General features: G+C 42.2%; 234 protein-coding genes, 1 tRNA gene, 1 other RNA gene, 1 pseudogene and 1 riboswitch (2 of these 238 only partly in view). Of the genes and pseudogenes, 167 read left to right on the top strand and 70 right to left on the bottom strand.

What is annotated here, in order from left to right; translation table 11 throughout:
• The 16 genes from fabD to ECA01S_RS03085 all read left to right on the top strand — a co-directional run.
• A protein-coding gene (gene fabD, locus ECA01S_RS03160; RefSeq protein WP_067390913.1) for an ACP S-malonyltransferase crosses the window boundary here: on the top strand, positions 1-747 show its 3' portion. It extends 183 nt beyond the left edge of the window; only the last 747 of its 930 coding nucleotides appear in the window; its start codon lies off the left edge, out of view; its stop codon occupies positions 745-747.
• 2 nt (positions 748-749) lie between these two features.
• Complete coding sequence (gene fabG, locus ECA01S_RS03155; protein WP_067390910.1) at positions 750-1,487, top strand: 3-oxoacyl-[acyl-carrier-protein] reductase; 738 nt, start codon at positions 750-752, stop codon at positions 1,485-1,487.
• 9 nt (positions 1,488-1,496) lie between these two features.
• Positions 1,497-2,732 (top strand): beta-ketoacyl-ACP synthase II, encoded by a 1,236-nt coding sequence (fabF, locus tag ECA01S_RS03150; RefSeq protein WP_067390908.1) that lies wholly within the window; start codon positions 1,497-1,499, stop codon positions 2,730-2,732.
• 2 nt (positions 2,733-2,734) lie between these two features.
• Positions 2,735-3,184, top strand: coding sequence for an acetyl-CoA carboxylase biotin carboxyl carrier protein (gene accB / locus ECA01S_RS03145; protein WP_067390905.1), 450 nt, complete (start codon positions 2,735-2,737; stop codon positions 3,182-3,184).
• Entirely contained in the window at positions 3,184-3,603 is a 420-nt protein-coding gene (fabZ, locus tag ECA01S_RS03140) for a 3-hydroxyacyl-ACP dehydratase FabZ (RefSeq protein ID WP_067390902.1), read from the top strand. Before accB ends, fabZ begins: the two co-directional genes overlap by 1 nt.
• 7 nt (positions 3,604-3,610) lie before the next feature.
• A complete protein-coding gene (locus ECA01S_RS03135) occupies positions 3,611-4,975 on the top strand; it encodes an acetyl-CoA carboxylase biotin carboxylase subunit (protein WP_067390899.1) in 1,365 nt (454 codons plus the stop codon).
• Between the two features lie 12 nt (positions 4,976-4,987).
• Positions 4,988-5,866 carry an acetyl-CoA carboxylase, carboxyltransferase subunit beta gene (gene accD, locus ECA01S_RS03130; RefSeq protein ID WP_067390896.1) on the top strand — a complete coding sequence of 293 codons (879 nt, stop codon included), beginning with the start codon at positions 4,988-4,990 and terminating at the stop codon, positions 5,864-5,866.
• On the top strand, positions 5,847-6,632 hold the full coding sequence (locus tag ECA01S_RS03125; RefSeq protein WP_067390892.1) for an acetyl-CoA carboxylase carboxyl transferase subunit alpha: 786 nt from the start codon (positions 5,847-5,849) through the stop codon (positions 6,630-6,632). Before accD ends, ECA01S_RS03125 begins: the two co-directional genes overlap by 20 nt.
• Before the next feature lie 288 nt (positions 6,633-6,920).
• Positions 6,921-7,649, top strand: coding sequence for a GntR family transcriptional regulator (locus ECA01S_RS03120; RefSeq protein ID WP_067390889.1), 729 nt, complete (start codon positions 6,921-6,923; stop codon positions 7,647-7,649).
• A 13-nt stretch (positions 7,650-7,662) separates the two neighbouring features.
• Positions 7,663-8,835: an SIS domain-containing protein gene (locus ECA01S_RS03115; RefSeq protein WP_067390886.1), complete on the top strand. Its 1,173-nt coding sequence runs from the start codon at positions 7,663-7,665 to the stop codon at positions 8,833-8,835.
• A gap of 14 nt (positions 8,836-8,849) precedes the next feature.
• Positions 8,850-9,836: a tagatose-bisphosphate aldolase gene (lacD, locus tag ECA01S_RS03110; protein ID WP_067390884.1), complete on the top strand. Its 987-nt coding sequence runs from the start codon at positions 8,850-8,852 to the stop codon at positions 9,834-9,836.
• Positions 9,837-10,104: 268 nt separating this feature from the next.
• On the top strand, positions 10,105-11,004 hold the full coding sequence (gene murQ / locus ECA01S_RS03105) for an N-acetylmuramic acid 6-phosphate etherase (protein ID WP_067390881.1): 900 nt from the start codon (positions 10,105-10,107) through the stop codon (positions 11,002-11,004).
• 162 nt (positions 11,005-11,166) lie between these two features.
• A complete protein-coding gene (locus tag ECA01S_RS03100; RefSeq protein ID WP_071858987.1) occupies positions 11,167-12,546 on the top strand; it encodes a PTS sugar transporter subunit IIC in 1,380 nt (459 codons plus the stop codon).
• Between the two features lie 20 nt (positions 12,547-12,566).
• On the top strand, positions 12,567-13,610 hold the full coding sequence (locus ECA01S_RS03095) for a MupG family TIM beta-alpha barrel fold protein (RefSeq protein WP_067390878.1): 1,044 nt from the start codon (positions 12,567-12,569) through the stop codon (positions 13,608-13,610).
• A gap of 11 nt (positions 13,611-13,621) precedes the next feature.
• Positions 13,622-15,172: a glycoside hydrolase family 3 N-terminal domain-containing protein gene (locus tag ECA01S_RS03090; RefSeq protein WP_082703227.1), complete on the top strand. Its 1,551-nt coding sequence runs from the start codon at positions 13,622-13,624 to the stop codon at positions 15,170-15,172.
• Position 15,173: 1 nt separating this feature from the next.
• Positions 15,174-16,172 carry a serine hydrolase domain-containing protein gene (locus tag ECA01S_RS03085; protein ID WP_067390872.1) on the top strand — a complete coding sequence of 333 codons (999 nt, stop codon included), beginning with the start codon at positions 15,174-15,176 and terminating at the stop codon, positions 16,170-16,172.
• A gap of 56 nt (positions 16,173-16,228) precedes the next feature.
• Here the strand turns inward: ECA01S_RS03085 and ECA01S_RS03080 are convergent, their stop codons facing one another.
• Positions 16,229-17,080 carry a MurR/RpiR family transcriptional regulator gene (locus tag ECA01S_RS03080; protein ID WP_067390870.1) on the bottom strand — a complete coding sequence of 284 codons (852 nt, stop codon included), beginning with the start codon at positions 17,078-17,080 and terminating at the stop codon, positions 16,229-16,231.
• Between the two features lie 100 nt (positions 17,081-17,180).
• On the opposite strand from ECA01S_RS03080, the gene ECA01S_RS03075 reads away from it, so the two are divergent.
• The 19 genes from ECA01S_RS03075 to ECA01S_RS02985 all read left to right on the top strand — a co-directional run bounded on the left by ECA01S_RS03075 (position 17,181) and on the right by ECA01S_RS02985 (position 38,709).
• The gene (locus ECA01S_RS03075; protein ID WP_067390866.1) at positions 17,181-18,044 is read left to right on the top strand and encodes an N-acetylglucosamine kinase; all 864 of its coding nucleotides are present in this window, start codon (positions 17,181-17,183) and stop codon (positions 18,042-18,044) included.
• Positions 18,041-19,168 (top strand): anhydro-N-acetylmuramic acid kinase AnmK, encoded by a 1,128-nt coding sequence (gene anmK / locus ECA01S_RS03070; RefSeq protein WP_067390864.1) that lies wholly within the window; start codon positions 18,041-18,043, stop codon positions 19,166-19,168. Before ECA01S_RS03075 ends, anmK begins: the two co-directional genes overlap by 4 nt.
• 173 nt (positions 19,169-19,341) lie before the next feature.
• Positions 19,342-20,805, top strand: a complete 1,464-nt coding sequence (locus ECA01S_RS03065) for an alpha-amylase (RefSeq protein ID WP_067390861.1) — start codon at positions 19,342-19,344, stop codon at positions 20,803-20,805.
• 145 nt (positions 20,806-20,950) lie between these two features.
• On the top strand, positions 20,951-22,474 hold the full coding sequence (locus ECA01S_RS03060; protein ID WP_067390858.1) for an ABC transporter substrate-binding protein/permease: 1,524 nt from the start codon (positions 20,951-20,953) through the stop codon (positions 22,472-22,474).
• 10 nt (positions 22,475-22,484) lie between these two features.
• The gene (locus ECA01S_RS03055) at positions 22,485-23,219 is read left to right on the top strand and encodes an amino acid ABC transporter ATP-binding protein (RefSeq protein ID WP_067390855.1); all 735 of its coding nucleotides are present in this window, start codon (positions 22,485-22,487) and stop codon (positions 23,217-23,219) included.
• Between the two features lie 91 nt (positions 23,220-23,310).
• Complete coding sequence (locus tag ECA01S_RS03050; protein WP_067390852.1) at positions 23,311-24,141, top strand: dimethylarginine dimethylaminohydrolase family protein; 831 nt, start codon at positions 23,311-23,313, stop codon at positions 24,139-24,141.
• A 124-nt stretch (positions 24,142-24,265) separates the two neighbouring features.
• Entirely contained in the window at positions 24,266-24,793 is a 528-nt protein-coding gene (locus tag ECA01S_RS03045) for a YqeG family HAD IIIA-type phosphatase (protein WP_067390849.1), read from the top strand.
• Positions 24,790-25,899, top strand: a complete 1,110-nt coding sequence (yqeH, locus tag ECA01S_RS03040) for a ribosome biogenesis GTPase YqeH (protein WP_067390846.1) — start codon at positions 24,790-24,792, stop codon at positions 25,897-25,899. The genes ECA01S_RS03045 and yqeH overlap by 4 nt, the downstream gene beginning before the upstream one ends.
• Before the next feature lie 14 nt (positions 25,900-25,913).
• Entirely contained in the window at positions 25,914-26,225 is a 312-nt protein-coding gene (yhbY, locus tag ECA01S_RS03035; RefSeq protein WP_067390842.1) for a ribosome assembly RNA-binding protein YhbY, read from the top strand.
• Positions 26,226-26,237: 12 nt separating this feature from the next.
• The gene (locus ECA01S_RS03030; protein WP_067390839.1) at positions 26,238-26,882 is read left to right on the top strand and encodes a nicotinate-nucleotide adenylyltransferase; all 645 of its coding nucleotides are present in this window, start codon (positions 26,238-26,240) and stop codon (positions 26,880-26,882) included.
• On the top strand, positions 26,875-27,453 hold the full coding sequence (gene yqeK, locus ECA01S_RS03025; protein WP_067390836.1) for a bis(5'-nucleosyl)-tetraphosphatase (symmetrical) YqeK: 579 nt from the start codon (positions 26,875-26,877) through the stop codon (positions 27,451-27,453). Before ECA01S_RS03030 ends, yqeK begins: the two co-directional genes overlap by 8 nt.
• A 27-nt stretch (positions 27,454-27,480) precedes the next feature.
• Positions 27,481-27,819, top strand: coding sequence for a ribosome silencing factor (rsfS, locus tag ECA01S_RS03020; protein ID WP_174519959.1), 339 nt, complete (start codon positions 27,481-27,483; stop codon positions 27,817-27,819).
• A gap of 1 nt (position 27,820) precedes the next feature.
• Positions 27,821-28,549 carry a class I SAM-dependent DNA methyltransferase gene (locus ECA01S_RS03015; RefSeq protein ID WP_067390830.1) on the top strand — a complete coding sequence of 243 codons (729 nt, stop codon included), beginning with the start codon at positions 27,821-27,823 and terminating at the stop codon, positions 28,547-28,549.
• 65 nt (positions 28,550-28,614) lie between these two features.
• Positions 28,615-29,769 (top strand): nucleotidyltransferase, encoded by a 1,155-nt coding sequence (locus ECA01S_RS03010; protein ID WP_067390827.1) that lies wholly within the window; start codon positions 28,615-28,617, stop codon positions 29,767-29,769.
• An 89-nt stretch (positions 29,770-29,858) separates the two neighbouring features.
• A complete protein-coding gene (locus tag ECA01S_RS03005; protein ID WP_067390825.1) occupies positions 29,859-30,578 on the top strand; it encodes a YebC/PmpR family DNA-binding transcriptional regulator in 720 nt (239 codons plus the stop codon).
• A gap of 460 nt (positions 30,579-31,038) precedes the next feature.
• On the top strand, positions 31,039-34,041 hold the full coding sequence (locus ECA01S_RS03000; RefSeq protein WP_067390822.1) for a VWA domain-containing protein: 3,003 nt from the start codon (positions 31,039-31,041) through the stop codon (positions 34,039-34,041).
• On the top strand, positions 34,042-35,574 hold the full coding sequence (locus ECA01S_RS02995) for a SpaH/EbpB family LPXTG-anchored major pilin (protein ID WP_067390819.1): 1,533 nt from the start codon (positions 34,042-34,044) through the stop codon (positions 35,572-35,574).
• Positions 35,575-35,590: 16 nt separating this feature from the next.
• Positions 35,591-37,477, top strand: a complete 1,887-nt coding sequence (locus ECA01S_RS02990; RefSeq protein WP_067391133.1) for a SpaH/EbpB family LPXTG-anchored major pilin — start codon at positions 35,591-35,593, stop codon at positions 37,475-37,477.
• Between the two features lie 65 nt (positions 37,478-37,542).
• The gene (locus ECA01S_RS02985; protein ID WP_067390816.1) at positions 37,543-38,709 is read left to right on the top strand and encodes a class C sortase; all 1,167 of its coding nucleotides are present in this window, start codon (positions 37,543-37,545) and stop codon (positions 38,707-38,709) included.
• Positions 38,710-38,775: 66 nt separating this feature from the next.
• On the opposite strand, the gene ECA01S_RS02980 is transcribed toward ECA01S_RS02985, so the two are convergent.
• Positions 38,776-39,210 (bottom strand): universal stress protein, encoded by a 435-nt coding sequence (locus ECA01S_RS02980; protein ID WP_067390813.1) that lies wholly within the window; start codon positions 39,208-39,210, stop codon positions 38,776-38,778.
• Between the two features lie 122 nt (positions 39,211-39,332).
• On the opposite strand from ECA01S_RS02980, the gene ECA01S_RS02975 reads away from it, so the two are divergent.
• From ECA01S_RS02975 to rpmG, 9 genes are all read left to right on the top strand, one after another.
• On the top strand, positions 39,333-39,704 hold the full coding sequence (locus ECA01S_RS02975; protein WP_067390812.1) for a hypothetical protein: 372 nt from the start codon (positions 39,333-39,335) through the stop codon (positions 39,702-39,704).
• Entirely contained in the window at positions 39,688-40,539 is an 852-nt protein-coding gene (locus ECA01S_RS02970) for an aminoglycoside 6-adenylyltransferase (protein WP_067390809.1), read from the top strand. The genes ECA01S_RS02975 and ECA01S_RS02970 overlap by 17 nt, the downstream gene beginning before the upstream one ends.
• Complete coding sequence (locus tag ECA01S_RS02965) at positions 40,532-41,083, top strand: hypothetical protein (protein ID WP_067390806.1); 552 nt, start codon at positions 40,532-40,534, stop codon at positions 41,081-41,083. Before ECA01S_RS02970 ends, ECA01S_RS02965 begins: the two co-directional genes overlap by 8 nt.
• Positions 41,084-41,167: 84 nt before the next feature.
• Positions 41,168-42,964, top strand: a complete 1,797-nt coding sequence (locus ECA01S_RS02960; protein ID WP_067390804.1) for a heavy metal translocating P-type ATPase — start codon at positions 41,168-41,170, stop codon at positions 42,962-42,964.
• Entirely contained in the window at positions 42,961-43,407 is a 447-nt protein-coding gene (locus tag ECA01S_RS02955) for an ASCH domain-containing protein (RefSeq protein WP_067390800.1), read from the top strand. Before ECA01S_RS02960 ends, ECA01S_RS02955 begins: the two co-directional genes overlap by 4 nt.
• 28 nt (positions 43,408-43,435) lie before the next feature.
• A complete protein-coding gene (gene thmT, locus ECA01S_RS02950; protein ID WP_067390798.1) occupies positions 43,436-43,612 on the top strand; it encodes a 2-hydroxymuconate tautomerase in 177 nt (58 codons plus the stop codon).
• A 647-nt stretch (positions 43,613-44,259) separates the two neighbouring features.
• Positions 44,260-46,197: a threonine--tRNA ligase gene (gene thrS / locus ECA01S_RS02940; RefSeq protein ID WP_067390793.1), complete on the top strand. Its 1,938-nt coding sequence runs from the start codon at positions 44,260-44,262 to the stop codon at positions 46,195-46,197.
• A gap of 185 nt (positions 46,198-46,382) precedes the next feature.
• The gene (locus ECA01S_RS02935; protein WP_067390790.1) at positions 46,383-48,527 is read left to right on the top strand and encodes a penicillin-binding transpeptidase domain-containing protein; all 2,145 of its coding nucleotides are present in this window, start codon (positions 46,383-46,385) and stop codon (positions 48,525-48,527) included.
• A gap of 129 nt (positions 48,528-48,656) precedes the next feature.
• Positions 48,657-48,806, top strand: coding sequence for a 50S ribosomal protein L33 (gene rpmG, locus ECA01S_RS02930; protein WP_067390787.1), 150 nt, complete (start codon positions 48,657-48,659; stop codon positions 48,804-48,806).
• Between the two features lie 157 nt (positions 48,807-48,963).
• Here rpmG and ECA01S_RS02925 read toward each other — a convergent pair whose 3' ends face one another.
• From ECA01S_RS02925 to ECA01S_RS02910, 4 genes are all read right to left on the bottom strand, one after another.
• Positions 48,964-50,157 (bottom strand): hypothetical protein, encoded by a 1,194-nt coding sequence (locus tag ECA01S_RS02925; RefSeq protein ID WP_067390784.1) that lies wholly within the window; start codon positions 50,155-50,157, stop codon positions 48,964-48,966.
• A complete protein-coding gene (locus ECA01S_RS02920) occupies positions 50,154-51,029 on the bottom strand; it encodes an ATP-binding cassette domain-containing protein (protein WP_067390781.1) in 876 nt (291 codons plus the stop codon). The genes ECA01S_RS02925 and ECA01S_RS02920 overlap by 4 nt, the downstream gene beginning before the upstream one ends.
• Positions 51,029-51,406, bottom strand: a complete 378-nt coding sequence (locus ECA01S_RS02915; protein ID WP_067390779.1) for a GntR family transcriptional regulator — start codon at positions 51,404-51,406, stop codon at positions 51,029-51,031. Before ECA01S_RS02915 ends, ECA01S_RS02920 begins: the two co-directional genes overlap by 1 nt.
• Before the next feature lie 158 nt (positions 51,407-51,564).
• Positions 51,565-53,556 carry a KUP/HAK/KT family potassium transporter gene (locus ECA01S_RS02910; protein WP_505661206.1) on the bottom strand — a complete coding sequence of 664 codons (1,992 nt, stop codon included), beginning with the start codon at positions 53,554-53,556 and terminating at the stop codon, positions 51,565-51,567.
• A gap of 295 nt (positions 53,557-53,851) precedes the next feature.
• Here ECA01S_RS02910 and ECA01S_RS02905 point away from each other — a divergent pair, with 295 nt between their 5' ends.
• The 4 genes from ECA01S_RS02905 to ECA01S_RS02890 all read left to right on the top strand — a co-directional run bounded on the left by ECA01S_RS02905 (position 53,852) and on the right by ECA01S_RS02890 (position 57,925).
• Positions 53,852-54,601, top strand: coding sequence for a MurR/RpiR family transcriptional regulator (locus ECA01S_RS02905; protein ID WP_067390776.1), 750 nt, complete (start codon positions 53,852-53,854; stop codon positions 54,599-54,601).
• A 185-nt stretch (positions 54,602-54,786) separates the two neighbouring features.
• A complete protein-coding gene (locus tag ECA01S_RS02900) occupies positions 54,787-56,115 on the top strand; it encodes a PTS sugar transporter subunit IIC (RefSeq protein WP_067390773.1) in 1,329 nt (442 codons plus the stop codon).
• 17 nt (positions 56,116-56,132) lie between these two features.
• The gene (locus ECA01S_RS02895; RefSeq protein WP_067390770.1) at positions 56,133-57,563 is read left to right on the top strand and encodes a 6-phospho-beta-glucosidase; all 1,431 of its coding nucleotides are present in this window, start codon (positions 56,133-56,135) and stop codon (positions 57,561-57,563) included.
• Between the two features lie 161 nt (positions 57,564-57,724).
• Complete coding sequence (locus tag ECA01S_RS02890) at positions 57,725-57,925, top strand: hypothetical protein (protein WP_174519957.1); 201 nt, start codon at positions 57,725-57,727, stop codon at positions 57,923-57,925.
• Between the two features lie 124 nt (positions 57,926-58,049).
• Here ECA01S_RS02890 and ECA01S_RS02885 read toward each other — a convergent pair whose 3' ends face one another.
• The gene (locus ECA01S_RS02885) at positions 58,050-58,874 is read right to left on the bottom strand and encodes an aldo/keto reductase (RefSeq protein ID WP_067390766.1); all 825 of its coding nucleotides are present in this window, start codon (positions 58,872-58,874) and stop codon (positions 58,050-58,052) included.
• A 137-nt stretch (positions 58,875-59,011) separates the two neighbouring features.
• Here ECA01S_RS02885 and ECA01S_RS02880 point away from each other — a divergent pair, with 137 nt between their 5' ends.
• The 5 genes from ECA01S_RS02880 to ECA01S_RS02860 are packed head-to-tail and all read left to right on the top strand — an operon-like array spanning position 59,012 to position 61,884.
• Complete coding sequence (locus ECA01S_RS02880) at positions 59,012-59,545, top strand: 5-formyltetrahydrofolate cyclo-ligase (RefSeq protein WP_245631190.1); 534 nt, start codon at positions 59,012-59,014, stop codon at positions 59,543-59,545.
• Positions 59,546-59,554: 9 nt separating this feature from the next.
• Positions 59,555-60,274, top strand: a complete 720-nt coding sequence (locus ECA01S_RS02875) for a rhomboid family intramembrane serine protease (RefSeq protein WP_067390763.1) — start codon at positions 59,555-59,557, stop codon at positions 60,272-60,274.
• A gap of 20 nt (positions 60,275-60,294) precedes the next feature.
• Entirely contained in the window at positions 60,295-60,522 is a 228-nt protein-coding gene (locus ECA01S_RS02870; RefSeq protein ID WP_067390760.1) for a YqgQ family protein, read from the top strand.
• Positions 60,507-61,469 carry an ROK family glucokinase gene (locus tag ECA01S_RS02865; protein WP_067390757.1) on the top strand — a complete coding sequence of 321 codons (963 nt, stop codon included), beginning with the start codon at positions 60,507-60,509 and terminating at the stop codon, positions 61,467-61,469. The genes ECA01S_RS02870 and ECA01S_RS02865 overlap by 16 nt, the downstream gene beginning before the upstream one ends.
• 25 nt (positions 61,470-61,494) lie before the next feature.
• Positions 61,495-61,884 carry a rhodanese-like domain-containing protein gene (locus tag ECA01S_RS02860; RefSeq protein ID WP_067390754.1) on the top strand — a complete coding sequence of 130 codons (390 nt, stop codon included), beginning with the start codon at positions 61,495-61,497 and terminating at the stop codon, positions 61,882-61,884.
• Between the two features lie 195 nt (positions 61,885-62,079).
• Here ECA01S_RS02860 and ECA01S_RS02855 read toward each other — a convergent pair whose 3' ends face one another.
• Positions 62,080-62,805 carry an AAA family ATPase gene (locus tag ECA01S_RS02855; RefSeq protein WP_082703225.1) on the bottom strand — a complete coding sequence of 242 codons (726 nt, stop codon included), beginning with the start codon at positions 62,803-62,805 and terminating at the stop codon, positions 62,080-62,082.
• A gap of 449 nt (positions 62,806-63,254) precedes the next feature.
• Between ECA01S_RS02855 and ECA01S_RS02850 the strand changes: the two genes are divergently transcribed.
• Positions 63,255-63,608, top strand: a complete 354-nt coding sequence (locus ECA01S_RS02850) for a DUF488 domain-containing protein (protein ID WP_067390751.1) — start codon at positions 63,255-63,257, stop codon at positions 63,606-63,608.
• Between the two features lie 63 nt (positions 63,609-63,671).
• Here ECA01S_RS02850 and ECA01S_RS13845 read toward each other — a convergent pair whose 3' ends face one another.
• On the bottom strand, positions 63,672-63,839 hold the full coding sequence (locus tag ECA01S_RS13845) for a DUF3042 family protein (RefSeq protein WP_071858933.1): 168 nt from the start codon (positions 63,837-63,839) through the stop codon (positions 63,672-63,674).
• 135 nt (positions 63,840-63,974) lie between these two features.
• Here ECA01S_RS13845 and ECA01S_RS02845 point away from each other — a divergent pair, with 135 nt between their 5' ends.
• From ECA01S_RS02845 to glnA, 6 genes are all read left to right on the top strand, one after another.
• Complete coding sequence (locus tag ECA01S_RS02845) at positions 63,975-64,700, top strand: glycerophosphodiester phosphodiesterase (protein ID WP_067390748.1); 726 nt, start codon at positions 63,975-63,977, stop codon at positions 64,698-64,700.
• A gap of 1 nt (position 64,701) precedes the next feature.
• Positions 64,702-65,622 (top strand): tRNA (adenosine(37)-N6)-dimethylallyltransferase MiaA, encoded by a 921-nt coding sequence (gene miaA, locus ECA01S_RS02840; RefSeq protein ID WP_067390745.1) that lies wholly within the window; start codon positions 64,702-64,704, stop codon positions 65,620-65,622.
• A complete protein-coding gene (gene hflX / locus ECA01S_RS02835) occupies positions 65,615-66,853 on the top strand; it encodes a GTPase HflX (RefSeq protein WP_067390742.1) in 1,239 nt (412 codons plus the stop codon). The genes miaA and hflX overlap by 8 nt, the downstream gene beginning before the upstream one ends.
• Positions 66,837-68,090 carry a methionine gamma-lyase family protein gene (locus tag ECA01S_RS02830; protein WP_067390739.1) on the top strand — a complete coding sequence of 418 codons (1,254 nt, stop codon included), beginning with the start codon at positions 66,837-66,839 and terminating at the stop codon, positions 68,088-68,090. The genes hflX and ECA01S_RS02830 overlap by 17 nt, the downstream gene beginning before the upstream one ends.
• A gap of 225 nt (positions 68,091-68,315) precedes the next feature.
• The gene (locus tag ECA01S_RS02825; RefSeq protein ID WP_067390736.1) at positions 68,316-68,687 is read left to right on the top strand and encodes a MerR family transcriptional regulator; all 372 of its coding nucleotides are present in this window, start codon (positions 68,316-68,318) and stop codon (positions 68,685-68,687) included.
• Between the two features lie 34 nt (positions 68,688-68,721).
• Positions 68,722-70,062, top strand: coding sequence for a type I glutamate--ammonia ligase (gene glnA / locus ECA01S_RS02820; protein WP_067390733.1), 1,341 nt, complete (start codon positions 68,722-68,724; stop codon positions 70,060-70,062).
• Between the two features lie 79 nt (positions 70,063-70,141).
• On the opposite strand, the gene ECA01S_RS02815 is transcribed toward glnA, so the two are convergent.
• Entirely contained in the window at positions 70,142-70,843 is a 702-nt protein-coding gene (locus ECA01S_RS02815) for a hypothetical protein (RefSeq protein ID WP_067390730.1), read from the bottom strand.
• Positions 70,844-71,212: 369 nt separating this feature from the next.
• Here ECA01S_RS02815 and nifJ point away from each other — a divergent pair, with 369 nt between their 5' ends.
• The 7 genes from nifJ to glmS all read left to right on the top strand — a co-directional run bounded on the left by nifJ (position 71,213) and on the right by glmS (position 81,822).
• Positions 71,213-74,872 carry a pyruvate:ferredoxin (flavodoxin) oxidoreductase gene (gene nifJ, locus ECA01S_RS02810; RefSeq protein WP_067390727.1) on the top strand — a complete coding sequence of 1,220 codons (3,660 nt, stop codon included), beginning with the start codon at positions 71,213-71,215 and terminating at the stop codon, positions 74,870-74,872.
• A gap of 168 nt (positions 74,873-75,040) precedes the next feature.
• Complete coding sequence (locus ECA01S_RS02805) at positions 75,041-75,790, top strand: potassium channel family protein (RefSeq protein ID WP_067390724.1); 750 nt, start codon at positions 75,041-75,043, stop codon at positions 75,788-75,790.
• A gap of 151 nt (positions 75,791-75,941) precedes the next feature.
• Positions 75,942-76,820, top strand: a complete 879-nt coding sequence (cdaA, locus tag ECA01S_RS02800; protein WP_067390721.1) for a diadenylate cyclase CdaA — start codon at positions 75,942-75,944, stop codon at positions 76,818-76,820.
• Positions 76,820-77,902: a CdaR family protein gene (locus tag ECA01S_RS02795; RefSeq protein WP_067390718.1), complete on the top strand. Its 1,083-nt coding sequence runs from the start codon at positions 76,820-76,822 to the stop codon at positions 77,900-77,902. The genes cdaA and ECA01S_RS02795 overlap by 1 nt, the downstream gene beginning before the upstream one ends.
• A 24-nt stretch (positions 77,903-77,926) precedes the next feature.
• A complete protein-coding gene (gene glmM / locus ECA01S_RS02790) occupies positions 77,927-79,279 on the top strand; it encodes a phosphoglucosamine mutase (protein ID WP_067390715.1) in 1,353 nt (450 codons plus the stop codon).
• A 130-nt stretch (positions 79,280-79,409) separates the two neighbouring features.
• Positions 79,410-79,610, top strand: coding sequence for a hypothetical protein (locus tag ECA01S_RS02785; RefSeq protein ID WP_067390712.1), 201 nt, complete (start codon positions 79,410-79,412; stop codon positions 79,608-79,610).
• A gap of 403 nt (positions 79,611-80,013) precedes the next feature.
• Positions 80,014-81,822: a glutamine--fructose-6-phosphate transaminase (isomerizing) gene (gene glmS, locus ECA01S_RS02780; protein ID WP_067390709.1), complete on the top strand. Its 1,809-nt coding sequence runs from the start codon at positions 80,014-80,016 to the stop codon at positions 81,820-81,822.
• 64 nt (positions 81,823-81,886) lie between these two features.
• Here the strand turns inward: glmS and ECA01S_RS02775 are convergent, their stop codons facing one another.
• Entirely contained in the window at positions 81,887-82,702 is an 816-nt protein-coding gene (locus ECA01S_RS02775; protein ID WP_067390706.1) for a ZIP family metal transporter, read from the bottom strand.
• 168 nt (positions 82,703-82,870) lie between these two features.
• On the opposite strand from ECA01S_RS02775, the gene spxB reads away from it, so the two are divergent.
• Positions 82,871-84,595: a pyruvate oxidase gene (gene spxB / locus ECA01S_RS02770; protein ID WP_067390703.1), complete on the top strand. Its 1,725-nt coding sequence runs from the start codon at positions 82,871-82,873 to the stop codon at positions 84,593-84,595.
• A gap of 344 nt (positions 84,596-84,939) precedes the next feature.
• On the opposite strand, the gene ECA01S_RS02765 is transcribed toward spxB, so the two are convergent.
• Positions 84,940-86,514: an ATP-binding cassette domain-containing protein gene (locus ECA01S_RS02765; RefSeq protein WP_067390700.1), complete on the bottom strand. Its 1,575-nt coding sequence runs from the start codon at positions 86,512-86,514 to the stop codon at positions 84,940-84,942.
• A 119-nt stretch (positions 86,515-86,633) separates the two neighbouring features.
• On the opposite strand from ECA01S_RS02765, the gene ECA01S_RS02760 reads away from it, so the two are divergent.
• Positions 86,634-87,497: a helix-turn-helix domain-containing protein gene (locus ECA01S_RS02760; RefSeq protein ID WP_067390697.1), complete on the top strand. Its 864-nt coding sequence runs from the start codon at positions 86,634-86,636 to the stop codon at positions 87,495-87,497.
• 230 nt (positions 87,498-87,727) lie between these two features.
• On the opposite strand, the gene ECA01S_RS02755 is transcribed toward ECA01S_RS02760, so the two are convergent.
• Positions 87,728-88,243 (bottom strand): HdeD family acid-resistance protein, encoded by a 516-nt coding sequence (locus tag ECA01S_RS02755; protein ID WP_067390694.1) that lies wholly within the window; start codon positions 88,241-88,243, stop codon positions 87,728-87,730.
• Between the two features lie 135 nt (positions 88,244-88,378).
• Between ECA01S_RS02755 and ECA01S_RS02750 the strand changes: the two genes are divergently transcribed.
• Positions 88,379-88,900 (top strand): HdeD family acid-resistance protein, encoded by a 522-nt coding sequence (locus tag ECA01S_RS02750; protein WP_067390690.1) that lies wholly within the window; start codon positions 88,379-88,381, stop codon positions 88,898-88,900.
• Between the two features lie 41 nt (positions 88,901-88,941).
• Here ECA01S_RS02750 and ECA01S_RS02745 read toward each other — a convergent pair whose 3' ends face one another.
• Complete coding sequence (locus tag ECA01S_RS02745) at positions 88,942-89,127, bottom strand: hypothetical protein (protein WP_067390687.1); 186 nt, start codon at positions 89,125-89,127, stop codon at positions 88,942-88,944.
• 155 nt (positions 89,128-89,282) lie between these two features.
• Here ECA01S_RS02745 and ECA01S_RS02740 point away from each other — a divergent pair, with 155 nt between their 5' ends.
• Entirely contained in the window at positions 89,283-89,855 is a 573-nt protein-coding gene (locus ECA01S_RS02740; protein WP_067390685.1) for a TMEM175 family protein, read from the top strand.
• A gap of 57 nt (positions 89,856-89,912) precedes the next feature.
• On the opposite strand, the gene ECA01S_RS02735 is transcribed toward ECA01S_RS02740, so the two are convergent.
• Positions 89,913-90,467, bottom strand: a complete 555-nt coding sequence (locus tag ECA01S_RS02735) for a chromate transporter (RefSeq protein WP_067390683.1) — start codon at positions 90,465-90,467, stop codon at positions 89,913-89,915.
• The gene (locus ECA01S_RS02730; RefSeq protein ID WP_067390680.1) at positions 90,455-91,000 is read right to left on the bottom strand and encodes a chromate transporter; all 546 of its coding nucleotides are present in this window, start codon (positions 90,998-91,000) and stop codon (positions 90,455-90,457) included. Before ECA01S_RS02730 ends, ECA01S_RS02735 begins: the two co-directional genes overlap by 13 nt.
• Positions 91,001-91,098: 98 nt before the next feature.
• Between ECA01S_RS02730 and ECA01S_RS02725 the strand changes: the two genes are divergently transcribed.
• On the top strand, positions 91,099-91,974 hold the full coding sequence (locus ECA01S_RS02725) for a LysR family transcriptional regulator (protein WP_067390677.1): 876 nt from the start codon (positions 91,099-91,101) through the stop codon (positions 91,972-91,974).
• On the opposite strand, the gene ECA01S_RS02720 is transcribed toward ECA01S_RS02725, so the two are convergent.
• Positions 91,925-92,989 (bottom strand): NAD(P)/FAD-dependent oxidoreductase, encoded by a 1,065-nt coding sequence (locus tag ECA01S_RS02720; RefSeq protein ID WP_067390674.1) that lies wholly within the window; start codon positions 92,987-92,989, stop codon positions 91,925-91,927. The two genes, ECA01S_RS02725 and ECA01S_RS02720, sit on opposite strands and share 50 nt — an antisense overlap.
• Before the next feature lie 112 nt (positions 92,990-93,101).
• Between ECA01S_RS02720 and ECA01S_RS02715 the strand changes: the two genes are divergently transcribed.
• From ECA01S_RS02715 to yihA, 8 genes are all read left to right on the top strand, one after another.
• On the top strand, positions 93,102-93,395 hold the full coding sequence (locus ECA01S_RS02715) for a hypothetical protein (protein WP_067390671.1): 294 nt from the start codon (positions 93,102-93,104) through the stop codon (positions 93,393-93,395).
• A gap of 10 nt (positions 93,396-93,405) precedes the next feature.
• Positions 93,406-94,413, top strand: coding sequence for a signal peptide peptidase SppA (gene sppA / locus ECA01S_RS02710; protein ID WP_067390669.1), 1,008 nt, complete (start codon positions 93,406-93,408; stop codon positions 94,411-94,413).
• A 1-nt stretch (position 94,414) separates the two neighbouring features.
• Positions 94,415-94,969 carry an RDD family protein gene (locus ECA01S_RS02705; RefSeq protein WP_067390666.1) on the top strand — a complete coding sequence of 185 codons (555 nt, stop codon included), beginning with the start codon at positions 94,415-94,417 and terminating at the stop codon, positions 94,967-94,969.
• A 173-nt stretch (positions 94,970-95,142) separates the two neighbouring features.
• On the top strand, positions 95,143-95,865 hold the full coding sequence (locus ECA01S_RS02700) for a tetratricopeptide repeat protein (RefSeq protein ID WP_067390663.1): 723 nt from the start codon (positions 95,143-95,145) through the stop codon (positions 95,863-95,865).
• Positions 95,866-95,878: 13 nt separating this feature from the next.
• Positions 95,879-96,097 (top strand): hypothetical protein, encoded by a 219-nt coding sequence (locus ECA01S_RS02695; RefSeq protein ID WP_143139570.1) that lies wholly within the window; start codon positions 95,879-95,881, stop codon positions 96,095-96,097.
• A gap of 141 nt (positions 96,098-96,238) precedes the next feature.
• Complete coding sequence (tig, locus tag ECA01S_RS02690) at positions 96,239-97,522, top strand: trigger factor (protein WP_067390657.1); 1,284 nt, start codon at positions 96,239-96,241, stop codon at positions 97,520-97,522.
• Positions 97,523-97,727: 205 nt separating this feature from the next.
• Positions 97,728-98,972, top strand: a complete 1,245-nt coding sequence (clpX, locus tag ECA01S_RS02685) for an ATP-dependent Clp protease ATP-binding subunit ClpX (protein WP_067390654.1) — start codon at positions 97,728-97,730, stop codon at positions 98,970-98,972.
• A gap of 61 nt (positions 98,973-99,033) precedes the next feature.
• Positions 99,034-99,618, top strand: coding sequence for a ribosome biogenesis GTP-binding protein YihA/YsxC (yihA, locus tag ECA01S_RS02680; protein WP_067390651.1), 585 nt, complete (start codon positions 99,034-99,036; stop codon positions 99,616-99,618).
• Positions 99,619-99,686: 68 nt separating this feature from the next.
• Here yihA and ECA01S_RS14310 read toward each other — a convergent pair whose 3' ends face one another.
• Positions 99,687-99,842 carry an SPJ_0845 family protein gene (locus tag ECA01S_RS14310; RefSeq protein ID WP_169792748.1) on the bottom strand — a complete coding sequence of 52 codons (156 nt, stop codon included), beginning with the start codon at positions 99,840-99,842 and terminating at the stop codon, positions 99,687-99,689.
• Positions 99,843-99,980: 138 nt separating this feature from the next.
• On the opposite strand from ECA01S_RS14310, the gene ECA01S_RS02675 reads away from it, so the two are divergent.
• On the top strand, positions 99,981-101,315 hold the full coding sequence (locus ECA01S_RS02675; protein WP_067390648.1) for a hypothetical protein: 1,335 nt from the start codon (positions 99,981-99,983) through the stop codon (positions 101,313-101,315).
• Between the two features lie 33 nt (positions 101,316-101,348).
• Here the strand turns inward: ECA01S_RS02675 and ECA01S_RS02670 are convergent, their stop codons facing one another.
• The 4 genes from ECA01S_RS02670 to ECA01S_RS02655 all read right to left on the bottom strand — a co-directional run bounded on the left by ECA01S_RS02670 (position 101,349) and on the right by ECA01S_RS02655 (position 106,629).
• Entirely contained in the window at positions 101,349-103,262 is a 1,914-nt protein-coding gene (locus ECA01S_RS02670; protein ID WP_067390646.1) for a PTS fructose transporter subunit IIABC, read from the bottom strand.
• Between the two features lies 1 nt (position 103,263).
• Positions 103,264-104,184 (bottom strand): 1-phosphofructokinase, encoded by a 921-nt coding sequence (gene pfkB / locus ECA01S_RS02665; RefSeq protein ID WP_067390643.1) that lies wholly within the window; start codon positions 104,182-104,184, stop codon positions 103,264-103,266.
• Positions 104,184-104,933 (bottom strand): DeoR/GlpR family DNA-binding transcription regulator, encoded by a 750-nt coding sequence (locus ECA01S_RS02660; protein WP_067390640.1) that lies wholly within the window; start codon positions 104,931-104,933, stop codon positions 104,184-104,186. The genes pfkB and ECA01S_RS02660 overlap by 1 nt, the downstream gene beginning before the upstream one ends.
• A 139-nt stretch (positions 104,934-105,072) precedes the next feature.
• Positions 105,073-106,629: a ClC family H(+)/Cl(-) exchange transporter gene (locus ECA01S_RS02655; RefSeq protein ID WP_067390637.1), complete on the bottom strand. Its 1,557-nt coding sequence runs from the start codon at positions 106,627-106,629 to the stop codon at positions 105,073-105,075.
• A gap of 155 nt (positions 106,630-106,784) precedes the next feature.
• On the opposite strand from ECA01S_RS02655, the gene pcrA reads away from it, so the two are divergent.
• The 11 genes from pcrA to ECA01S_RS02600 all read left to right on the top strand — a co-directional run bounded on the left by pcrA (position 106,785) and on the right by ECA01S_RS02600 (position 119,810).
• Complete coding sequence (pcrA, locus tag ECA01S_RS02650) at positions 106,785-109,046, top strand: DNA helicase PcrA (RefSeq protein ID WP_067390634.1); 2,262 nt, start codon at positions 106,785-106,787, stop codon at positions 109,044-109,046.
• 12 nt (positions 109,047-109,058) lie between these two features.
• Positions 109,059-111,077 (top strand): NAD-dependent DNA ligase LigA, encoded by a 2,019-nt coding sequence (ligA, locus tag ECA01S_RS02645; protein ID WP_067390631.1) that lies wholly within the window; start codon positions 109,059-109,061, stop codon positions 111,075-111,077.
• A complete protein-coding gene (locus ECA01S_RS02640) occupies positions 111,070-112,170 on the top strand; it encodes a CamS family sex pheromone protein (protein WP_067390628.1) in 1,101 nt (366 codons plus the stop codon). The genes ligA and ECA01S_RS02640 overlap by 8 nt, the downstream gene beginning before the upstream one ends.
• Before the next feature lie 92 nt (positions 112,171-112,262).
• Positions 112,263-112,568 (top strand): Asp-tRNA(Asn)/Glu-tRNA(Gln) amidotransferase subunit GatC, encoded by a 306-nt coding sequence (gatC, locus tag ECA01S_RS02635; RefSeq protein WP_067390625.1) that lies wholly within the window; start codon positions 112,263-112,265, stop codon positions 112,566-112,568.
• Positions 112,568-114,031, top strand: coding sequence for an Asp-tRNA(Asn)/Glu-tRNA(Gln) amidotransferase subunit GatA (gatA, locus tag ECA01S_RS02630; protein ID WP_067390622.1), 1,464 nt, complete (start codon positions 112,568-112,570; stop codon positions 114,029-114,031). Before gatC ends, gatA begins: the two co-directional genes overlap by 1 nt.
• A 2-nt stretch (positions 114,032-114,033) precedes the next feature.
• Positions 114,034-115,464, top strand: coding sequence for an Asp-tRNA(Asn)/Glu-tRNA(Gln) amidotransferase subunit GatB (gene gatB, locus ECA01S_RS02625; RefSeq protein ID WP_067390620.1), 1,431 nt, complete (start codon positions 114,034-114,036; stop codon positions 115,462-115,464).
• Positions 115,465-115,477: 13 nt separating this feature from the next.
• A complete protein-coding gene (locus ECA01S_RS02620; protein ID WP_067390617.1) occupies positions 115,478-116,515 on the top strand; it encodes a diacylglycerol kinase in 1,038 nt (345 codons plus the stop codon).
• Between the two features lie 2 nt (positions 116,516-116,517).
• Complete coding sequence (locus ECA01S_RS14530) at positions 116,518-117,162, top strand: YdeI/OmpD-associated family protein (RefSeq protein ID WP_067390614.1); 645 nt, start codon at positions 116,518-116,520, stop codon at positions 117,160-117,162.
• A gap of 92 nt (positions 117,163-117,254) precedes the next feature.
• The gene (gene rlmD, locus ECA01S_RS02610; protein ID WP_067390611.1) at positions 117,255-118,625 is read left to right on the top strand and encodes a 23S rRNA (uracil(1939)-C(5))-methyltransferase RlmD; all 1,371 of its coding nucleotides are present in this window, start codon (positions 117,255-117,257) and stop codon (positions 118,623-118,625) included.
• A 152-nt stretch (positions 118,626-118,777) separates the two neighbouring features.
• The gene (locus ECA01S_RS02605) at positions 118,778-119,038 is read left to right on the top strand and encodes a hypothetical protein (RefSeq protein ID WP_067390608.1); all 261 of its coding nucleotides are present in this window, start codon (positions 118,778-118,780) and stop codon (positions 119,036-119,038) included.
• A gap of 136 nt (positions 119,039-119,174) precedes the next feature.
• Complete coding sequence (locus ECA01S_RS02600) at positions 119,175-119,810, top strand: nitroreductase family protein (protein WP_067390605.1); 636 nt, start codon at positions 119,175-119,177, stop codon at positions 119,808-119,810.
• A 62-nt stretch (positions 119,811-119,872) separates the two neighbouring features.
• Here ECA01S_RS02600 and ECA01S_RS02595 read toward each other — a convergent pair whose 3' ends face one another.
• The 3 genes from ECA01S_RS02595 to ECA01S_RS02585 form a co-directional block, all read right to left on the bottom strand.
• Positions 119,873-121,078 (bottom strand): TMEM175 family protein, encoded by a 1,206-nt coding sequence (locus ECA01S_RS02595; protein ID WP_067390602.1) that lies wholly within the window; start codon positions 121,076-121,078, stop codon positions 119,873-119,875.
• Between the two features lie 154 nt (positions 121,079-121,232).
• Positions 121,233-121,997, bottom strand: coding sequence for a hypothetical protein (locus ECA01S_RS02590; RefSeq protein WP_067390599.1), 765 nt, complete (start codon positions 121,995-121,997; stop codon positions 121,233-121,235).
• Positions 121,990-122,520 carry a sigma-70 family RNA polymerase sigma factor gene (locus ECA01S_RS02585; RefSeq protein ID WP_067390596.1) on the bottom strand — a complete coding sequence of 177 codons (531 nt, stop codon included), beginning with the start codon at positions 122,518-122,520 and terminating at the stop codon, positions 121,990-121,992. The genes ECA01S_RS02590 and ECA01S_RS02585 overlap by 8 nt, the downstream gene beginning before the upstream one ends.
• Positions 122,521-122,632: 112 nt before the next feature.
• On the opposite strand from ECA01S_RS02585, the gene ECA01S_RS02580 reads away from it, so the two are divergent.
• The 18 genes and pseudogenes from ECA01S_RS02580 (at position 122,633) to holA (ending at position 136,713) form a co-directional block, all read left to right on the top strand.
• Positions 122,633-123,253, top strand: a complete 621-nt coding sequence (locus ECA01S_RS02580; RefSeq protein ID WP_067390593.1) for a helix-hairpin-helix domain-containing protein — start codon at positions 122,633-122,635, stop codon at positions 123,251-123,253.
• Positions 123,254-123,599: 346 nt separating this feature from the next.
• Complete coding sequence (rpsN, locus tag ECA01S_RS02575; protein WP_067390590.1) at positions 123,600-123,869, top strand: 30S ribosomal protein S14; 270 nt, start codon at positions 123,600-123,602, stop codon at positions 123,867-123,869.
• 15 nt (positions 123,870-123,884) lie between these two features.
• On the top strand, positions 123,885-124,058 hold the full coding sequence (gene rpmF / locus ECA01S_RS02570; protein ID WP_067390587.1) for a 50S ribosomal protein L32: 174 nt from the start codon (positions 123,885-123,887) through the stop codon (positions 124,056-124,058).
• A gap of 12 nt (positions 124,059-124,070) precedes the next feature.
• The gene (locus ECA01S_RS02565) at positions 124,071-124,442 is read left to right on the top strand and encodes a hypothetical protein (RefSeq protein ID WP_067390584.1); all 372 of its coding nucleotides are present in this window, start codon (positions 124,071-124,073) and stop codon (positions 124,440-124,442) included.
• A 21-nt stretch (positions 124,443-124,463) separates the two neighbouring features.
• On the top strand, positions 124,464-125,432 hold the full coding sequence (locus ECA01S_RS02560) for a CobW family GTP-binding protein (RefSeq protein ID WP_067390581.1): 969 nt from the start codon (positions 124,464-124,466) through the stop codon (positions 125,430-125,432).
• Positions 125,433-125,549: a putative metal homeostasis protein gene (locus ECA01S_RS14305; protein ID WP_169792747.1), complete on the top strand. Its 117-nt coding sequence runs from the start codon at positions 125,433-125,435 to the stop codon at positions 125,547-125,549. It abuts the gene before it with no gap.
• An 18-nt stretch (positions 125,550-125,567) separates the two neighbouring features.
• On the top strand, positions 125,568-127,097 hold the full coding sequence (locus tag ECA01S_RS02555) for a zinc ABC transporter substrate-binding protein AdcA (protein WP_067390578.1): 1,530 nt from the start codon (positions 125,568-125,570) through the stop codon (positions 127,095-127,097).
• A 75-nt stretch (positions 127,098-127,172) separates the two neighbouring features.
• A complete protein-coding gene (locus ECA01S_RS02550) occupies positions 127,173-127,574 on the top strand; it encodes a NusG domain II-containing protein (protein ID WP_067390575.1) in 402 nt (133 codons plus the stop codon).
• Positions 127,575-127,696: 122 nt separating this feature from the next.
• The gene (locus tag ECA01S_RS02545; RefSeq protein WP_143139568.1) at positions 127,697-128,293 is read left to right on the top strand and encodes a histidine phosphatase family protein; all 597 of its coding nucleotides are present in this window, start codon (positions 127,697-127,699) and stop codon (positions 128,291-128,293) included.
• On the top strand, positions 128,290-128,688 hold the full coding sequence (locus tag ECA01S_RS02540) for a MerR family transcriptional regulator (protein ID WP_067390572.1): 399 nt from the start codon (positions 128,290-128,292) through the stop codon (positions 128,686-128,688). Before ECA01S_RS02545 ends, ECA01S_RS02540 begins: the two co-directional genes overlap by 4 nt.
• 2 nt (positions 128,689-128,690) lie before the next feature.
• Complete coding sequence (locus tag ECA01S_RS02535) at positions 128,691-129,671, top strand: aldo/keto reductase (RefSeq protein ID WP_067390569.1); 981 nt, start codon at positions 128,691-128,693, stop codon at positions 129,669-129,671.
• Positions 129,672-129,687: 16 nt separating this feature from the next.
• On the top strand, positions 129,688-130,554 hold the full coding sequence (locus ECA01S_RS02530; protein ID WP_067390566.1) for an aldo/keto reductase: 867 nt from the start codon (positions 129,688-129,690) through the stop codon (positions 130,552-130,554).
• 75 nt (positions 130,555-130,629) lie between these two features.
• Positions 130,630-131,508 (top strand): annotated as a pseudogene (locus ECA01S_RS02525) (LysR family transcriptional regulator).
• 193 nt (positions 131,509-131,701) lie between these two features.
• The gene (locus tag ECA01S_RS02520) at positions 131,702-132,115 is read left to right on the top strand and encodes a cupin domain-containing protein (protein WP_067390563.1); all 414 of its coding nucleotides are present in this window, start codon (positions 131,702-131,704) and stop codon (positions 132,113-132,115) included.
• Positions 132,116-132,124: 9 nt separating this feature from the next.
• Positions 132,125-132,442 carry a carboxymuconolactone decarboxylase family protein gene (locus ECA01S_RS02515; RefSeq protein WP_067390561.1) on the top strand — a complete coding sequence of 106 codons (318 nt, stop codon included), beginning with the start codon at positions 132,125-132,127 and terminating at the stop codon, positions 132,440-132,442.
• A 480-nt stretch (positions 132,443-132,922) separates the two neighbouring features.
• Positions 132,923-133,459: a ComE operon protein 2 gene (locus ECA01S_RS02510; RefSeq protein WP_071858931.1), complete on the top strand. Its 537-nt coding sequence runs from the start codon at positions 132,923-132,925 to the stop codon at positions 133,457-133,459.
• A complete protein-coding gene (locus ECA01S_RS02505) occupies positions 133,452-135,644 on the top strand; it encodes a DNA internalization-related competence protein ComEC/Rec2 (protein ID WP_067390558.1) in 2,193 nt (730 codons plus the stop codon). The genes ECA01S_RS02510 and ECA01S_RS02505 overlap by 8 nt, the downstream gene beginning before the upstream one ends.
• Before the next feature lie 46 nt (positions 135,645-135,690).
• Positions 135,691-136,713, top strand: a complete 1,023-nt coding sequence (holA, locus tag ECA01S_RS02500; protein WP_067390555.1) for a DNA polymerase III subunit delta — start codon at positions 135,691-135,693, stop codon at positions 136,711-136,713.
• 88 nt (positions 136,714-136,801) lie between these two features.
• Here the strand turns inward: holA and rpsT are convergent, their stop codons facing one another.
• The 6 genes from rpsT to ECA01S_RS02470 all read right to left on the bottom strand — a co-directional run bounded on the left by rpsT (position 136,802) and on the right by ECA01S_RS02470 (position 143,857).
• Positions 136,802-137,053: a 30S ribosomal protein S20 gene (rpsT, locus tag ECA01S_RS02495; protein ID WP_067390552.1), complete on the bottom strand. Its 252-nt coding sequence runs from the start codon at positions 137,051-137,053 to the stop codon at positions 136,802-136,804.
• Positions 137,054-137,196: 143 nt separating this feature from the next.
• Entirely contained in the window at positions 137,197-138,555 is a 1,359-nt protein-coding gene (locus ECA01S_RS02490; protein ID WP_067390549.1) for a metallophosphoesterase, read from the bottom strand.
• Positions 138,552-139,262 carry a response regulator gene (locus ECA01S_RS02485; protein WP_067390545.1) on the bottom strand — a complete coding sequence of 237 codons (711 nt, stop codon included), beginning with the start codon at positions 139,260-139,262 and terminating at the stop codon, positions 138,552-138,554. Before ECA01S_RS02485 ends, ECA01S_RS02490 begins: the two co-directional genes overlap by 4 nt.
• Positions 139,243-140,745: a Spo0B domain-containing protein gene (locus ECA01S_RS02480; RefSeq protein ID WP_067390542.1), complete on the bottom strand. Its 1,503-nt coding sequence runs from the start codon at positions 140,743-140,745 to the stop codon at positions 139,243-139,245. Before ECA01S_RS02480 ends, ECA01S_RS02485 begins: the two co-directional genes overlap by 20 nt.
• A gap of 208 nt (positions 140,746-140,953) precedes the next feature.
• Positions 140,954-142,816: a heavy metal translocating P-type ATPase gene (locus tag ECA01S_RS02475; RefSeq protein ID WP_067390538.1), complete on the bottom strand. Its 1,863-nt coding sequence runs from the start codon at positions 142,814-142,816 to the stop codon at positions 140,954-140,956.
• A gap of 210 nt (positions 142,817-143,026) precedes the next feature.
• Positions 143,027-143,857 carry an undecaprenyl-diphosphate phosphatase gene (locus ECA01S_RS02470; protein ID WP_067390534.1) on the bottom strand — a complete coding sequence of 277 codons (831 nt, stop codon included), beginning with the start codon at positions 143,855-143,857 and terminating at the stop codon, positions 143,027-143,029.
• 211 nt (positions 143,858-144,068) lie between these two features.
• Here ECA01S_RS02470 and ECA01S_RS02465 point away from each other — a divergent pair, with 211 nt between their 5' ends.
• Together ECA01S_RS02465 and ECA01S_RS02460 are read left to right on the top strand one after the other, a co-directional pair.
• Positions 144,069-144,557, top strand: a complete 489-nt coding sequence (locus ECA01S_RS02465; RefSeq protein WP_373277530.1) for a PTS sugar transporter subunit IIA — start codon at positions 144,069-144,071, stop codon at positions 144,555-144,557.
• Between the two features lie 14 nt (positions 144,558-144,571).
• Positions 144,572-145,111 (top strand): P-loop NTPase family protein, encoded by a 540-nt coding sequence (locus tag ECA01S_RS02460; RefSeq protein ID WP_067390528.1) that lies wholly within the window; start codon positions 144,572-144,574, stop codon positions 145,109-145,111.
• A gap of 110 nt (positions 145,112-145,221) precedes the next feature.
• Here the strand turns inward: ECA01S_RS02460 and ECA01S_RS02455 are convergent, their stop codons facing one another.
• From ECA01S_RS02455 to ECA01S_RS02440, 4 genes are all read right to left on the bottom strand, one after another.
• A complete protein-coding gene (locus ECA01S_RS02455) occupies positions 145,222-145,926 on the bottom strand; it encodes a histidine phosphatase family protein (protein WP_067391113.1) in 705 nt (234 codons plus the stop codon).
• Between the two features lie 185 nt (positions 145,927-146,111).
• Positions 146,112-146,744 (bottom strand): MBL fold metallo-hydrolase, encoded by a 633-nt coding sequence (locus tag ECA01S_RS02450; RefSeq protein WP_067390525.1) that lies wholly within the window; start codon positions 146,742-146,744, stop codon positions 146,112-146,114.
• A gap of 81 nt (positions 146,745-146,825) precedes the next feature.
• Positions 146,826-147,572 (bottom strand): MerR family transcriptional regulator, encoded by a 747-nt coding sequence (locus ECA01S_RS02445; protein WP_067390522.1) that lies wholly within the window; start codon positions 147,570-147,572, stop codon positions 146,826-146,828.
• 283 nt (positions 147,573-147,855) lie between these two features.
• The gene (locus ECA01S_RS02440) at positions 147,856-148,407 is read right to left on the bottom strand and encodes a guanylate kinase (RefSeq protein ID WP_067390519.1); all 552 of its coding nucleotides are present in this window, start codon (positions 148,405-148,407) and stop codon (positions 147,856-147,858) included.
• Between the two features lie 97 nt (positions 148,408-148,504).
• Here ECA01S_RS02440 and ECA01S_RS02435 point away from each other — a divergent pair, with 97 nt between their 5' ends.
• Both ECA01S_RS02435 and ECA01S_RS02430 read left to right on the top strand, forming a co-directional pair.
• Positions 148,505-148,864 (top strand): phage holin family protein, encoded by a 360-nt coding sequence (locus ECA01S_RS02435; RefSeq protein WP_067390516.1) that lies wholly within the window; start codon positions 148,505-148,507, stop codon positions 148,862-148,864.
• A 123-nt stretch (positions 148,865-148,987) separates the two neighbouring features.
• Positions 148,988-151,315 (top strand): ATP-dependent DNA helicase, encoded by a 2,328-nt coding sequence (locus ECA01S_RS02430; RefSeq protein WP_067390513.1) that lies wholly within the window; start codon positions 148,988-148,990, stop codon positions 151,313-151,315.
• A 64-nt stretch (positions 151,316-151,379) separates the two neighbouring features.
• On the opposite strand, the gene ECA01S_RS02425 is transcribed toward ECA01S_RS02430, so the two are convergent.
• Positions 151,380-152,204: a class I SAM-dependent methyltransferase gene (locus ECA01S_RS02425; RefSeq protein ID WP_067390510.1), complete on the bottom strand. Its 825-nt coding sequence runs from the start codon at positions 152,202-152,204 to the stop codon at positions 151,380-151,382.
• Positions 152,205-152,303: 99 nt separating this feature from the next.
• Between ECA01S_RS02425 and ECA01S_RS02420 the strand changes: the two genes are divergently transcribed.
• The 5 genes from ECA01S_RS02420 (at position 152,304) to ECA01S_RS02400 (ending at position 156,402) form a co-directional block, all read left to right on the top strand.
• Positions 152,304-153,605 carry a Y-family DNA polymerase gene (locus ECA01S_RS02420; RefSeq protein ID WP_067390507.1) on the top strand — a complete coding sequence of 434 codons (1,302 nt, stop codon included), beginning with the start codon at positions 152,304-152,306 and terminating at the stop codon, positions 153,603-153,605.
• Positions 153,602-153,973 (top strand): hypothetical protein, encoded by a 372-nt coding sequence (locus tag ECA01S_RS02415; protein WP_245631188.1) that lies wholly within the window; start codon positions 153,602-153,604, stop codon positions 153,971-153,973. The genes ECA01S_RS02420 and ECA01S_RS02415 overlap by 4 nt, the downstream gene beginning before the upstream one ends.
• Before the next feature lie 46 nt (positions 153,974-154,019).
• Positions 154,020-154,081, top strand: a riboswitch (Fluoride riboswitch).
• 75 nt (positions 154,082-154,156) lie between these two features.
• Positions 154,157-155,428: a phosphopyruvate hydratase gene (gene eno / locus ECA01S_RS02410; RefSeq protein WP_067390504.1), complete on the top strand. Its 1,272-nt coding sequence runs from the start codon at positions 154,157-154,159 to the stop codon at positions 155,426-155,428.
• Positions 155,429-155,662: 234 nt separating this feature from the next.
• Positions 155,663-156,076 (top strand): GNAT family N-acetyltransferase, encoded by a 414-nt coding sequence (locus tag ECA01S_RS02405; protein ID WP_067390501.1) that lies wholly within the window; start codon positions 155,663-155,665, stop codon positions 156,074-156,076.
• 89 nt (positions 156,077-156,165) lie between these two features.
• On the top strand, positions 156,166-156,402 hold the full coding sequence (locus ECA01S_RS02400; protein ID WP_067390498.1) for a hypothetical protein: 237 nt from the start codon (positions 156,166-156,168) through the stop codon (positions 156,400-156,402).
• 151 nt (positions 156,403-156,553) lie between these two features.
• Here the strand turns inward: ECA01S_RS02400 and ECA01S_RS02395 are convergent, their stop codons facing one another.
• The 6 genes from ECA01S_RS02395 to ECA01S_RS14300 all read right to left on the bottom strand — a co-directional run bounded on the left by ECA01S_RS02395 (position 156,554) and on the right by ECA01S_RS14300 (position 158,840).
• Entirely contained in the window at positions 156,554-156,919 is a 366-nt protein-coding gene (locus tag ECA01S_RS02395) for a fluoride efflux transporter FluC (RefSeq protein WP_067390495.1), read from the bottom strand.
• Between the two features lie 15 nt (positions 156,920-156,934).
• Entirely contained in the window at positions 156,935-157,312 is a 378-nt protein-coding gene (locus ECA01S_RS02390; RefSeq protein WP_067390491.1) for a fluoride efflux transporter FluC, read from the bottom strand.
• A gap of 11 nt (positions 157,313-157,323) precedes the next feature.
• Complete coding sequence (locus ECA01S_RS02385; protein ID WP_067390487.1) at positions 157,324-157,932, bottom strand: DUF190 domain-containing protein; 609 nt, start codon at positions 157,930-157,932, stop codon at positions 157,324-157,326.
• A 132-nt stretch (positions 157,933-158,064) separates the two neighbouring features.
• Positions 158,065-158,146 (bottom strand) — tRNA-Leu (locus ECA01S_RS02380).
• A 57-nt stretch (positions 158,147-158,203) separates the two neighbouring features.
• On the bottom strand, positions 158,204-158,431 hold the full coding sequence (locus ECA01S_RS02375; protein WP_067391107.1) for a hypothetical protein: 228 nt from the start codon (positions 158,429-158,431) through the stop codon (positions 158,204-158,206).
• 259 nt (positions 158,432-158,690) lie between these two features.
• Positions 158,691-158,840, bottom strand: coding sequence for a hypothetical protein (locus ECA01S_RS14300; RefSeq protein WP_169792746.1), 150 nt, complete (start codon positions 158,838-158,840; stop codon positions 158,691-158,693).
• Positions 158,841-159,078: 238 nt separating this feature from the next.
• On the opposite strand from ECA01S_RS14300, the gene ECA01S_RS02370 reads away from it, so the two are divergent.
• Positions 159,079-159,477: a pyridoxamine 5'-phosphate oxidase family protein gene (locus ECA01S_RS02370; protein ID WP_067390485.1), complete on the top strand. Its 399-nt coding sequence runs from the start codon at positions 159,079-159,081 to the stop codon at positions 159,475-159,477.
• 12 nt (positions 159,478-159,489) lie between these two features.
• Positions 159,490-159,777 (top strand): hypothetical protein, encoded by a 288-nt coding sequence (locus ECA01S_RS02365; RefSeq protein WP_067390482.1) that lies wholly within the window; start codon positions 159,490-159,492, stop codon positions 159,775-159,777.
• Positions 159,778-159,906: 129 nt separating this feature from the next.
• Here the strand turns inward: ECA01S_RS02365 and ECA01S_RS02360 are convergent, their stop codons facing one another.
• Both ECA01S_RS02360 and ECA01S_RS02355 read right to left on the bottom strand, forming a co-directional pair.
• On the bottom strand, positions 159,907-160,599 hold the full coding sequence (locus tag ECA01S_RS02360) for a YoaK family protein (protein WP_067390479.1): 693 nt from the start codon (positions 160,597-160,599) through the stop codon (positions 159,907-159,909).
• Positions 160,600-160,692: 93 nt separating this feature from the next.
• Positions 160,693-160,878: a hypothetical protein gene (locus ECA01S_RS02355; RefSeq protein WP_067390477.1), complete on the bottom strand. Its 186-nt coding sequence runs from the start codon at positions 160,876-160,878 to the stop codon at positions 160,693-160,695.
• Between the two features lie 232 nt (positions 160,879-161,110).
• Between ECA01S_RS02355 and ssrA the strand changes: the two genes are divergently transcribed.
• Positions 161,111-161,478: a transfer-messenger RNA gene (ssrA, locus tag ECA01S_RS02350) on the top strand.
• Positions 161,479-161,839: 361 nt separating this feature from the next.
• On the opposite strand, the gene ECA01S_RS02345 is transcribed toward ssrA, so the two are convergent.
• Positions 161,840-162,448: a TetR/AcrR family transcriptional regulator gene (locus ECA01S_RS02345; protein ID WP_067391104.1), complete on the bottom strand. Its 609-nt coding sequence runs from the start codon at positions 162,446-162,448 to the stop codon at positions 161,840-161,842.
• Positions 162,449-162,595: 147 nt separating this feature from the next.
• Between ECA01S_RS02345 and ECA01S_RS02340 the strand changes: the two genes are divergently transcribed.
• From ECA01S_RS02340 to ECA01S_RS02320, 5 genes are all read left to right on the top strand, one after another.
• On the top strand, positions 162,596-165,592 hold the full coding sequence (locus ECA01S_RS02340; RefSeq protein ID WP_067390474.1) for a YhgE/Pip domain-containing protein: 2,997 nt from the start codon (positions 162,596-162,598) through the stop codon (positions 165,590-165,592).
• A gap of 424 nt (positions 165,593-166,016) precedes the next feature.
• The gene (locus ECA01S_RS02335; protein WP_067390471.1) at positions 166,017-166,865 is read left to right on the top strand and encodes a helix-turn-helix domain-containing protein; all 849 of its coding nucleotides are present in this window, start codon (positions 166,017-166,019) and stop codon (positions 166,863-166,865) included.
• Positions 166,866-166,868: 3 nt separating this feature from the next.
• Positions 166,869-167,804: an FAD:protein FMN transferase gene (locus ECA01S_RS02330; protein ID WP_067390468.1), complete on the top strand. Its 936-nt coding sequence runs from the start codon at positions 166,869-166,871 to the stop codon at positions 167,802-167,804.
• 15 nt (positions 167,805-167,819) lie between these two features.
• Entirely contained in the window at positions 167,820-168,428 is a 609-nt protein-coding gene (locus ECA01S_RS02325) for an NADPH-dependent FMN reductase (protein ID WP_067390465.1), read from the top strand.
• Between the two features lie 18 nt (positions 168,429-168,446).
• Complete coding sequence (locus tag ECA01S_RS02320; RefSeq protein ID WP_067390462.1) at positions 168,447-169,721, top strand: NAD(P)H-dependent oxidoreductase; 1,275 nt, start codon at positions 168,447-168,449, stop codon at positions 169,719-169,721.
• A gap of 306 nt (positions 169,722-170,027) precedes the next feature.
• Here ECA01S_RS02320 and ECA01S_RS02315 read toward each other — a convergent pair whose 3' ends face one another.
• On the bottom strand, positions 170,028-170,267 hold the full coding sequence (locus tag ECA01S_RS02315; protein ID WP_067390459.1) for a hypothetical protein: 240 nt from the start codon (positions 170,265-170,267) through the stop codon (positions 170,028-170,030).
• A 451-nt stretch (positions 170,268-170,718) separates the two neighbouring features.
• Complete coding sequence (locus ECA01S_RS02310) at positions 170,719-171,300, bottom strand: TetR/AcrR family transcriptional regulator (RefSeq protein WP_067390456.1); 582 nt, start codon at positions 171,298-171,300, stop codon at positions 170,719-170,721.
• A gap of 136 nt (positions 171,301-171,436) precedes the next feature.
• Here ECA01S_RS02310 and ECA01S_RS02305 point away from each other — a divergent pair, with 136 nt between their 5' ends.
• A complete protein-coding gene (locus ECA01S_RS02305) occupies positions 171,437-172,447 on the top strand; it encodes a linear amide C-N hydrolase (protein ID WP_067390454.1) in 1,011 nt (336 codons plus the stop codon).
• 5 nt (positions 172,448-172,452) lie between these two features.
• Here ECA01S_RS02305 and ECA01S_RS02300 read toward each other — a convergent pair whose 3' ends face one another.
• The 5 genes from ECA01S_RS02300 to ECA01S_RS02280 all read right to left on the bottom strand — a co-directional run bounded on the left by ECA01S_RS02300 (position 172,453) and on the right by ECA01S_RS02280 (position 176,964).
• Positions 172,453-172,632 (bottom strand): hypothetical protein, encoded by a 180-nt coding sequence (locus ECA01S_RS02300; protein WP_067390451.1) that lies wholly within the window; start codon positions 172,630-172,632, stop codon positions 172,453-172,455.
• A gap of 184 nt (positions 172,633-172,816) precedes the next feature.
• Positions 172,817-173,122: a bacteriocin immunity protein gene (locus ECA01S_RS02295; RefSeq protein ID WP_067390448.1), complete on the bottom strand. Its 306-nt coding sequence runs from the start codon at positions 173,120-173,122 to the stop codon at positions 172,817-172,819.
• A gap of 137 nt (positions 173,123-173,259) precedes the next feature.
• Entirely contained in the window at positions 173,260-173,517 is a 258-nt protein-coding gene (locus ECA01S_RS02290; protein ID WP_067390445.1) for a heavy metal-binding domain-containing protein, read from the bottom strand.
• Between the two features lie 62 nt (positions 173,518-173,579).
• A complete protein-coding gene (locus ECA01S_RS02285) occupies positions 173,580-175,889 on the bottom strand; it encodes an amidase family protein (RefSeq protein ID WP_067390442.1) in 2,310 nt (769 codons plus the stop codon).
• Positions 175,890-176,355: 466 nt separating this feature from the next.
• Positions 176,356-176,964 carry a DUF1361 domain-containing protein gene (locus ECA01S_RS02280; protein ID WP_067390439.1) on the bottom strand — a complete coding sequence of 203 codons (609 nt, stop codon included), beginning with the start codon at positions 176,962-176,964 and terminating at the stop codon, positions 176,356-176,358.
• A gap of 278 nt (positions 176,965-177,242) precedes the next feature.
• On the opposite strand from ECA01S_RS02280, the gene ECA01S_RS02275 reads away from it, so the two are divergent.
• Genes ECA01S_RS02275 through ECA01S_RS02255 form a run of 6 tightly spaced genes read left to right on the top strand, consistent with a single transcriptional unit; the run spans position 177,243 to position 184,943 of the window.
• Positions 177,243-178,646: a cytochrome ubiquinol oxidase subunit I gene (locus tag ECA01S_RS02275; protein ID WP_067390436.1), complete on the top strand. Its 1,404-nt coding sequence runs from the start codon at positions 177,243-177,245 to the stop codon at positions 178,644-178,646.
• Positions 178,643-179,662: a cytochrome d ubiquinol oxidase subunit II gene (gene cydB, locus ECA01S_RS02270; protein WP_067390433.1), complete on the top strand. Its 1,020-nt coding sequence runs from the start codon at positions 178,643-178,645 to the stop codon at positions 179,660-179,662. Before ECA01S_RS02275 ends, cydB begins: the two co-directional genes overlap by 4 nt.
• Complete coding sequence (cydD, locus tag ECA01S_RS02265) at positions 179,659-181,380, top strand: thiol reductant ABC exporter subunit CydD (RefSeq protein ID WP_067390430.1); 1,722 nt, start codon at positions 179,659-179,661, stop codon at positions 181,378-181,380. The genes cydB and cydD overlap by 4 nt, the downstream gene beginning before the upstream one ends.
• Positions 181,373-183,115, top strand: coding sequence for a thiol reductant ABC exporter subunit CydC (gene cydC / locus ECA01S_RS02260; RefSeq protein WP_067390427.1), 1,743 nt, complete (start codon positions 181,373-181,375; stop codon positions 183,113-183,115). The genes cydD and cydC overlap by 8 nt, the downstream gene beginning before the upstream one ends.
• Before the next feature lie 34 nt (positions 183,116-183,149).
• Positions 183,150-183,281, top strand: a complete 132-nt coding sequence (locus ECA01S_RS14685; protein WP_281176626.1) for a hypothetical protein — start codon at positions 183,150-183,152, stop codon at positions 183,279-183,281.
• A 54-nt stretch (positions 183,282-183,335) separates the two neighbouring features.
• Positions 183,336-184,943 carry an ATP-binding cassette domain-containing protein gene (locus ECA01S_RS02255; protein WP_067390424.1) on the top strand — a complete coding sequence of 536 codons (1,608 nt, stop codon included), beginning with the start codon at positions 183,336-183,338 and terminating at the stop codon, positions 184,941-184,943.
• A gap of 79 nt (positions 184,944-185,022) precedes the next feature.
• On the opposite strand, the gene ECA01S_RS02250 is transcribed toward ECA01S_RS02255, so the two are convergent.
• Entirely contained in the window at positions 185,023-187,782 is a 2,760-nt protein-coding gene (locus ECA01S_RS02250; protein ID WP_067390421.1) for a cation-translocating P-type ATPase, read from the bottom strand.
• Between the two features lie 12 nt (positions 187,783-187,794).
• The gene (locus ECA01S_RS02245) at positions 187,795-188,568 is read right to left on the bottom strand and encodes a Cof-type HAD-IIB family hydrolase (protein WP_067390417.1); all 774 of its coding nucleotides are present in this window, start codon (positions 188,566-188,568) and stop codon (positions 187,795-187,797) included.
• Between the two features lie 157 nt (positions 188,569-188,725).
• Here ECA01S_RS02245 and ECA01S_RS02240 point away from each other — a divergent pair, with 157 nt between their 5' ends.
• The 13 genes from ECA01S_RS02240 to ECA01S_RS14295 all read left to right on the top strand — a co-directional run bounded on the left by ECA01S_RS02240 (position 188,726) and on the right by ECA01S_RS14295 (position 198,118).
• Positions 188,726-189,073 (top strand): SdpI family protein, encoded by a 348-nt coding sequence (locus ECA01S_RS02240; RefSeq protein WP_067390413.1) that lies wholly within the window; start codon positions 188,726-188,728, stop codon positions 189,071-189,073.
• Positions 189,054-189,770, top strand: coding sequence for a winged helix-turn-helix domain-containing protein (locus tag ECA01S_RS02235; RefSeq protein WP_067390410.1), 717 nt, complete (start codon positions 189,054-189,056; stop codon positions 189,768-189,770). The genes ECA01S_RS02240 and ECA01S_RS02235 overlap by 20 nt, the downstream gene beginning before the upstream one ends.
• A complete protein-coding gene (locus ECA01S_RS02230; RefSeq protein WP_067390407.1) occupies positions 189,770-191,230 on the top strand; it encodes an ATP-binding protein in 1,461 nt (486 codons plus the stop codon). Before ECA01S_RS02235 ends, ECA01S_RS02230 begins: the two co-directional genes overlap by 1 nt.
• 237 nt (positions 191,231-191,467) lie before the next feature.
• Positions 191,468-191,881: a YjdF family protein gene (locus tag ECA01S_RS02225; protein ID WP_067390405.1), complete on the top strand. Its 414-nt coding sequence runs from the start codon at positions 191,468-191,470 to the stop codon at positions 191,879-191,881.
• Positions 191,882-192,047: 166 nt separating this feature from the next.
• On the top strand, positions 192,048-192,716 hold the full coding sequence (locus ECA01S_RS02220) for a DNA alkylation repair protein (protein ID WP_067390402.1): 669 nt from the start codon (positions 192,048-192,050) through the stop codon (positions 192,714-192,716).
• A 21-nt stretch (positions 192,717-192,737) separates the two neighbouring features.
• Positions 192,738-193,484, top strand: a complete 747-nt coding sequence (locus ECA01S_RS02215) for a MerR family transcriptional regulator (protein ID WP_211271999.1) — start codon at positions 192,738-192,740, stop codon at positions 193,482-193,484.
• A gap of 84 nt (positions 193,485-193,568) precedes the next feature.
• Positions 193,569-194,807 carry an MFS transporter gene (locus ECA01S_RS02210; RefSeq protein WP_067390398.1) on the top strand — a complete coding sequence of 413 codons (1,239 nt, stop codon included), beginning with the start codon at positions 193,569-193,571 and terminating at the stop codon, positions 194,805-194,807.
• 282 nt (positions 194,808-195,089) lie between these two features.
• Positions 195,090-195,650 (top strand): YdeI/OmpD-associated family protein, encoded by a 561-nt coding sequence (locus ECA01S_RS02205; RefSeq protein ID WP_067390395.1) that lies wholly within the window; start codon positions 195,090-195,092, stop codon positions 195,648-195,650.
• A 120-nt stretch (positions 195,651-195,770) separates the two neighbouring features.
• Positions 195,771-196,181, top strand: coding sequence for a hypothetical protein (locus ECA01S_RS02200; RefSeq protein ID WP_067390392.1), 411 nt, complete (start codon positions 195,771-195,773; stop codon positions 196,179-196,181).
• A 274-nt stretch (positions 196,182-196,455) separates the two neighbouring features.
• Positions 196,456-196,998 (top strand): helix-turn-helix domain-containing protein, encoded by a 543-nt coding sequence (locus ECA01S_RS02195; protein ID WP_067390390.1) that lies wholly within the window; start codon positions 196,456-196,458, stop codon positions 196,996-196,998.
• A gap of 29 nt (positions 196,999-197,027) precedes the next feature.
• The gene (locus ECA01S_RS14525; RefSeq protein ID WP_245631187.1) at positions 197,028-197,165 is read left to right on the top strand and encodes a hypothetical protein; all 138 of its coding nucleotides are present in this window, start codon (positions 197,028-197,030) and stop codon (positions 197,163-197,165) included.
• Positions 197,162-197,827 (top strand): class I SAM-dependent methyltransferase, encoded by a 666-nt coding sequence (locus ECA01S_RS02190; protein WP_245631186.1) that lies wholly within the window; start codon positions 197,162-197,164, stop codon positions 197,825-197,827. The genes ECA01S_RS14525 and ECA01S_RS02190 overlap by 4 nt, the downstream gene beginning before the upstream one ends.
• 150 nt (positions 197,828-197,977) lie before the next feature.
• A complete protein-coding gene (locus tag ECA01S_RS14295) occupies positions 197,978-198,118 on the top strand; it encodes a hypothetical protein (protein WP_169792745.1) in 141 nt (46 codons plus the stop codon).
• 113 nt (positions 198,119-198,231) lie between these two features.
• On the opposite strand, the gene ECA01S_RS02185 is transcribed toward ECA01S_RS14295, so the two are convergent.
• The 3 genes from ECA01S_RS02185 to ECA01S_RS02175 form a co-directional block, all read right to left on the bottom strand.
• Positions 198,232-198,753: a hypothetical protein gene (locus ECA01S_RS02185; RefSeq protein WP_067390387.1), complete on the bottom strand. Its 522-nt coding sequence runs from the start codon at positions 198,751-198,753 to the stop codon at positions 198,232-198,234.
• A gap of 2 nt (positions 198,754-198,755) precedes the next feature.
• Entirely contained in the window at positions 198,756-199,490 is a 735-nt protein-coding gene (locus tag ECA01S_RS02180) for an FtsX-like permease family protein (protein WP_067390384.1), read from the bottom strand.
• A 97-nt stretch (positions 199,491-199,587) separates the two neighbouring features.
• Positions 199,588-201,687 (bottom strand): LTA synthase family protein, encoded by a 2,100-nt coding sequence (locus ECA01S_RS02175; protein ID WP_067390381.1) that lies wholly within the window; start codon positions 201,685-201,687, stop codon positions 199,588-199,590.
• A 246-nt stretch (positions 201,688-201,933) separates the two neighbouring features.
• Here ECA01S_RS02175 and ECA01S_RS02170 point away from each other — a divergent pair, with 246 nt between their 5' ends.
• A complete protein-coding gene (locus ECA01S_RS02170) occupies positions 201,934-203,097 on the top strand; it encodes a class I SAM-dependent rRNA methyltransferase (RefSeq protein ID WP_067390378.1) in 1,164 nt (387 codons plus the stop codon).
• A 15-nt stretch (positions 203,098-203,112) separates the two neighbouring features.
• Positions 203,113-203,835, top strand: coding sequence for a type I 3-dehydroquinate dehydratase (aroD, locus tag ECA01S_RS02165; protein ID WP_169792744.1), 723 nt, complete (start codon positions 203,113-203,115; stop codon positions 203,833-203,835).
• A gap of 128 nt (positions 203,836-203,963) precedes the next feature.
• Here the strand turns inward: aroD and ECA01S_RS02160 are convergent, their stop codons facing one another.
• Complete coding sequence (locus ECA01S_RS02160; RefSeq protein WP_067390372.1) at positions 203,964-205,001, bottom strand: tagatose 1,6-diphosphate aldolase; 1,038 nt, start codon at positions 204,999-205,001, stop codon at positions 203,964-203,966.
• 71 nt (positions 205,002-205,072) lie between these two features.
• Positions 205,073-206,338, bottom strand: a complete 1,266-nt coding sequence (locus ECA01S_RS02155) for a BaiN/RdsA family NAD(P)/FAD-dependent oxidoreductase (RefSeq protein ID WP_067390369.1) — start codon at positions 206,336-206,338, stop codon at positions 205,073-205,075.
• Positions 206,339-206,490: 152 nt separating this feature from the next.
• Here ECA01S_RS02155 and gdhA point away from each other — a divergent pair, with 152 nt between their 5' ends.
• The gene (gene gdhA / locus ECA01S_RS02150) at positions 206,491-207,840 is read left to right on the top strand and encodes an NADP-specific glutamate dehydrogenase (RefSeq protein ID WP_067390366.1); all 1,350 of its coding nucleotides are present in this window, start codon (positions 206,491-206,493) and stop codon (positions 207,838-207,840) included.
• 91 nt (positions 207,841-207,931) lie between these two features.
• Positions 207,932-209,281, top strand: a complete 1,350-nt coding sequence (locus tag ECA01S_RS02145) for a glucose-6-phosphate isomerase (protein WP_067390363.1) — start codon at positions 207,932-207,934, stop codon at positions 209,279-209,281.
• 321 nt (positions 209,282-209,602) lie between these two features.
• Here the strand turns inward: ECA01S_RS02145 and ECA01S_RS02140 are convergent, their stop codons facing one another.
• From ECA01S_RS02140 to hisC, 5 genes are all read right to left on the bottom strand, one after another.
• Entirely contained in the window at positions 209,603-209,803 is a 201-nt protein-coding gene (locus ECA01S_RS02140) for a hypothetical protein (RefSeq protein ID WP_067390361.1), read from the bottom strand.
• Between the two features lie 664 nt (positions 209,804-210,467).
• A complete protein-coding gene (locus tag ECA01S_RS02135; RefSeq protein WP_067390358.1) occupies positions 210,468-210,740 on the bottom strand; it encodes a hypothetical protein in 273 nt (90 codons plus the stop codon).
• Positions 210,741-210,814: 74 nt separating this feature from the next.
• Positions 210,815-211,666 (bottom strand): TraB/GumN family protein, encoded by an 852-nt coding sequence (locus ECA01S_RS02130; RefSeq protein WP_067390355.1) that lies wholly within the window; start codon positions 211,664-211,666, stop codon positions 210,815-210,817.
• Positions 211,667-211,781: 115 nt separating this feature from the next.
• Complete coding sequence (locus tag ECA01S_RS02125) at positions 211,782-212,153, bottom strand: hypothetical protein (RefSeq protein WP_067390352.1); 372 nt, start codon at positions 212,151-212,153, stop codon at positions 211,782-211,784.
• Between the two features lie 98 nt (positions 212,154-212,251).
• Positions 212,252-213,307, bottom strand: coding sequence for a histidinol-phosphate transaminase (gene hisC, locus ECA01S_RS02120; protein WP_067390348.1), 1,056 nt, complete (start codon positions 213,305-213,307; stop codon positions 212,252-212,254).
• Positions 213,308-213,461: 154 nt separating this feature from the next.
• On the opposite strand from hisC, the gene ECA01S_RS02115 reads away from it, so the two are divergent.
• Both ECA01S_RS02115 and ECA01S_RS02110 read left to right on the top strand, forming a co-directional pair.
• The gene (locus tag ECA01S_RS02115; RefSeq protein ID WP_067391097.1) at positions 213,462-214,637 is read left to right on the top strand and encodes a pyridoxal phosphate-dependent aminotransferase; all 1,176 of its coding nucleotides are present in this window, start codon (positions 213,462-213,464) and stop codon (positions 214,635-214,637) included.
• Positions 214,638-214,853: 216 nt separating this feature from the next.
• Positions 214,854-215,741 (top strand): phosphate ABC transporter substrate-binding protein PstS family protein, encoded by an 888-nt coding sequence (locus ECA01S_RS02110; RefSeq protein ID WP_067390345.1) that lies wholly within the window; start codon positions 214,854-214,856, stop codon positions 215,739-215,741.
• A 76-nt stretch (positions 215,742-215,817) separates the two neighbouring features.
• On the opposite strand, the gene ECA01S_RS02105 is transcribed toward ECA01S_RS02110, so the two are convergent.
• The gene (locus ECA01S_RS02105; RefSeq protein ID WP_067390342.1) at positions 215,818-217,584 is read right to left on the bottom strand and encodes a sensor histidine kinase; all 1,767 of its coding nucleotides are present in this window, start codon (positions 217,582-217,584) and stop codon (positions 215,818-215,820) included.
• Positions 217,581-218,285 carry a response regulator transcription factor gene (locus ECA01S_RS02100; RefSeq protein ID WP_067390339.1) on the bottom strand — a complete coding sequence of 235 codons (705 nt, stop codon included), beginning with the start codon at positions 218,283-218,285 and terminating at the stop codon, positions 217,581-217,583. The genes ECA01S_RS02105 and ECA01S_RS02100 overlap by 4 nt, the downstream gene beginning before the upstream one ends.
• Before the next feature lie 119 nt (positions 218,286-218,404).
• On the opposite strand from ECA01S_RS02100, the gene ECA01S_RS02095 reads away from it, so the two are divergent.
• The 7 genes from ECA01S_RS02095 (at position 218,405) to ECA01S_RS02065 (ending at position 222,992) form a co-directional block, all read left to right on the top strand.
• Positions 218,405-218,881 (top strand): 2-thiouracil desulfurase family protein, encoded by a 477-nt coding sequence (locus tag ECA01S_RS02095; protein ID WP_067390335.1) that lies wholly within the window; start codon positions 218,405-218,407, stop codon positions 218,879-218,881.
• Entirely contained in the window at positions 218,874-219,506 is a 633-nt protein-coding gene (locus tag ECA01S_RS02090) for an NUDIX hydrolase (RefSeq protein WP_067390331.1), read from the top strand. Before ECA01S_RS02095 ends, ECA01S_RS02090 begins: the two co-directional genes overlap by 8 nt.
• A complete protein-coding gene (locus ECA01S_RS02085; RefSeq protein WP_067390328.1) occupies positions 219,496-219,834 on the top strand; it encodes a putative DNA-binding protein in 339 nt (112 codons plus the stop codon). Before ECA01S_RS02090 ends, ECA01S_RS02085 begins: the two co-directional genes overlap by 11 nt.
• 19 nt (positions 219,835-219,853) lie before the next feature.
• Positions 219,854-221,275 carry a signal recognition particle protein gene (gene ffh, locus ECA01S_RS02080; protein WP_067390325.1) on the top strand — a complete coding sequence of 474 codons (1,422 nt, stop codon included), beginning with the start codon at positions 219,854-219,856 and terminating at the stop codon, positions 221,273-221,275.
• A gap of 107 nt (positions 221,276-221,382) precedes the next feature.
• Positions 221,383-221,931, top strand: coding sequence for a GNAT family N-acetyltransferase (locus ECA01S_RS02075; RefSeq protein ID WP_067390322.1), 549 nt, complete (start codon positions 221,383-221,385; stop codon positions 221,929-221,931).
• A complete protein-coding gene (locus ECA01S_RS02070) occupies positions 221,903-222,475 on the top strand; it encodes a DNA-3-methyladenine glycosylase I (RefSeq protein WP_067390319.1) in 573 nt (190 codons plus the stop codon). The genes ECA01S_RS02075 and ECA01S_RS02070 overlap by 29 nt, the downstream gene beginning before the upstream one ends.
• Complete coding sequence (locus tag ECA01S_RS02065) at positions 222,468-222,992, top strand: dihydrofolate reductase family protein (RefSeq protein WP_067390316.1); 525 nt, start codon at positions 222,468-222,470, stop codon at positions 222,990-222,992. Before ECA01S_RS02070 ends, ECA01S_RS02065 begins: the two co-directional genes overlap by 8 nt.
• Before the next feature lie 264 nt (positions 222,993-223,256).
• Here the strand turns inward: ECA01S_RS02065 and ECA01S_RS02060 are convergent, their stop codons facing one another.
• The 3 genes from ECA01S_RS02060 to ECA01S_RS02050 form a co-directional block, all read right to left on the bottom strand.
• Positions 223,257-223,805 carry an NADPH-dependent FMN reductase gene (locus ECA01S_RS02060; RefSeq protein ID WP_067390313.1) on the bottom strand — a complete coding sequence of 183 codons (549 nt, stop codon included), beginning with the start codon at positions 223,803-223,805 and terminating at the stop codon, positions 223,257-223,259.
• 69 nt (positions 223,806-223,874) lie between these two features.
• On the bottom strand, positions 223,875-224,087 hold the full coding sequence (locus ECA01S_RS02055) for a helix-turn-helix domain-containing protein (RefSeq protein WP_067390310.1): 213 nt from the start codon (positions 224,085-224,087) through the stop codon (positions 223,875-223,877).
• 12 nt (positions 224,088-224,099) lie between these two features.
• Positions 224,100-224,654 (bottom strand): DUF2975 domain-containing protein, encoded by a 555-nt coding sequence (locus ECA01S_RS02050; RefSeq protein WP_067390307.1) that lies wholly within the window; start codon positions 224,652-224,654, stop codon positions 224,100-224,102.
• A 197-nt stretch (positions 224,655-224,851) separates the two neighbouring features.
• On the opposite strand from ECA01S_RS02050, the gene rpsP reads away from it, so the two are divergent.
• From rpsP to ECA01S_RS02035, 3 genes are all read left to right on the top strand, one after another.
• Positions 224,852-225,124 carry a 30S ribosomal protein S16 gene (gene rpsP, locus ECA01S_RS02045; protein ID WP_067390304.1) on the top strand — a complete coding sequence of 91 codons (273 nt, stop codon included), beginning with the start codon at positions 224,852-224,854 and terminating at the stop codon, positions 225,122-225,124.
• A gap of 11 nt (positions 225,125-225,135) precedes the next feature.
• Positions 225,136-225,384, top strand: coding sequence for a KH domain-containing protein (locus ECA01S_RS02040; protein WP_067390300.1), 249 nt, complete (start codon positions 225,136-225,138; stop codon positions 225,382-225,384).
• A 161-nt stretch (positions 225,385-225,545) separates the two neighbouring features.
• Positions 225,546-226,301, top strand: a complete 756-nt coding sequence (locus tag ECA01S_RS02035) for a MurR/RpiR family transcriptional regulator (RefSeq protein WP_067390298.1) — start codon at positions 225,546-225,548, stop codon at positions 226,299-226,301.
• A gap of 88 nt (positions 226,302-226,389) precedes the next feature.
• Here the strand turns inward: ECA01S_RS02035 and ECA01S_RS02030 are convergent, their stop codons facing one another.
• The gene (locus tag ECA01S_RS02030; RefSeq protein ID WP_067390297.1) at positions 226,390-227,157 is read right to left on the bottom strand and encodes a MurR/RpiR family transcriptional regulator; all 768 of its coding nucleotides are present in this window, start codon (positions 227,155-227,157) and stop codon (positions 226,390-226,392) included.
• Positions 227,158-227,309: 152 nt separating this feature from the next.
• Between ECA01S_RS02030 and ECA01S_RS02025 the strand changes: the two genes are divergently transcribed.
• The 4 genes from ECA01S_RS02025 to ECA01S_RS02010 form a co-directional block, all read left to right on the top strand.
• Positions 227,310-228,725: a glycoside hydrolase family 1 protein gene (locus tag ECA01S_RS02025; protein WP_067390296.1), complete on the top strand. Its 1,416-nt coding sequence runs from the start codon at positions 227,310-227,312 to the stop codon at positions 228,723-228,725.
• A complete protein-coding gene (locus tag ECA01S_RS02020; RefSeq protein WP_067390295.1) occupies positions 228,722-230,065 on the top strand; it encodes a PTS sugar transporter subunit IIC in 1,344 nt (447 codons plus the stop codon). Before ECA01S_RS02025 ends, ECA01S_RS02020 begins: the two co-directional genes overlap by 4 nt.
• 9 nt (positions 230,066-230,074) lie before the next feature.
• Positions 230,075-230,311: a hypothetical protein gene (locus ECA01S_RS02015; RefSeq protein WP_067390292.1), complete on the top strand. Its 237-nt coding sequence runs from the start codon at positions 230,075-230,077 to the stop codon at positions 230,309-230,311.
• A 146-nt stretch (positions 230,312-230,457) separates the two neighbouring features.
• A protein-coding gene (locus ECA01S_RS02010; protein ID WP_067390290.1) for a PTS sugar transporter subunit IIC crosses the window boundary here: on the top strand, positions 230,458-230,686 show its beginning. Its footprint extends 1,106 nt past the window's final position; 229 of the gene's 1,335 nt are visible here — the first part of the coding sequence; the start codon lies at positions 230,458-230,460; the stop codon falls past the right edge of the window.

The raw sequence follows: 230,686 nt of genomic DNA, 5'->3' as shown, positions 1-230,686 counted from the left end.
GCTATTTTGACTACTAGTGTTGCCTTTTATCGCTTACTAAAGTCAGCGGGCATAACGCCGGATGCGGTTGCTGGGTTAAGTTTAGGGGAATATAGTGCTTTAGTGGCAGCGGAAGCGTTGGATTTTAAAGAGGCAGTTGCATTAGTCGCAAAACGTGGTCGTTTTATGACGGAAGCCGCCCCTAGTGGTACTGGCAAAATGGTGGCCGTAATGAATGCGGATCGGACCTTATTGGAAGAAATCTGTACCCAAGCTAGTACATATGGGATTGTGGCCCCAGCCAATTATAATACACCACAACAAATCGTGATTGGTGGCGAAGTTGCGGCGGTGGACCACGCGCTGGAAATGTTGAAAGCAGCTGGCATTAAGCGGATGATTCCTCTGAATGTTAGCGGCCCGTTCCATACACAGCTATTAGCCCCCGCCGCCCAACAGCTGGAAAAAGAGTTGGCGCAGGTGAAGTTTAGTCCGATGGCTCGCCCTCTTATCAGCAATACGACGGCGCAAATCATGCCAGATGAGGATGTACGTGATTTATTAACCCGCCAAGTTATGTCGGCTGTCCGTTTTGATGATAGTATTCAAACCCTAAAAGCGCTGGGCATTGATACCCTTGTTGAAGTAGGCCCGGGTAAAACGCTAACTGGCTTTTTAAAGAAAATCGATAAACAACTAACTTCGGCGCATGTCGAAGATCAAGCAAGCTATGATGAAGCAATCGCCCTTTTGATGGCGGGGAGGTAAACATGGAAGTACAAGGTAAAAACGTATTAGTGACAGGCTCTACTCGCGGTATCGGCCGCACCATCGCCGAAACCTTTGCACAAGCTGGTGCGAATGTCGTGATCAATGGTCGCTCGCAAATCCCAGAAGATGTTTTAGCAGCGTGCCGCGCCCATGGCGTTCAAGCTGTGGGGGTAACTGGGGACATTAGTAGCTTTGAGGCGGCAAAGGCATTGATTGCCGAAGCCGAAGCGGCACTAGGACCAATTGATATCCTAATCAACAATGCCGGCATCACCAACGACAAATTGGTATTGCGTATGAAAGAAGAAGAATTCAATAGCTGTCTTCAAGTAAATCTGACGGGAACCTTCAATATGACCCAACAAGTCTTGAAGGGCATGATGAAACGCCGTAATGGCCGTATCATCAACTTGGCCTCTGTTTCCGGATTGATTGGCAACGTTGGACAAGCCAACTATGCCGCCAGTAAAGCAGGGGTTGTCGGCTTTACGAAGTCGGTGGCCCGGGAAGTAGCCGCTCGCGGAATTACAGTCAATGCCATTGCACCCGGCTTTATTCAAACTGAAATGACGGAAGTATTATCCGATAAAGTAAAAGAACATATGGAAAAACAAATTCCTGTACAAGCCTTTGGTTGTACAGAGGACGTAGCCAAAGCGGCGCTCTTTTTAGCTCAAAGCCCTTATATCACAGGTCAAGTGCTAAATGTAGACGGCGGCTTGGTGATGCACGGGTAGGAGGTTCGAATGACAAGACGAGTAGTAATTACAGGTTATGGGGTAACATCACCAGTTGGCAACGATGCTGAAAGCTTTTGGCAGTCGCTTAAAAACGGTGAGATTGGGATTGGCCCCATCACAAAGTTTGATGCCACTGAAACAGGCGTCACTTTAGCCGCAGAAGTAAAGGATTTTCCTTTTGATAAATATTTCGTTAAAAAAGATGCTAAACGAATGGATCTAGTGTCGCTATATGGGATTTATGCGGCTATGGAGGCCGTTACCATGAGTGGCATCCAGACTGAAAGCATCGATGTCGACCGCTTTGGCGTGATGGTGGGCTCCGGTATCGGGGGGCTTCAGACGATTCAAGACCAAGTGATTCGTATGCATGACAAAGGACCAAAACGCGTAGCGCCACTCTTTATTCCAATGGCAATCGTGAATATGCCAGCCGGCAATATTGCCTTGCGGGTGGGGGCTAAAGGAATTTGTACGGCCACCGTCACCGCTTGTGCTAGTGCTACCCACTCAATTGGGGAGGCCTTCCGCAATATTAAGCATGGTTATTCAGATGTCATCCTAGCAGGGGGAACAGAAGCCTCTATTACGGAAATTGGGATTTCAGGCTTTGCTTCTTTGACAGCATTGACGGATGCAACGGATCCAGCTAAAGCATCGATTCCCTTTGATAAAAACCGCAATGGCTTTGTGATGGGGGAAGGTGCCGGTATCTTTGTACTGGAAGCATTAGAACATGCTCAAGCCCGCGGCGCTAAAATTTTAGGAGAAGTAGTTGGCTATGGGGCTAACTGCGATGCTTATCATATGACGTCACCAACACCAGATGGCAGTGGCGCGGCTAAAGCTATGCAATTAGCCATGGCAGAAGCGGAAATCACGCCGCAGCAAGTTGGGTATATCAATGCTCACGGCACGAGTACCCAAGCCAATGATAAAGCCGAAAGTCAAGCTATTGCCACAGCTTTGGAGCAGCAGTTTGAGCACGTCTATGTTGGCAGTACTAAGAGTATGACGGGGCACTTACTAGGCGCTGCCGGTGGGATTGAAGCCATCGCCACCTTAAATGCTTTAGAACATCAATACATCCCACCAAGTGTCGGGATTACCGAATTAGATGAAGATATTACGGTTCCAATCGCGCAAGCGGGAACAGCTTATGACTTTGATTATGCCTTAAGCAACTCACTAGGATTTGGCGGGCATAATGCAGTCATCTGTCTAAAACGTTGGGAGGATTAAACGTGCAATTTCAAGAAATCCAAGCCTTAATCGAACAATTTGATCGCTCAGGTTTAAGCGAATTCGCCTTAGAAGACGGTTCTTTCAGTCTGGCGTTGAAAAAGGCTAGTATGACGACTCATTCAGCACCTGTTGAAGCGACAACGGTGCCAATAGTACCGACTGTTTCTACAGTAGAACCTGTAGCAGCACCAGCACCTGTTGCTGGTGCTCTAGAAATCGCTGCTCCTTTAGTTGGCGTAGCTTATTTAAAACCAGCACCAGACAAGCCAGACTTTGTGACAGTTGGTAGCCATGTTTCAGAAGGGGACGTAGTTTGTATCGTAGAAGCGATGAAAATCATGAATGAAATCACTAGCCCCTATACTGGTACCGTCACAGAAATTTTAATTGAAGATGAAGATGTGGTGTCCTATAATCAACCGCTCTTTAAAATTGCGGAGGATAACTAATGGATATCAATGAAATTATGGCGACAATCCCTCACCGTTATCCATTTTTACTCATTGACCGAGTAGAAGAATTGGAAGCTGGTAAGCGGGCAGTTGCTAAGAAAAATGTCACCATCAATGAACCGTTTTTTCAAGGTCATTTTCCGGGAGAACCGGTTATGCCAGGCGTATTGATTTTAGAGGCTTTAGCTCAAGCTGGGGCGGTTGCGCTATTATCAATGTCGGAATTTAAAGGGAAAACAGCCTACTTTGGCGGAATCGACAAAGCAAAATTCCGTCGCAAAGTCGTTCCTGGGGACACATTGACGTTAGAAGTGGAATTGATTAAGGTCAAAGCCGTTGCAGGTGTTGGCAAAGCCGTCGCATATGTCGATGGTAAAAAAGCCTGTGAGGCAGAACTGACCTTTATGATTGGATAGGTGAGATATGTTTTCAAAAGTTTTGATCGCCAATCGTGGCGAAATCGCCGTACGAATCATCCGTGCTTGCCGAGAAATGGGTATCCAAACGGTAGCCGTCTATTCAGAAGCGGATAAAGAAGCTTTACACACACAATTAGCGGATGAAGCCATTTGTATCGGACCAGCCCGCGCAACAGAATCCTACTTAGATGTGCAGCAAGTACTAAGTGCGGCCATCGCCACCAAAGCCGAAGCTATCCATCCTGGATTTGGTTTTCTTTCAGAGAATAGCCAATTTGCGGCTATGTGTGAAGAATGTCAAATTGCTTTTATTGGGCCTAAGTCAGAAACCATTGATGCGATGGGCAATAAAATCAATGCCCGCCGGCTGATGCAAACAGCCAAGGTACCAGTGATTCCCGGCAGTGACGGGGCGTTATCTTCAGCTGAAGAGGCGCTGACGTTAGCCACAGAAATCGGTTATCCTGTCATGCTAAAAGCCGCTGCTGGCGGCGGCGGAAAAGGCATTCGTAAAGTGATGCGGGCTGAAGAGTTAGTGCCGGCGTTTCAGTCAGCACAGCAAGAGGCCAAGGCTTCCTTTGGTGATGATGCGATGTATTTGGAAAAAATCATTTCCCCTGCACGCCATATTGAAGTGCAAATTTTAGGGGATCAATTGGGTCACGTAATCCATCTAGGCGAACGGGATTGTTCTTTACAACGAAATAATCAAAAGGTGATGGAAGAAGCACCCTCCATTGCAATTTCGGCTGAAAAGCGGGAACGCATTGGTGCAGCTGCGGTTCGGGCTGCACAAGCGGTGAATTATGAAAGTGCCGGAACGATTGAATTTTTGATGGATACCGCTGGTGAATTTTATTTCATGGAAATGAACACCCGTATCCAGGTGGAACATCCGATTACCGAAATGATCACAGGAGTGGATTTGGTCAAAGCGCAATTGAAAATCGCCGCTGGCCAGCCGTTAGAATATCAACAAGCCGATATCTGTCTGAAAGGTCATGCCATTGAGTGCCGGATTAATGCGGAGAACCCAGCTTTCAATTTTGCTCCTTCACCAGGAAAAATTGAAAATCTATTATTGCCAAGTGGTGGCTTAGGACTACGGGTGGATAGTGCCGTCTTTTCAGGCTATACAATCCCACCTTACTATGATTCCATGATTGCCAAAGTCATTGTTCACGGTGAAAATCGTTTTGATGCGCTGATGAAAATGCAACGGGCGTTAAACGAACTAGTCACAGACGGTGTCACTACAAATGCAGAATTTCAACTAGATTTGATTGCCAGCGATCAAGTGATTGCTGGAGATTATGATACAACATTTTTACAGGAGCGGTTCTTACCGAATTGGCAGCCTGAAAACTAGAGGAGGATCATGATGGCCCTTTTTAAAAAGAAAAAATACATCCGGATCAACCCTAATCGCGATGCCAAGCCTAGTACTACCCCTTCTGTACCGGATAATATGTGGGCAAAATGTCCTAATTGCAAGCGTACCTTATACGCGAAAGAAATGGGACCTGAAAAGGTTTGTCCCCACTGTGGCTACAATTTCCGCATCAGTGCATGGGAACGCTTGGCACTTTTAATTGATGAAAAAAGCTTTGAGGAGTCGGGTACAGAGCTTGAAACCAAAGACCCGCTGGATTTTCCCGGCTATCTGGATAAACTTAAGGGTTTACGGGAGCAGACTGGCTTACACGAAGCAGTCCTAACTGGGAAAGCCACCATTAATGGTTTACCGCTCTACTTAGGAATCATGGATGCTAATTTTATTATGGGGAGTATGGGGACGGTAGTGGGTGAAAAAATCACCCGTCTTTTTGAACAAGCCTTGGCTGAAAAGCTACCGGTTGTATTGTTCACTGCCTCAGGTGGCGCCCGCATGCAAGAAGGGATTTTCTCTTTGATGCAGATGGCTAAGATCTCAGCTGCAGTGCAACGTTTCCACAAAGCTGGTCTGTTCTATTTAACCGTTTTGACGGATCCTACCACAGGTGGGGTAACGGCTAGTTTTGCGATGGAAGGGGATATTATTTTAGCAGAACCGCAAACGATGATTGGTTTTGCAGGTCGGCGGGTCATTGAACAAACCATCAAGCAAAAATTGCCGGAGGATTTCCAAAAAGCCGAATTTCTACAGGAACATGGTTTTGTTGACGCCATTGTACCGCGGCAACAATTGAAAGATAAGGTTTATCAGCTAGTGGAAATGCATACCATGAAAGGGTGGGACGATGACGAATCAAGCGAATGAAATCGTGAAATTAGCGCGTGAACAGCATCGATTCACCGCTTTAGAATACATTGATGCCTTATTCAGCGATTTTATTGAATTTCATGGGGACCGCTATTATGGCGATGATCATGCCATCGTAGGCGGTATCGCGAAGCTTGCCGGTAAGCCTGTCACGGTAGTTGGCATCCAAAAAGGCCGCGATTTGATGGAAAACATTGACCGTAACTTTGGTGCCCCTCATCCAGAAGGGTACCGCAAAGCTTTGCGTCTTATGAAACAGGCCGAAAAATTTGGTCGTCCGGTCATTACCTTTATCAATACTGCCGGTGCCTATTGTGGTGTAGGCGCGGAAGAGCGTGGCGAAGGCGAGGCCATTGCGCGTAATTTGATGGAAATGAGTGATCTCAAAGTCCCCATTATCGCTATTATTATTGGGGAAGGTGGCAGTGGTGGCGCCTTAGCTTTGGGCGTTGCTGATGAAGTGTGGATGTTGGAGCATACTATCTACGCCATCCTTTCGCCAGAAGGCTTTGCCTCGATTCTTTGGAAAGATGGCAGTCGCGCCGCCGAAGCCGCGGAACTCATGAAAATTACGGCTCCAGAGCTGAAGGAACTTGACGTGATTGACCGGGTTATTCCCGAGACTTTTAATCAAGAAGCCCTCTCTCAAGAAAAAATCAATCGTATGCTAGAAAAGGCCTTGATTGCCAGACTAACAGAACTTAGTCAATTACCACTAGACACGCTGTTGGAAAATCGCTATCAACGCTTCCGCAAGTTTTAGCAACTTTATCATTCATGAATGTCCTGGTGAACCAAATTATCAAGATAAAATCGAGAGAGGTTACATGGAAAAAACTGCTCATGAATCGTGCCTTCTAAGTTAGCCTTGTGCTAGCTTGGAAGGTATTTTTTTGACTAAAAAGGCATAAAAATGCCAACTGGTATCTAATCATCAAAACCACTTTTTTACAATTTCCTTGTAAGAGTAAGATTCCATTGACTTCTATTGGTAGCGGTTTTATAGTGGTCTTGTGGTAGTAACCAGTTAGTGCGGAAAGGGAGGTTTGCGATGGAACGTTCACAAAAGCAGCCACTATATACCCAATTAGTGGACCTTATGAAGGAAAAAATCGAAACGGAGATGGCGCCAAATGAAATTTTGCCTTCCGAGCGTGAATTATCTGAACGTTATGGCTTGAGTCGGACGACGGTGCGGTTGGCGATGCAGGAATTGGAAAAAATGGGTTATATTTATCGCCATCATGGTAAAGGAACCTTTGTTTCAGACCTAAGCAAACAAACCACCAATCTTTCTGGTACCTACAGCTTTACCGAGCAGATGATTTCCATGGGGAAAGTACCGGAGACAAAAATCATTGAACTGGAATCCTTTGAAGCAAATAAATACTTGGCGAGTCAGTTAAATCTCTCTTTAGGGGAACCCATTTTCAAGCTGAAACGGCTCCGTTTAGCCGATGGTCAGCCTATGATGGTGGAACGATCTTATTTACCGGTGAAAAAATTTATGTCCTTGACCAAAGAACAGCTCACTGGCAAACCACTGTATGATATTTTTGCACAGGATTTTCAAGAGCGAATTCGAGTAGCAGATGAGGAATTTTTTGCTAGTATCGCTCGTAGTCAGGATGCCGAACTTTTAGACATTAGCGAAGGTGCGCCCGTCCTGAATTTGATTCGGACTACCTACAACATTAAAAATGAAATCATTGAATATACCCTGAGCGTTGCGCGTGCAGACCAGTTTCGTTATCGCATTCGCCATGTTCGAGAAGATTAGAGGAGGAAATGGAATGTTTGAAAAAACAACGGCAGAGCTAGAAAAGATGGGGGCAGAAATCACCACCCGAGAAATCAAGCAACAGCCGGAATTATGGCAAGAGGCTTTTACTTATTATCAAGCTAATGAAGAGCGGATTCAGGATTTCTTAGAAAAAGTTAAGGCCGATGCGACAGGTCGTATCCGTGTTGTTTTCACTGGAGCGGGTACCTCCCAATATGTCGGCGATACCATCGTGCCTTATTTGAATGAAGAGGGCGATCAAGCTAGCTATCTTTTCCAAAGTATCGGCACCACCGATATTGTGGCATCCCCTCGTGATTACCTTTTTCCGGAAGATACAACGATTTTGGTATCCTTCGCCCGTAGTGGCAATAGCCCAGAGAGCGTTGCAGCAGTAGAAGTAGCGAATCAAGTGGTGAAGAACCTTTACCATTTGACAATTACTTGTGCCCCAGAAGGCGCCTTAGCCAAAGCCGCTGCCGGTAACGAACGCAATTTATTATTGTTGATGCCAAGCCGTTCAAATGATGCCGGCTTTGCCATGACAGGTAGCTTTTCTTGCATGACCTTATCCGCACTATTAGTCTTCGATACGACTGCGACAGCTAAGAAAGCTGATTACGTAGCGGGTATCCAAGCATTAGGGCAAGAAGTGATCCAACGGGAAGCAGAGATTCGAGCAGTGATCGATCGCGATTTTGACCGGATCGTCTATCTAGGTTCTGGTAGCTTAGCCGGCTTGACCCGTGAGGCGCAATTGAAGGTCTTGGAACTGACCGCTGGTAAAGTGGCCACGGTTTTTGACTCATCAATGGGCTTCCGTCACGGTCCTAAATCATTCGTGAACGACAAAACCTTAGTTTTTGATTTTGTTAATAATCGTCCTTACACCCGTCAATACGACTTAGACATTTTAGAAGAAGTCAAAGCCGATGAAATTGCCGCTGGTGTAATCGCCATCGGTCAAAAAGGCGACCATAACTTTAGCGGGGATCAATTTACCTTTACTGCAGAAGTTGCGGCATTACCAGAAGGCTACCTAGCCTTAGCGGACATTTTATTCGCGCAAACAGTCTCATTATTGACTTCTATCAAAGTCGGTAATACGCCAGATACACCATCACCAAGTGGTACCGTTAATCGTGTTGTTAAAGGTGTTACGATCCATCCCTATCAAGCTTAAAGGAGAGAAAGAGTATGTTGACATTAACTAAAGGAAAAAAAGCGGCTATGGACCGCCTATCTACGAAAGACGGGTTGATTGAAGCTCTAGCCATCGACCAACGCGGTGCCTTGAAAAAAATGATCAAGGCCTTAGGAGAAGAACCAACCGGTGAACATATCGAAGCTTTCAAGAAATTGGTATCAGAAGAATTGACCCCTTATGCCTCCTCGATTCTTTTGGATCCAGAATACGGCTTACCAGCAGCCAACGCGCGTCACCAAGAAGCGGGTCTACTATTAGCCTATGAAAAAACCGGTTATGATGCCACAACTCCTGGCCGCTTACCCGATTTGTTAGAAGATTGGTCTGTCCTGCGTTTGAAAGAAAAAGGTGCTGACGCGATCAAGTTCCTTCTATATTATGATGTAGATGAAGATGCGCATATCAACCACTTAAAACATGTCTTTGTGGAACGTTTAGGTAGTGAATGTGCCGCAGAAGATTTACCATTTTACTTGGAATTGGTTTCTTATGATGCCACAATCGAAGATGCCGCTTCAGCTGACTATGCCAAAGTAAAACCCCATAAAGTCATTGAAATGATGAAAGAATTTTCTAAACCACAATATAAAGTGGACGTTTTGAAGGTTGAAGTACCTGTTAACATGAATTTCGTGGAAGGCTTTGGTGAAGAAGTAGTTTATAGCAAAGCAGAAGCGGCCGCTTTCTTTAAAGAACAAAGTGATGCCACTGACTTACCATTTATCTTCCTAAGTGCTGGTGTTTCTACTCAACTTTTCCAAGACACGCTAGTCTTTGCTAAAGAGTCCGGCTCTACGTTCAACGGAGTCTTATGTGGCCGCGCTACTTGGAAAAACGGCGTGGCACCATTTATCCAACAAGATGAAACCGCAACTCGTGAATGGCTACGGACAGAAGGCAAAGCCAATATTGAAAGCTTGAACGAAGTAGTCGCAAAAACAGCCAGCTCATGGCATGATAAAGTGACAGTGATTTAAAAAAATTCAATTTTTAAAAGAGAGAAACTAGCGCTTAAGTGAGTTGTCCTTAAGTGCTAGTTTTTTTGTTTTAACTATTTTATCGCAATAATTAGAGAGTGAAATTTTAACTTAAAACCTAACTATTGATAATGGTTTTTAATCAAGCAATTTAGATAAAAGTAGCACGAAAAAGAAATAAAATATCTTTTATTTATAAAAAATATTGAAATATCATTTCATCGATGGTATTATTATTTTCGTAAACTAATGGGAAAGAGGGGAAAATATGTTAGAGAATTTAACAACAGAGAAACGTAATGAATTCTCAATGTCTTTAGATGAATTATCGATTGAAGATGCAATAACATTATTGAATAATGAAGACTATCATGTGTTAGAGGCGATTGCTGCACAAAAAGAAGAGATTGCTGAAATGATTCGAACAGTTGTTTCCAGAATGGAGGAAGGGGGACGTTTATTTTATTTAGGTGCTGGTACAAGTGGTAGACTAGGAATTTTGGATGCTGCAGAATGTGTACCTACATTTAGCACTGATCCTGAATTAGTTCAGGGCATTATTGCAGGTGGAGAAGTTGCAGTAACGCAAGCAGTTGAAGGTGCGGAAGATTCTCTTACATTAGCCGAAGAAGATTTAATGGCTAGACAATTATCACCTAAAGATATTCTGATTGGAATTAGTGCAAGTGGCCGCACTCCTTATGTTATTGGTGGACTTACATACGCTAGGAAAATAGGCGTTACCACTGGTGCTATTTCATGCAATTCAAATGCTGAAATGAGTCACTATGCAGATCATGCTATCGAATTAGCAGTGGGACCCGAAGTATTGACTGGATCGACCAGGATGAAAGCAGGTACAGCCCAAAAACTAGTTCTAAATGCAATTTCAACTATCACAATGGTACAACTAGGCAAGGTCTATCAAAATCTTATGATTGACGTGAAACCTACGAATGAAAAACTAATTGAGAGAAGTAAACGCATTATTATGGATGCAACAGACGTATCGTATGAGGTTGCAGAAAGTTATTTTGAGAGAGCAAATCAAAAAGTTAAACTAGCCATTACCATGATTTTAACTGGTTATGAAGCAAATGAAGCGGAAAGTTTACTTGCAGAACATAAAGGACATATTCGTAAAGCAATAGGGCATCAACATGTATAAACAATCAAGCGAGGATTTACCGGGTATTAAGACTGATAATTTGGTAAGAAGGATTTGAAATGGTAGAAATAAAAATTCTTAATAACTATAAATATGTTGAATTTTTATTTCTTGTATGTATAATAAAATTGTAAACGATTACGAACGAGGAGATGTTAAAAAATGAAAAAAATGACAGAATTTATCGAGAATCGTATCGCACCACCACTTATTCGCTTTGCAAATTTACGCTATATTCAAGTAATTCAGCGTAATGGATTAGGAATTATGAGTTTGTTAGTTATTGGATCTATGTTCTTATTGGTAGCGTCATTTCCTTATCAGCCTTATTTAGATTTTCTTGGCGATTTCCGGTGGAAAATCGCAGCTGCATCTGGTGTTGGGACATCATTTATTGCTCTTTATACAGTTATTACGACAGCTTATGCGACTATAGAATGGTATAACAAAAATAAAGGAGAAGGAACGGACATTCTACAACCGATGATTTTGGCAGTAGCTTCGTGGTTCCTATTAAATCCTGCCCAAACTGTCCAAACAATTACTGGAACGACCCCAGAAGAACTGGCTGCAAGTGCTCAATCAGTTGCAGAAGGTTCTACTACGGCAGTAGCATTTTCTGGTGTTTCAACAGCTTATCAAGGTGCTTTAGGCGTTTTTGCAGCTATTATTGTTGCTATAGTAACAGTTGAGTTATATCGTTTCTTCGTTCGTCGGAAGCTAACAATAAAACTTCCTGAAAACGTACCTCCAATGGTATCAAATGCATTTAGTGCCCTAATTCCAAGTTTATTTGTTGTTATTTTCTGGTGGATTATTGGATCTGTTTTAGCGCTAAACTTACCTGAAATGATTATGAACATCTTCCAGCCTTTAGTAGTTGTTGGAGATACACCTGTGGCGATGCTAATTGCTACTATTTTGAACCGCGTTCTATGGTCAGTGGGAATTCATGGTGGAAATATCGTAAGTGGGGTTGCTGGTACTTTCTGGACACAAATGGTAGCAGAAAATCAAACCGCTTTCCAATTAGGCGAAACATTGCCACACATCTACACAAGTATTTTCCAAGATAACTATGTCATGATTGGACTGGCACCATTATGCTTGGCTTTATTGTTAGCAAAATCAAAGAGATACCGCTCAATGGGGGGCTTATCTACAGCTCCGGCATTATTCAATATTGGTGAGCCACTTATTTTTGGTCTACCTATCATGCTGAATCCACTAATGATGATTCCGTTTGTATTAGGCCCAGTTATTATGAACGTTTTAGCGATTATTCTAGTTTCTCTGAAATGGATTCCAATTCCTGTCCTATCAGTTCCATGGATTACACCAGCACCAATCAAAGCCTTCTTATCTACCGGGGGAGACTGGCGTGCGCTAGCCTTTGTATTAGCGGGCTGGGTCATTAATTTCTTGATTTTCTATCCATTTGTTGTAGCGCTCGATCGCCAAGAACGTGAAGTTGAGAAAGAGGATTCAGCAAAAAAACTAGCAAATCGTAATTTGGCAGAAGGAATTGCAGATAATAGCTAACGAAATCTGGAGGGCAAAAAATGTTAGGAATTTCAACATATCTCAAAGATTTGGATATTCAATATTTAGAAGAGGCTGCGAAAATTGGAGCGAAGTATGTGTTTACTTCGCTCCATATTCCAGAAGAAGATTTTTCTGATCTAAATGAAAAATTGCCACTTCTGTTAAAAACATGTAAAGAAAATGGGTTACTTTTAGTACCGGACGTTTCTCCAGTAACTTTTGAAAAGTTAGGTATTGTGTCTGGCGACATGGCAGCCCTAAAAAAACTTGGTATCCAGGCTGTCCGTCTTGATTATGGATTTGATGATGTTAGACAGCTAGTAGAATGGCAGCAAGATTTTCATCTGTTTTTAAATGCTAGTATTGTTTCCAGTGCGTTTTTAGATAGTGCCGAAGAGGCCGGACTTGATTTGACTAAAATTCAACTGGCACACAATTTTTATCCAAAACAAGATACAGGGCTTTCAGAAGCAAGCTTTATCAAAGATAATCGAAAATTCCAAGAGCGCCATTTGAATATTTTAGGCTTCGTTCCTGGTGATCGATTGAAGCGTTTCCCGCTGTATCAAGGACTGCCTACACTTGAAAAACACCGCGATGTGCATCCATTTGTAGCGGCAGTAGAGCTTAGCTATAGTATGGGTGTTCATAATATCTTAATTGGAGATAGCCTGGCAGAATTATCAACACTGAAGATGATTCATAAATATTTGGCAGAAAAGGTTATGACAATTCCTGTATTGTTATCAAAAGAATATCATGAATTATATAATACGACTTTTGATGTTAGAAAAGATATACCAGAACGTGTTATCCGCTTGGCTACCCCGAGAATTCCAGATATCCCTATTCGAAAGACGCTCGCACGAAGAAAAGGTATGATTACTATGGAGAATGGGTTAGGCGGACGTTACAGTGGAGAAATAAACTTATGTAAAAGGGACTTGCAATTTTCTGCTTCTACCAACTGTATTGGATTCGTCCATCCTGAGTTTGTCGATGTATTACAGTGGATTGATCGAACAACAAAAATTGTGTTTGTCCCATTAGATGCTTTATAGAAGGTGAATTGATGGATACAACAGCTATTAGAAAATTAGTCGGTCGTCACTTTGTTGTTGGCTTTGACGGCTTAGAGGTAAATGATTCAATTAGGGAAATGATTCAAACGTATTATGTAGGTTCAATTATTCTATTTAGCCGGAATATTGAATCTCCTAAACAAGTATTTCAGCTTATTCAGGAATTGCAGCAATTGGCAGAGGAAGCGGGATACGTTCATCCTATTTTGATTTCTGTTGACCAAGAAAATGGCGTGATTCGTCGACTAGTCAACGGTATGAGTCTCTTGCCGGGCGCCATGTCGCTGGGAAGTACGCAAAATCCTCTATATGCGGAGGAAAGTTACCGTGCGTCTGCGGAAGAGCTTTCTAAACTTGGTATAACTTGGAATTTAGCCCCAGTTGCTGATGTGAACAATAATCCCGATAATCCCGTTATCGGCGTTCGTTCTTTTGGCGATAATCCTAAGATTGCTGCAAATTTTGTAGCCAATGCCGTTGAAGGGATTCAACGAGAGATAGCTGCAACATTGAAACATTTTCCAGGTCATGGTGATACTACGGTGGATTCACATCTTTCGCTACCGATAATTGAACATGACCTAACACATCTTCGTCAGAATGAATTTATTCCTTTTAAATCTGGTATAAAGGTTGGTGCTGCATCAATAATGTTGGCACATGTCTATTTTCCAAAAATCGAAGCAGAGCGGCTACCTGCCAGCCTGTCTAATAAAGTTGTAAATATTCTGCGAAAGGAGCTTGATTATCAGGGTGTTATTGTAACTGATTGCCTTGAAATGAATGCGATAGCAGAAACAATTGGTACTGAAAACGCAGGTGTGAAGGCTTTAGAAAATGGAATCGATATAGCAATGATCTCACATACCTTTGAGAAGCAGGCTAGTACAATTAAACGGGCTATCAAAAAAGCTACTGAAGATTCTGCATTTCTTACAATCCTTAAGGAGTCGGATAAAAGGGTATTAGCTTTTTATCAGAAATATGGACGTTGGACAAATCAGGAAACTTTTGATTCTGATAATTTTTTAGCGATGGTAAACAACCATGAAAAGTTAGCAAGAGAGATTTACCAAAAGAGTGAGATGTTTTCACAAATGCCTTCGATAACGTGGAAAAAGGATGAATCCTTGCTCGTTATTACTTTTGAAAATACCATTTTTTCAAAAGTAGAAGATCCTAATCATTTAGCAGTTCCTTTGGAAAAAGTAATAAGCGAGTATAGTGATAACTTTCGAATTTATACTGTTTCTAATGAAGATACCGTTGAAACTACTATAAAAAAGATTGGCGATATCTCTTCTTCATACGATCACCTATTGATGACAACATATAATATCCGTTCTGATAAAGATAAGCAAGCTCTGATTTATCAAGCTTTACATGAAAAAATAAGTGAAATTGCGCTTATCGCTTTAAGAAATCCATATGATGCTAAATGGGTTTCTGATTTATTTGCGTATATTACACCTTTTGAGTTTACAGAAGAAGCAGTCAGAGTAGCAGTTGCTGGTCTTTATAAAGGAGTCGAGAGCAAATAAAATGGACGATATTGCTCGTTATTTAGAAGAGGGGGTACAACAGTCCATTTTTTCTTGTGGAGTACTTGTTGTCTTTAACAAACAAGGGCCCCTTCTTGTCGAATCTATTGGAAAAGATGCTGATAACAGGACGCCAACCATAAATACGCGGTTTGACTTAGCTTCATTAACAAAAGTAGTGGCTACGTTACCGTTAATTTTAGATTTACTAGAAGAGAATAGTATTTCTTTAGATGGTATCGTTCAAGATTATCTAACAGAATTTGAAGGACATCCTTATGGAAAACTTTCTGTCTATTCCCTTCTAAGACATTCGGCGGGTTTACCTGCACACATTAGGTTTTATGAGCAAAAAGAACAAAATCCTCTGAAAGCATTATTGCAGCAAACTACGCAATCTGAACCTGATAAACAAGTGGTTTACAGTGATACAGGCTATATCTTGTTGGGACTGATTATTGAGCGTATGAACAAAGAAATACTTGCTGAAAGTGCACATAGAGTATTTCTTAAACTGGGAATGGGAAATACTAATTTTAGCTCTGACGATGGTATCCCTACCAGAGTTATAGGCGCAGTCGATGACGGAAATGCACGTTTTTTTAATAGAAACACTGGTCATGCGGGACTATTTGGCACGGCACGTGATCTTGCTCGCTATTTACAGTTTTGGGATTCTAGTTCAGCTTCTTTCTATTTAAAAGCAATGGAACTTCAGACTGAAACATTGGGGGATCGAAGAGGTCTTGGCTGGGTCTTAAGTGGAGGAAAACAATCCTTTTTTGAAGGCTTCTCAACAAATACAATTGGTCATACAGGTTATACAGGTACTAGTATAATGCTTGATAAGAACGCGCATATTGGGATCGTATTTTTGACTAATCGGGTATTGTGCGGAACAGATCAACGTTTTATCTCATATCGTAAAGAATTACATCGCTATTTACGTGAGTTTCTGGAACTTGAAAATCAGTATTCATTGAGGGAGCCAATTGCATAAAAGAGGTATGTAGAAGTCGAATGGAATTCTACATACCTCTTTTTACTGATAATAGCTTATAAATAATCTTTTCTAAATAAGTCTATGGCTTCGCTGGAACGGCGGATATGGTCTGCATTGCTTGGGTTGCGACTAATAAAAAGATAGAACAGAATATCAACCGCTAGAAATTGGGCGATAATTGAATCAGTTGCTGCACTACGGTTTGAAGATTCTTTTGGATTGGATACTTGTAGTGGAACAGTTGCTAATTTACTTAATGGATTAGGACCAAATCTTGTTAGTGTAATTAAGGGGATACCTAGTTGTTTGGCTGTTTTAGCATAGCCAATAATTTCTGGCGTAGTTCCAGAATTAGAAACAAGCCAAAGAACGGTTTTTTTAGAGGCATTTGTCAGCTGTGGAACTAACGAGTTATAGTCATTCTCCACCGTAATATTTGTTCCAATACGGCCCCATTTTTGCGAAATATCTTCTGCCACCAAATGGGAGGCACCACTTCCAGCAACGATTATTCTGCTGGCACGCTCTAAATGTTCGGCTGCCTTTAACAATAGTCGTTCATCTAGCAGTTTGGCGGTTTCGTGAATGGTTAACTGAGCATTTTGACTCAATTTATTTTTCAAGCTCGCTATACTTTCATTAAGTGCAACGTCTGCATAACCATCTGGATTGAAGTTTTGCTGTAAATCGGTAGACAGCCTAATCTTAAATTCCGTAAGACTATTAAAGCCAATTTTTTTTGCAAAACGAACAACGGTCGGCGCACTAACCGAGCTAGCATTTGCAATTTGCTCAGCGGTCATTGTGGCAATTTGTTCGGGATTTTCTTTTATAAAGTCAAAAATTTTTTTTTCGGCACTGGACAGTTCAGTTTGGATACTTTGAATCCGAGAAAGAACGCTCATAGTAGCACCTTCCTTTCAGAAAAATTATAACATATAAGAGAAGTACTAAAGTACTTGTGCGCTGTAAAAAAGTAAAGAAACTAGAAAGAGGGTTGGAAAGATGAACTTTATTATTTGTGGAGATTGTGGTGGAACAAAATCTGTGTTCTCAGCCTATACGAATACGGGAGATTTGATAAACGAAATTATTTCGGGACCAGGTAATGTAGTTGCGGATAAGAGCGGCGCACTGGATACCATTACTGAAAGCTTAGCGAAGCTGCTTACCCAGCTCAATGGCGAATGTCAAGCAATTATCCTGGGGATTGCTGGTCTGGATACTTCTGGCTATGAGGAGGAGTTACAGCAAAAGTGGAGTCGTTTTGGCATCCCTTTGTTTTTAATGAATGACGCTAAGCTAGCGTTGTATGCAAAGCTAAAAGGCGAGGATGGCGCGCTTCTGATTTCTGGCACAGGTTCGGTGGGATATTTGAAATATAAAGGTCAATTTTTTCGTGCAGGCGGCTGGGGGCACATTCTTGGTGACGAGGGCAGTGGCTATTGGCTTGGAAAGCAAGCCTATAAGCAGGTCGTAGAAGATATTGATCGGCGAATGATCACGCCGTTTACTTCAGCTTTTATAAAATGGTTAGGCTTTTCAACTCCAACGGAAGCAGTTCGTCAGTTTTATCACTTGAATAAGGAGGAGGTTGCAAATGCGGCAGTCTTTGTTGCAGGTTCACAAACTGAGACAGCCTTGAAATTGCAGCAGCAAGCAGGGAAACATTTAGCTCAATTGATTGATTTTTTGTGCGTAAATCATAATGAGCCAATTGTCGTTGCGTTGACTGGGTCTGTGCTGGAGAAAAATGAAAAGGTAAGGGCAGCGCTGAGAGAACATTTGGCAATTCCTAAAACGACCCTAATAGTTTCTGAAACACCCATAACATTAGGTGGCTGGTACTACTGGAAGGAGCAGCGATGAAAGCAATTGGTTTAATGAGTGGGACCTCGTTAGACGGGGTTGATGTAGCATTGGTAGATATTTATAGTAAAGAGGATAGTTTGTCTGTGGAATTATTGAAATTTCAAACTTATGATTATTCAGCTGAGCTGTTATCTCTTTTAAAGAAAGTAATCAATGACGCTCAGGTTACGCTTCAAGAGATATCCTATTTGAACTTTGCATTAGGAGAATTATATAGCCAGTGTTGCTTACAATTATGTGCGGAGGCTAGTATTTCCTGTGAAGAGTTGTCGTTTATTGCTAGTCACGGTCAAACGTTATATCACCAACCTGAAAAACAAGACATGTATACATCTAATACTTTTCAAGTAGGTGAATCTGCTATCATAGCGCAACGACTACAGACGACAGTCGTTTCTAATTTCCGTGAAGCGGATATGGCAGCTGGTGGTCAGGGCGCGCCAATCGTACCCTTTTCAGAAATTCTGCTTTATCGTACGCACGAAAAAAATCGGATTTTACAAAACATTGGCGGAATCGGTAATTTGACCTTTATAAAAAAGGATGCCCAGTTGGAAGATGTTATTGCTTTTGATACTGGGCCTGGCAATATGGTCATTGACGCTCTGACAAAGCACTTTTTCAATCAAGCATATGATAAAGATGGAAGCTATGGCGAGCGAGGGGTGCCTAATCGAGTTTTTGTAGAAAAGTATATGAATATGCCTTACTTTAAACAACCTTTCCCCAAAACTACAGGTAGAGAAATGTTTGGGCAACATTTTGTTGAGCAGATTCTACAAGAATGGTCCATGTCGCCAGTCGATTTTATTGCTTCTGCCACCTTATTTACGGCTAAATCAATTGCATATCATGTAAAACAACTTGTAAACGAACAAACTGAATTGATCGTTGGCGGTGGTGGGGCCTATAACCCTACGCTACTTAAAATGTTAAGAGAGGAACTACCAGCGTCTATTAGTGTGATAACGCAAGAAGACTTAGGGATCTCTTCAGACGCTAAAGAAGCTGTCGCGATGGCTATTTTAGGTAAATATACTTTGGAAGCTCATGCAAATAATGTGCCCAATGCTACTGGAGCAAATAGCTCCGTTATACTAGGAAAAATCACGTTATATTAATTTTGAAAGTGCTGATTAACTCATACGGCTATTACCTAGAAAGCAACCTTGCAAGCTGCAATTAGGTAAATGGTCGGTGATAGGTCAGCGCTTTTTTAGTATAAAAAATAGGTTTCTTTTTGACAAAAATCCCCCTTTCTTGGCTTAATAGTATATAGAAGGGAGTTGTTGAAATGAATAAAACGATTTTACAGGCTTTCGAATGGTATTTGGAAGCTGATGGGAAACATTGGCAACGACTGGCGGACTTGGCGCCTGAACTTAAAGGGCGCGGTATCAATGCCGTGTGGTTGCCGCCGGCTTATAAAGGAGCCCAGGGGAAAGATGATGTTGGCTACGGCACCTACGATTTGTATGATTTAGGCGAATTTGACCAAAAAGGGACGGTGTCCACCAAATACGGGACCAAAGAAGAATATTTGCAGGCTATCAAGACGTTGAAGGCTGCCGGAATTGCGGTATATGCAGATATTGTTTTTGACCATTTCATGGGAGCCGATGAGGAAGAACGCGTATCAGCGGTGAAATACAGCTATGATAATCGCAATGAAGCGATTAGTGGCGAGGAAGAGATTTTAGCTTGGACTAAATTTACCTTCCCTGGGCGTAAAGGGCAATATAATGACTACCAATGGACTTGGCATAACTTTTCTGGTGTGGATTATGATGCTCGTAAAAAAGACCATGCGATTTTTAACTTTGCTGATAAAGGTTGGGATCCTGAGGTAGACGATGAGAATGGAAACTATGACTATCTGATGGGCTGCAACTTAGATATGGAAAATAGCGAAACGGTCGCGCAACTAGATCAATGGGGCAAATGGTATCAAGCAGAAACGGATGTTGATGGCTACCGCTTAGATGCCGTCAAGCATATTCAATTTGATTACTTTGTGGATTGGCTCTTGCATCGTCGAGAAGAAAAAGAGGAAGAACTTTTTGTGGTGGGGGAGTATTGGTCTGATGAACTAGATAAGCTCACCAACTATCTCGACAGTTCAGGGAACTTGATCAGTCTGTTTGATGTGCCGCTGCATTTTAATTTGTTCCAAGCCTCTAACAGCAATGGCTCGTTTGATATGAGTCAAGTTTTTGCGGGAACGTTAGTTGAGGCGCGCCCGGATTGGGCGGTAACCTTTGTCGATAATCATGATACCCAAAAAGGCCAAAGCTTAGAGTCTTGGATCGAAGGCTGGTTCAAGGTCCATGCCTATGCGTTGATTTTATTAAGAGACGCGGGGACGCCAACGGTCTTTTGGAGTGATCTCTATGGTAGTCCGTCGCAGGGTGTTGAGCCAGTTGGGGAAGATTTAGATGTTTTGTTGAAATTGCGAGAAAACTTGGCTTATGGCAGCGAAGTGGACTATTTTGACGACCCTGATGTGATTGGTTGGGTTCGGACCGGGGACTTTGATCATGATTTGTCGGGCTACGCGGTGGTTATGACCAATCACTTAGGTGGTTGGAAGGAAATGACCATTAGTGCCGTCCATGGTGGTAAGACCTTTGTGGATATTTTAGGGAACAATCAGGAAAAAGTCATTTTAGATGAAAATGGAAAAGGCAACTTCCCAGTAAATGATGGACAGGTATCGATTTACGTTAATGAAGAAGTGGCACGTAAATGGAATGAATAATTTCTGAAAAATTTTGCATAAAGCATCAATTATGCATAAAAAAGCGAATAAAATGAATTTAAATACAAAAAAATCGAAAAAATGGATGAAATTTCAAAATTCTTGTGGTAAGATAACTCTACTGAAACGAGAGTGGGGAGAATAAATGAAAAAGATTATCACAATGTGTTTATTAGCAGTCAGTCTAGTTTGTTTAGGCGGCTGGTCTAGTGCGGAGGGCAGCGATAGTTCTAGCCAACCAACTAGCGATTATTTGCAAGCTATTCAAGAAAAAGGTGAATTAGTAGTCGGAACTTCGGCCGATTTTGCGCCTTTTGAGTTCCACAAAACCATCAATGGCAAGGATGAAATCGTTGGTGCGGATATTGATATCGCACAAGCTATCGCAGATGATCTGGGTGTAAAATTGAAAGTCATGGATATGGATTTCAATGCAGTGTTGGCAGCCTTACAAAATGGTCAAGTGGACTTGGCAATCTCGGGGATTTCGGCAACGCCAGAACGTCAAGAAACCTTTGACTTTTCGGAGCCTTATTATAATCCACCGCAACGACTATTAATCAATGTGAAAAATAAAGATAAGTTGACTGATATTGCGGCCTTTAATGGCTTGAAAGTCGGAGCTCAAAAAGGTTCTCTCCAAGAAATCGTGGTGCAAGAACAATTGTCCGACGCGCACTTGATTAGTTTGGCTAAAGTTCCTAATTTGGTTAATGAGTTGAAACAAGGTTCAATCGAAGGCTTGGTTTTAGAAGAAGCTATTGGCGAATCATACATTAGTCAAAACAAAGACATTATGTTCTCTGATGCTAAACTACAATCCAATGCTGACGAAGCCTTTGCTATTGCCTTACCAAAAAACAGTGGTGGGTTGAAAACGCAAGTTGATGCTTCATTGAAAAAATTAGTAGATGGCGATAAAATTGATGAATTTGTTTCAAAAGCCGTCAAACTAGCAGATCAAGATGAAACGCAATCAGTACCCTTTGCTTTCTTAAAGCAATACTATCCTTATTTCTTATCTGGTGTGGTAGTCACGTTGATTATTTCAGTGATCGTTGTTTTCTTCGGTACTCTATTAGGGATTTTGTTTGCTTTAATGAAATTATCAAGCGTGTCACCATTGCGCTGGATTGCCAACGTTTATATCGAAGTCCTACGGGGCACGCCGATGTTAGTGCAAATTTTGATTGGTTTTGGTATCTTACAGCATATTATCAGTGCGCCAATCCAAACAATTGGTGTCTTAGACATTGATCTATCCCGTCTATTGCCAGGGATTATCGTCCTTTCCATGAACTCCGGTGCTTATGTAGCTGAAATCGTACGTGGCGGAATCAACGCAGTCAATAAAGGACAAACGGAAGCAGCTCATTCACTGGGCTTGCGTCCGATGCAAACGATGCGTTACGTGATTTTACCGCAAGCGTTACGGAATATTTTACCAGCGTTAGGGAATGAATTTATCACTGTAATCAAGGATAGTTCTTTGCTTTCCACGATTGGTATTTACGAATTGCTGAACAGCGCGCAAATTGTGGTTTCTAGTACCTTTATCCCGCTAGAACCATTGTACGTAGCAGCAGCAATTTACTTCATTCTGACCTTCACGACTTCCCGTGTGTTGGGGCTGTATGAACGGAAACTTGGCAAAGGTTATCAAAGATAGGAGCATGGATATGGCAGAGACATTGATCAGCGTACAAGATTTGCATAAATCTTTCGATAAAAATGAAGTATTAAAAGGGATTGATTACGACATCAAAAAGGGACAAGTCATCGTAGTGATTGGGCCTTCTGGCTCTGGTAAAAGTACCTTCTTGCGGTGCTTGAACTTATTGGAAAATCCTACAAGTGGCAAGATTCTTTTTGAAGGTGTCGATATTACCGATAAACAAAATGACATCTTCACCATGCGGGAAAAAATGGGCATGGTGTTCCAACAGTTCAATCTATTTCCTAATATGACGGTGTTAGAGAATATTACGCTTTCACCAATCAAAGTGAAAAAACTAGAACCAAAGGCTGCCGAAAAAATTGCCTTGGAGTTGTTGCAAAAGGTTGGTCTAGGGGACAAAGCCAATGCTTATCCCCAGTCGTTATCGGGTGGACAGCAACAACGGATTGCCATTGCCCGGGCATTAGCGATGCAGCCTGATGTGATGCTGTTTGATGAACCAACTTCAGCATTGGACCCTGAGATGGTAGGGGAAGTGCTGGGGGTTATGAATGACTTGGCTCATGAAGGAATGACGATGGTTATTGTGACCCACGAAATGGGCTTTGCAAAAGAAGTCGGTGATCGCGTGGTCTTCATGGACGGAGGCGTCATCGTAGAAGAAAATACACCGGAAGCAATTTTCAGTGCACCACAAAACCCGCGGACCATCGATTTTCTTTCAAAAGTTTTATAAACATAACAGGAATGCGCCTTTTTACGAGGGGCATTCCTGTTTTATTTTTCAGCGCTTTCAGCTTTTGTTACAATAGGAGTGAGGTGATGAGATGTTTGTCAAAAATAGTACAGCAACACTACGACGGGTGTTACTAACAACGCCTGAATATTTGGAAGTGGAACCTATCGATGTGATTTCTAGCTATTGGGCGGAAAAAGGTATCGACGAAGCACAAGTGGCCGCGGAACATCAGTCACTTATTACTGCATACCGGGAAAACGGTGTGTCTGTGGAGGTTTTTCAAGCAGGGGCCTTTCCCAATGCTGTTTTTGCCCGTGACTGCGGGTTTATGCTGCCGGACGGCGTGCTATTAGGGAACTTCCGTGAAGAAATTCGCCATCCTGAACAAGCCGCCTATGCTGAGAAATTTCGCCAGCTAGAGATTCCCATCGTGGGCAAAGTGACGAAAGGTGTCGTAGAAGGCGGCGACTTCTTCTTTTTAGATGATGATACTTTGTTGTTAGGCCAAGCTGCGCGGACGGATGAAACCGGCGTTGAACAGGTGAAACAGCTAGTAGGCAATCGCTACAAAGTTGAAACAGTAAAATTACCAGCAGCTTATTTACATTTAGATATGTGCTTCAACTTAATTACACCACAGCTTGCAGTTGGCTATCGGGAAGCCTTTACGCCAGATTTTCTCAACTTGTTAGCCGAGCGCGGAATCACGCTTATTAGTCAAGATGAGGCCACGATTTTTCGTCATGGCTACAATCTCCAAAGCTTAGGGGACAACCGAGTCTTGTCGCTAGCTCAAAATCAGGTAATGAATGAAGCTCTAACGAAAGCCGGAGTCGAAGTGATTCCCGTGGCGATTAGCGAAATTTTAAAAGCAGGTGGCGGACTTCACTGCATGACATTCCCATTAGAGCGTTGGTAGTTGCACTGGAAAAAAAACAAGCGGTAGGCTATAATGAAGTGTTGCAGACATATCACGAAAGGTCTGCTCATAGAACAGCGTAGGCTTTTGTTCTATTCAAAAAGATTCGTGAGAGGAGTTACGCATGTTCGCGAAATTTGAACCAACCTGGCTAGTAGAAGCCATTTATCAAATCACACCAGAACAATTACGAGAACTAGGCATCAAGGCCGTTTTAACTGACTTGGATAATACCTTGATTGCTTGGAACAATCCTGATGGTACGCCAGAGCTGTTGGATTGGATTAAAACCATGCGGGAAGCAGAAATTCCGGTAGTGGTGGTATCCAATAACAAAGCCAGCCGAATTGAGCGCGTCGTGAAGCATTTAGGATTGTCCTATGTTGCGCGCGCTATGAAGCCCTTAACGAAGGGGTTTAAGGAAGCAGAGAAGATTTTAGGCTTACAACCTTCCGAAATGATTATGGTCGGCGATCAGATCATGACGGATATCCGTGGTGCCAACGCTGCCGGGATTCGCACGGCTTTAGTGAAGCCCGTTGTGGAGACGGACGGCTGGAACACGCGCATTAATCGTTTTATGGAACGCCACGTGGTCAATCATCTGCAGAAGAAAACAGGTGCTTGGGAATGGAAGGAAGGCTTGAAATGACAGAAACAATTCATTGTATTGGGTGCGGTGCGGAAGTTCAGACAGAACGCCCCAACGAATTAGGCTATACGCCGCCAGCAGCATTGGAAAAAGGGCTGGAAAGTGGCGAAGTTTATTGCCAACGCTGCTTCCGCTTACGCCACTATAACGAGATTCAAGATGTTCATTTAACGGATGATGATTTTTTACGTTTGCTGAACGAGTTAGGCAAGACAGATGCCTTAATCGTGAATGTGGTGGATATTTTCGACTTTAACGGTTCGTTGATTCCTGGCTTACATCGCTTTATCGGCGACAACCCAGTATTATTAGTGGGCAACAAAGTGGATATTTTACCGAAATCACTGAAAAAGCCGCGGTTGACCCAATGGATGCGGGAACGCGCCCATGAAGAAGGCTTGCGGCCTGTGGATGTGATGTTGACCAGTGCCCATAAACCCCATGAAATGACGGAACTCTTGGAGGCGATTGAGAAATATCGTGAAGGTCGCGATGTTTATGTAGTGGGAGTGACCAATGTTGGAAAATCAACGCTGATCAACCAAATCATCAAGCAGACGGCGGGAATCCAAGACTTAATCACAACGTCGCAATTTCCAGGAACGACGCTGGATAAAATTGAGATTCCTTTAGAAGATGGTCACTTTTTAGTGGACACGCCGGGAATCATTCACCGTCACCAAATGGCTCACTATTTAGGCAAAAAAGATTTAAAGATTATTGCACCTCATAAAGAGATCAAGCCAAAAGTTTACCAGTTAAATCCGGAACAAACCTTGTTCCTAGGTGGTTTAGCACGCTTCGATTTTATCCAAGGGGAACGCAGCTCACTAATCGCTTATGTCAGCAATGACTTGGCATTGCACCGCACCAAGCTTAGCAATGCCGATCAGTTTTACGAAAAACACGTGGGGGGACTTTTACAGCCACCGCGTCCAGAAGAAGTCGCCGATTTTCCAAAACTCGTGCGCTTTGAATTCTCCATTAAAGAAAAAACCGATATCGTATTTGCGGGTCTCGGCTGGATTACTGTAACGAAACCAGGCGTTGTGGCTGGTTGGGCGCCTAAAGGTGTCGATGTGATCAAGCGGAAAGCCTTGATATAGAAAGAAGGACAATTATGGAATTAAGAGGGAAACAAAAGCGCTTCTTGCGCAGCCAAGCCCATCATTTACAACCGATTTTTCAAATTGGCAAAGGCGGTATCAACAGTGCCATGCTGACTCAAATCGGTGAAGCACTAGAAAAACGTGAACTGATTAAAATCAGCTTATTGCAAAATACCGATGAAATCGCCCCAGAAGTCGCTGAAATTTTAGAAAAAGAAGTTCACTGTGACATCGTGCAGATTATTGGTCGGGTCTTAGTCTTGTACAAACCATCAAGTAAAGAAAAATACCAAAAGATCTCCCGCGAAGTCGCAAATATGTAAGGAGGGTTCCTCATGAGTCATATGCAGGCGCGGGTGTTGACTCCGAAGATCGAGATTCAAGAGGAGCTGGCACTCTTTCAACGTAGAAAACAAATTGGGCTGTTAGGGGGCAACTTCAACCCTGTTCACCAGGCCCACCTAGTGGCATCGGAACAAGTTTACCAGCAGTTGTCGTTAGATCAGGTTCACTTGATGCCGACTTATGAGCCACCCCATGTGGATGAGAAGCAGACCATTGACGCCGAGCATCGTTTGAAAATGCTTGAACTAGCTATTTTCGGGAATCGTCATTTGGGAATCGAAACCATTGAATTGGAGCGTGGCGGTAAGAGCTACACCTACGAAACGATGAAGGCCTTAAAGCAAAATAATCCTGATACGGACTATTACTTTATTATTGGCGGCGATATGGTGGAATATTTACCGAAATGGTCGCATATTGAAGAGCTGGTGACCTTGGTACAGTTTGTAGGGATTCGCCGGCCGCATTACGGCGTGGAAACACCTTACCCCATCATGTGGGTGGATGTACCGCAAATGGATATCAGCTCCACCAGTATCCGCCAGCAGATTCAGCAAGGCAAAAGTCCACGGTACTTGCTACCGGACCCAGTTTTGGCTTATATTCAAGAAAAGGGGTTGTATCTGCATGAATGAGTATACAAAAGCAGCACGGGAAAATTTAATGCAGGCTGTCCAAATGCGCATGAGTGAACGGCGTTTCCAACATGTCCTAGGAGTAGAAGAAGCGGCTGTCGCCTTGGCGGCCCGTTTTGGCGCTTCTGAGGATAAAGCGAGTATCGCCGCCTTAACCCACGACTATGCCAAAGAACGACCGGATGATGAGATGATAATGATCATTAAGGAAGCCGGTTTCGATCCAGAACTGCTAGAATATGGCAATCCCATTTGGCATGGTGTAGTGGGCGCTTATCTAGTGGAAAAAGAATTAGGGATTACTGATCCCGAAATCTTACAGGCCATTCGCCTGCATACTACGGGCGCAGCAGAAATGTCCACCTTAGATAAAATCATCTATGTGGCAGATTATATCGAACCTGGTCGTCGTTTTCCCGGTGTGGAAGATGCCCGAGCAGTGGCGCTAGTCGATTTAGATGAAGCGGTGGCCTTTGAAACGAAGCATACCTTAGCCCATTTAATTGAGATGGAAACACTAGTTTATCCAAAGACCCTCGAAACCTATAATCGCTGGGTCGCTAAGAAATAGGAGGGAAACATCATAGATAGTCAGAAAATTTTAGAAATCGCCGTGAAAGCAGCGGATTCCAAACGAGCAGAAGATATCGTGGCACTTGACGTGCACAAAATTTCCTTGTTAGCCGATTACTTTGTCATCTGTAACGGGGGCAGCGAACGTCAAATCAAAGCCATTGTGGACGAAGTCGTGGAACAAGAAGAAATCGCCGGAGTCACCATCAAACGTATTGAAGGAAAAGACGGCGGCAAATGGATCTTAGTTGACTTGGGCGATGTCATCGTTCATGTTTTCAGCGAATCAGAACGTCAATTCTACAATTTAGAAAAATTATGGTCAGACGCACCGTTAGTCAACCTAACAGAATGGGTCGACTAAGATGGCTTATGAAACCTTTGCCTTTGTATATGACGAGGTAATGGACACTAGCCTCTATCAACGCTGGCTGGATTTTACCAAACGCCATATCGAACCAGACACGAAACGGATTCTGGAGCTGGCTTGTGGTACCGGCGCTTTGGCGGTAGCTTTTGCCAAGGAAGGTTATGAAGTCACTGGTCTTGACCTTTCTGAAGAGATGCTGATGGTGGCTAGTGAACGGGCCTTTGAAGAAGAAGTCGCCGTTCAGTTTGTGGCGGGGAACATGCTGGATCTTTCCGAAGTCGGCAATTATCCAGTTATTACCTGCTACTCAGATTCCTTGTGCTACATGGCGAATCGCCAAGAAGTCCAACAAGTCTTCGATGAGGTCTATCAAGCGTTAGAGGAAGACGGAATCTTTTTATTCGACGTTCACTCGACTTACCAAATCGACGAAGTTTTTCCCGATTATAGCTACCATTATCAAACCGATGATTTTGCGTTTTTATGGGAAAGCTATGCCGGTGAAAAAGCGCATAGTATCGAACATTTCTTGACCTTCTTCGTGCAAGAGGGTACACTGTTCCGGCGTATCGACGAGCTGCATCAAGAACGAACCTATCCGTTAGCGGATTATTTGATGATGCTGGAAAGTGCCGGCTTCAGCTCCGTTGAACCTTACGCTGATTTTATCGACAGCGAACCAAATGAAAAAAGCCGCCGCTGGTTTTTCGTGGCGAAGAAATAGACATACTAGAGAGAGCTGTGCGTATCCGCGTTGCAGCTCTTTTTTAGCAGAAAGGAGTCGCAAAAATGAAGGCATGTGGCGTTATTGTAGAATATAATCCCTTCCATAATGGGCATCGCTACCATCTGCAGCAAGCTCGTGAGCAAACTGGTGCGGATGTTGTGGTGGCGGTGATGAGCGGCAATTTTCTTCAACGGGGCGAACCGGCAATAGTCGATAAGTGGACTCGTGCAGAGATGGCCTTGTTGCAAGGAGCAGATCTGGTGATTGAGCTGCCTTTTGCTTATGCGGTCCAGTCAGCCGATTATTTCGCAGCGGGTGCGGTCAAGCTATTACAGGCTCTCCAAGTAGAATCACTGGTCTTTGGGACGGATGTCAAAGAAACCGTCGATTATCAAGGATTTGGGGCGTTTGTAGCCAATCATCAAGCTGAAATTGATACCCGTTACCAAGCTATGCGCAATAATGGGCAAAGCTATCCGCAACAAATGACCGCTCTCTTCCGTGAACTACTAGGACTGCCTTTAGATTTTTCCTCGCCTAACCATATTTTAGGGTTGAGCTATGCAAAGGAAAATGCGAAGTACTCACAGCCAATGACATTGATTCCGATTCACCGCGAGCAAGCAGGCTACCACGATGAAATGATTAAGGGAACGATTGCCAGTGCCACTGCTATCCGCAAAGGCTTGGAGGCAGGAACAGATGTCGCTTTAACTATGCCTAAAACAAGTTGGGGATTATTACAGACCCAACCGCTAATTAGCTGGCAGAATTTCTGGCCGTTGTTACGGTATCAGCTACTAGTCCAAACGCCTAGCGATTTAAGGCGCATCTATCAAATGACAGAAGGTATTGAATACCGCTTACAGGCTGCTGCCGAAAAAGCCGAAACGTTCGCGGCTTTTATTGAAGCTGTCAAAACAAAACGTTATACTTGGACGCGGCTCCAACGACTTTGCTGCTATATTTTAGGCCAAGTGACGGAAAATGAGATACAGGGAACTTGGCAGAATACTTTTATACATGTTCTAGGTTTTACCTCAAAGGGTCAGCAATTTCTGAAAGAACGCAAAAAGACGGCCGACTTGCCAATCCTGACTAGAATCGGTCGCGATACGTCGAACTTTTCTTTGGATGAAAAAATCAGCCATCTTTATCAGTTGGGTAGTCCTAAAATTAGTGAGCAAGTTTACGGACGGTTTCCGTTGCAACGTTAAAAAAGACTTAACAAACCGCGTGGAACCAAGTATAATAATTACCGTGTGTAATTAAAAAATGATGACTAAAAGAAAGCGAAGTGAGAATAATGGGTCGTAAATGGGCAAACATCGTCGCAAAGAAAACTGCGAAAGATGCAAATAACAGCCGAATTTATGCAAAATTTGGAATCGAAATTTATGCGGCAGCAAAATCGGGTGATCCTGATCCTCACGCCAACCAAAAATTGCGTTTCGTTATTGAACGGGCGAAAACTTACAATGTACCAAAACATATCATTGACCGCGCCATTGAAAAAGCAAAAGGTTCTGGCGATGAACAATTTTCAGAATTACGTTATGAAGGCTTCGGCCCTAGCGGCTCCATGGTGATTGTGGATACTTTAACAAATAACGTCAATCGTACCGCAGCCGACGTTCGCGCAGCTTTCGGTAAAAACGGCGGTAACATGGGTGTATCCGGTGCCGTAGCGTATATGTTTGACAATACTGCTTTGTTTGGCTTCGCCGGTGAAGACGCGGATGACGTGTTGGAATATTTGATGGAAAAAGACATCGATGTGCGGGACGTAGTGGAAGAAGACGGTCAAATCATGGTCTACGGTGAACCAGGTGACTTCCAAGTCATCCAAGACGCCCTGAAAGAAAAAGGCGTATCAGAATTTACCGTAGCAGAATTAGAAATGGTTCCACAAAACGACGTTACCTTAACAGGTGAAGACCTAGAGAAATTTGAAAAAATGATCGACGTTTTGGAAGAGTTAGAAGACGTTCAAAAAGTCTATCATAATGTAGATTTAGGAGAATAAAATGAAGCTCGCTATCAACTTTTGAAGAATTGGTAGCGAGCTTTTTTTGTTTGTAGCAGGAGAAAATCGAAAAAGATTTTCTCTTTTTATTTTGTTCTTATTTTCACATAAAAAGACGTTTTCAGTTCACATTATCATATTTACAAAGAATAAAGTTGTGAAATTTGTGTCAATTTCTATTTTTAAAAAACATTTTCTTTTTTATGAATGAAGCCTTGCAGCACAAAAATTCATCTTGAAACATAACAGATATAATTTCTGAAACAATGGAAGTATTCTTATAATACAAAGGAAAATAAAGATATTTAAAATTAAAATAACAACTGGTTTTATTTTGTTTTCTTCTTTTAATTTTTTGTCAAAAAAACAAATAATTGTTCTTTTTTGTGAGGCTGTTACGTTCTTGGAACGACCCTAAAATGAAATCATTCTTATTAGTTAAAAAAGGTAGGAGAAGAGAATGAAAACTAGGACATGGAAGAGCAGGTTCGTTTTTTTGTTGGGCGTCCTCGTCATCTTGCTTCCTTTTGGACAGTCACTGGCGACGGGAATAACCGCTATCGCTGTCACATTGGAAAAAGAGGAAACAGCACAGGAACTATTTGACAATGAGTATGGGAACGGAAAAATCACCTATACACGTGAAGGGGATAGCATTAACTGGGAATTAGCTGTTACTAAGACAGTCCAAGACAACCCTACTCGATTTGTAGCTACATTAAAAAATGCTGATGGCATCGTGATGCCTCAGTTATCAAAAAATGATCAATTTAAAGTAAGTGATGATTCGTCTAGTCAAGATTACGGGAAAATTTTGCAAAAAGATGCTTCAGCGAAGGAACAAAAAGAAACCATCAAATTTACCACGGCGTCCTTAGATAAAGCTACACTAACGGTGGCTTTTCTAGATGAAGAAGGAACAAAAGCATTATATGAAAAAGATATTACAATAGAAATTCCAGCATCTGAAGAAGCAGCGACAGAGCCAGAAGCTTCGACTGAAAGCTCTACAGAGGCAACTGTTGCCAGCAGCGATAGCAGTGTCGCGACTGAAACGACCGATAGTGCTACTCAGACTAGCGGAAGTACTGACGCAGCCTCAGTTGACAGCTCAAGCACTGAAAGCAGTGATGTCACTGACTTAGGCGATGCCGACGAAGCAACAGTTGATTCCGCTAAAAAAGAAGCTGAAAAGAAATATGAAGAAACAGGCAGACCACAAGTAATTACGCGGAGTGCTGCAGATAGCTTGGTTTTTTCCGGAAGAACATACGCAAATATCGAGCCTCAATATATTACTGATAACAGTGGGACTTATCCGGAATACTCTTGGATTCCCAATGGAAATACGAATGTTATAAATCATCAAGGGAATGTTGGCGGAGGAACTTCCTGGGATAAGCTAACATCATGGAATGGAGATCCAACTAATCTAGAAAACTCTTATATAGAATATGGCGGAACCGGAGCAGATGCCGATTTTGCAATTAGAAAATATGCAGTTGAAAGCGCTGGAAACCCAGGACTATTTGATGTCTACCTCAATGTTAGGGGAAACGTCATGAAAAACATTAATCCAATAGACGTTATGTTAGTTGTCGATTGGTCTGGCAGTATGATGAAAAATGACAGAATTCAGAATGTTCAAGAGGGGGTTAAATTATTCGTTGAAACATTAAAAAAGGGTGGTATTACCAATCAAATAAACTTAGGGTACATAGGATATTCTAGTGAGGGATCCAAATATAGTAATGGAAAAATTGGTTTAGCACCTTTCAATGAAGTCGCTAATCAGATTGAACAATTTACACCATCAAGGGTGTCCGGGGGAACATTTACTCAAAAAGCTCTTCGTGATGCTGATACTGAGCTTAGTAAGAAAAATCCAGATCATAAAAAGGTTATCGTACTTTTAACTGACGGCGTTCCAACCTACAGTTATAAAGTGAATAAAGTTAAAACTACAACAGGCCGAGGTGTTCTTTATTATGGGACTGGTTTTACTAATGTGGTTGAAGGAACAGGCTCGACTTCTAAAATTAGTGGAAATGAGACTGCTACTGATGAAAATGGTGTTAAGAGGGATATAGATAACACTTTCATAGCAACGGTAGGCGAGGCTATGAGAATCAAAGAAAAAAATATCGAGATCCATGGTTTAGGGATTCAGTTGCAAGACGATGCAACGGCAGAACTATCTTCTGTTGATGTGGCTAATCGCATGAAGCAAATTGTCTCAAAAAATAATAGTGGCGAATTTTTTTATGAAGAAGCTAAACAATCCGAGGATATTGCGACGTATCTTTCAACTAAGGCAGTCCAAATTATTAGTACCGTAAATAGCGGTGAAATAGTAGATCCGCTGGGAGGTCAATTTACTTATCAACCAGAAACATTAAATCTGAAAAGTGTGGGAGAGATAACGGCTATTTTACCTAAAGAGTACAAGCAACCGTTTGATGGGACCTTAACAATTTCAAATCTTAATTTAGGTAAGGGGCAAGAAGTTCAAGTACACTATCAAGTCAGAATACAAACTGAAAATCCTGATTTTATTCCAGAATATTGGTATCCACTGAATGGAAGGACAACCTTTTTGCCAAATAAGGAGAACGATAAAGATATAGTAGACTTCGGTGTTCCTTCTGCAAAAGCACCAGGTACGACAATAGATTTAACTAAAAAATGGGATGAGTTTGATAATAATATACTAGGAAGATCAGATTTATTGTTCCAGGTTAGTAGGAATGAAATTCCTATGGGTTTTTTGAAAATAACTAGTCAAAATGAAAAATCAAATGATAAAAATACATGGAGTAGGATAGGCGTTCAGAAAATTTCTGCTGCAGATTCACCTTATAGCGAAACAATTTGGTTACCAAAATTTGATAATCAAGGTAATGATTTTAAATATGCAATTAGTAAAGAACTAACAGAACTTACAAATTATGAATCAACTAAAATTGATGATAATACTTGGAAAAATACTAAGATATTTACCCCTTTGTCTTTAAAGATTACTAAGAAAGATAGTATTACTGGAAGTTTACTGAAGGGTGCTGAGTTTGCTATTTCTGGTGGTGATTTAAGCGAATCAACTTTGCTCGAATCAATAGGTGATGGAACTTATGTGTTACCCAAAAATATTACTTTAAATAAGGGGAAAGTTTACGAGGTAAGAGAAGCAAAAAGCCCAGAAGGTTATCGAATGTTGAATGATCCAATTCAAATAGAAATTGATACAACTGGAAAGGTAAGTATATCTAACAAAGAACTATCTAACGCTGATTTAACTGTGTCTGACAATGTCATAACTTTCGATGTTCCCAACAAAGCCAAAGTCCCGCTTCCTTCCACTGGTGGTTCGGGTACGTGGATGTACTATCTAGCTGGCTCACTAGCATTGGTTGTGGTGGGCGGTTATCTCTTTTACCGTTCTCGTAATAGTAAGGGGGTGGCGTAGATGAAGAAGATGCTGTTAGCATTTACTAGTTTACTGCTGTTTGTACCTCTAATGATGGGGATGTCGGCCAGTGATACGTCGAAGGATAATCGTGTGGATATTGTGTTACACAAGATTGCTTTTCCGTATGGAGAGATGCCGGCTGATAGTGAAAACACAGGCCGTGCGGATGACGATCATGCCTCCTTATTAAAGGAATATCACGGTTTGAATAATGTGAAATTTGAAGTTTTCGATGTTTCTCGGAAATTTTATGAGTTGAGAAATTCTGGAATGTCGGCGGAACAAGCGCAACAAGAACTTGCGAAACTTGGTCCAAATAAAGTTCGGGTTGCGGAAGGAATCACCCACCGCGCCAGCGAAGGGGAAAAACGCTACACGGTAGCTGATGTGGAAGATGGTTTGCTGGTTTTCAATCTTGCTGCGAAATCTGCACAAGCGAAAGGGCAAGATGCAGTGTACTTGATTCATGAAGCTAGTGCCCCAAAATACATTAATACTGTTTCGAAAGATTTGGTTGTAGTGCTGCCAGTTTACGATGGCGATGCAGTTTTAAATCCGATTCATCTTTATCCGAAGAATGAACGGAAACAAACGATTCCACCTCGGTTTAATAAGGTCGTGACGGACGGTAAAGCCAATTATAACTTTGGTGATAAGATTCCTTTCACGGTAACAACCACGGTACCAGATGATTTGACCGACTATAAATACTTTAAAATTACGGACCAAGCGGATGATGTTCTACATTTTAATCCGGAATCGTTAAAGGTCACGATTGATGGCAAAGAGGTCAGCTTCCTGTATGAAAAAAACGTTCGCGAGCATGGTTTTGAATTGAATTTTAAGGATATTGACAAGTTATCCGATTACGAAGGAAAAACCATCGTAATCACTTATACCGATACCTTGATGAGTCATGAAAAAGTCGATGCAAAGATTGTGAATACCGCTTCGCTAGATACGGACTTCGATAAAATCACCAAGGAAGTGGACGTTAAGACTGGCGGCAAAAAATTTGTAAAGGTGGATATGGCGGATAATACTAAGCTATTAGCTGGTGCCGAGTTTGTCGTCTTAAATGAGCAAAATCAATATCTCGTGCAAAATAAAGATGGTTTTGCTTGGGAAGATTCCATGGACACCTCGAATCTTGTTAAGTTGGTTTCAAATCAAAAAGGCGCATTTGAAATCACTGGTTTAGCCTATGGCAAGTATCAGCTACAAGAAATTACCGCGCCGAATGGGTACCAATTAAATCAATCTCCGGTTGAATTTATTATTAGCGAAACGAGCTATGATATGGCAGATGGTGTACTGAAAGTTGTCAACAAGGCGACTGAAACGCCACCTAATAAGCCAGATAAACCAAACAAGCCGAAGGTACCGGATACAAACAAACCAAATACCAAACACCATTTTCCAAAAACCAATGAAATCTTGAACAATAAGATGGTTTGGTTAGGTGCTATCATGATTCTCATCGTGATCATTGTGTTTGTTCGCAATAAAAAGGAAAAAAATGAAGAATAAAAAGGGGTTAAAGAAGATGAAAACAAGAAAACAGAAGATTTGGGGAATTATTGCAACATTAATTATGGTATTTCCTTTCGTATTAGGACTTGGTAATGCTAAAAATGTATTTGCTGATGATAATACAGATATGGCTAATATTATCATCCATAAAAAGAAAATGACGGGTGAGAAAGTACCTAATCCACTGATTCAAAATAGTGGTAATGAAATGACAGAGTTTGATAACTATCAAGGGCTAGCAGGTGTTACTTTTAGTGTCTATGATGTTACGACTGAATTTTATAACAGTCGCGCTGCTGGTACTTCAGTGGATGATGCTAAAGCTGAAGTAAAAAATTTGACTCCAAATACTCCAATTGCTCAAGGAACTACAAATGCAGATGGGAATCTTACTTTGAATTTACCGAAAAAACAAAATGGCAAAGATGCGGTCTATACGATTAAGGAAGAACCGAAAGATGGGGTTGTACCTGCTGACAATATGGTAGTTGCCTTTCCAGTTTATGAAATGATTAAACAGACAGATGGTTCTTATAAATATGGAACAGAAGAATTAAGCACAATTCATATCTACCCTAAAAACGTAGTCTCTAATGACGGAAGTTTACAGGTGAAAAAAGTAGGTACCGCTAAAAATGAAGGCTTGAATGGTGCGGAATTTATCATTTCAAAATCTGAAGGCGAATCAAACACAGTCAAATACATCCAAGGAGTTAAAGATGGCTTGTATACTTGGACTATGAATAAAGAGAAAGCAAAACATTTTATTACTGGCTATAGCTATGGTATCGGAGAAAATAAATTTACAGAAGCGGAAAATGCAGAAGGTGAACTGAATGTTAAAAATCTTGAAGCTGGTGCCTATACGCTAGAAGAAGTAAAAGCGCCTAATAACGCAGCATTAATTGACAATCAAACAAAAACATCCTTTACGATTAGTACCGAAAAACAAACAGTCGAATTAACCATTAAAAATGATACATCAAAGGTTGAAAAAACAACGCCTCAATTGGAAGGCAAAGATGTAGCAATCGGAGAAAAAATTCAATATCAAATTTCTGTTAACATTCCTTCAGGGATCGCAGATAATGACAGTAATGGAAATAAATATGTGAAATTCAATTTAGTCGATACGCATGATGCGGCGTTAACCTTTGATAACCAAACTTCTGGAGACTATGGGTATGTATTATATGATGGAGAAAAAGTGATTTCTTCAAAAAAATACCAAGTTACTGAACAAGATAATGGATTTACGGTTGCTGTTAATCCAAAGTTTATTCCTTCATTAACGCCTGGTGGCATCTTAAAATTTGTTTACTTTATGCATTTAAATAAAACGGCAGACCCAACGAAAGGGTTTAAAAATGAAGCCAACGTTGATAATGACCATACTAAAGATAAAACACCTCCAACTGTTGAAGTTGTAACGGGTGGCAAACGTTTCATTAAAGTCGATGGTGATGTAACATCTGCTAAAACACTAGCGGGTGCATCATTTGTTGTTCGTAACGAAAACAGTGATACAGCGAAATATTTGAAGATCGATGACACAAAGGCAGTAAGTTGGGTGGATGCTAAAGAAGCAACAATTTTTACTACCGAAGATGACGGCTTGATTGCGATTACTGGTCTTAAATACGGTACCTACTTCTTAGAAGAAACAGTGGCACCAAACGATTATGTTTTATTATCGAATCGTATTGAGTTTACAGTTAACGACGCTTCTTACGGAACAACAGAAAAGTTAGTTGATCCACAAAAAGTACCAAACAAACACAAAGGTACTCTCCCTTCCACTGGTGGTAAAGGGATCTATGCTTTCATCGCAATTGGTACGATTGCGGTAGCGGGCGCGGTATTCTACTTTACACGTGGACGGAAACAAACTGAAGCGTAAACGAACTGAACTGGGACAGAAGCCGTGAATGGCTTCTGTCCTGATTTTGCTATAAGGAGCGTCTCATGAAAAAAGCAGCGAAGAAGAAAACAACGAAAAAAAGAACGATTTTGGATATTTTGATGGTTTTATTGCTGATTTTTGGGATCGGGGCGCTGTCTTATCCATTTATCAGTGACACGCTGAATATTTTTTTGGATCAGCAAATCATCAATTATTATCAAGCCAAAGCAAACGCTGAGAACGAAGAAGCCATGCAGGCGGCACAAGCGAAGATGGAACAGAAAAACAAAGAATTAGCGGAAAAAGGTAGCAATCCGGGGGCTGATCCCTGGTCTGATGCGACAAAGAAGAAAAAAGTGCCTACGAATCCACCGAAAGACTATTATCAAACCCATACGATTGGCGTTATCAATATCCCTAAAATCAAAGTGAAGCTGCCAATTTTTGACACGACTAATGATTTATTTTTAGCAAAAGGGACATCACTATTAGAAGGGACTTCTTATCCAACGGGTGGTGAAAGCACTCACGCTGTCATTTCGGGACACCGAGGGTTGCCAGAAGCGAAGCTGTTCACGGATTTACCAGAACTAAAAAATGGGGATCAGTTCTACGTTGAGATCAATAGAGAAATCCATGCCTATGAAGTGGATCAAATCAAAGTGATCGAACCGACGAATACCGATTATCTGCAGATTGAAAAGGGCAAGGATTACGTCACACTCTTGACCTGTACGCCTTACATGATTAACAGTCACCGACTGTTGGTGCGCGGGCACCGCATTCCATACGTGCCTGAAATGGCAAAAGAATTGGATAAAGCTGACCAATATCAATTGCTACGTGTGATTGGTATCATAGTGGGAAGTCTCCTCTTGATTGGCTTGCTCGTTTGGGCTATTTTGCGCCATGCTCGTATGTTAGCAATCGGGAAAAAACGTTACTTGCTAGATTTTACGATTCTTGCTGGTGGTCAGCCTTTAACAGATGTTCGCTTTGAAGTTTATGACCGCAAAGGCAAAAAACACATTACCCGTGACCAACAACCACTAGTAGCGGTAAGTGATAACGAAGGACGAGTCATGATTGAAGCCATGCTGGGTGGGAAATATGTACTGAAGTCTGCGCGAGGAGATATAAAAATTCATATTCGTAAGGTTTCTGATAAACGGTTTACTTTAAAAAGTAAAAAATGGCAACAAGATAAAGCTTTTGTTTTGACGCAATGACACAATAAAGAAGCGACTTTGAACTGATAAGTTCAGAGCCGCTTCTTTGTTTACTCTTTAAGTTTCCTATCGCACTACCAACACGTTACACGGCGCATGCTCCACGACATAGCTAGTGGTGGTGCCCACTTTAGCGCGTTGTAGGGCGCCTTTGCCGGTGGCGCCAATTACGATTAGGTCTATGGCGTGTTGTTCGGGAATCACGGTACTGATGACGTGTTTGGGATCGCCAATCTCGACGATGGGAGTAATTTCTGCGATGCCAAATTCATCGGCATCATGGACTTTTTTCAACAGTTCGACTTCAATGGCTTCTTTTTCTTGTTGTAAAATTTTGGACGGGGCAAAGGAACTATACGTGACTTCGATTTCATTGACGATGCAAGCAATGTACAGGCTACCGTTATTTTCTTTAGCGATTCGCATCGCCTCATTGAACGCGACTTCCGAATTTTTTGAGGAATCCACTGCAACTAAAATGTTTTTATATTCTCTCAACATATTCCTCACCTCCTACTATTAGTATAACAGAAATATTTAGAAAACGCTTTCTTTGGAAGCTTGTAACGTTGTTTTTAGGAGCGATATGCTACACTAAAAATAAGAAAAGGGAGGTGTGGGCGATGTCGAAAGAACCTAAATTTCTGCAAAGAATCCCGCAGTGGTTATCTAGTGAGGTCTCGATTTTTATCTATTTATTTTTGTTTTTCTATCTGGTTGTGTTTGCGGTATTGACAATGGTGATTCCAGCCTTGAGTGCGTGGAAACCTTCTGCCGATATTCAGCTGATTTTAGGCAATTATACGAATGTGTTGAGTGCTTTGGGGGCTTCTTTAGCGGCGGGTAGTGGTTTGAAGGTGCACAAGAGCTTAAAGAGTTTGCATGACAAGCATGATGCCGCTTATGCAGAACTGCAAGCGACGATTGAGAAATTGCATGAAAAGATTGACCGTTTAGAAGAGAGGAGCGAGCAGGCTGATGGCAAAACGCAGTGAGACAGAGATGATGCAGCTGATTTTGGAGACGGCTAAATCACTGCCAGAAGTGGTGGCGGTGGCGATGAATGGTTCGCGGGCTAATCCTAAGCTGCCAAAGGATGCGTATCAAGATTTCGATATTGTCTATTTTGTGACGGACAAAGAGCCGCTTTTAGCGGATCGTTCTTGGCTGAGGGCTTTTGACGAAGTTTTGATTATGCAAACGCCTGAGGAAATGACGCTTTTTCCACCTTCTTTAGGAGAGCGATTTACATTTTTAATGCAGTTTACAGATGGCAATCGGCTTGATTTGATGCTGTGTCCCCTTAGTGCTATTCCGGAATGGGCGGAGGATCCGTTGGTGGAAGTATTATATGATCCGCAACATCTTTTACCGCAACGCGTCCCAACGGATGAACCTTTTTGGCTTAAGCAGCCGACCCAAGCGGAGATTTTAGATTCTTGGAATGAGTTTTGGTGGTTATCTTTATATGTTACCAAAGGGTTACAGCGGCATGAGTTGGTCTATGCGATGGATCATCATCAAAGCTGTGTCTATGAGTATTTGCGTTTGCTGGAATGGCTTGCGGGCTTTCGCGCAGGCTTTCAACAAAGTATCGGCAAGCATGATAAATGGCTGTTTCATTTACTACCGGAAAAAGAGGTGGATTTTGCTCAATGTCTCAGTTACCGGACGGAAGCTGAAACCTGGGAGTCGCTTTTGGGATTGCAACGACTTTTTAACCGTGATATGGCAGAGTTAGCAGTGCTTAGTGGCTTTGATTATCCCCAAGCGCAAGGAGAGGCTATTATTTCTTATACTTTAGGATTGCGAGGATCAATCAATGAGTAACGTCACGATTTATGTCAGAGATCAAGCGCGGCATTACTATTTTGAAAAGATTACGACAGATTTGTTTACGGAGGCAGAACGCGTTGAGACCGTCTTCACGAAAGCCGAGTTGGGGGAAGCCATCGATCAGCATTTGGTCACGTTGTTTAAACGGATAATAGATCAGTTGGAAAAAATTGGTGAGGTAGAGGACTATTTACAAGTTTTGAGCTTTCGTATTCAAAATGGCTATGACTCTGTCTTTGTCAGCCAGCATTTTCTTGTTTACGAAAACCCTGAGCTAGAGGCATTATTGGACCACGTTTTAGCAGAAGTGGCGGATCCTTTGGCGGAGGGCTATTTTGAATCGTTAATCGATTATTTAGAGGGTCGCTTAGATGATGAAGTTTTTGTGGATTTCCGTTTAAATGGTGATGAATTGTTGCTGGAGGCTAGTAGTCATGGACGCAAAGTCAAGCTGGTGGAAGGTTTGCGGCAACTTGTAATTGATTATGAAGAATCCTTCGAGCGGGTGGCAACAGAGCTATTGGAAAGTCTGGAGTAAACGAGAGTGAAAGTTGTTTTCATTTAAGGGTTTTGATGCTGTCTATTTTCTGAAACCTTCTATAATAAGGGTGAGGTGAGGAAAATGGGACACTTTAAAAAATTCTTATTAACGCTTGTGATTGGCGCTTTGGCACTAGTCTCAGAGTTTGTATTACATCAACCAACTTGGGCCTTTATTTTAATTGCGGTTTTAGGCTCATTATTAGCATTTTCAATGCTGATCGAAATGATCCAAACATTGCGCTCAGGTCGCTATGGGGTGGATATTCTCGCCATCACAGCCATTGTCGCAACCTTATTGGTGGGGCAGTACTGGGCTAGCTTAGTGGTTTTGATTATGTTGACTGGTGGCGATAGCTTAGAGGACTATGCTAGTAAACAAGCTAGTAAGGAATTGCGCTCCTTGTTGGATAATTCGCCCCAAATCGCTCATAAAGTGACGGCAACTGGTTTGGTAGATATTCAAGTGGAGGCAGCCGTCATTGGGGACCAACTGGTAGTGAAACCGGGAGAAATCGTGCCGGTCGATGGTGAAATCACTGAGGGTAGTTCGTTGTTTGACGAATCCTCTTTAACCGGCGAAGCCCGACCTATCACGAAGCAAGTTGGGGATGAGTTGATGTCAGGGGCCGTCAATGGTGATGGGGCCGTGACTTATACAGTCACGAAACGCCCTGAGGATAGTCAGTATCAAACGATTATCAAATTGGTCAAGGAATCACAAGAAAAACCGGCTCATTTTGTGCGGATGGCGGATCGCTACGCCGTACCATTTACCGCAGTTGCTTATCTGATTGGCGGTGTGGCGTGGTTTCTTTCCAAGGATCCGGTGCGTTTTGCAGAGGTCTTAGTCGTGGCTTCACCTTGCCCATTGATTTTGGCAGCGCCCATTGCGTTAGTTGCCGGTATGAGTCGCACGAGTCGCAACGGGATTGTCGTGAAAACAGGAACGAGCATTGAAAAATTAGCAGCGGCTAAAACCGTTGCTTTCGACAAAACTGGCACCATTACCGAGGGCCAGCTACATGTAACGGACCTTGTACCAACTGAAGCGTTCTCTCCTGAAAGTCTTTTGCAGATAGCCGCTAGTGTGGAACAAAATTCTAGCCATATTCTGGCACGTTCATTAGTTGCGGAGGCGAAAAAGCGGCAGTTGGCGTTTTTACCGGTTAGTGATTTGAAAGAAGTGACAGGGGCAGGTGTGGTAGGTGTCATCCAACAACACACGGTTCGCGTCGGCAAAGCGGATTTTGCCAATACAGTTGAAACGGAGCAACAAACGAGTGTCTATGTATCACAAGATGGTGATTTTATCGGTAAAATCACTTTTACAGATCAAATCAGACCGGAAGCGGCGGCTACGATTCGCCAATTGAAGGAGCTTGGGGCCGAGGATATCATGATGCTAACGGGAGACGGCGCAGAGGCAGCCCAAGAAATCGCCCAAGCAGTTGGCATCACGACTGTACATGCGGAGTGTTTGCCTAAAGATAAAATCACGGTTTTAAAAGAAGTGATAGCTGAAAAACGGCCGGTAATCATGGTAGGCGATGGTATTAATGACGCTCCTGCTTTAGCGGTGGCTGATATTGGGATTGCTATGGGGGCGCATGGTTCCAGTGCCGCCAGTGAAAGCGCTGATGCCGTGATTTTGAAAGATGACTTGACGCGAGTATCGGCGGCAGTCACGATTTCGCAAGATACCATGAAAATCGCCCGTCAATCAGTCTTGATTGGTATTTTCATTTGCGTGGGCTTGATGCTCGTCGCAGCCACAGGAGTCATTCCCGCTTTACTAGGAGCGGCTTTACAAGAAGTAGTGGATACTGTTTCGATTTTAAGTGCGCTGCGAGCAAAAAATGATCGGAGGACGACATGACAATCGAAAGTTATTGGCAAGAATTTATGCAAAAACATCCCGAAGCGGCGGGTGCCAAGTATGAAGCGTGGGCTTTTGGTAATGATCCCCAAATGGCGGATGAATTATTGCAGCTAGTATTAGCTGGTAAAAAAACGGCTACCACTTCTGCCAAAGAGTTGTATGCGTTAGATGACGAAGCTTATCCAGAGGTGGGTGGCTATAGCGTGCTTTTAGATGGCCAAGATAATCCCCGAGCAGTCATTGTGACAACTAAATTGGAGGAAACTACCTTTAAAGAGGTAACGCCTGAATTTGCCGCCACTGAAGGTGAAGGAGATGGCAGTCTAGCCTACTGGCGAGCAGGACATATCAAATTTTTTACAAGAGAATATGAAAAATTCGGTCTAGTTTTTCATGAAGACATTCCCGTTTTGTGTGAGACCTTCAAAGTAGTATACTAAAAGCAAGTAATTTTAAGGAGGAAAGCCCATGCCATTTATTCATGTGGAGCTAGTCGAAGGACGCAGTCAGGAGCAATTAGAAAATATGATGAAGGATATTACAGAGGCGGTGCATAAAAACACCGGCGCTCCTAAAGAACATATCCATGTCATCATCAATGAAATGAAAAAAGGCACATATGGTGTCGCTGGTGAGTGGAAGTAACAGTTTCAGCTTGCTTTTTTAGAATAGAAGTGGTTAAATGAACACATAATTGATTGATGAGAAAGACACCTGAACTTGAGAGTCTTCTATTAGAGAGGAAAAGCTTGGCTGAAACTTTTCCAGAAGAAAACCGAGGAATGACCACTTTCGAAACCTTTGTTGAAACAAAGGCGGCCGTACCGTTATCACGCTTGAGGAACACATTGTGTTTAAAATTAGGTGGAACCACGAAACTTCGTCCTAGTATTGCGAAAGCAATACTAGGATTTTTGTTTTTTCACACAGCGACTGTCACGCTACGCGCGCCAGAGCTGATGTGAAAAAATACTAGGCGAACGAAGTGAGCGTAGTGACCTTGAAGGTTTCTAACGTAAGCAATGTCGTATAATTGGTGAACGAAGTGAGCGTAGTGACCTTGAAGGTTTCTAACGTAAGCAGTGTCGTATAACTGGCGAACGAAGTGAGCGTAGTATCCTTGAAGGGTTCTAACGCAAACAATGTCGTATAATTGGCGAATGAAGTAAGCGTAGTAACCTTGAACCACACTCTTTCACGGTTGTCCTATCCCTCAAGGTTTTCTAAAAGACAAACAGGACCTTTTAGAAGGCAACATTTCTCTCAATCAAAATCAAAGGAGGAACTTGTACATGATAAAAATTTCTTTTCCAGATGGCGCAAGTCGTGACTACGACAATGGCGTTACTACCGCTGAGGTAGCGGAAAGCATTTCTAAAAGCTTAGCCAAGAAGGCATTGGCGGGTAAAGTTAATGGAGTGCTAGTTGATTTAGACCGACCGATTGAAGCAGATGCGACAATCGAAATTGTAACACCAGACCATGAAGATGCGCTTCCTTTATTGCGTCATTCTTCAGCTCATTTGATGGCGCAAGCGATGCGTCGTTTGTTCCCGAATATCCATTTTGGTGTGGGACCAGCGATTGAAACGGGTTTTTACTACGATACTGATAATGGCGACCAACCGATCACAGCCGAAGATTTACCAGCGATTGAAGCTGAGATGATGAAAATCGTCAAAGAAAATCTGCCAATTAAACGCTTGGTACTAACAAAAGCAGAAGCATTGGAGCTATTTGCCAGTGATCCTTATAAAGTTGAATTGATCAATGAATTACCAGAAGATGAAGTCATTACTGCTTACCAACAAGGGGAATTTGTTGATCTATGTCGTGGACCGCACGTACCATCAACTGGCCGTATTCAAGTCTTCAAATTGTTATCTGTGGCGGGTGCTTACTGGCGTGGCAATTCCGATAACCACATGATGCAACGGGTATACGGAACAGCTTTCTTTGATAAAAAAGACTTGAAAGAATTCATCAAGCAACGGGAAGAAGCGAAAGAACGCGACCACCGTAAATTAGGGAAGGAACTTGACCTCTTCATGGTTTCACCAGAAGTTGGTTCTGGTTTGCCATTCTGGTTGCCAAAAGGTGCTACAATTCGTCGCACAATTGAACGTTATATCGTTGATAAAGAAATCAGTTTAGGTTATCAACACGTGTATACACCAATCATGGCGGATGTGGAATTGTACAAAACATCTGGTCACTGGGACCACTATCATGAAGATATGTTCCCACCAATGGACATGGGTGACGGCGAAATGTTAGTTTTGCGTCCCATGAACTGCCCACATCATATGATGGTTTACAAGAACGATATTCACTCTTACCGTGAATTGCCAATTCGTATCGCTGAATTAGGGATGATGCACCGTTACGAAAAATCTGGGGCTTTGTCTGGTTTACAACGGGTTCGGGAAATGACTTTGAATGATGGTCATACCTTTGTTCGTCCCGATCAAATCAAAGACGAATTCAAACGGACACTAGATTTGATGATCGCCGTATATGCGGACTTCAATATCACGGATTACCGTTTCCGTTTAAGCTACCGTGATCCAGCGAATACTGATAAGTATTTTGATGATGACGCGATGTGGGAAAATGCGCAAACGATGTTGAAAGCGGCTATGGATGAGCTTGGTTTAGACTACTTCGAAGCAGAAGGTGAAGCGGCCTTTTATGGTCCTAAACTGGACGTACAAGTGAAGACCGCAATGGGCATGGAAGAAACTTTGTCTACCATCCAACTAGACTTCTTGTTGCCAGAACGTTTTGATTTGACTTATGTTGGTGAAGACGGCGAAAATAATCATCGTCCCGTGGTTATCCACCGCGGTATCGTGTCTACGATGGAACGTTTTGTGGCTTACTTGACAGAAGTTTACAAAGGCGCCTTTCCAACTTGGTTAGCACCAATCCAAGCAACAATTATTCCGGTTTCTGTGGAAGCCCACAGCGACTATGCGTATGAGATCAAAGAACGTCTGCAAAGTCACGGCTTACGGGTTGAAGTAGATGATCGTAATGAAAAAATGGGCTACAAGATTCGCGCCTCCCAAACGCAAAAAATCCCATATCAAATCGTGGTAGGGGATAAAGAAATGGAAGACGCAACGGTTAATATCCGTCGTTATGGCAGCAAGGAAACCGAAGTTGTCGAATTGAATCTATTTGAAGATGCGATGGTAGCAGAAGTTGCCAATTACTCACGCGTTTAAAATGTGCCAAAAGCTTTCAGTCTAATCAAAGACTGAAAGCTTTTTCACTATATTTGCGTATTATATAGAAACAATCCGAGAAATTTTAAAGATTTCCTTAGTCCCGCAGCTGCCCCTTTTTTATTTCCGCTTTTTCCGTTACAATAGGACAGACATGCAATTATCCAGTGGAAAGGGTCGAACCCATGAAAGACTTTAAGAATAGATTTAATGGCTCAAACTTTATTAAAAATATGAAGAAAAGCGGAAAACAACCGAATGTCCGGCAGACGCGTAAGTCGCATATTCCTTTTCGTTTAAATTTTCTCTTCTTTGTGATTTTCGCGTTATTTGTCGCCTTGATTGTACAACTAGGGTATTTACAAATTTCCAATGGCGCCAGTTTCCAACAAAAAATTGAGCAATCTTCTAAGCGCTATGTAAAAGGCAGTACACCTCGGGGCACAATTTATGATGCTTCGGGTAAAGAGATCGTTTCAAATGAAGCGAAGCCGGCCATTACGTATACGCGTGGTGCCGCTGTTACGGCTGAGGATATGCTGGATGTAGCCACCAAGCTAAGTAAGTTGATTGACATAGAGCCAGATGACTTAAAAGAACGGGACAAAAAGGATTTCTGGTTAGCAAATCCTAAGAACTTTAAAAAAGCCGATGACCGTTTAAAAGATTCTGAAAAAGCGGAAGCCGGCAATAACGAAAGTGCCTTGTACGCCTTGCGAGTTGACAAAGTGACAGATGGTGAAATCAAATTTGACAAAGACCAAATGAAAATCGCAACGATTTACACACGCATGAATGCCGCACAGGAATTTACAACAGTCTTTATTAAGAATGATGATGTATCTAACGATGAAATCGCGGTAATTGGGGAACATACGGCTGAATTACCAGGTGTTTCGACTGGTGCCGATTGGGTTCGCAAGTATCCAGATAATGTTACATTGAAGAGTATTTTAGGACGTGTTTCATCTGAAAAAACCGGTTTGCCGCAAGAATCAGCGGAGGAATATTTGGCAAAAGGCTATGCTATGAATGACCGCGTAGGTACTAGCTATCTAGAACAATCCTACGAGTCTGTTCTACAAGGGACAAAATCTCAATCAGAGGTTATTTTGAATAGCAAAGGCGATATTGTGAGTCAAAAGCAAGTCTACGCCGGCGAAAAAGGCCAAAATCTGATGCTCACAATCGATGAAAAATTCCAAGAAAAAATGGAAAAAGCCGTAAAGGATATTTATCAGGATATCGTAGACAAAGGGGTGGCGAAATATTCCCCAGGAGTTTATGCGGTGGCCATGAATCCGAAAACGGGGGAAGTTTTAGGGATGACCGGCTTCTTGCACAATATTGAAACCGGTGAGTTAGATGACCATGCGATCGGTACGTTCCAATCCTCCTTTGCGCCAGGATCGGTAGTCAAAGGTGGAACCTTGACCGCCGGCTGGCAAGCTGGTGTTATCTCGGATAACCAAACGTTAAACGATCAAGCGATTAAAATCGCCGGCTCTGAGATCAAAGCATCTTGGTTTAACCGGACATTGGGGAATCAAATCCCAATCACTGCTATCCAAGCCCTGCAATACTCGTCAAACTCCTACATGATGCAAGTGGCATTAAAAATGCTAGGCATCGAAAGCATTACTAAAGATATGTCGATTCGTATTCCAGAGGATGGTCCAGCGCCTTACTTCCAAAAACTACGGGACGCCTTTGCTGAGTATGGGATGGGCACGATTACCGGACTGGATTTACCGGGAGAAGAAACTGGTTTAGTTAGCCAGAATTATGATTCAGAATCCATCATGGGTAACTTCCTTGATTTGTCATTTGGCCAGTATGATACGTATACGGCTATGCAGTTGGCTCAGTATGTTTCAACGATTGCTAATGGCGGTAAGCGTATTGCGCCTCACGTGGTGAAAGGTATTTACGCAAACGATGAAAATGGCAATTTGGGAACACTGCAAAAAGCCGTGGAACCGAAAGTCTTGAATACGGTGGATGTTACGCCAGACCAAATGAAAATAATCCATGAAGGTTTTTACCAAGTCGTTCACGGAGAACCCGGCTACACGACCGGGCGCGTGATGGCAAATGCTAAAATGGATCTTGCGGGAAAAACCGGGACTGCCGAAACTTCCGTTACGTTAGATAATAAAGAAGTGGTGAATACGATCAATAGTAACGTTGTGGCATACGGCCCAGCGGATGATCCAGAAATTGCCGTAGCAGTAATGCTGCCGAACCTAACAACAGACGAAGGCTCTTATAACCAATTGATGGTGAATGGCATCATGGACGCCTATTACGATATGTATATCAAAAAATAGCCTGTGGATTTGTAAAGTAAAACTACTTAACAAATTTAGTCAAAAGGGTAGAATTTCTAAATTGTTCATGGTATTATATTCTAGTCCGAGAGAAAATCTCGCATCATATCAAGAGATGGAGGGAATATCATGCGCGTAAACATTACTTTAGAATGTACTTCTTGCAAAGAACGCAATTACTTATCTAGCAAAAACAAACGTAACAACCCAGATCGTTTGGAAGTGAAAAAATATTGCCCACGCGAACGCAAAGTTACTTTGCACCGCGAAACTAAATAAGAACGATCAAAAAGCTTGTTTCCATTAATGGAAGCAAGCTTTTTTGCTGTTAAAATATGAGGAAGTAAGCCGTAAGTCAGTACAAACTAGCCGGTACTAGATAGAAAAAAATTTGGAGCATAACTTTTTATGGTATGCTCCAAACTCTTCATACCTCTTAAGATAATCTGGAAAGGCGTCCTGCTTTTCGTTCTGACCAAAGTCGGGTGAGATCTTGGTAGTAGAATAGGATACCCAAAAGGGCAAAACTAATCAGCAGGGCCACGACTGTTTTCAAGAACAATTGCGATAGGCTATCGCTGTGTTGTCCCTCGCCATAGTAGCTGAAGGATTGCAGTCCGTTCAGCAATCCAACATAAAGGGCCGAGACTAGATAAAAAGGCAAGCGAATTTGGGGTACGACGACTGTTTTACCATTATTTTCTAAAGAGGTATGGGCGTAAAGCCAACTGCCTAGCCACAATACCAAAGCACAACCGCCAATTATTAAAAGTAGATTTCCAAGTGTTGTGGGTGTGATATCAAGGTATTCGTTTGTTATGTTTTGATAAAAGCTCTCGAAACGCGTTGCTAAGGCTTCACCACCAATAATTCCTAGGAAGTTACTGAAACCGTACTGGATGAAAGAGGTGGCCAGATAGAATAGCCAAATCAGAATCGGCGCCGTTACTAAATTTCCTAGAATTGTCCCCAAGAAAACCCCCGCACTATACACACTGAACATGACGCATGTGGAAGTGAAGGCTGATAGTAAGAGACTACTTATGTCACCATTCATATACGGCTGTGGGATTCCTTGCACCATGATAACCAGCGTCAACAATTTTCCTAATAAAATTGCGAGAAAAAGGGGAACACCCGTGAATAAAATTTTACGCAAAAAAATAGTTCGTCGTTTGATACCTAATGAAAACAAGAATGTATTAAAGTTGGTTTTTAAATCGACAAAGAAGAGTAGAAAGCCCACCATAAATGAGACAAAGATCAGGAGTTGCGCAGATTCTGTCCAAAAGCGTTGAGTCCCTTTAGTATTTTTTATCCCAGGAGTAAGGGCCAACCCTCCTTCGTCAAAGAAGAGATGAGATTCATTTTCTACATACTCTTGGTAAGAAGTGAAGGTTTTGCTCTGATTGGTGTGAAAATCCCAATAGGCGTAGATATCTTCTTTATTACCGGTGCTGTTTTCTTCAAAATGTTGTTGAGACTCTGAATCATGTAACAGATAATTTCGTTTGGCTTCCCAGCTACTAACCAGGCTGTTTCCAGACCAAAGATAATTTGCCACAATCAATAAACTTAAAACAGCGATAACTTTGCCGACACGCTGCCATAAAATCGTGTTTAGTTTCATTGTACTTCCTGCCTTTCACGTAAATTGGCTTCAAAGAGATCAGCCAAGCTTAATGGTAGTTCTTCCAACAATAATGGATTCAGAGCCTGCAATTGTTCTTCTAAGGCAGGGTTGTAATGTTCAAAGAGGACAACCCAGACGCGGCCTTGTTTTTGGATGAAGCGGCTGTTTTCTTTAATAAATGCGGGAACTTTCTTTTCTCTTAGCACGATTTGTATCTTGCGTGCGTTGCTACGTAAAACTTCCAAATGATAATTTTTCTGAATCGTATGATTTTTAAGAAAGAGAACGCGATCGACTAAAGTTTCTAATTCGTTCAGATTGTGAGAGGCGATGACCAGCGTTTTACCAGACTCTTGAAAATTTAGTAGTAGTTCAATGACTTCTTGGCGGATAAAGTAATCTAGTCCATCAAATGGTTCATCTAACAATAAGTATTGTGCATTGGAACAAACAGCAAGAATAATTTTGGCCAAGCCCTGCATTCCTTTTGAGAAAAAGCGGAACAGGCGATTTAAAGGAAGCTGATATTTGCGTACCAGCTGCAGGAATAAATCATAATCAAACTGCGCATAGGCTGCTCGGTAGAAGAGGGCAATTTTCTTTAAGGAATAGCTATTTAGAAAATGTGTGCTTTCATCTAGAAAGAAAAGCTGTTCTTTCAAGGCGGGGTCAATAAGCATTGATTTTCCTTCAATCAAAAGCTCCCCTTGGTCGGGTAAATATTGCCCGGCAACTGTTCGAAAGAAGGTGGTTTTACCCGAACCATTACGACCAACTAAACCAATGATTTCACCTGCTGGTAGTTCGACGTTAATATCCGCTAATACAGCTTTATGGTTAATATTTTTTGCCAAGTGTTGGATGTTCATTACATGCCTCCTAAGGATTGTTCGATTTCTTTGAGCCATTCAGTTAGCTCATTTTGATCGACGTGTAAGTGACCAGCTTCGATTACGATTTCTCGTAGTTTGACTTTTAACTCTTTGATGCGCAGCTCGTCGCGTTCCAAGGTACTTTTTTTAATAAAGGTTCCTTTTCCTTTGACTGTGACCACCACCTGCTCCAGCTCCAGCATTTTATAGGCTTTGCTGATAGTATTGGGATTCATCTGCAATTGCGCGGCTAACTCTCTGACAGAAGGCAATTGATCGCCGGCTTGCAAAATGCCCTTCAAAATATCCTGCTTGATACTTAACATTAACTGCTCATAGTAGGGTTTACTATTGGTTTTATCAATGGAAACCATCGGAAACTCCTTTCTTGTGCTTCGTGTGTACTATTATGCATAGTACACTTCGAGAAGTCAATAAAAAAAATATGGGACATAACTGTTTGAGTCATGTCCCATACTCCTTCCGAATAAATGCTTCTGTCCCAACCTTTTCGTGATTTGGGTCGCTCGCCTTATTCAAATGGGCGTTCTTGTAATCTTGTTTTACGGGTTTGTCCAATAATCAAAGGAACCGTTTCATAAACGACTTCACTATATTCTAAACCAAACCAGTTTTCTGGCGTGGTGGTATGTCGTTTGATAAAAAGTTTTGCTTGCATGATTTGGCGGCTCCATTTATCGATTTCTGTGACATTGGAAAGCTCTTCTTGAATCATGATAAAACGGAAGTCCCCTACAATGCGACCTGGAGTGAGTGAATATTTTTGCGGCTGCTCAGGTAAGCGTCCTTGTTTCATCAAATCATGAATGATTTGACGCAAGTAGACATTGACATCCTGGCTGATGCGGAAGCCTAAATAGAGCTTCACTTTAACAATAAAGTCAGTCTCCATCATGTCAATGGCGTATTCTTTTGTATAAGGCTCATCGGTCACTTCGACATTGACAAACCAGTATACTTTGGCTCGTTTCATTTGTTTATCTAAAATGGAGTAAATGAACTGTCTGCCAATCTCATCTTGTTCTAAATGAGGGACTAAGAAAACAACATTCGTTTGATAGACTGGAATCGTATCATCATTATGCAGCTCTTGCAGTTGAGGCAAATAATCTTGCCAAGCGACTTCATCAGTAGCGCGAGCTTGAATTTCCCCCGCGCGTTCCCAAACCACCATAACGAAAAGAATGGCTAAGGCAATCGCGACTGCTACGAAACCACCGTGGAAGAATTTCGCGATACTGGAGATAAAGAAGACAATCTCAATCAAAGCGAAAAATAGGGTAATCAGGTGTGCATAGATGTGTTTCATACCAGATTGAATCATATAGTAATAAAGCAAGAACGTCGTCATCAACATGGTGACAGTGATAGAAAGCCCATAAGCCGCCTCCATATGAGTAGAGGTACGGAAGGTCAAGACTACGACGGAACAGGCGGCCCACAAAATAAAGTTCACTGCTGGGATATACATTTGACCGATACTGCTCCCAGGAAACATGATTTTCAAGCGTGGTAACAGCTTCAACTTAATCGCTTCTGATACTAACGTGAAGGAGCCGGAAATCAGGGCCTGCGACGCGATGATGGCCGCGATTGTCGCGAAGCCGACGCCAATCACCATCCAACCTGTTGGCATCATTTGGAAGAAGGGATTCAAGTCTTCCATATTGGCGAATGTAGGATTTTGTTGGGCTTGCAGAAGCCAAGCTGCTTGTCCAAAATAGTTTAAAATCAAGCAAATTTTGACATACGGCCAGCTGATACGAATGTTGGTTTTGCCAACGTGCCCCATATCGGAATAAAGAGCTTCAGCACCCGTAGTCGCTAGGAAGATATTCCCTAAAATTAAGATGCCTAATTTGTTTTCGGGACTAAATAATAATTTTACAGCGTAATAGGGATTCAGGGCCGCCAAGACAGAAAAATCTTGACTGAAGTTGATTAGCCCCATGATGCCTAAAAAGCTGAACCATAAGAACATGATTGGGCCAAAAGCTTTCCCCACCATTTCAGTTCCGAAGCGCTGCACAGAGAATAAAATGAAAATAATACTTAAGGTAATGATAACGACAATATTTTGATCATTGCCAAAATGGGCAAAAAATTCTGGAATACCGCGTAATCCTTCCACCGCAGTTGTGACGGTTACGGCAGGCGTCAAGACCCCATCGGCTAAAAGAGCGGCACCGCCAATCATAGCGGGGATTACTAAAAATTTGCCCCCTTTGCGCACAAGGGTATACAAGGAGAAAATCCCACCCTCGCCGTGATTATCGGCTTTTAATGCGATAATGACATATTTGATGGTTGTCAAAATTGTCAGTGTCCAAATAATTAGCGAAACAGATCCCAACACAAAATCGCGGTCGATATTGGCGAGGCCGCCATTGCCTTCCACGATCGCTTTCATTACATACAGTGGACTGGTTCCGATGTCCCCGTATACGACCCCCATGGCTACTAAAAGCCCAGCAATCGACCATTTTTTCTTATTCACTTTTATGCTCCTTTCTACTAAAAAAGAGACCCAAGCAAGAGGGATACCCCTGCTTAAGTCTCGCAATTTCACTTTCGACCAGCGCTGCCGCATGTTTGTTGATCGGAAAGCATAGCAAAATGCTATGTTGCTACTCCCTTAAGAATGACAACATTATCGAGGATATTTGAGAAATAGTCAAATGAAATTTTCAAAACTTCTTGAAATATGCAAAAACGCATTTCGTTTTTGAGAAAAAATAGTCGGCGACTAGTAAAAATGGTAGACTAAGGGTAATTATAGTGGGATTAGGAGCGAGTGTATGTTTGAGGCTGAAAAGGTAAAAGAATTGAATGAATTGGAGCTGATCGTGTACGAATATGTGTTGGAGCATTTAGCGGAGCTTCCTCATATGACGATTCGTCAATTATCGGATGCGTGCCACGTTTCCACTTCAACCATCTTAAGATGCTGCAATAAATTAGGCTACCAAGGGTTTACGGAATTGAAATTTGCTGTGAAACAAGAATTAGCCCGAGATGTGACCTTTGAGCAATTTTACGATGCTACGATTCAAGTGGACCAATTTTTGAAAAAGGTCAATCAAGATGATTACCGCGTCGTACTAGAACCAGCCGTGCAAATGATTTTAGATGCGCGTCATATTGCTTTTTCCGGCATTGGTACCAGTGGTATTTTAGGTGCTTATGGCAGCCGCTATTTTATGAATCTTGGTCTAAATGCGTATAGTATCTCAGATCCTTTTGCACCAGTACCACCGCGAGGCTTAGATAACACGTTAGCGATTATTCTTTCGGTTTCCGGTGAGACTAAGGAAATGGTGGCGCAAATTCAAGATTTTAAACGATACGGGGCTAAAACTATGAGCATTACCAATCAGGAAAATTCCACAATTGCCCGTCTCGCCGATCATAATATTTCTTATTACATGCCAGAGATCATCCATGGTCGCGAGCATGATATCAACCTCACAACACAAACGCCAGTGATTGCCTTATTGGAAATCTTGGCACAACAAACAAATCGCCGTATTGAACAAGAAGAGCTGTAAAGAGCTGTTCTTGTTTTTTTGTTTGGAACATGTTTCTCAAAGGGCTCAAGTGGTATCTAAACTTTAGGAAAGCGTTTATAGTAAATGGTGTAAACGTATCCAATAAATACGAGGAGGCCAGCGTGCTATTTCCGGATACTCAATGCTATTATTTTAAAGTTCTTTTATAAAGGAGAGACATAAACATGAATGAGTGGATTAATGAAAAAGTTTTGCCACCCGTACTAAAATTTGTTAACACGAAAGCCATTACCGCCTTGCGGAATGGGATGCTTTATACGATGCCTTTTACAATTGTTGGTTCCGTCTTCTTATTATTAGCCAACTTTCCAGTACAAGCTGTTTCAGACTGGGTCACCAATACAGGCTTAGCTGAATACTTTAACCAAGCATATGGGGCTTCATTTGCTATCATGGCGATTTTCGCTGTAATGGGGATTGCCTATTCTTATGTAAAAGCAGAAGGGTTTGAAGGCCTGCCAGCAGGGATGATCTCACTAGTTATTTTCTTATTGACTATGCGTTCTGATATTACCAATGCTGACGGCGTAACAATTGGCAACATCATCGACAAAACTTGGACTGGTGGTCAAGGGATGATCAGTGCCATCTTAGTTGGTTTGTTTGTTGGTTGGGGCTACACTTGGTTCTTGAAACGCGACATCCGCATCAAATTACCGGAGCAAGTGCCAGATAACGTAGCTAACTCCTTTACAGCCTTGATTCCAGCCGCTGTTTTGATTACATTTGCGATGTTAGTCTACATCTTCTTCGATATGGTCTTTGATACAACTGTCGTTCAATGGATTTATGAAGTGATTCAAAGCCCAATGCAAGGAGCTACTGACTCACTTGGCGGCGCTTTGATGTTAGGTTTCTTAGTGCCATTCTTATGGTTCTTCGGGGTACATGGTTCAACTATCGTTGGTGGGATCATGGGACCAATCTTACAAGCTAACTCTTTAGCAAATACGGACATTTTAGAATCAGGGAAAGAATTAACCGTAGCTAACGGTGGTCACATCGTTACCCAACAATTTTTAGATCAATTCATGACCGTAACTGGTGCCGGTATGACGATTGGGATCGTGATCTTCATGGTCTTCTTCGCAAAATCTGCCCAATTTAAACAATTAGGTCGTTTGTCTGTTGCACCAGCCGTGTTCAATATCAATGAACCAATCATTTTCGCAACACCCGTGGTAATGAACCCAATCATGGCGATTCCTTTCATTTTGACACCGGTTGTTTCTGGGGTGATCACGTATTTCGCTTTGTATACTGGTCTAGTACCGCTCTTTACCGCCGTGCAAGTACCATGGACAACACCACCGATCATTTCTGGTTTCTTAGTAGGTGGCTGGCGTGCCGCTGTTTTACAAGCAATTGTTTTAGGACTAGGCTTCTTTATCTACTTACCATTCGTGAAGAAAATCGATGCCATGAACTATGCGCAAGAAAACGATATGTCCTTTGCGGAAGCTGATGCAATGGAAGAATCAAAAGTGTTATAAGATAGGGGTCAGATGTTATGAGTATTTTGAAAGAGAACTTTTTGTGGGGCGGCGCAGTTGCCGCCCACCAATTGGAAGGCGGTTGGCAAGAGGGCGGTAAAGGCGTTAGCGTGGCTGATGTGATGACTGTGGGAGCCAATGGGGTTCCCCGGCGAATCACAGATGGCGTCCTCGCTGGTGAAAACTACCCCAACCACGAAGCTATTGATTTTTATCACCATTACAAGGAAGATGTTAAACTATTTGCGGAGCTGGGCTTGAAATGTTTCCGGACATCTATTGCCTGGACGCGAATTTTCCCACTAGGAGACGAGGCGGAACCTAATGAAGCTGGTTTGCAGTTTTACGACGATTTATTTGATGAATGTCTAAAATACGGCATCGAGCCAGTCATCACACTCTCCCACTTTGAAATGCCTTATCACTTAGTGACAGAGTACGGTGGTTGGCGCAACCGCAAAGTCATTGACTTTTTCGTGAAATTTGCGGAAGTTTGCTTTACCCGTTATAAAGACAAAGTTAAATATTGGATGACCTTTAACGAAATCAATAATCAAGCTAACTTTAATGAAGATTTTGCGCCATTTACAAATTCCGGTTTGAAATATGTGGCGGGAGAAGACCGCGAAGCGATCATGTATCAAGCAGCGCACTATGAACTAGTTGCCAGTGCTAAAGCCGTGACGTTGGGCCATGCCATCAATCCAGATTTCCAAATCGGTTGTATGATTGCTATGGTGCCAATCTATCCTTATTCTTGTGCACCTAATGATATGATGGCCGCAACAGTGGCGATGCAGCGCCGTTATTGGTTTACGGATGTTCATTGTAAAGGCTATTACCCAAGCTTTATCGAAAGCTACTTTAAGCGCCAAGGCTATCAGCTTGACCGCACGGCGGAGGATTTGGCTGACTTAAAAGCTGGGACGGTGGATTATATCGGTTTCAGTTACTATATGTCATTTGCCATCAAAGACCATGATAAAGCACCAGCTTTTGATTATGACGAAGCCCACGATCTAGTGAAGAATCCTTACGTAAAAGCTTCTGACTGGGGCTGGCAAATTGATCCAATGGGTCTGCGCTATGCCATGAACTGGTTCAACGAACGCTATGAACGCCCACTATTTATTGTTGAAAATGGTTTTGGTGCCATTGATGAAATCGGTGAGAGTGGTCGCGTGGAAGATGATTACCGGATTGCTTACCTAAAAGCCCATATTGAAACCATGAAAGAAGCCGTTGAATATGACGGAATCGATTTAATGGGCTATACGCCATGGGGCTTTATTGACTTAGTTTCAGCAGGAACTGGCGAAATGAAGAAACGGTATGGCTTTATCTACGTGGACAAAGACAATGAGGGGCAAGGAACCTTGGCCCGCAGTAAGAAAAAATCATTTGACTGGTATCAAGAAGTTATCCGTTCAAATGGCGAAATCCTCTAAGGGAGACCCGTTCAACCTCCTTAACCGCAGACGAAAGTGTCTGCGGTTTTTTCATTGATTCCGATTGGTTAGCAGTTGATTCTGAGGGCCGCGCCGGAGTGCTCTAACGCCTTATTTTTTACTGATGGTGGTATACTACTGAGTGAGAGGACGTGATAATTATGTTAGTGATCCATTATCAAGTAGCTGGTGAAGCAGTTGTGAAAGAATATGCCAAAGTAGGCGATTTTGTCGGTGCGCAATTACGAGAAGTGCCTGACTTACAAGACTACTATATCGTGACAGAAGCGACGGTTGACGGTCAACCAGTTGCGTTAAGCGACAAAACTATTGGTGGCTTGTTCAACGTTTTAAACAAATAGTTTTTGCGATTTGTTGATTGAGAGTTTGGAACATAAAATTTTGAGTTATGTCCCAGATTCTTAATCAAGGTAAATAGCCCTGGCGTCAGATATTTCTGATACTAGGGCTATTTTTAAAGTGGACTTAAAATTCTTGATAAACGGCGGGATCTTGGTCATGCAGACGACCAGCTGATTTTGTTAGTTGTCCAATCAATTTCATTTCTTCCGAGGAAAGTTCAAAATCAAAAATGGCTAAATTTTCCTGTTGTCGGGTAACCTTGGTTGATTTTGGAATCGGCAGCACGCCTAACTGAACTTGCCAGCGCAAAATGATTTGCGAAATTGAGCGTTGGTGCTGCGCGGCGATAGCACCTAATGTCGGATCCTGTAAGATATTGCTAGCGCGGCCAAGAGGACTCCAAGCCTCGGTCAAAATACCCTTTTGCTGGTCAAAGTGCCGCTGCGTTTCTTGATTGAAGAAGGGATGTAGTTCAATTTGATTGACGGCGGGAAGTACGCCGGTTTCTTTTTCTAAACGCTCAAGGTGTTCTGGTAAAAAGTTGGAAACACCAATTGAGCGGATCCAACCCCAACGTTTCGCATCAATCAAGGCTTGCCAGGCTTCCACATAAAGATCTTCTTTGGGATTAGGCCAGTGAATCAAGTAAAGGTCAATATAATCGAGGCCCATGCGAAAAACCGATTCTTGAATCGTTTCGAGTGCTTCTTGATAGCGATGATGGCGTCCGGGTAATTTACTGGTAATCAGCAATTCTTGGCGAGGAACATTGGTTTGCCGAAGGGCTTCACCAATAACCCCTTCATTTTCATAATTGAAGGCAGAATCTAAAAGACGGTAGCCCTGACTAATGGCGCTCAGGACGGTTTGAATGCCCGCGGCCCCTTTCAAAGTATACGTGCCAAAGCCAATTTCTGGTAAAGCCAAACCATCATTCAACGTGTGCATACAACCATTCCTCCTTTTTTCTCAGTATAAAGCTGAAAAGGGTTTCTCGCTAGTAGGAGAACTCGATATTCATGGTTTCTTCATTGTATTTAAGCGAGGCTTTCGGTAAAATGGCTAATAGGTTGGAGGCGGTGACTTTGAAAAAAGAATTACGACAGCGAACGCTGGCTCGCTTGCAAGAGTTGGCAGCTTCAGATAAAAAAGTCTTACGAGAAGAGGAGATTTTAGCGGAATTATTTGATTCTTCTTTATGGGCGAATGCCCAGACCGTGGCGACGATTTTACCATTGCCCTTGGAATTCGATACGGAAAAGGTATTACGTCAAGGTTGGCAAGAAGGTAAACGAATGGTAACGCCTAAAAGTTTACCTGAACGTAAACTGGCTTTTCACAAGACTACGGCGGATACAGAGCGGATCGTTACCAACTTTGGTGTTTTTGAACCCGCTATTGAAGCCTTAGTGGAAAAAAAGGAGATTGATTTAATCTTAGTACCAGGACTGGTTTTTCGTCATGATGGCTATCGTATTGGCTTTGGTGGCGGCTTTTATGACCGTTATTTAGCGGATTTTCAGGGGCAAACGGCTAGCTTGGTTTTTTCCGAACAGATGGATGAAGATTGGCAGCCGCAGGCATTTGATATTCCCGTGGCACGGCTATTCATAGGATAGGAGGATGTTATGAATTATCAAACACAAATGAAAGTTAAACGCTGGCTGCGTAAGCCATTAGTAATGTATGCGTTTCTTGGGATTCAAACCATTGTCTTTATATTGATGACGGTCTCGGAAACCTTTGGCTCAGGTTTATTAAGTAATCAAATCGTGGGCTGGGGCGCAATGTTCAAGCCGTATGTCGTAATGGACCATGAATATTGGCGTTTTATTACGCCGATTTTTATTCACTTTGGGATTGCCCACTTTGCTTTAAACTCGATCACGTTGTATTATCTTGGTTCCCAAATTGAAACAGTTTTCGGTCATTGGCGTTTCTTTTTGATTTATCTCGGTGGTGGCATCTTGGGGAATGCCGTTAGCTTTGCTTTTGGGCAAGCCAATGCGATTTCAGCTGGGGCTAGTACTTCACTCTTTGGTCTATTTGGTGCTTTCGTCGTTATCGGCTACCATTTTCGCCATAATCCCGCCATTGCCCAAATGGCTCGGCAGTATTTTATGCTAATCCTGTTGAACCTTGGTTTTAACCTCTTTATGCCTTCTATTGATATCTTAGGCCACATTGGCGGAGTCTTCGGTGGGGCGCTGGTTGCTAACGTTTTAGGGGTGCAATCTGGCCAAGGTGATTTTACCATCCACGACAAAATTATTGGGACGGTGCTTTTTATATTTATTCTGGTAATCTGTCTGATACTGGGTTTTAAAAAGTATGGTTTCCCTGTATAATGAACAAGGAAGTGCGATAAATGGAAACACTTTATGATGTACAGCAACTGCTGAAACAATTTGGCATTATTGTCTATGTCGGAGCGCGTATCTACGACATTGAATTGATGCAGATTGAGTTGAAGGGGTTGTATGATGGTCGGGTGATTGACCGGGATACCTATTTACGGGCGCGCCAGGTGCTGACACGCGAACATCGGATCGAAGAAAGCAAGCAAAGTGAGGACGGAACATGGACAGAAAGTTGATTGGGATTGACCTAGGCGGTACTACGATTAAATTTGCAATCTTGACAGAAGATGGTGAGATCCAACAAAAATGGAGTATCGAGACAAATATCTTGGAAGACGGGCGTCATATTGTACCAGATATCATCGCCTCTATTAAACACCGTTTAGATCTGTATGACATGGATAAAGAAGATTTTGTCGGCATTGGCATGGGGTCACCAGGATCGGTGGATATCGCAGCCGGAACTGTAATTGGTGCTTATAATCTGAATTGGACAGAATTACAACCTGTCAAAGAGACTATCGAAAGAGAATTGGGTATTCCTTTTGCCATTGATAATGACGCGAACGTAGCGGCACTTGGCGAACGTTGGAAAGGTGCCGGTGAAAATGAAGATGATGTTATCTTTATCACCTTAGGGACTGGTGTTGGTGGCGGTATTGTCGCTGCTGGTCAGCTTTTACACGGCGCAGCTGGCTGTGCTGGTGAAATTGGTCACGTAACTGTTGATCCTAATGGCTTTGAATGTACCTGCGGGAAACGCGGTTGTTTAGAAACCGTTGCTTCAGCAACTGGTGTTGTACGGGTCGCACGTCAACTATCTGAAGAATATGCCGGCCCATCTGATTTGAAATCACGCTTAGATGACGGGGAAGATATCAGCAGTAAAGATGTATTCGACGCTGCGCAAGCAGATGATCCATTTGCTTTACGGGTGGTTGACCGAGTATGCTTCTTCTTAGGACTAGCAGTCGGTAATCTAGGCAACACGTTAAACCCAACGCATATCGTCATTGGCGGTGGCGTTTCGGCAGCCGGTGAATTTTTACGCAGCCGGGTCCAAACTTATTTTGAACAATTTACGTTCCCGCAAGTACGTAACAGCACACACGTAAAATTAGCGGAACTAGGCAATGAAGCTGGCGTAATTGGTGCAGCCTCATTAGCACGACAATTTGCATAAGCAGTAGAAGGGATGTTTCAACGAAATGTTTTGGTGGATTATCAACGGAATTTTACTTGCGTTTTTCTTAGGACTATTTTTAAACTGGGCGTTTATCCAAATCATGGCACGACGCGCAGCCAAGATCATTAAAGAAGACGAATTCAAAGAAGGTATGCGGACAGCCCAAGTGATTGATGTTCGTGAAAAAGATAGTTTTGATGCCGGTCATATTTTAGGTGCCCGCAATATGCCCTATTCTTTATTCAAACAATCAATTGGCGGTTTACGCAAAGATCGTCCGGTTTACTTGTATGATCAAAAGAAAGCTTTAAGCGCCCGAGCCGCAAATATTTTGCGTAAAAATGGGTTTAAAGACGTCTATATCCTAAAAGAAGGCTATGATGGCTGGAGCGGTAAAACGAAACGTAAATAAGCATTTTTAAAGAGGCCTGCTTAGCAGGTCTCTTTTTTGGTGGCTTTCGGCTTTTTGAAATATAGTAGTTATCTTCAATAACAAATTTAAGAAGTGCAGGATTTTGGTATATTGGTAAAGCGATGTGGGAACTTCATATTCTTTTATATATAAGGTACAAAGAGGTTCTTTATCCTGCTTTTTGCTCTTTAATGGTTAATCATTAAAAAGATTGTGGAAGAACTGTTCCCGGTTTTCCAAAATCATCTTGGTTGTTTGGTAAGGTGGCGTGTCTTCGTAGTCAATTATTTCTATTTCTTCGGCATCAAAAGAATAAATAGTAGCATTCGGCATTGCCAGTAGAATTGGTGAATGGGTTGCAATGATAAGCTGGGAATTATTTTGGCTTAATTCCCCTAATAGTGCTAAAAGTGCTAGCTGTCGTTGAGGTGATAAAGCAGCTTCAGGCTCATCTAATAAATAAAGGCCATTACCACGAAAACGATATTTTATTAAGTTTAGAAAACTCTCTCCATGGGATTGTGTGTGTAAAGAGGTTTCTCCAAATTCAGAATAGTCATCAAAAGTTTCCTCAACATAAGTCGCAACATTAAAGAAACTTTCGGCTCGTAAAAAGAAGGTGTCTCGTGCTGGTAGACCGCTTTTATGCAAAACTAAGTAATCTGCTAAATTAGAATAGTTCTCGGCAGTAGAAAAATTGTAGTTTTTGCTGCCGCCTTCTGGGTTAATGCCGAAATTTATGGCAATTGCCTCTAATAGTGTACTTTTACCAGACCCGTTTTCGCCTATCAGAAAAGTTATATTACGATCAAAGTTCAATTTTGTTAAATTCCGGATTGGGGCAATTTGACGGAAATAATCCCCACCAGCAAGAGAAGATTTTAAATGTAGTCCTTTTATGTAAATACCATCTTGAATCAAGCGATTCCCTCCTAGAAAATGTCAGCCGTTTATTTTTTTGGTCTAAATACAAAGCATTAAAATTTTGTTTTTTGATTTTGTAAAAGAAGACAGTAGATGCTAGTAGATGCTAGTAGATTTAGTATAACATTGGCGCTGGGATGCTGAGACAAAATATTAAAAGGGAAAGGACATCTATCAAAATTAAATTTCCTAATGCAAAGATTACGTTAAAGTTAAAAATAATTCTCTAAGGGATAGTTGAAGAGGCTTTTGGTAATGGAAAGGTTGAAAGGTTCCGTGTTCTAGCGAAGATGTGCTGGGAACATTTTTGAATACTCTCCGTTGTGGGGCACTCTATTTGTTACGGTTTGACTGGTAAAAGGATCGGCACTTTAGTAGTTTGGATTGATTTTCTTTTTCAAAAAGCTGGATATTTTGTACAATGAAAAAGAAGGGAAGTGGATGTCATGTTTCAAGTGAAGCGTATTTACGAAGCGGTTAGTCCTGAGGATGGTTATCGGGTGTTGGTAGATCGTATTTGGCCACGAGGCGAGTCGAAAGAGAAGGCACATTTGGATCTTTGGCTGAAGGAGGTTGCGCCAGATACAGAGCTAAGAAAATGGTTTGGACATGATCCAGAAAAATTTGCGGCCTTTAAGGAAAAGTACACGGCCTCTTTGGCAACCGATCCTGAGAAAAAGGCCGCCTTTGCACAGCTTCAAGAAATCGGTCAAACCCATTCTAAGGTGACGCTTTTATATAGCGCAAAAGATGAAGTTCATAACAATGCGGATGTGTTGCTGGAATTATTGACAGAATAAAAACCTGAACCGGCGTGACAGGCTCACAAGACGCCTGTCAAACGGGTTCAGGTTTTTTAATGATTAGCGGGCTACGCGTTTACGCATGGCTTTTTTGCGATTTTCTTCGATCATATTTTCCTTTTGATCGATGGGGTCAATCACGGTTTTCTTCACGCCAGCAACGAAGGCCGCCACCGTAGCAGCAGTAACTGCTGTCCCAATCAACATACCAGATAAGAATTTTTTCATAGGATATCCCTCATTTCTAAAAAATACTTTACACTTCTTTATTATGGAACAAAAGCTGAAAAAACGCTAGTCATAAGAACACGCTATAACACAGTTAGTGAAAGTGGTACAATAAACAAGATTGGAGTGACGACAATGACAAGTATCTTTGCCCACCGTGGCAGTAAAGGAACGCATCCTGAAAATACTTTACCGGCTTTTGCAGAAGCGGTGCGCGTCGGCAGTGACGGTATTGAATTAGATGTCCATTTATCCAAAGATGGCGAAATGATTATTATGCATGATGAACAAGTGGATCGCACCACTAATGGTACGGGGGAAATCCAAAGCTTCACTTTGAGCGAGTTGAAGCAACTAGATGCTGGCAGCTGGTTTGATCCTAGCTTTGCCGGTACACGGATTCCGACCTTGCAGGAAGTGACGTTACTTTTAAAAGAAAAAGACTACCGAGGTACGCTGAATATTGAAATCAAAACTGATGAGATTCAGTATCCGCAAATCGAGGCTAAAATTGTGGCTTGGATGACCAGTCAGGAGTGGTCATTTACCTATATTTACTCCAGCTTCCACTTTCCAAGTCTAGAAATTGTTCAGACGCTAGCACCAGAAATTCCCAAAGCATACATTATGGGTGTTTCGGAGAAAAAGGTGGCTAAAGCTTTGGCGACTGATTTTATTAGTGCCTTCCATCCTAAAATCGACTGGGTCATCACGCATCAGGATGAGTTAGCAAACTATCCTAAAATGATTCGGCCCTGGACGGTAAATAGTGATGAGGACATGGAGTTGGCGTTTCAATTAGGCTTGACGGGGATCCATACTGATTATCCAGCTAAAGCGCAAAGGCTGCGGGGACGTTAATATGAAAAAAGTTGTCGCAATCGTTGGTCCAACAGCTGTTGGAAAAACAGCCTTAAGTATTCAGTTGGCACAACGCTTTCAGGGAGAAATCATCAGCGGAGATTCGATGCAGGTCTACCGTACGCTGGACATCGGCACGGCTAAAGCAACCCCCGCAGAGCAAGCGCAGGCTCCTCATCATCTGATTGATATCCGTGAGCTTACAGCACAATACTCAGCGGCTGATTTTCAAAAAGCAGGCCGACAATTGATTGAAGAAATCCACGCCCGCGGGCACCTGCCGATTGTCGTGGGCGGGACGGGTTTATATATTCAAGCTCTCTTAATGGATTATGATTTAGGCGGACCACCAGCCGAAGATAGCGATTTAAGAATGCGTCTAACCGCAGAAGCTGAAGCGATTGGGCCAGAAGCTATGTGGCAACGACTTGCAGAAGTTGATCCCCAGGCAGCAGCTAAAATCCATTTTAATAATAGTCGCAAAGTCGTGCGGGCGCTGGAAGTCTTTTTGACTACTGGTCGGAGTATCGTGCAAGCGCCGCCGTCCTTTCTTTATGACGCGAAAATCATTGGCTTAACGACGGAACGGGAAGTCTTGTATCAACGAATCAATCAACGGGTTGATTTGATGGTGACCCAAGGACTCTTGGCGGAAGCCGAAAAAATGGTTCAATATCCCGAGAGTCAAGCAGCCCAGGCAATTGGTTATAAGGAATTCTTTCCTTATTTTGCCGGAGAAATAGCCCTAACAGACGCAATTGAACAAGTAAAACAAGATTCCCGCCGGTATGCTAAGCGGCAATTAACCTGGTTTCGCAATCGCTTGCCCGTCGAGTGGTGGGACTTGGTTCAACAACCAACAGCCATGACCGCGCTAGAAGCAGAGATTGCCGTCTGGTTGGAGAGGAGTAAATATGACTGAAAAAGTGATTTTGGTAGGCGTGGAAACGGAGGATAATTATCCGATTTTCACCGATACAATGTATGAATTGAAAAGTTTAACGGAAACGGCTCACGGCGAAGTCGTGTTCCAATTAGAGCAAAAGCGTCCCCAGGTAGATCGCCAGTCAGTAATTGGCAAGGGAAAGTTAGTTGAGCTGGCGCAGCTAGTTGATGCTTATGAAGCAGATTTAGTAATTTTTAATCACGAATTGACACCACGGCAATCGCAGATTATTAGCGAAGCGGTGGGAATCGCCGTGATTGACCGCGTTCAGTTGATTTTAGATATTTTTGCCTTACGGGCACGTTCTCGTGAAGGTAAGCTGCAAGTCGAACTGGCCCAATTGAATTATTTGTTGCCGCGTTTAGTTGGACAAGGAAAAGCGTTAAGCCGTTTAGGCGGGGGCATTGGTACCCGGGGACCGGGGGAAACCAAACTGGAAACTGACCGCCGTCACATTCGCCGCAAAATTACGTTGATTAAACTGGAATTGAAGGAAGTTGCGGAGCATCGCGAACGTAGTCGCCAAAAACGTCAACAGTCGGATTTGTTCCAAATCGGTTTGATTGGTTACACCAATGCAGGGAAATCGACTATTTTAAACTTATTGACCTCAGCAGACACCTATTCGCAAGATCAACTGTTTGCGACATTGGATCCTTTGACAAAACGGTGGCAGCTACCGCAAGGCATGGTGGTAACGGTGACGGATACGGTGGGCTTTATGCAGCAGTTACCCACGCAGTTGATTGAAGCATTCCAATCGACGTTAGAAGAAAGTCGCAACATGGATCTCTTATTACATGTAGTGGATGCCAGCGCCAGTGATCGTTTGAATCAAGAGCGTACCGTGATTAAGTTAATGGAGGATCTCGGAATGGCCCAGATTCCTGTGTTGACTGTTTATACGAAGGCTGACCGTCTAGACGCTAATGAGTTTGTCCCAACGCTTTTCCCTAATGTACTAATTAATGCCAAGAGTACTCAAGGCAAAGAAGCCTTGACGAAAGCAGTTCGCCGTACACTAATGGAGCAATTAGCCCCTTATGAGCGTTTGGTGCCTGCCAATCAAGGACAAATCTTAAGTGAATTGAAGCGGCAAACGCTATTGCTGACAGAGGATTATCAAGAAGCAGAAAATGCCTATTTAGTAAAAGGCTTTGCTAAAAAAGAGTCAAAATGGGGGAACGAACATGAGTTGGACGAATGAACTACATCCTGATCTAGTGGCAAAAATCAATCAAGTAGACGGGAAAATCACGAAGCGTTTCCAGCAAGTACAGGAAATTGCCTTATTCAATCAAGATAAAGTATTGAAAGCTTTTCGGCATCAACAGGTTTCAGAAAGTCACTTTCTACCATCTACGGGCTATGGCTATGATGATTTAGGCCGTGATGCATTGGAAAAGGTCTATGCAGAAGTTTTTAGTGCTGAGGCGGCTTTAGTCCGTCCACAGATCGTCTCAGGAACCCATGCCATTGCCACGGCACTTTTTGGTATTTTACGACCTGGTGATGACTTGCTGTATATTACGGGAACACCTTACGACACCTTGTTAGAAGTCATTGGTATTGCTGGAAACGGCATTGGTTCTTTGAAGGAGTACCAAATTGGCTACGATGAAGTAGCGCTGACTGAAGCTGGACAAGTAGATTTTGAAGGAATCAAGCAAAAGCTGACGCCTAAGACCAAGGTTGTGGCGATTCAACGATCTCGGGGTTATGCTCAGCGTCCTTCTTATACAATCCAACAAATCAAAGAAATGATTCAATACGTCAAAACCTTGGCGCCAGAAGTCGTCGTTTTTGTCGATAATTGTTATGGCGAATTTGCCGAGATGTTAGAGCCCACAGATGTTGGTGCTGATATTATGGCTGGTTCCCTCATTAAAAATCCTGGTGGCGGGATTGCCAAGACTGGTGGCTATCTAGCCGGCAAACAAGAATGGATTGACCGCTGTGCATACCGTCTAACTACTCCTGGGGTGGGCGCAGAAGGTGGTGCAATGCTAGGTACCGTAGCGGATATGCTGCAAGGCTTCTTTTTAGCCCCACATGTAGTGAGTCAAGCCATCCAAGGTGCCATTTTTACCGCAGCGCTGTTAGCGGCTCATGAGGTTAACTCGACACCTGCTTGGGATGATCCACGCACGGATTTGATTCAAATGGTTGAGCTTGGTAGCGCTGAGGCGATGGTTACCTTCTGTCAAGCTATTCAGCGTTTTTCACCAGTAGATGCCCATGTTGCGCCAATCCCTGCTTATATGCCGGGATATGAAGATGACATCATCATGGCAGCTGGTACCTTTGTGCAAGGAGCTAGTATTGAACTTTCGGCAGACGGTCCGATTCGGGCACCGTATATCGTCTATATTCAAGGTGGACTGACCTACGAACACGTCAAATTGGCTGTGGCACATGCCGTAAATGACGTCTTTTATCAATAAATGAATAAACCGTACGATTTGATGTTGTTATAATCTATCGTACGGTTTATTTTTTATTTTGAAAAAATAGTCAAAATCATGCATGAAGTTTATAAATCGTGAAGACTATTATCAAAGGATTTACAAGGTGGCTTTGACGTTTATGTCATAAAATCTAACATATGCTATTGACAAGAAAACGAATGATTGGTATGCTATGGTCAAGTTTTGAGAGGAGGCTGTGAGATGCGCGAAAAAGAACTGCGTCGATCCATGTCAGTTTTTCCAATTGGTACAGTTATGAAACTGACTGATTTGACTGCTCGGCAAATTCGCTATTATGAAGAACAAGACTTGATTCATCCGGAACGAAGTGAAGGAAATCGGCGGATGTATTCCTTGAATGATATTGATGTCCTATTGGAAATCAAAGATTATCTTTCAGAGGGGCTGAATATGGCGGGAATCAAGCATGTTTATGAAATGCGTCTACAAAAACCGCAGCTTGCCACACCGCTGACGGACGAAGATGTCCGCCGCATCCTCTATGACGAAATATCGGCCCAAGGCGGGCTGCAAAACCGCAATCCATTCCAATCGAATGGCACACACCTGTAGATTGTTAAAAAATGAAGATAAGGGAAGGGATAACATGGCAAAGAAGAATTACACCGCTGAAGACATTCATCGTATCGCAGAAGAGGAGAACGTCCGCTTTTTACGTTTGATGTTTACGGACATCATGGGCACGATCAAAAACGTAGAAGTACCTGTTAGTCAATTGGAAAAAGTTCTAGAAAACAAAATGATGTTTGATGGTTCCTCCATCGAAGGCTTCGTCCGCATCGAAGAAAGCGACATGTATCTTTACCCTGATATCAATACTTGGATGATTTTCCCTTGGGAAAGCGACCATGGCAAAGTGGCTCGCTTGATCTGTGATATTTATAATCCAGACGGCACGCCGTTTGCTGGCGACCCTCGTGGTAATTTGAAGCGTGCGTTAAAAGATATGCGTGAGTTGGGCTTCTCGAAGTTTAACTTAGGACCAGAGCCGGAATTCTTCTTATTCAAGCTAGACGAAGATGGTGAGATTACCATGGACTTAAACGATAAAGGCGGCTACTTTGATTTTGCCCCAACTGACTTAGGTGAAAATTGCCGTCGTGATATCGTGTTAGAGTTAGAAAGTTTAGGCTTTGAGGTAGAAGCTTCTCACCATGAAGTTGCGCCAGGGCAACACGAAATTGACTTTAAATACAGCGATGTAGTGGATGCTTGTGATGATATCCAAACCTTTAAATTAGTAGTGAAGACCATTGCCCGTAAGCACGGCTTGCACGCAACCTTTATGCCAAAACCATTGTTCGGGATCAACGGTTCCGGTATGCACTGTAATATGTCTTTATTTACCGATGAAGGCAATGCCTTCTATGATGAAAATGGACCTTTACAATTAAGTCAAACAGCCTATCATTTCTTAGGCGGCCTGCTGAAACACGCACGTGCCTATACCGCTGTCTGCAACCCAACCGTCAACTCCTACAAACGTTTGGTGCCTGGCTATGAAGCACCCGTATATGTTGCTTGGAGCGGGCGCAACCGTTCACCGTTAGTCCGTGTGCCAGAATCTCGCGGCTTATCAACTCGTTTAGAATTACGTTCCGTTGACCCATCTGCGAACCCTTATCTCGCAATGGCTGTCCTTTTACAAGCTGGACTTGACGGTATTCGTAATGAATTAACACCACCACCAGCTGTGGACCGCAATATCTATGTGATGAACGAAGAAGAACGGGAAGCGGCGCAAATCTATGACTTGCCATCAACGATCCACAATGCTATTAAAGAATTGCGCAAAGATGAAGTGATGAAAGATGCCCTTGGAGCGCATATCTACACCAACTTTGTAGAAGCAAAGCGGATGGAATGGGCAGCCTTCCGTCAAACTGTTTCTGAGTGGGAAAGAGAACAATATTTAGAATTGTATTAAAAACAGAAAACAAGCCGTCAGAGAAGTAACGCTCTGGCGGCTTGTTTTTTGATAGAAGTGCTAGCAATCAACATTCTATTTACTCTTTTTCATCCGGGATGAGGATGAACTCTTCATAAAGTCCTGGATCATCTACGGGAAAGGCAATAGCCACGTATCCTTGGTTTGTGGTGTACAGATAACTATCGCGGCGATTTGTAGCATTAAATAGACTGAAGAATAGTGTAGTTACATCATCATAAGAACGCCCGTCATGTGAGTAGATTTCTAACATGGTATTTACTTTCACCGTCTTCTCGCCATTACCTACAATGACACGTATCTCCTTAGTAGGTTTGCTATGGAGGGAGAAGGACTGATTGACTTGGTACTCTTTGTATTGGTCTTTAGGAGTGAAATATTTGTCGTATCTCACATCGATAATTCTTGGGTCGTTACCTAGAGAAACCCAAGCATCCGTCGTACTAAATGATGAAGTATAAAAACTGTTAGGTTTTAATCTAACAGCATATGGAAAATCATTGGGAGAGGGAGTTTCACTAGTAATAGCCTCTTCACAAGATGTTGTAGTACTTGAAACACTTGTCTCGGGAATACTGGTAGTGCTTGCAGACGTTTCGGTAGTACCGGAAAGTAGTTGACTGCTTTGGGTTGTTTCTTCCTCGGAAGAAGTAAAGAATTGTGTTGCAATAAACCCTAGTAAAACAAGAATAAGAACAACTAGCACAAGTATGACTATAAGTAGTCTATTTGTTTTAAGGGATTGATTTTGATTTCGCATCTTTATAACCTCCTTTTCTATATTTTACTACAAAATAGACCTCCACATAAGTCAAGAAAGGGGCATGAGAGGGAGCTGCTCATTTGCTGAGTTAAGACTTTTTACTTGGTTTTCAACTAGGGTTGGGACACTAGATAGAAGTGTTGATAAAACTTTTTTTCACAAAATATTCTATAAAAATAGTGGTTGGTGAATACCACTCTTACTTTTGCCAGGATTATCTGCAACAAGGCATGACTTGCTTTTTTACTATGAATCATTTGCGGAATCGCTATAACTTTGTGAAACTTTTCTTTTCACTATTTCTTTCTATGCTCGCTTTCTGTATAATAAGCTAGAACGAGAAACTTTATATAAGGAAGGTTTTCTATGCGTAAAAAACAAACAATGGACGGCAATACTGCCGCCGCTCATATATCATATGCCTTTACTGAACTAGCAGCAATCTACCCAATTACCCCTAGCTCGACGATGGCTGAGTTAGTGGATCAATGGTCTGCGGCTGGTAAAACCAATTTATTTGGTCAACCTGTCAAAGTGATTGAGATGCAATCAGAAGCTGGTGCCGCAGGTGTTGTACATGGTTCCTTAAAAACAGGAGCTTTGACCAGTACCTATACAGCCTCTCAAGGATTGCTTTTGATGATTCCCAATCTCTACAAAATTGCCGGTGAATTACTGCCTGGGGTTTTTCATGTAGCTTCCCGAGCAGTGACCACCAGTGCCTTAAGTATTTTTGGTGATCATGGGGACGTAATGGCTGCTCGTCAAACGGGTGTCATTATGCTGGCGGAAAGCAGTGTCCAAGAAGTGATGGACCTTTCAGCAGTTGCCCATTTGACGGCGATTGAAGCTAGTCTGCCTGTTATGAATTTCTTTGATGGTTTCCGAACCAGTCATGAGATTCAAAAAATCGAAGTCATTGACTACGAAGAATTGCGGCCGCTCTTGGATCAAGAGGCTTTGGCAGCGTTTCGTGCGCGTTCCATGAACCCAAATCATCCTTCTGTTAGCGGGACGAACCAAAATGCCGATATCCATTTCCAACAACGAGAAACAGGGAACAGCTATTATGATGCTGTGCCGGCCATTGTGCAAAAATATATGCAGTCCATCAATGAATTACGGGGGACTGAGTACGATTTAGTTGATTATTACGGAGCTGAAGATGCAACAGAAGTGATTGTTTCGATGGGTTCGGCTGCTGAAACTATTAAGCAAACCATTGATCACTTGAATGGACAAGGTCGTAAAGTGGGCTTGCTGAACATTCATTTATACCGTCCGTTTCCAACGGAAGTCTTTTTAGAAAAAATGCCTAAAACGGTACAAGCAATTGCGGTTTTAGACCGGACGAAAGAACCTGGTGCCGGTGGGGAACCATTATTACTTGATGTTCAAAGTACTATGTACGAGTCAGAATTACGTCCGGCAATCATTGGCGGTCGTTATGGCTTAGGCTCAAAAGATGTCTTGCCAAATCATATCGTGGCTGTCTACAACGAGTTGTTGAAGGCCAAAGGGGAACGTAAAGAGCGCTTTACCTTAGGTATTATTGATGATGTGACCTATTTGTCCTTGGATTCTGGCGAAACGCTAGATTTAACCAATCCTAAAACCTATCAAGCAAAATTCTGGGGCTTTGGCTCAGATGGAACGGTTGGTGCGAATAAATCGGCCATCAAGATTATTGGGAATAACACCAATAAATATGCGCAAGGCTACTTCTATTATGATTCGAAAAAGTCTGGCGGCTTAACCGTCTCCCATTTACGATTCGGTGATACACCGATTCGTTCCACCTATTTGATTGAACATGCTGATTTTGTTGCTTGTCATACCGCGGCTTATATTCACAGCTATGATCTTTTGAAAGGGCTGAAACCAGGTGGTATTTTCTTATTAAATACTATTTGGTCAGATGAACAGCTGGATAAACATTTGCCAGCTCGCATGAAACGGCAAATTGCTGAAAATAATATTCAATTCTATACAATTAATGCGGTAAAACTTGCCAATGAAGTCGGCTTAGGTCGCCGAATCAATACGGCGATGGAGACAGCCTTCTTTAAATTAGCGAATATTATTCCATTTGAAGAAGTCTTGCCGATTTTGAAGGAAGAAGCCTTCAAGAGCTATGGCCATAAATCCATGTCTATCGTTGAGAAGAATACCGAAGCAATTGATAAAACCGTTGAATTACTGCATCAAGTAACTGTTCCAGCTAGCTGGGCCGAGGCGGAGGTTGCACCGCGAGTTCGTAAAGCAGGTGTTTCAGACTATGTGCATCATATTGTGGAACCTGTTAATAGTATGGAAGGCAATGAGTTATCAGTTGGCACCTTGATGGCCAATGGGATGACGGATGGCCGGATGCCTTTAGGGACGACGGCTGTTGAAAAACGCGGGATCGCCTTAGAAGTACCGGAATGGATTAGTGACCGTTGTACCATGTGTAACGAATGTGCATTTGTTTGTCCTCATGCTGCAATTCGACCTTTCTTGGCAGATGACGAGGAAATGGCGGAAGCACCGGAAGGCTTTATCGTCCGGGAAATGCGCGGAGCAGATGGCTTGAAGTACCGCATTCAAGTCTCCCTGGAAGATTGTACAGGCTGTGGTCTTTGTGTGGATGCTTGTCCAGCTAAAGGTAAGGCGCTGGTCATGAAGCCATATGAAGAACAAAAAGAACAAGCGATGAACTGGGCTTTTGCTATGACCTTGCGTCAAAAAGCGAACCCGGTAAAACCTAATACGGTAAAAGGCTCACAATTTGAAAAACCATTATTGGAATTCTCCAGTGCCTGCTCAGGCTGCGGTGAAACGCCTTATGTGAAATTGTTGACGCAAATGTTTGGGGATCGGATGATGATTGCCAATGCTACTGGTTGTTCCTCTATTTGGGGTGCTGGGGCGCCGGTGACTCCTTATACAACTAATGACCAAGGACAAGGTCCGGCTTGGTCTAACTCCTTGTTTGAGGATAATGCTGAGTATGGTTATGGAATGTATTTAGCAAACCAAACACGCCGGGAAACATTAGCACTGAAAATCAGTCAAGTTTTACCAGAAGTTTCGGAAGAATTGCGAGCTTTGATGGAAGATTGGCTAAACCATTTGTTTGATAGCGAAGGCACTCAACAGCGGGCTACCAAGTTGAAAGCGGCGGTGGCAGCTGAAATGATGGGGCAGCCTAAGTTGATGGCGATTTACGAGGACCATGATTTATTTGTGAAACCGAGCCAATGGATGGTTGGGGGCGATGGCTGGGCGTATGATATCGGCTTTGGCGGGATTGACCATATTCTTGCTAGTGGCGCAGATGTCAATATCTTGGTTCTGGATAATGAAGTTTACTCTAACACTGGTGGTCAAACTTCAAAAGCAACACCAGCATCAGCGATTGCTAAATTCTCAGCCAGCGGAAAATATGTATCGAAGAAAGATTTAGGCATGATGGCCATGAGCTATGGCAATGTTTACGTGGCCCAAATTGCTTCAGGTGCCAACCAAATGCAAACTATGAAAGCTTTTGAAGAGGCCGAAAAATTCCCTGGACCGTCATTGATCATTGCCTACACACCTTGTATCACGCACGGTCTTTTAGGCGGCATGGGTGAAAGCTTGAAAGAAGCCAAAGAAGCCGTTAACTCTGGTTATTGGTCCTTGTATCGTTACAACCCAGAACAGCGGGAAACAGGTAAGAATCCAATGAACTTAGACTTCAAGAAACCTGACTTTAATACCATGCAGGATTTCATGATGAAACAAGTTCGCTTCTCTTCCTTGAAAGCAACGCATCCCGATTACGCACAACAATTGTTCGACAAGACTGTTCAAGATGCGAAGAATCGTTTTTACAACTATGCGCGCTTAGCAGGACAAGAAGAAAAATTACGGGCGAAAATCGAAGGCGAAGCAATCGTCACAGAAAAACCGAAACGGGAAAAGCAAGTCGATCCTGAAGCGGAAGCTAGAAGAGCAGCGCGTCGTCAAGCGCGAGCAGAACGTCGCAAAACAGAAGAATAAGATAAAAGAAGCTATGCCGCATACAGATGCTGAGTTAGGCTATAAGCCGACTTGCACTAGTTATGCCAGGCATAGCTTCTTTTTTGTAGGAAAATGGCACATTTTTTGCTTGTAATCCCCAGGAAAAGTCGCTAGAATAAAGCCGACTGAAAGACGGGAGTCCTGGCGATGTTGAAAATACTGCAGAAAAAACTAAATGAATATAATCGACAATATCATTGGCTGAATCTTGGCTTATCAGTTTTTTGGATTCTTTTGATGATCCTGGATTTTGCCCGGGTAATTGATATCGAGCAGAGTCCTTATTTATATGTTGATCGAATCATCTGGTTTATCTTTACGATTGATTATGTGGGGCGACTGTTGGTGGCGCCAGATAAATGGACGTATGTCCGCAAAAATATTTTTGATTTGATTGCTATCTTGCCGTTGAATTTTACCTTAACCTTATTGAATGTGACACATTTTGGCAGACTTTCCCGTATCAATCGAATTGCCCGTATTTTGGGGTTGTTTGGTAAGCTTTCCCGTAATAAGCGCAGTATTCTGTATACGAATGGTTTTATTTATGTAGTCTATATTTCATTAGGAATTATTACTATTGGTTCGGGCCTCTTCTCCGTGGCGGAAAATATGTCCTTTTCTGATTCTTTGTGGTGGTCGGTCGTAACGGTTACGACGGTTGGGTATGGCGACATTTATCCCCAAACAGCCGCCGGAAAAATGATTGCGTCAGTGTTGATGCTTTTAGGGATTGGCTTTATCGGGATTTTGACTTCGACTATTACCGAATATTTTAGTCGTAAAAACGAAGCAATCCGCCAAGTGGATCAAGAAAATGAATTGACACAGTTGCGAACAGAACTGCAGGAAATGAATCAAAAGCTTAGTGAAATTGAGAAATTATTAAAAAAATAAGAAGTGAGCAGCGAGTGGTAGTAGGCCGCTCGCTTTTTGTTAAGGAAAAAATGACAGCGTTTTTTCTTAGAGGCTTATTGTTGAGACTCTTTCAACTGATAAGTTTTATGGTATACTTTATAAGAAATCTTCAAGAGAGAAGAGGGCTGCTATGTCTATACAATGGAGTGAACTGTTAGACTGGAATTATTGGCAACAATTTTTTTCAACCAATTTTTTATCTGTTAATTTCTTAGTGAATATTCTCGATATCATCGTGGTATGGTATCTGATTTATAAGTTGATTATGCTGGTTCGCGGCACGAAAGCGGTCCAGTTGTTAAAAGGGGTTGCGGTTATCTTCGTGATCCGAACCGTCAGCGAGATTATCGGCTTGAAGACCGTTTCCTGGTTGACGGATCAAGTGATTACTTATGGAGTAATCGCGGCAGTAGTGATTTTTCAGCCGGAGGTTCGACGCGGTCTGGAGCATTTAGGGCGCAGTTCATTCTTCCGTTCTACTCGTTCAGAGGAACAGGAAGATGAGAAAATGATTGCTGCCTTTGATAAGGCAATTCAATATATGTCGCGGCGGAAGATTGGGGCATTGATCACCATTGAGCGGAATACTGGTTTAGACGAGTATATTGAGACCGGAATTGCACTAGATGCGGATATTACGGGTGAGTTGTTGATCAATATCTTTATCCCTAATACACCGCTGCATGATGGAGCGGTAATCGTCAAGCATAATAAAATCGCAGTAGCTAGTGCGTATCTGCCACTTTCTGAAAGTAATCTGATTCCCAAAGAATTTGGGACGCGGCACCGGGCGGCTGTTGGGATCAGTGAAGTAAGTGATGCAATTACCATCGTAGTTTCAGAAGAAACTGGTGATGTTAGTTTGACCTTGAATAATGAATTGATTCCGCGTCTATCTCAAGAGGAGTATTTGAAGATTCTGCGGAATGAGCTGATTATACCTGAGTCAGATGAAAAGAAAAATCTGCTTCAATCCTTCCTAGATGGCGTTAAGGGAGGGAAAAAGTAATGCGAAACTTTTTAAAAAGTCGCTGGTTTTACCGGCTGTTAGCCTTGTTTTTTGCGTTGCTACTATTTTTCAATGCCAATTCTGGTGGAAACCGTAGCGCAAGCTCCACGGCCCAGACTTATAACGAAACATTGCATAATATTCCTATCCAAGTTTTATATGATCAAGATAAGTATTTTATTTCGGGCTTTGACGACAATGCGACTGTCTATCTCAGCAGTACCAACTTGTTTCGTCTGAAAACTGAAACAACGGAAAGTACACGAAACTTCCGCGTAGTTGCGGATGTTCAAAATGCTGGTGTTGGCACTGTGGAGGTTCCTTTACGGGTCCAAGGGCTGAATAATTCAGTAAGTGCCGAAATTGAGCCAACAAGTGTCAGCATTACGGTAGAAGAAAAGAACTCTAAACAATTCACCGTAGAGCCAGTGATTCCTGATGATTTGACCAGCGATGGATTTGAGGTTCATAGTGCCACCGTCTCGCCAAAACAAGTTGCCATCACGACTGGTGCCGAAACCATGCAAGAAATTGATAAGGTAGTCGCTACTTTACCATCTGGTCAAAATCAAGTATCCGATTTTTCACAAAAAGCCACCGTACAAGCCTTGGATAAGGATGGGCATGTGTTGCCGGCAGTCATCGATCCGGCCGAAGTGACCGTCAATGTCTCGTTGGAGGCTCCGGTTAAAACAGTCACCATTAAGCCAGTTGCTAGTGGGACGCAGCCTGGGACAGTGGCGCATTATGCCTTTACATCCTCCCAAGACACCGTTGAAATTCATGGCGGCTTGTCTGTCCTGCAGGCGATTGATCAGATTGAAGTCCCTGTCGATATTACCAATCAATTACAGACGGAGACGAAAAATGTCCGAGTGCCTGATGGGAATGGCTATACAGTAACACCAGCACAAATTGAGATCCATGTAGTGCCTGTTTTGAAACCAACGGATAGTTCAACCAGTTCGAGTCCACCACAAAGCTCGACTACAACAGAAAGCACGTCTACGTCAACAGCCACAACGACTGAAACGCAGACTTCAGAATCAACAGCACAAGAATCACAAAGCAGTACGGATTAGAGTAGACAAAGGAGCGTTTTTACAATGGGAAAATATTTTGGAACAGATGGTGTCCGCGGAATCGCGAATAAAGAATTGACACCAGAATTAGCGTTCAAGTTAGGCCGCTGCGGCGGATATGTTTTGAGTCAGCATGAGGAAGGCACGCAAAAGCCTCGTGTGTTGGTTGGGCGGGATACTCGTATTTCCGGTCAAATGCTTGAATCAGCTTTAGTAGCTGGTCTATTATCAGTAGGAATTGAAGTCTTTCAATTAGGGGTCATCTCAACACCGGGTGTTGCTTACTTGACTCGTTTACAAAAAGCTTCGGCTGGTGTCATGATCTCGGCTTCTCATAATCCATCTGAGGATAACGGGATTAAATTCTTTGGTTCAGACGGTTTCAAACTGGATGATGCGCAAGAATTGGAGATTGAGGCTTTATTAGACGCCACGGAAGATCGCTTGCCACGCCCTTCAGCAGAAGGATTAGGCAGTGTAGATGAATTTCCTGAGGGACTATTGAAATATTCACAATTCCTAGTGCAATCCATTCCAGATGATTTATCTGGTTTGACTGTTTGTGTGGATGCGGCTAACGGGGCAACCGCTACTGCCGTCAACCGATTATTCGCGGATTTAGAGACTGACTTTTTCACTATGGGAACCAATCCTAATGGTTTGAATATCAACGATGGTGTGGGCTCTACTCACCCAGAAAAATTAGCGGAATTCGTAGTAGAAAAAGGTGCCAATGTCGGTTTGGCTTTTGATGGCGATGGCGACCGCGTCATTGCAGTGGATGAATTAGGCAATATCGTAGACGGCGATAAAATTATGTTTATTTGTGGGAAATATCTCCTAGAGAAAAAACGCTTGAAAAAGGATACAATTGTCACGACTGTGATGAGTAACTTAGGCTTCCATAAAGCCATTGAAGAAATTGGTGTTAATAGCGTGGTTACGCAAGTTGGCGACCGCTACGTTGTGGAAGAAATGCGCAAAAATGATTACAACTTTGGTGGCGAACAATCTGGGCATATTATTTTCTTGGATTACAACACTACCGGTGACGGGATGCTGTCTGGTATCCAATTACTGAATGTCATGAAACAAACGGGCAAGAAGCTGTCTGAACTTGCTGCTGAAGTGACAGAGTATCCGCAAAAACTAGTGAACATTCGTGTGTCTGACAAGTATGGTGCGATGGATGTACCAGCGATTAAAGCGGTCATTGAAGAAGCTGAGGCTGAAATGAATGGCGATGGTCGTATTTTAGTCCGCCCTTCAGGCACAGAACCATTATTGCGAGTTATGGCAGAAGCACCAACGCAAGAAAAAGTTGACTACTATGTTGATAAGATTGCAGCTGTTGTGAAACAGGAAATCGGTATTTAGGGAAACAAAAAGGGAGGTGTAGGACTGCATCTTCCTTTTTTGTTAGCAAAAAAATTCTCAGCTTTTCATCAAAAATGTCCTTTTAAAATCTACTTGAAAGCGGTACAATAACGCTAAGGAGATGGGAAAGATGGTTGTTGGGACAATTATATGTTTGACGATTTTGACTTATGGAGGTAACGCGCTCTTATATTGGTGGCTCCATCACAAGAAGTGGGGTATCGTAGAAAAGTTTTCGATTTGGCTGGGTACCAATATGACGATGCTTTTCTTAGATGGAATTTTTCTATTTTTAGGAAAAGTAATCGAAGATTTTGCCATGGTAGAATAACGTGTACTTGTGAAATTTTTTAATCATAAAATTGCTTATTCAGCAGGACCTACCTTGTTTGAGGTAGGTCCTGTTTTTGTGAAAAAGCTTAGTTCTGCTAATCGTATCATATATACCAATTTTGTTTTTGTAAAAAATATGTTGACACAAACACAAGTTAATTATACTATTTATATAGTTTCTGTTTAATGCTAGATATAGGAGGGTAGATAGACCAATAATCGGAATAGCGCCAGGCCTCATGACTGAGGTGACGAGGAGAGAGCTTATCGAAAGATTCGGCGGGTGGCTCTAGGGACTGCACTCTACAGGTCAAAAGAAAAAATTCATTGTAAAATGATAACAAACTTTTGGCTACGCAGACAGAAACATATAATGAGCAGAAAGTAGGAATTTGGACATTATGTGTGGAATCGTAGGAGTAATTGGAAAAAATGACGCAGCAACTGTTTTAGTAAATGGTTTGGAAAAGTTAGAATATCGTGGTTATGATTCAGCTGGTATTTTCGTTACTGGCAAGGGAGAACCGCATTTAGTGAAATCACAAGGTCGTATCAAAGATTTGCAAGCGAAGATTGGTTCGGAAGTAACCGGGTCTGTCGGTATTGGACACACACGTTGGGCGACGCATGGCGAGCCAAGTGTTCGTAATGCGCATCCACATACGGCAGCCAACGGTCGTTTTGTCTTAGTACACAATGGTGTCATTGAAAACTTTGAAGAATTAAAACAGGAATTTCTTCAAAAAGATGTCATGATTGGCGAAACAGATACAGAGATCGCCGTTCATTTGATGGCGCATTTTGCTAACGAAGGCATGACCACCAAAGCAGCTTTCAAAAAAGCCTTGGAGTTGATTAAAGGTTCATACGCCTTTGCCTTGATTGATCAAGAGAATCCAGAAGTCATTTACGTAGCCAAAAATAAAAGCCCCTTATTGATTGGTTTAGGGGAAGACTTTAACGTGATTTGTAGCGATGCAATGGCGATGTTACAGGAAACAAACCGCTTCGTTGAAATCAACGATGGTGAAACGGTGTTAGTCACTGCAGAGGGTATCACGATTGAAGACCAAAAGGGGAACCTAGTCTACCGCGAGTCTTATGAAGCACAATTAGACTTGGCAGATATCGAAAAGGGAACCTATCCATTTTATATGTTGAAAGAAATCGATGATCAACCAACTGTGATGCGTCGTATTATTCAAGAGTACACCAAAATGACGGGTGAAACGGTGATTGACCCAGAAATCGTTGAAACGATGAAGCAAAGCGACCGGATTTATGTGGTGGCTTGTGGCACCAGTTATAACGCTGGCTGGGTCGGCAAAGCAGCGTTAGAAGAACTAGCTGGGATTCCAGTAGAAGTTCATTTATCTAGCGAGTTCGGCTACCATACACCATTGCTTTCGGCAAAACCGTTCTTTATCTTCTTGAGTCAGTCAGGAGAAACAGCGGACAGTCGTCAAGTCTTGGTGAAAATGAATGAATTAGGTCATCCTTCACTAACCTTAACGAACGTAGCAGGGTCAACCTTATCTCGGGAAGCTCAATTCACCTTGTTATTACATGCTGGTCCAGAAATCGCGGTAGCTTCAACTAAAGCCTATACAGCGCAAATTGCTTTAATGGCTGTTTTAGCAAAAGCCGTGGGAGATGCCAAAGGATTAGCGGCAGCTGCTGAATTTGATGCAGTCCATGAACTAGGTGTCGTTGCAGCCATTATGTCTAGTGTTGTTTCAGAAAAGCATGTCTTTGAAGAAATGGTGGCGGATTACTTGCCAGAAACCCGCAATGCCTTTTATATTGGGCGAGGAGTCGACTACTACGTCTCTCTAGAAGCAGCTTTGAAGTTGAAAGAGATTTCTTATATTCAAGCAGAAGGCTTTGCTGCTGGTGAACTGAAACATGGGACGATTGCTTTGATTGAAGAGGGTACGCCAGTCATTGGTATTATCACCGATGACGTGACGGCGGGACATACCCGAGGTAATTTAAAGGAAGTTGAAAGTCGCGGCGCCCATACTTATGTTATTAGTACGGAAAATGTCGCCAAAGCGAGTGACGATTTTGTATTACCAACGGTCCATCCATTATTAACGGCTTTAATCAGCGTAGTACCAACACAATTGATTGCCTACTACGCAACGATTCAACGAGGTTATGATGTGGACAAACCACGTAACCTAGCGAAAAGCGTAACAGTCGAATAATAGCAGAAGCAGATCGTTACCCTCGCGGTAAAGATCTGCTTCTTTTTATGAGTGCAATTTAAATTTAACCTAACGCCACATCAAGGATCATCATAATGATAAAACCAGCCATCACACCAAAAACAGCGAAATGACGCTTACTGCTAGTGGTCTGCTGGGCCTCAGGAATCAGTTCTTCCACCACGACGTAAATCATAGCACCTGCTGCAAACGCAAGTGCATAGGGGAGTAGTGTTGTGACTTTAGAAACTAACAGAGCGCCTAAGACGCCGGCGATAGGTTCCACAATCCCCGAAGCTTGACCGTAAAGAAATGCCTTCCAACGACTCAAGCCTTCTTGTCGTAAGGGAATCGAGACGGCCGCGCCTTCGGGGAAATTTTGGATACCAATCCCCAGTGCTACGGAAACAGCCGCTAACACACCAGCCACAGGATTGTCCATCTGCATGGCACCACCAAAGGCCACCCCAACAGCTAAACCCTCTGGGATATTATGTAGAGTAATGGAAAAGACCAATAAAATCGTCCGCTTTAAATGCGTCGGAATCCCTTCTGTTTCATGATTAGGACCAAAGTGCATATGGGGAATGGTTTTGTCGGCAATATATAAGAAGACGCCACCTAAGCCAAAGCCAATACTAACGGTTAACCAGGCAATGTCACCATTCATTTCGGCCTGTTCAATCGCCGGGGCTAACAGCGACCAGAAACTTGCGGCAATCATGACACCAGAGGCAAAGCCTAACATCAGGTTCAAGACATCGCGTTTGATCTCCTTGAAGAAAAAGACCAGCCCCGCTCCTAAAGCCGTCATTCCGTAAGTAAAGGCCGTACCTGCCAACGCTTGCAGCCAAGCCGGCCAAGTAAGAAATACTTCCAATGTTTAATTCCTCCCTTCTTTAGTTTAGAGTAGCATATTTTGGGTTTGAGTACCATTTCAGCTGCCAAAAGACGCTTTATTTGGGTTATTTTTTATTGAGGAGTATAATTACATTTGTAAATACGACAGAAAAAATTTGTCGAATCGAATGAATTGGAGTGAAGAAACATGGTAAAAACAACAGCTGGGGTCGCAATGATCAAAGTATTAGAAAGCTGGGGCGTTGATCATATCTATGGTATTCCTGGAGGATCATTCAACTCCACTATGGATGCGCTTTACAAAGAACGCGGTCAAATTAAATATATTCAAGTCCGACATGAAGAAGTCGGCGCTTTAGCAGCGGCAGCAGATGCCAAATTGACAGGGAAAGTTGGCGTAGCTTTTGGTTCAGCTGGGCCAGGTGCAACCCACTTAATCAATGGTTTGTATGATGCGCAAATGGACCATGTACCAGTGGTAGCTTTACTAGGTCAAGTAGCCTCAAGTGCCATGAACTACAATAGCTTCCAAGAATTGAACGAAAATCCAATGTTTGCAGATGTTAGTGTATACAACCGGACAGTCATGACCCCTGAAAGTCTTCCTCACGTAGTAGACGAAGCAGTCAAAGCTGCCTACGAAAACAAAGGCGTGGCCGTGGTCACGATTCCAGTAGACTTTGGTTTCGCCGAAATTGAAGACAATTATTTATCAACGGCTCCAAATCATCGTACTGGCGTCATCATGCCAGCTGAAACAGACTTAGAAGCAGCTGTACCACTGATTGCAGCAGCTAAACAACCTGTTTTGTATGTAGGTCAAGGGACCCGCGGCGGGTTTGAACAAATCAAAGCCTTTTCTGAACACTTCTCAATGCCAGTAGCCGCAGCAGTTTTGGCAAAAGGTATCGTACCTGATAGCTACGAAAACTTCTTAGGTTTTGCAGCACGGGTTGCGACAAAACCAGCCAATGAAGCTTTAGCAGTGGCAGATTTGATTGTCTTTACTGGTAGTGATTTTCCATTTGCCGCTTACTTCTTTAACCCAGATGCGAAATTTATCCAAATTGATATTGATGCAACAAAATTCGGTCGCCGTCATAAAACAGACGTTGCTATTTTAGGGGATGCCAAAGCTGCTTTAGCGCGCTTGGTGGAACTTGGCGAAGCTCGTCCGGTAGATAAATGGTTGAATGCTAACCGTGAAAATCTGAAAAACTGGCACGCTTACTTAGCTAAATTAGCTGAATCAACGGCTGAACCAGTTCGTCCTGAAGCAGTCTTTAAGGAAATTCGCCGGATTGCCACAGACGATGCGATTTTCGTAACAGATGTTGGTAATACAACTGTTCATGCTATTCGTAACCTTGATATGAATGGTGATCAACTCTTCACAACTTCTGGCTGGTTTGCAACGATGGGCAATGGCGTACCAGGTGGGATTGCCGCACAATTGAGCTATCCTGATCGTCAAGTCTTTACCTTAAGTGGTGATGGTGGTTTTGCCATGGTGATGCAAGACATTATTACTCAAGTGAAATACGAAATGCCAATTATCAATGTCGTCTTCAGTAACGATTCCTTTGGTTTCATTGAAGCTGAACAAGAAGATACAGAACAAAAGAAATTTGGCGTCTTCTTGGAAGGTGCTGACTTTGGGAAAGCTGGGGAAGCGTTAGGTGCCGATGGCTTTACCATCACTCATCCTGACCAATTGCCAGCAGCCTTTGATGCAGCTAAGAACAGCAAACGACCAGTGGTAATTGATGTGAAGATCGTCAATGAACGACCAATCCCAGTTGAAGAATTGGAATTAGATCCAGATAAATTCAGCGCCGAACAAATCCAAGCCTTCAAAGAAAAATACCATGTTGAAAACATGCCAACTTTGAATGAATTATTAAAAGCTTAAGCATGAAAAGCTCTGAGGACGAATATCCTCAGAGCTTTTTTGTACCCTTCATAGGCAATAACTAGGTGCTAAAAGTCCGCTACAGGCTTTGATAGCAAGAACTGATTAGGAAGGCTCTCTCTTTAAAATTTCCTTCTAAAACTTTCTTGAAGCTACTCCATATGATCTAACGCGTATTCGTGAATTAAGACCATTTTTGGTTGAAATATTTGATAGAGTAGAGGAGTAGAAAGCTTGTGGCGATTGGTAAATCCAGTAGAAGGAGAATGGGTTTTATGAGCTACTTGTGTATAACTGGATTCTGAAGAAAAGAATTGCCAAATTTTATTTAATTTGGATGAAATCTATTTTTTAATGGAAACAACTTGATCAAATTTATTAATATTTTCTTCAAGTGGATGGTGGGTAACCATTACAACAGTTAACTCTTTGTCCTCTAAAAGAAGATTCTCAATGAGTAAACTATTTTTCTTATCTAATGAGGAAGTGCCTTCATCAAATAGTATGACTGATTTATTTCTAATGAACGCTCTTGCTAGAGCAAGTCGTTGTTTTTGTCCCCCGGAAAGGTTAGAACCATTATTTTTAACTAATTTTGCGATATCATCGATAAAATCAATTGAGGCCTTATTTAGCGCTTCGATAATTTCTGTGTCTGTGTATTTGTTCCCAAGAGAAATATTTTCTTTATAAGTATCATTAAACAAATAATTGTCCTGATCGATATACTGAATAATGTGCTGAACATTCACATCTTTCAACTCCTGGCCGTCTACTAGAATCTTGCCAGAATAGTTTTCAATATCTCCTATTAAAATTTTTAATAAGGTGCTTTTGCCGCTGCCGCTATCTCCAGTGAGGAGATATTTTCCTCCTTTTTTTATATCAAAATTGAAGTTTGCTATAATAGGATTATTTTCATTATAGCCAAATGATAAATTTTCTATCTGTATTGAATCAGTGAAATGGTTTAGGCTATTTTTATTGTGTTGCTTTACAGATTTTTCAGAGAAAAAATTCTCCATAACAGGTTCAACAGATTTTAACTCCATGACTGATTGCCCCAGTAATGACACGGAATTAAAAATATTGGCTGCTAAATTACCGCTAGAACTAATAGCGCCAATAGTTGTTTGACCAATAATAGCGAGAAATCCAGTTAAGACATCAACGATCATTTGACTCATTAAACTTGAAAAAGCAATGAAATTTGTGATTTTTGCTTTAGTTTTTGTAATGGTAATTTTATTATTAGCAAGTTCTTCAGAGTATTCAGTTATTTTTTTGGGGATTTGCGCTAGGCTGTTATTGTATCGAAAAACTGTATAACCTTTTATGATATTTCCAATATGTTTAATGAATTGAGCATTGCTAAGTGATAACTGCTGCCCAAGATCAACGAGTACATTGCCAAATTTTCTTGGAATATAAAGGATTAAACCGGTTAAGGTAGTGACTAAAACAACTAACCATAAATTGAAAAGAGCCAAAGCGGCCATAGAAAATAGAACCAACCAGATATTTGAAAATAGATTGTATAGACTCATCAATCCTTGTGTCTCAATTTGGAAGACATCATTACTAAGCTTCGACACATAACCATCCGCTGTGATTTTATTAAATTCTTTCACAGACGCTTTTTTTATAGTAGTGGCCTCTCGGGTTCTCAGGGAATTACTGATTTTTTGTAGCTCTTTTTCTTGATATATTGTAAATAAATAGTTACAGATTACATAAAATAACCAAAGAGTAAGGATAATCATATCCCAAAATAGAAATCTAGTAATATTTTTATCAAATATGGCATTTGTTGCAAAAGCAAGAAGATAACTAGGTATGACTCTAAGAAAAGATAAGAAGCCTGTTAAAAATAACATTGTAATAAAGTTACTTTTATAATATTTATAGATCGTCTTCATTACTATTCCTCCAGTTCATTTGAACACCACCTTTTCATTTAATAAAGTTACTATATCATTCGTAGTTTATTTTTCTTTATAAAAACGTGTAGTATACTACACGTTGGGAGGCTGATTAGATGACACCATACGGACCGTTAGTCAAAAAAATAAGGATTTCTAAAAAATATACTCAAAAGGAAGTCTATTCTGGTATAACTTCTCGAAGTTTTTACTCGAAATTTGAAGCAGGTAAGTATTCTATAGAAGCTTACAAATTCAAACGTATATTAGAGAACCTGAATATAAGCGAAGCGGAATTTTTCTTTATCTATAACAAAGAAAATAAAGATAACAAAGGGGTCACGATGAGAGATGTGATTAATTATTACCATGCATTTGACCTTCATTCAGTAGATGAACTATTAGCTATTTATGAGGATAATAAAAACTCTGAGACCAGATCAGACCAACTAATTAGCTTGACAGCATATGTGCTTGCATGGTCATTGAGACCTACGATAGACCGTGGTCCTTTAAACACGATTAAGGAGTACTTCATCCGTATTGAGAGTTTTTCATTATTGGAGCTAGAACTGTTTATTACGACTTTTTTTATCTTTTTTGATGATCAGGAACTAATTGAACAATTATTGTCAAAAGCAATCACAGATATAAAAACATTATGGCCGCTTAATCCGGATTTACTTGATAGGTTAGCTGGTGCCTTGTACGTCAATATGATTCAGCTCTTAATTGTGAATAACCATGTAAAGAAAGCCTATCTTTTAGATACAATATTGCTGCCAGCCTTAGAACCTTTAAAAATTTCACTAACAACTCAGCTCTATATAACTTTTTTTAAATCTTTTATTGAAAAGGATCGTAAGCAGGTGATGAATATCCTTGACTTATTTAAACAAAATGACGTTCAGAGTTATAGTCTCATCAATAGAATCGTACAATCCTCGGATTTTCTTAGAGTATTTGACTTAAATCTGTAAGAAAATTGTTTCACTATGCAACTATTTTCTTAGTCTGCTAATGAATAGGGATTTGTAATAGAAAATATGCTTGCTATGGAATCTGTCTCCTAATTAACTATAGCTTTTTTCAAATTAAAATAAGTAAAAATGATTTTTCAAAAAGGTTGCTTTTTTCCTTGCAACTCTTTTTGTTTGTCCTGCTAAGCAAACAAAAAAGCCTGCGCTATGCGCAGGCTTAACAAATAAAATTAACGGAAAGAATAAACGATATTCATGATTCCGAAGAACATAAAATACATACCAACTAAAAAGGCGAGTGTTAAGGCCGAAGATAGTGGGTTGAACAGGAGCATGATACCTAGCAAAATTCCTAAAATATTGACAATGATGGTGAACCAATAGTAGCCATTGCTGACTTCGCGGGCGTAATCCAAAGTGAATAAGCCGAAAACGGAATCAATAATAAACCAAATAGCAAAGACATAAGGTAAGGCCAAAATACTTGCTTGTAGATTAAAGAGTAAGAAGACCCCAATCAAAATATCAATAATACCAACAATAATCAGCATCCAGGTTTTGCTACCTGTTAGTGTTTTCAGTCGATTCCGTAAGAACAGCTCGAAAATCCCTTTTAAAATAGCAAAGCAACCAAAAATCAAGACAATGGCAGCCAAGTCACCAACTGGATCTTGAAAGGCAAACAGCGCAACAATAATGAATAAGATTCCTAACAAAAAGCTGCCCCAATCAAATTTTTTCTCCATAGAACTCATTCCTTTCTTTTATCTATAATTATATGTTGCGCCTTATTTCAAAAACTGTCAAAAGATAACTATTGATCCTTTTTGTTCGCACGATAAAAAGAAATTGTGTAAAATTGAGGAAAGGAGGGAATTATAATGATGGGATTTTTTCAACAATATCAGAAAAACTCGCTGTTTAGAGCTTGTTTATTTTTACTACTAGGAATTTTAATTTTCATTAATCCGGGTGATACGCTACGGTGGATTTTTATTTTGCTAGCTGCTTACTTTTTCTTTATGGGCATTATCAGTCTTCTAGGAACCTGGCGTACGCGAGATATGGGTACTTCTTATGCTCCTGGTGTCATGTATTTGGTGGTGGGGTTGATTATTTTGTTCTTTGGCCAGTTTTTCGTGAGTCTTGTGCCGTTCATTGTGGGAATCTTTGTGGTGATCGAGGGTATCACTAGTTTTGGCCAAGCCCGTGAATTCAACCGGTTAGGCAATAGCAGCGGTGCTTTGATGGTCTACAGTATTCTATTGATTATTCTTGGTATCGTATTAATCCTAAACCCATTCGGTACTATCCTAGTGCTATTCCAAATCTTTGGTCTGTCCTTGATGGTCATGGGAGTTGTACTATTGATCAATTATTTCCGTTGGCGTAAGCTGACGTAACGAAAAAAGAGTTCTTCCCAAATTGGGAGGAACTCTTTTTCTTAGTAGCGGTAAGGGCGACGAACACCGCTGATTTGATGAACCAACCACCAAGCGATCCCAAACAATAAGGCGAATTTGAACAGGGTCCATAAAAGACCGGTAACTAAACTCAACATAAAGCTGGCGATAATAAAAAAGACAATAATGGTTAAAATGGCTACAAATGCTTTTCCTAATTCTCTCATTAAGATGACCTCCTCTTGTTCTCTATGGATTAAGTATACGAGATAACCTGCACGGCAACATCAGACCCAAGTCGGACTTTTTCCTCGCCCTTAAGTCCTTTTATTTCCCAAAATGAACGATTCTGAGTAAACTGTGGAATGAGGAGGTGAGAGTTATGTCAAAAACCCGTATTGAAGCCTTTACAGATGCCGTTATTGCCATTGTCATGACAATTTTAGTTTTGGAACTACACGCACCAGAGGGGGATACTTTCGCTGATTTTTTCAAGCTGGATCATAAGCTGTTGATTTATGTAGTCAGTTTTATTTCCTTATCGATCTATTGGAACAATCATCATCATTTATTCCAACTGGCGCATAAAATCAACGGGCGTGTTCTTTGGATGAACAACTTGCTGATTTTTAGTTTATCCTTGATGCCCTTTGGGACAGCTTGGATGGGGGACCATTTATTTGCCTTTGCACCTGAATTTACTTATGGCGTGATTGTGACTGCTGCGGATATCAGCTATTATTTGTTAACCAGGGAACTAGTTCGTGCTAATGGCAGCCATTCACCGATCGCGAAAGTGTTCAGTAATTATCGTAAGACCTACATATCAATCGGTTTGAATATTCTCGGCTTATTGTTAGGATTTATTCAACCGCTGCTGGTTTTGATTACTTATATCGTGGTACTGATCTTCTGGGTCATACCGGAAAAGAAAATCGAAGCCCACTATGAATAGACGAATAGACGAAAAAAGCTGTTTGGAGATAATCCAAGCAGCTTTTTTCGTCTAGTTTCAATAAAGAAATAGTCCTGAAATACCTGCCACTACTAAAAGGCCAATGGGACCGATCTTTTTCATACGTAGCAATACCAAGCCAATAATGAAACAAATGACAGGCAATAATTGGATATGATCCACTAGCTGCCAATCTAAGGTGCCACTAAAAGCCAGTGTCAGCATTGAAAGGGAGGCGCCGGCAATCAGACCAACGGCACCAGCCTGAAGTCCTGAAAAAGCCGTTTGGACTAATTGATTCTCGCGATTTGTTCGGAAAAAACGTTCTAGTGCGAGGGCAATCAAGACACCGCCGATGGTGCCGGCAAAAGTCGCCACGACCGCACCTGTTAAGCCTTCAATTCGCAAGCCAACAAAGGTAGCGCTATTGACCGCTAGTGGGCCTGGTGTCATTTGCGAGATTGTCACGATATCAGTAAATTCTTGAACATTCAACCAGCCTTGTTTTTCGACGATTTCTTGTTGAATCAACGGCAAAGTGGCGTAACCACCACCAATACTTAATAAACCAATTTGGAAAAAGCTGATAAAAAGTTGAGCTAAGCGGGGCATTTTTTACCTCCAATCAAGACAATCACTAGTGCTGCTGCCAGAATCCATAAGGGATGAACGCCAAAAAAGGCATTGGCGATAAATGCTAAAATCGGCAAAATTAGCAAAAGCGGCTGTTTTTGCTGCCGCAAGGATTGATACATATCAATGACTAAATCGACAATAATCGCCGCCACCGCAGCCTCCATGCCTTTTAATACTTGGCGAACAAGCGGATTTGTTTGAAAAGCGGTATAAGCTAATGAAATCAAGGAAAGTAAAATTAGTGCTGGCAAAACCGCCCCAATACCGCTAACAAGCGCACCTTTTAAACCTCTGATACGCCGGCCTACTAAGACGGACAAGTTAACCGCAATCGCCCCTGGTGAAGTTTGCGCAATGGTAGCTAATTCCAGCAGCTCCTCCTTAGAAAGGTCACCATGATCCACAAAATATTTTTCCATCATGGGGATGGTGACGTAGCCGCCTCCAAACGTAAAACAGCTAATAAAAAAGTTGTATAAAAATAGTCGTACCGTACTAGATTTGGTCATTTTTTCACCTCATATCTAGTATAAAGGGTAATGAGTTATAAGTGAAATATGATAAAATGATCATTAAGATAAATAATACTTATAAGGAGGGGCTAAGTATGCAGTTTAGGCAATTAGAAATCTTTATTGCAGCGGCGGAAACCGAAAATATGACCGCTGCCGCGCGCAAATTATACATCTCGCAGCCGGCGGTCAGTCAGGCGATTTTAGAGCTAGAACAAGAGTTGGGTTTATCTTTGTTTGATCGCAAAGGAAAAGCAATTTTTCTGAACCAGTCTGGTCAGCTATTTTTCCAACAGAGTCAACAGCTGGTGAAAGAATTCTACCAACTACAGACATTTTCAGGTACCTTGGCGCAACGCCCTTTGAAAATTGGCGTGAATATCACCATTGCGAATCTTTGGCTACCGCTGATTTTACAGCAATTAGCGGCTCAAGGCGTCCGTTACCAAGTAACAATTGATACGGCCGAAACGATTATGGCGGCTTTACGGAACCGCCAGCTAGATGCTGCTTTAATTGAAGGGCCAGTTGAAGGGGATGTGGTGCGTGAAGTTTTTGGCGCCTATGAATGCGTGGTGATTGCGCCATTTACAAGTGAGTGGCGCAATCAGGATATCAGTACCGAGACTTTTGTGAAGGCGCCGCTCCTTTTAAGGGATAGTAATAGTGCAATCCGGCGCACGCTAGATAGCTGGCTACTTTTACACCATTTTAGCGCAGAACCAGTGCTGACCAGTATTAATTCCCAAGCGCTGATCACAGCGGTTAAAGCTGAGTTGGGACTTAGCTTTTTACCACTTCGCTTAGTTCAAAGGGAAGCGGTAAAGATTTTACGCTTCCAGGAAGGACGGCTGTTTAATGAAGTCCAGCTGGTGACACTGGACTCCCCTGAAACAGAACCGTTGCAAAAGTTACAAGCGATTATTCGGGCCATAGATAATTCTGGAGCGGCTTTTGATCCAACGTCGTAAAAGGCGTCCCATCTTTGATATACGCAGCTAACTGGCGGGCAATTTCCGGTCCAGTTGTTAAACCAGAAGACCCTAGGCCACTGGCTACTAACACGTGCGGATGATCAGGTAAGGCACCGAAGAATGGCGCAAAGTCAGGTGTATAGGCGCGAATCCCAACGCGCGTAGTTTTAGGTACTAAAGGGAAGGTGACAAAACGTTGCGCTTGCTGAATCAAGGAAGAATTGATGGTAAGCGTGGGTGTCAAGTCGAAGCCTTGATCGTTTTCGTGAGTAGCGCCGACTAATAGATCACCGTTTTGTAAAGGTAAAATGTCTCCTTCGCCGTCCAGCATTGTCGCCGGTAAACTAGAGTCAACAGCGCTGGCAAAAGTCATTAACTGCCCCTTTTGCGGACGAACTGTGACATGATAGCCTAAAGGTTCCAAAAGACGGCCCAACCAAGCACCACTAGCGAGGACCACGAAATCATAGGCTTGTTCCTTTTCAGCAGCGATGATGCCTTCTTTTAAATCAAGAATGCGCGCTTCTCCTTGCCAATCGGCTGAAAGAGTTTCACGTAGATGCGCGATATAGCGAGCGCCATCCAAATAGGCACCGCCACTGATCCAAAGACCACCACTATCTGGCTTTAAGAAAGGTATTTTTTCAGTGATTTCTTCTTTTGATAAGAGCTTGGTAGTCCCTAATAAAGGGGCCTCTTTGACCCGCTCTTCAGCAAGTGCGGCTAGTTCAGCCGGATCTTTTCGAAGAATCAAAGTGCCACTATTCTGGTAAACATCCTGCGGCAACTGCCAGGCCTGACTCAAATCAGCCAGTGTTTGGGCACCGTTGCGGGCTAAGTGATACCATTGTTTATTACGGCGCTTTGAGAGCCAAGGAGAAATGATGCCGGCAGCAGCTTTGGTAGCTTGTCCCAGCTCGGCGTCATAGACGGTAACATCAAAGAAAGGTGCCAAATATGCGGCAGTGGTCATGCCGATAATGCCACCACCGATGATTGCAATTTTTTTCAATTTTATTCCTTCTTTCCGCCTACTAGTGTAGCATATCTGCCGTGAAAAACAGATTTTGTTTCCCCGTCCCCACTCCTTTTGGTAAAATAGAGAACAAGGAAGGTGGGGGACCATGGAAACAGAAATTATTCCGTTAACAGTAGGAGAATTGAAAGAACGTCTGGCAGCGCTGGAGGCGGCGGGAACGATCAACGATACAACTGAGGTATTTATTGATACAGGCTGGGACAGCTTGCAAGAAGTTCAAAAGGATGGGATTGAGGCCGCGCAAACAGTGACCTATGAAATTCAAGATCCGCTGACGAAAGAGGTCTTTTTAGCCAATGCGTTATTAGAAAAATCCGAAAAATTCACGATTCGCGAAGAAACGGAACGTACGGTGTTAGTAATCAAAAATTTGATGTAGGAGTGAGGGAATGGAAAAGAAACGTTGGATTGCTGTAGGAGTAGCAGGGGCATTATTTCTTTTGTCGGCAATCTCCAGTGGTATTGGGGTACAAGAAACAACGCAATCGCAATTAGATGACCTGAACCAAATGATTGCCGGCTCTGATGAACTTTCAGAAACAATCATCGAGGCAGGCGATACACAACAAAAAATCGTTCAGCTAGAGGTTGACGGTACGATTGTAGCAGGTGGCACTAGTATTTGGGGTGAAGGCTACGATCATCAGTTGCTATTAGACTCATTGGACCAAATCAAAGAAGACGAGACTGTTAAAGGGGTCTTCTTGAAAGTCAACTCTCCTGGTGGCGGCGTTTATGAAAGTGCTGAAATTGCCCGTAAATTGGACGCCATTAAAACGGAACGGCAAATTCCAATATACGTGTCAATGGAAAATATGGCAGCTAGTGGCGGCTACTATATTTCCGCCGGCGCAGATAAAATTTTCGCAACAGAGGAAACGACAACCGGCTCTATTGGTGTCATCATGTCTGGAACCAACTATTCTGGTTTGTTAGAAAAATTGGGAATCGAAGACACAACGGTTAAAAGTGGCAAGCTAAAGGATATGGGTTCTTCAACACGTCCAGAAACGAAAGAAGACCATGAAGTCTTACAAACGTATATTGACCGCGCTTATGACCGTTTTGTCAAAATCGTAGCTACAGGGCGACATATGTCCGAAGAGGACGTGCGTAAAATCGCGGATGGTCGCATTTATGACGGTGGCCAAGCACAGAAAAATGGCTTAGTCGATGAGCTTGGGTTCCCTGATGAAGCACTAGCTGCCTTGCGTCAAGACAAACAATTAGAGAATGCAGAACTAATCAGCTATGAAACTGCCGGCAGTGATTTTGCCCGCTCTTGGCTTGGTATGCAATTAAAATCAAAAGGTCAATCTGCGCAACTGTTACAATTCTTAGAAAACGCTGGTTCCTTGGAAGCTTCTAAAGCAATGTATCTATATGGAGGGGAGTAGGATGAGTATGACAGGACCTGCTGTTGGACCGCAAGACAATGCGCATCCCGTTGGAACCCAATATACCGTACCTAAAGTGGCACCAGCGCCACCAATGCCCTTCAATGATTTTCCTCACTATGTCTACGCTGGATTTTGGCTGCGATTATGTGCATTTTTACTGGATCTCTTAGTCTTTGTGGCTGTGAAGCATTTGACACTAGACTTGATTTTCCGGTTAGGTGGTTGGGAACGTGGGGGTCTGCTGTCCGTCTATGGTTTACTGAGTATCGCAATCTATTTAGGCTACTTCACTTTGATGACTAAGCTGAACCACGGACAAACCTTAGGCAAGATGATTTTTGGAATCGCAGTAGTTAGCTTGACTGAACCGGTCATGAGTTGGAGTACTGCCCTAGTTCGTGAAGGTGCTGGCCGCTTTATTCTTCATTATCCCTTAGCCTTTTTTGGCTATTTGCCAGCCGCTTTCTCCAAGAAGAAACAGCAAATTGCTGATATGTTTGCTGATACGGCGGTAGTGAAGTTAGACACAGTACGTGCGCTGCAAGAAAAATAACGGTTTGCTTACGTTTGTTATTTTTAACGGACGTAAGCAAACCATTTTTAATAGAAATTCAACCTTTTTTGTGCTTTTTTAGGTATACAGTGCAACGATTATTTGTTATGATAAATGTGAAAATATAGATGGAATGATAAAAATATCATGAAAGAATGGAGGGAAATCTGTCAATGACCAAGATCCCATTTCCTAAAAATTATGAACGGTTCATTGCACTGGGCCAGGAAGCGTTAGCTGCTGGTTCCTTTCGCAAGGCAGGAGACTTCCTCTTGCAAGCGTATGAGATCCAACCGGATTTCCCTCTGAACTTTCTTTTGCTGACGACCTTTGCCGAATTGGGCGAAGGCGAAACGGCATATGTCTTAGCACAAGACTATCTAGATGATTACGAACGAGTTCCTGATTATTTAGCTTTGTACATTCGCGTCCTGCTCCAAACAAAACGCTTTGTTGAAGCGCAAACTCTAATCAACCGAAAAATTCTTACTAGTAGTAAGCAAGACATGAAAGCCTTAGTGATTCTGAAAAAGGAGATTCGCCGGGCCGAGCTGCTAGCACAACAATTTGAGCATGAACGTATCGCTCAGGTGAAAAATGAGCTGGAAATACTTCCTGAGCGTCAAGCACATGAACAGTTGCAGTTAATTAAAGAAGCTGCTCTATTGCCGCAAGCGGATTTTGTGGAAATCGCCAAGGAGCTATTGCAGCAGCCTAAACTACATAGTCTAGCCAAATCTTGGTTGTTGGAAGAGTTGCAACGCTTGGAAATCACCGAAACGATTCCCATTTCTTGGCAAGGTAAGATAAGACAAGTGATTCCGGCCGAGCTAGGCTCGCCAGGGGATAGCGCCAGTTATCAGCGTGTTCTGCTATATCTGGAAAAGGAACTCTGATCCAATCCTGCTATTGAACATTGAAGAGGAGGTAATCCTGCATTTTGCGATGCTGTATCCTTTTGCTGACGAGATAATTACCAATCCAACTAGCTGGGCAAAGAGCTATATTGAGACCTATCAGTTGGAGGCGACCTCTTTAGGAACCAATGAACAGGAAGAGCATGATATTCAAACGGCTCGCCGGTTGCAGGATCAGTTACGACAAGTTTCACAGGAGTCTTTTTTATAAAAAAATTCGCGCAGTCGTCTTATGGCGGAACTGCGCTTTTTTATTGCGAAATTATTTACATTTTCCAGCTACTAGTGTACTATTTAAAAGTATGCATAGCTTACGAACTTGTATAAAAACATGTTTCTTGGAGGGAAAATAATGACAGCCAAATGGGAAAAGAAAGGCACCAATGATGGTGTATTGACTTTCGAAATCGATCAAACTTTGATCCAAAAAGGAATGACCGAAGCTTTCAATAAAGTGAAAAAGAACTTGAACGTTCCTGGCTTCCGTAAAGGGAAAGTCAGCCGTCAAGTCTTCAACCGTATGTACGGAGAAGAAGCGTTGTACGAAGATGCTTTGAACGCAGTTTTACCGGAAGCTTATGAAGCTGCCGTAGCAGAAACAGGAATCGATCCTGTGGCACAACCAAAAATCGACGTTGAAAAAATGGAAAAAGGTGAAGACTGGGTTATCACTGCTGAAGTGACCGTTAAACCTGAAGTAAAACTTGGCGAATATAAAGACTTAACGGTCGAAAAACAAGACCGTGAAGTAACAGACGCTGACGTAGAAGATCGCTTGAAACGCGAACAAGAAACACAAGCAGAATTAGTCGTAAAAGAAGACGAAGCTGCTGCTGAAGGCGATACTGCTGTAATCGACTTTGAAGGTTTCTTAGGCGACGAAGCATTTGAAGGCGGCAAAGGCGACAACTATTCATTAGAACTTGGCTCAGGCCAATTCATTCCAGGTTTTGAAGAACAAATCGTAGGTCATAAAGCCGGCGAAAACTTTGATGTAACGGTAACATTCCCAGAAGATTACCAAGCAGAAGACTTAGCAGGTAAAGAAGCAGTCTTCAAAGTGACTTTACATGAAGTAAAAGTCAAAGAATTACCTGAATTAGACGACGAATTCGCAAAAGATGTGGATGACGAAGTTGAAACATTAGACGAATTAAAAGAAAAATACCGTAAAGAATTAACAGAAGCAAAAGAAAAAGCTGCTGACGATGCGAAAGATGAGTTAGCCATCCGTAAAGCAGTTGAAAATGCTGAAATCGTTGAATTGCCACACGTAATGGTTCACGATGAAGTTCACCGTGCGATGGACGAATTCTTGAACAACATGCAACGCCAAGGAATCTCTCCTGAAATGTACTATCAATTGACTGGTACATCAGAACAAGATTTACATCAACAATTTGAAGGCGAAGCAGACATGCGCGTGAAAACAAATCTTGTGATCGAAGCGGTAGCAGCTGCTGAAGCAATCGATGCAACCGAAGAAGAAATTCAAGCGGAAATCGCTGACTTGGCTGAACAATACAACATGCCAGTTGACCAAATCAGCCGCGTCTTGACGGAAGATATGTTAAAACATGACATCCGCATGAAGAAAGCTGTTGAATTAATCACCGGTACTGCAAAAGAAGCTTAATGTGAATAATCGACGGGGCTGTGACATTGTCACAGCTCTTTCTTTATCTAGTGTGTTTTTTTAGGGCGGGAGTCTTTTGAAAAAGGTAGAGTGCCACTGTACTTACTGCTGACTATTTCCGTGTTTACTATTCGCAAAAGTGTTATACTTATGGTAATATAGGAAAAGACGAAAAATCGTCTTTGTACAAATAAGGGGTGAAGAAATGTACGACAATACTGACAATACTGGCACTGTTCGCTGTTCTTTTTGCGGTAAAACACAAGAAGAAGTCAAAAAAATCGTCGCAGGACCAGGCGTGTATATTTGTAACGAATGTATCGATCTTTGTAAAGAGATTATCGATGAAGAGTTTTATGATGAAGCAGTTCGTGAATTTACGGATGTACCAAAACCCCAAGAGATCCTTGCTGTCTTAAATGAATATGTCATTGGTCAAGATCGCGCCAAGAAATCATTGGCTGTCGCTGTCTATAACCATTATAAACGGATCAATTCTATGGATGTCGATCATTCTGACGAAGTTGAATTGCAAAAAAGTAATATTTGTTTAATTGGGCCAACTGGGTCTGGGAAAACATTCTTAGCACAAACACTTGCTCGTACGTTGAACGTGCCATTTGCAATTGCAGATGCAACGAGTTTGACTGAAGCAGGTTACGTCGGTGAAGATGTAGAAAACATCTTACTGAAGCTTCTGCAGGCAGCTGACTACAATGTGGAACAAGCTGAACGTGGCATCATCTATATTGATGAAATCGACAAAATTGCCCGTAAGAGTGAAAATGTCTCAATCACGCGGGATGTTTCCGGTGAAGGAGTTCAACAAGCCTTACTGAAAATTTTGGAAGGAACTGTTGCAAGTGTGCCACCACAAGGCGGACGCAAGCACCCTCATCAAGAATTCATCCAAATCGATACAACAAATGTCTTGTTTATCGTGGGTGGAGCGTTTGACGGCATTGAAACGATCGTAAAAAATCGCTTAGGTGAAAAAACGATTGGTTTTGGTACCAACAATAAAAAAATTGCCGAAGGTGAGAGCGTAATGCAACAAATCATTCCAGAAGATTTGTTGAAATTCGGCTTGATCCCAGAGTTCATTGGGCGTTTGCCAGTGACGGCTGCTTTAGAAAAACTAACCAATGATGACTTGGTGCATATTTTGACAGAGCCAAAGAATGCGCTAGTTAAACAATACCAAAAATTATTGGACCTAGACGATGTTGAGTTGGAATTTGATCATAGCGCACTACAAGCGATTGCGGATAAAGCGATTGAACGCAATACGGGTGCTCGTGGTTTACGTTCCATTATTGAGGATGTCATGATGGATGTGATGTTCGATACACCTTCTGATGAAACCATTGAAAAAATCGTGGTAACAAAAGAATCAGTAGACGGACAGGGATCGCCAACAGTCGTTCGCCAAGAGAAAAAAGCAGGCTAATTATTAAAAAGAGCTCGGATTTTTTCCGAACTCTTTTTCTCTTTAAAGGAGGGAATACACAATGAAAGTGCATAATGCCGAAATCATCATTAGTGCCGTTCGACCGGAGCAGTATCCGCCAGGTGGACTACCTGAGATTGCGCTGGCTGGCCGCTCTAATGTTGGAAAGTCTTCTTTTATCAATACGATGATTAATCGAAAAAATTTAGCACGAACTTCTGGTAAGCCAGGGAAAACCCAAACGCTGAACTTTTATAATATTGAAGATACCCTACTGTTTGTGGATGTACCGGGCTATGGCTATGCTAAAGTCTCAAAAACAGAGCGAGCTAAATGGGGTAAAATGATTGAAACTTATCTGACAGGACGGGAGCCGTTGCGGGCGGTAGTTTCGCTAGTCGATCTACGACACCCACCAACTGCTGAAGATATTCAAATGTATGAATTTTTGAAATATCATAATCTGCCTGTTATCATCGTAGCAACCAAGGCTGACAAAATCCCACGCGGGAAATGGAATAAACATGAGAGTGTGATCAAAAAGCAGCTGGACTTTGATCCAGATGACCATTTCATCATCTTTTCTTCTGAGACAAAAGAGGGTAAAGATACCGCTTGGAAAGTCATCGAAAGTTTTATCAAATAAAAATGATGAAAAAGCACCAAAACTATCCCTCTAGTCAGAGATAGCTTCGGTGCTTTCTTATTTATAATTTACATTTTGTCAGCTTTTGGTGCATCCTTTTTTTCGACTTTGTCAGTTTGTTTTGCCACTAATTCTTTTTCCGGCAATTCCTTTTTATCAGGGTCGATGGCAAAGGATTCAAATAGTTTATCTAAAGTGTCTTCTCGTTGAAATTTCAAGCCCATATGGCTCACCTCCTGCAAAGCTAGTGTATCACTTTTAGCAAGGATACTACAAGTCGAGCTGTTTTTAAAATTATTAGAGTCATTTTAAGTGAATTCTCATTGAAATTTCGCTATACTTGAATTGAGGAGGTGGTACGGATGGAGAAACAAGAACGAATCTACATGGTGGGGCAACTTGCTAATTTTACAGTGGAGAGTGTCCGAACGGCGGTTCAAGATTGGCTGGTCTTTGTACGGTTGTTGACGGAGCCTGTTTCAATGCGTATCGGATTTGATAAAACACCTTTTGATTTAGAAAAAATGACGGCCGCAATTCAAGCCATCGACGCAAATACGGATATTTGGCTGATAGTTGAAGGGGTAGCGGGACGCTTCCAAATGCACATTCGACAACTGACGCTTTTTGAGCGAAATCTTTATGATAAAGAATTATTTTTTGGTCAGCAACAGGTCATTAGCGATTACTGTGATCAACGGATGATTGCCCATGGCGTTTACGGTTACATTCGCTCTTATGACGAATACCTGTACAACAACGTATCAGAGCTGAGTCAGCGGACTTTTGAGACTGCCGCTGAAACCGACGTACTGCCAAAAATGCGCAATGATGCGGGTGAAATCGTGGTGGATTGTAACCAGCTGGCGGGCTATGACGCTTTTTATAAAGGTCTGTTGTTGACGTCCTGCTGGAAGATGTATGTTAGTTCTTACTATTACCAAGTGATTCCTAAACAAGTATTTGAGGATGTGCAGCAGGTACAAGAATTACGTCACTTGCCCAATCAAGTCATGTGTATTGAACTATTCCAAAATCCATTGAACTGGGATTTAGAGGTGAATCAACATTTTCAGCGTCTTTTTCGCGACCAAATGGGGTATGATCAGCTATCGTGGAACAACGGCATCGGTATTTTAAGGCAGCCACTGATTGAATTTGCCTTTGGGGATCAAACGATTCAAACGGTTCAGTATCAAAATGGTCAATTGCAGCCGACAGTCAAAAAGGAGGCAACTCATTTTGTGACCCGCTCGTACGACTTTGTGAACCAACAATACGCTGAAAAACGGACAAAAGGCCGTCTGAATGCACGTGCTTATTTTCCGTGGATCGATGAAAGCCGCATGAATATGATGAACTATCGCGTCCTGAATCCTAAATACAGTGTGGATGATGGTTTATCTGCTTATGAGTTTTATATTCGTGATTTGTTGGAGATTGAAGTGACAGACGAACACTATCAGGAGTATACGTCTATTTTACGTTTCTACATTCCGCGGGAGTTCTTTGATAAGATTCCTTTGGAGCAGTTAAAGGAACAGTTTAAGGATACGAAAATTTCGCATGTCCGTAAGCGTCGTAACCAAGTTCGTTTTGATTTGAAAAAGGGAGAGAATCATCTACGCGTGATTTTCTTCGATTACAGCCATTTAGAAAAAATCGGAGATACTGTTCGGGTAGAACCGGAAGTATAAAAAGAGCAAAGCCCGCGGGCTTTGCTCTTTTTTTTAGTCTTGTTTGATTGGTTGTTTCAATAGTCCAAAGATAACACCAGAAACGATGGCACCAATGACGATGAATAACAGATAAAGTAATGGATGACTCAATAGCAGTACAACGAAAATTCCGCCATGAGGTGCGAGTAGTTTGATTCCGAAGGCACCGACTAAACCACCGGCTAAAGCAGAACCAGCGATAAAGCTAGGAATAGCCCGTAGTGGATCAGCTGCAGCAAATGGAATCGCGCCTTCTGTAACGAAGGATAGTCCCATGACGATGTTTGTCAAACCAGCGTCTTCTTGATCTTTTGTGAATTTCCCTTTGAAAAGACGTGTTGCGATGAAGATTGCTAGTGGCGGTACCATCCCGCCGGCCATTACCGCGGCCATTACCACACTACCACCTTCGGCAACCGTTGTTGCTAAGGTTGCAGTACCAAATACATAAGCCGCTTTGTTGATAGGTCCTCCTAAGTCAGCCGCCATCATGCCGCCAAGTAGAGCACCTAATAAAATGGCATTCGTCCCACTTAGACCATCTAGGAAGCCAGTCAAACCATCATTGATAGCTTTCATAGGCACATTGATTAGAAGCATTAAGGCCCCTGTGATCAATAGACCAAAAACAGGATAGAAGAGAATTGTTTTGATACCGTCTAATGATTTTGGCAAGCCTTTGAAAACCTTGCGTAAGAAGACGATCACGTAACCGCCAAGGAAACCACCAACTAAGGCACCTAAGAAGCCAGCACCACCGGCATTGGCCAAAGCACCCGCAGCAAAACCGACAACTAAACCAGGACGGTCAGCAATACTAGAAGCAATAAAACCAGCTAGAATTGGTAACATAAAGCCAAAGGCGGCGCTACCGATTTGGTTGAACCATTGCGCTGCTTGGTTATAGTTTCCTAATTCTCCTAAAGATTCCTGAGGAACCCCCATAAATTGGTCAATCATAAAGGAAATTGCAATCAAGATCCCGCCGGCTACCACGAATGGCAACATATGGGAAACACCGTTCATCAAATCTTTGTAAATACGAGAACCAATAGAACCGTCAGCCGAACCTTCATCTGAGCCAGTATTATTTCCGTCACCGCGGAAGGTTGGCGCATTGCCAGAAAGTGCTAAGTCGATCAATTCTTCTGGTTTACGAATTCCGTCACTAACTGGCCGATTAACTAACTCTTTGCCATCAAAACGGTTCATTTCAACTTTTTTATCAGCAGCTACGATGACCGCGTCAGCACGAGCGATATCTTCAGCAGTTAAGCGATTTTTGATCCCTTCAGAGCCGTTGGTTTCAACCTTGATATCAACGCCCATTTCTTTCGCTTTCTTCTTCAAGGCATCTTCTGCCATATAGGTGTGAGCAATCCCAGTTGGACAAGCAGTTACTGCGACGATATAGCGACGGTTAAAGTCTTTCACTTCTTGTTCCGCTTCAGCTTGTTCCTCTGCTTCTTTTTGGTCTTCAGCAGCTTGGAAGAGGTTTTGGACCTCATCCGGTGACTGCGCTTGTTTTAATTGTGCCACAAAATCTGGATTGATCAACAAACGGGAAAGGGCAGCTAAGGCTTGTAAATGGGTATCGTTGGCGCCTTCTGGAGCTGCAATCATAAAGAATAAGTACGCAGGCTGACCGTCTAGTGATTGATAATCAATCCCGTTTTTACTTTTAGCAAATAAAACCGTTGCTTCTTTTACAGCACTATTTTTCGCATGGGGCATCGCAATGCCATCCCCTAAACCAGTGGATGTCTGAGCTTCCCGGGCTAAGATGCCATCCTTATAGGTTTTGATGTCGCTAATGCGACCTTCGTCATACAATTTTTGGACCATTTCATCAATTGCACCAGCTTTATCTGTTGCTTGGAGATCCATGATCATGACATTTTTGACCAACAAATCTTTGATATTCATGTTACTCCTCCTCGATTTTTTCAATTTCGACTTTAGGGACTAGCGACAAAATCATTTCCTCAGATGCTAAATCATCGGAAAAAGCAGTTGCACTGCCACAAGCAACACCCCATTTAAAGGCTTCCAGCGGATCACCAGATTTGATGAATGCTCCGACAAAGCCAGCGATCATGGAGTCGCCTGCACCTACCGAATTTTTTAAAGTGCCTTTTAGTACATTGGCACGGTAGATTCCTTCATTAGTGAACAATAGGGCACCGTCACCGGCCATGGAGACCAGTACATGTTGGGCGCCTTCCGCCAGCATCCGGCGGCCATAGGGATAAATTGCTTCAATAGAGTCGAAGCTTGTTTGATAAAGCTCTGCCAACTCATGATTGTTAGGTTTTACCAATAATGGCTTTTTGGGCAAAGCAGCTAATAAATCTTCACCAGTGGTGTCGATAACGAATTGAGCGCCTTTATCTTGAATAATTTGAATCAATTCTTGATAAAAACCCTTCGTTAAAGAAGCAGGGGTACTACCTGACAAAATCACAACGTCTTCTGACGTGATTGTGCTGAGGGTTTGTTTCAACTGCTGCATTTCTTCATTAGAAATGACTGGACCTAAACCGTTGATTTCTGTTTCGGTATCCGATTTTAATTTGATATTGATCCGCGTGTCAGCTTGCACTGGCGTGAAATGGGTGGTGATCATTTCTTTTTTTAGCCAATCTTGGATAAACGTCCCTGTAAAACCACCTAAAAAACCTAAGGCAGTTGATTCAACGCCGATACGTTTCAAAATACGGGAAACATTGATTCCTTTGCCACCAGGCAATTTAAAATCTTCCTTCATCCGATTTAAATCACCAATCGCAAGGTGATCCACATGGACGATGTAGTCGATAGATGGATTAAGCGTTACAGTATAAATCATCATTCGATCTCCTTTAACTTTGTTTTTTCGATATAAGCTTGATGTAAGGCTGGTGCAAGCGTAGTGGTAATCAAGGTACCACTGTCAATAGCTGCTACTTTAGTGAAGGAAACATTATTGATTTTGCTAGCATCCACTAGGAAGAAAGTCTCAGCCGCATGTTCACTGGCTAAGCGCTTTAAGACGGCTTCCTCGGGGTCTGGTGTCGAATAGCCAAACTCGAGATGTGCCGCATTCATGCCTAGAAAAGTCTTGTTGAAACGGTAATTTGCTAACTGCTCTAGTGCGGAAGAACCTAAGATCGCGCGGGTAGAAGCTTTTAAAGCACCACCTAAAACGATAGTATCAATGCCGCGTTCTGTTAAGGCGACGGCATGGTCGACCGAATTGGTGATGACCTTCAATTCAAAAGTAGGTAGGTAGGGAATCATCTCGTAGGTAGTAGTGCCGGCATCCAAGTAAATAATATCGCCTTCTCGTAAAAGGCTAGCGGCATATTTGGCGATTTTTTTCTTTTCTTGAATGTTTTTGATTGATTTTTCCTGCATGTTGTATTCTTGACCTAATTGGATGATCCGCTTGGCACCGCCGTGAACACGTTCCAGCAGACCTTCGTCTTCTAATTCCTGTAAGTCACGGCGAATGGTGGATTCTGATGCATCCAATCGCTCGATTAGTTCCTGAGATTTTATGACTTGCTGGGCATCTAATAACTGCAAAATCTGTTGTCTACGCTCCTCGGTAAGCACTTACATCATCTCCTCGTTTTTATAATAGCACAGTAAAACGTCATATTCAATCATAAACATTTAAAAACGTTCAATATATTTTAGTTCCATCATAGAAAAACACTCACAAGCGTTGTTATCCGCTTGTGAGTGTCGCTTTTTAGGGTTGCTGTTCTAAGCTATAAGTTCGTTGCGTAATCTCTTGTTTGATTTTTTGTGAGATGCCCTCATCAGTTAAAATTAAGAGGACGTCGCCGCTATGCATGACGGTATCACCATGTGTCAATAACTCTGATTCACCACGGCGGATGGAGGTCAACAGCATATCTTTGGGCCAAGCAAAATCGCGCACCATTTGCCCATCTAGCGAACTTTCCGCGGTGATGGGGTACTCAATAATGGTTTTTTTACCGGTAATTGAAGGGACTTCTGAGGCCACTAAGCGTTCTAAAAGGGTCTCATAAATTGGTTTACCACCTAAAAAGTCTACGACCACATAACTAATCAAGGCCACTAAGCCTAAAGACATCAAATGACTCAAACTGCCCACCATTTCAGAGACTAAGATCATGGCGGTCAGCGGTGCCTTCCCAATGGCAGTAAAGTAACCGGCCATGGCGATGATTAAAAAGTTTTTTACATAGTGAGGATCCATACCAAAGAACTGAACCATTGCTAAGCCAAAGAATGTACCAATCAAAGCGCCTAATGTGAGGATTGGCAGGAAGATGCCTCCTGGTAAGTTGGCACCATAGGAAATCATAGAAAAAACAAAACGCAGCAGGAACAGGCCTAACACAATCCAAATGGTAGGCGCCTGTTTGCCTAGTTCTAAAACAATTTGATTACCGCCACCAAGGATGTCAGGAAAAGCCAAGCCGATTGGAATGATTAGCAAAAAGGGAACTAATCCGTAAAAATTTGGAGATAGGAAAGTTAGTTTGCCGTAAAATTTAGGCAAGGCTAGCAGCACTTTTTGATAGCCCCAACCGAGTATTCCTAGAAAAATACCTAGTAAGACTAGAAATCCATAATATTTTAGTGGCAATGGATCGACTTGTCCCACTGCCAAGACTGGTTTTAAGCCGAAAAAATTCAATGAAACAAAATTGGCACTGATAGCTGCGGCAAAAGAAGTTAGCCAAACTAAGGGTGAAAAATTATGATGGACTTCTTCTAGCACAAATAGTAGTCCAGCGATCGGCGCATTGAAAGCTGCTGCTAGACCAGCACTAGCCCCACTGGAAACAAAAATTTTTTCTTCTGATTTTGTCGTGTGGCGCATTTGACTGTAACCTAGCCCTACCATGGCACCCAACTGGATTGACGGCCCTTCACGACCTAAAAATAAACCAGAACCGACACTAATGATGCCGCCAATGAATTTTTTCCAAAGCACAGACCACCAACGCATATGGATCTGTCCCCGCAATTGTCCTTCAACTTGAGGGATGCCGCTACCCTTGATATCAGGATCGCTTTTTACTAGTAAACCGACGATGACCGCTAATAAGATGGAAATTGGTATCCAGAGCAATAGCCACTGTGGTTCATGCCGGAAAAAATGATAAAGTTGCGTTAAATAATGACTTAATTCTTCAATTCCCAAACGAAAAAGACTAACAACAAAGCCCACGATGACTCCAATCAACAATCCTTTTAAGATAAAGCCGATGCGTGTGCCGTCTAAACGTTTGATTTCATGTTCAGTTTTCATTTATACCCCTCCAATACTTAAATGTAGTGGACTGACAGAAAAATTTCAAGCTTTTATGAAAATGAATTTACCGTGGAAACTTACTGGTTTTTTAAAGAAGTTCAAAGCACTTTTTGATATAATAAAAAAGATTGCATAGAGAAAGGACGTTGCACATGGGAACAAAGGAAAACTTGCTGAACGGAATGAATCCAAAACAAAAAGAAGCCGTTTTGCATACAGAAGGTCCTTTACTGATAATGGCCGGCGCTGGTAGTGGTAAGACGCGGGTTTTAACCCACCGAATCGCCTATTTAATAGAAGAAAAAGAAGTAAATCCTTGGAATATCCTCGCTATTACCTTTACCAACAAAGCGGCGCGGGAAATGAAGGAACGGGTTAATAAATTGAACGCGAGTGGTGGGGAAGATGTATGGGTCTCTACTTTTCACTCAATGTGTGTGCGTATTTTGCGTCGCGACGTTGATTTTATTGGCTACAATCGCAACTTTACGATTATTGACAGCTCTGAACAGCTGACTTTAATGAAACGCATCTTGAAAGAGCTGAACATTGATCCTAAGAAATATGATCCACGCTCTATTTTGGGCACAATCAGTAATGCTAAGAATGAGCTGCTGACGCCTAAAGCTTATGGTGATCTGCAAGGAAGTTTTTATGAAAAAATTGTAGCAGATTGTTACGAAGCTTATCAAAAAGCACTCAGACAAAATCAGTGTATGGATTTTGATGATTTAATTATGAATACGATTCGCTTGTTTGAAGATCACCCAGATTCACTAACTTATTATCAAAATAAATTCCACTATATTCATGTGGATGAGTATCAAGATACCAACCATGCCCAGTACACATTGGTGAATATGCTAGCAGCACGGTTTCGCAATCTTTGCGTAGTGGGAGATGCCGACCAAAGTATCTACGGCTGGCGTGGTGCCGATATGCAAAACATCCTCGATTTTGAAAAAGATTATCCAGATGCCACTACGATCCTCTTGGAACAAAATTATCGTTCGACTAAACGAATCTTGACTGCCGCCAATGAAGTTATCCAAAATAACCAAAATCGTAAAGAGAAAAAACTTTGGACTGAGAACATCGAAGGTGAAAAAATCGTTTATTACCGGGGAGATAATGAACGGGATGAAACGCAATTTATCGTACAGCAAGTTCAAAGTGAAATCGCAAAACATCAACGAATCTATGGCGACTTTGCGGTGCTTTACCGAACAAATGCGCAATCACGGGTGCTGGAAGAAACCTTACTGAAGGCTAACATCCCCTACACCATGGTGGGAGGCCATAAATTCTACGACCGTAAGGAAATTAAAGACATTTTGGCTTATTTAAATGTGATTGCCAACCCTAGTGATTCTTTAAGCTACGGGCGAATTGTCAATGAACCTAAGCGCGGGATTGGCCAAACCTCTGTAGAAAAACTGCGGAGCTTTGCAGATATGCATGGCTGGTCACTTTTAGAGGCCTCACAAAACGTAGCCCTCAGTAATATTGGCGGCAAAGCGGGGAAGGAACTAGAAGGCTTCGGTCTCATGATGAGCGGTTTTAATGAAATGATCCCTTATTTGACCATCACCGAATTAGTGAAGGAAGTTTTAGATAAAAGTGGCTATGAAGCAGAGTTGAAACGGCAAAATACGCTGGAAGCTCAAAGTCGTCTGGAAAACTTAGAAGAGTTTCTAACTGTGACACAAGAATTTGATAAGCGATATAGTGAAACACCTGAAGAAGAGCAGGAAGCACCTGAAGATAAGTTAACGATTTTCTTAAATGATTTGGCGTTAGTTTCTGATATTGATGACTTAGAGGAAGAAACGTCCCAAGTGACCTTAATGACCCTGCATGCGGCCAAAGGGCTGGAATTTCCAGTGGTCTTCCTAATGGGCTTAGAAGAAGGTGTCTTCCCGTTATCACGGGCCATGATGGAAGAATCTGAACTGGAAGAAGAGCGTCGCTTGGCTTACGTGGGCATTACACGCGCTGAAGAAACGCTGTATTTGACGAATGCTTTCAGTCGGACGCTTTACGGGAAAACACAATACAATCGACCAAGTCGTTTTATTGAAGAAATTCCTGAGGAACTGTTAGCGCCAACAGGTCGGGTGGCCTCAGCGCCAGCCGCCTTTAAACCAAGAGAACAGAAAATTTTCCGCTCGCAACCAACTAACGGTGCCTTTACACAACCTAGTGCACCGCGCCCCGCAACAACTCAGAAAAAAGCCAGCGGCGGCGATAAAGTCGCTTGGCAGGCAGGGGATAAAGTCCAACATAAAAAATGGGGCGTTGGTATGGTGGTAAAAGTCAGCGGAACAGCACAGGATATCGAGCTGGACATTGCCTTTCCTAACCAAGGAGTCAAACGTTTATTGGCCGCCTTTGCGCCAATAGAAAAAATCTGAGAGGTGTAAGAGATGACAGATGCAAAAATAGCGGCAGAACGCGTAGATGCTTTGCGCGCCCAGTTAAATCAATACGCATATGAATACTATGTCAAAGACGAACCCTCAGTGGAAGATGCCGTCTATGACAAGCTTTATCGTGAACTAGAGGATTTAGAAAAGGAATATCCTGATTTAGTGACGCCGGACTCGCCTACACAACGTGTGGGCGGACGCGTGCTGGCAGGCTTTGAAAAAGTAACTCATGAAGTGCCTATGTATAGCTTGTCAGATGTTTTCAGCAAAGAAGAAATCATTCAGTTTGATGAGCGAGTTAAAAAAGCGGTAGGTGGCCCAGTTTCCTATTGCTGTGAGCTGAAAATCGATGGTCTGGCGATTTCTTTGCGCTATGAAGAGGGTCGCTTTGTACAGGGTGCTACGCGTGGTGATGGTACAGTAGGGGAGAATATCACCGAAAACCTGAAAACGGTCAAATCGATTCCTTTAAGACTGCAGGAACCGTTGACGATTGAGGTTCGTGGCGAATGTTATATGCCTAAAGAATCCTTTGCTAACTTGAATACACAACGAGAAGAAGAAGGCCAAGAAGTTTTTGCCAATCCACGCAATGCTGCAGCGGGGAGCTTGCGCCAGCTAGATTCCAAAATTACCGCTAAACGAAATCTTAGTACGTTTTTATATGCGACGGCAGATCGGACACCCTTTGCAGTTGATACGCAAGCAGGTTTACTGGATCGCCTGACGGAGTTAGGTTTCCGTGCGAATCCTGAAAAGCGCATTTGTCACACGGTAGCTGAAATCTGGGCCTATATCGAGGAAATGCACGAAAGACGTCAAGAATTAGCCTATGAAATTGATGGTATTGTCATTAAAGTGAATGATTTTGGTTTGCAAGACGAATTAGGCTATACCGTCAAAGCCCCACGTTGGGCGACCGCTTATAAATTTCCTCCAGAAGAAGCACAAACAGTGATTCGTGAAATCGAATGGACAGTGGGACGAACGGGGGTAGTCACGCCGACTGCTGTCATGGATCCTGTCCGTGTAGCTGGGACGACAGTCAGCCGTGCCAGTCTCCACAACGCGGACTTCATTCAACAGAAAGATCTACGTTTACTGGATACCGTCATGATTTATAAAGCCGGGGATATTATTCCAGAGGTTGCTCAAGTGGTGTTAAGCGCACGCGCTGCTGATAGCAAGCCTTATACCATTCCCACTCATTGCCCAGTTTGTCACAGTGAATTAGTCCATTTGGATGAAGAAGTGGCCCTGCGCTGTATCAATCCTATGTGCCCAGCTCAAATCAAGGAAGGGCTAAACCACTTTGTTTCTCGAAATGCTATGAATATCGATGGCTTAGGTCCGAGAGTCTTGGCACAAATGTATGATAAAAAATTAGTCAAGGATGTCGCTGACCTCTACAAAGTAACCACCGATGAATTAATGACCTTAGACAAAATCAAAGAAAAATCGGCCAATAATATTTATCAAGCCATCCAAGCTAGTAAAGACAATTCAGTGGAACGGCTCCTATTTGGCTTAGGTATTCGTCATGTGGGCGCCAAAGCGGCTAAAATTTTAGCTGAACATTTTGGTGATCTACAACATATTGCGACGGCTGATCAAGAAACAATTCTCCAATTAGATTCTATTGGCGAAATCATTGCGAATAGTGTTACGACCTATTTTGAAAATGAAGAAGTGCATCAACTAATCCGAGAATTTGCCGAAGCGGGTGTCAATTTGACCTATAAAGGTTTGCGTCCCGAAGCTGTGGCGGCAATTGATTCACCATTCCAAGGTAAAACCGTCGTTTTAACCGGGAAACTGCAGCATTTTACGCGTGATGAAGCCAAAGCCGCGATTGAACGGTTGGGTGGCAATGTCACTGGTAGCGTGTCTAAGAAAACAGACTTTGTTGTCGCTGGTGCAGATGCCGGCAGTAAATTAGCAAAAGCGGAACAACTGGGAATCCCAGTTTGGACTGAAGAACAATTGATGGAAGCAGAGGGTGACCAGCATGACTAAACGAACTTACCTTGTTGGACTAGGATTAACCGCGGCCCTAGCTTTATTAGGCGCTTGTGGCAATCTGGAAAAAGGCATCAATAATGTCGATCCTGCCCAACAAAATACGAATAACCAATCGATTACCACCGGTCGCATTGACAACGGTGTTTACCAAGCTGTCATGAAAGATGGCAAATATCAAGTTAGTAAGTCCCGTGACTTGAACGCTAGTCGGATGAATAGCGGCTATAATCAAGATAACTTTGAAAATGGGTTATTACGTCTGTCCCACGATGAATTTTCGGTAGACAAATATTATTTTCAAGAGGGCCAGTATTTAGATGAAGAAACTATTCGCAAATGGTTATCACGCTCTAGTGATGATGACCAAGGGTTGAATCCAGGCAAGGGGCCGATTATTTTTCAACAGCTGATGGAACAAGATTTTCTGGATGAAAACGGCAAAATTGCCGGTATTAGTCTAGGTTTTGCCTTCAATTCGGTCTATTACGACAATGATGGCAAGGCAACAGACATTAGCCGTGATGATTTGATGGCAAATGCTCGTCAAACAGTTAATAGTGTATTGACTCGGGTGCGTCAGCTAGACGGGTTAGGAAAAGTGCCAATCGTGATTGGTTTGTTTGAACAAGCCAGCAAGGACAATATTGTTGGCGGCACGTATATTTACAAAGCCGTCAGCAAAGATGGCAAGACAACGATTGACAAATTTGATTCCGTTAAAGAAGAATATGCCAGCCTGCCAGTGATTAATAACCAGACCAATGCTGCGACTGATGACGGCTTAGCAGGGAAATTTGATACATTCAAAGATTCTATCCAAGGCTTCTTCCCGAATCTGAGTGGTGTCACAGGTATCGCCTATTATCAAGAAGGCGTTTTGCAAAATGTCTCAATTGTGATTGAAACAAAGTATTATAGCAAAACAGAGATTACCAGCTTCACGCAGTTTGTCGGCAAGCAAGTAGAGTCAGTTTTCAACATTGGTGAGCCGGATATCGAAGTACAAATCAATTCTATTGAAGGACCACAAGCCTTTGTAGCAAAACGCTCTGGTGAGGAAGCTGTGTATTCGCATATTTTCCAATAGAAATTTTCAGACAGTTTTCAAAAATGACGGCTGTTTTCAGGAGTTTGTGGTATATTAAGTGGTATAGAAAAATCGATCCAGGAGGAATGAACATGGCGATCAGCGAAGAACAAGTCAAACACGTCGCAAAACTTGCGAAACTTTCCTTTCCTCAAGAGGAGTTAGAGGAGTTTACGAACCAATTAGGCAAAATCATCGATATGGTGGAAATGCTGGAAGAAGTTGATACAGAAGGCGTGCCTTTCACGTCTAATGTGATTGAAACCGTCAATGTGATGCGCGAAGATGTGGCCAATCCAGGGATGTCGCGTGACGAATTATTAAAAAATGCACCGGAATCTGAAGATGGCTTCATCAAAGTACCGGCGATCATTGACAACGGGGAGGCTGGCGCATAATGACCTTATACGATAAATCACTGACAGAATTACATGATTTGTTGGTTTCTAAAGAAATCAGCGCACAAGACCTAACAAGAGCAACGCTAGACCGCATTAAAGAAACCGAACCAGAAGTCGAAGCGTTTATTACGATTAGTGAAGACAAAGCCTTAGCGGAAGCGAAAGCGTTAGATGAAAAAGGCATTTCAGAAGAAAACATCTTGGCAGGTATCCCAATTGGGATCAAAGACAATATCGTCACCAAAGACATCTTGACGACGGCTGCCAGCAAAATTCTCTATAACTTTGACCCAATTTATGATGCTACCGTGATGGAGAAAGTTTATCAAGCCGATATGATTCCAGTAGGAAAACTAAACATGGATGAATTTGCCATGGGTGGTAGTACTGAAACTTCTTATTTCAAGAAAACAAAAAATGCGTGGGACGCAACCAAGGTTCCGGGCGGTTCTTCTGGTGGTTCGGCAGCAGCTGTTGCAGCTGGGCAAATCCCTGTTTCATTAGGCAGTGACACGGGTGGTAGTATCCGTCAGCCGGCTGCTTTTAACGGTATTGTTGGGATGAAACCAACCTATGGACGAATTTCTCGTTTTGGCTTGATTGCCTTTGCGTCTAGTTTAGACCAAATTGGCCCCTTGACACGGGATGTCCGCGATAATGCGGCAACATTAACCGCAATCAGCGGCTACGATCCAAAAGACGGGACTTCGGCAGGTGCCTCAGTTCCTGATTTTACGAGCAAAATGGGTCAAAGTATCAAAGGCATGAAAGTCGCTTTGCCGAAAGAATATTTAGGTGAGGGCGTACAACCAGGCGTGAAGGCGGCTGTCTTAAAGGCGGCTGAAACCTTTAAGGCGCTAGGTGCTGAAGTCGAAGAAGTCAGCCTGCCTCATTCCAAATACGGGGTGGCCGTCTACTACATCATCGCCTCTTCTGAAGCCAGCTCTAACTTACAACGCTTTGATGGTATCCGTTATGGCTATCGTTCTGAAAACGTTAAAAACTTAGATGATGTCTATGTTAACTCCCGTTCAGAAGGCTTTGGTGAAGAAGTGAAACGCCGGATCATGTTAGGAACCTTCTCCCTTAGTGCCGGTTATTACGATGCTTATTTCAAAAAAGCGGGCCAAGTACGGACGCTAATCAAACGCGACTTTGAGAAAGTTTTTGCTGACTATGACTTGATCATTGGTCCATCGTCTCCAACGGTTGCCTTTGGTTTAGGCGAAAATATCAATGACCCAATCACTATGTATATGAGCGATATCTTAACAATTCCTGTTAACTTAGCTGGCTTGCCAGGGATGTCGATCCCATGTGGTTTTTCAGAAGGTCTACCAGTCGGCTTACAAATCATCGGCAAACCATTCGATGAAGCAACCATGTATCAATTAGCAGCGGCTTTTGAGGAAGCTACTGATTTCCATCAACAAAAACCTGTGATTTTAGGAGGAAAATAAGTATGAATTTTGAAACTGTCATCGGCTTGGAAGTCCATGTCGAGCTAAAAACTGAATCAAAGATTTTCTCTCCTTCGCCTGCTCACTTTGGTGCGGATCCGAATACCAATACCAATGTCATTGACTGGGGCTACCCAGGTGTGTTGCCTGTCATGAACAAGGCAGCTTTGGAGTTTGGTATGAAAGCGGCGTTGGCGTTGAACTGTGAAATCTCCAAGGATACTCATTTTGACCGCAAAAATTATTTCTATCCAGATAATCCCAAAGCCTATCAAATCTCACAATTTGATCAACCCATCGGTCATGATGGTTGGTTAGAGATTGAAGTAGCTGGTAAAAAGAAAAAAATCCGGATTGAACGGGTCCATCTAGAAGAAGATGCCGGTAAAAATATGCATGGTATCGGCGGTTACTCTTATGTCGATCTAAACCGTCAAGGAACTCCTTTGATTGAGATCGTTTCGGAAGCTGACATGCGTTCTCCAGAAGAAGCCTATGCTTATTTAGAAGCATTGCGTTCGATCATCCAATTTACAGGCGTTAGCGATGTGAAAATGGAAGAAGGTTCGATGCGCTGCGATGCCAATATTTCTTTACGTCCTTATGGTCAAGAAGAATTTGGGACCAAAGCTGAGCTGAAAAACTTAAATTCATTAAACTTCGTGAAAAAAGGCCTGGCTTATGAAGAAAAACGTCAAGCAAAAGTTCTGCTATCTGGTGGCGAAATTCAACAAGAAACTCGTCGTTTTGATGAAACAACCAATAAAACAATCTTGATGCGGGTTAAAGAAGGTTCTAGTGACTATCGTTATTTCCCAGAACCAGACATTCCACGCTTTGTGATTGACGACGAATGGATCGAAACTATCCGCGCTACTTTACCAGAAATGCCCAACAAACGTCGCGCCCGTTACATCAATGAATTGGGTTTGCCTGAATATGATGCGATGGTACTGACTTTAAGTAAAGAGATGTCGGATTTCTTTGAAGCTACACTAGCTGACGGTGCCGATGCAAAACAAGCTTCTAACTGGTTGATGGGTGAAGTTTCTGCCTACTTGAACAGTGAAAAAGTTGAACTAGCTGAAACAAAATTGAGCCCAGCAGGTCTGGCTGGCATGATTAAGTTAATTGCAGATGGGACTATCAGCTCGAAAATTGCGAAAAAAGTCTTTAAAGAGCTGATTGAGCATGGTGGCGACCCACAAGTAATCGTCAAAGAAAAGGGTCTAATCCAATTATCTGATCCTGCCCAACTATTGCCAATAATCAATGAGATCTTGGATAACAATCAGCAATCCATCGACGACTTTAAGAACGGCAAAGATCGCGCTGTCGGATTCTTGGTGGGACAAATCATGAAAGCAACCAAAGGACAGGCTAACCCTGGGGTAGTCAACCAACTGCTTAAAGAAGAGTTGAATAAGCGCTAAGGAGTGGTTATAGATGAAAAAAGCACGCGTCATTTATAATCCCACTTCTGGTAAAGAATTGGTCAAACGGAATTTAGCCGATATTCTGCAAGTATTAGAGGACGCTGGTTACGAAGCCAGCGCCTTTGCTACTACGCCAGCACCTGATTCCGCTCGTGATGAGGCCCATCGTGTTGCCAAGCTAGGTTTTGACTTAGTGGTGGCGGCCGGTGGTGATGGTACCATTAATGAGGTGGTCAACGGGATTGCCCCTCTGAAAAGACGCCCGAAAATGGCGATTATTCCAGCTGGAACTACCAATGATTATGCTCGCGCATTGAAGATTCCTCGAAATGACATCCTAAAAGCAGCCCAAGTGATTAGCAAAAATCAGACAGTGAAGATGGATATTGGTCATGCGGATGATCAATATTTTATCAATATTGCCGCTGGTGGCTATTTGACCGAGCTGACTTATGATGTACCTTCAGAACTGAAAAGTATTTTTGGCTATCTCGCGTATTTAGCCAAAGGTGCGGAAATGTTACCACGAGTGAAACCAATCAAAATGCATTTGAAATATGATGAGGGAGAATACGTTGGCAATGCGTCAATGTTTTTCCTAGGATTGACTAATTCAGTGGGCGGCTTTGAACAAATTGCGCCTGATGCGAAATTGGACGATGGCAAGTTTAGCTTATTGATTATCAAAACAGCCAATATCTTTGAAATCGTTCATTTAGCTGCTTTGATGTTAAACGGCGGCAAGCATATTAATGATCCGCGTCTGATTTATACGAAGACTAGTACTTTGTTCGCTGAAACCCTTGACGAAGATAGTCGGATGATGATCAATTTGGACGGAGAATATGGCGGTGATGCGCCCATGACCTTTACCAATCTGCATCAGCATATTGAAATGTTTGCTAACACCGACGATATCCCTGATGATGCGTTAATTGGGGACGAAGAGGAAGAAGAGCTACAAGTTGTGGGACAAGAATTCGTTAAAGAAGTAGAAAAACTGACAGATGAAGATATCGACGGAGACGGCCATATAGGGGAGGAATAAAGTTGTTCCCAGCACTAATAAAGAAGTTGAAGTTAGATCGCTTTGAAAAGCCAGTTCTGATAAAAGCACCAGCTGATTATGATGTTACAGGAGTGGCTTGGACGACAGCTGCCCAGCCAGATTTGCTTTTTACCTTTATTGAAACCTTGCCCGAACTAGTCCCTTTGTTGCAGCAAGCTCAAAAGCAGCTACCAGAAGCTGGTGTCTTCTACTTTGCCTATCCTAAAAAAGGCAATACCCGTTTTGACCACTTTATCGGTCGGGATGAGATTATGCCTTTTCTAAAGGTAGATGAAGCAGGTTTTATTCCTGAAACGGATCTGAAGTTTAACCGCATGGTGGCTTTAGACGAGGACTATACTGTCATAGGCCTAAAGAAAACCACCCAGCGTACTAGCTCAGCGGCTTCTCAACGGGTAGGGGATTATGCAGAACGAATTCCGGAATTGAGTCAACAACTGCCCGCAGATATACGGCCAAAATTTACAGAGTTAACGCCAGGTTATCAAAAGAATTGGGCCCGTTTCGTTTATAGTGCCAAGACGGCGGAGACTCAGGCAAAGCGTCTGGATCAAATGACCGAAGCCTTATCACAAGGCTATAAATCTATCGATTTGCTCCGAAAAGCAAAAGCAGATAAACTGTAGCTGAATGGCTGCAGTTTTTTGCTTGCAAAGAAAGGTTGCTTTTCTGAAAGCTATCCCGTATGATGTGAAAAGCGAAAGAAAAGGAGTTTCCAATGAAAACATATCCTGTTAAGAAAAATGATGTAATTGAAGTTACCATCCAAGATTTGACCCATGAAGGGTTAGGCGTTGCTAAAGTCGACGGCTATCCACTATTTATCGAAAATACGTTGCCTGGCGAAAAAGCCCAAATTACGGTGGTAAAAGTCGGCAATAAATTTGGCTATGGCAAAGTGTTAGAACTACTAGAAAAAAGTCCAGCCCGCGTAGAGCTGAAGGACCACAATCTCTTACGGACAGGCATTGCGCCCCTACAACATATGCGCTATGAAGATCAACTATTATTCAAACAAAAGCAAATCGAAAACTTGTTACATAAAGTAGCAAAACTTGAAATTCCTGTTTTACCAACTGTTGGAATGAGTCAACCATTTGGCTACCGCAATAAAGCGCAAGTGCCCGTTCGCAAATTGAATGGCGAATTAATTACCGGTTTTTACCGTAAAAATAGCCATGATCTTGTGCCTATTGAAGATTTTTATATCCAAGACCCAGCGATTGATGCTGCCATTATTGCGGTACGTGATATTTTGGCTCGCTTTAATGTAAAAGCCTATAATGAAAAAGACAATACTGGCACCATCCGCCATATCATGATTCGTCGCGGCCATTACTCCCATGAAATGATGGTCGTATTGGTAACACGGACCACAAAACTCTTCAAAAGCGAAGCGATGGCGGAAGCCATTGTAGCAGCTTTACCAGAAGTTGTTTCAGTTATCCAAAATGTCAATCCTGATAAAACCAATGTCATTTTAGGCTCAGAAAACAAAGTATTATTCGGGAAAAGCTATATTGAAGATCAATTGTTAGAACGCCGCTACCGTATCTCAGCGCAGTCCTTTTACCAAGTCAATACTTCACAAGCCGAGTACTTATATCAAACAGCCATTGATATGGCAGAATTGACGCCAGAATCCATCGTGATTGATGCCTACGCCGGTATTGGAACCGTTGGCTTATCTTTAGCTGACCGCGTTTCCCATGTTTACGGTATGGAAACTATCCCAGAAGCGGTGTCCGATGCCAAAGAAAATGCTGCCCAAAATGGTATTGAGAATGCTTATTATGAAGTCGGCAAAGCAGAAGACATTATGCCACGTTGGAAGAAAGCCGGCATCGAAGCCGATGTCGTTTTCGTTGACCCACCGCGAAAAGGCTTAGAAGCTAGCTTTATCGAAGCAACAGCTGCTATGGGACCTAAACGCGTGGTTTATATTTCATGTAATCCAGCAACCCTGGCACGGGACTTGAAACTGTTCCACGAATTAGGCTACGAAGCACAAAAGATCCAACCAGTTGATCTGTTCCCACAAACACACCATGTGGAAGCCGTGACAGTGTTGGAAAAAGTTGAAAACTAAACCTTCAACTTTAGAGTGTTATATAAGCAATTGAATATTAAAGCAGCTAATAGTTACTAGTGAGAAAAAGGCACTTCTGTAAAAGGAAGTGCCTTTTTAAACCTTGAAAACAATAAATGGTATTTATTATTAAAAATAGGAGACTAATCATTATGAAAGATGATGTTTTATCAGGCTTATGGGAGCCTCCTGCAAACACTAGTGATTTACGGCCATCGAGTAATAAGTGGCATGAAGCATTAAAGAAAATTGCGGTGGAAGATTTCAAAGTTGCATATGCTGGCAGCATAGTCTATATTAAAAAAGGTTCGAATTATTACCTTGATAATAGCAACCGAATTTTGGTAGGATGGCATGGAACCTATGACCCGCCATGTGGTATGGATGGAGAATTGCTGTTAGATAATGACTAAGCCCAATTTCGTTTTTTGTTCAGACGCAAAAGGTTTTGGTGAATAGTTCAATTGGTACAGTGATTACATAAATGCTATGGCGAGCGTAAAAGTCGTAAATTACCAGAAAAATTGAATCAAGAAAGAAGCGAAAAAAATGTCTGAATTTATCAATAATGATTTTGCTGATGTGGTATTGAATCGTCGGTCGATTCGTCTTTATGATGAAAAGGTCAAAATCAGTCGGGAAGAAATGCTGCAAATGTTGAACGAAGCGAATGAAGCACCGTCTTCAGTGAATTTACAGCCTTGGCGTTATGTGGTGGTAGATACGGCGGAGGGCAAGGAAGCGTTGCGTCCATTGGTGCGGTTCAATCAAGTGCAACTGGATACTGCGGCGGCTATGATTGTGATTTTTGCGGATCGCAAGCCTCATGAGTATGCAGAAGAAATTTACGGTCAAGCGGTTAAAGAGGGTAAGATGCCGCAAGATGTTTCAGAACGACAATTAGCAATGATTATGCCTCGTTATGGAAGTTTGCCGGAAAGAGATATGGATGCGATTGTAATTCGTGATGCTAGCTTGGCGGCGATGCAGTTGATGTTAGTTGCGCGGGCCCATGGGTATGATACTAATGCTATTGGCGGTTTTGATGCAGAGCCTATGGCAGCAACACTTGATTTAGATCCAGATCGTTATTTGCCGGTCTTGATCTTATCAGTGGGGAAAGCTAAAGAAGCTGGTCATGATTCTGTTCGTTTACCAGCGGATAAAATTACAACTTTTAAATAGTCAAAAATCGTTTAGCAGGCTTTAAGTTACTAGAGACTGCTAAGCGATTTTTTGATTTAAGACTAATCGTCCTTTTTCTTAGAATCAGGTTCCTGCTTGAAAACTTTGGATAGTCGTCCTGATAAACTGGCCATGCGTTTTTGAACTTGTTGGACATTTTGCTGGGTGCGGGCGTTGCTGGTGGTAATTTCTTCATGATATTTTTCTGATAGCTCATCCAACTGACTTTGCCACTTTTGCTGTTTCTTTGGATCGGTTTCCTTTTGCAGTTTTTCTTGTAATTCTTGCATCTCTTCTTGAATTGGGTCCAGTCGTTTTTGCAGGCGCTGTTGTTCCTGACCTTGTCGCCTTTTGAAATGTTCTTGGGTTTCGGCTAGTTTATCGCGGATATCATCCTGTTCAGACTTGATTCGCTGAATCTTTTTCTCGATTGTTGCGGCTTCGCGTTCATCATGGGTCTCATTCAAACGTTTGGTCAGCTGATCTAGTTCTGTCGACAAACGGTCATTCCATTGGCGATCGAAGTTTTGCCACCAATCTGGGCGCCGTTCATCAGGTCGCGGCATTTTGCCAGTGTTACTACCGTTGTCCAAGGCTGATTTCAGCAGAGTACCATATTTTTTCCAGTTATTTTGCCAAAATTGCTGTTGATCTTGTCGGTAGAAATCGCGCTGTTCCGTACCCATTTGCTCAATAAACTCGGTTTCTTCGTGATCCACGGCATTTTGCAGAAAGTCTAGAATTGGTAGGATCATGTAAACAACGAGACTAAAACGGGCAAAAAATAATCCTAATACTAAGAGCAAGATACGGGCTCCAATCGTCGCGATCCCCCGGCGGCGTACACGATTGATTTCTTCTTTCGGCGTTTGTTTGGCGGCCACTGCTTGTTCCGTCAAAGTGTTTAAAAGTTTCTCGGTAAACATAACCACTAATAGCGTTAGAATCCCGTACATCAATAAAGTCGATTTTGACGTTTCTTCGATTAGCACATCGGTAGCTTTCGGGACTAGCGATAAAAGAAATAGCGAGAAGAGATAAATCACTAAATCCTTGTTTGTAACGGTCTCGACTTTGTTAAAGCGTTGCGCGGTTTGAAACCAAATGTTGGCAACGAAACAAAAACTAATAAAATAGATGCCAATCGTAATGAATAGCGAGGTAAGCTCTACTTGTCCATTGACGATTTTGACGGGAAACTCCACTACCATAACAGTCATGATAATGGCAATCACAGCATCACTAAATAATATGACACGTTCTTTCATAGGTCACCTCACAGGTCTTTTCCTTAGACTACTGTTTTTAGTCGATTTAGGCAAATAAAAGGGGACTTGCATACAAAAAAAGGAGCTGTGACATAACTCAAAAAGTTATGTCGCAGCCTCTTCATATTCCGAATAAACGCTTCTGCCTTCACCTCTAGTAAAGATAAAGATTTCGGTAGATGCCCACACCTCTAAACATGCCTGCCAAAACTGGTAGGACGATCAAGGCAATCAATAGAATAATGCTGACGATATACACCCACGTGGCGACCTTCGTATTACTAAAAATGTAATCAAAAGTAGTATTCCGATGGACATGTTCATCCACGAGAATCGCATTCAAAGCGGGGATGTTGCGTAAGTGCCGCTCTAACGTTTCAGCATCGCGAGGCGAGAGCATTTCAGTAAAGATTTGGTTGCCGGACTGAAAATCAAAGGTATACCAATAAGTATGTTTGCGTTTATTACGCCAACCTTTGGCTTGCCAGTCAAAGTAACCGATTTTATGTTTTTCGAAGCGAATACCTTTGATTGAATCATAAGGATGGCTGAAAAAATGACCATCCTCCAAAAAATCTAAGACCACTAAGAAGATCATGCGTCGATCTGTAAAGATCATCAAGCGATTGCCTCGTGTGTCGTGGAAAGCATTCACATAGCTGCGGGCGTCTTTTTGACGGGCGTAGCCCATGCCCATCCAACCACTGGTTCCCATAGCAGAGTTACTTTCATTTGTCATTGGTAGAAAACCTTCAATCGATTCACCAGCTTCTAGTAAAGGCTCGACTTTTTTCAAGAGATCCTTTATGAAGATATACATGCGTGCTTCTTTTTTCATTAAGTCTTTTTCTTGCTGGGTAACCGTCTCGTCTTGATCTGCTTCAAGGCGATGGATAGCTTTTTTAAAAAAGTTAGGCATTTGGCTCGACTCCTTTCATTGCTGCAAGTTTCTTACGTCCGCGGGAGAGGCGATTGTAGATGACTTCAGCTTTCAAACCTAGATCTCCAGCAATCTCCTGGGGTGAATCTTGATAATAGTAGTGTTTTAGGAAAATCAATTGATCTTCTTCAGATAAGGCCTCCACTAACGTTAAAAAAGATTCTTTAGGAAAATAGCTTTCTTCTGTCGGATTTTCTTCTAAAGATTCACTGGGAACCATTTTGAGGTCACGAATAATTTTTCGCTTCATATCCAAAGAAAGACGCCGTGCAATGGTAAGACACCAGGTTTTAAAACTGCTTTTTTCTGGATCGAATCGCTCAATTTGATTCCAAATTCGGTAAAAAACTTCATTTTGGACTTCTTGATGGTAGCTTTTTTCAGCGGCATGATTTAAAACGCGCCGAATCATCATGAGAATATCACCACCATATTTATCGATCAATTGATCCAAGCCATCGTAATCTTTTTGCCTGATGGCAGTTACGATCATTGTGTCCATCTCATCACCTGCTTTCTACCCTATTATACGTTCCCAAAGCTTGCTTTCTATCAACCATTTAGAAATATTTTCAAAAAATGCGTATATAGTGATAGAAGGTAGGTGGAGATAGGTGGAACGATTACGACAAATACCAAGCTGGATTTGGGCAGTGGCAGGGGTTGTTTTGTTTGGCTTACTCTTTTTAGTGAGTCAGCGTCTATTGGCACCGGCGGATCCCTTAGCTACGGTACTTGGGAGCAGTGAGGTAACAACGGAAACTAGCGAAACAATCACTGAGACCACTACGATGTCTACTCAAGCCGTGATTTATGTCGATGTAAAAGGAGCGGTGAAACAGCCTGCTTTATATCAGCTGCCTGCAAATAGCCGGGTACAGGCAGCAATTCAAGCGGCAGGCGGTTTTGCAGAACAGGCCGATCAGAATCAAATTAATCTAGCACAAATTCTCACAGACCAAGCCATGATTTATGTTCCTAAAAAAGGCGAGACGCCACCATCATCCTTGCAGCAGCCTGCTACGGAAAGTTCTGGAGAGACGATAAAAGTGAATATAAACACGGCTAGTGAACAGGAATTGCAACAGTTGAGTGGTATTGGTGCTAAAAAGGCCGCTGATATTATTCAGTATCGTGAGGCAAATGGTTCCTTTAAAAAAATAGAAGAGTTAAGTGAAGTTAGCGGTATCGGTGAAAAGACCGTAGAAAAGTTACGTCCTTTTGTCACTTTGTAACTGCCAATCAAAGCAACAAATCCATATAAAACTAGGGCCTGAGTGTAAAACCGTTATATTACAAAGTGTCCCTTCGTAATACTTTGACTCGTTAAATGTAAGATCAATAAACTAGCAAAGTCTGATGTTCTAGCGAAGAAATATGCAGACTTCTTTTTTTGTTAATCGTTATTTTATTTAGCTGTAGAGGCATAGTATAAGCACTTATAACATGAGATGACATTCATTTGAATTAAATTTCATGTTATTTTTTATTGACTTTAATTTTACGAACTGATAAAGTAAGTACGTCAAATCGTAATTGTTACGATTTGTAAAAGGTAAATCAAAAAAGGAGTAAGTGCCAATGGCAAAAAAAGCAAAGATTGCAAAGATGCAAAAGCAGCAAATGGTGATTGAACGATATGCAGCACAGCGTCATGCGCTAAAAGCGACGAAGGATTATCAAGCCTTAGCGAAACTGCCTAAAGATGCTAATCCAACGCGTCTGAAGCTGCGTGATCAAATAGATGGTAGACCACGAGGCTATATGCGGAAGTTTGGTCTGTCGCGAATCAAATTCCGGGAGTTGGCCCTTCAAGGCTTGATTCCAGGTGTCAAAAAAGCTAGTTGGTAAAAAGGAGGCAGAATCATGGCAGTTCCCGCAAGAAAAAAATCAAAAATGAAAAAGCGTAGTAGACGTGGTCAACAAGGACTGGTTCCACCAGAAATCGCTTTTGTGCCAGAAACTGGCGATTATCGTCGAAGTCATCATATTTCGTTGAAGGGCTATTATAAAGGTCGCAAGGTTATGGAACTAGGCTAGGAGGAAAAGCTGATGCAGATCATTTATCCGCCGTTAGTAGAAGAAAGCTTTGCTTACTGGGGAGGAATAGATTCTCAAGAAAAAAGTGCTGTATATCAACAGATGGTTGCAAAAGGTATCATTACAGAAACAGGCGAACCAACGATGGAAGCATTAGAGCAGGGCTGGGTGAAAGCCTATGATGAAGCAGAAAATCTGAGCTTTGCCGATTTTTTAATACTTTATCCGGTTTTTCAAAAAATGGATCCTACTGTTTTTCAACTAATAGAAGGCTTTTGGGAGATTCCTGTTTCACTTAAAGAACAGTTAGAGTGCCAACTAAAGGCAGGGCTTTTTGATTATGACACTGCTGTGCAGCTAACTGAATACCTGGCTGAGCGTTGATTAGAGAAAGAGGGCAATTTGATGGGCATTCCAATTACGATCGTATCTGGTTTCTTAGGGGCTGGCAAAACAACCTTGATCAATCAAGTCTTGGCACAAACAGGAAAGCCAACTGACGAGATTCTGATCATTGAAAATGAATTTGGCGAAACTGGTATCGACCATCAGCTGCTCCTGCATGAAGAAGAGCGTATCTTGCAACTGAATAATGGGTGTATGTGCTGCAGCTTACGCAGTGATTTAATTGCCACTTTGACTGCGGTACTAGAGGTTGTACAGGCGAACCAGCAGCCTATTAAACAAATTATTCTGGAAACAACAGGCATTGCTGATCCTCAGCCAATCGTCCAAACGCTACTGACGGCGCCACAATTGCGCGGCTACTATTACATTGATAGTTTGCTGACCGTCATCAATCCAGCACAATGGTTTCGTTTATCGCAGGAAGCAGCAGCCTTAAAGCAAATAGCGATGGCTGACAAAATTTTTATCCGAGAAGCGGATCAAAAAGTGGCGCCACAAAACCTATTGAAAGAAATCAATCCTTTGGCAGAACAGATAGTCTGGCAAAAGGATTCCCTGAAAGATGCTGATTTCTTCGATCTGGATTCCTTTCACGCACCTTTAGATGCTCAAACTGCAGTTGAAACAAGTCATGTACATGAGCATCACCACACGCATCATGGGTTTCATACGATGCTCTTAGAAGCAGATAAACTAGCAGAGCCAGCTTTTATAGAGTGGCTAGATTGGCTTTTATGGCATCATCAGGAAAAGCTTTACCGGATCAAAGGAATTTTGACCTTTGCCACATATGAGTTTGCTACAACGTTGCAAGGTGTGAATCAACAGGTCAGCTTTCAGCAAACAACAAAACCAGCCGTTGGTACTAAAATCGTTCTGATTGGCAAAGACCTGCCAGAGGTATTAATCCGGCAAACATTTAAGCAGACATTCGCAACAGAATCTTTAATGAAAGAAGGAAGATAAATGGAGAAAACTGATATATCCAGTGCTTACCGGCGTCTAAAAAGTCCTAATATCAAGACTCGTAAACGCGCCTTGAAGGTCATTAAAGCGCATCGTCGCAAGAAAAAAGTAGCATAAGTTAGAGAGGATAAGAGCATGAAAAAATTAGGATTGAGTTTGTTGAGTATTGTGACACTAGGAATATTAGGGGCGTGTACAGCTGACAGCACAGCGCAAGAAACGCCTGATAAAGAGAAGCTATCAATTGTCGCGACTTTTTATCCCATGTATGACTTTACTAAAAATATCGTAGGAGAGGCCGGTGAGGTGGATTTATTGATTCCAGCTGGGTCAGAACCTCATGATTATGAGCCATCTGCTAAAGATATGGCGGCAATTCATGATGCAGACGTTTTTGTTTATCATGATGAGAACATGGAAACATGGGTTCCGCAGGCTGAAAAGGGCTGGGCCAAGGGTGCGCCTAATGTCGTACAGGGCACCAAAGGCATGATCTTGCTACCTGGCGGTGAAGAACATGATCACGATCATGAGCATGGGGAGGGGCATCATCATGAGTTAGATCCTCATACCTGGGTTTCTCCCCACATGGCAATTCAAGAGGTCAATTCTATCACAGATCAGTTGAAAACACTCTATCCAGACAAGGCCAAAATTTTCGAAACCAATGCCGAAAAATACTTGGCGAAATTAGCAAAATTAGACCAAACATATAGTGATACTTTAAAAGTGGCTAAACAAAAAAGTTTTGTGACGCAGCACGCGGCTTTTGGCTATCTTGCCTTGGATTATGGCTTACAACAGGTTGCTATTGCTGGACTAAATCCTGATCAAGAACCTTCACCTAGCCGGATCGCTGAGCTGAAGGACTATGTGGCGGCTAATGATATCCATTATATCTATTTTGAAGAAAATGCCAATGATAAAATTGCGCAAACGTTAGCCAATGAGGCCAAGGTGAAACTAGAAGTCTTGAATCCTTTAGAAAGTTTAACAAAAGAGCAAATGGATAATGGGGAAGATTACATTTCCGTGATGGAAGCCAATCTTAAGGCGTTGGCAAAGACAACTTCTGTCGCCAGTAAAGAAGTGGCCCCAGAACACGCTGCTGATACTGAAAGTGAAAAGACCGTTGCGGCCGGCTATTTTGCAGATGCTGATGTGAAGGATCGCGCGTTAAGCGACTTTGCTGGTGAATGGCAATCCGTCTATCCGCTTTTACAAGATGGCACGTTAGATGCCGTTTTCGACTATAAAGCGAAGTTGAATCAAGACAAGTCTGCGGCTGAATATAAGGAATACTATGAAGCAGGTTATAAAACAGACGTCACCAACATTGCTATAACGGGAGATACGATGGACTTTATCGTTGATGGTCAGCACTATAAATATACCTATAAATCAGCAGGTCATGAAATTTTGACCTATGAAAAAGGAAACCGTGGTGTTCGTTTCAAATTTGAGACCGATGATCCCGCTGCCGGTCGCTTTAAATACGTGCAGTTCAGTGATCACAACATCGCACCAGTTAAAACCGCTCATTTTCATATTTACTTTGGTGGTGACAGTCAAAAGCAGCTAACCGAAGAATTGCATAATTGGCCGACTTATTATCCGAGTGACTTGTCTGGCCATGAAATTGCTCAAGAAATGTTGGCTCACTGATATTTTACGGTGTATGAATCTGTGATATGATGGAACAACCTTAATGAAGCAATTTTTAGAAAGTGAGCAGTTTCCATGAAGTATTTCCCACGTAGCGATGTCAAACTTGGTGATCTCCTGATTATTGGGACTTTGATAATCCTGTCTTTTTTGCCCCATGTTCTTTTTTGGCAGCAGGAAAAACAAGCGGGTACTGGCGCGCTGGTAGCAGTAGTCTCAATCGATGGCAAAAAAATCGACCAGTTTCCACTAGATACAGCAGAGCATCAACTCGTAACCTACCATCCTAACGATGAACAATATAATATTGTTGAAGTCATGCCAGGGAAAATTCGGGTGAAAGAGGACAATAGTCCCGATCAAATCGCAGTTCGTACTGGCTGGATCTCAAAGCCGGGTCAGACAAGTATCTGCTTACCGCACCGCTTAGTGATTAGTTTGGAACGCGATGGTAAGGCAGAGTATACGATCTATTAGGTAGTATGCTCCGACTATTTCAGAATCTTAAAAGCAAGAAAACATCTTTTTTGATGTTTTTTTGCTTTTTTGCTTGCCTTGAAGTGGACTCCAAGGGTTACAATCAGTTTGAGGTGAGGGAAATGGGGAAAATGTTGTATTTAATGCGTCACGGTGAGACCTGGTTTAATCGCCTACATAAGATTCAGGGCTGGTGTGATGCACCTTTAACGGAATTAGGAATCTTACAGGCGCAACAAGCACGAGATTACTTTAAGAAGTCGGGTATCACTTTTGACGCTGCCTACTGTTCTACTTCTGAGCGTGCCTCTGATACGCTAGAACAAGTCACTGAACTATCTTATCAGAGAATGAAAGGATTAAAAGAGTGGCATTTTGGTCGTTTCGAAGGAGAGCCAGAATTTTTGAATCCGCCATTACCCTATGGCGACTTTTTTATTCAAGCAGGAGGGGAAGGCGAACTGGAGTGCCGGGCAAGGGTAGCAGCAACCTTACTGGATATTATGCAGAAAACAACCGGCAAAAATGTGTTGGCAGTCTCTCACGGCGCGAGTTGTCGCCAGTTCATGAGGTATTGGGGACATACCAGTCAGGTGGACCAAAAGGAACGTCTCGGAAATTGCTGCATTTTAAGATTTAAGTTTAATGACGACAACACATTTCAATTGGAAGAAATCATCAACCACGACTTTTCCAACTTAGCGGAGGGCAAAAAATGAAGATTACAGCAGTTAGCAAAAAATATGCTATTTCGACCGACACATTGCGTTATTACGAACGAGTAGGGATTATTCCCCCTGTTACCCGCGATGAAAATGGCTATCGTGATTTTTCGGAATACGATTTGAATTGGGTTTACTTTGCTAAAGCGATGCGTAATGCGGGAGTTTCGGTGGAAGCACTAATCGAATATGGCTTATTGTTTAGACAGGGCAGAGAAGAGACACTTGAGGCAAGACGCACAATTTTATTGGAGCAACGAAACATCCTGGAGCAACGTATCCAAGAAATGCAAAACACATTGACTCTTTTAGAGTATAAGCTGGAAGGCAATCCCGAGCATTTAAGAGCATTTGAGAAAAAGCTAGAAAAAGAAAGACAATTGGAGGAATGAAGATGCAATACGTAAAATTAGGTAATACCGGCATGGATGTCTCACGACTTTGTTTAGGTACGATGGGGTTTGGTGATCCTGCTAGCGGGTTTCATGAATGGGTAATTGAGGAAGCAGAAAGTATGCCGGTAATTGAAAAGGCCTTGGCGTTAGGTATTAATTTTTTCGACACCGCTAATGTCTACTCCTATGGTGCTAGTGAACAGATTTTAGGCAAAGGCCTTAAAAAATATGCACGGCGGGATGAAATCGTGGTGGCAACGAAAGCGTTCAGCGCTATGAAGAAAGCCCCTAACAGCAGCGGCTTGTCTAAGAAGGCCCTGTTCTATCAAATTGACCAAAGCTTAGAACGTTTGCAGATGGACTATGTCGACTTATATATCATTCATCGCTGGGATTATGATACACCAATTGAAGAAACGATGGAGGCGCTACACAGCATTGTTCAGTCTGGCATAGTTCGTTACATTGGCGCATCAGCGATGTATGCCTGGCAGTTCGCTAAAGCGCAAGCCGTGGCTGATAAAAATGGTTGGACAAAATTTATTTCGATGCAAAACCATTTGAATCTTCTTTATCGAGAGGAAGAACGGGAAATGCTGCCGCTTTGTCAGGATCAAAAAGTAGGTATTACCCCATACAGCCCATTAGCATCAGGACGTTTGACACGCGATTGGGATGCTACCACAAAACGCTTTTTAACGGACAAAGTGGCTCATTCTAAGTACGATACGACCGAGTCACAAGATCGTATTATCGTTGAGCGAGTAGCAGAGCTTGCAGATAAGTATGAGGTGAAACGCGCGCAAGTAGCCTTAGCTTGGTTACTACAAAAGCCAGAAGTGACAGCGCCAATCATTGGTGCGACAAAAATCAGTCATTTGACAGACGCCTTGCCAGCGCTAGATTTAAAATTAACCCATGAAGATGTGGCCTATCTTGAGGAACCTTATCAGCCACATCGCGTAGTAGGTGCTATTTAGTTAGGAGGGAAAGAGTATGCAGATGGTAACGCTCAATAATGGTGTTCAAATGCCGCAACTGGGGTTTGGTGTCTATCAAATCCCTGCAGAAGAAACCGCAGAATCGGTCTATCAAGCTATAAAAATTGGCTATCGCTTGCTAGATACAGCCATCATTTACGGGAATGAGACGGAAACCGGCTTAGGAATTCAGCGGGCAATCGCGGAAGGTTTTGTTACGAGAGAAGATCTTTTTATTACGTCAAAGTTATTCATCATGGAAACACCGGAAATGAAAGCACATCAGGCTATTGACTTATCACTGGAAAAGCTGGGACTAGATTACTTGGACCTTTATCTGATCCACCAGCCTTATGGTGATGTTTATGGGGCGTGGCGGGCCTTGACGGCTGCTCAAAAAGAAGGAAAATTGCGTGTAATTGGCGTATCAAATTTTAGTTCGGCCAAAATGATTGAATTTGTCAGTTTGAATGAAGTGAAACCGCAGATTAATCAAATTGAAGTGAACCCATGGCATCAACGAGTGATTGATCAGGAGTGGCATAAAAAGTATGGCGTACAAATTGAGGCATGGGCGCCTTTTGCTGAAGGTCGCCAGGAGCTATTTCATAATCCTGTCTTGGCTGAGATAGGGGCCAGACACCAAAAATCAGTTGGTCAAGTAGTGCTTCGTTGGCTAATACAACGCAGGCTTGTTGTATTGGCAAAGTCAGTGCATCCTGAACGCATGGCAGAAAATTTGGCTGTTTTTGATTTTGAGTTGACGTCGAAAGAAATGACGGAGATTGCTAGCTTAGATCAAAAAGGTTCAGCCTTTTTCGATCATGACACACCTGAACAAGTTGAATGGTTTATGAAACGAATGTTGGATACCCAAAAATAGGCAGAACTTCTTATCGAGTTGTTCTAGTGCGTTACAATCGTCTTTTGCTATACTAAAGACAGAGGTGAGTAATTGATGGAAATCAGACTTTTGCGTTATTTCTGAGTAGTAGCAGAAGAAGGGACTTTTTCGAAAGCGGCCCACGTATTGAATATTACACAACCAACATTAAGCCGACAAATCAGAGAATTAGAAGAATCTTTAGGCGTCCAGTTACTTGAGCGCCACCCACAAGGATTACAGCTGACGCAAGAAGGTCTTTTTTTGAAGGAACGTGCGGCAGAGATTCTGTTACTGGATAACAAGTTAGAACAGTCATTTGCTAGAAAAGGGCGGGAAATGACTGGCAGTTTAACGATTGGCTGTGTGGAAGCTGATAATTCTGATACGGTGGCGATGATGCTGGAAGAATTTTTGGCGGACTATCCGCAAGTTACGTTTGAACTGATTACCGGAACCGGGGACTTGATTTCCAATCAACTGGAAAAAGGTATTTTAGATGTAGCTTTGTTATTAGAACCAATTACCTTGAAAAATGTGCAATCGTTCGTCCTGCCACGACGGGAAAAATGGGGTCTGTTAGTTTCGACAGATAGCATTCTTGCACAGCGGCGTCACATTACGCCCGCTGATATTTCAGGTCTGCCACTCCTTATATCTGCTAGAAAAGAGGTTCAACAGATGCTGGCTGAGTGGGCGGGTCTTGAAGCTAAGGAGTTGAATACCGTGGGAAACTTCAATTTGATTTTCAATGTCTTTTCATTAGTAGAAAATTGGGTAGGGGCTGCTTTAACGATTGAAGGCGCTGTGTTAAATAGGCAATCCCTACGAACCAAATTTGTCCCACTAGAACCAGAAATAGGCACTCAATGCCGACTAGTCTGGAAGGAGCGGATTCACACACCAGTAGTCAAAGAGTTTATTCAACGGTTTAAGCTTGCCTTTCAAGCATAGGCGGATGGCATAAAAGGTATTCGTTTTTTTTAATAGAGGAGAGTAGGATGAAGTTACACAAGCGTCCTACTCTTTTTTGCGTGAGTATGGGAAATGGTGCATGTTATTTTTATTAGGCAGTGAAAAACTATTGTGTCCCGTCATATGGCTTTAGTAGGTTATGAGTTTGAAGAATTAAGAAAGGATGAATTGAATGACGAATTATGAAGAAATCAAAGATGGCGTTATTTTTCCAGCAGGTGAAAAAAATCAAGCTTACGCACAATTTTTTATTGGACAAAGCTATTTGAACACACTAGTTGCGGACCCTAATGTGGCTGTAGGCGTTGGCAATGTCACCTTTGAACCAGGTTGTCGTAATAACTGGCACATTCAGCGTGGCGGCTTTCAGATTTTATTGGTAACCGGAGGAGAGGGCTGGTACCAAGAGGCAGGGAAGGCGCCCCGTCATTTGCAAGCGGGAGATGTGGTGGTAACCCATGATGGCATCAAGCATTGGCATGGCGCTACCGCTACGACTTGGTTTGAACATCTTGCGATTACAGCAGGTACTGCTGAGTGGCTGGAGCCTGTTGGTGACGAAGAATATTTAAAACTGAAAAATTAAGGAGGAGCTATGAAAAAACAAACTACAGGCAGAGAACAGCTGGGCACCTTTGCGCCGCAATTCGCGGCTCTAAACGATGATGTCTTGTTTGGTGAAGTATGGTCACGGGAAGATGAGTTATCCGCACACGATCGGTCGTTAATCACATGTGCGGCTTTGGTCGCGATGGGGGCGCCGCAATTAACAAGTCATTTGGCTATCGCAAAACAAAATGGTGTGACCCAAGAGGAAATGGTGGCACTAATCACTCATCTGGCCTTTTACGCAGGCTGGCCTAAGGCTTGGAGTGCCTTCAACATGTCGAAAGAAATCTATGATGGAAAATAATTAGCGGGGAAAAGGTGATGCTATGAGTTTGGGGCAGCAGCCTCTAACCCCGAGACTTAGTAGGTATTTTTCATCATTAACTCTGCCTAGGGCAATCGTTATTCTTCAAATTTTTGTGTATGCCAGCTTATTTCCGCAGTAACTGTGTGAGTATAGCTGTTGCTTCTGCTTCCACTGTTTATTCGGATAGGAGTAGTCTAGGACCTAACTTTTTGAGTTAGGTCCTAGACTTTTTTTCAAAAGTCGCCTGTTTTTCGTAATTGATAGTAACAGGCAAGTAGTAGTCTTTTGTTGAGTTCCTTGAAAATTGAATACGGCTGCGTAGAAGAAAAAAACTCATACCCAAAATTCAGACTCTATGGTAAATTTAGGATAGCTATTGCATCAGTAGTATCGTTATTTTTTACAATATTCGCTTTGAGATAAATCCCTTAAGATATGAGACAAAATCTAACAAACTAGCTAAGTGAGGAGATAGGTATGACAACGAGACCAGAACAAAATCAACTGAACGAACACAATACGAAGGAAATCAATTCTTTTGAACGAATCCCTTGGGACCAGTATTTCATGGCGCAGAGTGTCCTGCTATCAATGCGGAGTACGTGCTCTCGTTTAGCTGTAGGGGCAACGATTGTGCGGGATAAACGGATTATTGCAGGAGGCTATAATGGCTCGGTTAGTGGCGATGTCCATTGCATCGACGAGGGCTGCTATGTAGTAGATGGACATTGCGTGCGCACAATCCATGCGGAAATGAACGCAATTTTGCAATGTGCGAAGTTTGGGGTACCAACTGAGAATGCGGAGATTTATGTCACTCATTTTCCTTGCTTGCAATGTACCAAGATGATTTTGCAGGCGGGTATCAAAAAAATCCACTATTTGAAAGATTACCGCAATGATCCTTATGCGCTGGACTTAATTAAGCAAGTTGGGGCGACTGTGGATCAAGTCACGCTTTCTAAGAAATATTTTACTGAACTGCAATTTGGTGAGGATACGACGCTTGAGTAAACGTCAAACTATGGCGGGTTTATGGCTTTTTTCTGCTTGGCTCTTAGCAGGGATTGCCGGTTGTTTCTTTTTTCCTCACTGGACGACAATTGGCTTTTTACTCTATACACTTTTTCGAATTTACCGAACGCAACTGCCTTTTCTTCAGATTAGGTGTCTTGTGTTCGGTCTTTTTTTCGCCTGTTTTATGGGTTGGACTGGGCGTCCTGTAAAGGAGGATTTAAACCAAATTGAAATATTACCTGATACGATTCAGGTAGCAGGGGATCAGTTGCAGTTTACAGCCCGCGGGCAAAAATTATTTCCAGTCTATTACCAGCTACGTACGGAGGCAGAGCAGCAATGGTGGCAAAAACAAACGGCGGTTTTAACCTTACGTTTAACCGGTGAATTTTCGTTACCACGCGGTCGTCGTAATTTGGAGGGCTTTGATTATCGGAATTACCAGCGTTTATTGGGACAACCACAACAATTTTCAGCGGAGACAATTGAGGTTCAAACGCAGCCGTCCCAGCGGCTAAGCATTCATCAGTGGCGGGCTCGCTTGTTACGACATATCCGGGAAAAATTTCCAGCGGCGGTTGCCAGATGGACCAATGGCTTACTATTTGGTGCCAAGGATGCCACTTTTGAACCGATTTTAACACGGAGTAAAGGCTTAGGCATCATGCATCTTTTCAGCTTGTCGGGGATGCATATCAGCATTCTATTCGGCTGTTTACGTTATTTGCTCTATCGCAGTGGCGTCACGATTGAAAGAAGTGCGTGGTTATTAAGCGGAATAGCGCTGCTTTATTTAGGCTTGGCAGGCGCAACCATTAGTATTTTACGCGCTGTCAGTCAATTTGTCGCCCGCGAGTTGAGTCGCCGCTTTCAGTGGGATTGGCAAGGGTTAGATTGTTGGAGTATTGCGGTAATCGTGGGTCTTTTAGTCAGACCGGGAATGTTGCTGACAGCAGCCGGACAGCTTTCTTATGGTTTCAGTTTTTTGTTAGCGGTGGAAAAATCGGGCTCACTTTTAAAACAGTCACTGCGCTTGAATCTGTTGTTGCTGCCAGTGCTAAGCTATCATTTTTACGAGTGGCAGCCGTTGTCGATTCTCTGGACGGCTTTATTGACGCCAGTCTTTAGCTTGTTGCTGCCACTGTTACTGGTACATTTATGTGTTCCTTTGCCTTTTTTTAGTGCATTTCTGAATCAGTTGTGCCAGTTTTTGGAGCGGGGCTTAGATTGGGGGCAACAGCTTTCATTTTCATGGGTGATGGGCCGACTGTCCTATCCACTCACCGTGGGGTTATTACTTTTAGGCATTTGGTGTCTATTGAAGCCGGGACGATTTAAATGGCTGTTACTTTGTTGGGGTACTATTTTTGTGCTGCTGCAATTTCCGCAAGACCAAATCGCCTTTATTGATGTGGGGCAGGGGGCGAGTACCTTTATCCGCACACAAGGTAAAAATATATTAGTGGATACTGGCGGGCGGGTCAGCTTTCAGACTGAGGGTTGGCGACAGCGCCCATTGAAAGCCAATGCTGAAAATACCTTACTGCCTTATTTAAAAAGTCAAGCCGTCACGCATTTAGATGCTGTTTTCATTACCCATCGCGACACCGACCACATGGGCGACTTACTGACCTTGGCGGAGACTATTTCCATCAGACAAGTCTTTTATCCTGAAGGCGCACAAAATGAGCCAAAATTTCAACAAGTTTTGCTGGCTTTAAGGAAGCAAGGAATCGCGGTACAAGGCTTGTTAGCTAGCCAACAAGCCTCGAAGAGCTGGCTGCAAGTATTACATCCCTTTACGGCTGGAACAGGAGCCAATGAAGATTCTCTTGTAGTGAAACTGCGGGTACTAGACCGAAATCTCTTGATTACTGGTGACTTAGGACAAACGGGCGAGTTGGAACTGGTAAAAAAATATGGCAAGAATTTACAGGCTGATCTTTTAGCAGCAGGACACCATGGTAGTCGAACTTCTAGTCATCCACAGTTTTTAGCTACCGTAGCACCTAGATTAGCGGTTATTTCCTGCGGACTAAATAATCGCTTCGGCCATCCGCACCCAGAAGTGTTGAACACGATGGCGGCTGAAAAAATTCCGGTGTGGCGAACCGATCAGCATGGCATGGTACGCTTACGTGAAACGATAACCGGAGTAGTGTTAGAAAGAAGTCAAGACTAGTTTTCCAAAGGTGGGCATGATAAGATAAAAGCCGGAGGAAGACGACATGAATGTACAAACGGCTATCACGGATATCCATCAGGGCAAGCTAGCCCCCGTCTATCTAGTGGTGGGAACCGATCGATTTTTAGCGGAACGCTTTAAGCAGGCCCTTTTGGCACAGGTGATCCAATCACCGGATGATGAGCTGAACTATGCTTCGTTCGATATGGACGAAACCCCTCTATCTGTTGCGGTGGAGGAGGCAGCCACGATCCCCTTTTTTGGCGATTATCGCTTGGTATTTATTGAGCACCCGTATTTTTTAACGACTGAAAAAGTCAGCGGTGGCCCAGATCATGAGATGGCAGAATTGCTGCAATACTTACAAGCGCCATCCCCAACCACGATTTTAGTTTTGCATGCGGCGGTTGAAAAATTAGATGAACGAAAAAAAGTAACGAAAGCCTTAAAGAAACAGGCAGTGCTGATTGAAGCAGCTCCTTTAGGTGAAAAAGACCTGCGTCGTTATTTACAACAAACTATCGCGAATGAAGGCTATCAGATTCGACCAGATGCCTTTGAGCGCTTTATCCAATTGACCGACCTGGATCTTGCTCGAGGTATGAGTGAGTTGAATAAGCTATTTTTATATGCCAGTGAGAATAAACAGATTACCCTAAGCGCCGTCACGGATTTAGTACCGAAGTCGCTGGAACATAATTTGTTTGATATGACAGAATATGTGCTAAAGGGTGATGCCGATCAGGCGTTGCGTTTGTATCATGATTTATTACTGCAAGGGGAAGAAACAATCAAACTGATTGCGATTTTACTTGGGCAGGTTCGTTTATTACTGCAGACGAAAATTTTGATGCAGATTGGCTACCAACAGGCCAATATTGTGGAGACACTGGGCATTCATCCTTACCGAGTCAAGTTAGCGATGCAACAAGTACAAAAATTTTCGTTAGCGGGTTTAGCTCGTTTATTTGATCAGCTAGTGGAAGAAGACAGCCGCATCAAAACGGGTAAGATGGAAAAAGAATTATTATTTGAATTATTTTTGCTCCGACAAGGGCGGGCCTAAAAAGGCTGTTAGAATCAGTGATAAACCGATTCTAACAGCCTTTTCGCATATAAAAAAGTCTCAGAGCAAGCTCCAAGACTTCTTGTCATTATTTAACTAATTTGCTTAAACGAGATTTGTCGCGGCCAGCTTTGTTTTTATGGATCAATCCTTTTGATTCAGCCATATCGACAGCTTTGATCGCTTCTTTATATAACGCATCCACGTTGTCAGCACCTTCAGCTACAGCTGCTTCCAATTTCTTGATAGCTGTACGCATAGCGCTCATTTGAGATGAGTTCTTTTCGTTAGCTTTTTCGCTAGTTTTCACACGTTTGATTGCAGATTCAATATTTGGCATTTATTGTCACCTCCAGAAATAGGGTTTATACCCAGTCGGACTGAATATAATTCAACACTAGTCATTATACCTAAAGCCACTTATCAATGCAATGATTTATTGACAAGTTTTTTCCCTTAACAGGCATTTTTCAGAAAGAGGCATCATTTTTCAGTCATGGGAAAGGCAATCGTTACGTCCAAATCATTATCGTTGGTATCGAAAAGAATCGAATCAATATAAGATTGTAAAAAGTTTTTTGGCAGTGATTGGAGGGTCTGGTAATCAGGATCTTGCTTCATTTTTTGCTGATCCGCTGCACTTGGTGTGTAGTCGGCTCCTTTAAAGAAGCGGGTGTTGATCTTACCAACGTATTGCGCTACACGATCGGCACGATCAAGATCCTCCGTCAACTCAGATTCCAGCAGTTGCCGGTAAGCCATTTCTTCACCACTCTTATCAAACAATTCTTCACGGTACTGATCATAATCTAATAGGGTTGGATCTGTCTGTTTGGTTTCTTGGGCCCATTTGGTCATCACCAGCTCTTTGCGCTGATAATGGAGCTGTTGATGATTGAAAGTCACTTCACCATAACCATTCGGTGTAATGGCAAAGGAACCGCTAACGATCTCTGTGAGGGGCTGACCCGCTACTGATTCCGTCAAAATATCCTGTGCATGGATATGCCCGGAAAAGGCCACAGGCACCTTGAATTCTGCCAGCATTTCCCGCAGACGGGTATCGTCTAACACGTAGCCTTTATTGACCTGATCATTATGTTTGAAAAGGTTGTGATGAAGAATCGGCAGGACTTGTTTGTGAGCTTTTTTTGCAGTCTCCAGCTGTTCTTTGATCCAGTTCAAGGAATCTTCAGAAATTTGTCCTTTCGTGACAGGTGCAGAAATCGACGTATCAAGAGAATAGAGATTGCTGTCAATCATCAGCAAGGTCAAATCCTTGGTTAAGGGCACTGTATAACTTAGAGAATCCGGATCAGAGGCCATGGCCTGATCATAGCCGTTGGCCGCAAAAATCTCCTTGAAATCTTTTGGCGAGATTTGCGCGGTCTTTTCTTGCTTATCTCCTACATATTTACGAGCCCAGCCATCGTGGATATCGTGGTTTCCTGGAATTACGAAAACTTCAATACCGGCTTTTTCAAAGGCAGCTAGCTGTGTTGCCAGTTTTTCGGCACTCTTTTTTTCGCCGTTCATGGTCAAATCACCACTGATAATCAAGACTTGCGGTTTTTCCACCTTGGCTTGTGCCAGCAGGGCTTCCATGCGCGCCTCGGCACGCCGGAGGTCTTTGCCGGCACTGGTTTTTTCAATAAATTGAAAGGCACTGCCATCATCATACAATTCTTCTGCCAAATAGTGGGTGTCAGAAATTACCCAGATTTTTGGTGGCGCATTAAACAGTGCTTTTTCATGAGCAGTTTGTTCTTTTGGCAATAGATAAAGCCCGCCGATTACAGCTAAAGCTAGTCCTGCCAAAAAGAACAGTACGATTTTCTTCATTTCTCGGGTTCCTTTCTATCTAAAAGCAGATTTGCTTCATCTAGGTTATCTAGTAGACGGTAAACTTGGTAAGGACGACCGACTTTCACGTGGACTTTTTCACTTGTGAGGAGCTGTCGTTGTTCCAAAAATAAGACATATTTGCGCACTGAAACATGGGAGAGCCCGCTGGCAGCTGCCAATGCTTGGATGGTAAAAGGCTGCGCTAAGGTCTGACTAGCCTGATAAACTAGCTGCAGTGTCTCTTGGGTCAAGCCCTTCTCTAAGGCCAAGGTGGGTGTGGCTGACGGCGTTTCAGTATGTAAAAACTGATCTAAATCAGTTTGCGTGAGTGTGGTAGTTGGCAACTGACGGTCCGCTGCTAATTGGATACTTTTAGCAAAACGCTCAAAAGTAAAAGGCTTAATCAGATAGTCCACAATACCTAACTGAACACTTTCTTTCACGTAGCGGACCTCATTGGCGGCGGTGATTAAGATGACTTCAAAAGGCTGATAAGCTTGGCGCCATTCCCGTAATAAAGTCAGCCCATTTTCGTTTTGCAAATGAATATCCAAGAGAACCAGGTCGACTGCCGTTGCTTGAAGCTGTTGACGGGCAGCCGCCGGCGTAGTCGCAGTCAGAATATCTGCATAGCCTAAGCGCTCAAGATAGCGTTTATGAATCAACTGAACCATAGTATCATCTTCAACGATCAAGATCTTCATGATAGTCATCTCCTAAGGAAAAAGTAAGGTAGAGGTTTACCGCTGTTTCTGAGTAGTCTTCTTCAAAGGTACTATGGGTTTCTGCCAGTAATTCTTCAAAGAAAGCCGTCCCTTGCCATTGATCCGTTAACGCGGCGATGGTGTAATGAAACGTTAGGCTAGCGCCATAATGGATCTGGAGCTGGACTTCGCCTTGCCCATTCTGCAATAAAAAGCGGTGGAGATAACGGAGTAAAGTCAACCACTTCGTCATGCAAGCGGCCGGTAAAAGCGGAATACTGTCTAACGTAAGCAGCAAGGGTGTCTTATTCTCAACAAATTTTTGGCGTTCTCCCAATAAAAAGCTGGCGAGGAGGGGATCTTTCACGAGAAAGGCAATTTGTTGTGCAAAAGCTTCTTCGGGTTCCAGCCAGTCTCTTAAATAGATTTGCAATTCATCATAGGCCTCAAGATCAACTAGCCCATAAATTACGTGGAGCCGGTTCATGAACTCGTGGGATTGACTTTGTAACGCTGAGGCATAAGCAGTCGTATTGCGTAATTGATCCGTAATAAGAAAGGTCTCTGTCGCATCTCTTAAAAAGAAAATGGAGCCCTTAGGTCGCTGATTGACACGGATTGGCGCGATAGACAACAAAAAATCTTGGCCATTTTGCTGATAAAGCTGTTCCGTTTTTTGTTTTCGAAAAGGTTTTTGCAATAAAGCGGTCAGCGGTTTACCAATCAAGCTCATTTCGCCAGTCATTTGCTGATAGAGAGCCTCTGCCGCGTGATTTGCCAGTAAAATTTGCTGCTCAAGATTGGTGACTACGATGACATCTTTACTTTCATCTAGCATGGCATTACGTTCTTCATAAAGCTGAGCGATTTCTCGGGGCTCCAAGTTATGGAGCTGGCGTTTTAAATAGTAAGCCACTAACAAGGAAACCGCTAGGCCAACTACTAAACTAATCACAAGCGCCAATGTGTAACTCTCTTTAGAACGAGCGGCAAGGGTGCTAAGGGAGGTCACTTTCAGACCCAAGGCCACCACACCCACTTGCTGTTGCTGATAATAAATCGGGACAAAGCCACGCAAGGATTCTCCAAGCGTTCCATGACTGACAGAGAGGTGTTCTTCTCCCGCTAAAGCAGGAGACTCATCGTTGCCGGCAAAATGTCCGCCAATTTTTGCGGGATCTGGATGTGTGAGGCGAATGCCGGCCATATCTAGAAAAACAATAAAATCAAAGCCGTAGATATCGGCAATTTCTAAGCTACGGGCTTGTAAAGCAGTGCTTGCTTCATCCGCAGCAACAGCTTGTTGAATAGTCGGTTCCAAGGCTAGCTGCCGACCGACTCGTAATAATTGCTGCCCTTCTTTTTCTTTGACGTGGTCAGCCGTTTGTAAGGTTAAAATGCCGTAAAAAAGCGACAATAATAAACATAAGGTGGTGACGAAGGTCACGGTAAGTAGGACCCATAAGCGTACTCCTTTTTTCACGGTAGCACCTCCGCACTGATTATAACATAGCTTACTTAAATGTCTCTGACGAAAAAAAACTAAGACAAAAGTCGGTTAGTATTGAAAAAATCGAGTTCGATGAAGTAACTTAGGAAAACTTATCCAGCCAATTTTCTTGCTAGCAAAAACGACTTTACCAAAAAAGACCGATGACAAAGAGTGCGTCATCGGTCTTTGCTGATTATGGCTAATAAGGCAACGGTTCAGTTGAGGTTTGGACTGTTTCGTTTGGTAGGCTCCGTAATAGGCGCAGGCCATTTAAAATGACTAAAATGGTGCTGCCTTCATGGGCGACAACGCCAAAGGGGAGATTGATTAGCTGTAAGATATTGCTGCAGATCAAGAACAGGATAACCGCAACGGAAAAGCAAATATTTTGGGTAATGATTCGTTTCATTTTCAATGACAGTTGATGACTCATTTGCAGTTTAGTCAAGTCATCCTTCATTAACACGACATCCGCTACATCCATCGCAATCGCGGTTCCTTGCCCCATGGCAAAGCCGATAGTGGCGTTGGCCAGTGCTGGTGCATCATTAATGCCATCGCCAATCATAGCATTGGTACCAAAAGCGGCTTTTTGCTCCTGAATCAAGCGAGTTTTTTCTTGCGGAAGACAGCCGCCATGAATCTCATCTAACCCTAACGCGGTTCCTACTGCCAAGGCCGTTTGTTGGTTATCACCGGTTAGCATCGTAGTGTGGATACCTTGCTCCTTCAAATAAGCAATCACACTGCTAGCTTCAGGTCTGGGGGTATCTAGGAGACCAAAGTAGGCGATCAACTCTTGCTCTCTTGTTAAGCAAATCACCGTTTTACCAGCTTGTTGCAGCTGAACTGCGGCGGGGCTAAGTGACGTGTCAGGTTTTCCAATGCGCCAGAGCTGTCCTGCGACTTCGGCCTCCATTCCTTGACCAGGAATCTCTTTAGGGGTTACCGCGATTGTCGTTACTTCGTCTTGAAAACGATGGACGATTGCTTGAGCTAAGGGATGAGAAGAGGTTTGTTCCATCGAAACTAAAATTTGTTTAGCTAGCGCCTCTTCCTTTAAAAAGTAGGCATCCGTCACTGTTAAACGTCCATAGGTCAAGGTGCCGGTTTTATCAAAGGCGATGGCTCGTAAGTCTGAAAGCTGTTCTAAATAGATACCGCCTTTAAAGAGTAAGCCGTGACGAGCACCATTGGAAATCGCCGAAAGGGTAGCTGGTGTTGCGGACGCGACTAATGCACAGGGGGAGGCGACCACTAACAAGACCATCCCGCGGTAAAAGCTTTCCTGCCAGTCCCAGCCTAGACCAAAATGAGTTCCAAAAATCAAAAGCGGCACTGATAATAGTACGACTTTTACGTAGATATTTTCGATCTTATCAATAAATGAAGCTGTTTCTGATGGCGTATTTTGTGCTTCTTCGACTAATTGGATAATCTTGGCAAAGAGGGTGTCTGTACTGACTTTTGCGACCGTCAGAGTTAAGGCTTCCCCCAGATTCAAGGTTCCGCCAAACACTTCGTCACCTAGCTGTTTATCCAGCGGGACTGATTCACCGCTAACCGCCGACTCATCCACCAAAGCTGGCGTGCTTAACCGACCGTCAATAGGGATATTGGCGCCTTTAGGAACCAGTACTAGATCCCCCACCGCTAAAGAAGCGACAGGGACTTCTTGAGTTTGCCCCTGCACAATTTTCAGTGCGGTTTCTGGTTGCATCGCAATCAGCTGAGAAATCTCTCGTTTACTTTTACCTGTTGCGTATTCTTCTAGGGCACCACTTAAGCAGAAAATAAAGGTCAGCAAAGCACCTTCCAGCCAATTACCAATAATGGCGGCGCCAATCGCAGCCAAGGCCATCAAGAGGTCAACATTCAAATGCCGATGTGTCCATGTTTCCTGCAGTCCTTCCCAAGTTTGGCGGTAGCCCCCAATCAAAATGGCAAGACTGAAGGCCAAAGGAGCCAACGGTGGAAATTGCCAGTCTAAAATAAGTCCAATGATAATAAATAACAAACAGCCTAGCGTATCGCGCAACGCTCGCTTTTCTTCTGAGTTCATAACGACCCCTCCTTCACCATTACTATAGCATATCAATAAGCTAATTGATAATGAAATATCGTAAATGAGAATGATAGTAGTTCTCATTATGATGGTGATAGGACACTGATCTATCAGTAATAAGGAGGAACTAGCTAGTAATGTTCAAAAGGTATTAATGATAATGATTATAAAAAAGCTGTGACCGGCTATTAACCAGTCACAGCTTTTTTAGGCGATTAGCCAGTAGCCAATCAAGATAGCACCTAGGATGATACGATACCAACCAAAGGCGGTGAAATCATTACGTTTAATAAAGTTCAATAAGAACTTGATGGCGATGATTGAAACGATAAAGGCAGTGATACAGCCTACCAATAAGATAGTAGTTTCACCTAAAGTGAAGCTGTTGCCATCTTTCAAGAATTTGAAAATCTTCAAGCCACTAGCGCCGAACATCACGGGAATTCCCAAGAAGAAAGAGAATTCAGTAGCGACAAAACGTGAGGCACCAATCAAAATTGCTCCTAAAATAGTTGCCCCAGAGCGAGATGTCCCAGGAATTAAAGCTAGCACTTGGAAGATACCGACAATCGCTGCCGCCTTATAGGTGAATTTGTTTAAATCTGTACATTTAGGTGTAACGTTTTTGTTGCGTTTTTCAACAATAATGAAAGCAACCCCATAAACAATCAACATAATAGCAACGGGTAAAAATTTGTGGAAATGTGCATCTAACCAGTCATCTAGAGGTAAGCCAATGATTGCGGCTGGTACACAGGCAATCAGAACTTTTGACCAAAGCGACCATGTATCTCTTTTCTCAATATCCGTTTTAGTTGGTGAGAAGGGGTTCAACTTATGGAAGTACAAAACTACCACCGCTAAGATGGCACCCAACTGGATCACGACATTGAACATACTCATAAAGGCATCAGAGGCTTGCAGTTTAATAAACTCATCCGCCAAGATCAAGTGCCCAGTACTACTGATAGGCAGCCATTCCGTGATCCCTTCAATAATCCCCAACAGGATCGCTTTTAAAATATTTAAAAAATCCATACATTCATTCCTTTCTCATTAATCAAACCATTGTTAAGTATACCGTTCTTTTTTGGAAAAACCAACGTGAAACCCCACATTATTGGTTAAGAAATGGTTAAGGGAAGCAGAATCAATCAACGGATTTTTTCAATTTTTCACGGCTTGCGGCTTGTATTTCACACTAGACTTCCCTATACTGTTCTTTGCGAGAAAGAAGGGAGTGCAGGGTGTGTTTAGGTTGTTTAAAAAGAAACCGACAACTGGGTCTTTGTATGCGGTTGCGGCTGGCGAAATGTTGTCGTTGTCAGAGTTAGACGAACCAGTTTTCTCACAACGGATGATCGGCGATGGGTACGCTGTATTGCCAGATGATGGGCGCATTTTTGCGCCAGTTAGTGGAACAGTTATCAATATTTTTGAGTCACAGCATGCAGTGGGCTTTAAAATGGAAAATGGGCTGGAAATCCTTTTACATATGGGGATTGATACGGCTGGTTTAAAAGGGGCACCTTTTAAACTTCAAGTTCGTGAAGGGGACAAAGTAAATAGTACCACCCGTATTGCAGAAGTCGATTTGGCACAGATTCGCCAGGAAGGGAAAGAAACGACTATGGTGGTGGTTTTGACTAATATGGCCCAAGTTGAGCATTTATTGATTGAAGTGCACGGACATGTAGAGCCAGGGGAAGAGATCGGAGTTGCTACAGCAGTCGAGTAGAAAGGCGGGTCAGCATGAAAATCATCGTGATTGGTCAAAGCGGTGCCGGAAAATCTACCATGACGAGAGAGTTACAGCAGTTATTAGCAGTGCCGGTATTACATTTAGATCGTATTTGGCATAGGCTAGAAGCAACAGAAGCTGGCCGAGCAGTCTTTTTAGCGGAGCAACAAAGCTTTATGAAAAACCACGGAGAGTGGATCATAGATGGCAATTATCGTGGTACGATGGGGCCAAGGATGCAGGCGGCGGATACCATTATCTGGTTACAAATCTCCCGACCACAAGCGGTACTGCGGGTGATTAAACGGTCGCTAGCAACACGTTTTTTAGGGAAAAAGCGGGAGGATATGGCTTCAGTCTTTACTGAAAAATTTGACCGTGAATACCTAGCTTTTTTAAAATTCATCTGGAATTTCCCTAAGCAATCTTATCCAGGTATTGAGGAACTATTGCAACGCCATGGCACCGGCAAGCAACTGATAATTTTGCGTTCGCCTAAAGAACAGGTACGCTTTTTAGCAAAATGGAAAGACACATACCAACACCGTTAAACGAAGGTCGGCTTGTTAGCTGACTTCCTAAGTGTGGGGATGTGTCTTTTTCTTTACATAAAAGATGCTGGTGAGGACCACCAACATCAAAAAGGCTAGAATTTTAAAAGTTAACGGAGTAAATCTTCTGAAATACGGCGACCACGATTCAGATAGCGCATATCATTGACGCTGGCAATCGTAAACTTGCCATTTTCATAGTGTAATTTGGTCACAGAACCATTTTCTAGGCCAATCTGCATCGGCATGGTTTCGTCAATCAATGATAATAAGAAAGAAATCGTTAAGCCGTGGGAAACCACCAATACTTTACCGCCACCGTTTTTTTCACGTTTATGAGCGATATCTTCAAAACCAGTCCAAATACGTTCACGAATCCGTTCGTAAGGTTCAGCCCAGCCGGCTGTATCCGCCTGTTGGATCGCATCGGCTAAATTTTGGTAAGAAATTCGTTTTTCCATCATGTCATCATAATTTTTAAAGGCGAGAATCCGTGGCACCACGCCCCATAATTCACCGTCGTAACCGCCATCCAGGCTGCCAAAACACCATTCGCGGATTCGTTTATCAATGGCATACGGGATTTTTTTACCGTGACGTTCCCCTAAAATGATACGGGTCGTTTCAATCGCGCGGCCGCTATCACTGGAATAGGCTTCTTCAAAATCATAGTCTTGTAGGCCTAATCCTAAGTAATGAATGGCTTTTTCGCCGTCCTTAGTCAATGGGGTATCAGACCAGCCTTGTGTGCGGCCAATCGCATTGAACATCGTTTTACCGTGACGCACGACATATAATGTTGTCTTTTCCATCAAAACACATCCTTTCAAATCAAAACTCCTTACTATTATTGTAGCAGATTTGAAAAGCGGTGGACACTGAAAATGAACGGTCGTTCTGAAAAGTGTTTGTTTCAAGTAGCGAATCTCTTAAGCAAAAAAGCGTCTAAAGTCATCATTCAGTTGAATGAACTTTAGACGCTTTAAGAGCATAGCTAGAATTATTGATTTTGGAAAAAAGGATTGGTGCGTTTTTCATGCTCAATCGTAGTGGCTTCACCATGTCCTGGGTAAGCTGGAAATTCATCTGGTAGTGTGAACAGATAGGTTCTGATACTATGCAACAATTGCTGCATGTCGCCGGTATGCAAATCGGTTCGCCCAATACTGCCACGGAAAAGAGCGTCGCCTGTCACCACAAAGTCGTCAAAAACAAAGCTGACACTGCCGATGGAATGGCCGGGTGTGGGGACTACTGAAAAATGCATACCACCTAAAGTATAATCATTCATTTCAAATTCAAATTCCGCTGGTGCCACGATGATATTAGGAATATCGTCATGTCGACCTAAACCGGAGAGATTCAAAATCGGATCGCCCAGCCAAGCTTGTTCTAAAGGACTGACGTACACCGGGATTTCGTAATGGTGGCGCAGACCTTCCACAGCGCCAATGTGGTCATAATGGGTATGCGTTAGTAAAATTGCCACGGGTTTACGCCCAATTTTTTCAATTTCTCGTTGTAGTTTCTCTGGTTCAGCACCAGGATCAATAATTAGTAGTGCCTCGTCGTTATAGACCAAATAACAATTTTCTTGAATTGGTCCCGTTTTGATTTGTAGAATCTCTAACATTCTTATCGCCTCCGCCTTCAGTATAACGGAAAAGTGAGGCAGGATACAGCCTTTCTGCTTAAGAAAAGGCGCAGGAGATTTTTAGGCGTAGTAGTGAATCGCCGCGACTAATTTTTGCGTTGCACCTACTTGATTTTTGTCATAGTAAGCAGTAAAGCGTTCGTCGGCTAAATACATATCCGCTAAGCCTTTGTGAGCAGCGGCATCATAACGACCCCAGCTCATGCTTAACCACTCCTTGTGGGCTTGGAATAAGGATTCTGCCTCAGTGGAGGGAATCACTAATTGCTCCGCATTTCTTAATAGTTGGTCGATTTTTTGACTTAATGCTTCAAAGTGAGCATATTGTTCTTCGGTCATATTAAGCATTTGGGCATTTGCCTGGTTTACAGAGGCCTCGCCGTACTTTTCGCGAATCTCTTCGCCGTATTGCTCCTCATTTTTCGTGACTAGTTCTTGTTTAAACGCTTGAAATTTTTCTTGATCTGTCATTGTTTTCTGTCCTTTCTTGGCCGCAATGGTTTCGTCTACCAGCTTTAGCAGCTGCTCTAAATGCATTTTTTGCTGGGATAATTGGCGGCGATGTTGTTGCAAAAGGGTCAGCTCATCGTGATTTTGCGCTAGTAGGTCTTTTATTTCTTCCAGCTTGATTCCTAATTCACGAAAGAAAAGAATCTGCTGCAGTCGATCGACTTCCTTTGTTCCGTAAATTCGGTAGCCATTGGCACTGAGCCGTTTCGGCGCTAGCAAACCGATTTGATCATAGTAGCGCAGTGTCCGACTGGAGACCCCGGCCAGCTTTGCAAGTTGTTGGATCGTGTAATCCATCGCATTCCCTCCTGACAAGAACTAGTTTAGACCTTGACGCAACGTCAAGGTCAAGCATTTTTTTATGAGTGTGTAGGAATATTCTGAATAATCTAATTCTATGAAAACAATGTGCAAATTATTTTTCATTCTTTCAAAGCCTTTAATAGCAGCTTAAGAATCGCCTGTTATTCTTAACTCATCCAAAAAATCCAAATTTCAATCCTTTGTCCTTGCCTTTTATGGCAAGGTCTTTTTTTGTCCATTTATCGGACTAACTATTTGTGAAATAATGAGTTAGTCGTTATTGATATTGTTGAATAATCCCTTTCGTTGTCTGAATCAGCTCTGGTAAGGGTCGGCTAGCATCTAGACGGTACAGCTGGGAAATAGCTAACTGTTCCACTTGCTGCTGTTCAGCTAATAAGGTGGAAAGCCGGGCCGCAATCTGTTTTGGCTCATCGCCACGTGCCTGCATGCGAGCTTCAGCCACCGTTAGCGGTAGCTCCAAGAAAAAAGTCACCAGCTGTTTATCAAGTTTTCTAGCTAAGGCTTGCACACCAGGGACCGTCAAAACGGCCGTTCCGTGGTCATGAGCTAAATGATTTAGAATATCCTGCCAAGCAATTCCGTAAAGATGGTGATGGTAATGATCAAACTCTGCCAATGCTTCGTTGTCTATCAGCCGTTGAAAGGAAGTTGGCGTTTCAAAATAATAATCTACGCCGTCTTTTTCACCAATTCGCGGTGGTCGGGTAGTATGGGTAATGATTTTTTGATCTTTTCGGAAACAGGCCTGAGCTAGCGACGTCTTACCAGCACCGCTAGGCCCCGTAAAAGCAAAGAGATAGTGCATGCAATCAGCTCCTTTTGTTCATTATACCGAGCTTACTTAAGGAGAGGTAACACTTTGCCTTCTTTTCACGTATTAACAGTGAAGGGAGTTGAAGTGGATGAAAATAATCGACTTATCTAATTGTTCGCTATGTTACATTTTAGCCCTGATTTGTCTGGCAATGATCGTGGACTTTTTATCAGGCATGTGGGTGGCAAAAAGACAGAAATGTTTTGAATCTGGGAAAGGTATCAACGGCATCTTACGCAAACTAGCGAGTATTTTTCTGCTATTATTCTTCTGGCCAGTGGCACATTTGATCCCAGCTGGAGCGGGGGTAGCGTTACTTTACACGTTTTATCTAGGCTACCTGTTGATGGAAATTCAGTCGATTTTAGAAAACTACCGAGCTTTAGGGATTGATATCAAAGCCTTTCAATGGTTTTTGGATCAATTTAAAACACACTTTAAAAAATAGCATAACGATAGCAGAACCGCTTATTCGGATAGGAAGGGTCTGGGACATAGCTTTTTGAGTCATGTTCCCAGACCCTTTACTTGTGTTCACAAACCCTTATAATGGAACGGAAGAGGTGAGTAGATGAAGACAAATCGCGTCTCGGTGAAGCAATTGGTAGAATTTGTTCTTCGTAAAGGGAGTATCGACCAACGTCACCGTAGTGAACATACTGCCTTGGAAGGGGCGCGGATCCACCGCAAACTTCAGAAGGAAGCCGGAGCGGGCTATCAAAAAGAAGTCAAGCTGGCGAAAACAGTCCAGTTGAATGGCAAGGAGCTCATTTTAGAAGGCCGTGCCGATGGGATTATTACGGAAGCTGAGGGAATCGTGATTGATGAGATCAAAACCTCAGAGCCGGCTTTTGAGGATTTGCTACCGGAGCAGGTAGACCTTTTCTGGTATCAGGCCATGGTTTATGGTCATCTCTATGCGGAAGCTGAAGGACTAAGTGATATCACGATCCAATTGACCTATTTTCAAACGACGGAGGAAAAAATCACACGTCAGCGTCGGCACTATCAAGCGGCTGAATTGGCTGTCTTTTTCCAGGATACTTTAGATAAATATGAAGAATGGTTGATTTTTCAACAAGAATGGCGCAAGATTCGGAATCAGTCGATGCAAAGCTTGACATTTCCTTATGACGAGTACCGCAAAGGCCAGCGGGAGTTGGCGGTAGCTGCCTACAAAACAATTTTGACGGAACGCAAGTTGTTTGTCGAGGCACCTACAGGTACGGGCAAGACGATCTCAACGATGTTTCCGGCAGTTAAGGCGATGGGAGAAGAACAATTTGAACGTTTTTTCTACCTCACAGCTAAAACCATTACCCGTCAAGTTGCAGAGGACGCAGCAGAAGCCTTAGCACGTCGAGGTATGCGTATGAAAAGCGTGACCTTGACGGCCAAAGACAAAATCTGTTTCATGGATGAGCGCATCTGTACACCAGATTACTGTCCCTATGCTAATGGTTATTACGACCGCTTGAATGAAGGCTTATGGGATTTATTGCACCACGAAGATCAATTCACCCGGCCGATCATTGAGACCTATGCCCGCAAGCATCAGCTTTGTCCTTTTGAATTGTCCTTAGATGTGTCATTGTGGTGTGACGCCATTGTAGGGGATTATAATTATCTCTTTGATCCGACTGTTTATCTGCGGCGTTTCTTTGAAGAAGAGAACAAGGAGAATGTGTTTTTAATTGATGAGGTCCATAATTTGGTGGACCGTTCCCGCAATATGTATTCTGCTAGTTTAAATAAAAGTCTCTTTCTGCAGATCAAGAAAGTCATGAAGGATTACCCTAAAATCACCCGCAGCTTAAATAAAATCAATCAAGTATTTTTGCAGATGCGAGATGTCTTGGCAGAAAAAGATTTTATCCGTCAAAAAGAACCCGTAACGAGTCTAGTTGACGCTGTCTACCGCTTTACCGAAAAAGCCAAAGAGTGGTTGGCTGAATATCCTGAAGCCCCGCAACAAGAAGAAATGTTAGGCTTGTATTTTGAGTGTTTAAATTATGTCAAAATCAGTGAACTCTATGATGATCATTATGTGACCTATATTGAAAAGACCAGCTATGATCTGATCATCAAGCAATTTTGTATTGATCCTTCTTATCTCTTGGCTCAGTCTTTAAATAAAGGCAAGGCGGCCATTTTATTTTCGGCAAGCTTGTCTCCCATCAGCTATTACCAAGATATTTTAGGGGGCGGGGCTGAAGCTCTCGGCTACAGGTTATCCAGTCCCTTTCCACCAGAGCACCAATTAGTTTTAGTTGAGGGGATTAAAACGACCTATCACTATCGCCAGCAAAATATTCCGCAAATCGTCGCAAGTTTAGAGGCGCTAGTCACAGCTAAAAAGGGCAATTACTTATTTTTCTTTCCTTCTTACCGCTTTATGGATGAGGTCTACGAAGTCTTTAGCGCCCAATCAGATGCACGTATTTTACTACAAGATACGAAAATGAATGAGGAGGAACGAGAAAACTTTCTTGCACAATTTCAAGCAGAGCCTACTGAAACTACCATTGGTTTTTGTGTCTTAGGCGGTATTTTTTCTGAAGGAATCGACTTGCGAGGGACTCGTTTGATTGGAACAGCTATCGTCAGTGTCGGCTTACCGCAAATCAGTGAAGAGCAAAATCTAATCAAGGAATATTATGATGAGAGTCGCCAAGGATTTCAATATGCCTATCAAATCCCTGGCATGAATAAAGTCCTGCAAGCAGCTGGCCGCGTGATTCGGGATACGCAGGACCAGGGAGTTGTACTGCTATTAGATGAACGGTTTTTAAGCCCCAATTATCGACAATATTTGCCACCCCATTGGCAATTACAACCAGTTAAAGGTGCTGCGGAAATTCAACAACAAGCCCGCCACTTTTGGCAGCATAATTCTTAATAGGAAAAGCGCGCGACGGTCTAGTAACGAAGACAATCGCGCGCTTTTTAAGTTATCGCTAGAATCAAGTTCGGTGGGCTCGTAATGCGAAAGTCCCTAGGCTTTCGACTGCTGGTGCCTCATATTGTTGGAGCAAATGCAGTTGCTGCAACAAGGTAAAACGATATTTTTCTGGGACAGTCAGCGTTTGAATCAGCTGGGTGCCCTCAGCCTGCAGGTAGCCAACTTCCCAACTACCATCTTGTAAGGAAGTTTCCTCGAAATAAGTGAGGTGTTGTTCCGTGAAGTCTAGCTTTTCCAGTAGTTGCTGAAAATCTGCTGGTAAAAAGAGTGTGCGGATATTACTTTCACTAGTGTCCCGAAAAGCCTCAATTTGCGCCTGTAATAAGACGGCTTGGTAGTGAGGGATCTGCGCTTGGCGTGTGACAGCTAACTGCCACTCAGCAATATAGAATGCTTTAGTCCAAGGAGCAACTGTTGTTAATAGACGCTCTAATAAAGCCGCATCTTGGAAATACCACGAGGCGTGACTGATGACGATACCATCGAAGGATGCTGGTGGAAAATCCCAGGTGCCATCAGTGACATCTGTTTCTAAATGGAAATCAATTTGTGGGCCTAAAGCAGAGTGTTTTAAAGCTTGTTGGGATTCACCTAGAGTTAATGGTGCACCATAATCACCAGCTGCCGTATCTACGGCTACCACTTTCCCCGTTTTACCGACAAAGGCGGCTAAAACCGCCGTCATATCACCTTGACCAGCACCGATTTCTAAAAGACGCATGCCTGGCTCAAGCTGCCAAGCTTCGGCTAATTGGATGCGGTAGCGCGTTTGAATCTGTTGAATCTCACTTTTATCAGGCATAGCTGCCATAATTTTTTCAAACATTTCATCACCTCTTTTTAAGTATAACAGAGAATTTAAGCTTTTGTTCGCTTTACAAAACCGAACGTATGTTTGTATAATGGATTCGAAGGAGTGGGAGCGATGGATGAATACAACTATGCAGAAGAACCGCGCCGGGATGTTTTTTGTATTGATGTGAAGAGCTTCTTTGCCTCTGTCGAGTGTGTGCAACGAGGCTGGGATCCTTTGACGAAAATGTTGGTAGTCATGAGCTACGCGGAAAATGCTGGTGGCTTGGTTTTGGCTTCGTCCCCAGAAGCTAAAAAACAGTTAGGAATCAGTAATGTGACTCGTAAGTATGCCTTGCCAGATCATCCAGATCTGGTGATTGTGCCACCCCGCATGAGCCTCTATTTGTCAGAAAATGAACGCATCAATCAGATTTATCAAGAGTATGTGGCAAATGAGGATTTACATATCTATTCGATTGACGAGAGCTTTTTAGATGTGACTGCCAGTTATCATCTCTTTGCAGAAAGTCCCAAAGCATTGGCACGGCTAATCCAGCAACGGATTAAACGAGAGACCGGGCTCGTGGTGACGATTGGGATTGGCGACAATCCTTTATTGGCAAAGTTAGCCTTGGATAATGGTGCAAAACATAGTCCGGAATTTATTGCCGAATGGCGCTATCAAGACGTCCCGCAAACGGTGTGGCAGATTGATCCGATTACGGAGATGTGGGGCATCGGTTCGCGGATGGCGAAACGCTTGGCGCGTATTGGCATTGAGACCGTCAATGACTTGGCGCATTATCCGGTGGCTCGTTTGCGTGATTCACTGGGCGTCATAGGTGAACAGCTTCACGCTCATGCTTGGGGGATCGACCGCAGCCGCGTGCCCCAAAAAGTTGCAGCCAAGGAAAAGTCTTTTGGTAATTCACAAGTCTTGACTCGTGATTATAGTCGCCAAGGAGAAATTGAAATCGTGATTCGTGAGATTGCCGATCAAGTGGCGAGCCGCTTGCGCAAGCATCACTGCCAAACTGAATGCGTTCATTTGTATATTGGCTTTTCTAAAGGGTATCAACAAACGCAAGGTGGATTTTCTCATCAGTTAAAAATCCCCTTAACGAACCAAAGTATTCAGTTGGGCGAATATTGTGTACACCTATTTCGCCAGCATTGGCAAAAACAGGCAATTCGTCATATTGGCATTAGTTGTTCCAAATTATCTTTTCATGGGAACTTACAGCTTGATCTTTTTTCTGACCCAGAAGAGGCAATCCGAAAAGCACAGCTAGATGAACTGATTGACCGGATTCGGCAAAAATATGGATACGTCGCCTTGATCCACGCGAACTCATTATTACCTGGGGGGACGGCCATTAGCCGAGTGAATTTGGTGGGAGGACATGCCGGTGGAATGGAGGGGTTACAGTGAGTAATTTAGAAGAACATTTCAAACACTATCAGGACCGAGGAATGGTCAAATGGGCGGGCTTTTATCTGTCTGAACACTCAGCACAGATGGAGCGAGCAGAAGCGTTTGACTATCCGGAACAACACCCGCGCATGAGTCAGGCTGATATCGAAGCTTGTTTAGAAAAGGCCTTAACGAAAGATTTACAGATTCGTCTACAGAAAGAGGAAGTAGATTTGGAAGGTCATTATCGCCCAGATTTAGTGGGGAAAATTACGGGTTATGATGAAGAAGGGCTGTATATTGCCCGCCAGCAAGTCAGGTATGATGAGATTCGTTTTGTTCAGATCGAGGCTTTTCACAAATGGAGTGCAACGGAGGCAGAATAAGTTTGAGGGCTCTTAGTTGCTAAAAAAAATCTTTCGCGCTATCATATTTCTTGTAAGGGATGGTGCTCCCGATAACCGCTAAAATTAGCTGATGGCGCCTGTTGTAAGATAAGTTTTTTTGTGCTGGACGTACAAGAGTTTATCTAACAGCAGGCGCTTTTTATATTTAAGGAGGAGAACAACATGACAGTAGTAATTGAACAAGTAAAAGCCCGGGAAATTTTTGATTCACGTGGCAATCCAACCGTGGAAGCAGATGTCATTTTATCAGATGGTACTTTAGGCCGGGCCGAAGTGCCAAGTGGTGCTTCAACAGGTGACCGTGAAGCCGTTGAACTACGCGATGGTGGTGACCGTCTACAAGGTAAAGGCGTTTCAAAAGCAGTGAATAATGTGAATACTGAAATCAATGAAGCGTTAAAAGGTGTTTCGCCTTTTGATCAAGCCAATGTCGATCATATTATGATTGAATTAGACGGTACTCCCAACAAAGGCCGTTTAGGTGCTAATGCGATTTTAGGTGTTTCCATGGCAGTTGCCCGCGCCGCCGCCGCTAGCCAAGGAATTCCGTTATACCGCTACTTAGGTGGTGTGGATTTAGAATTGCCACAACCCTTCTTTAATGTAATCAATGGTGGTGTCCATGCTGATTCTGGCATCGACGTGCAAGAATTTTTGATCACGCCAGTTGAACGTAAGAGCTTCCGCGATGGCGTTGAAAAAGTAGCCAATATTTATCATACCTTGAAAAAAATCTTGGCTGATGCTGGCTATGAAACAGCTGTCGGCGATGAAGGAGGCTTTGCACCAAAATTACCTTCTACAGAGGCCGCTATTGAAACCTTGATCAAAGCGATTGAAACAGCAGGCTATCAACCAGGTACTGAAATTGCGATTGCCTTAGACCCAGCTTCTAGTGAATTTTATTCAGATGAAACGCACAAATACACGTTTGAAGGCAAAGAAATGTCCTCTGACGAAATGTTGGCTTATTACCAAGATTTAGTTAAAAAATATCCCGCTGTTATTTCTATTGAAGATGGTTTCTCTGAACATGATTGGGACGGCTTTAAGAAACAAACTGAAGTCATGGGGAAAGAAATTCAATTAGTAGGAGACGACATTTTTGTAACCAATCCTAAGATTTTTAAGGAAGGAATCGAAAAAGGAGTGGCTAACGCGATTCTGATTAAGCTCAACCAAATTGGCACCGTTTCTGAATCAATTGATGCCATTAAAATGGCGCGGGCGAATGGCTATAACACGATGATTTCTCACCGTTCTGGTGAAACCGGGGATACCTTTATTGCGGACTTCGCCGTGGCGATGAATGCAGGTCAAATCAAGACTGGTTCAATGGCCCGTAGTGAACGAGTTGAAAAATACAACCAATTCTTACGGATTGAAGAAGAACTAGCCGGCTATGCTGGCTTAGCACGGTTCCCTAAAAAATAAAGAGCGTTTGTGACAATTGCTTAAGGAAAAACAGTTTGAAATAACGAAAAAATCGTTTATTTCAAACTGTTTTTTTGCGGCCGTAAGCATAGGTAGCGGATATGTTTTTAATAGTATTCAACCGTGGTACTAATGTTAATGTAAAATATAAGTTATAGCTAATTGCTATATTGTAATCTAATGAGAATTGTTATACTCAGAGTATAAAGGTAAATTTAGTAAAGGAATGGGCGTATGGAGATTCGTAAAGCGGAAGAGAAAGATATAACCACTTTGAATAGGCTGGATGTACATGTTACAGAAACAAAGTTGGATGAATTGGTTTTATTGGAACAAGTATATGTGGTTACTGAAGGGGAAAAAATTGTTGGTTGGTTAAGATACAATTTTTTCTGGGATGAAATTCCATTTATGAATATGCTGTTTTTTGATGAAGCCTATCGAGGAAAAGGATATGGAACGAGGTTGGTTTGTAGATGGGAAGAAGATATGAAAATGAAAGGGTATAAAGAGGTTATGACCTCGACTGTAGCTGAAGAAACTGCCCAACATTTTTATTATAGCTTAGGATATCATTCGATTGGTGGATTTACATTATCAGGAACTGAGTATGAGTTGATTTTATGTAAGCAATTTCGGAAAAGTTAAATTCCATTCTGTAAAACTATATGATTATTCCCAGGTGAAATCTTGATCCCTCATTACCTGAAGGCAATGGACGTGCTACTCGAATTTGGATGAATCAGATATTGAAGAAAGAAATAGGACAAATTGTAGATTGGAATGAAGGAGATAAAGACAGGTATCTTTCAGCAATGATTATTAGCCCTGTGAATGACCTGCCCATTAAAGAATTATTGAAAGCTGCCTTAACAAACAAAATTGATGACCTTGAAACATTCTTTAAGGGGATTGTGCCAGCTATTATTATGAAGGATATACTGAATTCAAAACAGAGGATTTGTAATCAGTAGGAATCTAAGCAATAAATAGTTTAAAAAGGATAGACGTATAGAAAAACAAGACTGACTCAAAATTACTGTTGGTTTTGAGTCCGTCTTGTTTTTCATGTGAAGATAATCTAAAAACGTCATAGAAAGTTTGCCGGTAAGCTTTCCATGACGTTTATTGGTGTAGCCATGTTCCAAGTAAAATTCCTAAAAAGGAGCTGGCAAGTCCGCCACAAAAACTGCCGGCAAAATAAAGCATAAAGCGGCGATGATCTTGCCGTTGCAACAAGCTGAGTAATTCAAAATTAAAGGTGGAGAAGGTGGTATAGCCACCTAAAGCCCCGACCCCCAAACCGTGATAAATGGAATCGGAAAAGTGCATAGCAAACAATAAGCCTAGCAAAAAGCTCCCACTGATATTCGTTAAAAATGTTGCTAAGGGAAATTTCGTATGAAGTATTCGATTCATGAATTGACTCAAGCCATAGCGGCTCATGGCACCAACACTAGCGCCAAGACCGACAAAAATAAATTCCCACATTTTCCCAAGACCTCCTTAATGACGGACACTGCTGGGAAAACGAACCAGTGTACCTAAATAGACAAATAGCAAACCACCTAATAAACTAATGGCAGCATAGAGAAAAGCTGCCCCGTATTGATGGACTAATAGAAGGGCGTTGACATCTAGCGCAAACGAAGAGAAGGTAGTGAGACTGCCAACAAAGCCCGTACCCACACCTAAAATCAGACGCTCACTTGCCTTCTTGGAGACGAGATAATTTTTGGCTAAAAAAGTAAACAGAAAACAGCCTAATAGATTGATGGCTAATGTCGGTAAGGGAAAATCACCAATTTTAGGAATCCACATACCTAAAAAATAGCGAAGATTCCCACCTAAAAAACCAAATAAAGCAACAATTAGGTAATTCATCTTACTTCACCTCAAGCTTTCATGACAGGTTCGTAGAAAAGTTCACCGTCAGCCTTCAGTAAATCCTTTAAGCCAGCGATGATGGTGGTTAGATTTTCAGCTAGAACAATAGATTGGATGACCCAAGGTGTGTACTCAGAGTCTGCCAATACCGGCTCGTGAAACACATGGTCCCGTCCACAACCAGCAAGGCCTTTAAAGGCGGTAGACCATAAAGCGTTCTGCTCTTTCAAATAAGCTAAGATTTCTTCATAGCGTTCCTTTTTGAAAAGATGTTCCTTTTCTTTAAAATAAATCGTCAAAGCATAGTGGGTTGCCTCCATTTTACTTCCTCCTATCACCATTACTGGTAGTTGTTCACCGAAAGCTGCTTTCAAGTCTGTAAGGATTTCAGTCTGATCTTCCTTGTTTACGATTGTGTCTAATACCACCAACGACTGGTTGAAAGCTTCGTCCTCAAGGATGGGGTAGTTGAGAGCACCCTGTCCGAGGACATAGTAATCACTGGCATACATTGTGAAACCAGCATTGTCTCGTGCGCCAAACAATTGTAAAGCTTTCAAGGCGGCAGAAGAATCTTCGCTAGTGCTAGGCATAATCGCCCGGATAAGAATCGTCATAAGGCCACATCCTTTCTGATATAACACCATTTTAGCGTAAAACAGCAAAAAACGTCTATCGCACGCATACGATAGACGTCGTCAATCTTTTTACAGATAGTTTGCAGGGAACGTCATCCCTTGTTTAAATAATGCGGAAGATGGGAGTTGAACCCACACGAGCTAAGCTCACACGCGCCTGAAGCGTGCGCGTCTGCCATTCCGCCACTTCCGCAAGTCTTACGACTACTTTGTATATTCTAGACAACTGTTATGCGATTGTCAAACGAAATTAACTAAAGAAGCAATCTGCGACAACTGGCGCTTTAATCTCAGAATATTTAGCAACGACTTTCCCAAATTTTTCCATAATCGTGTCATAGTCAACACCATCATATTTCTCAACACAAATAACCACACAGTTATCCATTTTTTTCACTACTTCACCGACAACAGTCCGCTGTAATCCTACCGGCTGACACTCGTATTTTTTCCCTAATGCAATTGTTTCTTTGTTCAATTTTAACACTTCCTTCATTGGATTTTAATTTTCCTGTTGAAAGTATAATAGCATATTCATTATAATGATAAAAGCGATAACTTTTGTTATATTTAATTTATTTTTAATTTTATCATAAAACTAAAGAAACAGCGGGAAATCAAGGATTTGGTCACCTATAAATACGTTTAAGGGCACAAAAAAAGAGGTATCTGTGAGAATTTTTTCCTACAGATACCTCTATCGGGTTGAACTAGCTTCCTCCATTAGAGATTACTCCTTAATATGATTTTTTTAGTTCTGCCACTGCTTGTTCGATCGTAGCGCCGTAGCCAACACGTGCTTCATCATGGATATCAATTGCCATAAATAATTGATGCGTTGTGTCTAATGCAATACGATAAGTTTGAGCATAAGTTGTATAAGTCATCTTCAATTCTCCTTTCAATAGTTGGTCCGAAAGGTTTGCCGATAACGAAATTCCACTATTAAGATTAGCACCATGTAGAAAAACTTGCAACTAATATGGCTTACATGTTGTTACAAAACACTTTATTTTACAAAAGAATACACCAATGATGCGAAACGGTTACATTCTGACAAAAGTTTGATTTCGTTATTTAGACAGAGGGGCAATAATGTTATAATGTGCAAAAGGGGTGCTGTCCATGAATACCTATGAAACCATGCATAAACTGATTCAGATTAGTCAGACGTTTTTGATTTCTACGATAGATGTTCGCGGCTTTCCTACAACGATTGTCGTGTCGCCACCTTTACAGCGGGATGGGATTCAAATGATGACATTTTATTTGAACGGCAACGGCGAAAGTGTTGAAAATATTATTCGTGATGGTAAGGGATCTGTTTGTTGTTACCGGGAAAAAAGTTATCAGAGTTTATCCTTGAAGGGCAAGTTTTCGATTCGTCCGTTTTCAGAAGAAGATCGCGCATTATTGAATCAATACCAGTTGAAATTAGATCATGAGGAACCTGTAACCGTGGTGTTTGAAACAATGATTGCAAAAGTCCATGCGGAAGGGCGCACGGTCAATCTGGTCTTATAGGAAGTGAAGTAGATGTTTACAGAAGAGGATTTTTTAGAGGTAGGTCTAAATGTCGTGATACTCCCTGCAGACGGGACATTATATTTCGGCTATTTGCGAGAACTCCCAACAATTACAGCCGAAGGCAATAGCCGCGGTGAAGTTTTACAGAAATTAGGGATGATTTACGCGGCTTACCGCGCAAGACTATTAGAAGAAAATGAGCAAGAAGAGAAAACGCTGGCGCTCTCGATGGAGGAATTACTACGCTACTATGATGGCGAGACCTTTGACGGCTTCTTATGGCAACCAGAAGAATAACAACTTGCAAAAAACAGCCATGACAGACTGATTACCATGATCCATTGTTGGAGTCGTAGTCAGTTCTTTACGGCTGTTTTTTTATGATGAGTAAAAGACGCACTTTAAACGAGGTATAGGATGCATCGTTTAACGCAGCGCAGGATTGGTACGATAAAAACGCCAAACTTGAATAGTCTGACTCACTGCTAAAGCACCCAGCAGGAATGAAATCAGTAAAATCGCATTTTTACCCCATAAGTGGTAGCAAAAGACCGAAAGAATCACACCTAAAATAAAACTCACAACGACCCACACGTAGTGGCGGAAAGTATGGAACGCCTCTTGGTCACCGGTGGCTAAATAATCATAAAGATTAGTGGCAACACCTTTTAAATTACCAGTAGTAAAGAGGTTGGTATAAGCACGGCCCTCGATTTTATCAAAGGTAACCCATTGAATAGAAGCAGTAAAAGCAATCAGAATCGTGACTAAAGCCGGATGCTGGTTGATCCAGCTTAAGCTTAGTAAGGCGAAGAGAATTGCTTCATAATATAAAATAAACAAACGCCAATAGGGAATCTGTTTTTCTTGAAAATAATGGCTTAAAAACTTTGCCAGAAAGATACCTAGGAAAAAGAACAGAGTGCTTAATAATTTTTTACCAACACTAAGCCATTCTCCATCAAACCCTTGAATAATCGCTAAAACAAGATTGCCTGTTTGGGCGGAGGCGAAGGCGTCAAAATGAATGTAGGTATAACCATCCAGGGCACCACCCACCAAGCTTAAAAGCAAACCCACCGAACGAGCTTCATGAAATTTATGCTGCAACTTTATCATCTCCCCGTCCTATCCTAGCACTTATTTTCTGAAAATGAAATGCAACAACAAAAAAGAGTACAAAAAAACGAGAGTTTCCTCTCGTTCGCATGACTATTTCTGTGAAGCCGTTCTGACTTTCCGCTTATTTTGCAAAGTGAACCATAATGTCGCACTAACTCCGAGTAACAACACACAAAGAAAAACCACAGTACCAAAATTTGCCTCTGCTACATTCTTAATGATGAGTGCCAATAAGACACCCGCTGCAAAAAGATATAGCAGCCAATCGTCAACCATTCCCAATCATGCTCCTTGTCTTTTGATGTCTACACCATAACGCGCCCGCCGACTAAAATCAAGTCATATCCTACTTTTTGTGAGATTTTAAACTAGTTGTAACATTCAAGCCAAAAAATCCTTATTTCACACGAAAAATCTTGTAGATTTTGGTGGAAGAAGGGTACAAGTCTTTCCCAACTAAGGAGTTATGTGGTATACTTGTTTCTGCTCGATAAGAGTATTCTGTATTGGGGCCGTTATGGATTCGACAGGCGGTGTTTGATCCGGGATTGCGCTTCGAAGGTTACGTCTTCGTTAAAACGTTACAGTTAAATATAACTGCTAAAAAACAAAACTTTTCTTACGCTTTAGCTGCCTAAAAACAGTTAGCGTAGATCCTTCCGGCATCGCCCATGTGCTCGGGTAAGGGTCTCAAATTTAGTGGGATACGTTTTAACTTTCCGTCTGCAAGTTAAAAAAGAGATCATCAGACTAGCAAAACAGAATGCCTGTCACTCGGCAAGCTGGTGCGCGAATCCTTAAATGAGTTGACTATGAGCGTAGATATCTCGGCGGCAAGCCGTTTGGACAGGGGTTCAAATCCCCTCGGCTCCATTTATGATTGAAGTAGTTTGGAATCACATTTTGTTTGTGATTTTGAATTACTTCTTTTTTTGAAAATTTGACAGCCACTTTGCCAGCCACGATTTAAAGAATGGCGGCGTATCAGCGTTTTAGACGCATATAACTGACTCCCCTCGGCTCCATAAAAATTTCAAATGCTGCTAGCAACAAAAAAAGGATGAGACCAATTGGCTTCATCCTTTTTGTTTGCGGTGAATTTTCAGAAAAATTTTTGTTCAGCTAGAAAACAAAAGGAGTCCCCTGGAATAAAGCTTCTGAGTTACATTTATTTGGATGCTAAATCTGTTAGTGTTGAATCAAGCACTCTTAATTCATATAATGCAACGCTTAACATCTATAAAAGACTTAGCGGTCCTACGATGCGTGCGGATGAAATGATTTCACTGATTTTTTCAGGTGATTCCTCCATGCCTTTTTCCATCCAATACAATATGATTTCAGCTGATGTATCGAAGAGAATAATAGATAGATAGTCCTCTGGTACATCGGGAAATTTACTTTTCAGCTGAGGATAATAGTCTTGAAGAAAATATGATAATAATTCACGAATCGCATTTTTTAATTCTGTTGCAAAATGTGGGTCACCATGTTTGCCAAGTAGCATCATGACGACTTCTTTTTCATTCTCAGCATGTTTGATTGCTTCGACCAGATCTTTGTAGTCGATAAAGACAGTTTGATTACCGGATAAATCAATAGAGCTTGGATAAAGTTTCTTGTCTTTGACACTCTCGATAAAGAAATAGATATTTCTTTCCCGCAGTTCTAAAATCAAGTCATCAATATCTTGATAGTGTAAATAGAAGGTTGAGCGATTGATTGAAGCAGTTCGACACAACTCGGAAACAGTCACATCACGAATAAACTTTATTTTAGATAATTTGATCAATGCTTGATAAATTTTTTTCTTTGTTTGATTTTTTTTGAAATTCTGCTCCGCCATCATATTTTCCCTCCAAATCGACAAAGGATAAAAATCTGTTGGTTGACTATCCTTTTACCTGATTATATAATTTCCGAGATTACAAATCAACATGTTGTTGTTTTGTTTTCGCTAAGTAAAAGAAAGAATCAGAAAGAGGGTAAAGTTATGGTAAAACAAGAATGGCGAGCATTGATCAAAAATAAATTTCTTTTAATCGTCTTAGGAATAATCGGTTTGATTCCGGCATTGTACAACCTAATCTTTTTAGGTGGACTGTGGAATCCTTACGGAAATCTTGATCATTTGCCGGTTGCGGTGGTCAATCAAGATCAACCGATTACCTATCGAGGCAAACAGCTTGCCATTGGTGAAAATCTAACCAAAAAATTAAAACAAACTGCGGCTTTAGACTTTCATTTCGTCTCTAAAGAAGAAGGGCAAAAGGGAATCGAAAAAGGAAAATATTATATGATTGTAACGATTCCAGCAAACTTTTCAAAAAATGCAACGACTATATTAAATGATCATCCAAAAGAAATGCAGATCGATTATCAAACCTCTCAAGGCACTAATTTGACGGCGGCTAAGATGTCAGATTCTGCGATGATGCAGATAAAAGATCAAGTATCTACTCAAGTGACTCAGATGTATAGCGAAACATTACTTTCAGAGTTTGGTAAAGTTGGTACTGGTATGAAAATCGCAGCAAATGGTGGAGGAAAACTGTATGAAGGAACCGCAAAGCTGAATACAGCAAGTCAGGTACTTTCGGATAATTTAATAAAACTGGCATCCAGTTCATTGAAATTTTCTGACGGGAGCAAAATATTGAGCAAAGGACTTCAACAATATATCATTGGCGCTGAAAAAGTGAATGCTGGCGCGAAAAAAATGAATAGTGGAGTTGGTGCCTTAGCTGAAAAAGTACCAGAATTATCTAATGGGCTTGGACGACTAGCTGATGGTTCTCAAACACTTGCAACAGGAGTCAATCAATATACAAATGGGGTTAGCACAGTGGCAAACGGCTCAGCAAACTTAACGCAAGGTATTGATCAGTTAGCTGGAAAGCTACCTACTCTTGCTATAGGTGTTGACCAGCTAGTAAATGGTTCGCAGACGTTGAAAACAGGAGTAGACCAATACGTCAATGGAGTCCAATCAGTCAGTGGCGGCTCTCAGGAAGTTTCGGATGGACTGCAGGTCTTAGCTTCAAAAACCAATCAGCTACCGCAGCAAGTTCAGTCTTTGCATGAAGGAACTGAAAAGTTAGTGGCTAGTCTAAACAATGTTCAAATGTCAGAGATGGAAAAGAATCAGCTGATTGCTTATACAGATAATGTCGAGAGTTATCTTGCACAGGTCGTTAAAACTTTGGAAACGACTGATTTAAGTAGTTTAAGCAACCTTACCCAAGTTGCTGATCTTGTGACGGAGCTTTCTAATCAGATGAATAACGTATCAGAAAATGTTTCTGAGCTGAGCCAGCAGATTGAAACCAAAAGACAGACACTTATGGATAACTACCAAACAGATTTAACCACCAATGCGAACGCCGTCGTTGCGGCGTTATTGACAAGCGGTGTGACATTGGATGAAGATCAAAAAAATTTGGTTTTATCGACGATGCAAGGGCAAAGCAGCCAAACCTTAAATACTATCCATCAATTATCTGTCGATACTACCCAGCTTTCCGCTTCACTAGCTACTCAAAAGCAAGTGTTAGAAGATTTATCAAACAGTCTTGCGGCGGTACAGCAAATCCCGGTTGCGCAAATCGCTAAAGTGAAAGCAGGCGCAGACCAGCTGACTCAAGTGAGCGAGACTGCCAGCGTAGGAATTGAAAAAGCAGTGAACGGACTTTATGATATCGCTAGTCAAGCTGTTCTTGGAATTCAAAAAATCAATCGAGGAACCAAGGCACTTGATAGCAGTGTGCCAACTCTGGTGGCAAGTATTCATCAGTTAGCAGACGGAAGCAAACAAGTTACTCAGGGTTCAAAGAAATTAGTCGAACAAGGAGCCACAATTAGTCAGGGACTAGGGAAGTTAACAAACGGGATCGGAGATTTACAGCTAAAAACGCCTACTCTAAGTGAGGGTGTTAATCAATTATCCCAAGGTGCACATCAGCTGACTGATGGTGCAAATTACCTAAATAAAAAATCAACAGAACTTACTCGTGGTTCAAAACAGCTGACAGCTGGCTTAAAGCAAGTGACACAGAAACTTCCTGCTTTAGGGGATGGTGTGTTTGCCTTACAAAATGGTTCAGTACAATTAGTCAATGGAACTGGGCAGTTAGTAGCAAATGGCGAGAAATTAGTATCTGGTGCTCAGCAGTTAGACAATGGTTCCCAACAAATTTCTACAGGTAGTTCGCAACTTTCTACTGGAGAGAAACAAGTTCAGCAATCCTTAGAGAAAATAGGAGATGGCTTACACTCAATAACTACTCAATTGGACTCTGGTGCTGAAAAAATCAAACAGGTTAACACGAAAAAGGATGCTGCCATTGCAATAGCAAAACCTGTAAGTACTACGCACAAAGACCTTGACACCGTGGCGAACAATGGAACTGCCATGGCTCCCTACATGATGTCTGTCGCCTTATTCATCGGCACGATAACTTTCAATCTGTTATTTGATGCATTTACGCCAAAGAAAAAACCAACCACTGGTGTAGCATGGTGGGCAAGCAAAGCATCAATTTTAGGAGCTGTGGGTATTTTTCAAGCTCTAATGGTTTATTTCGTCTTGACGGTCTTTTTAGGTATGGAAGTTTTACATCCAGTCAAAGTGATTTTATTTAGTGTCTTGGTTTCTGTGACGTTTATGTCAATTGTCACTTTATTCAATTTACTATTAGGAAAGTTAGGCTCATTTTTAATGCTTATCTTCATGATAATCCAATTGGCCAGCTCTGGGGGGACATACCCCATTGAGTTAAGTAGTGCTTTCTATCGCACTATTAATCCATTCTTGCCAATGACTTATTCAATCCGCGCATTGCGTGAGGGAATATCAATTGGTGGTTCGCTAATGTTTGAAACCTGCTTATTTATCATATTATTGATTGCCAGCAATCTATTGATGATTATCTTCTTTTCAAAAAAGAAAAATCATCCGATTGCATTTGATGAAGAAATGTCAGAAGTTTGATAGAAATCTTTTTTTTCAAGACTAGCTTGTACCATCTTGTGATAAAAGGTACTGTGTTGAAAATTTCAAATGAATTAAGTCTCATCTAAAGAAACACACATACTTGATTAGTTTTTGACTAATCTAGCATGCGTGTTTCTTTTTTGTCATTGTTTCTGTAAACAGAATGCGCTAGAGGGAGCAAGAAACTGTTTACTTGAGTGAAGCAACAATAAAATATAACCACAGCGCTAATAAAATGTGTAATTTTATCTTTGTTTAGAATAAATTTCGCTATTTTTGACAATATATTTATTTGTATATTGAATATATAAATTTTTATATAAAAACGTTGACAAGGAAAAATCACAGGCGTAATATGACCGTGAGAAATGTGAAGAGAGACACAATGTGTCGTTCTATTTTATGAGCTGGGAGGAATAGGATGAATATAGCCGTCTTTATTGAAGCGAGAAAAAAGTTAAATCTTTCGCAAAATGAGCTGGCGCAAGGAATTTGTACGCAGGCAACTTTAAGTCGTTTTGAGAATAATGGTCAGGTGCCGAGTCTAAAAATCTTACTGCAGTTATGCGAGCGCTTGAATTTATCCATTGGCGAGATTTTTCCCAAGCGACAAGATGATGAGCTGATACAAGCGTTAGATCAGGCTGAGTTTTATTTGATTACGATGGAAGTTGAAAAGATGCGTCAGCTTTTAGCGACGATTGATGACACTAAAATCCAAGCTGAACCGACTTTAGCTAAGCAATATGCGTATCTATCTGGCTTTTTAGCAATTTCTTTAGAGCAGGAGATTGCTGACAGTTTATTTTGGTTTAACCAGATTTTACTGGAGAACGAGCCAGTAGCAGATGATATTTTTTCCTTATTAGCTTTTTGTGGCATGGGCTTAGCGTACCAGCAAATACAAGATGTCAAAAAAGCAGATGTCTATTTTGACAAGGTACTGCAAGCTGTAACCCGATATCCAGCAAGCTCTACCCACGATATTTGGCGTGTGCTGAATATTCTGTACCATACGGGTGTTTTTTACAGTCAGACGGGCGAGTTCCAAGCCGCCGACGCTCTTTTACATTACGGAATCAGTCTATGTAGTGAGCACCATGTGACGTATTATGTCGCACGAATTCAGTTTCAATTAGCACAAAATGCGCGTATCCAACAAGCGGAGCCGGCTAAAGTGCAAGAGCTTTTACAAGATGCCGCGGCCTTTGCTCGGTTGAATCAGAATCAAGTGTTATTGGCACAGATTAAGGCGTATCAAGAAGGGTAGCTTATGTTAAAGGATAACATTCATTTGATGGGCACAGTGATTGATGTCACGTTGGAAAGTAAGTTGGCAGCAGCGGGGAATGCGCTGGAAAAACAACTCATGGTCGAGATTTTTCATGACTTAGCTGTGTATGAAAAGCGGTTTTCAGCCAATGATGCGACTTCTGAATTGGCACAAGTCAATCAGCAGGCCGGCCAGGCTTTTGTGGAAGTGGCGCCAGAGCTCTTTCATTTGATTCAAGTGGGCAAAGCCGAGAGTTTACAACCGGGGCTGCTGAATATTGCCATCGGACCTTTGATTCAAACTTGGCGGATTGGCTTTTCAGATGCTCGCGTACCTAGTCAGGCAGAGATCCAACGCTTACTGCCGTTAATTGATCCGCGGGAGATTTTACTGGAACCGCAACATTTAGCGGTAAAGTTAAACCGACCTGGCATGAAAATTGATTTAGGTGCACTGGCAAAGGGGTATATTGCTGATTTGATTGTTGAAAAATATCAAGATCAACTGCAAAGCTTGTTATTGAATTTAGGTGGCAATGTGGTCAGCTTTGGTACACCACTTTATAAACCTGACCGCTGGTTTCATATTGGGATTCAAAATCCTAAATTGGGCCGCGATAACTATGATTACATTTTGCAAATTCAAGAGGAGTCCGTGGTGACTTCAGGAATTTATGAACGAAGCTTGCAGCAAAATGGCACGAATTATCACCACATTTTCGATAGTCAGACGGGCTACCCCATGCAAAACGACCTTTTGAGCCTAACGATTGTTTCAGAAAAATCGTTAGTTGGCGAAATCTATACCACACAGCTGTTTGGGCTGTCACAAGAGGAAATCTTAACTATGATAGAAACGATTTCTACTATTGAAGGAATCATCTATACAGAAGCAGGCGTTGTGCTTTCTTCTGGGATTCAACAAAAATTAATCTAAAAGGAGTTACGTTTCATGTTTAAATTTATTGGTTTAGTTGGGACGAATTCGGACAATTCTACCAACCGCAAGCTGTTGCAATATATGGCACATCATTTTCAAGCACAAGCTGAAATTGAAATCGTCGAAATTCGGGATCTGCCACTTTTCAATAAACCGGAGGATCGTCAAATTCCAGCGATTGTAGAAGAAATTGCGGCAAAGATTGAAGCCGCAGATGGCGTGATTATCTCGACCCCTGAATACGATCATGCTGCCCCAGCCGCTTTGATGAACGCGTTAAGCTGGCTTTCCTATGGTATTTATCCATTTGTAGATAAACCCGTTATGATTACCGGTGCTTCGTATGGCACATTAGGTTCTTCTAGAGCCCAAGCTCATTTGCGCCAAATCTTGGACGCACCAGAATTGAAAGCCCGTATTATGCCTAGCTCTGAATTTTTATTGAGCCATTCATTAGGCGCTTTTGATGAAAACAATGAATTACAAGTAGCAGAAGCAGTCGAAGTATTGGACGGATTATTCGCTGACTTTTTGATTTTTGTGACCTTGACGAGACAATTAAAGGCGAGTCACCAAGAAAATCTTAAAGCCGCTGAAAACTTTTCATGGGAAAATATCTAATTAGAGGAGAAATGCAGAATGAAAATCGTCGGAATCGTTGGCTCAAACGCCGAAGTTTCATATAACCGTAAACTATTGCAATTTATTCAAGCCAATTTTGCTGATTTGTTAGACCTAGAAATTTTAGAAATCAAGGATGTTCCCTTGTTCAATCAAAGTGAAGATGCTACCAACACACCAGCTATCCAAATTTTGAACAATAAAATCAAACGAGCTGATGGGGTTATTATCGCCACACCGGAACATAACCATACCATTCCAGCTGCCTTGAAATCAGTGTTAGAATGGTTATCTTTCAAGATTCATCCCTTGGAAAATAAACCAGTGATGATTGTAGGGGCCTCTTATTATGATCAAGGTTCTTCCAGAGCGCAGCTTCATTTGCGTCAAATCTTAGATGCACCTGGTGTGAATGCGATTGTTATGCCTGGTAATGAATTTCTATTGGGTAAAGTCAAAGAAGCCTTTGACGAAAACGGCGCCATCAAAGATAACCGCACGGTGGAATTTTTACAAAGCACATTACAAAAATTTGTCCGTTTTGTCGAAGTAGCGGCTCAACTGGAAGACACAGAAAAACCATTGCCAAAAGAAGATTTATTCGCAACCGGCAAAATCGCTTCTACCATTGAAGATGTTGATATGTATGCGGAGGACTGGGTGGAACAAGCAGCGGAAAAAACTAATGCCGCTAAAGGTAGTGACTATGTGGTCTTAGACCGGGGCGTATTGACAGTTGATCAACTAGATGCTTTCTTGAAATCGATGCCGATGGAATTAACCTACGCAGACAGTAATAATCAATTCCTTTACTACAATAATGTGAAAGAGCCTGATGACATGTTTGCAAAACGGGTCCCTGGACAAGCTGGGAATCCTTTGGCAAAATGCCATCCAGAAAAAGCCTATAAAAATGTGGAATGGGTCATTCAACAATTGCGCTCTGGTAAACAAGATGTCGTGCGCGTTCACGTACCAAAACATGGTCCTGAAAAATATATCGTGCATAATTATCAAGCGATTCGCGATGCTTATGGCACCTATATGGGTATCAATGAATACATTTTAGACTTTAAACCAATTATCGACTGGTATTTGCAACAAACCGGTCAACAATTAGTGGGCGACGTTGACGCTACCAGCTCCGCCTCTAAAAAAGAGAGCGCTAGTGCCGTTGATGCCACCAGCTCCGCTTCTAAAAAGGAAGCGCCTGAAGCTGCACCTAAAGCCGCTGCCGCACCTGTAGCAAAGCCGGCTGTCGACGCGACTAGCTCTGCTTCTAAAAAAGATTAATAACTAAACGCGTGCTATGTTGGAAGCTTCACTCTAACATAGCACGCATTTTTTATGCTCGTAAATAAGAGGAAAGTCGCCGCAAGTTTCTCTGATGAAAATCACTATTTGTAACGTTTGGAGCTGAAAGATGCTAGTAAAATACCCACGATGAAAATCAAAGCCGGTAACCAAATAGGTATCTCGATGAATGGTTGATAGATACTAATGGACGAAATGAGGCAAAGTAAGAGACCTATAATAAAAAGTGTGAAGTAGCATTTGTTTTTCATCTGGAGGTTTCCCTTCTGTAAGAGGTGGATGAACTCAATAGGTCCGTTCAAACTTTATCGCATGCCCAAGAAACGCAGTTAGTTGCTTAGAGGACAGACGCTTTTCAGCCGCTAACATCAGGTGTCTCTTACCAAGACTACGGATTCGCTCAGAATCATTTGCTGAAAGAATCGCTTGAGCATAGTTTTGGGTTGCAAGAATCAAGGCTGTTTGCCGTTGTGCCACTTTAGGGCCAAATAATTTTTCTAGCTCCTGCCAAGTTTGTTGAATCATCACGCCAACTCCTTTTATAGCGAGTATAACAGGAGATGACGGGGGAGAAAGGAACAGTTTTGTAAGATGGAGATAAGAGTAAAGCATATTGTTGTTTAGGTGCGATTTATGAGTTTCATGTGAAAAAGAGTTGCGCAATACTGATAACTACGTGCGCTATAAACTGACGACAGATACACCATTGTCCATGATGAAATATCGAAAGCAAGTCCGAAACGAATTTACAGAGATGATGCAACAAGAGATTTTGCCACTGCAAGATCGATAAGACCAAGAAAGATGTGCTATTCAGTGCATCTTTGAAGGACTGCTATGAAAGATGAATTGCGGTATATCTGATCATAATTTTGAAAGTAAATCAAACGCTTCACTACTCGAAAGCTGAATGAGTAGCGAAGCGTTTGCTGTTTTATTATCATATTTTTGCTTTCAGAAAATTTGGCAAGGAACTTTAGCTGATTTTATTAGGCGGATTTTGTAAGACATTCGTAATTTGCTGGTCAATCATGGCGATCATTTCGGTTAGCTCAGCTTTAGGCAACTTGAAATCTGTGGCGGTCCATTTTTGCACCATGGAAAAACAGCCTTGAACATGATAGGCCGCCAGATAAGCTAACGATTCGGTGCCACCACTGGAAATAGCCGCCCAACTTTCTAGGCTAGCACCTTGAAATAATTCAGTCAGACGTTCTAAAAAGCTATGAGGAGCGTGGTTACTGAAGAGCATTTTACAAAATAGCCGATTCTGATCTACGTAATTAAACAGTAATTGATAATATGTATCTAGTTCTGCGGTGGCATGTTTTGTCATTAAAGTAGTCAAATCGACAATTACCTGATCTTCGATTTCGTGGTACAAAGCATATATATCCTCGTAATGGGCGTAGAAAGTAGAGCGATGCACATCTGCTTGCGTACTTAGGGCGCGAATTGTGATTGTAGGCAAATCATTTTGACTTAATAAGGTAGCTAAACTTTCTTGCAGAATTTTTCTGGTTTTTTTGACACGACGGTCTTCACTATTTTTCGTCATCTTGGCTCCTTTATCCGACAAAAGCGGCAACAAGTGTCGGTTAGTCGACACTCTGGCTTACTATTGACCATTGTAACCAAAAGTCATGGCGTAATACAATCAGTGTGTAAAAAAAAGATTGAAAAGAGGATAAGCTGTGAAGAAATGGATCAAAGTAGTTTTAGCCAGTTTAGCAGTATTACTAATCATAGGAGGAAGTGTTTTATTTACTCGTATCAGAACGATTCAAACGATTGAAAAAGTTGAGGGAGATCTCTACAAAGCCGATTATAAACTAGATGAAGTTTTAGCTGAAGGCGTGGCGAGTGTTTCTGATTTGGAAGAAATGTTGTCGAAAAAGTTATTTTTTGGCTATCCTATTGAGACGAATGAGAATCTGTTTGGCTGCAGTGCTTTTATGGTCAAGACGCCAACCGGAGAAAATTTAGTAGGTCGGAATTTTGATTATGCCAAAGCAGGAGCATTACTTCTATATACTGAGCCTAAAGCAGGTTATGCTGCCTATTCCATGGTTAATTTAGCCCATCTTGGCGTTTCGAAAGAGGAAGGTACCATGCCTGAAACTTTAAAAGGCAAGCTAGCAATTTTGGCGGCCCCGTATGGTTCTGTGGATGGTCTCAATGAAAAGGGGTTAAGTGTTTCAGTTTTGGAGTTGCAGACTGAACCAACTGTGCAACAAAATGGAAAAACACCAATTACGACGACGGTAGCAGTTCGCATGCTTCTTGATAAAGCAGCATCAACGGAGGAAGCTATTACGTTATTAAAAAAATATGATATGCATTCATCAGCCGGCAAACCCTATCACTTTTTGATAGCAGATAAGTCAGGGAAGTCAGTGGTCGTTGATTGGGCAGGTCAGCAGTTGAATGTGGTGCCAACGGATAGAGCTACTAATTTCCAGCTTTCGAAAGGCAACGATGAGGGTGTGGGCATCGGCCACGATCGCTACCAAACATTAACTTCCGCCATGAGTGCCAAAAAAAGCTGGACCCCAGCGGAAGCAATGTCTCTACTGGAAAAGGTTAAAATCCCTTGGAATGGTGAATGGCAGACAGAATGGTCAGCAGTGTATCACTTAGATGATTTTTCGGTAGATTTAGTGAGTGATATGAATTACGCCAAAGTCCACCGATTTTCAAGGTAAATAGATTATTCTGAGGTTGATTTATTGAAAGATTGGACACAAAAAACTAGTAGACTGATGAAAAATGCTTGGAGCCAATCTTTTCCAGTTAAGAAGGGATCTTGAAAGGCAAAGTTAATTAAGCCAAGTAATAGCAATAGTGCGAGAAAGGTAAGTAAGCTATGAATCAGTGCTTTGGGTTTCATCCTGTGCACGCCTCCTTGAGCGTATGTTATTTTTCTGAATTATTTTCTGATTTCCCTTGGCGGATGGCAACAAAAGTCAAAAATAAACTGATACAGGTTAGGAATAAGATGAATGTTGTTGTATTCACGAAATCACCTCGCTTGTTAGTTTCATCAACGGCCAACAAATTGGATATGTTGAAAATTACAAAATGCCCCAGACAGGCACCATCATAGCAGTAATGGCAATCCCTTTATACTTTTCAGCATCCCGTTTGATTTGGTAATACAGGGTTGAGACTGCTATGGGAACTTGGTTATGATGCCCCAAAGAATAAATAGCAATCTTGCCAGTCAAGTTGGCAGCCACCAGTCCGGTATCATCGGTTTTTTCTAATTCTTGGGCTGCATTGAGGAGCATATCTTGTAATTCTGAGATAGCTGCGACTTGCTCATCAGCATAGGCGATGCTCAATTGGTCCATCATAAGTGTGACTTTTTCTTTTGACATAACAATCATCTCCTTTAAGTAAGAATACTCTTTCTATAGAAGGAAACAAGGGGACGAGGCGAATCTAACAAAACTGATAGATTAACGAAAACCGCGCTGATTTCAATCGAATCAGCGCGGTTTAAGTATAGTTGTGGCTATAAATCTTCCAGATAAACGGCAGTCCCCATTACAACAGGGAGCGTTTTGTCTGCCAAAGCAAAACTGATTCCTAAGACGGCATTGGCACCCAATTCGGCTGCATTTTTTTCTAAGTCCTGCAAAGCTCGCTCCAAGTAGTCGCCAATTAGGACAGTGGTACGAATTCCCCGTAATTTGTCATCAAAGCCAGAGATGATACCGAATTCTTTAGTGACTTTTTTACCGGGGTAGCTAGTAAGGGTTGAAGTAATCATAAATTTTCTCCTTTTTTCCTTAAGGATAGCATAGTAACGGTAAACTGGAAATAAGCTGATTTTTAGCGCTTACGTTGCTTTAATAGAATGAAAGTAAATAGAACTGTGATTCCGCCGAATAATGATAGTCCCACTTCTTGTGTATCATTTGTTTGCGGTAAGGAATCTGCTTTTTTCTTGGGCTGTTTATCTGCTTTTTGTTTAGCGGTATTTGTTGAGTTTGATGAACCACTGTTGGTAGAACTCGAAGCAGTTTTTGATGGCGTAATTTGCTTTTTATCACTTGACACGTGGGTTTCAGACATTACACTAGTCGTGTCAGTCGTGTCAGTCGTGTCAGTCGTGTCAGTCGTGTCAGTCGTGTCAGTCGTGTCAGTCGTGTCAGTCGTGTCAGTCGTGTCAGTCGTGTCAGTCGTGTCAGTCGTGTCAGTCGTGTCAGTCGTGTCAGTCGTGTCAGTCGTGTCAGTCGTGTCAGTCGTGTCAGTCGTGTCAGTCGTGTCAGTCGTGTCAGTCGTGTCAGTCGTGTCAGTCGTGTCAGTCGTGTCAGATGTTTCAGACGTATCCAACGGGGTACTTGAACTGTCTTCTGATTCATTCTTTTCTGGTTGATGGAATTGCTGTTGGTTTTCAAATAATTTTCCTACCGTTAGCAATAGCTGATCATTATTCAAGGCTGCGTTAAACTGAATACCTAGTGGCAGACCATCCTTTGATATAAATGTGGGTAGACTAATGGCCGGCTCGCCTGTTAAATTAGCTAACTGTGTGTATGGAGAATAGGTAAGTGCAGGGAGCCACTGATCATAAACTAGCTGCTGCTTTTCTTCTTTAGACAAGCTTTCCATTGTCTTAATTTTTTCAATATCCTCCTCGTGCATCAATGTATCATTAACCAAAGGAGCGGTGCTAGCAGTTGTTGGAGTCAGAAATAATGGATATTGTTCATGAAAAGCGGCCATTTGTTCACTGATTTGTTGAACGGAGGTCCAAGCTGCCGTAATATCCTCCTTAGTTGTATCCTTAGACAATTGATAAAGGGCCCAGGTCGTCCAGTCAACATCATTTATTTCCACATGTCGCTTAAGCTTTGAGGTAGCAAGATAATCAATGACCCCAACAGAACCCGCCCCAATCGTATAATAGTTTTGCATCAATTTGACACCATCAATAGGATAGGCCACTTCAACGGTTTTGAACCCTTGTGCTTGTAAAAAGTCGACCGCTTGCAGCACGGCTTTCTTTGCTTCACTAGAAACAGGCGTTCCTACGGGAGAAGCAGTGGTGTACGCGATGGTAGTGGTAGGGTCGAGTGTTTGACTAGGTAAGTCTTTACTTAGCAGCATATCAAAAAGGGCTTGTGTGTCGTCCATCGTTTTAGTCTCAGCAAAGTGAACGGTTTGATTTGTTGCACTACCGCTAGTTCCGCGGGTAACACCACGAGATGGCTTGAAGCCGATAATATCATTCCAAGAGGCTGGAATACGGATTGAACCGCCAGCATCGCTACCGCTAGCGATAGGTGCATAGCCAGCTGCAACGCCTGCGGCAGATCCACCAGAAGAACCACCAGCTTGATAGGCTGGGTTTATACCAGAACCAGTTGGACCGTACAGCTTAGAGTTTGTGATGTTTTTCAAGCCTAGTTCGGGAAAATTTGTTTGTCCAATAATAATAAAGCCAGCCTTTACAAATTCTTTGGTGAAGCTGCCATTACTACTAGAAATCGTTCCATCCATGAAGGCTAATCCATTGGTATTTTCACCACCGGCGATGGTATGGCCTAGCCCCTTCATCAAGATTGGTACGCCTAAAAAAGGTTGACCGGTATCTTCCAAACTAGCGGCTTCTGCCAATGCTTTATCTTTACGTAAGGTGATCATGGCATGGATTTGGTCATCTAAGGCATCAATTTTTTCAAAGGCAAAATGGACTAGCTGAACACTGGTTACTCGTTTATCCCGGATTGCTTGTGCCAATTCTAAGGCAGAACTCTTTTCGTAATCTGCCATGGTAAACGCTGAATGAGGCTCAGATGACGAAGTTTTCTCGTTGGCGTCAAACGTAGTACTGATGGTAGTCCTTTGTGCAGCTGGTGCGACTAATTCTTCTTCTGCTGTGTTGCTGGTTGAGGTGCTGGATTCTTTTGAATCTGTGCTAGTAGCCTGAGTTTGATTGGCAGTACTAGTGGAACTGAGGGTAGGACTGATTTCTTTAGAAGTGTCCGTGGTAGTTGTAGATGAGACTGATTGGGAAGTAGTTGCTACAACCGATTCAGCTGTGGTGTCGGCGAAAGCGGCACCATTTGGCTGTATAAAAGCAAGTGCTATGGCGACTATCGCGATTTTATTTTTCCAACGAAGTTGTTTTTTCATTTTTTTACCCCTAACAAAAAGTTGTTTAAATGACAGTAGAAAATAAAATAAAAATCGTTTTCATTTATCATTCTGACTTATCTTACGGGATAGAACTCGCAGTCTCAAGGATAGCGACTTAAAAGGGCCTAACAGTTTTGTTAGGTCCCAATTTTGGTGAAAAAACAAAAAATATTTTCTGAATGACGCTAAAATTGACGATAGCCTATCCGGAAAACCGGATAGGCTATCTAACGAATGTCATGTCAATATTTAAAGTTGGATCAGACTATTACTATAAATTAACTTTTTCTCGTTTAAACGACGCATTCCCAAACCTCTAATACGTCCTTGTAACCCTTTAGTTACGCCAGTTTTGAATAAACTTCTTCAAAAGAAGCTAACTTTTCGCATATAAATGATGTTTCGTATGAAAATAGTATACCATAGATTTTCAGAAAAATCCTATCAGACCTTCGGCGGATTTTTAGGCGGCGACTTTTTTCAACCATGAAGGGACTTGCCAAAGCAAGAGTTGAATAATCGTAAAAATGAGGATAAAGGCCAACTTATCCCAGTCCCAGAGGCCAAAAATAAGCGTAAGAGTTTGGAGTGGCGCGATTAAGAAATGGACAGAATGAAGCCGTAAAAAACGCCCTGCGTAAATACCTAAGGCAGCTAAAACAAAGACGGCAACTAAGACAAGACGTGATTGTTTAGGAAAAAATTTTGCTAGTAAATGTTCTGCAGAGCGCACACCAAATGTGGGTAGAAATAGGATTGGTACGATCAGTAATAGAAAAGAGAACCAGCTTGTGATGTCATTATGAAAAATAGCATTTTCCGAGTAGATAGACAAAGTCTCCAAATGAAAGAGATCTGTCAAAAGATAGGGAATATTAGGATAAAATAGCAGCCAGAAAAGCAGACTGATTTTGCCTAGGAGACTGTCTACCCGTTTTTCAGCAAACCACGCTATTTCCAAGGGAATCCAAGCTAATAAAACATTCAACGCCATAAAAGGGAAAAAGGGCGCTAAAAAATACATAAATAATAGATAGCCGAATAAAATCAGACGAAACCAAGTTTTATACATATGATCCTCCAGAGTTGTTCATTGTCTAACATTCTAAGCGAGTGGCAGTCATTTTGCATCTTTTTTTAAAGATAAATTAGTAGAATTTAGCTTAGATAGCGTCGCTTCTACTGAAAAAAACAACACTTCAATCAGAAAAAAAGACAATTTTCACAAAATTGTCACTTTCGGTTTCTTTCTTTCGCTTTTTTAAAGACGCAGGAGTATATTCAATTGGGTAGTCATTATTTCGAAATACTTTTCGATAACACGCATTATTTTAAAAGGGAGGAAATGAAATGGATATTGTCACATTGGCACGGTTCCAATTCGCCATGACAACGATTTTTCACTTTTTCTTTGTGCCGTTTTCAATCGGGACCGCACTTGTCGTAGCGATTATGGAAACTGGGTTCGTCATCACAAAGAAAGAGCAGTACCGACGGATGGCGAAATTTTGGGGAAACATTTTTTTACTAAGCTTTGCGGTAGGGGTAGTAACAGGTATTATTCAAGAATTCCAATTCGGTATGAATTGGTCTGATTATTCCCGCTTTGTCGGCGACATTTTTGGTGCGCCCCTCGCAGTTGAAGCGTTATTAGCATTCTTTATGGAATCAACGTTTTTAGGGCTCTGGATTTTTACGTGGGAGCGAGTTAATCCCAAGCTCCATGTGGTCTTTATCTGGCTAGTAACGATTGCCTCCATGCTTTCGGCCTTTTGGATTTTAGCGGCGAACAGTTTCATGCAACATCCAGTCGGCTACACGATTCGCAATGGACGTGCAGAAATGACGGATTTTGGTGCTTTACTCATAAATCATCAAGTATGGTATGAATTTGCTCATGTCATCACGGCGGCCATCACGATGGGCGGCATCATTGTAGCTGGATTGGCAGCTTTTCGGTTACTACAAAAGAACGTTGACCGGGAATTTTTTAAAAAGTCACTTCGTGTTGGGTTAGTGGTTTCATTATTTGGTTCGGTGGCTGTTCTAGGGGCTGGCGATTTACAAATGAAGGCTTTGATTGAAGATCAACCAATGAAATTCGCTGCAATGGAAGGAACCTATGACGACACAGGCGACCCGGCAGCTTGGACCTTGATTGCATGGGATAACGAACGGGAACATAAGCAAGTCTTTGGCGTTCAAGTTCCTTATATTTTAAGTATTTTAGCGTACGGCAAACCATCTGGTGCCATCAAAGGGATGGATCATGTTAATAAAGAATTAGTGGAGCAATACGGGGACCGGGACTACTACCCACCGGTTAATGTTTTGTTCTGGAGTTTCCGCATCATGGCAGGCTTTGGTGTACTTATGCTTTTAGTTTCCGCTTTAGGTTTGTTCTTGACACGCAAGAAACGACCAATTTTATACGAAAAGCGCTGGTTACTGTGGATTATGGGCTTAACAACCTTTACGCCATTTATCGCCAACACTTCTGGTTGGCTGATTACCGAGTTAGGTCGTTATCCGTGGACGGTTTACGGCTTATTTACCATTGAAGATAGCGTGTCACCAAATGTTTCAGTCACATCACTGTTGATTTCCAATACGGTTTATTTCTTACTCTTCTCCACTTTGGCGATTACGATGATTACTTTGATTCGTCGAGAGTTGAAAAAGGGACCAGAATTGCCGAACAACGATAAGACGGATTCGGCAGATCCATTTGACAGGGAGGTGTTTGGCGCATGAGCGGTCTACAATTATTATGGTTTGTTTTAATTGGCGTCCTTTTCTCAGGTTTCTTCTTCTTAGAAGGGTTTGACTTTGGCGTCGGCATGTCGGTCCAAACGCTAGCGCATAATGAGGATGAGAAGGATCAGCTAGTCGCAACGATTGGGCCAGTTTGGGATGGCAATGAAGTCTGGCTACTAACAGCAGGTGGCGCCATGTTTGCTTCATTTCCTTACTGGTATGCTTCTTTATTCAGCGGCTACTATTTGATTTTGTTAGTGATTTTAGTAGGTTTGATCATTCGTGGTGTTTCCTTCGAATTTCGTCATCGGGTAGCGCCTGAGAAAAAACAAACATGGAACTGGACACTAACTATCGGCAGTTTGATAGTACCGTTCTTCTTTGGCTTATTGTTTATTAGTATGATTCAAGGGATGCCGCTAGACGGAGAAGGGAATATGTCTGCTCATTTTGGAGACTATGTTAATCTCTTTTCCATTGTGGGTGGCGTTGCCTTAACCTTATTGTGCTACTTACACGGCTTGAATTATATTGCACTAAAAACCACCGGACCAATTCGAGAACGGGCTCGTAATTATGCTAGTGCTTTTTATTGGGTCCTATATGCTGGCCTGGTTGTGTTTGCGATTCTGCTGTTTTTCCAAACCGATTTCTTCCAGCAACATTTTTTAATCACTTTAGGCTTGTTGGTGGTGATTGTTGGTTTGACTGTTTTAGCCAATTGGGCTGTGGTTAAGGGCAAAGAACGCATCGCCTTTTTTGCCAGTGGCTTAACACTGGTGGTGCTAGTGGTGTTGCTCTTCTCTGGTCTATTCCCTCGTGTCATGATCAGTTCTTTAGGCGCGCAATATGATCTATTGATTGCGAATGCTTCTTCAAGTCCTTATACGCTAAAGGTTATGAGTTACCTATCCTTGACAATTTTACCATTTGTCTTAGCCTATACGGGTTGGAGCTATTATATTTTCAGAAAACGCGTAAGTCATACCGCTGTAACGGAGGGGTATAAATGATTGATAAGTCAATTATGAAACTCCCTGGAATGAAGCGCGTACTCGGATTGCTTGCAGGATTTGCCTTCCTGCAGGCAATCTTTATTATCGGCCAAGCTTGGGGTCTCGCTGCGGCAATCACGGCTGTCTGGTCGGGTGAACCCTTAAGCGGTCAGTGGCTTTGGGTACTGCTCTTTTTCGCCTCGTTTAGTGGCCGCCAACTGGTGATTTATTTCCGCGGCGCCTATTTAGATCATTATAGTTATCAAGAGGCTAGCCGTATTCGAACGCAATTGCTGCATAAGATTTTTCGTGTCGGGCCTAGTATTGTTCAAGCAGAAGGTACGGGGAATATTACTACGATGGCTTTAGATGGTGTCAATCAAGTTGAAAATTATTTGCAACTGATTTTGGCTAAAATTATGAATATGATGTTGATACCATTTTTGATTCTAATAGTGGTTTTTTGCCTGGATTGGCAGTCTGGCTTAGTACTTTTGATTGTCTTTCCATTGATCATTATCTTTATGATTATTTTGGGCTATGCCGCCCAAAGTAAGGCAGACAAACAATATCGGACGTTTCAACTGCTATCGAATCACTTTATCGACTCACTCCGAGGAATTGATACCCTAAAACTATTTGGTATCAGCAAGCCTTATGGACAAAGTGTTTTTCGTTCCAGCGAACGATTCCGTAAAGCAACCATGAGTACATTAAAAGTAGCCATTTTATCTACCTTCGCCTTAGATTTCTTTACAACACTTTCAGTGGCTGTCGTTGCGGTGCTCCTAGGGTTACGCTTAATCAACGGGGCAATTTTGTTGTTTCCGGCTTTAACTGTTTTGATTTTAGCGCCGGAGTATTTTTTGCCGATTCGTGATTTTTCTAGCGATTACCATGCTACCTTAGATGGAAAAAATGCCATGACCGCAATTCAAACGATTTTAGATTTTCCCGAAACAGCACCAGTTAGCCAAGCGCTAGCGACTGTTTCCAGTGAAACGGAAATCATGATCGGACAACTGGATTTTGGTTATACAGAAACGGCAACACTTAAGGATATTCAGTTTAAAACGAAGGGGTTTCAAAAAATCGGAATTATTGGCATGAGCGGTTCCGGTAAGTCCACGTTAATTAACTTATTAAGTGGCTTTTTGACGCCAACCTCAGGAAAAATTAAGGTGGATGATCAAGCACTAGCAACTTTTGAGCAGGCAGACTGGCAAAAGCAGTTGATTTATATTCCGCAAAATCCTTACATTTTTCATCTGACATTGCGAGAAAATCTGATCTTTTATCATCCACAAGCGACGGATGAACAAGTTCACCAAGCATTGGAAGTAGCTGGTTTAACGGAGTTAGTAGCAGAAATGCCACAAGGACTAGAAACGATGTTGGGCGAAGGTGCCCGCACTTTAAGCGGCGGACAAGCGCAGCGAATCGCGTTGGCACGGGCCTTTCTCGATCAGGAACGTAGCATTCTCTTGTTTGATGAACCTACTGCCCATCTAGACATTGAGACGGAAGTAGAATTGAAGGAACGAATGCTTCCGTTAATGGCCAATCACTTAGTCTTTTTTGCCACTCACCGCCTTCATTGGATGGCGGAGATGGATCATATTCTCGTCTTGGAAGACGGACGGATAGTTGAGCAAGGGAGCCTAGCAGAGCTTGAAGCAAAAAATGGGGCCTTTGTTCGTTTAACAAAAGCTATGAGGGGGGAGCGTAATGCATAAAATCGGCTTATTTCAGGCGTTGAAACATGATACTTGGATCAAACCATTTTTAAAACGCTACAAAGGTGCGCTACTATTAGCCATTGCTTTAGGCTTTTTGACCTTTTTTTGTGCCGGTGCATTGATGTTCAATTCCGGCTACTTGATTAGTCGGGCGGCCTCACTGCCAGAAAATATCCTTATGATCTATATTCCAATTGTGCTAACGCGAGCCTTTGGGATTGGCCGACCTGTTTTCCGCTATATTGAGCGATTGACGAGTCATAACTGGGTCTTGAAAATGACCTCTCACTTGCGGTTGAAGCTATATGATCGCTTGGAGAAAGACGCGATCTTTTTTAAGAGTCATTACCGCACCGGTGATATTTTAGGACTTTTGGCAGAAGATATCAACCACATTCAGAACCTTTATTTGCGGACGATTTTTCCCACACTGATTGCCTGGTTGTTATATGTGTTCATCGTGCTTGCGCTAGGTTTCTTTTCTTGGTGGTTTGCGTTGATGATGCTTTTGATGATGGGCGTCGTGGTGTTGATCTTACCATTATGGTCGGTGATTAAAAATGGTGCACGCCAAGAAAAACAAAAGCAATTAAAAAATCAGCTTTATACAGAATTAACTGATAATATCCTAGGTGTCTCCGATTGGATTTTTGCGCAACGAGGAACGGAATATGTAGCCAAGCAAGCTGAAGTAACGTCTAAGCTACGGCAAACCACCCAGGAGTTAAATCGTTTTGACCGCAAGCGGGACCTATATTTGCAGTTGACAGTCGGACTGATTGCTATTGCTCTGTTGGTTTGGTCCAGCTATCAGTTTCCTGGTGTGCGTGGTGGGGCGGCCAACTGGATTGCGGCTTTTGTTTTGACTGTGTTTCCCTTGATAGACGCTTTTGCACCACTCCCGGCAGCAGCTCAAGAGACCAACATCTACAAGGATTCGATCAAGCGACTCAATGAGTTACCAGATTTAACTGAGGCGGTAGGGGCTAAAGCCCTGTCTGGCCCACTAACGATTCAGATTCAAGATGTCCATTTTCATTATCCTGAAGCTGAGCGGGAGATTCTAAAAGGTCTCGATTTACGATTCGTTCCAGGCGAAAAAGTAGCCATTTTAGGGCGCAGTGGTTCTGGTAAAAGTACGCTAGCCTCATTGATTCGTGGGGATTTAACGCCTACACAAGGTTCGGTAACCCTGAATGAACAGGCCACGAATCAATTTGGGGACGAGATTAGTCGTTATATTGGCGTCATTAATCAAAATCCGTATCTGTTCCATACAACGATTTTAAATAATTTGCGAATCGGGAACGAGGAGGCTAGTGAAGCAGATGTTTGGCAAGTCATTGAAAAAGTGGGCTTGTTACCACTGGTTCAGTCACTGCCTGAAGGTCTGCAAACATTAGTGGATGAGGCGGGGCTACGGTTTTCCGGAGGCGAACGTCACCGCTTTGCCCTAGCTCGGATTTTATTGCAGGATGCACCGATTATTTTACTAGACGAACCGACTGTTGGTCTTGATCCGATTACCGAGCAAGCAGTGTTAGATACGTTTTTCCGCGAGCTACAGGACAAAACGGTCATTTGGATCACACATCATCTACAAGGAATCTCCTTAATGGATCGTGTCTTGTTTATTGAAGATGGTGAGTTGACCATGTCAGGATCACCAAGTGAATTAGCCCAAAATAATGACCATTTCCGTCATTTATTGGCGATTGATCAAGGGAGATAAGGAGCAGGGATCAGCACTAGCTGGTCCCTTTTTTGTGGATGTAGCACGTTTATACTTGTTTGAAATTTCAGAAAACGGTATCATTAAGAAAATGAACAAAGGTGGTGATCCAATGAATCAGCAGATTCGCTGGACAGATCCGTTGACGGCCCGACTTCCTCATTAATAAAAATGTGGAGTTGGGCTGACGGAAGTCATCTTGACTCAGAAGGAGCCAATGATGAAAAAATATTTTTTAGCACACAAGGTACTGGTTTTTAAACACGTCTTAGCCTGTCTGTTAGCGGCTGGCTTGATGGTGGGAAATGCTTTTGTAATTCAAGGCCTTACGAGTGTCGCCTTGTCACAAAATTTGCGCCAATTTGTACAAATGGCCCTCTTTGCCGTAGTCTTTTTGATTGTGGAGGCGTATTTTGATTATGTTCCGCGGGTTACAAAAGCTAAAGCAGTGCAAAGCATCACCGCCTCGTTGCGGCAAGACTTATTGCGTCATGATATTGAGACGCCGCTTGCGCAAGTTGAAGCAGAAGCCAGTAGCCTACGGGTAAGTCGCTTAGTAAATGAGTTAGCAGTGATTGAAGAAAGTTACTTGAAGCCAATTTTTAGTTGTATTTTGACGATTTTTACATTTGTATTTTCTTTGATTGCGGCATTATGGCTACAAAGTCAATTGACGCTTTTGATGGTCTCTTTATCCTTCATTCCACTGTTAGCACCTCTTATCAATCAGCGGGTGTTGGCCAATAAAAAGCAGATCTCAGTTGCCGCGCAAAAGAATCTTTTAGGTGTCTATGAAGAAATCGCCGTAAATTTGTCTACCATTCGTTTGCGCTTAGCCGGCAGTACCTTTACCCAACGTTTTCAAAAGGTGAATCAGCAGCTAGCATTTGCCAAAACAGATTTTGAAGGTTCGCAAGGAAAAACATATGCCATTTCATACGGTCTTTCCAATATTGTTTATTCCGGTACATGGATTATAGGTGGATTTTTTGTTTTTCAGGATTGGCTAACCTTGCCAGAATTGATTGCCATGACAGCTTTAATGAGCACAATTGCTGGCCCCATTCAAATGTTGAGTGAATATGTTTCTGATTTGTCAGCGAGCCGAAAAGTAGTGACTAATTTTTTACAGACGATTCAGCCAGCCGAAAAGGTCACTGGGGAACCTTTAAAAGAAACTATTCACGCCATTGAGCTACGAAATGTCACTTATAGTCGTGGGGAACGGCAGATACTCAGCCACTTGAGCTATACTTTTTTCATTGGAAAACGGTATGCGATCATTGGCGAAAGTGGTGTGGGGAAAAGTACGCTGCTATCGTTAATATTAGGCATTCAAAATGCACAAAATGTCTTTGTAAATAATCAGGCAATCGCAACGCTTGACAAAGCGGATTACTGGCAGCAAATTGCGTACGTACCGCAAAAAACCGCAATTTTTGAGGGTACACTCTCAGAAAATATCACCCTGTTCCAAAAGGGTGACCCTATCCAGCTTGCCCAGGCTTTAAAACGAGCCGGACTAGCTAATCTATTGGAAGAGCTAAGTCTTTCTGGTAATTTAGATGCAGTGCGGCGTTTATCCGGTGGAGAAGAACGACGGTTAGACATCGCGCGGGCTCTTTATCGGAAGGCACCTGTTCTGATTCTAGATGAGCCCACGACGGGTTTAGACCGCAAAAATGAGCGAGCAATCGGGGAGCTGTTGACTAGTCTAGAGGAACAGCTGGTGATTGCTGTGACTCATTCTCGTGACTCGGAGTTTCTAAAAAATTTCGATGTTGTGCTGGAACTCCAGGCTGGCGTGCTAAAGGAACATGTTTTGTAAACAGACGTATAGAAACAATAAACAGCAGTTCACGAAGGAAACGCTTCGTAAACTGCTGTTTGTGTATCTCTGCTTATTTCTAGGAATCGGCTTTACGTAAACGGCGGCGTAAAAAGAATTTGCGTAATTCTTCAAAGAGAATCACCGGGATGGGGATTGCAATCAAATACAGCCAATCTTGCGGCCGAATGGCGGCAGTATTAAAGGCAGACTGTAAAAACGGGACATAAATTAAACAACTGATCAGGACGAGCTCAAAGGCAATCCCGAACAGAACACGCCGATTGGTAAAAAAGCCGATTTTGAACAATGATTCCGTCGTTGTCCGGCAATTGAAAACAGCACCGATTTGACTAAATACAATGGCCGCGAGTGTCATGGTGGTAGCAACGGCATAGACATTACCACCATTCGCTAAAGGCACCTGTGGCCAACCATTTAATACGTTGACGTAGAAGTAAGCGCCAATGGAAAAAAGTGAGGCCATCAAGCCGTACCACCCAAAAGCTTTTAGTAGGATGTTTCGTGTCAGTAAATGGGCGCCACGTTTTCGTGGTGGCCGTTTCATCGTTCCAGGCTCCGTCTTTTCAGTGGCCAGTCCTAATGCAGGAAACATATCCGTTCCTAAATCGACGGATAGTATCTGCATAACCGTCAGCGGTAAGGGAATCAAACCTCTGGAAAAAAGAAACAGGACAGACGGAATTGCCTCTGGTAGATTGCTGTTTAAAATATACAAGAGAAATTTTTGAATATTGCTGTAAACCGTTCGTCCTTCTTCAATGGCATTGACAATAGAGGTGAAATTATCATCCGCTAAAATCATATCAGCCGCTTCCTTGGCAACATCAGTTCCCGTGATACCCATAGCAACACCAATATCCGCTTTTTTCAAGGCTGGGGCGTCATTAACGCCATCACCAGTGGAAGCCACAATCTCGCCTAAGCTTTGAAGCATACTTACTACCCGATATTTTTGTTCTGGTGCCACTCGGGCGAAAATAATTTCATGTTGTAAGTTTTCTTTCAAGTCTTCATCTGCCATCGCCGTCAATTGCTCGCCCGTAATCACGCGAACATCGTCACCTCTGACAACACCAATCTTACGCGCAATACTTTCAGCCGTTAAACCATAATCACCCGTTACCATAATGATCCGGATGCTAGCGTCATGACAGGTTTGGATGGCCTCCAATACATTATCACGGGGCGGATCTTGACTAGCCGTCAAGCCTACGAAAATCAATTCCTGTTCGACACTGGCGATGGTCGTGTCTTGGTTAGTCAACTGCCGATAAGCGAAAGCCAACGTTCGCAAGCCCGCTTTGGCAAAGTCGTCATTTTTGGCTAAAATTTGCTGTTTGACGGTATCATCTAAAGGAAGTACCTGCCCATTTTTAAGATACTGAGTTGCAACATTTAAGGTTTCATCAATGCCACCTTTGGTAAACGCCCAACTTTTTTCTCCCTCTTGATGGATCGTGGTCATTCGCTTTCGTTTGGAGTCAAAAGGCAAGACGCTTTTTCGCGTGTAGGTCTGTTGGGCCTGTTGACGGTCAAATTGAGCCTTCCCAGCCAAAACGAGAATACTGCCTTCGTCAGGACTGCCTACTAGCTGTAAACTGTTATTCTTTTGTTCAAGAGAAGAGTCATTATCTAAGACCCCAATTCGCAACAATTGGCACAGATCAGTTTCTTTAGTTAAGTCAATGGTTTGCTGATTTTTCGTTACCTGACCATGGAAGTTATAGCCCGTACCGCTAACTTCATATTGTGCGCTAGGGAGCCAAACCTGCTCAATAGTCATTTCATTTTTCGTTAAAGTTCCTGTTTTATCTGAACAAATGACGGTCGTTTCCCCTAACGTTTCAACACTATTAAGGTGTTTCACTAAAGCATTACGTTTAGCCATTTTTTGGACAGCCATTGCCAGTGATAACGTAACCGTTGGCAGGAGACCTTCGGGGATAAATGCAACCACCATTCCCAAGGCAAATATAAAGGATTGAACCCAAGGAGAGTGAACAAAAAAGATAGCAGCTAAAAAGAAGAGGATACCAATAATAATCGCAATCATCGAAAGCTGACGAGTCAGGACTTCCAGTTCCTTTTCTAAAGGACTTTTTGTTTGGTCTACGGTGTTGGTTAAAGACGCGATATGGCCAAATTCAGTTTGCATTCCGGTTGCCAGTACTAGCATATCACCACTACCGGAAACCACCGAAGTGCCTTCATAAACCAAATTAGCCTCTGCAAACTGACCAGCAGCTTGCACTTGCTGTGCTGTCAATACCTCAGCCTCTTTAGAGACGGTTGTCGATTCACCAGTCAGCGCTGATTGATTGACCTGCATACTGTCACAAATAATTAACCGACCATCTGCAGGAATGTTATCACCACTTTCCAAATGGACAACATCTCCTGGCACGAGCTCTTCTACTAGGCACTTCGCCTCTTTTCCGTCACGCAAAACCTTGGTGTAGCTAGGTAGCATTTGTTGCAAGGCATTGGTTGCCTGGGCCGCACGATACTGCTGCCAAAAACTGAAAAGACCGTTGATAACATTAACTAACCAAATGGCGATACCTAATTCAGTCATCTGAGCAATAAAGGCAATGATACCGGCGACCCAGAGCAAAATTGCCATAAAGCTAGTAAAGTTGCCTAAAAAAGTTTTTAGAAATGACTGCTTTTTGGCTGCCTCAATCTTGTTAGGACCGACCTTTTTGAGTCTAACTTGAGCTTCCTGAGTACTTAAGCCTTCCTTGGAACTATTCGTTTCCTTAAACAGTGTCTCAATCGGTGTTTCGCTCCAATGAGCTGGATCGGTTGTCGTCATTTGTGCCGCCTCCTAATCAATCAATTGGTAGTGCCGCAAGCCTCGAACAATGCCATCTGAGGAATGGTCAGTTGTAATAAAATCGGCCTTGACCTTTAATTCCTCGCGGGCGTTCCCCATGGCAATTTTGGTATCCACCGCATCAAAGAGCGCCAAGTCGTTAGGGCCGTCGCCAAAGGCAAAGGTTGGAATACCGGTTAGTTTGAGTCGTTGGATCAGCTCCTTAACGCCAGTTCCTTTATCCTGCCCTTTAGGTACGACATCCATGGAGTAGGGTGTGTTGCGGTAAAAGGCCAGTTCTGGAAATTGTGTTGGATAATAGTCATCGCCACCTTCACCTAAGACCAGCAGCATATTGATTGGTTCATTTTGAAAAATCAGTGGATCAACAGCTGGCGGGGCTTCATTTACAAAGCGAAAGGCATTGATTGCCGCGGGCGTTTCTGCCGAAATCCAGCGTGCTAAGGTATTCAAGTAAGCCAGCTCATGTCCTTGGCTATGGGCGGTATGATACAATTTCAAAATCAGATCATCCGGTATGGTATGACTGAAAATTTGCTGGCCGTTGATTTGTCCATATTGACCGTTCATGGCAATCAAAGAATCAATCTCAGTTTCCGCCATAAATTTTTTGATTTCTACAGGCGGTCTACCCGTGGCAATAAAGGGAATATGCCCGTTTTCTCGTAATTGAGTTAGAGCAGCTTTTACCTCTGGGGTGATTTCTGAGCGTTCGTTAAGTAAGGTACCATCTAAATCGAAAAATACTAATGAATGGATTGTCATCATCATTCCTCCTATCCCTTTCATGATAGGACAATCCCCGATTTAGCACAATTATTTACTATTCGTGAACTTTCATGAAAGCTTTTTTGAAGAAAATTGGAATTGATTGGAGCAATGGGGGTTTTAGAGTATACTAAGGGGGAAGGGGCGAAGAATAATGGTGTTTTTTTATACAGGGATAGTATTGGCAGCAGTGGGACTCGTGTTTACACTGTTTCCCTCTAAAAAGGTCAATCTAATTTACGGCTACCGCTCATATTATGCGGAAAAAAATGATGAAAATTGGCACTATGCTCAAAAAATCAGCGGTCGAATGTTTTTGCTGATGGGGCTTTTGATGACGGGTATCGGCTATTGGCTGAAAGCTACCGGTCACACGAATTTCTTTTTGATTGAGATGTTATTACTCGTATTTCCCATAATTCCGATTTTTTATGTCACGGAGAAAAAAGTCCGGGCATTCGATAAAGCAAGAGGTGAAGATGATGAATATTTTAATGATTGAAGACAATGAATCCGTATCTGAAATGATGCAAATGTTCTTTCTAAATGAAGGATGGGATGCCACTTTCGCTTATGATGGCAAAGAAGGATTGGATATTTTTCTAACGAATCCGGATAAATGGGACATGGTAACCCTGGATCTTAATTTGCCAACAATGGATGGCATGGCCGTCTGCCGCGAGATGCGTAAGGTATCGACAACCGTACCAATTATCATGCTAACTGCACGGGACTCAGAAAGTGATCAAGTCATTGGTCTGGAATTAGGAGCAGATGACTATGTAACGAAACCCTTCAGTCCATTGACCTTGATTGCCCGTATGAAAGCTCTCCATCGCCGGGCGGAAATCAGTGACAAGCAAGTGGATCACCAAGCTAGCGATGCCGATTTTGACGTAGTGACGGATCACTTCAAAATGAATACGAAAACACGGGAAGCCTATTTGGATGGCAAACAAATTGAAGGACTGACACCGAAAGAATTCGATTTGTTGCATACTTTAGCGAATAAACCACGACAAGTCTTCTCACGGGAGCAGCTGCTAGAACTCGTTTGGGATTACCAGTACTTTGGTGATGAACGGACTGTGGATGCACATATTAAAAAATTGCGCCAAAAAATCGAAAAAGTCGGGCCACAAGTTATTCAAACCGTTTGGGGCGTAGGGTATAAGTTTGATGATTCCGGTGTTGCCTAATGAAATATTTGTATCAACAGCTGTTGGCATTTTGGGTCGTGATCATTACTATTGTGTTAATCGTGGGGGTTTCCTTTACACAGCTGAACCGTTCTAGTCTGGAAAAGAGTAACTATCAGCAGCTGTTAGGGTATGCGGAGGCGATTCGCCGCAACACGCAGAACTTGTCAGAATATTTGCCGCAGCTTTCGCAAGATCAGCAATTTACCTATGCTTTACAGACGACGGAACAATTATTGGGGAATCAAGCGGTCAATTTGTTCTTTGTGGACAAGGATCAAAAAGTAGCGTATCCAAATGTTACGCTGACCTTTGATCAAATGAACATTACTAAGACGCAATGGGAAGCATTGAAAAACGGGGAGCAACAGACTTATACTTCTTCTGAAAACTTTTTAAAGCAGAAGGAAACGACTTCGTTTGTAATCGTCCCTTATTTTCTCTTATCCTCAAAACAAGAGGCGACTAGTGAATTTTATGGTGCGTTAGTAGTCAGTCAACCCGCATCGAATATTGATGAAAGCTTGCGCCCAATGACCTCTAATTTGTTAAAGAGCTTTCTAATTTCCAGCGTGATTGCCGTAGTAATTAGCTACTTTTATGCGCAATTTCAAGTTCGGCGAATTAACCGCATTCGGCAAGCTACAAATCAGATTGCTAAGGGGAATTTTGATGTCCACATTGAGGTACAAGATCGCGACGAATTTGATGATTTGGCGGAAGATTTCAATAAAATGGCGGTTTCTTTAAAGGAATCTCAAGAGGAAATTGAGCGACAGGAGGAGCGGAGGCGCCAGTTTATGGCCGATGCCTCTCATGAAATGCGCACGCCTTTGACTACTATCAATGGATTGCTGGAGGGGTTAAGCTACCATGCGATTCCTGAAGACCAGCAAGATCACGCTATTCATTTGATGCAAACCGAAACCTCGCGCTTGATTCGTTTGGTCAATGAAAACCTCGATTATGAAAAGATTCGGACCAATCAAATTTCCATGATTATCAAAAAATTCAATGGAACCAAAGCCTTGACGGAAGTATTGGAACGCTTGCGGGGTAAGGCGGATGCCGCAGGGGATCAATTGATTTTAGAAACGGCAGAACCTGTTGAAGTTTTTGCTGACTATGATCGCTTTATTCAAATCATGACCAACCTGGTTCAAAATGCAATTCAGTTTACTGAAAACGGCACAATCCACGTAAAAATTGAAAAAGGCTATTTGGAAACAATTGTCACCGTCGCTGATAGCGGCATTGGCATGAGCAAAGAACAAGTTACGAATATTTGGGATCGGTATTATAAAGCTGACCCATCCCGGAAAAATACTAAAGGTGAGTCGGGACTGGGACTCGCTATCGTACAACAATTAGTTAAATTGCATAAAGGAAAAATCTCAGTTACTAGTGAGTTGGGAGAAGGCACGACCTTTACCTTAACTTTTCCTGATGTCGAATTATAAGCAGTCAGGCCTCACGAATTTCAATTTGTGAGGCTTTTTTACGTACCAATGGAATTTGGCCCACTTTAAAAAGATTTAAAAATGCAACGAACTAGTCAGTAATTTGACGATGCAAAAGTTATCTCCTACAATGAAGGTGCATAAAAACACGTCTCGGTTGGTAGTCCGAGAGCGCAAACGCGTCAGTAACCTTCCCTCCAGGTCGTCCATTGCAATCTTTGAAAAGGAGGGGTCATCATGAAATTAACAATTTTCTTTGATGGCAGCTTTTGGTGCGGATTGGTAGAGGATGATGAAGACGGGAAAATAAAAGTGCTAAAACACATTTTTGGTCCCGAACCCAAAGATACGGAAGTACTTACCTTTGTAAACACACAACTTTTGGCCGAAATGGCGGAAGTTCCTAGTATTTCAATGGCGAGTAAACAAGTAAATGAGCATCGTATCAATCCTAAGCGGTTGCAGCGCCTAGTGAATAAAGAGAAAAATCAACCAATTTATGCCACTAAAGCGCAGGTAGCGATGCAAAAATCCATCGAAATCAAAAGAATGCAACGCAAAGAGGCATCAAAGGCACAAAAACAGGAAGAAGCTCAACGTCGCTTTCAATTGAAGCAAGAAAAAAGACTGCAAAAGAGAAAAGGACATTGAGTCAGATACTGTGCTTTAACCGGTCGCCTAAAAGGTGATCGGTTATTGTAAATTATAAGGATAATACAGCGTTTTCATATGGGGGAAATGCCTTATAGTGGCATATTCGTGTTTGGATGCGCAAAGCCTTTCTTATCAAAAAAGTAGTTTTCAAGAGGAGAATTTTATGTCGCGATTAATTTTTGAAGCTAACCCTAGCCAAGCCGTTCCCATGTCGAAATACATGAAAGACCAATTTCCTTTTTTGGGTATTCCAAAACCTATTCGAGCTCAACTTGCAAAAGAACTCATGAAAGAAAGTCGAGGCTGGACAGGGGCCAAATTGCGGGAGGAAGTTTTTCATTATTATCAACAGAGTGAGCGAGAATACCAATATTTAGCAATTGATTTGTTTAATAAAAATGTTTTGCGCTTAGAGCTATCTGAGTTGAAAAGCTATCTGCCCTTGGTAGCAAAGAAAGAATGGTGGGATAGTATTGATGCTTGGCGTAAAGGATTTAACGACTATGTCAAAGCTTACCCTGATAAGCTACCTGAAGTCTTTAATTGGTTTTTTCAAGCTGAAGATTTTTGGTTCAGAAGGATTAGTATCAATCTTCAACTGCAAAGTAAAGCAGCGACAAATTTGGCATTATTGGAGCAAGCTATCTTAAATGACCGAACGACTGCTGAATTTTTCATCCAAAAAGCGATTGGCTGGTCATTACGAGAGTATAGTAAAACAGATCCATTCTATGTGACGGATTTTATTGCCAAAAATGATTTAAGCAAGCTGGCTACTAGAGAAGGTAGCAAATATCTAAAAAAGATCAAGGAGAATCAAGCTGAAAGCTAGTGACTTTGTGGGAGGAGGTTCATGATGTCAATAAATACTTATCGAACGGCCGAGGTGGCGGCAGCTATTGGCGTACATCCTAATACGATTCGCTTTTATGAGGAGCAGGGACTGTTACCGTCAATTCCGCGTCTGGCAAACGGTTATCGTGTTTTTGGTGAGACGCATCTCTTACAAGTAAAGCTAATTCGACTTGCTTTTCAGGCAGAAATTCTCAGTAGTAATTTGCGGAAAAGCGCTATTGATATTGTAAAAACAGCAGCTAATGGTAACTTTTCTCATGCCATAGAAAAAACCGAGAATTATCAAACACAAATTAAGGAGGAAATTCAAAAAGCACTAGAGGCGATAACCTTAACAGAAGCGATTCTAGCTGATCCACATAAAGCAGATACTGTCTTTGAGGGCGATACAATAAGCAGAAGGGAAGCGGCGATTCAAATTGGTGTGAGTATAGATGTCCTGCGGGATTGGGAACGTAATGGCTTGATTGAAATTCCCCGCAAAGGAAATCGAAGAAAGTATGGCGTAGTAGAGTTGGACCGATTGAAAATTATTGCTGTTTTACGCCATGCAAACTACTCACAAATGGCTATCCGGCGTATGCTTACACAATTAGAGCAGGGTAACATCAATTTGCGCGCCGTCATTGACACGCCAGAGGAAAATGAAGACATCATCTCTGTTGCGGACCGTTACCTAACGTCGCTTACTTTAGCATTAGCGGATACGAAAAAAATGTTAGTCATTTTACGTGAATTACGCTAAAAAGAAAGCAACCCTCCAGTATACCACCACCTTATTTTTTGATGTTAACCTAGTGTTACACGAAAAATAAGGGAGGCATTCTCAATGAAAAAACAAGCAAGCACGCTGACAAATCCAGCGTGGCAAAAAAATACAGTGCTATTTATTAGTAGTCAGGCAATTACGCTGTTTGGTTCCTCCATTGTTCAAATGGCGATTATTTGGCAAGTTGCACTGGACACATCCTCGGGTCTCTGGATTACGCTACTCTCTTTAAGCGGAACCTTGCCGCAGTTGATTGTTTCTTTCTTCGGTGGTGTCTTGGCAGATCGCTATGCGAGGAAAAAGCTGATTATTTTAGCCGATAGTTTCATTGCGGTCGTTACGTTTATGCTAGCAATGGCCATTTTAATTGGCAGAACAGCTGATCTATTACCTTGGCTTTTAGTCGTATCCATGCTGCGCTCGCTTGGATCAGGTATTCAAACACCCGCGGTCAGTGCTGTAATTCCACAAATCGTGCCGGAAGAACATTTAATACGCTATAACGGAATTAATAGCAGTATGTTAGCTATTGTCCAGTTTGCCGCACCGGCCGTAGCTGGCGCTATTTTATATTTGGCGCCCTTCTATGTGATTTTGTTACTAGATGTACTGACAGCCATAATAGGTCTACTGATTTTGTTGTTTGTCGTTATTCCTTATAAAAAACTGGAACCATCAAAGGAAAAAGTTAGTTTCTTTAGCGATATGAAAAGTGGCGTGAGCTATGCGGCAAAGAACAGTTTAGTGAGGCAGACACTGTTAGCGTTTGGTACCTTCATTTTTCTCTGTACACCATCTGGTTTTCTTTCTGTTTTAATGATTGAACGCATTTTTGGTGATAGTTATATGTATTTAAGTGTCAATGAAATGGCGGGATTTGCTGGTATGGTGGTTGGCGGACTGATACTGGGTATGTGGGGCGGCTTTAAAACGCGACAAAAGACAATGGCCTTAGGCTTAATTTGTTATGGCCTATTTTCAGTGATGTTGGGTTTTGTAGATAAATTTTGGCTATTTGCTGCCTTAATGTTTATGATCAGCTTTTTTATTCCCATAGTGCAGTCTTCCGCCACAACATTGTTGCAAGAAAATGTGCCCGAGGACAAACTTGGGCGAGTCTTTAGTCTATTTGGCATTATGTACAATGGGTTTATGCCACTGGGAATGGCATTTTTTGGACCACTAGCAGATAAGGTGGAGATTCAATTTCTCGTAATCTTTTGTGGTATAGCGATACTTGTACTTGGATTCAGGCTATTATTCAATCTAAGTGTTAGAGGAAAAGCAACGTTGAAATGAAACTGTGAGCGTATGATAGTACTTTTAACTATGAATAGGAATTGAATTTGATGTCATTAATAGCGGGAAAACGCCTTTGTTTTTTTATTTACGAACAAGCTAAAAGGCGCTTTCTCGCTATTTTTACGTAGAGAGCTTTACTTAACAAGTTGCATAAAGACGTGCGACAAATAAGTTACGGGTAAAGTAGGCTCTCACTACCGTTAAGAAGCTTTCCTCAGGTATAATTTATATATAGATTGTTTCCAATTTATTATACGAAAAGGGAATGTGGGTGACGATATGGACGGGGAATTGACGTTTTCTCAGCGTGAAGACTTTCGACAGTGGTTGGTTGAAAATTGTGAAACAGGTGAGGGTGTTTGGCTACTATTTGGCAAAAAGGGCGGTCCTAAGACACTAAAAGCGTCAGAAGCTTTGGAAGAGGCACTTTGTTATGGCTGGATTGATGGGCAGATGAAAAAAATCAGTGAAACAACCTACAAAAAATATTTTAGCCAACGCAGAAAAAATAGCAAATGGTCTGAAAAGAATAAAAAACTGGTTCAAAGATTGGAAGAACGGGCCCTGATGACGGATTTTGGACGCCAAAAAATTTCTGAAGCAAAAGAAAATGGGCAATGGGATCTTGAACAGGAGGCGGAGATAACAGCAGAACAAGTAGTAGCACTTACTGAAACTCTAATTAAATATGAGCCGGCTTATACAAATTTTTGTAAGATGTCACCCTCGGTAAAAAAAACATACGCTCGTGCTTACTTTGATGCGAAAACAACAAAAGGACAACAAAGTCGCCTTACATGGATGGTAAACCGACTAAATAGGAATTTAAAGCCAATGTAGCGGAGTATAGGCTTCATTTTTTTAAAGTTGTATGATGGCAGAACTATTCAAAATGAAGTCCCACCTCTATAGCGGTAAAATTGAGAGTTTAAGTAATAGTTTGAAAAAGGAGCGAAAAGAATGAAACGTTTGTTGATTTTTGATTTAGTCATGGCAATTTTTGGTGCATTTGGTGCTAGTGCTGCTTTAATTCCCGGAGGAGCCGAAAGCATGGGCGTAAGCACCGATTTATTGGTTCATGCTCCTTTTAAAACGTTTCTTATCCCAGGAATCTTTTTACTGGTAGTGATCTTTGGTGGGAATGTAATCAGTAGCATTTTGCTTGGGAAGAAACGAAGCATAGGCGCTTATTTATCTGCTTTTATGGGGGGGATTACCGGAATATGGATTATAGCGCAGTGGCTATTAATGGCAGCTGTTTTTCCAATTCAGCTTGTTTTTATGTTGATCAGTGTCGTGCAGGTGGCGCTAGCGATTTGGTTGATTCAAAAGTACAAGTTGCCAGTCCCCTTTTCTGCGCATCAGCAATGAACAGTGCGTGATTTATGAGATACACCTATTAGTACGCAAATATTCCAAAGTCTTGTGGCTATTTTTTTCAGACTTATCGAGGATTACAGCTTAAATGCAAATTACGATAAGTAGAAAAGAGGGGTAACTCACTGATTTATTTTTTTGATTATTAACCGGTTAAAACCTTGCTACCAATAGGTTGCTACGAATAAGTTACAGCAAAATCATGAGAAGTTCTTTACTTGATAAATTGATTGCGGTTACAGTGGAATTGGAAGGAGGGACAGTGCAGATGACGTCTGTTGGAGCAAATATTAAATACTATCGCCAGCTACATCGCTTGAGTCAGAATGACTTGGCTAATGAATTGCATATCAGCCGCCAAACTATTTCAAAGTGGGAACGTGGTGTCAGCCAACCTACGATTGAGTATTTGTTAGGACTGTCTGAATTCTTCCAAGTTACGATTGATACGTTGATCAAAGCTGAGACAGAACCAATCAAAGAGGAGGAAACACTCATGAAAAAAGCAGTATTTCTTGTTAGTAGCTATACCCCATCTGGTAATACTGAATGGGGGCAAGAAGCAAAAGATTATGGTACAAGAGATTTTCTTGCCAATCTTAGCAAAATGTATCCCATGTATGAATGGCGGGCGGCTAAACCGATTGAGCTTGAAGCCATTTTGAATCAGGAAAAAATTGGCATGATTATGCTGGCACCAACAGTTACACCACGAATAAAGGAAATCGAAGCACAATACCCTGGAGAAATTAAGGTTATTACCTCTGGAGAGTATGCCAAGATTTCCATGAATTTCATTTTGAAGAAGTAGCGTTTCAAGTTATAAATAAGGAGATGAAAATGGATTATATTGAGGGGAATAGACTAGCTTGGGAAGAGGCCTTTGAACATCGTCATAAAAATTGGGGCGAGGATAATTATCGACGCATACTGACGGAAGAGTTGCCTTTTTTGACGAAAATGTCGCCAAAGAATTGAAAAAAATTGATTTTAAAGGAAAAACGATTGCACAGTTTTGCTGCAATAATGGTCGAGAGCTGCTATCTTTAATGTCACTAGGCGCAAGGCGCGGCGTTGGTTTTGATATTGCGGAGAACATTTTAGAACAGGCCAAAGTGACTGCTGCAAAAGCGAACATTGTTAACTGCGACTTTGTTGCCGAAAATATTTTAGATATCCCCGATTCCTACCATCAACAGTTTGATTTCATTTTCTTTACTATTGGGGCAATCACCTGGTTTCAGGATTTAGAGGCTCTTTTTGCAAAAGTTGCGGCATGTTTAAAAGCTGACGGCGTGATGCTTCTGCACGACTTCCATCCTTTTATGAATATGCTACCTTTGCCAGGTGAAGAAGATTTTGATGGTAAAAATCTGAATCGAGTAAGCTATTCCTATTTTAGGACAGAGCCTTGGATTGAAGATGAAGGCATGAGCTATATGTCTGAAACTTATGCCTCTAAAGAATTTACTAGTTTTTCCCATACGATGGCGAATATTGTGACTAGCATTGTTCAAAATAACCTGAAAATAACGAAATTGAAGGAATTTGACTACGATATTGGTTTGACAGATGTCTATGATAAACGCGGATTCTCGTTATCCTTCTTACTCATTTCACGGAAAGGCGGAATACATTAGATTTGAAGGTTGGAGAGTACTCATGGGGCGGAAGTAAAGAACCCGATAAAAAGGCGAGTACCAAAAAAATTTCATAACAGTAGATTTGATTGCTCCCAGCATAGTATCGAGGTAAACTAACTATAACGATTAGTTACTCAGATTAGGATAATGGAGGCGTCAATTATGATGAATTTTTATATGGGCTTTAGCTTGCTTCTTTATGTATTAGTCCCATTTGCTTTGTATTGGATTATTCGTTTAGCAGTACGACATGGTATTAAGGATGCATGGCGTGATAAAGAATTCTAAGACTATCAAGGAAAGACACCAAGATTCAATGGCTCAAATGTTTTGAACTAGTCAAATAAGACCAAACAAAAACCTTCAGGAGAAACGAAAGATCATTTCTCTTGAAGGTTTTTTTAAGCAACTAATAGTTGATCAATATAGTGGCTTTCGCGAATCCGTTGATCGCTAGTTAATAGGACAAAACGCAGATCATAGTTTTGACTCAGTTGTTTCAGTAATGGTAAAAATTCCTGACGTTCGCGGATTGTTAGACTTTCGAAAATATCGTCTAGGATGATTTGTTTCTTTGAGAGCAATAAGGATTTTAGTAATTGGATCTTGAGTCGTTCCAGCATTGAAAGCTCGTCTAACGGGAGCTGTAAGATTGCTAGCGGCAACTCAAGTTCAGTAAAGACGTCGGCTAATTCTGTTTTTAACTGCTTTTCCTTTAAGCCAGTGGCTAGTAAAAGAATGTCTTTAACAGGAACATGCATGACGAGCGGGATGCTATTTGAAATAAAGATGCGTTCATCTTCACTTTTTTGATTGATCAGTAGTTGAATATCCTGGCGAATAGCAGCAGGTTCTTCCAAGACTGCTGTAATTTTGTGGGTGGACCAGAGTGTTTCAACAGATTGTTTTTGAAAATAGGCCATAATCAGTAACCTCCATTTTTAAGACGACGACAATAAACGAATGCAACGAGTGAACTGACAGGGACAAGAATCATCAAGTGAAAGACGATTGCTTTTCCTAGAGTTTCTAGCAAAGTAGCACTATCTAGGCTGTGATTCACTTGAAAGAAACTATGTAAATCAAAGGGTAAGAGCCCTTCGCTGGTGAGGGAGTGGCTCTCAATGACCAACGTACTAGGAAAGTTACCTAGCATGGTTTGGATATGGTTATTGCCCCATGACAAGAGCAAATTGTAAGTACCTTGAGCAAACAAAATGAGTAAAAGCGAGATCAGAATAGCAGCACCCAGCGGTAATGCTAGCTGTAAAAAAATGATTTTGACAATAGTCTTAGTCGAAAGTCCAAAGAAATACCAGCCTAATAATTCACTTTTTCTAGTACGTAGCCAAAAGAGAAATAGCACGAAGAAGAAAAAGCCGCATCCCAGTAATACGAGATTAAAGCTGGTAGCGTAAAAGTTTTCCAGACGGTTCGTAACGGTAAGGGCTTGATGCAAAGAGCTACTTTGGGCTTCCGGTTCTACTTGCTGGATCAAGCGCCATTTCGTTTGTAGGGCAGACTGATCCTTGGCGGTTAATTGGTTCAAGTTGATGAAAGAACAAGAGAGGAACAAGCTCATGATAAAAAAGCCCAGCCAAAGGAGGGAGCTTGTTTTATGTTGTTTGATACTTGCTACTGCTAAACGTAAGCCGCTCATTCTTTTTCACCTCTCATTGATTGTAGTCGAGGAATATGAAAGAACTATGAAGAAGTATCAAAAAAGAGGCGAACTCAATGGTTCGCCTCTGCAAAGTTTACTTGTGTAATTCTTTATAAGTTTCTGTTTTGTACTTATCAGTTGTTGATTTGTCACCATTTTCGCTATATACGCTGGTAGAATCTTTGCCTTTTTCCTTTTCAATCGCTTCTAACTGTGCAAGCTGATCTTTATAGGAATAGGTATCAGGATCGACTGGCTTCAAGCCACTATCATTGTAGAAACGGAGCAGGTCACCATTGGTAATGCTATCAGAGACTTTCAATTGTTCGGCTACTTTAGCCCGCAATTCCTCGATCTCTTTTGTTTGTTCAGTGGTCGGCATGGAAATAATGCGACCAGTTTTTGATTCATACACGCTAGTACCAATTACGGTATACTTCGGAGTTACAAAATCACCATTCCGGAAGGCAACGACTTGTTCATTTTCTTTCGAGAACAAATCTTGTCCTAACTGGATGTAATTCTTAGTGTCAACACCTAATAGGTGAAGTAGGGTAGGTAAGGCATCTACTTGGCCACCATAGGTATGATTGATTCCGCCATTATGTTGACCAGGGACATGAATCATGTAAGGGACACGTTGCATAGACGCGTTATCGTAATCGTTCCAAGCACTCTTGTCTTTGCCGACTAATTCAGCTAGGTCAGGATTCCGTGAGTTAGAAACACCGTAGTGATCTCCGTAAAGCACAATCACAGAATTTTCATAAAGTCCGCTAGCTTTTAGATAGTCAAAGAATTCTTTAACAGCTGTGTCTAAATAGTTGGCTGTGGCAAAGTAACCGTTGATGGTTTCATCGCTTGTTTGCGCCATTGGGAAACCAGCTTCATCATTGGTAAATTGTGAGTATGGATAGTGATTTGAGACTGCAATAAACTTGGTATAGAACGGTTGTTGTAAGTGTTCTAAATATTGTACGGACTGATTGAAAAATGGTTTATCATGCAAGCCGTATTGGAAGCTATTGTCTTCATTGACATCGTAGTAGCTGGCATCAAAGAAGTAATCATAGCCAAAACGTTTGTAGGTTTCATTCCGGTTCCAGAAAGTACCGGCGTTACCATGGAAGACAGCGCTAGTGTAGCCAGCTTCTTGATCAAGAATGGCAGGGGCTGCTTCAAAGGTATTTTTACCACCTAGCTGCGTGAATAGTGGTCCTTGATCCAATCCGAAGAATGAATTTTCAAATAGTGTTTCCGCATCACTGGTTTTGCCAGCTTTCACTTGGTGGAAGAAATTATCAAAGGAGAACGTTTGATTATCATGGAACAAGCTATTGATAAATGGTGTTACTTCGTGTTCTTCACCATTTTCATCTTTTAATTTATAGTCAATCAGGAATTGTTGGAAGCTTTCCAAATGGATATAAATCACGTTACGGTTCTTGGCTAGGCCAAACATTTGATCATTAGGTGCTGCGTAATGGTCTTTGACATAGTTTTCAACTTCAACTAAGTTGGTTGGACTAGCTTGGGCCCGAATTTGGTTGGTTTGATAAGTCAAAACACCGTCATAGACGGTAAAAGCGTTCAAACCAAGATATTTCACAATATAGTCACGTGAGAAAGTCCGAGATAATAATTCAGGACGATCGGCTTCGGCTAAAAACAAGTTTGCCGAGAAAAGCATCACTGCTAAAGAAGAAACCGCAATAGCCATACGTGCCCGTACTGGACGGGTGTCCATTTTAATACGTTTGGTGATTAGCATGAAAGCTAGTGCAATAATATCTACGATAAAGACTAGGTCGTATGGACGGAACAGGCGTAAGGCGCTTTCACCAAGCCCACTCGCAACTTTACCAGAGCTTAACATGGTATTGATAGTGATAAAGTCAGTAAATTCACGGTAGTAAACGACGTTGGCGAACAACAGCAGGGTCACTAGACTGTAGATGACCATGGTGGTGATGTAGGCCGCCTTGGTGCGCCGCACGTAAAGGGCGATCGATAGTAAAAAGATCGTCGTCGCGATCGGATTGATAAGTAGAATGAAGTACTGCATAGGGCTTTCAATCCCTAGATTAAATTCAAATAAATAGGCAAAAATTGTTTTGGCCCAAATCAGGACAGTAACTAAGCCAAAGAAGCCTAAACGTGTATTGAGCCATTTTGGCACATGTACCTTTTTCAATGGAACCTTCCTCTCTGTGTTTCAGATTTGTAAGTAAACAAAAATGGTGCAAACCATCTGTTGCACACTTTCATACAATTTTACCGCGTCACTGTTGCACTGTCAATTTATAGGAGGGTTATTTTCAATGATGTTAACCTTTTCTTACATTTTTTCTGAAAAACAGACGGTTAGACAGTAGGACAAGGGTCGTAGCCACGGATTTTTGTGGTATAGTGAGGGAAGAAAATTTGAAGGAGTTTGATTATGCAAACGGTTGAGATCAAGAGCCAATTGGCAAAACGTATCTTAAAGGGTTACCCGCTGATCCACAAAGAAGATCTGACAGGTAAACCAGCAGTGACGTCATGGGTACGCTTAACCCATCAAGGAAAATTTTTAGCTGTCGGCTATTTGGCCCCGCAAAATAAAGGAGCTGGCTGGGTCGTTTCTTTTCAAGATCAAGTACCCGATCATTCATTTTTGACGGCTTTGTTTACTGAAGCGGCGTCAAAACGGTCAGCTTATTTTTCTGACGAAACCACTACAGCTTTTCGCTTATTTAACGGTGAAGGCGATGGCTTAGGTGGTGTGACAGTGGATTATTATGAAAACTTTGTAGTGGTTTCCTGGTATAACGAAGGGATTTATCAGTTAAAAGAAGCGGTCTTGAAGGCTTTGAAAGCCGCGTGCCCATTTATTAAGGGAATCTATGAAAAGCATCGTTTTGAAACAACTTTGCCTGAAAGTCGCTTTGTCGAGGGAGAAGTGGCACCAGAACCGTTAATCGTCAAAGAAAACGGGGTCCAGTATGCAACTTATCTCGATGATGGATTAATGACGGGGATTTTCTTGGATCAAAAAGAAGTTCGGGGCCGTTTGGCCGAAGGCATGGCTGCAGGCAAATCAGTACTAAACCTATTTAGTTACACAGGCGCCTTTTCAGTAGCCGCAGCGATTGGCGGAGCAGAGGCGACCACCAGTGTTGACTTGGCGAAACGGAGTCTGCCAAAAACGCAAGAGCAATTCATGGTAAATGGCTTGCCGTTAGAACAGCAAAAAATCATTGTGATGGATGTGTTCGAGTATTTTAAATATGCAAAGCGGAAAGAACTATCCTATGATGTGATTGTTTTAGATCCACCGAGCTTTGCCCGTAACAAAAAGCGCGTCTTTAGCGTAGCGAAAAACTATGGGGATCTAGTGGAGGCTTCTTTAGATATTTTGACAGCGGGTGGCACCTTGATTGCTTCCACCAATGCGGCTAATATCAATATGACCAAATACCAACAAATGGTGGAGGACTCGCTGACTGCTAAAGGCGCTGACTACCACTTAGAAGAAGTCTTCCGCCTGCCAGGCGATTTTGCTGTTTGGCCGGGTTTTGCTGAGGGCAATTACTTAAAGGTATTAGTTTACACCATCAACTAGAAGAGAGGGATACTGGTGAAAATCGGGGAGGTTCATTTAGGAACTACGACGCGTCTAATCGTCCCATTAGTTGGTAAGAATCAAGCGGAACTTTTGCGGGAAGCCAAGCTGGCTCAGCAAAGTGCTGCCGACTTAGTGGAGTGGCGTTTAGATCATCTGGCAACAGTTCTTGGGCTAGCGCAGACCGTAGCGATAGGCCGCCAACTGCGAAGTCAGTGCACTAAACCACTGATTGCGACTTTCCGCACATTGGCAGAAGGTGGCGAGCAAGCCATTTCTGCAGAGGACTATGTGGCTTTGTATAGAGGGTTGCTGGATGAGGGGCTCTGTGAAGCGCTGGACGTAGAAGGACATTGGCCAGATGAGGTAAAAAGCACGCTACGCAAACTAGCGCATCAACATGGGGTACCTATCATTTGTAGTGCCCATCATTTTCAAGAAACACCAGCCATCGCTGTGCTACAAGAGACGCTCCGAACGTTAGCGGCAAGTGGTGATATCGGGAAGCTTGCCGTCATGCCAAAAACGCCTCAAGACGTCTTAGATTTATTAACAGGTACCTTGACAGTATCTGCAGAAACCAAACAACCACTGATTACGATGGCAATGGGGGATTTGGGCATGATCAGTCGTATCGCAGGGGCAAACTTTGGTTCAGTGGCGACTTTTGGCTCATTAGCCGTCGCCTCAGCGCCAGGTCAAATCCCTATTGAAACTCTGGCAACACTCATAAAATAAAAAGAAGAATCTGGGATATAACTTTTTGAGTTATGTCCCAGATTCTTTATATCCTAATAAACGGTGGAAGCAGAAGCAATTCCTTCTTATTTCTCGGAGTTAGACGCTTCTGTCCCAACATCGCTTCTTTAATCGGTCATTACGTCAATATCGAAAACTTCGATATTCTCTAAGCCACCATAGGCTTCATACCATGGTGTTGCGTAGTCTTTCAAGATTTGATTCAACTCTTCAACGTTTTCTTTTCCTTGAGTATCTAACCACTCGATCAAGGCTTCTTTGCCATTTTTACCGTACACCTCAACGCCATCACGCCAAGTTGCCCGACCACCAAGAATACCGCTGTATTTGGCTCCGCTCTTACCAGCGAAAATCAATTCTTCGCGGAAAATATCAGCTGGCACACCAGCACTTAGATAGATGAAAGGTCGTGTTGCTGCATCACTGGCTTCTTTAAAATAGTCTGCCGCTTCTGCCTGAGTGTAAACAACTGGGTCTGTGTCTTTATTGTAGCCTTCCACATATTTAAAGAGCACCGGTACTTCGACTTTTAAGACATCAATATGGTATTTTTCCTTAGTTAACTCTTTGATGGTTTCAATCACTTTGCGTGGTTTGATCTTCGCAAATTCTGGTGAGTGATCATCCGTGATTTTGTCATCATATACGATGGGTTCAACAAAAACAGGAATATCAGCAGCCAAGGCTTCTGTGCCTAAGCGTTCTAAGAAAGCATGCTTGATGTCGAGAATTTCTTGTGGTTCATCCGGATTATAATAGACCAAAACCTTAGCGGCATCCGCACCTTTAGCTAAAAGTCGGTCCAAAGATTCGTTAGGTAATAATTCTGGTAGACGGCCAGGTGTAGAGACATCGTAGCCCGTTTTTTCATAAGACATAATCAAACCGGCATTAGGATTTTTTGCGGCCATCCCTTTAAAACCATATTGTTCATCTAACAAGATTCCGCTGACATATTTCGTCAACTCTTGTGAGACCAATTCCTTGAATTCGTAAATATGATCCACCAAGTTTTCTTCTCCGCTGGCCTCTGCCATCATTTTCTTCATCGACCCGCGTTGGTCAATGGCTAAGGCAGCGATGACACCTTGGTCATTGGAGAGTTGTTGCATTTTTTCAAATTTGCCCCGTGACATTCGTTTCATGTTAATGACCTCCTAGATTGTTGTTACATTTATCATACGCCTCAATCTAAAAGGGGACAAACGAAAAGGTTCTAAGCAAGTTCGCTAGGCAAGAAAGTATAACTAGCGGTTTCGGCAGCGTGTTGACCGGCAACGTGTCCCGTAGCAAAGGCCGCCGTAATATTGTAGCCGCCGGTATAGCCATTGACATCCAGAACTTCGCCAGCAAAAAAGAGACCTGGCAAAAGCTTACTTTCCATTGTTTTTGGCACGATTTCTTTCAGAGAAACGCCTCCGCCAGTTACAAAAGATTTTTCTAGTGGGAAGGTTTTATAGACGGAAAATTGAAAACTCTTCAGCAAGCCGGCAAACCGGTTAATGGCGTCTTTATTGAGCTGATCCACGGGTGTTTCGGGATTAATCTCGGCTTTTTCCAAGAAGAATAGCAGCAAGCGTTCTTGTAACAGTGTTCGCCAAGCATTTTTAGCAGTTTTCTTTGAGGGGACACTTAACTCGGCAACTAGCGAGTCCAGAGAGCGTTCTGGAAATTGATCCAACGCCATGGTCACTTCTGGCTGCTTTTCTAACAGTTGATTAACAAAGGCGGAACAACGTAGAGCAGCAGGACCAGATACCCCAAAGTGCGTAAAGAGCAGATCCATTGTGTGTTGCACCACTACGCGTTTTCCGTCTAAGACTGATAATTGGACGTCCCGCAAGGAAATTCCTTGCAAAGTTCGCTCTAAAATAAAGTCTTCATTGGAGACCAGTGGCGATTCTGTTGGGTAAAGAGGTGTGACGGTATGACCAGCTTGCTTCGCAAAACGATAGCCGTCACCTGTTGAGCCGGTGGCGGGATAAGTCCGTCCGCCAGTTGTGATAATCACACAGGGGGCATAAAGTTTTTCTGTTTCGGTACGGACACCCAACAATTGTTCTTTAATTAGTAATTTAACTACTTTTTCTTTCTGATGGAAGTCTACGCCTAAGGCTAGGCACTTGGCCATCAGTGTATCGACAATAGTTTTTGATTTATCCGTTACAGGAAACATGCGACCGTGGTCTTCTTCCTTCAAGGAAACACCGTTTTCCTCAAAAAAGGCCATAATATCTAAATTGTTGAATTGATGAAAGGTACTGTATAAAAACTTGCCATTGCCAGGAATATGGCGGATCAAGTCTTCAACGGGACGATTATTGGTCACATTACAACGGCCACCACCGGTTAACAGCAGTTTTTTGCCGACACGTTTATTCTTATCAATCAATAGGACACGGGCTCCGTTTTCTGCACTGCTAATCGCAGCCATCAAGCCGGCAGTCCCAGCGCCAATCACGATTACATCATAATTTCTCATGGTATTCCTCCGTTCATGGGCAAAGTATATCACAAAGCGATTGTCGATTTGGCAAGAAAAATACCTGACAGCTTAAAAAAATTAACGGAAAGAATAGGCAAGGGGAAAAGGTTACGGTAAAATGAGAATAGTTCTAACGAAGGAGTGAAGTTATGACAACAGCAAAAGAGTATATCCAACAAATACGTGATGAAGTGCATCGTCTAGACGCTGGTCAAAGCGAGTACTTGCAAGCAGTGGACGAATTTTTACCGACTGTTGAAGCATTCATGGAAGAACACCCTGACTACATTGAACAAAATATTTTAGGCCAACTAATGGAACCTGAACGGATTATTCAGTTTCGTGTTCCCTGGCAAGACGACGAAGGCAATTGGCGTGTCAATCGCGGCTTCCGGATTCAATACAATTCGGCTTTAGGCCCTTATAAAGGCGGTTTGCGCTTCCATCCAAGTGTCAATCTTAGCGTCTTGAAATTTTTAGCCTTTGAACAAATCTTTAAAAATAGTTTGACGGATCTTCCCATCGGTGGCGGAAAAGGCGGCAGTGATTTCGATCCGAAAGGCAAGAGCGACGCGGAGGTGATGCGTTTCTGTCAAAGCTTTATGTTGGAATTATCCAAACATATCGGACCTAATACCGACGTACCTGCTGGTGACATTGGTGTTGGTGCTCGCGAAATTGGTTATTTATACGGAGCTTATAAACGTCTAAAACAATATGATGCTGGCGTCTTGACTGGTAAACCACTAGGCTTTTGGGGTAGCCAAACACGGACCGAGGCTACGGGGTATGGGCTTGTCTATTTCGTAAAACATTTATTAAAAGACCAAGAAGACGACTTCAAAGAGAAAAAGGTTGTGGTCTCTGGTAGTGGGAATGTGGCCATCTATGCGATTCAAAAAGCACAAGAACTAGGTGCGACCGTGCTGACTTGTTCAGACTCTAACGGTTACGTATATGATTCAGAGGGCATCGATTTAGAATTAGTGCGAGATTTGAAGGAGCGCAACCGCGAACGAATCAGCCGTTACGTCGAAAAACGTCCCAATGCCACCTATGTTGAAGGTGAATCTGTTTGGGCCTTCGCCGAAGATTATGATATTGCCTTACCATGCGCAACGCAAAATGAGATTGATGAAAAAGCTGCACAACAAATGATTAAGCAAGGAGTCAAAATTGTTGGAGAAGGGGCTAATATGCCTTGTACCCTAGAAGCGGCTCATGCTTTCATTGAGGCAGAAGTTGCCTACTGTCCTGGGAAAGCAGCTAATGCTGGAGGCGTAGCTGTTTCAGCGCTAGAAATGAGTCAAAACGCGGAACGCTTAGTTTGGGATTTTGATAAAGTTGATAGCATGCTGGACGATATTATGGCGAATATCTACACAAACTGCCGTGATACAGCAGAAGCTTATGGCAAAAAAGGAAACTTAATGCTAGGTGCCAATATTGCTGGGTTCAAAAAGGTCGCTGTTGCGATGATGGCCCAAGGATTGGTATAAAGAAAAGAGAAACATATGCTATTGCTTGAAATATCAGGCTAAAAGCCGTAAAGTAGTAGCTGTAAATCGTTTTTACCAAGGAGGAGAAAGAATGTCACACATTAAATTTGACTATTCTAAATTAGCGCCATTTATGAATGAACATGAATTGGACTACATCCAATTCCAAGTGGACGCAGCAGACAAAGCATTGCGCGAAGGTACCGGACCAGGAAATGACTTCACTGGCTGGATCGACCTACCTGAAAACTACGATAAAGAAGAATTTGCGCGCATCAAAAAAGCAGCTGAAAAAATCCAATCTGATTCAGAAGTTTTAGTCGTAATCGGAATTGGCGGTTCTTACTTAGGTGCTCGTGCCGCAGTAGAATTCTTACACCATTCTTTTAACAATATTCGTTCTAAAGAAGACCGCAAAGCACCACAAATCTTCTTTGCTGGAAACAGCATCAGCTCCACTTACTTAGCTGATTTGATCGACATTATTGGCGACCGTGACTTCTCAGTCAACGTGATTTCAAAATCTGGTACCACAACTGAGCCAGCAATCGCGTTCCGTGTCTTTAAAGAATTATTGATCAAAAAATATGGTAAAGAAGAAGCAAACAAACGGATCTATGCGACAACTGACCGTGAAAAAGGTGCTGTTAAAACTGAAGCCGATGCAGAAGGCTGGCAAACATTTGTAATTCCTGATGATGTTGGCGGACGTTTCACTGTCTTGACGCCAGTTGGGCTATTACCAATTGCGGCTAGTGGTGCAGACATCGACGCATTGATGAATGGTGCTAATGATGCCCGTAAAGAATATGCAGCAACAACGAGCTTGAAAGAAAACCAAGCCTACCAATATGCAGCATTACGTAATATCCTTTACCGCAAAGGCAAAGTAACGGAAATGTTGATCAACTATGAACCAGGTATGCATTACTTCTCTGAATGGTGGAAACAATTGTACGGCGAATCTGAAGGGAAAGACCATAAAGGAATCTTCCCAGCAGCCGCTGACTTCTCTACAGACTTGCACTCAATGGGCCAATTCGTCCAAGATGGGATGCGCAATCTGTTTGAAACAGTTGTAAAAGTTGAAAAACCACGCCATAACATCAATATCCCAGTTCAAGAGGATGACTTAGATGGCTTAGGCTACTTGCAAGGCAAGGATATCGACTATGTTAATACGAAAGCTTTCCAAGGCACACTATTAGCGCATACTGATGGTGACGTACCAAACATGATCGTAAACATTCCTTCAATGGATGAATATAGCTTAGGTTATGTTATGTACTTCTTTGAAATCGCCGTAGGTATCTCAGGCTACTTGAATGGCGTAAACCCATTCGACCAACCAGGGGTAGAAGCGTACAAGAAAAATATGTTCGCACTTCTTGGCAAACCCGGCTTTGAAGACTTGGCAAAAGAATTAAACGAACGTCTATAAGCCATTAAATAGAAGAACGTCCTATCAGGGCGTTCTTTTTTCATACCAAAATAGTACGATCAAATAAGCGAAGTTAATTGGATAAATGAAAACAAGCAAAACCTCCAGCGTAATCTGGAGGTTTTGCTTGTCAATAAAGTGAAAGTACATAAATTAGTAGAAAGCATAATTGCATCTTTGATTGCTGATAATCAAGGTGTTACGGTGTACCCAAAAAAGTACCTTAATGGAATATATTAGCTTTTATGAATTATTGATATGGGGACAGGTTTAGTTATTTATAAAATTATGTCTACAGCTTTTAGAACCCAATTTGGATTACTAAAAGGTTTTGGAAATCAGTTTTTCTGCACAATTTAGGCAGAGAATAGGGGCATTTTCAAATTCTAACTCTTTACGGGATTTTAATTGGGTGGCAGATGATTTTGGTGGAAAGTTCCATTTTGTCCAAACTTTTTCACCCGTTTGGATCATTTTCCCGCAATTATCGTAATGAAATTCTTTTGTAGCGTTATTAAACACAATTTTCTCCTCTGTATACTAATACTAATATAGGTCAAATTGTTAATGCAGTTACACTACCATTCAGAAGATATAGCAGGTTTCTCATAGCTCGCCTTTGGACTTTTTGGTGGCTAGATTCATATTAATTGCGAAGTTCACAAAGAATAGAAAACTAGCAAATTTGTCTAAGTAGCTAGTCTGTAGGAGGCCAAGTAAAAGTGCTGCTAAAAAGTTTGCAATTGCTATATAAAGGAAAATGTTATTGAGCTTCATTTAAAAGACTTCCTTTCCTGAAAACCTAGTGCTATTTAAATGATTAAAAAGTAGTGGAAATTTCTAAAACATTAGAACCAACGTTTAAATTGTTCATAGAAAGCTTTTTACTACGGGCCTAAAAAGGCTGAAAAAAATCTAGCGGAGAAAATAGTTTGTTTAATGGGTGACTGTCAAAAGGGACAATGTGGGTCTTATTAGTTCTAACAAAAGACAAAAAACAGATCTCTTCACAGAAATCCGCTTTTTATCTGTCTATTTTGTTTTCTTTCGAAAAATGAATGAAAGAATTAGGAAGGCCATGCCAACGATTAAAAAGGTTTGATTAGAGGATAAACCTAATACTAGAAAGGCTAAGCCAATGGTAAAAAAGGTCCAGTTTACATTTAAGCGCATCAATTTCGCCAACCTATTCTGGTGTACCTACAATTTTGATGTAGGCGTCGATATTTTTGATTTTCATGTGTTTGATCACTAATTGTTCCCGGCGGTTCCAGTTACCTTCAACTTCAAGAATATACTTATTTGTAGGTAAACGTAGTACATACTTTGAAAGAAAGCGATCTTTCAATAAGCAATTGACGACTTTATTATCCTCTAACAGTTGGATGCCCGTGAGCATCATCGGTGTCTCCTGAAATACGCGAGTGTTTATAAGAAGGCCTTCATGTTTTTCAGCCATAATTTATCAATCCTCCAATGAGTCTTTTCCCTATTTTAGAAGAAAAACCTTACTTTGTAAAATGGGACTGTTTGTTACTTTTCTAAAGTGAGCTTTGTTACCTGATAACCCGCATGTTCTAATTGTTTGATTAAACCATGTTCACCCGGCAGATGTCCTGCACCAACTAAAACAAACGGCTGGTCACCGTTTTCCAACTTTGGGATAAGTTGAGAGAGCCATTTTTCGTTTCGTAATGTTAGCAAGCGATCTGCTACCTGTGGTGTCATTCCGGATAGTTGCTCGGATACGTTACCCTCTATATAGGATTGGATCAGGTTCTCTGTTTCCTTTTGATAAGCAGTTAGAGTTGGTAAAGCTGCAAGCCATTGATCGACATTAGCGGGCTCATTGCTTAGTTTCAGAAGTAAGGCCATTTGTTCATCAAAGGTTTCAAAACCAGTATTCTTCCAATCAGAATGTTTTTGTAGTTCAGCATACATCTGGAATTCAACGCCGTTACTAACTCGATTTGCCGTCATTATTTGTTTTTGCAGTAACTGCAGCAGACCTAAACGATTGATTCCTTCTAAATCCTTTTCCGTATAACCATAATCTTTGATTTTCGCTAGTAAGGTCGATTTCTGTGCCGAACTAAATTCATCCATAAGTAGAGGTGGCTCTTGAGAGGCGTTACTTTGCGACTGCATCAAAGCAGCTAGTGGTACTTCTGTGATCAGCTCATCGCTTTCGTCGATATACTGAAGTAATTGGTTAGGAAAGGGATACATCGCTTCTTCTCCAATATGAATGGAGCCTAGTAGATAGGCTGTTTGTTCGCCATTCTTGATTTGGTAAAGCGGCCAGTCCACCTTTGTTGCTTGTTTACAGCCAGTTATTAGTAAAAGAAACAGACTTACAACGGTTAGACGCCAAAGTTTTCTCATGAAGCACCTCCTGCGCCAAGTATACGCTTTCTTCACAGGCGGGGCAAGGTTCAAAAAAACCACCGATTACAGCAAGTGTAGGAACACATGTGGTAATCGGTGGCTTTTGAGTTGGTTATAAATTGCCATATTTGATATGAAGAGCTTGCAACGCTCGTTTACGATTGCTGCCGCCAATGATTAATAGGCGATCGGATAATTGGAAGATTTCAAAATCAGGAATGCCTGCTGCCACAGCCAACTCTTCTTTCGAAAAAGCAAAGTGGTGGATATAGCGTTGTAGGACCCGTTCCTGTTGCCATTTATGAATCGCGATAAGTGTGACCAAAACAAATAATATCAATAAGCTGACAATTCGTGCCCAACCTCCCAGTGTATCAGGACCTTCTAAATAATCTTCAAGGTGATAAAGTAAATCTGCGCTTAATAACACGCCTAGTCCCAGCAATAGTACCCATTCAAATTTGAAAATCACTCGTTTCAACATGTTGTTTCCCTCCTCATAGCTTATAGACATATCTTAGCGGAGGAGGGCTGTAATAACCACTAACGGTTCTGTCACACTAAAACAACAAAAGTATTAGACTATTTTAGCGGGGCAAGAATTTCTTTGATAAGAATCAGTACTTTTTCCATTTCAGCTGGCGTACCAATCGAGATACGCAGATAACGGCTCATGGTGGCCGGCGTTGTAAAGTACCGAACAAAAACATGTTTTTCCATTAGCTGTTCATATAATTCACGACTTTCAAGGGCTGGATGGGTGGTCAAAACAAAATTAGTCATAGAAGGCAAAGTAGTAAACCCTAGTGCGGCTAATTCCGTTGTAAACCAAGTGCGGGTGGCACAAATCTGTTTGTTGATTTTTTGATAATAGGCTGCATCGGTCAAAGCCGCCGCCGCTAATTGATCGGCAATCATATCCACGGAATAAGGATTGAAGGAATTCTTAACCGCCTCGGCAATTGCAATCAGCTTAGGATGAGCGAAGGCAAAACCAACTCGCAAGCCTGCTAGACTGTGAGATTTTGAAAGTGTTTGAATAACGACTAGATTTTCGTAATCATTGACAAAGGGTGCGAGGCTGTCACCGCCAAATTCAATGTAGGCTTCATCGACAATCACCACAACATCCGCATGATCTTTGACAAAGGCCAGAATAGTCTCACGAGGATAATAATGTCCAGTGGGGGCATTGGGATTCGCAATGACAATGCCGCCGTTGGTCTGTTGAAAAGCAGTCAAGGGAATTTGGAAATGGTCGTCCAACGGAATTTCCACCGCAGGGATATGAAAGAGTTCGCACCAAACACGGTAGAAGCCATAGGTGATTTCCGGAAAGAGCACCGGATCTGCGCTATTGAAAAAAGCCAGAAAGCTAAAGGCTAAAGCTTCATCAGAACCATTGGCAACGAGAATATTCTCCGTCTGTAGTTGATATTTTTCAGCCAAAAGTGTTTTCACATGAGTGTTAGTTAAAGTAGGATAGCGTCGTAGGGCGGCTACATCTAACTGGGCTAAGCAATCCGTAACCTTAGGAGAAGGTGGATAAGGATTTTCATTGGTATTGATTTTGATCATATCTGTCAGCTGCGGCTGATCTCCAGGTGTGTAAGGGGCGATATTTCGTAAACCTTTCATATACATAACCTCCTATTTTCTCTCAGTGTATGCCAAGCTAGTTCGTTCTGCAATCATTTTCCCACGATTAAGCCGCAGAGTGAAATCTTAATAGAAAAAATTCATCTTCTTTTCAAAATATGATAAGATAGCAAAAAAAGGAGTGCGAGTGATGATGAACGATTTAAGCCAACGAATGAATAAGCAAGTTTATAAAATGGCGATCTCTGTTATTCGTCGTTTTGATGAGCAAGTTTCAGATATTGAGGGAATTATCAAATTGACGATTGGGGAGCCTGATTTCAATACGCCGGAACACGTGAAAACAGCGGCCAGTCAAGCAATTACCGACAATTTTTCCCATTATACTGGGATGTCAGGCTTGGCAGATGTCCGTGAAGCTGCTAGTCTGTTTTTAGAGAAAAAGTACGGCGTTGCCTATGATCCCGTTCAAGAGGTTTTAGTCACTGTTGGCGCAACTGAGGCCATTTCGGCGACGCTTCTCACGATTCTAAATCCTGGTGATAAGGTCTTGATGCCATCACCGATTTATCCTGGCTATGAACCCATCATTACCTTAGCCAATGCAGAACCTGTCTATTTAGATACTAGTAGTAATGGCTTTGTTTTGACGCCTGAAATGATTGAACAGGCGATGGCTGAACATGGCGAGCAAGTCAAAGCAATTATTTTAAACTATCCTAGCAATCCCACTGGGGTGACGTATAATCGCGCGGAAGTCAAAGCAATTGCGGATGTGTTGCAGAACTATCCCGTTTTTGTTATCAGTGATGAAATCTATAGCGAGCTATCTTATGATGAAGCTCATGTATCCATCGCAGAGTTCATTCCAGAGCAGACAATCTTAATTAACGGTTTATCGAAATCCCATGCTATGACTGGCTGGCGGATTGGCTTCATTTTTGCACCGGCCGTTTTAACACAAGAAATATTGAAAGTGCATCAATATTTAGTCACAGCTGCAGCGACTGTTTCGCAAAAAGCCGCTGTCCGGGCTTTAGTTGAAGGAATTAATGACGCGCAAATCATGAAGGAAGAGTATCGTCTACGTCGTGACTTTGTCTATCAGGAAATGACGGATTTTGGTTTTGAAGTGGCCAAACCATCCGGCGCCTTCTATATTTTTGCTAAAATTCCTGCTGGCTTGATTCAAGATTCAATGGCCTTTGCTGTCGATCTTGCCCGTCAAAAAGCAGTGGCAGTTATTCCAGGAATTGCCTTTGGCGATGCTGGCGAAGGCTATGTACGGATTTCTTATGCTACTTCTATGGAAGAATTAAAAAAAGCCATGGTCCGAATTGGCGAATATGTCAGCGAAAATCGTAAGTAAACAAGGCTCTCGATGAAAATCGAGAGCTTTTTTGATGCCTCAACAGTTCCCAACAGCTCAACTAGCGCTAAGAACTAGTTGGCCAAGTTGTTTGCCGCGGAACGTTAACACAACCTTTACAGAACTTTACGTCTTTTTTACGAGAAAGTCGGCGGACTTTTACACGCCTTTGTTAAGATTCACTTGTAAGAAAAAAACAAAGGAAGTGTTGAGAAAATGAAAAAGTTACTTTTAGGTCTTAGTATGAGCGCAGTCTTATTATTGGCTGCTTGTGGAAATTCAGGTGCCGCTACTGGCTCTAGCAGTGGTAGTGCTGAACAAGGTGCTACGAAAATTACCGCGGTTGGTTCAACAGCTTTACAACCACTAGTCGACGCCGCTAAGGATGAGTTTTTAACAGAAAATCCTAACTATGAGATTTCTGTTCAAGGCGGCGGCAGTGGTACTGGTTTAAGCCAGGTGGCCAATGGTGCAGTAACCATCGGGAATTCAGATGTTTTCGCAGAAGAAAAAGAAGGGGTACCGGCCGAAGAATTAGTCGATCACCGAGTAGCCGTGGTAGGCATGGGACCAGTCACGAATAAAGATGTGGGCGTTGATAACTTAACTCATGAGCAGTTAGTTGATATTTTTACTGGAAAAATCAAAAACTGGCAAGAAGTTGGTGGAAAAGATGAAGCAATCGTCGTCATCAACCGGGCAAGTGGTAGTGGTACGCGAGCAACCTTTGAAAAATGGGGTTTAAATGGTGCTAAACCAATCCAGTCGCAAGAACAGGACTCTTCTGGAACGGTGCGTCAGATTGTAGCGCAAACACCAGGTGCTATCAGCTATTTAGCCTTCTCTTATATGGATGATAGTGTTGCCGCCCTCTCGCTAGATGGCGTGAAGCCGACCGAAGAAAATGTCGCAACCAACGACTGGAAGATTTGGTCATATGAGCATATGTATACAAAAGGCGAGCCAACTGCCGAAGTAAAAACATTCCTCGATTACATGATGAGTGATGGCATCCAAAATGGTGTCGTGAAGCAATTAGGTTACTTGCCAATTACGGGTATGAAAGTAGACCGTGATGTTGAAGGAAAAGTGACACCTAAATAAATCCCCTAAAGAGAAACAAGTTTTTCGCAAAAAAAGTCTTCTGAAGTCAGTGTTTAAGCTGACCTCAGAAGAACATTTAGCGGAGACTTGTTTCTTTTTTGATTGGTAAACGAATGGAAAAAGTTGAGCCCAAGCCTAAATGACTTTCAACAGAAACCTCTCCGCCTAACAATTCTGTATAGTTTTGCACGATGGCAAGGCCTAGACCCGTGCCACCAGAATGACGGGAACGAGCTTTGTCGACTCGGTAAAAGCGCTCAAAGATTCGTTCTTGGTCCTCAAGTTCAATGCCAATCCCCTCATCAGAGACGGATAAATCTAAGGCTGTCTCAGAAAGTTGGTAAGAAATTGTAACAGTACCGTTATTACGGGAGTATTGTAAAGCATTTTCAAATAAATTTTTGAGAATCGGGTAGAACAATTCATATTGTGTAATAAAGAATAACGGTTGCGGTCCCTCAATTTGGATGGTTAAATGCTTTTCTTGAATCACTTTCTGATAGGCTGTCGTTAGTTCAGCCAATAGAAGCGGCAAATCGAGCTTTTGAGTCGTAAAGGTTTGCCGTCCATCGCGGGAGAGCTGTAAAATCTCTTGAATCAAGCGTTGCAGCCGGTGAGCATCTTTTTGCATGATCTCAAGGAACTGTGTCAGAGTTTCTGGATCATCTTTAGCACCGTCTAACAGGGTTTCCGTGAAACCTAATAGAGAAGTGACCGGCGTTTTCAGTTCATGGGAGACATTGCTGACGAAATCCCGTTGTACAGATTCCAACTGGCGCACACGAGTGAGATCATAGGCAATCCCCAGTACTTGATAATGATTGACATCATTTGGCTCGATATAGCGTAGGGACAAATCCAAGACAAAGCCATTTTGCAGGGTCAACTCTTCATGGAGAGTTTGATGATCCGCAATTGTTTGTTGAATTAAGCGAACAAAATTCAAGTCACGAAAGACTTCGACAAAATTTTGTTGCTGAAAGCTCGTGATGCCTAACAGCTCTCGCATTTTAGGATTTAACAGCACCACATTGTTCTCTGTATCAACGATAAAGACGCCAATCATCAGTTCATCTAGCAGTGCATGAAACTGTTCATCTGTGGTAGTAAATGCCTTATAGGTGGAGGTCATTTGATGACTCAAGTCATTGATGGTTTCATAGAGTTCTTGCCATTCCGGTGAGTATTGAATGATGGAACGTTCCTTTTCCGGCTGTTGTAAAATATTTTTCAACACAGGTAAGACTGTCAATAGCGGCTGATTTTTCTGGCGAATCAGCAGTAAAATAAATCCAGTAATAACCGTAAACAATAAGCCCAGAGTCAGAATAATATATTGTCGGAAGGTTCGAATATTTTGCGAGAATTGACTGACTTCTTCTGAAAGACGAATTACACCAATCATGGTACCGTTATGCCGAATGGGCTGGGCGAGATACAGTAGATCAGCCTTCAAGGTTTCGCTGTAACGCAACGAGCTGCCAAAGCTGGCGCCATTAAAGACCGCTTGGACTTCAGGTCGATCATTGCGGGCTCCGGCTAAAGCTGGATTAGTCGAGTCAAAAAAGATTTCACCCGTTTGATCGATTAAGGTTAACCGTTCATCATCACTGGCAAGATAAGTCTCAATCAATCGTTCTTGGTCTGCCGTTAAGTGTTGATCGGTGAAAATAGCGGAGAAATCCAACTGGTCCTCTAGCAACTCGATTTTTCGTTCTAAATAGTTCTCTTGTTGGTTAATGGTCTCTTGACGGAAAAAGTGGTTGGTGAACCAAACACTCCCAATAAGCAGCAAGCCCATCATTAAAATGACGAGAATATATTCGAGGCGGCGTTTTTTCATGCCTTAGGCTCCTGAAAACGATAGCCAAATCCCCGCACGGTTACGAGATAATCAGGATGTTTGGGGTCTTTTTCCAGCTTTTCTCGTAGGTGGGAGACATGAACATCCACGATACGGCTTTGACCAGCAAAGTCATAATTCCAGATGCGGTCTAGTAAGGTATCGCGGTCAATCACGCGATTTTTACGTTTCATAAAATAAACCAGTAATTCAAATTCCTTGGGTGTCAGTTCGATCTGCTCACCTCGTAACCAGACTTCATAATTTTCTTCATCTACTTCAATATCACCGATTTTTAAAACGGCGCTAGTCTCAGTTTTAACCGGTGCACTCGTTTTTTCGGTTCGTCTGAAGATGGCCTTCATACGAGCGGAAACTTCCCGTGGACTGAAGGGTTTGGTTAAATAGTCATCTGCTCCTACCTCTAAACCAATGATTTTGTCGATTTGGTCGTCCTTGGCTGTCAAAATTAAAATAGGCGTGTCGATTTTTTCTTGCCGCAATGATTTGGTGATTTCTAAACCGTCCATCGAAGGCAGCATCACATCTAGAATAATGAAGTCAAACTGACCTGATAATGCCAGCTCATAGCCCTCACGACCATCTTCGGCACTGGTGACCACATAGCCGTCTTTTTCTAAATTAAATGTAAGTAGGGTGACGATTGAAGGTTCATCATCGACAACTAGCACTTTTTTCATAGCGTTCTCCTTTGTATCAAACTGGTTCTATTCTAGCATAGAATCAGAAAGTGTTACTACTGTTTCCAATCATCTCATGGTATAATCTTTTTTGACGATTCATGACAGGAGGCGGCGCTATGATCGGTGTCAGTGCGTGTTTAGGCGGCGAGCTGTGTCGCTATGATGGCAGCAGCAAAACGATTCCACAATTGGCAGAATTAATCGCACAGGGACAAGCCCGGGCTGTTTGTCCTGAAGTATTAGGTGGCTTGCCGATTCCACGGGACCCTGCTGAAATCAAGGGCGGGGACGGCTTTGATGTTTGGACAGGTCGGGCTAGCGTTATCACCAATCGGGGAGAAGATGTGACGGAGTCCTTTAAAAAAGGCGCGATTCAAGCCTATGAGGTATTAATAGCTGCTGGTATTGACCGTTTGATCATGAAAGAAAAAAGTCCTTCTTGTGGCAGTAAATGGCTGTATGATGGCAGCTTTTCGGGTCAGTTAAAAGCAGGCGTTGGCGTTGCTACTGCTTATTTTACCATTAAGGGTCTAAAGATTTTTTCTGAAGCCGACTGGGAGCAGGCTATCTCGGCAGGTGTATTTGATGAGTGAACGCTTGCGTTTTTTTAATCAAGACTATCAACCGCTGGGAATCGCTGAACGTGAGAAGATTCATGCCAGTGGCGAGTGGCACGAGACTTTCCACTGCTGGCTTTATTACCGTGAAGACGGCGAATTATGGCTTTATTTTCAACAGCGCTCCGCCACGAAAAAAGATTTCCCTAACCTACTGGATATTACAGCAGCCGGGCACATCTTGGCGACAGAAACACCACGTCAAGGGATTCGGGAGCTCCATGAGGAACTAGGCGTAAAGGTTAGTATTGATACGCTAGAATTTTGGCAGGTACTACCGGTGGGGATTGACCTACCAGGGTTCCATGACCGCGAGTTCGCCAATGTCTATCTCTGGCAACATCAATTAGCAGCAGGTGCCTTTTATTTGCAAGAAAGTGAAGTCCAAGCGCTTTATGCGATTCCGCTGAAAACAGTAGCGGCAGTCCTTTTTGAAGGGGCAACGGCGAAAATCAGCGGTTGGCGACAAGAAAAGGGACAACAAACCGCAACAGAAATGATTTGTCGGAAAGAAGACTTCGCGGCGCAGGACATGACCTATTACCGCCGCTTATTGACGGCATTTCAACAACGAGAGGAGCAACAAACGGATGCAGATTGAAAAAACCAATCGAATGAATGCCTTGTTTGAATTCTATTCGACACTGTTGACGGAGAAACAGATGAACTATATGGAGCTTTATTACGCCGATGATTTTTCGTTAGGAGAGATTGCGGAAGAATTTTCCGTGAGTCGCCAAGCAGTTTATGATAATATAAAGCGGACAGAGCGATTATTGGAAGATTATGAACGTAAACTACATCTTTATTCCGATTACATCGTGCGGGGTGAGCTATTAGACACGCTGCGTCAACAACTGACGGAAAAATTGCCAGAAGAAACAAAGCTTTTGGCTTTGATTGATGAGATTCAAGAAATTGATGAGTAAAAGATAGGGGAAATTCAACATGGCTTTTGAAAGTTTAACAGAACGCCTGCAACAGGCGATGAGCAAATTACGACGCAAAGGAAAGGTTTCCGAGGTGGACGTCAAAGAAATGATGCGGGAGATCCGCTTGGCGTTACTGGAAGCCGATGTCAACTTACAAGTCGTAAAAGAATTCACTAAAAATGTACGGGAACGAGCAGTTGGCGCAGAAGTTCTAGATAGCTTGTCACCAGCCCAACAAATCGTTAAAATTGTTGACGAAGAGCTGACAAAAACCTTAGGGGAAGAAACAGTTGGCTTGAACAAATCACCAAAGATTCCTACCGTTATTATGATGGTCGGTCTGCAAGGGGCCGGGAAAACCACCTTTGCGGGGAAATTGGCGAATTATTTAATCAAAAATGAAAAGGCGCGCCCACTAATGATTGCAGGGGACGTGTATCGACCAGCCGCTATTGATCAGTTGAAGGTTCTAGGGCAACAATTGGACGTGCCAGTCTTCGATATGGGGACAGAAACAAGTCCTGTCGAGATTGTTCGTCAAGGGATGGCGTTAGCGGCAGAAAAGAAAAATGATTATGTAATCATCGATACGGCGGGGCGGTTGCATATCGACGAAGCCTTAATGGATGAATTGAAACAAATCAAAGAAGTGGCGCAACCAGATGAAATTCTGTTGGTTGTGGATGCTATGACAGGTCAAGATGCCGTCAACGTAGCAGATAGCTTTAACCAACAGCTGGGAATCACCGGGGTTGTTATTACCAAACTCGATGGGGACACTCGTGGTGGTGCCGCACTATCTATCCGTAGTGTCACCGGCAAACCAATCAAATTTGTAGGTTCCGGCGAAAAACTAACTGATTTAGAAGTTTTCCACCCGGACCGGATGTCTAGTCGAATCCTTGGTATGGGGGATATGCTGACGCTGATTGAAAAAGCGCAGCAGGATTACGACGAACAAAAAGCTGAAGAGCTTGCGCGCAAAATGAAGGAAAACTCTTTTGACTTCAATGATTTTGTTGAGCAATTAGACCAAGTGATGGGCATGGGACCATTAGAGGACATGCTGAAAATGATTCCTGGTATGAGCCAAATTCCAGGTATTGAAAATGTCAAGGTGGATCCTAAAGACGTGGCTCGTAAGAAAGCAATCGTGTATTCAATGACGCCAGCTGAACGGGAAAATCCAGATCTCCTAAATCCAAGTCGCCGACGCCGAATCGCCGCAGGTTCTGGTAATAGCGTGGTGGAAGTCAACCGCATGATCAAGCAGTTTAAAGAATCCCAAAAAATGATGCAGCAAATGATGAAGGGGGATATGAATATCCCTGGCATGGATCAAATGATGGGTGGCGGTGTCAAAGGCAAGCTTGGTAAGATGGCGATGAACCGCATGATGAAGAAGCACAAGAAAAATAAGAAGAAAAAGAAAAAATAAGGTTAAATAGTCCCTTCTGTCAAATGCCTGTGGTTTGCACAACTGAGTTGCTCAGTGTACATCAACAAGCTGTTGAGAGAGGGGCTTTTTTTGAAGGAGGAAGAGCAATGAAGTTTGAAACAGAGCGGTTAATTTTACGAGAATGGCAAGATACGCCCGACGATTTGGCAGCCCTGAAGGAATTTTTACAAGACCCACAAGTTATGACAGCCTATGAACATGCTTTTAGTGAGGAAGAAGTAAGGCATTGGTTATCGTGGAACTTAGATTCCTATCAGCAGAATGGCTTTGGTTTGTGGGCATTAGTGCGTAAAGCTGACCAAAGAATTATAGGTGAGTGTGGCCTGACCCTCCAACAGGTGAAAGGCCAAACCTATGTAGAAATTGGCTATCATTTGATTCAAGACGCTTGGCATCAAGGCTATGCATTAGAATCGGCACAAGGATGCAAGCGCTATGCCTTTGATACTTTGAAAGTTGCAGAAGTTGTTTCTACCGTACGCGACACCAATCTGGCCTCTTTAAATGTGGCGATTCGCAATGGTATGGTGGCCCGCGATCGCTATATTAAGGAATATTATGGCCAGACCATGCCCCACTATCTAATGATGATTCGGAGGGATGAAGATGCCGCGCTGTCCTTGGGCCACAACTGAAAATATGATTCATTATCATGATACCGTATGGGGTGTACCAGAGTTCGATGATCAGCGCTTGTTTCGTAAACTCATGTTAGACATTAATCAGGCCGGGCTGAGCTGGCAAACGATTTTAAACAAAAGCGCGGGATTTGATGCTGCCTATGATGGTTTTGATATTGACACGGTGGCTCACTACAATGAAGCGAAAGTAGCGGAATTATTAGAAAATCCAGCTATTATTCGGAATCGCTTGAAAATCCGAGCTGCGATTCAAAATGCCCAGTGTGTACAAACTATTCAAGCAGAATGGGGCACGTTTGCAGCTTATCTTTGGCACTTTACCGAGGGCAAACCTGTGATTGGTCATTACCAGACACAAGAAGAGGTGCCTACCAGTACCGAATTATCAGATCGCATTACGAAAGATTTAAAAAAGCGTGGCTTTAAATTCATCGGGACCACAATTATTTATGCTTTCTTGGAAGCAGTCGGCATCGTAAATGACCATCTGCTGACTTGCCCGCAATTTCAGACAGTTCAGGAGGGAGTATATGACTAGAAAAATTGTTTTTTATGGTGCGATTACCTTAGATGGCTATTTGGCAACAAGTGACGATCAGCTGGAATGGCTATTTAACACTGCTGGTGGCGACCAAACAGATTATGCTGATTTTGAAAAGTCGCTGGATACCACCGTGATGGGACGTGTCACCTATGAGGAAGCTAAAAGGATGGTAGGAACGGACGTTTTGTATCCTAACATGACCAACTATGTATTTTCGCGGACAATGCAAGATTTTCCTGATGCAATAGGAGTGAATGAGGATCCCGTCAGCTTTTTAAAGGAACTGAAAGAACAAACAGGAAAGAACATTTGGATCGTCGGTGGCGGTCAGCTCTTAAAGCCGATACTTGAAGCGGATCTGATTGACGAATGGTGGATTCAAATCGCGCCGGTTCTATTAGGGGAAGGCAAGCCTTTATTTGAAGTCGGTTCCTATCAGAGACGGTTACAACTCGTGGAAATCAAGCAATTTGACCAATTTGTCGAACTACATTATCAACGTCAAGGATAGATGATTGAGCTTTAAAGCCAGCTCATTGGCGTTTTCATCTCCATGAAAGTTACGTCAAAAAGATGGCGCAATCTTGTAGTTATTGTTCAAATTGCTTTTGAAAGAATATTTTTGTTAGGGAGATTGCTTGGTCACAGTAGCAGTCTCCTTTTTCAGTTAGACTAAATATCACAAAGGATTTTCCGCGCAAAAAAAGCATCAGCGCTTCTTGGGAGGAAGTTGCTGATGCTCAACAAAAAGGATAGCGATTAGAAAAACAACGAACTAAGCGTTGCTTTCAGCAAAGTTAACGAAACTGTTAACGATCGTTTGGAAGTAGTCCAATGTTCCTTGCGCAATAGAGCCATCTTCTTGGATCAGTTTCACGATGTTTCCAATATAGGCTTCTGGTTGTTGTAAAGTGGGTACGTTTAAGAAAACCAGTGATTGACGGAGATGATGGTTAGCGCCAAAGCCACCGATACCACCAGGTGATACAGTGACAACTAAGCCAGGTTTCTTATCCCAAACACTATGACCAAAAGGACGAGAACCAACATCCAGTGCATTTTTCAAAACAGCTGGTACCGAACGGTTATATTCAGGTGTCACGAATACTAAATCATCCAATTCCGCAACTTTTTGGCGGAAAGTATCGTATTCAGCGGGTACATCGTTCAAATCATCATAATCTTGATTATAAAGCGGCAGATTACCAATTTCGATTACTTCCGTTTCGTAACCTTCAGGGAACATGCCCATCATAGCTTCTGCTACTTTTTTACTATAAGAATCTTTCCGTAAACTACCGATAAAAAAGCCTACTTTTTTCAAACGAATCTCCTCCTAAATTTCTATCTACTTTAATAGTACGAGTTTCTTCGAAAAAAAACAAAAGATATGCTATGGGGAGTCTTCTTCGTATTCTAAAAGGTCACCTGGCTGACAATTTAAGACACGGCAAAGTGCGGAGAGAGTGGAAAAACGCACGGCACTTACATGTCCATTTTTCAGTTTGGAAAGGTTAACGGTACTAACGCCGACTTTTTCAGAGAGCTCGTTTAAGCTCATTTTACGTTCAGCCATCACTAAATCTAAGCGCGAAATAATCGCCATTTTTTTCACATCCTATACGGTTTCGTCGACTTCAACTTGCAGGTTAGTGCCATACCGGAAGATTTCCACCACTAAAGAAACAATAATAGCGATAAGCAAGGTAGTATCCGCCGTAAGTTCAAATCGAATGGTGTGTTCAAAAAGATAATAGAGAACAGGTTTCACCAGCATTGGCAGTAGATAGAGTACAAATAAGCTATTTCGAATGAGCTCTAATAAACGCACACTGGTGGCTCGAAAAGGACTATTTCCTAGAGCCATATTTTGAAAAAACTTGCGAGTGAAATAAAAAACAATTTCCATTAAAGTAATGTACAGCAGTATTAGTATGCCGAATAACAGTTGCTTGTCAAACTCTGAACCAGGTAGCCTCGCAACAGAGGAAGCATAGTAGCTGAAAAGGGTAAGGCCTGAGGTCACAGGTTCGTTTATGGTCATACCGGTTGTGGGAGAAAATAGGACAAAGGTACCTATGAGCCCCACTACAAGGTAAATAACCATTAAAAAGCTAAAAATCGTACGAATAATCCCGGCCCGACGCATGACTTTTTCGTGTAATTGGTCCATTTTATTCACTCCTTTTCTTCATTGTAGCTTTCCTATTAATCTTTTTCAATAAAAATATATCGTTAATCGTTAAAAATAAAACGTATAACATAAAAATAATGGAAATAATAAGACTGTAAAGAAAAAAAGCTTTACAGGTGCTTAGAAAACTGTTAAACTAGCTCTTGTGATTAAAACAATGGAGGTGTAATCAATAAATGGCAGTTAAAATTCGTTTAAAACGCATGGGTTCTAAAAAGAGTCCTTTTTACCGTATCGTAGTAGCTGATTCACGTTCTCCTCGTGACGGACGTTTCATCGAAACTGTAGGAACTTACAACCCTTTGAAAGACCCTGCAGAAGTAGTTTTAAAAGAAGATTTAGTCATGGACTGGTTGTCTAAAGGTGCTCAACCTTCTGACACTGTTCGTAACATCCTTTCTAAAGAAGGCGTTATGAAAAAATTCCATGAAGCTAAATTTACGAAATAAGGTGAGTGCAAATGAAAGCAGATGTTAAAGAGTTGGTCTTGACCATCGTGCGTCCATTAGTCACGAAGCCTGAAGCAGTCAAATTAGCTGTTGAAGAATCAAACGATTTTTTAGAGTATAACTTGTCTGTGGCGCCTGAGGATATTGGGCGCATTATCGGAAAACAAGGACGAGTTGCTAAAGCAATCCGTACGATTGTCTATAGTGTCCGTCTGGAAGGTTCCAAAAAAGTTCGTTTAAACATCTTAGATAACGAATAATTAAAAGTCATCTGCTGCGGTAGATGGCTTTTTTGTTGTAAATAGGCGTAAAAATGTTAGTTTAAAAAATCATAAATAACAGTAAAAACTTGTGCTATTATGGAAAGCAGGAGGACTTACCTTGCAAGTCTTTTCAATTTGATCATAAAAGGTGAAGCAAAATGTTGTTTTTAGCTCATGCACCAGAATTGAACACGAAAGACCTGGATATCTATAAATACATCGTAACCCATATGGAAGCGGTGATCTATATGAGGATTCGGGACTTAGCTAAAGAGACTCAAACCAGTACCGCAACGATTCTACGGTTTTGTAAAAAATTTGGTTGTGAAGGTTTTTCTGAATTTAAAATCAAACTGCAAATTTACCAAGCAGGACTGACGCAAAGTGATCAGGGACACGAAGTGGATGAGAGTGTTTTTCTAAACTTCATTCATCGCACTAGAGAAGAACGGTTCCAAGAAAAGATGCGCGAGGCGGCTAAACTCATGGCAGAAAAGGAACTGATTCTTTTTATTGGAGAAGGTACCTCTGAAACGATTGCTGAGTATGGGGCGCGCTGCTTTTCTACAATTGCTAATTTATCTTTACGGGTAGAGGATATCGCTTCGACGAGATCCGCTGAACGTTTTAGTAAAGATTTAGCAGGAAATATGTGCCTAGTTGCGTTATCTGTTAGTGGTGAAACGAAGGCCATTGTGAATTTCATGAACCGCTTTATGTCGAATCAAAGTACCATCATCTCTATTACAAACAGTGCCAACTCGTTGGCCGCTCGCTTGTCTGATATCAATTTGTCTTACTATTTTCCCATTGAAAATAAAGGGGATGTTGACTTGACCTCACAGGTACCCGCTGTCTATGTGCTGGAATATCTCGCTAAAGAGGTGCGCAGAATAAAATCTTTGCAAAAATAGCTGGCAGTGATAGCCATTCGTTCGAGTAAAAAGCACTTGATCCGATTAGGGGTCAAGTGCTTTTCGTGTTTATTAATACTTCAGTTCACTATAGATCGGCGCGTAGTCGTAGCTTCTTGGCAATTTTTTCAATCAGTAAAATGGCGGGAACTTGTGAAGTCAGCTCAATCACTTTATCCTGGTTGTCACTATTTTTATAGATCGTTTCTCGTCGGATAAAGTAAGGCAAGGTCACGTCCGCTAATTGTGCTACGGGGGACTTTTCTGTATTCGTGATGGCAATAATCGAACAGGACTTATTCTTTAGTCGGTTGAGGTAATGCAAGATTTCTTTGGTTTCTCCCGAAATAGACAAGGCAATGATGCAGGATTGCGCTAAAATCGCATCTGGGAACCATTCAATTGGGTAGTTGGACGGATCATCAATTTTAACAGCCGCTTGGGAGAGGTTAGAAAAATAGAGGGCGCCGTATTCTGCAATTGTCTCAGAGGTGCCGGAACCGACAAAAATAACAAGCTGTTTTTCTTCAATCAACGCAACAGCTTCTTCTACTTTTTCAGTTAGAAACGGATGCGTGAGCCGTTCCATAAAATCGATGTACTGTGATTCGTCCACTTCAGAGACGCGCACTTCTTGAAGGGAGTCATGATAGAGCTGTAGCTTGACTTTAAATTCAGAGAAAGTGGCACATTCAAACTTTTTACAGAAACGTGTGATAGACGTCGTCGAAGTATGAGTCAACTGTGCTAAGTCCTTCAACTTCAGTCTAGGCAGCTCTTTAATATGGCTGGTGATGGTATCTAAGATTTCTTGGTCAAGTGGAGATAATTCAGGATTATAATCCAAAAATAACATAATAGCCTCCTGTTACATAGTGTTACATACATGAAACAACACACTTTTGATGTGAAAAATAACTTAATCGCATTATAGCACCAAATCGAAAAAAAACCATGCTATACTCTGGATGTCAATGAATAAAACGCATACATAAGCAGGGGGTAACCATGGATTATCAATTTTCAAAAGACTTTTTTTGGGGTGCTGCAACGAGTGCAACTCAATCCGAGGGACGCGTCGTCGGTGACGGCAAAGGGGAAAATATTTGGGACTATGCTTCTACAATTTACAATCATCGCTTTTACGATGGTGTGACAACGGAAAAAACGTCTAGATTTTATGAAGACTATCAGGTAGACATCCAACGCATGCAAGATTTAAATTTCAATTCATTCCGGACTTCTATTTCGTGGTCTCGTCTGATTCCAGAAGGCAGAGGGCAAGTAAACAGAGAAGCGGTTGCTTTTTACCACGAAGTTTTTGATGAACTAAATAAAAAAGGAATCAAGCCATTCGTCAATCTGTATCACTTTGACATGCCGTTAGCCTTACAGGAAATCGGAGGCTTTGAGAATCGCGAGGTCATCCAAGCTTACCGTGACTATGCACAACTATGTTTTGATCTTTTTGGAGATAAGGTGGCCTATTGGTTTACTTTCAATGAACCAATGATTCCAGCAGAGGCTGGCTACTTACATGATCGTCATTATCCATATGTAGTGGACTTCAAGCGGGCAGCGCAGGTCCTACATAATATAATCTTAGCGCATTGTGAAGCAGTCAAAGTTTTCCGTGAAGGAGATTACAGCGGCAAAATCGGGATTATCATGGATGTGATTCCCGTTTACCCTCGTAGTCAGAATCCAGCTGATCTAAAGGCAGCGGAAATGGCTGATCTTTTCTATACACGCAGCCTAAATGATGCAATTTTAAAAGGCCACTATCCAGCAGAATTAGGAGAAGTCTTGAAGGCTTATGGTCAAATGCCTGAAGATATCCGCGAAGAAGATCTAGCTTTAATGGCCGAAACAAAAATTGATCTTCTAGGGATCAATTATTACCGACCACGCCGCGTGAAAGCACGGGAATCTGTACCAAATCCAGATGGTGTGTTTTCACCAGAGTGGTTCTATGACAATTATGAAATGCCAGGGCGTCGTATGAATACTTCTCGTGGCATCGAAATCTATCCGCAAGGGCTTTATGACATTGCGAAGAAAATTCAACAAGAATACGACAATATCGATTGGTTTGTATCGGAAAACGGAATTGGTATTCAAGGGGAAGAACAGTTTATAGAAGGCGGCATCGTTCAAGATGACTACCGAATTGAGTTTCTGAAGGAACATTTGATTTGGCTGCATCGTGCGATGGAAGAGGGCAGTAACTGTTTAGGTTATCATATGTGGACTTTTGTTGACTGCTGGTCATGGATCAATGCTTACAAAAATCGCTATGGTTTTTACCGGCTCGATTTGGAAACTGGCGAAAAGACAGTCAAAAAATCAGGATTGTGGTTCAAGGATGTCATTACCCAACAAGGGTTTGATCAAAAGGAAAAAATTAAGGAGATGACAAAATGAAAGTATTAGATTCACTAGCCATGAGATTGTTGCCAGTTGCCAACGCAATCGGAAATCAGCGCCATCTGCAAGCCGTTCGGAACGGCCTGATTTCAATCTTACCACTCACCATTGTAGGTTCCTTCTTTACAATTTTGCTTAATCTGCCAATTCCTAGCTACTCTGAGTGGATTGCACCGTACCTGCCAGCCTTAGATGTGCCATTTCGCTTTACAGTTGGCTTAATGTCTCTATATGCGGCCTTTACAATTGGATCTTACTTGGGCAGTAGCTATAAATTGGATAAAACGACTAGTGGCTTTTTAGCTATGTTAGCAACACTTTTGATGGTAATGCCAATGAATTTAGCAGAAGGAATCGATACAGCCGGTAATGCAGTTGCAGCTGGACGTTACCTGCCTATCTCTGCCTTGGGCTCACAAGGACTTTTCGGGGCAATTGTAGCGGCTTTGATCTCGGTTGAGATTTTCCACTTCACCAAGGTACGCAAATTAGAAATCAAAATGCCTGATGGGGTTCCGCCGGTTGTCGGTGAATCTTTTGCAGCCTTATTGCCAACACTCTTTGTCGTATTAGTTTTTTGGATTCCTCGCCATTTCTTTGGTTTTGATTTAAATGGCTTACTTACAATTGCGATTTCACCTTTAAAAGGATTTCTAACTGGAAATAATCTAATCGGTGGGGTGGTAACACAATTTGTTATCTGTGTTTTCTGGGCTTTAGGGATTCATGGTCACGCCGTATTAGGACCAATCATTCGTCCTTTCTGGGACCAAGCGATTCTAGAAAATTCAGAGCTTTTCCAAAACGGAATGAACGCTTTTGATTTGCCAAATCTGTTTACCGAACAGTTTTATCAATGGTACGCTCAAATGGGCGGAACGGGTGCAACCTTAGCATTAGTTGTCTTATTTCTATTTTCGAAATCAAAATATTTGAAACAATTAGGTCGCCTATCAATTTTGCCAGGAATCTTCAATATCAATGAACCTATCATTTTTGGAACACCAATCGTAATGAACCCATTACTAGCCATTCCATTTATTTTAGTGCCAATCGTCAATACGATCTTAGTTTATATCGTTACGATTTTAGGTTGGGTGCCTAAAATGATGGTCAAACCACCATTCTCCATTCCTGCTCCACTAGGCGCATTGATTACTTCTAACTGGAATTGGGTAGCCTGTGTGATGGTATTTGTTTGTTTCTTTGTTTCACTAGGTATTTACTATCCATTCTTCAAAGCCTTTGAAAAAATTCAAGTAGAACAAGAAAAACAAACCGAGGCGGCTGAAAAAGAAAAAATCATGACTATGGACCAAACAGTCGTTTCAGAGTAGGAGAATAGCATGCTGATTACAGGGATTTGTTTCATAGTGATTTTTCTAACTCATGCCTTTTTAGGAAAATGGATGGAAGGAACTAGCTGGGGCTTATGGAAAGTGTTGGGCCTGACGTTAGCGAGTGTGCTGCTAAGTGTCATCATAGGTGTTCTAACGCAGACTTTCTTTCCTATCATCATTACCTCTCTGGTTTTTGCAACATTATTACAGCGAAAATTTATGAAACAGCCAGTAAAAGGTTAAGTTATAAACCAGCAAAAAGCTCATTAGTCAAAGAATAGGCTTTAAATTTTGAAGAAATTCTGGAAAACCGTTTACAACTGCTAGTATCCATGTTATATTACACCCATAAACATTATAATGTTATATAGAAAATAGGAAGTACAAACATGAATGGATTTGTCGGTGTGATCGAGCATAAAATTATGCCGTTCGCAAACAAAATGGGGAATCAGCGGCACATGGTGGCGATTAGAAAAGGGATCATTGCCACCATGCCGTTAACGATCGTGGGCTCGTTCTTTACGATCTTGCTGAATATTCCAGTTGAGTCAATTGCTGCAGTTATTGAACCGTATCGTGAGGTACTAGATGTTCCATTCCGTTATACGGTGGGGA

Origin of the sequence: Enterococcus canis NBRC 100695, from assembly GCF_001544375.1 — a bacterium.
GTDB classification, from domain to species: Bacteria; Bacillota; Bacilli; order Lactobacillales; family Enterococcaceae; genus Enterococcus_H; species Enterococcus_H canis.
The sequence above is the reverse complement of the archived record's forward strand: the minus strand, read 5'-3'. Positions and strand labels throughout refer to the sequence as shown.

Bases quoted from the DNA above. Each gene is read 5' to 3' on its own strand.
- fabG (WP_067390910.1), top strand. From the start codon at position 750: ATGGAAGTACAAGGTAAAAACGTATTAGTGACAGGCTCTACTCGCGGT.
- fabF (WP_067390908.1), top strand. From the start codon at position 1,497: ATGACAAGACGAGTAGTAATTACAGGTTATGGGGTAACATCACCAGTT.
- fabZ (WP_067390902.1), top strand. From the start codon at position 3,184: ATGGATATCAATGAAATTATGGCGACAATCCCTCACCGTTATCCATTT.
- ECA01S_RS03135 (WP_067390899.1), top strand. From the start codon at position 3,611: ATGTTTTCAAAAGTTTTGATCGCCAATCGTGGCGAAATCGCCGTACGA.
- accD (WP_067390896.1), top strand. From the start codon at position 4,988: ATGGCCCTTTTTAAAAAGAAAAAATACATCCGGATCAACCCTAATCGC.
- ECA01S_RS03125 (WP_067390892.1), top strand. From the start codon at position 5,847: ATGACGAATCAAGCGAATGAAATCGTGAAATTAGCGCGTGAACAGCAT.
- ECA01S_RS03120 (WP_067390889.1), top strand. From the start codon at position 6,921: ATGGAACGTTCACAAAAGCAGCCACTATATACCCAATTAGTGGACCTT.
- ECA01S_RS03115 (WP_067390886.1), top strand. From the start codon at position 7,663: ATGTTTGAAAAAACAACGGCAGAGCTAGAAAAGATGGGGGCAGAAATC.
- lacD (WP_067390884.1), top strand. From the start codon at position 8,850: ATGTTGACATTAACTAAAGGAAAAAAAGCGGCTATGGACCGCCTATCT.
- murQ (WP_067390881.1), top strand. From the start codon at position 10,105: ATGTTAGAGAATTTAACAACAGAGAAACGTAATGAATTCTCAATGTCT.
- ECA01S_RS03100 (WP_071858987.1), top strand. From the start codon at position 11,167: ATGAAAAAAATGACAGAATTTATCGAGAATCGTATCGCACCACCACTT.
- ECA01S_RS03095 (WP_067390878.1), top strand. From the start codon at position 12,567: ATGTTAGGAATTTCAACATATCTCAAAGATTTGGATATTCAATATTTA.
- ECA01S_RS03090 (WP_082703227.1), top strand. From the start codon at position 13,622: ATGGATACAACAGCTATTAGAAAATTAGTCGGTCGTCACTTTGTTGTT.
- ECA01S_RS03085 (WP_067390872.1), top strand. From the start codon at position 15,174: ATGGACGATATTGCTCGTTATTTAGAAGAGGGGGTACAACAGTCCATT.
- ECA01S_RS03080 (WP_067390870.1), bottom strand. From the start codon at position 17,080: ATGAGCGTTCTTTCTCGGATTCAAAGTATCCAAACTGAACTGTCCAGT.
- ECA01S_RS03075 (WP_067390866.1), top strand. From the start codon at position 17,181: ATGAACTTTATTATTTGTGGAGATTGTGGTGGAACAAAATCTGTGTTC.
- anmK (WP_067390864.1), top strand. From the start codon at position 18,041: ATGAAAGCAATTGGTTTAATGAGTGGGACCTCGTTAGACGGGGTTGAT.
- ECA01S_RS03065 (WP_067390861.1), top strand. From the start codon at position 19,342: ATGAATAAAACGATTTTACAGGCTTTCGAATGGTATTTGGAAGCTGAT.
- ECA01S_RS03060 (WP_067390858.1), top strand. From the start codon at position 20,951: ATGAAAAAGATTATCACAATGTGTTTATTAGCAGTCAGTCTAGTTTGT.
- ECA01S_RS03055 (WP_067390855.1), top strand. From the start codon at position 22,485: ATGGCAGAGACATTGATCAGCGTACAAGATTTGCATAAATCTTTCGAT.
- ECA01S_RS03050 (WP_067390852.1), top strand. From the start codon at position 23,311: ATGTTTGTCAAAAATAGTACAGCAACACTACGACGGGTGTTACTAACA.
- ECA01S_RS03045 (WP_067390849.1), top strand. From the start codon at position 24,266: ATGTTCGCGAAATTTGAACCAACCTGGCTAGTAGAAGCCATTTATCAA.
- yqeH (WP_067390846.1), top strand. From the start codon at position 24,790: ATGACAGAAACAATTCATTGTATTGGGTGCGGTGCGGAAGTTCAGACA.
- yhbY (WP_067390842.1), top strand. From the start codon at position 25,914: ATGGAATTAAGAGGGAAACAAAAGCGCTTCTTGCGCAGCCAAGCCCAT.
- ECA01S_RS03030 (WP_067390839.1), top strand. From the start codon at position 26,238: ATGAGTCATATGCAGGCGCGGGTGTTGACTCCGAAGATCGAGATTCAA.
- yqeK (WP_067390836.1), top strand. From the start codon at position 26,875: ATGAATGAGTATACAAAAGCAGCACGGGAAAATTTAATGCAGGCTGTC.
- ECA01S_RS03015 (WP_067390830.1), top strand. From the start codon at position 27,821: ATGGCTTATGAAACCTTTGCCTTTGTATATGACGAGGTAATGGACACT.
- ECA01S_RS03010 (WP_067390827.1), top strand. From the start codon at position 28,615: ATGAAGGCATGTGGCGTTATTGTAGAATATAATCCCTTCCATAATGGG.
- ECA01S_RS03005 (WP_067390825.1), top strand. From the start codon at position 29,859: ATGGGTCGTAAATGGGCAAACATCGTCGCAAAGAAAACTGCGAAAGAT.
- ECA01S_RS03000 (WP_067390822.1), top strand. From the start codon at position 31,039: ATGAAAACTAGGACATGGAAGAGCAGGTTCGTTTTTTTGTTGGGCGTC.
- ECA01S_RS02995 (WP_067390819.1), top strand. From the start codon at position 34,042: ATGAAGAAGATGCTGTTAGCATTTACTAGTTTACTGCTGTTTGTACCT.
- ECA01S_RS02990 (WP_067391133.1), top strand. From the start codon at position 35,591: ATGAAAACAAGAAAACAGAAGATTTGGGGAATTATTGCAACATTAATT.
- ECA01S_RS02985 (WP_067390816.1), top strand. From the start codon at position 37,543: ATGAAAAAAGCAGCGAAGAAGAAAACAACGAAAAAAAGAACGATTTTG.
- ECA01S_RS02980 (WP_067390813.1), bottom strand. From the start codon at position 39,210: ATGTTGAGAGAATATAAAAACATTTTAGTTGCAGTGGATTCCTCAAAA.
- ECA01S_RS02975 (WP_067390812.1), top strand. From the start codon at position 39,333: ATGTCGAAAGAACCTAAATTTCTGCAAAGAATCCCGCAGTGGTTATCT.
- ECA01S_RS02970 (WP_067390809.1), top strand. From the start codon at position 39,688: ATGGCAAAACGCAGTGAGACAGAGATGATGCAGCTGATTTTGGAGACG.
- ECA01S_RS02965 (WP_067390806.1), top strand. From the start codon at position 40,532: ATGAGTAACGTCACGATTTATGTCAGAGATCAAGCGCGGCATTACTAT.
- ECA01S_RS02960 (WP_067390804.1), top strand. From the start codon at position 41,168: ATGGGACACTTTAAAAAATTCTTATTAACGCTTGTGATTGGCGCTTTG.
- ECA01S_RS02955 (WP_067390800.1), top strand. From the start codon at position 42,961: ATGACAATCGAAAGTTATTGGCAAGAATTTATGCAAAAACATCCCGAA.
- thmT (WP_067390798.1), top strand. From the start codon at position 43,436: ATGCCATTTATTCATGTGGAGCTAGTCGAAGGACGCAGTCAGGAGCAA.
- thrS (WP_067390793.1), top strand. From the start codon at position 44,260: ATGATAAAAATTTCTTTTCCAGATGGCGCAAGTCGTGACTACGACAAT.
- ECA01S_RS02935 (WP_067390790.1), top strand. From the start codon at position 46,383: ATGAAAGACTTTAAGAATAGATTTAATGGCTCAAACTTTATTAAAAAT.
- rpmG (WP_067390787.1), top strand. From the start codon at position 48,657: ATGCGCGTAAACATTACTTTAGAATGTACTTCTTGCAAAGAACGCAAT.
- ECA01S_RS02925 (WP_067390784.1), bottom strand. From the start codon at position 50,157: ATGAAACTAAACACGATTTTATGGCAGCGTGTCGGCAAAGTTATCGCT.
- ECA01S_RS02920 (WP_067390781.1), bottom strand. From the start codon at position 51,029: ATGAACATCCAACACTTGGCAAAAAATATTAACCATAAAGCTGTATTA.
- ECA01S_RS02915 (WP_067390779.1), bottom strand. From the start codon at position 51,406: ATGGTTTCCATTGATAAAACCAATAGTAAACCCTACTATGAGCAGTTA.
- ECA01S_RS02905 (WP_067390776.1), top strand. From the start codon at position 53,852: ATGTTTGAGGCTGAAAAGGTAAAAGAATTGAATGAATTGGAGCTGATC.
- ECA01S_RS02900 (WP_067390773.1), top strand. From the start codon at position 54,787: ATGAATGAGTGGATTAATGAAAAAGTTTTGCCACCCGTACTAAAATTT.
- ECA01S_RS02895 (WP_067390770.1), top strand. From the start codon at position 56,133: ATGAGTATTTTGAAAGAGAACTTTTTGTGGGGCGGCGCAGTTGCCGCC.
- ECA01S_RS02890 (WP_174519957.1), top strand. From the start codon at position 57,725: ATGTTAGTGATCCATTATCAAGTAGCTGGTGAAGCAGTTGTGAAAGAA.
- ECA01S_RS02885 (WP_067390766.1), bottom strand. From the start codon at position 58,874: ATGCACACGTTGAATGATGGTTTGGCTTTACCAGAAATTGGCTTTGGC.
- ECA01S_RS02875 (WP_067390763.1), top strand. From the start codon at position 59,555: ATGAATTATCAAACACAAATGAAAGTTAAACGCTGGCTGCGTAAGCCA.
- ECA01S_RS02870 (WP_067390760.1), top strand. From the start codon at position 60,295: ATGGAAACACTTTATGATGTACAGCAACTGCTGAAACAATTTGGCATT.
- ECA01S_RS02865 (WP_067390757.1), top strand. From the start codon at position 60,507: ATGGACAGAAAGTTGATTGGGATTGACCTAGGCGGTACTACGATTAAA.
- ECA01S_RS02860 (WP_067390754.1), top strand. From the start codon at position 61,495: ATGTTTTGGTGGATTATCAACGGAATTTTACTTGCGTTTTTCTTAGGA.
- ECA01S_RS02850 (WP_067390751.1), top strand. From the start codon at position 63,255: ATGTTTCAAGTGAAGCGTATTTACGAAGCGGTTAGTCCTGAGGATGGT.
- ECA01S_RS13845 (WP_071858933.1), bottom strand. From the start codon at position 63,839: ATGAAAAAATTCTTATCTGGTATGTTGATTGGGACAGCAGTTACTGCT.
- ECA01S_RS02845 (WP_067390748.1), top strand. From the start codon at position 63,975: ATGACAAGTATCTTTGCCCACCGTGGCAGTAAAGGAACGCATCCTGAA.
- miaA (WP_067390745.1), top strand. From the start codon at position 64,702: ATGAAAAAAGTTGTCGCAATCGTTGGTCCAACAGCTGTTGGAAAAACA.
- hflX (WP_067390742.1), top strand. From the start codon at position 65,615: ATGACTGAAAAAGTGATTTTGGTAGGCGTGGAAACGGAGGATAATTAT.
- ECA01S_RS02830 (WP_067390739.1), top strand. From the start codon at position 66,837: ATGAGTTGGACGAATGAACTACATCCTGATCTAGTGGCAAAAATCAAT.
- ECA01S_RS02825 (WP_067390736.1), top strand. From the start codon at position 68,316: ATGCGCGAAAAAGAACTGCGTCGATCCATGTCAGTTTTTCCAATTGGT.
- glnA (WP_067390733.1), top strand. From the start codon at position 68,722: ATGGCAAAGAAGAATTACACCGCTGAAGACATTCATCGTATCGCAGAA.
- ECA01S_RS02815 (WP_067390730.1), bottom strand. From the start codon at position 70,843: ATGCGAAATCAAAATCAATCCCTTAAAACAAATAGACTACTTATAGTC.
- nifJ (WP_067390727.1), top strand. From the start codon at position 71,213: ATGCGTAAAAAACAAACAATGGACGGCAATACTGCCGCCGCTCATATA.
- ECA01S_RS02805 (WP_067390724.1), top strand. From the start codon at position 75,041: ATGTTGAAAATACTGCAGAAAAAACTAAATGAATATAATCGACAATAT.
- cdaA (WP_067390721.1), top strand. From the start codon at position 75,942: ATGTCTATACAATGGAGTGAACTGTTAGACTGGAATTATTGGCAACAA.
- ECA01S_RS02795 (WP_067390718.1), top strand. From the start codon at position 76,820: ATGCGAAACTTTTTAAAAAGTCGCTGGTTTTACCGGCTGTTAGCCTTG.
- glmM (WP_067390715.1), top strand. From the start codon at position 77,927: ATGGGAAAATATTTTGGAACAGATGGTGTCCGCGGAATCGCGAATAAA.
- ECA01S_RS02785 (WP_067390712.1), top strand. From the start codon at position 79,410: ATGGTTGTTGGGACAATTATATGTTTGACGATTTTGACTTATGGAGGT.
- glmS (WP_067390709.1), top strand. From the start codon at position 80,014: ATGTGTGGAATCGTAGGAGTAATTGGAAAAAATGACGCAGCAACTGTT.
- spxB (WP_067390703.1), top strand. From the start codon at position 82,871: ATGGTAAAAACAACAGCTGGGGTCGCAATGATCAAAGTATTAGAAAGC.
- ECA01S_RS02765 (WP_067390700.1), bottom strand. From the start codon at position 86,514: ATGAAGACGATCTATAAATATTATAAAAGTAACTTTATTACAATGTTA.
- ECA01S_RS02760 (WP_067390697.1), top strand. From the start codon at position 86,634: ATGACACCATACGGACCGTTAGTCAAAAAAATAAGGATTTCTAAAAAA.
- ECA01S_RS02755 (WP_067390694.1), bottom strand. From the start codon at position 88,243: ATGGAGAAAAAATTTGATTGGGGCAGCTTTTTGTTAGGAATCTTATTC.
- ECA01S_RS02750 (WP_067390690.1), top strand. From the start codon at position 88,379: ATGATGGGATTTTTTCAACAATATCAGAAAAACTCGCTGTTTAGAGCT.
- ECA01S_RS02745 (WP_067390687.1), bottom strand. From the start codon at position 89,127: ATGAGAGAATTAGGAAAAGCATTTGTAGCCATTTTAACCATTATTGTC.
- ECA01S_RS02740 (WP_067390685.1), top strand. From the start codon at position 89,283: ATGTCAAAAACCCGTATTGAAGCCTTTACAGATGCCGTTATTGCCATT.
- ECA01S_RS02735 (WP_067390683.1), bottom strand. From the start codon at position 90,467: ATGCCCCGCTTAGCTCAACTTTTTATCAGCTTTTTCCAAATTGGTTTA.
- ECA01S_RS02730 (WP_067390680.1), bottom strand. From the start codon at position 91,000: ATGACCAAATCTAGTACGGTACGACTATTTTTATACAACTTTTTTATT.
- ECA01S_RS02725 (WP_067390677.1), top strand. From the start codon at position 91,099: ATGCAGTTTAGGCAATTAGAAATCTTTATTGCAGCGGCGGAAACCGAA.
- ECA01S_RS02715 (WP_067390671.1), top strand. From the start codon at position 93,102: ATGGAAACAGAAATTATTCCGTTAACAGTAGGAGAATTGAAAGAACGT.
- sppA (WP_067390669.1), top strand. From the start codon at position 93,406: ATGGAAAAGAAACGTTGGATTGCTGTAGGAGTAGCAGGGGCATTATTT.
- ECA01S_RS02705 (WP_067390666.1), top strand. From the start codon at position 94,415: ATGAGTATGACAGGACCTGCTGTTGGACCGCAAGACAATGCGCATCCC.
- ECA01S_RS02700 (WP_067390663.1), top strand. From the start codon at position 95,143: ATGACCAAGATCCCATTTCCTAAAAATTATGAACGGTTCATTGCACTG.
- tig (WP_067390657.1), top strand. From the start codon at position 96,239: ATGACAGCCAAATGGGAAAAGAAAGGCACCAATGATGGTGTATTGACT.
- clpX (WP_067390654.1), top strand. From the start codon at position 97,728: ATGTACGACAATACTGACAATACTGGCACTGTTCGCTGTTCTTTTTGC.
- yihA (WP_067390651.1), top strand. From the start codon at position 99,034: ATGAAAGTGCATAATGCCGAAATCATCATTAGTGCCGTTCGACCGGAG.
- ECA01S_RS14310 (WP_169792748.1), bottom strand. From the start codon at position 99,842: ATGGGCTTGAAATTTCAACGAGAAGACACTTTAGATAAACTATTTGAA.
- ECA01S_RS02675 (WP_067390648.1), top strand. From the start codon at position 99,981: ATGGAGAAACAAGAACGAATCTACATGGTGGGGCAACTTGCTAATTTT.
- ECA01S_RS02670 (WP_067390646.1), bottom strand. From the start codon at position 103,262: ATGAATATCAAAGATTTGTTGGTCAAAAATGTCATGATCATGGATCTC.
- pfkB (WP_067390643.1), bottom strand. From the start codon at position 104,184: ATGATTTATACTGTAACGCTTAATCCATCTATCGACTACATCGTCCAT.
- ECA01S_RS02655 (WP_067390637.1), bottom strand. From the start codon at position 106,629: ATGAAAACTGAACATGAAATCAAACGTTTAGACGGCACACGCATCGGC.
- pcrA (WP_067390634.1), top strand. From the start codon at position 106,785: ATGGGAACAAAGGAAAACTTGCTGAACGGAATGAATCCAAAACAAAAA.
- ligA (WP_067390631.1), top strand. From the start codon at position 109,059: ATGACAGATGCAAAAATAGCGGCAGAACGCGTAGATGCTTTGCGCGCC.
- ECA01S_RS02640 (WP_067390628.1), top strand. From the start codon at position 111,070: ATGACTAAACGAACTTACCTTGTTGGACTAGGATTAACCGCGGCCCTA.
- gatC (WP_067390625.1), top strand. From the start codon at position 112,263: ATGGCGATCAGCGAAGAACAAGTCAAACACGTCGCAAAACTTGCGAAA.
- gatA (WP_067390622.1), top strand. From the start codon at position 112,568: ATGACCTTATACGATAAATCACTGACAGAATTACATGATTTGTTGGTT.
- gatB (WP_067390620.1), top strand. From the start codon at position 114,034: ATGAATTTTGAAACTGTCATCGGCTTGGAAGTCCATGTCGAGCTAAAA.
- ECA01S_RS02620 (WP_067390617.1), top strand. From the start codon at position 115,478: ATGAAAAAAGCACGCGTCATTTATAATCCCACTTCTGGTAAAGAATTG.
- rlmD (WP_067390611.1), top strand. From the start codon at position 117,255: ATGAAAACATATCCTGTTAAGAAAAATGATGTAATTGAAGTTACCATC.
- ECA01S_RS02605 (WP_067390608.1), top strand. From the start codon at position 118,778: ATGAAAGATGATGTTTTATCAGGCTTATGGGAGCCTCCTGCAAACACT.
- ECA01S_RS02600 (WP_067390605.1), top strand. From the start codon at position 119,175: ATGTCTGAATTTATCAATAATGATTTTGCTGATGTGGTATTGAATCGT.
- ECA01S_RS02595 (WP_067390602.1), bottom strand. From the start codon at position 121,078: ATGAAAGAACGTGTCATATTATTTAGTGATGCTGTGATTGCCATTATC.
- ECA01S_RS02590 (WP_067390599.1), bottom strand. From the start codon at position 121,997: ATGCCTAACTTTTTTAAAAAAGCTATCCATCGCCTTGAAGCAGATCAA.
- ECA01S_RS02585 (WP_067390596.1), bottom strand. From the start codon at position 122,520: ATGGACACAATGATCGTAACTGCCATCAGGCAAAAAGATTACGATGGC.
- rpsN (WP_067390590.1), top strand. From the start codon at position 123,600: ATGGCAAAAAAAGCAAAGATTGCAAAGATGCAAAAGCAGCAAATGGTG.
- rpmF (WP_067390587.1), top strand. From the start codon at position 123,885: ATGGCAGTTCCCGCAAGAAAAAAATCAAAAATGAAAAAGCGTAGTAGA.
- ECA01S_RS02565 (WP_067390584.1), top strand. From the start codon at position 124,071: ATGCAGATCATTTATCCGCCGTTAGTAGAAGAAAGCTTTGCTTACTGG.
- ECA01S_RS02560 (WP_067390581.1), top strand. From the start codon at position 124,464: ATGGGCATTCCAATTACGATCGTATCTGGTTTCTTAGGGGCTGGCAAA.
- ECA01S_RS14305 (WP_169792747.1), top strand. From the start codon at position 125,433: ATGGAGAAAACTGATATATCCAGTGCTTACCGGCGTCTAAAAAGTCCT.
- ECA01S_RS02555 (WP_067390578.1), top strand. From the start codon at position 125,568: ATGAAAAAATTAGGATTGAGTTTGTTGAGTATTGTGACACTAGGAATA.
- ECA01S_RS02550 (WP_067390575.1), top strand. From the start codon at position 127,173: ATGAAGTATTTCCCACGTAGCGATGTCAAACTTGGTGATCTCCTGATT.
- ECA01S_RS02545 (WP_143139568.1), top strand. From the start codon at position 127,697: ATGGGGAAAATGTTGTATTTAATGCGTCACGGTGAGACCTGGTTTAAT.
- ECA01S_RS02540 (WP_067390572.1), top strand. From the start codon at position 128,290: ATGAAGATTACAGCAGTTAGCAAAAAATATGCTATTTCGACCGACACA.
- ECA01S_RS02535 (WP_067390569.1), top strand. From the start codon at position 128,691: ATGCAATACGTAAAATTAGGTAATACCGGCATGGATGTCTCACGACTT.
- ECA01S_RS02530 (WP_067390566.1), top strand. From the start codon at position 129,688: ATGCAGATGGTAACGCTCAATAATGGTGTTCAAATGCCGCAACTGGGG.
- ECA01S_RS02520 (WP_067390563.1), top strand. From the start codon at position 131,702: ATGACGAATTATGAAGAAATCAAAGATGGCGTTATTTTTCCAGCAGGT.
- ECA01S_RS02515 (WP_067390561.1), top strand. From the start codon at position 132,125: ATGAAAAAACAAACTACAGGCAGAGAACAGCTGGGCACCTTTGCGCCG.
- ECA01S_RS02510 (WP_071858931.1), top strand. From the start codon at position 132,923: ATGACAACGAGACCAGAACAAAATCAACTGAACGAACACAATACGAAG.
- holA (WP_067390555.1), top strand. From the start codon at position 135,691: ATGAATGTACAAACGGCTATCACGGATATCCATCAGGGCAAGCTAGCC.
- rpsT (WP_067390552.1), bottom strand. From the start codon at position 137,053: ATGCCAAATATTGAATCTGCAATCAAACGTGTGAAAACTAGCGAAAAA.
- ECA01S_RS02490 (WP_067390549.1), bottom strand. From the start codon at position 138,555: ATGAAGAAAATCGTACTGTTCTTTTTGGCAGGACTAGCTTTAGCTGTA.
- ECA01S_RS02485 (WP_067390545.1), bottom strand. From the start codon at position 139,262: ATGAAGATCTTGATCGTTGAAGATGATACTATGGTTCAGTTGATTCAT.
- ECA01S_RS02475 (WP_067390538.1), bottom strand. From the start codon at position 142,816: ATGAACTCAGAAGAAAAGCGAGCGTTGCGCGATACGCTAGGCTGTTTG.
- ECA01S_RS02470 (WP_067390534.1), bottom strand. From the start codon at position 143,857: ATGGATTTTTTAAATATTTTAAAAGCGATCCTGTTGGGGATTATTGAA.
- ECA01S_RS02460 (WP_067390528.1), top strand. From the start codon at position 144,572: ATGAAAATCATCGTGATTGGTCAAAGCGGTGCCGGAAAATCTACCATG.
- ECA01S_RS02450 (WP_067390525.1), bottom strand. From the start codon at position 146,744: ATGTTAGAGATTCTACAAATCAAAACGGGACCAATTCAAGAAAATTGT.
- ECA01S_RS02445 (WP_067390522.1), bottom strand. From the start codon at position 147,572: ATGGATTACACGATCCAACAACTTGCAAAGCTGGCCGGGGTCTCCAGT.
- ECA01S_RS02440 (WP_067390519.1), bottom strand. From the start codon at position 148,407: ATGCACTATCTCTTTGCTTTTACGGGGCCTAGCGGTGCTGGTAAGACG.
- ECA01S_RS02435 (WP_067390516.1), top strand. From the start codon at position 148,505: ATGAAAATAATCGACTTATCTAATTGTTCGCTATGTTACATTTTAGCC.
- ECA01S_RS02430 (WP_067390513.1), top strand. From the start codon at position 148,988: ATGAAGACAAATCGCGTCTCGGTGAAGCAATTGGTAGAATTTGTTCTT.
- ECA01S_RS02425 (WP_067390510.1), bottom strand. From the start codon at position 152,204: ATGTTTGAAAAAATTATGGCAGCTATGCCTGATAAAAGTGAGATTCAA.
- ECA01S_RS02420 (WP_067390507.1), top strand. From the start codon at position 152,304: ATGGATGAATACAACTATGCAGAAGAACCGCGCCGGGATGTTTTTTGT.
- eno (WP_067390504.1), top strand. From the start codon at position 154,157: ATGACAGTAGTAATTGAACAAGTAAAAGCCCGGGAAATTTTTGATTCA.
- ECA01S_RS02405 (WP_067390501.1), top strand. From the start codon at position 155,663: ATGGAGATTCGTAAAGCGGAAGAGAAAGATATAACCACTTTGAATAGG.
- ECA01S_RS02400 (WP_067390498.1), top strand. From the start codon at position 156,166: ATGAATCAGATATTGAAGAAAGAAATAGGACAAATTGTAGATTGGAAT.
- ECA01S_RS02395 (WP_067390495.1), bottom strand. From the start codon at position 156,919: ATGTGGGAATTTATTTTTGTCGGTCTTGGCGCTAGTGTTGGTGCCATG.
- ECA01S_RS02390 (WP_067390491.1), bottom strand. From the start codon at position 157,312: ATGAATTACCTAATTGTTGCTTTATTTGGTTTTTTAGGTGGGAATCTT.
- ECA01S_RS02385 (WP_067390487.1), bottom strand. From the start codon at position 157,932: ATGACGATTCTTATCCGGGCGATTATGCCTAGCACTAGCGAAGATTCT.
- ECA01S_RS14300 (WP_169792746.1), bottom strand. From the start codon at position 158,840: ATGACTTATACAACTTATGCTCAAACTTATCGTATTGCATTAGACACA.
- ECA01S_RS02370 (WP_067390485.1), top strand. From the start codon at position 159,079: ATGAATACCTATGAAACCATGCATAAACTGATTCAGATTAGTCAGACG.
- ECA01S_RS02365 (WP_067390482.1), top strand. From the start codon at position 159,490: ATGTTTACAGAAGAGGATTTTTTAGAGGTAGGTCTAAATGTCGTGATA.
- ECA01S_RS02360 (WP_067390479.1), bottom strand. From the start codon at position 160,599: ATGATAAAGTTGCAGCATAAATTTCATGAAGCTCGTTCGGTGGGTTTG.
- ECA01S_RS02355 (WP_067390477.1), bottom strand. From the start codon at position 160,878: ATGGTTGACGATTGGCTGCTATATCTTTTTGCAGCGGGTGTCTTATTG.
- ECA01S_RS02345 (WP_067391104.1), bottom strand. From the start codon at position 162,448: ATGGCGGAGCAGAATTTCAAAAAAAATCAAACAAAGAAAAAAATTTAT.
- ECA01S_RS02340 (WP_067390474.1), top strand. From the start codon at position 162,596: ATGGTAAAACAAGAATGGCGAGCATTGATCAAAAATAAATTTCTTTTA.
- ECA01S_RS02335 (WP_067390471.1), top strand. From the start codon at position 166,017: ATGAATATAGCCGTCTTTATTGAAGCGAGAAAAAAGTTAAATCTTTCG.
- ECA01S_RS02330 (WP_067390468.1), top strand. From the start codon at position 166,869: ATGTTAAAGGATAACATTCATTTGATGGGCACAGTGATTGATGTCACG.
- ECA01S_RS02325 (WP_067390465.1), top strand. From the start codon at position 167,820: ATGTTTAAATTTATTGGTTTAGTTGGGACGAATTCGGACAATTCTACC.
- ECA01S_RS02320 (WP_067390462.1), top strand. From the start codon at position 168,447: ATGAAAATCGTCGGAATCGTTGGCTCAAACGCCGAAGTTTCATATAAC.
- ECA01S_RS02315 (WP_067390459.1), bottom strand. From the start codon at position 170,267: ATGATTCAACAAACTTGGCAGGAGCTAGAAAAATTATTTGGCCCTAAA.
- ECA01S_RS02310 (WP_067390456.1), bottom strand. From the start codon at position 171,300: ATGACGAAAAATAGTGAAGACCGTCGTGTCAAAAAAACCAGAAAAATT.
- ECA01S_RS02300 (WP_067390451.1), bottom strand. From the start codon at position 172,632: ATGAAACCCAAAGCACTGATTCATAGCTTACTTACCTTTCTCGCACTA.
- ECA01S_RS02295 (WP_067390448.1), bottom strand. From the start codon at position 173,122: ATGTCAAAAGAAAAAGTCACACTTATGATGGACCAATTGAGCATCGCC.
- ECA01S_RS02290 (WP_067390445.1), bottom strand. From the start codon at position 173,517: ATGATTACTTCAACCCTTACTAGCTACCCCGGTAAAAAAGTCACTAAA.
- ECA01S_RS02285 (WP_067390442.1), bottom strand. From the start codon at position 175,889: ATGAAAAAACAACTTCGTTGGAAAAATAAAATCGCGATAGTCGCCATA.
- ECA01S_RS02280 (WP_067390439.1), bottom strand. From the start codon at position 176,964: ATGTATAAAACTTGGTTTCGTCTGATTTTATTCGGCTATCTATTATTT.
- ECA01S_RS02275 (WP_067390436.1), top strand. From the start codon at position 177,243: ATGGATATTGTCACATTGGCACGGTTCCAATTCGCCATGACAACGATT.
- cydB (WP_067390433.1), top strand. From the start codon at position 178,643: ATGAGCGGTCTACAATTATTATGGTTTGTTTTAATTGGCGTCCTTTTC.
- cydD (WP_067390430.1), top strand. From the start codon at position 179,659: ATGATTGATAAGTCAATTATGAAACTCCCTGGAATGAAGCGCGTACTC.
- cydC (WP_067390427.1), top strand. From the start codon at position 181,373: ATGCATAAAATCGGCTTATTTCAGGCGTTGAAACATGATACTTGGATC.
- ECA01S_RS02255 (WP_067390424.1), top strand. From the start codon at position 183,336: ATGAAAAAATATTTTTTAGCACACAAGGTACTGGTTTTTAAACACGTC.
- ECA01S_RS02250 (WP_067390421.1), bottom strand. From the start codon at position 187,782: ATGACGACAACCGATCCAGCTCATTGGAGCGAAACACCGATTGAGACA.
- ECA01S_RS02245 (WP_067390417.1), bottom strand. From the start codon at position 188,568: ATGACAATCCATTCATTAGTATTTTTCGATTTAGATGGTACCTTACTT.
- ECA01S_RS02240 (WP_067390413.1), top strand. From the start codon at position 188,726: ATGGTGTTTTTTTATACAGGGATAGTATTGGCAGCAGTGGGACTCGTG.
- ECA01S_RS02235 (WP_067390410.1), top strand. From the start codon at position 189,054: ATGAATATTTTAATGATTGAAGACAATGAATCCGTATCTGAAATGATG.
- ECA01S_RS02230 (WP_067390407.1), top strand. From the start codon at position 189,770: ATGAAATATTTGTATCAACAGCTGTTGGCATTTTGGGTCGTGATCATT.
- ECA01S_RS02225 (WP_067390405.1), top strand. From the start codon at position 191,468: ATGAAATTAACAATTTTCTTTGATGGCAGCTTTTGGTGCGGATTGGTA.
- ECA01S_RS02220 (WP_067390402.1), top strand. From the start codon at position 192,048: ATGTCGCGATTAATTTTTGAAGCTAACCCTAGCCAAGCCGTTCCCATG.
- ECA01S_RS02215 (WP_211271999.1), top strand. From the start codon at position 192,738: ATGATGTCAATAAATACTTATCGAACGGCCGAGGTGGCGGCAGCTATT.
- ECA01S_RS02210 (WP_067390398.1), top strand. From the start codon at position 193,569: ATGAAAAAACAAGCAAGCACGCTGACAAATCCAGCGTGGCAAAAAAAT.
- ECA01S_RS02205 (WP_067390395.1), top strand. From the start codon at position 195,090: ATGGACGGGGAATTGACGTTTTCTCAGCGTGAAGACTTTCGACAGTGG.
- ECA01S_RS02200 (WP_067390392.1), top strand. From the start codon at position 195,771: ATGAAACGTTTGTTGATTTTTGATTTAGTCATGGCAATTTTTGGTGCA.
- ECA01S_RS02195 (WP_067390390.1), top strand. From the start codon at position 196,456: ATGACGTCTGTTGGAGCAAATATTAAATACTATCGCCAGCTACATCGC.
- ECA01S_RS14525 (WP_245631187.1), top strand. From the start codon at position 197,028: ATGGATTATATTGAGGGGAATAGACTAGCTTGGGAAGAGGCCTTTGAA.
- ECA01S_RS14295 (WP_169792745.1), top strand. From the start codon at position 197,978: ATGGAGGCGTCAATTATGATGAATTTTTATATGGGCTTTAGCTTGCTT.
- ECA01S_RS02185 (WP_067390387.1), bottom strand. From the start codon at position 198,753: ATGGCCTATTTTCAAAAACAATCTGTTGAAACACTCTGGTCCACCCAC.
- ECA01S_RS02180 (WP_067390384.1), bottom strand. From the start codon at position 199,490: ATGAGCGGCTTACGTTTAGCAGTAGCAAGTATCAAACAACATAAAACA.
- ECA01S_RS02170 (WP_067390378.1), top strand. From the start codon at position 201,934: ATGCAAACGGTTGAGATCAAGAGCCAATTGGCAAAACGTATCTTAAAG.
- ECA01S_RS02160 (WP_067390372.1), bottom strand. From the start codon at position 205,001: ATGAAACGAATGTCACGGGGCAAATTTGAAAAAATGCAACAACTCTCC.
- ECA01S_RS02155 (WP_067390369.1), bottom strand. From the start codon at position 206,338: ATGAGAAATTATGATGTAATCGTGATTGGCGCTGGGACTGCCGGCTTG.
- gdhA (WP_067390366.1), top strand. From the start codon at position 206,491: ATGACAACAGCAAAAGAGTATATCCAACAAATACGTGATGAAGTGCAT.
- ECA01S_RS02145 (WP_067390363.1), top strand. From the start codon at position 207,932: ATGTCACACATTAAATTTGACTATTCTAAATTAGCGCCATTTATGAAT.
- ECA01S_RS02135 (WP_067390358.1), bottom strand. From the start codon at position 210,740: ATGGCTGAAAAACATGAAGGCCTTCTTATAAACACTCGCGTATTTCAG.
- ECA01S_RS02130 (WP_067390355.1), bottom strand. From the start codon at position 211,666: ATGAGAAAACTTTGGCGTCTAACCGTTGTAAGTCTGTTTCTTTTACTA.
- ECA01S_RS02125 (WP_067390352.1), bottom strand. From the start codon at position 212,153: ATGTTGAAACGAGTGATTTTCAAATTTGAATGGGTACTATTGCTGGGA.
- hisC (WP_067390348.1), bottom strand. From the start codon at position 213,307: ATGAAAGGTTTACGAAATATCGCCCCTTACACACCTGGAGATCAGCCG.
- ECA01S_RS02115 (WP_067391097.1), top strand. From the start codon at position 213,462: ATGAACGATTTAAGCCAACGAATGAATAAGCAAGTTTATAAAATGGCG.
- ECA01S_RS02110 (WP_067390345.1), top strand. From the start codon at position 214,854: ATGAAAAAGTTACTTTTAGGTCTTAGTATGAGCGCAGTCTTATTATTG.
- ECA01S_RS02105 (WP_067390342.1), bottom strand. From the start codon at position 217,584: ATGAAAAAACGCCGCCTCGAATATATTCTCGTCATTTTAATGATGGGC.
- ECA01S_RS02100 (WP_067390339.1), bottom strand. From the start codon at position 218,285: ATGAAAAAAGTGCTAGTTGTCGATGATGAACCTTCAATCGTCACCCTA.
- ECA01S_RS02095 (WP_067390335.1), top strand. From the start codon at position 218,405: ATGATCGGTGTCAGTGCGTGTTTAGGCGGCGAGCTGTGTCGCTATGAT.
- ECA01S_RS02090 (WP_067390331.1), top strand. From the start codon at position 218,874: ATGAGTGAACGCTTGCGTTTTTTTAATCAAGACTATCAACCGCTGGGA.
- ECA01S_RS02085 (WP_067390328.1), top strand. From the start codon at position 219,496: ATGCAGATTGAAAAAACCAATCGAATGAATGCCTTGTTTGAATTCTAT.
- ffh (WP_067390325.1), top strand. From the start codon at position 219,854: ATGGCTTTTGAAAGTTTAACAGAACGCCTGCAACAGGCGATGAGCAAA.
- ECA01S_RS02075 (WP_067390322.1), top strand. From the start codon at position 221,383: ATGAAGTTTGAAACAGAGCGGTTAATTTTACGAGAATGGCAAGATACG.
- ECA01S_RS02070 (WP_067390319.1), top strand. From the start codon at position 221,903: ATGCCGCGCTGTCCTTGGGCCACAACTGAAAATATGATTCATTATCAT.
- ECA01S_RS02065 (WP_067390316.1), top strand. From the start codon at position 222,468: ATGACTAGAAAAATTGTTTTTTATGGTGCGATTACCTTAGATGGCTAT.
- ECA01S_RS02055 (WP_067390310.1), bottom strand. From the start codon at position 224,087: ATGGCGATTATTTCGCGCTTAGATTTAGTGATGGCTGAACGTAAAATG.
- ECA01S_RS02050 (WP_067390307.1), bottom strand. From the start codon at position 224,654: ATGGACCAATTACACGAAAAAGTCATGCGTCGGGCCGGGATTATTCGT.
- rpsP (WP_067390304.1), top strand. From the start codon at position 224,852: ATGGCAGTTAAAATTCGTTTAAAACGCATGGGTTCTAAAAAGAGTCCT.
- ECA01S_RS02040 (WP_067390300.1), top strand. From the start codon at position 225,136: ATGAAAGCAGATGTTAAAGAGTTGGTCTTGACCATCGTGCGTCCATTA.
- ECA01S_RS02035 (WP_067390298.1), top strand. From the start codon at position 225,546: ATGTTGTTTTTAGCTCATGCACCAGAATTGAACACGAAAGACCTGGAT.
- ECA01S_RS02030 (WP_067390297.1), bottom strand. From the start codon at position 227,157: ATGTTATTTTTGGATTATAATCCTGAATTATCTCCACTTGACCAAGAA.
- ECA01S_RS02025 (WP_067390296.1), top strand. From the start codon at position 227,310: ATGGATTATCAATTTTCAAAAGACTTTTTTTGGGGTGCTGCAACGAGT.
- ECA01S_RS02020 (WP_067390295.1), top strand. From the start codon at position 228,722: ATGAAAGTATTAGATTCACTAGCCATGAGATTGTTGCCAGTTGCCAAC.
- ECA01S_RS02015 (WP_067390292.1), top strand. From the start codon at position 230,075: ATGCTGATTACAGGGATTTGTTTCATAGTGATTTTTCTAACTCATGCC.